The sequence below is a fragment of the Polaribacter sp. Hel1_33_78 genome, from assembly GCF_900106075.1.
In the GTDB taxonomy this organism is placed as follows: Bacteria; Bacteroidota; Bacteroidia; order Flavobacteriales; family Flavobacteriaceae; genus Polaribacter.
The window spans coordinates 57,672-288,357 of record NZ_LT629794.1; the positions used below are offsets into that span (position 1 = coordinate 57,672).

At 30.5% G+C, this 230,686-nt stretch carries 219 protein-coding genes, 1 tRNA gene and 1 pseudogene (2 of these 221 only partly in view); 98 read left to right on the forward strand and 123 right to left on the reverse strand.

Features of this window, described 5'->3' with window-relative positions; all coding sequences use genetic code 11:
• The 7 genes from BLT88_RS00305 to trxA form a co-directional block, all read right to left on the reverse strand.
• Positions 1-1,389, reverse strand: the 5' portion of a protein-coding gene (locus tag BLT88_RS00305) for a DUF5687 family protein (protein WP_091955586.1). 78 nt of this gene lie to the left of the window's left edge; only the first 1,389 of its 1,467 coding nucleotides appear in the window; the start codon lies at positions 1,387-1,389; the stop codon falls past the left edge of the window.
• A gap of 49 nt (positions 1,390-1,438) precedes the next feature.
• A complete protein-coding gene (locus BLT88_RS00310) occupies positions 1,439-2,146 on the reverse strand; it encodes a hypothetical protein (protein ID WP_091952222.1) in 708 nt (235 codons plus the stop codon).
• Between the two features lie 11 nt (positions 2,147-2,157).
• The gene (locus tag BLT88_RS00315) at positions 2,158-2,829 is read right to left on the reverse strand and encodes a hypothetical protein (protein ID WP_091952223.1); all 672 of its coding nucleotides are present in this window, start codon (positions 2,827-2,829) and stop codon (positions 2,158-2,160) included.
• Positions 2,830-2,831: 2 nt separating this feature from the next.
• On the reverse strand, positions 2,832-3,506 hold the full coding sequence (locus BLT88_RS00320; protein WP_091952225.1) for a hypothetical protein: 675 nt from the start codon (positions 3,504-3,506) through the stop codon (positions 2,832-2,834).
• Between the two features lie 3 nt (positions 3,507-3,509).
• On the reverse strand, positions 3,510-4,163 hold the full coding sequence (locus tag BLT88_RS00325; RefSeq protein WP_091952226.1) for a hypothetical protein: 654 nt from the start codon (positions 4,161-4,163) through the stop codon (positions 3,510-3,512).
• 13 nt (positions 4,164-4,176) lie between these two features.
• Entirely contained in the window at positions 4,177-4,515 is a 339-nt protein-coding gene (locus tag BLT88_RS00330) for a PadR family transcriptional regulator (protein WP_091952228.1), read from the reverse strand.
• A gap of 156 nt (positions 4,516-4,671) precedes the next feature.
• A complete protein-coding gene (gene trxA, locus BLT88_RS00335; RefSeq protein WP_091952230.1) occupies positions 4,672-5,031 on the reverse strand; it encodes a thioredoxin in 360 nt (119 codons plus the stop codon).
• A 154-nt stretch (positions 5,032-5,185) separates the two neighbouring features.
• Here trxA and BLT88_RS00340 point away from each other — a divergent pair, with 154 nt between their 5' ends.
• Together BLT88_RS00340 and BLT88_RS00345 are read left to right on the forward strand one after the other, a co-directional pair.
• Entirely contained in the window at positions 5,186-7,342 is a 2,157-nt protein-coding gene (locus tag BLT88_RS00340) for a prolyl oligopeptidase family protein (protein ID WP_091952231.1), read from the forward strand.
• A 145-nt stretch (positions 7,343-7,487) separates the two neighbouring features.
• Entirely contained in the window at positions 7,488-7,877 is a 390-nt protein-coding gene (locus BLT88_RS00345; protein ID WP_157691096.1) for a hypothetical protein, read from the forward strand.
• Positions 7,878-8,110: 233 nt separating this feature from the next.
• On the opposite strand, the gene BLT88_RS00350 is transcribed toward BLT88_RS00345, so the two are convergent.
• The 4 genes from BLT88_RS00350 to BLT88_RS00365 form a co-directional block, all read right to left on the reverse strand.
• A complete protein-coding gene (locus BLT88_RS00350) occupies positions 8,111-9,199 on the reverse strand; it encodes an acyltransferase family protein (protein WP_091952233.1) in 1,089 nt (362 codons plus the stop codon).
• Between the two features lie 4 nt (positions 9,200-9,203).
• Entirely contained in the window at positions 9,204-10,535 is a 1,332-nt protein-coding gene (locus tag BLT88_RS00355) for a sugar MFS transporter (protein WP_091952239.1), read from the reverse strand.
• A gap of 132 nt (positions 10,536-10,667) precedes the next feature.
• Entirely contained in the window at positions 10,668-11,381 is a 714-nt protein-coding gene (locus BLT88_RS00360) for a LytTR family DNA-binding domain-containing protein (RefSeq protein ID WP_091952241.1), read from the reverse strand.
• A 17-nt stretch (positions 11,382-11,398) separates the two neighbouring features.
• Entirely contained in the window at positions 11,399-12,442 is a 1,044-nt protein-coding gene (locus BLT88_RS00365; RefSeq protein WP_091952242.1) for a sensor histidine kinase, read from the reverse strand.
• A 204-nt stretch (positions 12,443-12,646) separates the two neighbouring features.
• Between BLT88_RS00365 and BLT88_RS00370 the strand changes: the two genes are divergently transcribed.
• From BLT88_RS00370 to BLT88_RS00400, 7 genes are all read left to right on the forward strand, one after another.
• Positions 12,647-15,748 carry a SusC/RagA family TonB-linked outer membrane protein gene (locus tag BLT88_RS00370; protein ID WP_091952244.1) on the forward strand — a complete coding sequence of 1,034 codons (3,102 nt, stop codon included), beginning with the start codon at positions 12,647-12,649 and terminating at the stop codon, positions 15,746-15,748.
• A gap of 4 nt (positions 15,749-15,752) precedes the next feature.
• On the forward strand, positions 15,753-17,330 hold the full coding sequence (locus tag BLT88_RS00375) for a RagB/SusD family nutrient uptake outer membrane protein (RefSeq protein WP_091952245.1): 1,578 nt from the start codon (positions 15,753-15,755) through the stop codon (positions 17,328-17,330).
• A 163-nt stretch (positions 17,331-17,493) separates the two neighbouring features.
• Positions 17,494-19,416 (forward strand): glucosamine-6-phosphate deaminase, encoded by a 1,923-nt coding sequence (gene nagB / locus BLT88_RS00380; RefSeq protein WP_091952247.1) that lies wholly within the window; start codon positions 17,494-17,496, stop codon positions 19,414-19,416.
• Between the two features lie 60 nt (positions 19,417-19,476).
• Positions 19,477-21,525 carry a beta-N-acetylhexosaminidase gene (locus tag BLT88_RS00385; RefSeq protein ID WP_091952248.1) on the forward strand — a complete coding sequence of 683 codons (2,049 nt, stop codon included), beginning with the start codon at positions 19,477-19,479 and terminating at the stop codon, positions 21,523-21,525.
• Between the two features lie 24 nt (positions 21,526-21,549).
• Positions 21,550-21,855: a hypothetical protein gene (locus BLT88_RS00390; RefSeq protein ID WP_091952250.1), complete on the forward strand. Its 306-nt coding sequence runs from the start codon at positions 21,550-21,552 to the stop codon at positions 21,853-21,855.
• A 2-nt stretch (positions 21,856-21,857) separates the two neighbouring features.
• Complete coding sequence (locus BLT88_RS00395; protein WP_091952251.1) at positions 21,858-22,715, forward strand: N-acetylglucosamine kinase; 858 nt, start codon at positions 21,858-21,860, stop codon at positions 22,713-22,715.
• 14 nt (positions 22,716-22,729) lie between these two features.
• Positions 22,730-26,017: a VCBS repeat-containing protein gene (locus BLT88_RS00400; protein WP_091952253.1), complete on the forward strand. Its 3,288-nt coding sequence runs from the start codon at positions 22,730-22,732 to the stop codon at positions 26,015-26,017.
• A 72-nt stretch (positions 26,018-26,089) separates the two neighbouring features.
• Here the strand turns inward: BLT88_RS00400 and BLT88_RS00405 are convergent, their stop codons facing one another.
• From BLT88_RS00405 to BLT88_RS00430, 5 genes are all read right to left on the reverse strand, one after another.
• A complete protein-coding gene (locus BLT88_RS00405) occupies positions 26,090-27,271 on the reverse strand; it encodes a PLP-dependent aspartate aminotransferase family protein (RefSeq protein ID WP_091952254.1) in 1,182 nt (393 codons plus the stop codon).
• Entirely contained in the window at positions 27,271-28,701 is a 1,431-nt protein-coding gene (gene nhaC / locus BLT88_RS00410) for a Na+/H+ antiporter NhaC (protein ID WP_231960022.1), read from the reverse strand. The genes BLT88_RS00405 and nhaC overlap by 1 nt, the downstream gene beginning before the upstream one ends.
• Before the next feature lie 826 nt (positions 28,702-29,527).
• Positions 29,528-29,743: a hypothetical protein gene (locus tag BLT88_RS00420; protein WP_091952258.1), complete on the reverse strand. Its 216-nt coding sequence runs from the start codon at positions 29,741-29,743 to the stop codon at positions 29,528-29,530.
• 334 nt (positions 29,744-30,077) lie between these two features.
• Positions 30,078-30,151: transfer RNA gene (locus tag BLT88_RS00425), tRNA-Ile, on the reverse strand.
• A gap of 63 nt (positions 30,152-30,214) precedes the next feature.
• Positions 30,215-31,186, reverse strand: coding sequence for a polyprenyl synthetase family protein (locus BLT88_RS00430; RefSeq protein ID WP_091952259.1), 972 nt, complete (start codon positions 31,184-31,186; stop codon positions 30,215-30,217).
• Positions 31,187-31,311: 125 nt separating this feature from the next.
• Between BLT88_RS00430 and BLT88_RS00435 the strand changes: the two genes are divergently transcribed.
• The 5 genes from BLT88_RS00435 (at position 31,312) to BLT88_RS00455 (ending at position 38,573) form a co-directional block, all read left to right on the forward strand.
• Complete coding sequence (locus BLT88_RS00435) at positions 31,312-31,911, forward strand: TetR/AcrR family transcriptional regulator (RefSeq protein ID WP_091952266.1); 600 nt, start codon at positions 31,312-31,314, stop codon at positions 31,909-31,911.
• A 6-nt stretch (positions 31,912-31,917) separates the two neighbouring features.
• The gene (locus BLT88_RS00440; protein WP_091952268.1) at positions 31,918-33,324 is read left to right on the forward strand and encodes a TolC family protein; all 1,407 of its coding nucleotides are present in this window, start codon (positions 31,918-31,920) and stop codon (positions 33,322-33,324) included.
• Between the two features lie 10 nt (positions 33,325-33,334).
• Entirely contained in the window at positions 33,335-34,507 is a 1,173-nt protein-coding gene (locus BLT88_RS00445; protein WP_091952269.1) for an efflux RND transporter periplasmic adaptor subunit, read from the forward strand.
• Positions 34,508-34,514: 7 nt separating this feature from the next.
• Entirely contained in the window at positions 34,515-38,024 is a 3,510-nt protein-coding gene (locus BLT88_RS00450; RefSeq protein WP_091952271.1) for an efflux RND transporter permease subunit, read from the forward strand.
• Positions 38,025-38,093: 69 nt separating this feature from the next.
• Positions 38,094-38,573 carry a regulatory protein RecX gene (locus tag BLT88_RS00455; protein ID WP_036784668.1) on the forward strand — a complete coding sequence of 160 codons (480 nt, stop codon included), beginning with the start codon at positions 38,094-38,096 and terminating at the stop codon, positions 38,571-38,573.
• Here BLT88_RS00455 and BLT88_RS00460 read toward each other — a convergent pair.
• Together BLT88_RS00460 and BLT88_RS00465 are read right to left on the reverse strand one after the other, a co-directional pair.
• Positions 38,570-39,088: a nuclear transport factor 2 family protein gene (locus BLT88_RS00460; protein ID WP_091952273.1), complete on the reverse strand. Its 519-nt coding sequence runs from the start codon at positions 39,086-39,088 to the stop codon at positions 38,570-38,572. The two genes, BLT88_RS00455 and BLT88_RS00460, sit on opposite strands and share 4 nt — an antisense overlap.
• Complete coding sequence (locus tag BLT88_RS00465; RefSeq protein ID WP_091952274.1) at positions 39,085-39,672, reverse strand: hypothetical protein; 588 nt, start codon at positions 39,670-39,672, stop codon at positions 39,085-39,087. The genes BLT88_RS00460 and BLT88_RS00465 overlap by 4 nt, the downstream gene beginning before the upstream one ends.
• 154 nt (positions 39,673-39,826) lie before the next feature.
• Between BLT88_RS00465 and BLT88_RS00470 the strand changes: the two genes are divergently transcribed.
• The 3 genes from BLT88_RS00470 (at position 39,827) to BLT88_RS00480 (ending at position 41,939) form a co-directional block, all read left to right on the forward strand.
• On the forward strand, positions 39,827-40,438 hold the full coding sequence (locus BLT88_RS00470) for a thioredoxin family protein (protein ID WP_091952276.1): 612 nt from the start codon (positions 39,827-39,829) through the stop codon (positions 40,436-40,438).
• 88 nt (positions 40,439-40,526) lie between these two features.
• Entirely contained in the window at positions 40,527-41,009 is a 483-nt protein-coding gene (locus BLT88_RS00475) for a hypothetical protein (protein WP_036784661.1), read from the forward strand.
• A gap of 6 nt (positions 41,010-41,015) precedes the next feature.
• Positions 41,016-41,939, forward strand: coding sequence for an ABC transporter ATP-binding protein (locus tag BLT88_RS00480; RefSeq protein WP_091952278.1), 924 nt, complete (start codon positions 41,016-41,018; stop codon positions 41,937-41,939).
• 36 nt (positions 41,940-41,975) lie between these two features.
• Here BLT88_RS00480 and BLT88_RS00485 read toward each other — a convergent pair whose 3' ends face one another.
• The 15 genes from BLT88_RS00485 to gdhA form a co-directional block, all read right to left on the reverse strand.
• Positions 41,976-42,425, reverse strand: a complete 450-nt coding sequence (locus tag BLT88_RS00485) for a 3-oxoacyl-ACP synthase (RefSeq protein ID WP_091952279.1) — start codon at positions 42,423-42,425, stop codon at positions 41,976-41,978.
• Positions 42,416-42,979: a 4'-phosphopantetheinyl transferase superfamily protein gene (locus tag BLT88_RS00490; protein WP_091952281.1), complete on the reverse strand. Its 564-nt coding sequence runs from the start codon at positions 42,977-42,979 to the stop codon at positions 42,416-42,418. Before BLT88_RS00490 ends, BLT88_RS00485 begins: the two co-directional genes overlap by 10 nt.
• Positions 42,979-43,230: an acyl carrier protein gene (locus BLT88_RS00495; protein WP_091952282.1), complete on the reverse strand. Its 252-nt coding sequence runs from the start codon at positions 43,228-43,230 to the stop codon at positions 42,979-42,981. The genes BLT88_RS00490 and BLT88_RS00495 overlap by 1 nt, the downstream gene beginning before the upstream one ends.
• Positions 43,231-43,235: 5 nt before the next feature.
• Entirely contained in the window at positions 43,236-44,522 is a 1,287-nt protein-coding gene (locus tag BLT88_RS00500; RefSeq protein WP_091952284.1) for a beta-ketoacyl synthase, read from the reverse strand.
• Between the two features lie 20 nt (positions 44,523-44,542).
• Positions 44,543-44,995: a 3-hydroxyacyl-ACP dehydratase FabZ family protein gene (locus BLT88_RS00505; RefSeq protein WP_091952286.1), complete on the reverse strand. Its 453-nt coding sequence runs from the start codon at positions 44,993-44,995 to the stop codon at positions 44,543-44,545.
• A 2-nt stretch (positions 44,996-44,997) separates the two neighbouring features.
• Positions 44,998-45,795, reverse strand: a complete 798-nt coding sequence (locus tag BLT88_RS00510; protein ID WP_091952288.1) for an SDR family oxidoreductase — start codon at positions 45,793-45,795, stop codon at positions 44,998-45,000.
• Positions 45,789-46,841, reverse strand: a complete 1,053-nt coding sequence (locus tag BLT88_RS00515) for a type III polyketide synthase (protein ID WP_036784643.1) — start codon at positions 46,839-46,841, stop codon at positions 45,789-45,791. Before BLT88_RS00515 ends, BLT88_RS00510 begins: the two co-directional genes overlap by 7 nt.
• Positions 46,842-46,910: 69 nt before the next feature.
• Entirely contained in the window at positions 46,911-47,630 is a 720-nt protein-coding gene (locus BLT88_RS00520) for a methyltransferase domain-containing protein (protein WP_036784640.1), read from the reverse strand.
• Positions 47,630-48,766 (reverse strand): NAD(P)/FAD-dependent oxidoreductase, encoded by a 1,137-nt coding sequence (locus tag BLT88_RS00525; RefSeq protein ID WP_091952290.1) that lies wholly within the window; start codon positions 48,764-48,766, stop codon positions 47,630-47,632. Before BLT88_RS00525 ends, BLT88_RS00520 begins: the two co-directional genes overlap by 1 nt.
• A 4-nt stretch (positions 48,767-48,770) precedes the next feature.
• Positions 48,771-49,880: an FAD-binding oxidoreductase gene (locus BLT88_RS00530; RefSeq protein ID WP_091952292.1), complete on the reverse strand. Its 1,110-nt coding sequence runs from the start codon at positions 49,878-49,880 to the stop codon at positions 48,771-48,773.
• Complete coding sequence (locus BLT88_RS00535; RefSeq protein WP_036784633.1) at positions 49,881-50,333, reverse strand: GNAT family N-acetyltransferase; 453 nt, start codon at positions 50,331-50,333, stop codon at positions 49,881-49,883.
• Between the two features lie 84 nt (positions 50,334-50,417).
• The gene (gene dinB / locus BLT88_RS00540; protein WP_091952294.1) at positions 50,418-51,500 is read right to left on the reverse strand and encodes a DNA polymerase IV; all 1,083 of its coding nucleotides are present in this window, start codon (positions 51,498-51,500) and stop codon (positions 50,418-50,420) included.
• A gap of 30 nt (positions 51,501-51,530) precedes the next feature.
• Positions 51,531-52,370, reverse strand: coding sequence for a S9 family peptidase (locus BLT88_RS00545; RefSeq protein WP_091952296.1), 840 nt, complete (start codon positions 52,368-52,370; stop codon positions 51,531-51,533).
• 7 nt (positions 52,371-52,377) lie between these two features.
• Positions 52,378-52,932 (reverse strand): LysE family transporter, encoded by a 555-nt coding sequence (locus tag BLT88_RS00550; RefSeq protein WP_231960023.1) that lies wholly within the window; start codon positions 52,930-52,932, stop codon positions 52,378-52,380.
• A gap of 173 nt (positions 52,933-53,105) precedes the next feature.
• On the reverse strand, positions 53,106-54,461 hold the full coding sequence (gdhA, locus tag BLT88_RS00555; RefSeq protein ID WP_231960025.1) for an NADP-specific glutamate dehydrogenase: 1,356 nt from the start codon (positions 54,459-54,461) through the stop codon (positions 53,106-53,108).
• A gap of 195 nt (positions 54,462-54,656) precedes the next feature.
• Between gdhA and pheS the strand changes: the two genes are divergently transcribed.
• From pheS to BLT88_RS00570, 3 genes are read left to right on the forward strand one after another with little or no spacing between them, the layout of a single operon-like run.
• Positions 54,657-55,676 (forward strand): phenylalanine--tRNA ligase subunit alpha, encoded by a 1,020-nt coding sequence (gene pheS / locus BLT88_RS00560; RefSeq protein WP_091952300.1) that lies wholly within the window; start codon positions 54,657-54,659, stop codon positions 55,674-55,676.
• Positions 55,676-55,933: a hypothetical protein gene (locus BLT88_RS00565; protein ID WP_091952302.1), complete on the forward strand. Its 258-nt coding sequence runs from the start codon at positions 55,676-55,678 to the stop codon at positions 55,931-55,933. The genes pheS and BLT88_RS00565 overlap by 1 nt, the downstream gene beginning before the upstream one ends.
• A 31-nt stretch (positions 55,934-55,964) precedes the next feature.
• Positions 55,965-56,360, forward strand: a complete 396-nt coding sequence (locus BLT88_RS00570; RefSeq protein WP_091952304.1) for a hypothetical protein — start codon at positions 55,965-55,967, stop codon at positions 56,358-56,360.
• Between the two features lie 40 nt (positions 56,361-56,400).
• On the opposite strand, the gene BLT88_RS00575 is transcribed toward BLT88_RS00570, so the two are convergent.
• Positions 56,401-57,876, reverse strand: a complete 1,476-nt coding sequence (locus BLT88_RS00575; protein ID WP_091952306.1) for a Na+/H+ antiporter NhaC family protein — start codon at positions 57,874-57,876, stop codon at positions 56,401-56,403.
• An 81-nt stretch (positions 57,877-57,957) separates the two neighbouring features.
• On the opposite strand from BLT88_RS00575, the gene glpK reads away from it, so the two are divergent.
• The 6 genes from glpK (at position 57,958) to BLT88_RS00605 (ending at position 64,116) form a co-directional block, all read left to right on the forward strand.
• Positions 57,958-59,442, forward strand: a complete 1,485-nt coding sequence (glpK, locus tag BLT88_RS00580) for a glycerol kinase GlpK (protein ID WP_091952308.1) — start codon at positions 57,958-57,960, stop codon at positions 59,440-59,442.
• Between the two features lie 107 nt (positions 59,443-59,549).
• Positions 59,550-60,209 carry a hypothetical protein gene (locus tag BLT88_RS00585; protein WP_091952310.1) on the forward strand — a complete coding sequence of 220 codons (660 nt, stop codon included), beginning with the start codon at positions 59,550-59,552 and terminating at the stop codon, positions 60,207-60,209.
• Positions 60,199-61,251 carry a sensor histidine kinase gene (locus BLT88_RS00590; protein ID WP_091952312.1) on the forward strand — a complete coding sequence of 351 codons (1,053 nt, stop codon included), beginning with the start codon at positions 60,199-60,201 and terminating at the stop codon, positions 61,249-61,251. Before BLT88_RS00585 ends, BLT88_RS00590 begins: the two co-directional genes overlap by 11 nt.
• A complete protein-coding gene (locus tag BLT88_RS00595) occupies positions 61,248-61,919 on the forward strand; it encodes a LytTR family DNA-binding domain-containing protein (RefSeq protein ID WP_091952314.1) in 672 nt (223 codons plus the stop codon). The genes BLT88_RS00590 and BLT88_RS00595 overlap by 4 nt, the downstream gene beginning before the upstream one ends.
• Positions 61,920-61,921: 2 nt before the next feature.
• Positions 61,922-62,464: a pyridoxamine 5'-phosphate oxidase family protein gene (locus tag BLT88_RS00600; protein WP_036784602.1), complete on the forward strand. Its 543-nt coding sequence runs from the start codon at positions 61,922-61,924 to the stop codon at positions 62,462-62,464.
• Between the two features lie 5 nt (positions 62,465-62,469).
• Positions 62,470-64,116, forward strand: a complete 1,647-nt coding sequence (locus tag BLT88_RS00605) for a glycerol-3-phosphate dehydrogenase/oxidase (protein ID WP_091952316.1) — start codon at positions 62,470-62,472, stop codon at positions 64,114-64,116.
• Positions 64,117-64,120: 4 nt separating this feature from the next.
• On the opposite strand, the gene BLT88_RS00610 is transcribed toward BLT88_RS00605, so the two are convergent.
• The 4 genes from BLT88_RS00610 to BLT88_RS00625 are packed head-to-tail and all read right to left on the reverse strand — an operon-like array spanning position 64,121 to position 68,471.
• Complete coding sequence (locus BLT88_RS00610; protein ID WP_091952318.1) at positions 64,121-65,464, reverse strand: kelch repeat-containing protein; 1,344 nt, start codon at positions 65,462-65,464, stop codon at positions 64,121-64,123.
• Positions 65,465-65,500: 36 nt separating this feature from the next.
• Positions 65,501-66,769 (reverse strand): MFS transporter, encoded by a 1,269-nt coding sequence (locus BLT88_RS00615; protein WP_091952320.1) that lies wholly within the window; start codon positions 66,767-66,769, stop codon positions 65,501-65,503.
• A gap of 3 nt (positions 66,770-66,772) precedes the next feature.
• The gene (locus BLT88_RS00620) at positions 66,773-67,432 is read right to left on the reverse strand and encodes a hypothetical protein (protein WP_036784590.1); all 660 of its coding nucleotides are present in this window, start codon (positions 67,430-67,432) and stop codon (positions 66,773-66,775) included.
• Between the two features lie 43 nt (positions 67,433-67,475).
• Positions 67,476-68,471, reverse strand: coding sequence for an NAD(P)H-dependent glycerol-3-phosphate dehydrogenase (locus tag BLT88_RS00625; protein WP_091952322.1), 996 nt, complete (start codon positions 68,469-68,471; stop codon positions 67,476-67,478).
• A gap of 132 nt (positions 68,472-68,603) precedes the next feature.
• Here BLT88_RS00625 and dut point away from each other — a divergent pair, with 132 nt between their 5' ends.
• On the forward strand, positions 68,604-69,035 hold the full coding sequence (gene dut, locus BLT88_RS00630) for a dUTP diphosphatase (protein ID WP_091952324.1): 432 nt from the start codon (positions 68,604-68,606) through the stop codon (positions 69,033-69,035).
• Here dut and BLT88_RS00635 read toward each other — a convergent pair.
• Positions 69,032-69,568 carry a GNAT family N-acetyltransferase gene (locus BLT88_RS00635; RefSeq protein ID WP_091952325.1) on the reverse strand — a complete coding sequence of 179 codons (537 nt, stop codon included), beginning with the start codon at positions 69,566-69,568 and terminating at the stop codon, positions 69,032-69,034. The two genes, dut and BLT88_RS00635, sit on opposite strands and share 4 nt — an antisense overlap.
• A gap of 75 nt (positions 69,569-69,643) precedes the next feature.
• Positions 69,644-70,651 carry a recombinase RecA gene (recA, locus tag BLT88_RS00640; RefSeq protein WP_036784578.1) on the reverse strand — a complete coding sequence of 336 codons (1,008 nt, stop codon included), beginning with the start codon at positions 70,649-70,651 and terminating at the stop codon, positions 69,644-69,646.
• 114 nt (positions 70,652-70,765) lie between these two features.
• Here recA and BLT88_RS00645 point away from each other — a divergent pair, with 114 nt between their 5' ends.
• Together BLT88_RS00645 and BLT88_RS00650 are read left to right on the forward strand one after the other, a co-directional pair.
• The gene (locus tag BLT88_RS00645) at positions 70,766-71,557 is read left to right on the forward strand and encodes an aldose 1-epimerase (protein ID WP_091952326.1); all 792 of its coding nucleotides are present in this window, start codon (positions 70,766-70,768) and stop codon (positions 71,555-71,557) included.
• 4 nt (positions 71,558-71,561) lie between these two features.
• A complete protein-coding gene (locus BLT88_RS00650; RefSeq protein ID WP_302846610.1) occupies positions 71,562-72,128 on the forward strand; it encodes a pseudouridine synthase in 567 nt (188 codons plus the stop codon).
• A 19-nt stretch (positions 72,129-72,147) separates the two neighbouring features.
• On the opposite strand, the gene BLT88_RS00655 is transcribed toward BLT88_RS00650, so the two are convergent.
• The 3 genes from BLT88_RS00655 to BLT88_RS00665 form a co-directional block, all read right to left on the reverse strand.
• Positions 72,148-72,588 carry a GNAT family N-acetyltransferase gene (locus tag BLT88_RS00655; RefSeq protein WP_091952328.1) on the reverse strand — a complete coding sequence of 147 codons (441 nt, stop codon included), beginning with the start codon at positions 72,586-72,588 and terminating at the stop codon, positions 72,148-72,150.
• A gap of 85 nt (positions 72,589-72,673) precedes the next feature.
• Positions 72,674-73,108, reverse strand: a complete 435-nt coding sequence (rpiB, locus tag BLT88_RS00660) for a ribose 5-phosphate isomerase B (protein WP_036784569.1) — start codon at positions 73,106-73,108, stop codon at positions 72,674-72,676.
• Between the two features lie 1,053 nt (positions 73,109-74,161).
• Positions 74,162-75,076 (reverse strand): diacylglycerol kinase family protein, encoded by a 915-nt coding sequence (locus BLT88_RS00665; RefSeq protein ID WP_091952329.1) that lies wholly within the window; start codon positions 75,074-75,076, stop codon positions 74,162-74,164.
• A 113-nt stretch (positions 75,077-75,189) separates the two neighbouring features.
• Between BLT88_RS00665 and rnr the strand changes: the two genes are divergently transcribed.
• The 3 genes from rnr to BLT88_RS00680 all read left to right on the forward strand — a co-directional run bounded on the left by rnr (position 75,190) and on the right by BLT88_RS00680 (position 78,429).
• Entirely contained in the window at positions 75,190-77,415 is a 2,226-nt protein-coding gene (gene rnr, locus BLT88_RS00670) for a ribonuclease R (protein WP_091952330.1), read from the forward strand.
• 89 nt (positions 77,416-77,504) lie between these two features.
• Positions 77,505-78,197, forward strand: coding sequence for a head GIN domain-containing protein (locus tag BLT88_RS00675; RefSeq protein WP_231960027.1), 693 nt, complete (start codon positions 77,505-77,507; stop codon positions 78,195-78,197).
• Between the two features lie 43 nt (positions 78,198-78,240).
• Positions 78,241-78,429 (forward strand): twin-arginine translocase TatA/TatE family subunit, encoded by a 189-nt coding sequence (locus BLT88_RS00680; RefSeq protein WP_091952333.1) that lies wholly within the window; start codon positions 78,241-78,243, stop codon positions 78,427-78,429.
• Between the two features lie 85 nt (positions 78,430-78,514).
• Here the strand turns inward: BLT88_RS00680 and BLT88_RS00685 are convergent, their stop codons facing one another.
• The 4 genes from BLT88_RS00685 to BLT88_RS00700 all read right to left on the reverse strand — a co-directional run bounded on the left by BLT88_RS00685 (position 78,515) and on the right by BLT88_RS00700 (position 82,612).
• On the reverse strand, positions 78,515-79,438 hold the full coding sequence (locus BLT88_RS00685; RefSeq protein ID WP_036784556.1) for an SPFH domain-containing protein: 924 nt from the start codon (positions 79,436-79,438) through the stop codon (positions 78,515-78,517).
• A gap of 155 nt (positions 79,439-79,593) precedes the next feature.
• The gene (locus BLT88_RS00690) at positions 79,594-80,148 is read right to left on the reverse strand and encodes a hypothetical protein (RefSeq protein ID WP_231960028.1); all 555 of its coding nucleotides are present in this window, start codon (positions 80,146-80,148) and stop codon (positions 79,594-79,596) included.
• 2 nt (positions 80,149-80,150) lie between these two features.
• Entirely contained in the window at positions 80,151-81,671 is a 1,521-nt protein-coding gene (gene gltX / locus BLT88_RS00695; RefSeq protein WP_091952335.1) for a glutamate--tRNA ligase, read from the reverse strand.
• Between the two features lie 98 nt (positions 81,672-81,769).
• Positions 81,770-82,612, reverse strand: coding sequence for a hypothetical protein (locus BLT88_RS00700; RefSeq protein ID WP_091952336.1), 843 nt, complete (start codon positions 82,610-82,612; stop codon positions 81,770-81,772).
• 111 nt (positions 82,613-82,723) lie between these two features.
• Here BLT88_RS00700 and BLT88_RS14305 point away from each other — a divergent pair, with 111 nt between their 5' ends.
• Genes BLT88_RS14305 through BLT88_RS00720 form a run of 5 tightly spaced genes read left to right on the forward strand, consistent with a single transcriptional unit; the run spans position 82,724 to position 89,366 of the window.
• Positions 82,724-84,355 carry a DUF4175 family protein gene (locus BLT88_RS14305; RefSeq protein WP_231960029.1) on the forward strand — a complete coding sequence of 544 codons (1,632 nt, stop codon included), beginning with the start codon at positions 82,724-82,726 and terminating at the stop codon, positions 84,353-84,355.
• Between the two features lie 33 nt (positions 84,356-84,388).
• On the forward strand, positions 84,389-86,104 hold the full coding sequence (locus tag BLT88_RS14310) for a hypothetical protein (protein ID WP_231960030.1): 1,716 nt from the start codon (positions 84,389-84,391) through the stop codon (positions 86,102-86,104).
• Between the two features lies 1 nt (position 86,105).
• Positions 86,106-86,519: an rRNA maturation RNase YbeY gene (gene ybeY / locus BLT88_RS00710; protein ID WP_091952338.1), complete on the forward strand. Its 414-nt coding sequence runs from the start codon at positions 86,106-86,108 to the stop codon at positions 86,517-86,519.
• 45 nt (positions 86,520-86,564) lie between these two features.
• Positions 86,565-88,442, forward strand: coding sequence for a tRNA uridine-5-carboxymethylaminomethyl(34) synthesis enzyme MnmG (mnmG, locus tag BLT88_RS00715; protein WP_091952339.1), 1,878 nt, complete (start codon positions 86,565-86,567; stop codon positions 88,440-88,442).
• 48 nt (positions 88,443-88,490) lie between these two features.
• Entirely contained in the window at positions 88,491-89,366 is an 876-nt protein-coding gene (locus BLT88_RS00720) for a class I SAM-dependent methyltransferase (RefSeq protein ID WP_091952341.1), read from the forward strand.
• Between the two features lie 147 nt (positions 89,367-89,513).
• Here the strand turns inward: BLT88_RS00720 and BLT88_RS00725 are convergent, their stop codons facing one another.
• The 5 genes from BLT88_RS00725 to panB form a co-directional block, all read right to left on the reverse strand.
• A complete protein-coding gene (locus BLT88_RS00725; RefSeq protein ID WP_091952342.1) occupies positions 89,514-89,912 on the reverse strand; it encodes a DoxX family membrane protein in 399 nt (132 codons plus the stop codon).
• A gap of 125 nt (positions 89,913-90,037) precedes the next feature.
• Complete coding sequence (locus BLT88_RS00730) at positions 90,038-90,424, reverse strand: VOC family protein (RefSeq protein ID WP_091952344.1); 387 nt, start codon at positions 90,422-90,424, stop codon at positions 90,038-90,040.
• Between the two features lie 6 nt (positions 90,425-90,430).
• Positions 90,431-90,886 carry a DUF1801 domain-containing protein gene (locus BLT88_RS00735; protein WP_091952345.1) on the reverse strand — a complete coding sequence of 152 codons (456 nt, stop codon included), beginning with the start codon at positions 90,884-90,886 and terminating at the stop codon, positions 90,431-90,433.
• 37 nt (positions 90,887-90,923) lie between these two features.
• A complete protein-coding gene (locus tag BLT88_RS00740; RefSeq protein ID WP_091952347.1) occupies positions 90,924-91,862 on the reverse strand; it encodes a 2-hydroxyacid dehydrogenase in 939 nt (312 codons plus the stop codon).
• Between the two features lie 139 nt (positions 91,863-92,001).
• Positions 92,002-92,820 carry a 3-methyl-2-oxobutanoate hydroxymethyltransferase gene (panB, locus tag BLT88_RS00745; RefSeq protein ID WP_036784530.1) on the reverse strand — a complete coding sequence of 273 codons (819 nt, stop codon included), beginning with the start codon at positions 92,818-92,820 and terminating at the stop codon, positions 92,002-92,004.
• 355 nt (positions 92,821-93,175) lie between these two features.
• Between panB and BLT88_RS00750 the strand changes: the two genes are divergently transcribed.
• From BLT88_RS00750 to BLT88_RS00760, 3 genes are all read left to right on the forward strand, one after another.
• On the forward strand, positions 93,176-93,742 hold the full coding sequence (locus BLT88_RS00750) for a sigma-70 family RNA polymerase sigma factor (RefSeq protein ID WP_036784527.1): 567 nt from the start codon (positions 93,176-93,178) through the stop codon (positions 93,740-93,742).
• A gap of 3 nt (positions 93,743-93,745) precedes the next feature.
• On the forward strand, positions 93,746-94,009 hold the full coding sequence (locus BLT88_RS00755; RefSeq protein ID WP_091952348.1) for a hypothetical protein: 264 nt from the start codon (positions 93,746-93,748) through the stop codon (positions 94,007-94,009).
• A gap of 133 nt (positions 94,010-94,142) precedes the next feature.
• Positions 94,143-94,784, forward strand: coding sequence for an O-methyltransferase (locus BLT88_RS00760; RefSeq protein WP_091952350.1), 642 nt, complete (start codon positions 94,143-94,145; stop codon positions 94,782-94,784).
• A gap of 92 nt (positions 94,785-94,876) precedes the next feature.
• Here BLT88_RS00760 and BLT88_RS00765 read toward each other — a convergent pair whose 3' ends face one another.
• Positions 94,877-95,155: a twin-arginine translocase TatA/TatE family subunit gene (locus BLT88_RS00765; RefSeq protein WP_091952352.1), complete on the reverse strand. Its 279-nt coding sequence runs from the start codon at positions 95,153-95,155 to the stop codon at positions 94,877-94,879.
• 647 nt (positions 95,156-95,802) lie between these two features.
• On the opposite strand from BLT88_RS00765, the gene BLT88_RS00770 reads away from it, so the two are divergent.
• Positions 95,803-96,300: a hypothetical protein gene (locus tag BLT88_RS00770; RefSeq protein WP_091952353.1), complete on the forward strand. Its 498-nt coding sequence runs from the start codon at positions 95,803-95,805 to the stop codon at positions 96,298-96,300.
• A 115-nt stretch (positions 96,301-96,415) separates the two neighbouring features.
• Here the strand turns inward: BLT88_RS00770 and BLT88_RS00775 are convergent, their stop codons facing one another.
• From BLT88_RS00775 to mutS, 4 genes are all read right to left on the reverse strand, one after another.
• Positions 96,416-97,522 carry a hypothetical protein gene (locus BLT88_RS00775; RefSeq protein WP_091952355.1) on the reverse strand — a complete coding sequence of 369 codons (1,107 nt, stop codon included), beginning with the start codon at positions 97,520-97,522 and terminating at the stop codon, positions 96,416-96,418.
• Positions 97,523-97,537: 15 nt separating this feature from the next.
• On the reverse strand, positions 97,538-98,284 hold the full coding sequence (locus BLT88_RS00780) for a hypothetical protein (RefSeq protein WP_091952357.1): 747 nt from the start codon (positions 98,282-98,284) through the stop codon (positions 97,538-97,540).
• Positions 98,271-98,834: an RNA polymerase sigma factor gene (locus BLT88_RS00785; RefSeq protein WP_091952359.1), complete on the reverse strand. Its 564-nt coding sequence runs from the start codon at positions 98,832-98,834 to the stop codon at positions 98,271-98,273. Before BLT88_RS00785 ends, BLT88_RS00780 begins: the two co-directional genes overlap by 14 nt.
• A 285-nt stretch (positions 98,835-99,119) precedes the next feature.
• Positions 99,120-101,729, reverse strand: a complete 2,610-nt coding sequence (mutS, locus tag BLT88_RS00790; RefSeq protein ID WP_091955589.1) for a DNA mismatch repair protein MutS — start codon at positions 101,727-101,729, stop codon at positions 99,120-99,122.
• Between the two features lie 88 nt (positions 101,730-101,817).
• Here mutS and BLT88_RS00795 point away from each other — a divergent pair, with 88 nt between their 5' ends.
• Genes BLT88_RS00795 through BLT88_RS00805 form a run of 3 tightly spaced genes read left to right on the forward strand, consistent with a single transcriptional unit; the run spans position 101,818 to position 105,166 of the window.
• Complete coding sequence (locus BLT88_RS00795; protein WP_036784509.1) at positions 101,818-102,342, forward strand: RNA methyltransferase; 525 nt, start codon at positions 101,818-101,820, stop codon at positions 102,340-102,342.
• A 57-nt stretch (positions 102,343-102,399) separates the two neighbouring features.
• Entirely contained in the window at positions 102,400-104,499 is a 2,100-nt protein-coding gene (locus BLT88_RS00800; protein ID WP_091952360.1) for a tetratricopeptide repeat-containing sensor histidine kinase, read from the forward strand.
• Positions 104,489-105,166, forward strand: coding sequence for a response regulator (locus BLT88_RS00805; RefSeq protein ID WP_091952362.1), 678 nt, complete (start codon positions 104,489-104,491; stop codon positions 105,164-105,166). The genes BLT88_RS00800 and BLT88_RS00805 overlap by 11 nt, the downstream gene beginning before the upstream one ends.
• Positions 105,167-105,357: 191 nt before the next feature.
• Here the strand turns inward: BLT88_RS00805 and mgtE are convergent, their stop codons facing one another.
• The 4 genes from mgtE to BLT88_RS00825 form a co-directional block, all read right to left on the reverse strand.
• On the reverse strand, positions 105,358-106,707 hold the full coding sequence (gene mgtE / locus BLT88_RS00810; protein ID WP_091952363.1) for a magnesium transporter: 1,350 nt from the start codon (positions 106,705-106,707) through the stop codon (positions 105,358-105,360).
• The gene (gene rsmA, locus BLT88_RS00815) at positions 106,697-107,500 is read right to left on the reverse strand and encodes a 16S rRNA (adenine(1518)-N(6)/adenine(1519)-N(6))-dimethyltransferase RsmA (RefSeq protein ID WP_036784500.1); all 804 of its coding nucleotides are present in this window, start codon (positions 107,498-107,500) and stop codon (positions 106,697-106,699) included. The genes mgtE and rsmA overlap by 11 nt, the downstream gene beginning before the upstream one ends.
• Before the next feature lie 133 nt (positions 107,501-107,633).
• Positions 107,634-107,963: a DUF4286 family protein gene (locus BLT88_RS00820; protein ID WP_091952365.1), complete on the reverse strand. Its 330-nt coding sequence runs from the start codon at positions 107,961-107,963 to the stop codon at positions 107,634-107,636.
• A 74-nt stretch (positions 107,964-108,037) separates the two neighbouring features.
• Positions 108,038-109,813 (reverse strand): tetratricopeptide repeat protein, encoded by a 1,776-nt coding sequence (locus tag BLT88_RS00825; RefSeq protein WP_231960032.1) that lies wholly within the window; start codon positions 109,811-109,813, stop codon positions 108,038-108,040.
• A 157-nt stretch (positions 109,814-109,970) separates the two neighbouring features.
• Between BLT88_RS00825 and BLT88_RS14195 the strand changes: the two genes are divergently transcribed.
• Complete coding sequence (locus BLT88_RS14195) at positions 109,971-110,114, forward strand: hypothetical protein (RefSeq protein WP_172824221.1); 144 nt, start codon at positions 109,971-109,973, stop codon at positions 110,112-110,114.
• Between the two features lie 63 nt (positions 110,115-110,177).
• Here BLT88_RS14195 and serS read toward each other — a convergent pair whose 3' ends face one another.
• Complete coding sequence (serS, locus tag BLT88_RS00830; protein WP_091952368.1) at positions 110,178-111,452, reverse strand: serine--tRNA ligase; 1,275 nt, start codon at positions 111,450-111,452, stop codon at positions 110,178-110,180.
• Positions 111,453-111,511: 59 nt separating this feature from the next.
• Positions 111,512-112,444, reverse strand: coding sequence for a bifunctional riboflavin kinase/FAD synthetase (locus BLT88_RS00835; protein WP_091952370.1), 933 nt, complete (start codon positions 112,442-112,444; stop codon positions 111,512-111,514).
• A 190-nt stretch (positions 112,445-112,634) separates the two neighbouring features.
• Between BLT88_RS00835 and BLT88_RS00840 the strand changes: the two genes are divergently transcribed.
• Both BLT88_RS00840 and BLT88_RS00845 read left to right on the forward strand, forming a co-directional pair.
• Entirely contained in the window at positions 112,635-115,469 is a 2,835-nt protein-coding gene (locus BLT88_RS00840) for a TonB-dependent receptor (protein ID WP_091952372.1), read from the forward strand.
• Positions 115,470-115,487: 18 nt separating this feature from the next.
• Complete coding sequence (locus tag BLT88_RS00845) at positions 115,488-117,002, forward strand: SGNH/GDSL hydrolase family protein (protein ID WP_091952373.1); 1,515 nt, start codon at positions 115,488-115,490, stop codon at positions 117,000-117,002.
• Positions 117,003-117,055: 53 nt separating this feature from the next.
• Here the strand turns inward: BLT88_RS00845 and BLT88_RS00850 are convergent, their stop codons facing one another.
• The 3 genes from BLT88_RS00850 to BLT88_RS00860 form a co-directional block, all read right to left on the reverse strand.
• On the reverse strand, positions 117,056-117,478 hold the full coding sequence (locus BLT88_RS00850) for a hypothetical protein (protein ID WP_157691098.1): 423 nt from the start codon (positions 117,476-117,478) through the stop codon (positions 117,056-117,058).
• 79 nt (positions 117,479-117,557) lie between these two features.
• A complete protein-coding gene (locus tag BLT88_RS00855; protein WP_036784477.1) occupies positions 117,558-118,616 on the reverse strand; it encodes a zinc metalloprotease in 1,059 nt (352 codons plus the stop codon).
• A gap of 227 nt (positions 118,617-118,843) precedes the next feature.
• Entirely contained in the window at positions 118,844-120,058 is a 1,215-nt protein-coding gene (locus tag BLT88_RS00860; protein ID WP_091955590.1) for an aminotransferase class V-fold PLP-dependent enzyme, read from the reverse strand.
• Positions 120,059-120,197: 139 nt separating this feature from the next.
• Between BLT88_RS00860 and BLT88_RS00865 the strand changes: the two genes are divergently transcribed.
• On the forward strand, positions 120,198-121,481 hold the full coding sequence (locus BLT88_RS00865; protein WP_302846599.1) for a serine hydrolase: 1,284 nt from the start codon (positions 120,198-120,200) through the stop codon (positions 121,479-121,481).
• On the opposite strand, the gene BLT88_RS14200 is transcribed toward BLT88_RS00865, so the two are convergent.
• From BLT88_RS14200 to BLT88_RS00910, 9 genes are all read right to left on the reverse strand, one after another.
• Positions 121,482-121,652 carry a hypothetical protein gene (locus tag BLT88_RS14200; protein WP_172824223.1) on the reverse strand — a complete coding sequence of 57 codons (171 nt, stop codon included), beginning with the start codon at positions 121,650-121,652 and terminating at the stop codon, positions 121,482-121,484.
• Positions 121,653-121,733: 81 nt separating this feature from the next.
• Positions 121,734-123,047 (reverse strand): Fe-S cluster assembly protein SufD, encoded by a 1,314-nt coding sequence (gene sufD / locus BLT88_RS00875; protein WP_091952380.1) that lies wholly within the window; start codon positions 123,045-123,047, stop codon positions 121,734-121,736.
• Between the two features lie 70 nt (positions 123,048-123,117).
• Positions 123,118-123,867, reverse strand: coding sequence for a Fe-S cluster assembly ATPase SufC (gene sufC, locus BLT88_RS00880; protein WP_036784468.1), 750 nt, complete (start codon positions 123,865-123,867; stop codon positions 123,118-123,120).
• 86 nt (positions 123,868-123,953) lie between these two features.
• A complete protein-coding gene (gene sufB / locus BLT88_RS00885) occupies positions 123,954-125,402 on the reverse strand; it encodes a Fe-S cluster assembly protein SufB (protein WP_091952382.1) in 1,449 nt (482 codons plus the stop codon).
• A 48-nt stretch (positions 125,403-125,450) separates the two neighbouring features.
• Positions 125,451-125,780, reverse strand: a complete 330-nt coding sequence (locus tag BLT88_RS00890) for an iron-sulfur cluster assembly accessory protein (protein WP_036784464.1) — start codon at positions 125,778-125,780, stop codon at positions 125,451-125,453.
• Between the two features lie 106 nt (positions 125,781-125,886).
• Positions 125,887-126,903, reverse strand: a complete 1,017-nt coding sequence (locus BLT88_RS00895; protein WP_091952383.1) for a cytochrome-c peroxidase — start codon at positions 126,901-126,903, stop codon at positions 125,887-125,889.
• Between the two features lie 131 nt (positions 126,904-127,034).
• A complete protein-coding gene (locus BLT88_RS00900; protein ID WP_091952385.1) occupies positions 127,035-127,769 on the reverse strand; it encodes an MbnP family protein in 735 nt (244 codons plus the stop codon).
• 3 nt (positions 127,770-127,772) lie between these two features.
• Complete coding sequence (locus tag BLT88_RS00905) at positions 127,773-129,101, reverse strand: hypothetical protein (RefSeq protein ID WP_091952386.1); 1,329 nt, start codon at positions 129,099-129,101, stop codon at positions 127,773-127,775.
• Between the two features lie 3 nt (positions 129,102-129,104).
• Positions 129,105-130,649 (reverse strand): choice-of-anchor B family protein, encoded by a 1,545-nt coding sequence (locus BLT88_RS00910; protein ID WP_091952388.1) that lies wholly within the window; start codon positions 130,647-130,649, stop codon positions 129,105-129,107.
• A 405-nt stretch (positions 130,650-131,054) separates the two neighbouring features.
• On the opposite strand from BLT88_RS00910, the gene thiL reads away from it, so the two are divergent.
• Positions 131,055-132,104, forward strand: a complete 1,050-nt coding sequence (gene thiL / locus BLT88_RS00915; protein ID WP_091952389.1) for a thiamine-phosphate kinase — start codon at positions 131,055-131,057, stop codon at positions 132,102-132,104.
• A 294-nt stretch (positions 132,105-132,398) separates the two neighbouring features.
• On the opposite strand, the gene BLT88_RS00920 is transcribed toward thiL, so the two are convergent.
• The 3 genes from BLT88_RS00920 to BLT88_RS00930 form a co-directional block, all read right to left on the reverse strand.
• Positions 132,399-132,956: a GNAT family N-acetyltransferase gene (locus BLT88_RS00920; protein WP_091952391.1), complete on the reverse strand. Its 558-nt coding sequence runs from the start codon at positions 132,954-132,956 to the stop codon at positions 132,399-132,401.
• 123 nt (positions 132,957-133,079) lie between these two features.
• Positions 133,080-134,882 (reverse strand): glycoside hydrolase family 2 TIM barrel-domain containing protein, encoded by a 1,803-nt coding sequence (locus tag BLT88_RS00925; RefSeq protein WP_231960034.1) that lies wholly within the window; start codon positions 134,880-134,882, stop codon positions 133,080-133,082.
• Positions 134,883-134,931: 49 nt separating this feature from the next.
• The gene (locus BLT88_RS00930) at positions 134,932-135,711 is read right to left on the reverse strand and encodes an alpha/beta fold hydrolase (RefSeq protein ID WP_091952392.1); all 780 of its coding nucleotides are present in this window, start codon (positions 135,709-135,711) and stop codon (positions 134,932-134,934) included.
• Between the two features lie 92 nt (positions 135,712-135,803).
• Here BLT88_RS00930 and BLT88_RS00935 point away from each other — a divergent pair, with 92 nt between their 5' ends.
• Positions 135,804-137,354, forward strand: a complete 1,551-nt coding sequence (locus BLT88_RS00935; RefSeq protein ID WP_091952394.1) for a serine hydrolase — start codon at positions 135,804-135,806, stop codon at positions 137,352-137,354.
• Positions 137,355-137,356: 2 nt separating this feature from the next.
• Positions 137,357-138,622 (forward strand): branched-chain amino acid transport system II carrier protein, encoded by a 1,266-nt coding sequence (brnQ, locus tag BLT88_RS00940; protein ID WP_091952395.1) that lies wholly within the window; start codon positions 137,357-137,359, stop codon positions 138,620-138,622.
• A 170-nt stretch (positions 138,623-138,792) separates the two neighbouring features.
• On the opposite strand, the gene ppk2 is transcribed toward brnQ, so the two are convergent.
• Positions 138,793-139,560, reverse strand: a complete 768-nt coding sequence (ppk2, locus tag BLT88_RS00945) for a polyphosphate kinase 2 (RefSeq protein WP_091952397.1) — start codon at positions 139,558-139,560, stop codon at positions 138,793-138,795.
• A 176-nt stretch (positions 139,561-139,736) separates the two neighbouring features.
• On the opposite strand from ppk2, the gene BLT88_RS00950 reads away from it, so the two are divergent.
• A complete protein-coding gene (locus tag BLT88_RS00950) occupies positions 139,737-140,519 on the forward strand; it encodes an alpha/beta fold hydrolase (protein WP_036784439.1) in 783 nt (260 codons plus the stop codon).
• A 47-nt stretch (positions 140,520-140,566) separates the two neighbouring features.
• Here BLT88_RS00950 and BLT88_RS00955 read toward each other — a convergent pair whose 3' ends face one another.
• From BLT88_RS00955 to BLT88_RS00965, 3 genes are all read right to left on the reverse strand, one after another.
• A complete protein-coding gene (locus BLT88_RS00955) occupies positions 140,567-141,859 on the reverse strand; it encodes an aminopeptidase P family protein (RefSeq protein ID WP_091952398.1) in 1,293 nt (430 codons plus the stop codon).
• Between the two features lie 102 nt (positions 141,860-141,961).
• A complete protein-coding gene (locus tag BLT88_RS00960) occupies positions 141,962-143,281 on the reverse strand; it encodes a DEAD/DEAH box helicase (RefSeq protein ID WP_091952400.1) in 1,320 nt (439 codons plus the stop codon).
• Positions 143,282-143,443: 162 nt separating this feature from the next.
• Complete coding sequence (locus tag BLT88_RS00965; protein ID WP_091952402.1) at positions 143,444-143,719, reverse strand: GlsB/YeaQ/YmgE family stress response membrane protein; 276 nt, start codon at positions 143,717-143,719, stop codon at positions 143,444-143,446.
• Positions 143,720-143,851: 132 nt separating this feature from the next.
• On the opposite strand from BLT88_RS00965, the gene BLT88_RS00970 reads away from it, so the two are divergent.
• Entirely contained in the window at positions 143,852-146,683 is a 2,832-nt protein-coding gene (locus BLT88_RS00970) for an exo-alpha-sialidase (RefSeq protein ID WP_091952404.1), read from the forward strand.
• A gap of 29 nt (positions 146,684-146,712) precedes the next feature.
• Here BLT88_RS00970 and BLT88_RS14205 read toward each other — a convergent pair whose 3' ends face one another.
• From BLT88_RS14205 to BLT88_RS00985, 3 genes are all read right to left on the reverse strand, one after another.
• Positions 146,713-147,978: an outer membrane beta-barrel protein gene (locus BLT88_RS14205; RefSeq protein WP_091952406.1), complete on the reverse strand. Its 1,266-nt coding sequence runs from the start codon at positions 147,976-147,978 to the stop codon at positions 146,713-146,715.
• Positions 147,963-148,520: an RNA polymerase sigma factor gene (locus BLT88_RS00980; RefSeq protein ID WP_036784428.1), complete on the reverse strand. Its 558-nt coding sequence runs from the start codon at positions 148,518-148,520 to the stop codon at positions 147,963-147,965. The genes BLT88_RS14205 and BLT88_RS00980 overlap by 16 nt, the downstream gene beginning before the upstream one ends.
• Before the next feature lie 120 nt (positions 148,521-148,640).
• On the reverse strand, positions 148,641-149,684 hold the full coding sequence (locus BLT88_RS00985; protein WP_091952407.1) for a kelch repeat-containing protein: 1,044 nt from the start codon (positions 149,682-149,684) through the stop codon (positions 148,641-148,643).
• Positions 149,685-149,931: 247 nt separating this feature from the next.
• Here BLT88_RS00985 and BLT88_RS00990 point away from each other — a divergent pair, with 247 nt between their 5' ends.
• The 4 genes from BLT88_RS00990 to BLT88_RS01005 all read left to right on the forward strand — a co-directional run bounded on the left by BLT88_RS00990 (position 149,932) and on the right by BLT88_RS01005 (position 154,141).
• Positions 149,932-150,552, forward strand: a complete 621-nt coding sequence (locus tag BLT88_RS00990) for a hypothetical protein (RefSeq protein WP_091955594.1) — start codon at positions 149,932-149,934, stop codon at positions 150,550-150,552.
• Positions 150,553-150,702: 150 nt separating this feature from the next.
• The gene (locus tag BLT88_RS00995) at positions 150,703-151,380 is read left to right on the forward strand and encodes a succinate dehydrogenase cytochrome b subunit (RefSeq protein WP_091952408.1); all 678 of its coding nucleotides are present in this window, start codon (positions 150,703-150,705) and stop codon (positions 151,378-151,380) included.
• A 12-nt stretch (positions 151,381-151,392) separates the two neighbouring features.
• Positions 151,393-153,390, forward strand: a complete 1,998-nt coding sequence (locus BLT88_RS01000) for a fumarate reductase/succinate dehydrogenase flavoprotein subunit (protein WP_036784420.1) — start codon at positions 151,393-151,395, stop codon at positions 153,388-153,390.
• 10 nt (positions 153,391-153,400) lie between these two features.
• Entirely contained in the window at positions 153,401-154,141 is a 741-nt protein-coding gene (locus tag BLT88_RS01005; protein ID WP_036784418.1) for a succinate dehydrogenase/fumarate reductase iron-sulfur subunit, read from the forward strand.
• Positions 154,142-154,364: 223 nt separating this feature from the next.
• Here BLT88_RS01005 and BLT88_RS01010 read toward each other — a convergent pair whose 3' ends face one another.
• Both BLT88_RS01010 and BLT88_RS01015 read right to left on the reverse strand, forming a co-directional pair.
• Positions 154,365-155,000 carry a viroplasmin family protein gene (locus BLT88_RS01010; RefSeq protein ID WP_091952409.1) on the reverse strand — a complete coding sequence of 212 codons (636 nt, stop codon included), beginning with the start codon at positions 154,998-155,000 and terminating at the stop codon, positions 154,365-154,367.
• Complete coding sequence (locus tag BLT88_RS01015) at positions 154,993-155,565, reverse strand: phosphoribosylglycinamide formyltransferase (RefSeq protein WP_091952411.1); 573 nt, start codon at positions 155,563-155,565, stop codon at positions 154,993-154,995. Before BLT88_RS01015 ends, BLT88_RS01010 begins: the two co-directional genes overlap by 8 nt.
• Before the next feature lie 170 nt (positions 155,566-155,735).
• Between BLT88_RS01015 and BLT88_RS01020 the strand changes: the two genes are divergently transcribed.
• The 5 genes from BLT88_RS01020 (at position 155,736) to pyk (ending at position 159,968) form a co-directional block, all read left to right on the forward strand.
• The gene (locus BLT88_RS01020) at positions 155,736-155,972 is read left to right on the forward strand and encodes an acyl carrier protein (protein ID WP_004569249.1); all 237 of its coding nucleotides are present in this window, start codon (positions 155,736-155,738) and stop codon (positions 155,970-155,972) included.
• A gap of 5 nt (positions 155,973-155,977) precedes the next feature.
• Positions 155,978-157,231: a beta-ketoacyl-ACP synthase II gene (fabF, locus tag BLT88_RS01025; RefSeq protein ID WP_036784408.1), complete on the forward strand. Its 1,254-nt coding sequence runs from the start codon at positions 155,978-155,980 to the stop codon at positions 157,229-157,231.
• 3 nt (positions 157,232-157,234) lie between these two features.
• A complete protein-coding gene (gene rnc, locus BLT88_RS01030; protein WP_036784406.1) occupies positions 157,235-157,972 on the forward strand; it encodes a ribonuclease III in 738 nt (245 codons plus the stop codon).
• Positions 157,973-158,063: 91 nt separating this feature from the next.
• Positions 158,064-158,534 (forward strand): IPExxxVDY family protein, encoded by a 471-nt coding sequence (locus tag BLT88_RS01035; RefSeq protein WP_091952412.1) that lies wholly within the window; start codon positions 158,064-158,066, stop codon positions 158,532-158,534.
• A gap of 6 nt (positions 158,535-158,540) precedes the next feature.
• Positions 158,541-159,968 carry a pyruvate kinase gene (gene pyk / locus BLT88_RS01040; protein WP_091952414.1) on the forward strand — a complete coding sequence of 476 codons (1,428 nt, stop codon included), beginning with the start codon at positions 158,541-158,543 and terminating at the stop codon, positions 159,966-159,968.
• A gap of 74 nt (positions 159,969-160,042) precedes the next feature.
• Here pyk and BLT88_RS01045 read toward each other — a convergent pair whose 3' ends face one another.
• Positions 160,043-162,340: a M28 family peptidase gene (locus BLT88_RS01045; RefSeq protein ID WP_091952416.1), complete on the reverse strand. Its 2,298-nt coding sequence runs from the start codon at positions 162,338-162,340 to the stop codon at positions 160,043-160,045.
• 107 nt (positions 162,341-162,447) lie between these two features.
• Here BLT88_RS01045 and BLT88_RS01050 point away from each other — a divergent pair, with 107 nt between their 5' ends.
• Positions 162,448-162,918, forward strand: coding sequence for a CBS domain-containing protein (locus BLT88_RS01050; RefSeq protein ID WP_036784396.1), 471 nt, complete (start codon positions 162,448-162,450; stop codon positions 162,916-162,918).
• A 60-nt stretch (positions 162,919-162,978) separates the two neighbouring features.
• Here BLT88_RS01050 and BLT88_RS01055 read toward each other — a convergent pair whose 3' ends face one another.
• On the reverse strand, positions 162,979-163,332 hold the full coding sequence (locus BLT88_RS01055) for a hypothetical protein (RefSeq protein ID WP_036784393.1): 354 nt from the start codon (positions 163,330-163,332) through the stop codon (positions 162,979-162,981).
• A gap of 157 nt (positions 163,333-163,489) precedes the next feature.
• On the opposite strand from BLT88_RS01055, the gene BLT88_RS01060 reads away from it, so the two are divergent.
• The 3 genes from BLT88_RS01060 to BLT88_RS01070 all read left to right on the forward strand — a co-directional run bounded on the left by BLT88_RS01060 (position 163,490) and on the right by BLT88_RS01070 (position 165,791).
• A complete protein-coding gene (locus tag BLT88_RS01060; protein ID WP_036788079.1) occupies positions 163,490-163,825 on the forward strand; it encodes a single-stranded DNA-binding protein in 336 nt (111 codons plus the stop codon).
• Positions 163,826-164,135: 310 nt separating this feature from the next.
• Positions 164,136-164,774, forward strand: coding sequence for a hypothetical protein (locus tag BLT88_RS01065; protein ID WP_091952417.1), 639 nt, complete (start codon positions 164,136-164,138; stop codon positions 164,772-164,774).
• A gap of 6 nt (positions 164,775-164,780) precedes the next feature.
• Positions 164,781-165,791: a 2-hydroxyacid dehydrogenase gene (locus BLT88_RS01070; protein ID WP_091952419.1), complete on the forward strand. Its 1,011-nt coding sequence runs from the start codon at positions 164,781-164,783 to the stop codon at positions 165,789-165,791.
• On the opposite strand, the gene BLT88_RS01075 is transcribed toward BLT88_RS01070, so the two are convergent.
• Positions 165,792-166,715: a L,D-transpeptidase gene (locus tag BLT88_RS01075; RefSeq protein WP_052107505.1), complete on the reverse strand. Its 924-nt coding sequence runs from the start codon at positions 166,713-166,715 to the stop codon at positions 165,792-165,794.
• 152 nt (positions 166,716-166,867) lie between these two features.
• Here BLT88_RS01075 and BLT88_RS01080 point away from each other — a divergent pair, with 152 nt between their 5' ends.
• A complete protein-coding gene (locus tag BLT88_RS01080; RefSeq protein ID WP_091952421.1) occupies positions 166,868-167,371 on the forward strand; it encodes a hypothetical protein in 504 nt (167 codons plus the stop codon).
• 25 nt (positions 167,372-167,396) lie between these two features.
• On the opposite strand, the gene BLT88_RS01085 is transcribed toward BLT88_RS01080, so the two are convergent.
• From BLT88_RS01085 to BLT88_RS01135, 11 genes and pseudogenes are all read right to left on the reverse strand, one after another.
• Positions 167,397-167,837: a pyridoxamine 5'-phosphate oxidase family protein gene (locus BLT88_RS01085; RefSeq protein WP_231960035.1), complete on the reverse strand. Its 441-nt coding sequence runs from the start codon at positions 167,835-167,837 to the stop codon at positions 167,397-167,399.
• 111 nt (positions 167,838-167,948) lie between these two features.
• On the reverse strand, positions 167,949-169,166 hold the full coding sequence (locus BLT88_RS01090; RefSeq protein ID WP_091952422.1) for a metallophosphoesterase: 1,218 nt from the start codon (positions 169,164-169,166) through the stop codon (positions 167,949-167,951).
• 6 nt (positions 169,167-169,172) lie between these two features.
• On the reverse strand, positions 169,173-169,772 hold the full coding sequence (locus tag BLT88_RS01095) for a CDP-alcohol phosphatidyltransferase family protein (RefSeq protein ID WP_036784374.1): 600 nt from the start codon (positions 169,770-169,772) through the stop codon (positions 169,173-169,175).
• 156 nt (positions 169,773-169,928) lie between these two features.
• On the reverse strand, positions 169,929-170,234 hold the full coding sequence (locus tag BLT88_RS01100) for a chaperone modulator CbpM (protein WP_036784371.1): 306 nt from the start codon (positions 170,232-170,234) through the stop codon (positions 169,929-169,931).
• Positions 170,235-170,236: 2 nt separating this feature from the next.
• Positions 170,237-171,121 carry a DnaJ C-terminal domain-containing protein gene (locus BLT88_RS01105; protein WP_036784369.1) on the reverse strand — a complete coding sequence of 295 codons (885 nt, stop codon included), beginning with the start codon at positions 171,119-171,121 and terminating at the stop codon, positions 170,237-170,239.
• Positions 171,122-171,215: 94 nt separating this feature from the next.
• A complete protein-coding gene (locus BLT88_RS01110; RefSeq protein ID WP_091952424.1) occupies positions 171,216-171,890 on the reverse strand; it encodes an ABC transporter ATP-binding protein in 675 nt (224 codons plus the stop codon).
• Position 171,891: 1 nt separating this feature from the next.
• A pseudogene (locus BLT88_RS01115) lies at positions 171,892-173,153 on the reverse strand (ABC transporter permease).
• Positions 173,153-174,268: an efflux RND transporter periplasmic adaptor subunit gene (locus BLT88_RS01120; RefSeq protein ID WP_231960036.1), complete on the reverse strand. Its 1,116-nt coding sequence runs from the start codon at positions 174,266-174,268 to the stop codon at positions 173,153-173,155. Before BLT88_RS01120 ends, BLT88_RS01115 begins: the two are co-directional and overlap by 1 nt.
• Before the next feature lie 35 nt (positions 174,269-174,303).
• Positions 174,304-174,906 (reverse strand): WG repeat-containing protein, encoded by a 603-nt coding sequence (locus tag BLT88_RS01125; protein ID WP_091952425.1) that lies wholly within the window; start codon positions 174,904-174,906, stop codon positions 174,304-174,306.
• A 122-nt stretch (positions 174,907-175,028) separates the two neighbouring features.
• Positions 175,029-175,424, reverse strand: coding sequence for a DUF302 domain-containing protein (locus tag BLT88_RS01130; RefSeq protein WP_036784362.1), 396 nt, complete (start codon positions 175,422-175,424; stop codon positions 175,029-175,031).
• Positions 175,424-175,837: a hypothetical protein gene (locus BLT88_RS01135; protein WP_036784360.1), complete on the reverse strand. Its 414-nt coding sequence runs from the start codon at positions 175,835-175,837 to the stop codon at positions 175,424-175,426. The genes BLT88_RS01130 and BLT88_RS01135 overlap by 1 nt, the downstream gene beginning before the upstream one ends.
• A gap of 148 nt (positions 175,838-175,985) precedes the next feature.
• Here BLT88_RS01135 and BLT88_RS01140 point away from each other — a divergent pair, with 148 nt between their 5' ends.
• From BLT88_RS01140 to BLT88_RS01230, 18 genes are all read left to right on the forward strand, one after another.
• Positions 175,986-177,491 carry a PAS domain S-box protein gene (locus BLT88_RS01140; RefSeq protein WP_091952427.1) on the forward strand — a complete coding sequence of 502 codons (1,506 nt, stop codon included), beginning with the start codon at positions 175,986-175,988 and terminating at the stop codon, positions 177,489-177,491.
• On the forward strand, positions 177,488-178,537 hold the full coding sequence (locus tag BLT88_RS01145; RefSeq protein ID WP_036784357.1) for a response regulator: 1,050 nt from the start codon (positions 177,488-177,490) through the stop codon (positions 178,535-178,537). Before BLT88_RS01140 ends, BLT88_RS01145 begins: the two co-directional genes overlap by 4 nt.
• Positions 178,538-178,628: 91 nt before the next feature.
• Complete coding sequence (locus tag BLT88_RS01150) at positions 178,629-179,471, forward strand: universal stress protein (protein ID WP_091955600.1); 843 nt, start codon at positions 178,629-178,631, stop codon at positions 179,469-179,471.
• Positions 179,472-179,907: 436 nt separating this feature from the next.
• Positions 179,908-180,210, forward strand: a complete 303-nt coding sequence (locus BLT88_RS01160; protein ID WP_091952430.1) for an HPF/RaiA family ribosome-associated protein — start codon at positions 179,908-179,910, stop codon at positions 180,208-180,210.
• A gap of 92 nt (positions 180,211-180,302) precedes the next feature.
• Positions 180,303-181,151 carry a universal stress protein gene (locus BLT88_RS01165; RefSeq protein WP_091952431.1) on the forward strand — a complete coding sequence of 283 codons (849 nt, stop codon included), beginning with the start codon at positions 180,303-180,305 and terminating at the stop codon, positions 181,149-181,151.
• Between the two features lie 22 nt (positions 181,152-181,173).
• Positions 181,174-182,016 carry a universal stress protein gene (locus tag BLT88_RS01170; RefSeq protein WP_091952433.1) on the forward strand — a complete coding sequence of 281 codons (843 nt, stop codon included), beginning with the start codon at positions 181,174-181,176 and terminating at the stop codon, positions 182,014-182,016.
• A gap of 87 nt (positions 182,017-182,103) precedes the next feature.
• Positions 182,104-182,934: a universal stress protein gene (locus BLT88_RS01175; RefSeq protein ID WP_091952434.1), complete on the forward strand. Its 831-nt coding sequence runs from the start codon at positions 182,104-182,106 to the stop codon at positions 182,932-182,934.
• Positions 182,935-183,004: 70 nt separating this feature from the next.
• Positions 183,005-183,859: a universal stress protein gene (locus tag BLT88_RS01180; protein WP_091952436.1), complete on the forward strand. Its 855-nt coding sequence runs from the start codon at positions 183,005-183,007 to the stop codon at positions 183,857-183,859.
• 11 nt (positions 183,860-183,870) lie between these two features.
• Positions 183,871-184,275: a hypothetical protein gene (locus tag BLT88_RS01185; protein ID WP_036784344.1), complete on the forward strand. Its 405-nt coding sequence runs from the start codon at positions 183,871-183,873 to the stop codon at positions 184,273-184,275.
• Positions 184,276-184,304: 29 nt separating this feature from the next.
• Positions 184,305-185,156, forward strand: coding sequence for an ATP cone domain-containing protein (locus BLT88_RS01190; protein WP_091952437.1), 852 nt, complete (start codon positions 184,305-184,307; stop codon positions 185,154-185,156).
• A gap of 3 nt (positions 185,157-185,159) precedes the next feature.
• The gene (locus BLT88_RS01195) at positions 185,160-186,533 is read left to right on the forward strand and encodes an MBL fold metallo-hydrolase RNA specificity domain-containing protein (RefSeq protein WP_091952439.1); all 1,374 of its coding nucleotides are present in this window, start codon (positions 185,160-185,162) and stop codon (positions 186,531-186,533) included.
• 15 nt (positions 186,534-186,548) lie between these two features.
• Positions 186,549-186,971 (forward strand): hypothetical protein, encoded by a 423-nt coding sequence (locus BLT88_RS01200; protein WP_091952446.1) that lies wholly within the window; start codon positions 186,549-186,551, stop codon positions 186,969-186,971.
• 69 nt (positions 186,972-187,040) lie between these two features.
• Positions 187,041-187,232 carry a hypothetical protein gene (locus BLT88_RS01205; RefSeq protein WP_091952454.1) on the forward strand — a complete coding sequence of 64 codons (192 nt, stop codon included), beginning with the start codon at positions 187,041-187,043 and terminating at the stop codon, positions 187,230-187,232.
• 47 nt (positions 187,233-187,279) lie between these two features.
• The gene (locus tag BLT88_RS01210; RefSeq protein WP_091952456.1) at positions 187,280-187,729 is read left to right on the forward strand and encodes a hypothetical protein; all 450 of its coding nucleotides are present in this window, start codon (positions 187,280-187,282) and stop codon (positions 187,727-187,729) included.
• 11 nt (positions 187,730-187,740) lie between these two features.
• Positions 187,741-188,379 (forward strand): hypothetical protein, encoded by a 639-nt coding sequence (locus tag BLT88_RS01215; protein ID WP_091952458.1) that lies wholly within the window; start codon positions 187,741-187,743, stop codon positions 188,377-188,379.
• Positions 188,380-188,639: 260 nt separating this feature from the next.
• Positions 188,640-190,871, forward strand: coding sequence for a beta-glucosidase (locus tag BLT88_RS01220; protein ID WP_091952459.1), 2,232 nt, complete (start codon positions 188,640-188,642; stop codon positions 190,869-190,871).
• 105 nt (positions 190,872-190,976) lie between these two features.
• A complete protein-coding gene (locus BLT88_RS01225) occupies positions 190,977-191,438 on the forward strand; it encodes a (2Fe-2S)-binding protein (protein ID WP_091952461.1) in 462 nt (153 codons plus the stop codon).
• A 19-nt stretch (positions 191,439-191,457) separates the two neighbouring features.
• Positions 191,458-193,674, forward strand: a complete 2,217-nt coding sequence (locus BLT88_RS01230; protein ID WP_091952462.1) for a xanthine dehydrogenase family protein molybdopterin-binding subunit — start codon at positions 191,458-191,460, stop codon at positions 193,672-193,674.
• Position 193,675: 1 nt separating this feature from the next.
• Here the strand turns inward: BLT88_RS01230 and BLT88_RS01235 are convergent, their stop codons facing one another.
• Both BLT88_RS01235 and metG read right to left on the reverse strand, forming a co-directional pair.
• Complete coding sequence (locus BLT88_RS01235; RefSeq protein ID WP_036784325.1) at positions 193,676-194,578, reverse strand: histone deacetylase; 903 nt, start codon at positions 194,576-194,578, stop codon at positions 193,676-193,678.
• Positions 194,578-196,632 (reverse strand): methionine--tRNA ligase, encoded by a 2,055-nt coding sequence (gene metG, locus BLT88_RS01240; protein ID WP_091952464.1) that lies wholly within the window; start codon positions 196,630-196,632, stop codon positions 194,578-194,580. The genes BLT88_RS01235 and metG overlap by 1 nt, the downstream gene beginning before the upstream one ends.
• 161 nt (positions 196,633-196,793) lie before the next feature.
• Between metG and BLT88_RS01245 the strand changes: the two genes are divergently transcribed.
• Both BLT88_RS01245 and BLT88_RS01250 read left to right on the forward strand, forming a co-directional pair.
• Positions 196,794-197,780, forward strand: coding sequence for an LD-carboxypeptidase (locus tag BLT88_RS01245; RefSeq protein WP_231960038.1), 987 nt, complete (start codon positions 196,794-196,796; stop codon positions 197,778-197,780).
• A gap of 1 nt (position 197,781) precedes the next feature.
• A complete protein-coding gene (locus tag BLT88_RS01250; protein ID WP_091955601.1) occupies positions 197,782-198,141 on the forward strand; it encodes a YraN family protein in 360 nt (119 codons plus the stop codon).
• A gap of 3 nt (positions 198,142-198,144) precedes the next feature.
• On the opposite strand, the gene BLT88_RS01255 is transcribed toward BLT88_RS01250, so the two are convergent.
• Complete coding sequence (locus BLT88_RS01255) at positions 198,145-199,515, reverse strand: thioredoxin family protein (protein ID WP_231960041.1); 1,371 nt, start codon at positions 199,513-199,515, stop codon at positions 198,145-198,147.
• 107 nt (positions 199,516-199,622) lie between these two features.
• On the opposite strand from BLT88_RS01255, the gene BLT88_RS01260 reads away from it, so the two are divergent.
• Positions 199,623-200,417, forward strand: a complete 795-nt coding sequence (locus BLT88_RS01260; RefSeq protein ID WP_091952470.1) for an SDR family oxidoreductase — start codon at positions 199,623-199,625, stop codon at positions 200,415-200,417.
• On the opposite strand, the gene BLT88_RS01265 is transcribed toward BLT88_RS01260, so the two are convergent.
• Complete coding sequence (locus BLT88_RS01265) at positions 200,414-200,773, reverse strand: hypothetical protein (RefSeq protein ID WP_091952472.1); 360 nt, start codon at positions 200,771-200,773, stop codon at positions 200,414-200,416. The genes BLT88_RS01260 and BLT88_RS01265 overlap by 4 nt on opposite strands.
• A gap of 81 nt (positions 200,774-200,854) precedes the next feature.
• Between BLT88_RS01265 and BLT88_RS01270 the strand changes: the two genes are divergently transcribed.
• Positions 200,855-201,379 (forward strand): CvpA family protein, encoded by a 525-nt coding sequence (locus BLT88_RS01270; protein WP_091952484.1) that lies wholly within the window; start codon positions 200,855-200,857, stop codon positions 201,377-201,379.
• Positions 201,380-201,400: 21 nt separating this feature from the next.
• On the opposite strand, the gene BLT88_RS01275 is transcribed toward BLT88_RS01270, so the two are convergent.
• The 14 genes from BLT88_RS01275 to BLT88_RS01340 all read right to left on the reverse strand — a co-directional run bounded on the left by BLT88_RS01275 (position 201,401) and on the right by BLT88_RS01340 (position 215,773).
• Positions 201,401-202,030 carry a carbonic anhydrase family protein gene (locus BLT88_RS01275; protein WP_091952486.1) on the reverse strand — a complete coding sequence of 210 codons (630 nt, stop codon included), beginning with the start codon at positions 202,028-202,030 and terminating at the stop codon, positions 201,401-201,403.
• Positions 202,031-202,042: 12 nt separating this feature from the next.
• The gene (locus BLT88_RS01280) at positions 202,043-203,905 is read right to left on the reverse strand and encodes a SulP family inorganic anion transporter (RefSeq protein WP_091952488.1); all 1,863 of its coding nucleotides are present in this window, start codon (positions 203,903-203,905) and stop codon (positions 202,043-202,045) included.
• A gap of 120 nt (positions 203,906-204,025) precedes the next feature.
• The gene (locus tag BLT88_RS01285) at positions 204,026-204,655 is read right to left on the reverse strand and encodes a carbonic anhydrase family protein (protein WP_091952490.1); all 630 of its coding nucleotides are present in this window, start codon (positions 204,653-204,655) and stop codon (positions 204,026-204,028) included.
• 5 nt (positions 204,656-204,660) lie between these two features.
• A complete protein-coding gene (locus BLT88_RS01290) occupies positions 204,661-205,443 on the reverse strand; it encodes a universal stress protein (protein WP_157691102.1) in 783 nt (260 codons plus the stop codon).
• A gap of 12 nt (positions 205,444-205,455) precedes the next feature.
• The gene (locus BLT88_RS01295) at positions 205,456-207,036 is read right to left on the reverse strand and encodes a SulP family inorganic anion transporter (protein ID WP_091952493.1); all 1,581 of its coding nucleotides are present in this window, start codon (positions 207,034-207,036) and stop codon (positions 205,456-205,458) included.
• An 83-nt stretch (positions 207,037-207,119) separates the two neighbouring features.
• Complete coding sequence (locus BLT88_RS01300; protein WP_036784297.1) at positions 207,120-207,422, reverse strand: hypothetical protein; 303 nt, start codon at positions 207,420-207,422, stop codon at positions 207,120-207,122.
• Between the two features lie 69 nt (positions 207,423-207,491).
• Positions 207,492-208,250 carry a tetratricopeptide repeat protein gene (locus BLT88_RS01305; RefSeq protein ID WP_091952495.1) on the reverse strand — a complete coding sequence of 253 codons (759 nt, stop codon included), beginning with the start codon at positions 208,248-208,250 and terminating at the stop codon, positions 207,492-207,494.
• Between the two features lies 1 nt (position 208,251).
• Positions 208,252-210,006 carry a BatD family protein gene (locus tag BLT88_RS01310; protein ID WP_231960042.1) on the reverse strand — a complete coding sequence of 585 codons (1,755 nt, stop codon included), beginning with the start codon at positions 210,004-210,006 and terminating at the stop codon, positions 208,252-208,254.
• Positions 210,007-210,027: 21 nt separating this feature from the next.
• Positions 210,028-210,855, reverse strand: coding sequence for a tetratricopeptide repeat protein (locus tag BLT88_RS01315; protein ID WP_091952498.1), 828 nt, complete (start codon positions 210,853-210,855; stop codon positions 210,028-210,030).
• Between the two features lie 3 nt (positions 210,856-210,858).
• Positions 210,859-211,905 carry a VWA domain-containing protein gene (locus tag BLT88_RS01320; RefSeq protein WP_157691104.1) on the reverse strand — a complete coding sequence of 349 codons (1,047 nt, stop codon included), beginning with the start codon at positions 211,903-211,905 and terminating at the stop codon, positions 210,859-210,861.
• A 2-nt stretch (positions 211,906-211,907) separates the two neighbouring features.
• The gene (locus BLT88_RS01325) at positions 211,908-212,915 is read right to left on the reverse strand and encodes a VWA domain-containing protein (protein WP_091952500.1); all 1,008 of its coding nucleotides are present in this window, start codon (positions 212,913-212,915) and stop codon (positions 211,908-211,910) included.
• Entirely contained in the window at positions 212,902-213,816 is a 915-nt protein-coding gene (locus BLT88_RS01330) for a hypothetical protein (protein ID WP_091952501.1), read from the reverse strand. Before BLT88_RS01330 ends, BLT88_RS01325 begins: the two co-directional genes overlap by 14 nt.
• 6 nt (positions 213,817-213,822) lie before the next feature.
• On the reverse strand, positions 213,823-214,692 hold the full coding sequence (locus BLT88_RS01335; RefSeq protein WP_036784283.1) for a DUF58 domain-containing protein: 870 nt from the start codon (positions 214,690-214,692) through the stop codon (positions 213,823-213,825).
• A 91-nt stretch (positions 214,693-214,783) separates the two neighbouring features.
• Positions 214,784-215,773, reverse strand: a complete 990-nt coding sequence (locus BLT88_RS01340; protein ID WP_091952503.1) for a MoxR family ATPase — start codon at positions 215,771-215,773, stop codon at positions 214,784-214,786.
• Between the two features lie 74 nt (positions 215,774-215,847).
• On the opposite strand from BLT88_RS01340, the gene BLT88_RS01345 reads away from it, so the two are divergent.
• Together BLT88_RS01345 and BLT88_RS01350 are read left to right on the forward strand one after the other, a co-directional pair.
• On the forward strand, positions 215,848-216,606 hold the full coding sequence (locus BLT88_RS01345; RefSeq protein ID WP_091952504.1) for a TonB-dependent siderophore receptor: 759 nt from the start codon (positions 215,848-215,850) through the stop codon (positions 216,604-216,606).
• 19 nt (positions 216,607-216,625) lie between these two features.
• A complete protein-coding gene (locus BLT88_RS01350; protein WP_157691106.1) occupies positions 216,626-217,012 on the forward strand; it encodes a TonB-dependent receptor in 387 nt (128 codons plus the stop codon).
• Positions 217,013-217,118: 106 nt separating this feature from the next.
• Here the strand turns inward: BLT88_RS01350 and BLT88_RS01355 are convergent, their stop codons facing one another.
• Genes BLT88_RS01355 through BLT88_RS01370 form a run of 4 tightly spaced genes read right to left on the reverse strand, consistent with a single transcriptional unit; the run spans position 217,119 to position 220,528 of the window.
• Positions 217,119-217,898: a UDP-2,3-diacylglucosamine diphosphatase gene (locus BLT88_RS01355; protein WP_172824224.1), complete on the reverse strand. Its 780-nt coding sequence runs from the start codon at positions 217,896-217,898 to the stop codon at positions 217,119-217,121.
• Positions 217,899-217,913: 15 nt separating this feature from the next.
• Complete coding sequence (locus tag BLT88_RS01360) at positions 217,914-219,485, reverse strand: S41 family peptidase (RefSeq protein ID WP_091952508.1); 1,572 nt, start codon at positions 219,483-219,485, stop codon at positions 217,914-217,916.
• Positions 219,478-219,903 carry a dCMP deaminase family protein gene (locus tag BLT88_RS01365; protein WP_091952510.1) on the reverse strand — a complete coding sequence of 142 codons (426 nt, stop codon included), beginning with the start codon at positions 219,901-219,903 and terminating at the stop codon, positions 219,478-219,480. The genes BLT88_RS01360 and BLT88_RS01365 overlap by 8 nt, the downstream gene beginning before the upstream one ends.
• Before the next feature lie 43 nt (positions 219,904-219,946).
• Complete coding sequence (locus BLT88_RS01370; RefSeq protein WP_091955606.1) at positions 219,947-220,528, reverse strand: HupE/UreJ family protein; 582 nt, start codon at positions 220,526-220,528, stop codon at positions 219,947-219,949.
• 222 nt (positions 220,529-220,750) lie between these two features.
• Between BLT88_RS01370 and nirB the strand changes: the two genes are divergently transcribed.
• From nirB to BLT88_RS01405, 7 genes are all read left to right on the forward strand, one after another.
• Positions 220,751-223,264, forward strand: coding sequence for a nitrite reductase large subunit NirB (gene nirB / locus BLT88_RS01375; RefSeq protein WP_091952512.1), 2,514 nt, complete (start codon positions 220,751-220,753; stop codon positions 223,262-223,264).
• 22 nt (positions 223,265-223,286) lie between these two features.
• Positions 223,287-223,664, forward strand: coding sequence for a nitrite reductase small subunit NirD (gene nirD / locus BLT88_RS01380; RefSeq protein ID WP_036784259.1), 378 nt, complete (start codon positions 223,287-223,289; stop codon positions 223,662-223,664).
• Positions 223,665-223,673: 9 nt separating this feature from the next.
• Positions 223,674-224,258, forward strand: coding sequence for a DUF4202 domain-containing protein (locus tag BLT88_RS01385; protein ID WP_036784256.1), 585 nt, complete (start codon positions 223,674-223,676; stop codon positions 224,256-224,258).
• Positions 224,259-224,272: 14 nt separating this feature from the next.
• Positions 224,273-226,084 (forward strand): type IV pili methyl-accepting chemotaxis transducer N-terminal domain-containing protein, encoded by a 1,812-nt coding sequence (locus BLT88_RS01390; protein ID WP_091952514.1) that lies wholly within the window; start codon positions 224,273-224,275, stop codon positions 226,082-226,084.
• A gap of 62 nt (positions 226,085-226,146) precedes the next feature.
• A complete protein-coding gene (locus BLT88_RS01395; protein ID WP_091952516.1) occupies positions 226,147-226,806 on the forward strand; it encodes a response regulator transcription factor in 660 nt (219 codons plus the stop codon).
• Between the two features lie 295 nt (positions 226,807-227,101).
• A complete protein-coding gene (locus BLT88_RS01400; RefSeq protein WP_231960043.1) occupies positions 227,102-230,626 on the forward strand; it encodes a nitrate reductase in 3,525 nt (1,174 codons plus the stop codon).
• Positions 230,623-230,686: the 5' end (the start) of a rubredoxin gene (locus tag BLT88_RS01405; RefSeq protein WP_036784244.1), read on the forward strand. Its footprint extends 1,370 nt past the window's final position; only the first 64 of its 1,434 coding nucleotides appear in the window; the start codon lies at positions 230,623-230,625; the stop codon falls past the right edge of the window. Before BLT88_RS01400 ends, BLT88_RS01405 begins: the two co-directional genes overlap by 4 nt.

The window sequence follows — 230,686 nt, forward strand, 5'->3', positions numbered from 1 at the left end:
ATTTTTCAATAATAAACTAATTAACCCAATGCTTGCCACGATTATAAAACCTGAATTATATCCTACATACGTATTGAAAACCCAAAATAATAACATTGGAAATAACATTAGTGGAATTACAACGAGAAACTGTGTTGCACTTGTTCCCTGTGTGTTTCCAAAACCACCTTTGGTTAAATCTATTCTTTTTCTATTAAACGAACCTGCATATAATAAAAAGAGTGAATTAAAGCCAATATTAAAAATTGCACCTGCAGTGATCATTAAAAAGATATCTATCCCAAAATACAAATAAGGGAAACTTAAAAAATACAGAATAGTAGTCATTGAGACCATTAAAACCCATTTCGACTCTAAAAATTTTCTGTACCTAAAACTTTGGCTCATTAGCATTTTGTAATGTGCGCTATCCCAAGCAGGTATAAATTGTCCGTAATTTAACGTAAAACCTCCCGTCACAAATAAGGACGCAAACATCAACATTGGTAGCGAGTCTTTATAAGCGTCCATAGTATAAAAAATTAAACCATAAAAAAGGAATAAAAAGGACATTAAAAACACCGTCTTCGTTCTTTTATTTCTCCAGATTAAACGAATATCATTTTTTATAAATGGGGCTACATCACCCAATTTGTTTGCCCAAGACAAATCAGAGGTGTTTGCTTCTTCTACTTTAGCCGCAACCGCTTCGTCTAAGTACACTTGGTTTCGTAATTGTTTATAATTTAACCGATATAACACCACTAGCAAAACAAGACTAATCAAAGAAAAAATTGGGTTTGCATAAATAGCGTCAAATATTTGCCCTCCAAAACCAAGAATATCAACAATTTCAAACTTTTGTAAACCAATAAAAATCACAAATAATCCACCAATAAAAATCAAAGCAACATTATTTTTATTGATTAAGAAATTTAAAAAATTTGCAGATTGAATAATTAAAATCATGGTTAATAACCATCCTAAAACACCTGCCGTATGATATCCTTCTTTTATTAAAACGATTGCAAAAGGAATGTAAAAAAACAATCCTAAAATATTAAAAAATGAAAAAGATGATTTTCCTAAAACAAAGTGCACTAACTTACTTTTCTTGATAGGTAAAGTAAGCATTGGCTTTATATTCATAATTGGCAATGTTTGCATTAAATACCTCAAAATTAAATCTCCAAGAATGGCAAAAAGTAAATAAGAATTTAATAATTGCAATGGGTCAGACGCTGGAAATTCTTTCTTTAAGATAAAGTAACCTCCAATGCCGATTGCCAAAAAAGAAACCAAAAAATATAATGCAAAAAAGGCCATAATTATTTTTAAGGCAATACTTTTCCCAAAGGAAGCAGAACGAACAAATTGTTTCCATTCTAATTTTAAAAAGCGTAAAGTCATAGTTTTAGTTCGTTTGGTCTTATAATAAGTATTCGTTTTAAGTGTATTGTTACAAACTTTTTGCAAGTTTATATTCTGGGTAGGTTTCTTGCAATAATTCTTGACATTTATTAGGAATCACATAAGAAGAAACGTAAAACATGATCATTACAACAGTGGTACAAAATGCGATTAAAAGGAGCCAATGCGTTTCTAAAGAACTGAATTCAACTTTAGTTACATGAATAAAATTGAAAATGTTTACAAAAGCAATACTTACAAAACCACCTTTCGTTTGCCCAATCATTGCTTCTAATAAGAATATCTTTTCTTTTTTTTCGGTTTTTTTCTTTTGAGCCTGCCTGTCTTTGTATAAATATACAGACTCAAAAATAATCGCTAATAACAGGCTTCCTAAAATAATAAATTTTGAATACTGAACTTGAAGCACTAAATAAATACCTAAAAACAGGAGTATTGTTGTAAGAAGCTTAGGCATCGTAAACCACTCTTTTACAAATCTTAATAGAATGTTCCAATATCGTTTATTCATTTGTTTTTGTTTGGCTTCTATGACATCCATAAAACCAAAAATCCCGAACTTTTTGAAGGATTTATCTCTTGCTTGTTCAAAAGTTAAATTGGGTGTTTCCTCCCAAATACTTTCAATATCATTGGCCAAATGATCTACCAATTCTGTTTGCACATCATAATGATATACATAATGTTGCCGAGTAAATTTGTAAAGATTTTCTATTTGTAATGTTGTAAGTTTCATCAATAAAAAGTTTAAGAAATTAACTGATTATATATTTTTTGAGCCTTGTCTAATTCTTCATTAAGATAGCGAATACCAATAGCAGAAAACGAAGCCACTGCAATCATTATGATAGATATGGAGAAAAGACTAATTTCGTAATCAAGGAAAACCTTTGGCATATAAATTACAGCGTTCAAGATTGTTATTGGAAAAGTCGCAAAGAATATAGCTGAAACCAATCTTGCTGAATTCATCACCTTGTATTTAAATGCAAACCTGAACATAAAAGCAATGTATACCCCAAACATGATAAAAAATAGGGTTTTTAAAGCTAGCTTGTTTTCTTGAAAACACAAAACTGCAACTCCAAGCGATACTGTTCCTAGAATAAATTTAAAATTAGAGAATGTCTTTTTAATATATTCTATAAAATTCTTATTTCGATTCCTGTTATACAATTTTAATCTTGATGCTAAAATTTCATCAAAACCTCCGCCATTAAAATTCTCTCTCCAACCTAAAGCAATAAAAGATTCTTGAACCATTTCTTTAAAATCATTATCCGAATTCTCTGCAATAAATCTTTCTTCAACATCAGAAACAACATGATCTAACATTTCTATTCTAATATCCCAATATTTTATTCCATCATTTTCTAAACGATGATCTATATATTTAATTTGTTGTTTTGTAAGTTCCATCTTTATAAAATTACATTTGGATATTGTTCTTTTACTAATTTCTTATTTTGATAAAACACATATTCCCCTGACCAATAAAATAGTAATAACGTCATAAAAAGGATTAATTCTATTGCATTATAACTAGGGTTTAAAAAACTTTCCTCATTTCTGTTTCTAGTCATAAAATTAAAAATCATAACCGATAAATAAAATCCATTAAAAAAATACATGGTCATATTTAAAACCAAAAAAGTGTCTTTTTTTGTATTTCTCATATTTACATTAAATAATAATCGGAATCCTAAAAAGATTAAAATAAAACTAAGAACAGAGAAAAAAGCTTCTTTATCATCAACAAAATTCATCAACAAAAACAAGACATAAAATAGCACGCCCGTAATAATTATCTTAGGAGGTTTAAGAAATGTAATTACTTGTTGTAAAGATTGTTTGTAAAACTTTTTTTGAACTGATTTAGTTTTCTCTTTTAATAACTGCTTAAAGCCCTCATCCTTAAAATTACTATGTATATTTTCAATTTCTTTTTTAAAATCTATAGTAGAATTTTTAACTAACTTTTTCTCCAAAATATTTGCAAAATGATCTACTATTTCTGCTCTAACATCATGAAATTTAATGCCACAACCATAAATGTAATTGTCTATTTGTAAGAGTTGTTCTTTTGATAATTCCATAGCTTATGAAATTTTATATTTTGTTATTTCCGCTTGGTGTTTTTTAAAAAAATAATGGCAGATATAAGTTACTGCAAAACCTCCAAAAAGAAAACCCGTAAGAACAGGCTCTAAGTTTCCTTTCTCATTAAAATGATTTCCCATCAATAAAGGAATTATTAGAAAAATAATACCTAAATACTGAGTTCTTAGAATAAAACGATAGGTTGTTTTTACTTTCGATTTTATAACTGTTATAATGATAAAAATTAAGTAGATTAAAAAAACAGCCGCAATTAAATTTAAGAATCCATTTACTAAATAGATTGTGCTTTTAGAAAAAATAATTGAAAAATTCTTGAGAAATAGTATAGGTAAAAAATATGCTGACAAATAAAATAAGAAAAAAGGTCTAAACATTTTAACTGCTTTTTTTACTACAATCTTAGATTCGTGATATTGAAGACCAAAATAAAAACTCGACGTATCTTTAAAATGTTGATCCCATTTTAAAACAGTTATTTTAAAGGCATTTTCAAAAGAATAATTGTTATCCAAGAAGCTTTCAATATCAGAAATCATATGATCTAAAACTTCTACTTTTAAATCAATAAAATCAAAGCTTTTTTTATCAAGATAGGTTTCTACTTGCTGTATTTGTTTTGTTGTGATTTCCATAGCGTATAAAATCTTACTCCAAACTAAATTTAGGGTTCACCAAATGTTGCATTGTTCTTAAAAACTCTTGCATTTCTTCCAACTTGTTGGCCGTTTCTTTGGTTCCGATTTCGGTTAATTTATAATACTTTCGTAATCGATTTCCAACTTTTGCAACCTCAACATCTAACAAACCATCTGCCTCTAATTTGTGCAACGCAGGATATAGAGCTCCTTCAGTAATCTGTAATTCGCCTTTGGTGAGTTCTTTTACTTTTTGAGTAATTTCATATCCATACATTTTATCATTACTTTCTAATAACTTTAAAATAATGGTTTGCAAAGAACCTTTATATAGTTTCTGATTTCCCATGGAGTAAATATATACATAATATTTTAATGCATCTAAATCTTATGTATTGTTTTTTTGATATAAAAAAATCCTGAAAAAATTAATTATCAGGATTTATTAAAGATGTTCTTGCTTAATTATGAAGCAAATTCCTTCCTTCCTCGCAATGATGTCTTTTTATTTTGTTACTTTTAAAACATCCGCCATAATGCGTTCTAACTCTGCTTTTGGTAACGCTCCATTTGCCATTTCTGGTTGCCCTTCCATCGGACAAAATAACATCGAAGGAATACTTCTAATGCCGAAAGCCGCCGCTAACTCTTGCTCTGCTTCAGTATCTATTTTATAAATATCAACTTTACCTTCAAACTCCTCTGAAAGTTGCTCTAAAATTGGCGCTAACGTTTTACAAGGGCCACACCAATCTGCGTAAAAATCGATTAAAACAGGTTTGTTTCCTTCAAATTTCCACTCTTTGTTTTCTTCAAAATTAAAGACCTTTTTTAAAAAGGTTTCTTTCGTTAAGTTTTCTGTCATTCTAAATTCTTTTTTTCTACAAAAGTAGTCGTTTTTATACTGCTCTCATTACAAAGTAGTCAGTCTCTGAAACCTCAAACGTTAAAAAATGTTAAATAACTAACAATCTGTTCAATAACTTCTAATTTTGATAAGATGTCAAATTTCAGAACTTATGAAGAATAAATTACTCATTCCCATCTTGTTTGCAAGTGCAATTTTTGTTTCTTGCAAAGAAGAAGTTAAACAAAGAAATATAGAGGTGAACTACCCAGAAACAATTAAAAAGGCCATTATAGACACTATTTTTGATACAAAAGTAGTTGATAATTACAGATGGTTAGAAGATGATCGAAGCAAGGAAACAGAAGCTTGGGTAAAAGCAGAAAATGCGGTTACTTTTAATTATTTAAATAAAATTCCGTATCGGGAACAACTTAAATCTCGGTTAACAGCATTATGGAATTACGAAAAAGTAGGAACCCCTTTTAAAGAAGGTGATTACGTCTATTTTTATAAAAATAATGGTTTACAAAATCAGTACGTAGTGTATAGAAAAAAAGACGACAAAGAAGAGGTTTTTTTAGATCCCAATACTTTTTCTGAAGACGCTACAACTTCTTTAGGTGCTTTGAGTTTTTCTAAAGATGGAAAAACGGTTGCATATTCTATTTCTGAAGGTGGTTCTGATTGGCGTAAAATAATTATTATGGACACTGACACTAAAATAATTAAAGAAGACACGATTGTTGATGTAAAATTCTCTGGAATTTCTTGGTATAAAAACGAAGGTTTCTATTATTCTAGTTATGATAAACCGAAAGGAAGTGAGCTTTCTGCAAAAACAGATCAGCACAAATTATATTATCATAAATTAGGAACCTCACAAAAAAATGATGTCGTTATATTTGGAGAAAAAGCCTCTGAAAAGCACCGGTATGTGAGTGGTTACTTAACTGAAGATCATACCTATTTAATTATTTCGGCTTCCACATCAACCTCTGGGAATAAATTATTTATAAAAGATTTATCTGTAAAAAATTCTGAGTTAATAACGGTTATCGATAATTTTGATAGTGATACTTCTGTGATAGAAAATAACCAAAATAAGCTATACTTGGTCACTAATTTAAATGCCGCCAATAAAAAAGTAGTCACTGTAGATGCTAAAAACCCAACGCAAGAACATTGGAAAGATTTTATTCCAGAAACAGAAAATGTTTTAAACTTAACTTCTGGTGCAGGTTATTTCTTCGCAGAATATATGGTAGATGCCGTTTCTAAAGTGATACAATATGACTTTGACGGAAATTTAATTCGAGAAATAAAACTGCCTGGAGTGGGTTCTGCGGGTGGTTTTAGCGGCAAAAAAGAGGCAGCCGAATTATATTTTTCTTTTACCAATTACAACACGCCAAACTCCTCTTATAAATTTAATCCAAAAGAAGGTACATATACGTCTTACTGGAAACCGTCCATCGATTTTAATGCTGACCATTATGAAAGTCATCAAGTGTTTTACACCTCAAAAGACGGAACCAAAGTCCCTATGATTATTACTCATAAAAAAGGCCTAGAATTGAATGGTAAAAACCCAACGATTTTATACGGTTACGGAGGTTTTAACATCAGCTTAACGCCAAGTTTTAGTATTGCAAATGCCGTTTGGATGGAGCAAGGAGGTATTTATGCTGTTCCTAATTTAAGAGGCGGTGGCGAATATGGTAAAAAATGGCACGATGCCGGAACGCAACTAAAAAAACAAAATGTATTTGATGATTTTATTGCTGCTGCAGAATATTTAATTGCCGAAAAATATACTTCATCAGAATATTTAGCAATTCGTGGAGGTTCAAATGGAGGATTATTAGTAGGGGCAACCATGACGCAAAGACCAGAATTAATGAAAGTTGCGCTACCCGCGGTTGGCGTTTTAGACATGTTGCGTTATCACACATTTACTGCGGGTGCAGGATGGGCTTATGATTACGGAACAGCAGAACAAAGCAAAGAAATGTTTAACTATTTAAAGGGATATTCTCCTGTACATAATGTAAAAGAAGGAACATCTTATCCTGCCACATTAGTTACCACAGGAGACCATGATGATCGAGTTGTACCAGCACACAGTTTTAAATTTGCTGCAGAATTACAAGAAAAACAAGCTGGAGAAAGTCCTGTTTTAATTAGAATAGAAACCAATGCTGGTCATGGAGCAGGCACACCTGTAACAAAAACTATCGAACAATATGCCGATATTTTCGGATTTACTTTGTTTAATATGGGATTTGACCAATTAACAAATCCACCAAAAAATAAAATTAAAAGTTAATACCTTTACTTATTATATTTATTTAATGGTACGAAAGTATCATCTTTAAAAAAATTCACAACAACCTTAACTAAAAATCAATAAAGGAAAATATAATACACAAATGAAATTTAAAATCCCATTTCTAATATTTATTACTTTCATTGTGATAAGCTGCGACAATGATAACAACAACTTAAGAAATTCTTTGGAGAATTCTGATAGAATTCGAGTAGAGGACGATTTATTTTCAAATGCACCTAATGATGACTTCGAAATAATTATGGCCTCAATAGCTGATAACAATCTAAATATAACCATTGGATATGGAGGCGGATGCGGCAATATATATTATGATTTAGTAACTGGGACTGATTATTTGGAAACCAATCCTACTCAGAAAAATATTAGGTTGGCATTTGATGATAAAGATAATTGTGAAGCTGGAATAGAACTTAAACTATCATTTAATTTAACGCAAATACAGATTTCAAGCACCAATAGAATAATTATTAACCTTAATAAATGGGAAGACCCAATTGAGTATAATTACTAAGACTGTTTGTCAACCATGGGTATAGAAAATTACATAATATTTGTAAAAAATAAAATTTAAACATCAGAAAATAATTAAAGCAAACTTCTTCCAGATAGCGTTGACAAACAATATTTAAAATCCAACCTTTTAGAGAATGAGTGTCCAATTTTCTCCCTAACGACCAATAAAAATCAATATTTTAAGATAATATAGAGCTGTTAACCTTAGTAATCTTTACATTATAAGTTTATCTAAACTTTTATAAAAACTTTCTTTTTAAACATTATATAACTTAATCCTAGATAAAATAAAACGACAGTTAAAGCATATATAAGAGAAGAAAGTTGATCAGAAAAGAAATGTTGCACAAAAATAGTGTTGTATAAATAACTATGTACATTAGAATCTCCAACTTTTGTTAAATACATAATTTTAGAAATAAAACTGGATAAGAAGTAGATGGTAATTGCATTCATACCCATATACTTAAAAACGTCTCCAAAGTTAAAACCCCTAACATCGTTTAAATAGTATATTATAGCTAGAGTAATTGTTGCCCAACCACTTGTGGCTAAAACAAAACTACTACTCCAAATTGCTTTGTTTATAGGGAACCAAATATCTAAAATATTACCTAAAGCTAATAATAAAACACCAGCCATAAATAATTTTTTAACGCTTCTGTGTTTGTCTAATAAATTCCCTATTAATATCCCAAAAAGACAAGAAACAATAGAAGGTAAAGTGCTAAAGAATCCTTCTGGATCATAGTCTGTTTTCCACATATGATTTCCAAGAAGATTTGAATCTATAAAGTTTGACCAGTTATTTGGCGCTCTGTTAAATGTAGGTAGAGTTCCGTCAGAAAAAGGAAGGAAACCTAACACTAACCAATATCCAATTAATATTGTAATACTGATACCTAATAAAAGTTTCCAATTACAATTAAGGTATAATACGGATGATATAAAAAAAACGATACCAATTCTCTGTAAAACTCCGGGCAAACGAACTGTTTCTAGTTCTTCGAAAAAAGGGAAATATGGCAAGAACACATTTAAAAATAAGCCTAAACTTATCAGTTTTAAACTTCTAATTAATATTTTGTTATACGTAGATTTACTTTTTGCTTTATTTTTGTAGGCAAAGAAAATAGAAATTCCAACTATAAATAAAAAGAAAGGAAAAACTAAGTCTGTTGGAGTTAAACCGTGCCAATTTGCATGCAACAGAGGACTAAAGACAGAACTCCAATTTCCTGGTGTGTTAACCAAAATCATGGCAGCAATTGTAATTCCTCTAAATAAATCAACAGATTTAATTCTCTTTGAAGTCAGCATAAGGTTATACTTTTTTTAAACCAACCTTATGTCCCCAAAAAGCATAATATAATATTATTATATAACATGGTAATAAAATCCAATATCCAAATGAAGCAGCTTCTGCTAATGCACTTGCTTCATTTATTCCATTTGTTATTAATCCTTCTTTTCTGTTATCAACTAAAGCGCCATATAAAGGTGGAATAATAGCTCCACCAGATATTGCCATAATTAATAAAGCTGATGCAGTTTTAGTGAATTTACCCAAACCTGTTAATGCCAAGGGCCAAATTGCTGGCCAAACTAATGCGTTTGCGATTCCTAAAGCAGCTACAAAAAGGACTGATGTAAATCCAGTTGTATAAACAATACAAAAAGAGAATACAATACCTAGAATTGCACTTATTTTTAAAGCGAAAGATTGTGTAATATATTTTGGGATTAAAAACACACCCAAACCATAAGTGGCAACCATAGCCATTAAAGTAAATAAAGTAAAAAACTTAGCTTCCTCAACAGGAATATTTAAAGATATTCCATAAGCAATAATAGTATCACCTGCTACAACTTCAACTCCAACATATAAAAACAAAGCTAAAACACCAAGCCATAAATGTGGAAACTGAAATATACTTGATTTTGCTTTTTCGTCAGAATCAGACTCTTCAATTGGATCTGCTTCTACATGCGATAAAGGAGCTTTGCGAATTAAAATACCTAACACAAATAAAACAATTGCCATTATTATATAAGGGGTAATAACACTATCTGCCATTGTATTTAATAAATTGGCTTTTTCTTCATCATTAACAATATCTAATTTTTCTTTAATTCCACTTATTCCTGATAACAAAATGGCTCCAAAAATAACAGAACCTAAAGATCCAGCCACTTTATTTGCAATACCCATTATTGCTATACGTTTTGCAGCACTTTCTATGGGGCCTAAAATTGTTATATATGGATTTGAAGCAGTTTGTAAAATGGTCATACCTGCTCCTTGTATAAAAATAGCTGTTAAAAACATCCAATAAGTTCTAGCATTTGCTGCTGGTATAAATAATAAAGCTCCTGCAGCCATTATAACTAACCCTAAAGACATTCCTTTTTTATATCCAATTTTATTGATGATATATGATGCTGGTAAAGCCATAACCACAAAAGAAATATAAGATGCAGAGGCCACTAAATAAGACTGCGCATCTGTTAATTCGTTGATGGTTTTCATAAACGGAATTAAAGCACCATTTATCCAAGTAACAAAACCGAAAATAAAGAAAAGTCCAGCAATAATAATTATTGGAACTAATGTATTGTTTTTGGCTTGTGATGGAGATTTAGTATTATTGGACATTATTTTGATTTATTTTACGTTAAGATAAATGTAAAATATAAAATAACTATGTTAAAAATAATTCTACCAATGACTTAAAATTTATGTCAAACAGATTTATTTATGAAATAAAATAATGATTATCCCATTTTTTTAATCAATATTCAAAATGGTTTTTTTTGCATGATTCACATATTTTCTACCTATTGGAATTCTAGTGGTTCCTATTTCTAATAAGTTACCTTCTAAACTTTTAATTTTATCAATAGCTACAGTATAAGATCTATGTATCCTTATAAAATTACTTTCAGGAAGTTCTTCCGTAATGCTTGTAATTGATTTATGTACAAGATAATTACCTGTTGTAGTAAAAACTTTAATGTAGTCTTTTAAAGATTCAATATAAAGAATCGTATCAAATTTAATTTTTATGAGTTTTTTCTCTACTTTTAAAAAAATGAAAGAATCATTTTTAGAGTCTATTTCTTTTACTCCACCACCTTTTTGACTAAAAACTTGTTGCGTAATTTTATTAATAGCTTTTAGAAACCTACTAAAAGGTATGGGTTTAACTAAATAATCTAAAACATCAAGATCAAAACTTTCTACAGCATATTCTCTATAAGCTGTAGTAATAATAACATTTGTTTTTGATTTTATGATTTCTGCAAATTCTAAACCATTCATTTTTGGCATATTAATATCTAAAAAAAGCACATCAATTTCGCCTTTTTCTAATAAGGGAATTGCCTCTATTGGATTATTAAAGGTTTTTACGATTTCGAAATTTTGAAACTCGCTTAAATGATTTTCAACAACTCTAATTGCCAATGGCTCATCATCAATAATTACGCATTTTATTTTCATAATTTAAATATACTAAATTATAACTGTATTGATAATTCCACAATATAATTTTGGCCTTCTGTTTTTGTTTTGAATGTATAACGATTATCATAAAGTAATTCTAATCTTCTTAGAACATTTTTATTTCCAATTCCATGATTTTTCTTATCCTGAGTAAATAAATTATAGTTATTAATTACTGTAAATTTTAATAAATTAGTTTGAGTAATTTCAAAATCAATTAAAATATTTAATTCATTGTTATCTAAAGTGCCATGTTTGAAACAATTCTCAATAAATGGTAAAAACAATAAAGAAGGTACACTTTGGGCTTCTATATCACCCTGCATATTAATTTGTACTTTTATTTTATCTCCAAAACGTAATTTTTCTAAGTCTATGTAATTTTGAATATAATTTATTTCTTTTATTAATCTAATTTTAGGTTCTTTAGCATCATACAGAATATACTCCATAATCTCAGATAACTTTAAAACAACTTCAGGGGCCTGTTTTGATTTTTCTAAAGTTAAAGCATACAAGTTATTTAGTGTGTTAAAAAAAAAATGTGGTTGAATTTGTGCTTTTAAAAACTGAAGTTCCGTTTTTAACTGTGTTGCCTCCAAATTTTCAATCCTTTTTCTATCAAAAATCCAATCAGCAGTTAACTTAATGGTTGTTACCAAACCAACATCGTAAATACCTATTAAAGAAACAACTAATATATGATTAAAAGCATACGCTCTTTGTGGAGTTTGAGATTCTGGCCAAACATTTTCATTTATAAAGATAAATATCAATTCAGTTCTGACTACATAAAATACAACCAAGCCAACTATAAAGAAGAAAACATAACTTATAATTTTTTTTCTGAAAAGTAATTTTGGTAGTAAAAAATAGACATGAAAGTATGCTAAAAGCATTCCTAGGGTTACAGTAACAATATTTGATTTAAAAGAATACCAATAGTCCTGATAATAACTACCCCATCTAACAACATTAAGAAGAAAATAACTAATCCAGAATAAAAAATGATATTTAACCGGAATCTTATAATTTATATTTTTAAAAGTATTATTCAATGATAATAGTTTAATATTTGATGCTAAATTAGATAAAATTAATAAAAAATAGTCTTGAATTTAACAATTACATACACTGAAATTTATTTATGTGTTAAAAAATGTCATTCATTGTTCTTTTAATGTTGTTTATATATATATTTTTTTGCTAACACTTAAATAATATACTTTTATCCAAGATAAATTTAATTAACTCAATTATTCATGAAGAAAATTTACACAATACTAATTGCTGTTTTCTCAATTGTTTTTACATTAAATGTACAAGCACAAGAGAAAACTATTTCTGGTACAGTAACATCTAAATCAGATGCTTCTACATTGCCAGGAGTAAGCGTTGTTGTACAAGGTACAACAAAGGGAACAGAAACAGACTTTGATGGTAAATACACTATTAAAGCTTCTGTTGGAGAAAAATTAAGCTTTTCATACTTAGGTATGAAAACACAAACAGTATTTATTGGTGCATCTAGTACTATAAATATTGTTTTAGAAGACGATGCAGATCAACTAGATGAAATAGTTGTTACTGCACTTGGTATTAAAAAATCAAGAAAAACACTTACTTACTCCGCACAAGATGTTAAAGGAGATGATTTAACAAGAGTAAAACAGACAAACCCGATTAATAGTTTATCTGGTAAATCTGCTGGTTTAACAATTACTAGAAGTTCTTCTGGTGTTGGTGGCGCTACCAAAGTAGTGTTAAGAGGTAATTCCTCTACTAGCAATAATGATCCTTTATATGTTATAGATGGTGTACCAATGCAAAACAATGGTAATGGTCAAAATGGAGAGACTCCTGGAGCTAACATTTTTGGAAGTCAAACAGGGAATAGAGATGGTGGAGATATAACTTCTCTTATCAATCCTGATGATGTTGAGAGTATGACTATTTTAAAAGGAGCTTCTGCAGCTGCTTTATATGGAAGTCAAGGTGCTAATGGTGTGATCTTAATTACCACAAAAAGTGGAAAAGAAGGAAAAATAAAAGTAAATTTTAATTCAACTCTTACAATTGATAATGTTGTTTCTTTACCTAAACTACAAACAGAATATCAATCTCTTTCTGTTGGAGGAGCTATCTCTGAAAACGGCAGAGTTACAGATCCTAAATCTTGGGGAGGTAAAACTAGTGGTTTATCTAATACTGTAGATGATTTTTTTAATACAGGACAAACATTAACTAACTCATTCTCTTTGAGTGCAGGGAATAAAATTGCTCAAACATATTTGTCTTTTGCAAACACATCTGCAAAAGGTGTAATGCCAGGAAATAGATTAAATAGAAATGTTTTAAATGTTCGTGAAACAGCAAGTTTATTGGATGACAAAATTACAGTTTCTGCAAACATTAGTTTATCTGATCAAAGAATTTGGAACAGACCAACAAGTGGTTTGTACTCAAACCCTTTGACAGGTTTATATTTAAACCCAGTAGGAATTGATTTAAATATATATAAAAATAATTTCGAGTATTTTAATACAAGTACTAATATGATGGATCAGTATGCAACTTCTTTTGATGAAAACATACAACAAAATCCTTATTGGTTAACAAACAGAAATACTAGTAAAGATGGTACTCAAAGAGTAATGGCTAGTATTAGTGCTAAATATCAAATTAATGAGGACTTATCTATACAATCTAGAGGTAGTTTTGATAAATCTTTCTTTTCTTTTGATAAACAATTATATGCAGGTAGCGATTTAACTTTTGTACCAGCTACAGGTAGATATATTAATGAGAAGACTGAGAATACTCAACAGTATTTAGATTTCATAGCAAATTACAGCAAAGATATCTCTGAAGATTTTAATGTAGGAGTAATATTAGGATCTAGTTTAACAAAATATAAAATTGGTGACCAAACACTTTTAGACTCAGGTCCAGAAGGATTAAGATTTCCAAACGAATTTACCATAGCAAATTTTAATTCTTCTAATGGTATTGCTCAAAGTGTATCAAACAGAGAGGTTCAATCTGTTTTTGGAGCTGCAAACTTTGGATATAAAAACATGTTATTTTTAGATGTTACAGGTAGAACAGATTGGTCTTCAACACTTGTTAATACAAATTCAAGTTCATTCTTTTATCCATCGATTGGTTTAACAAACGTTTTAACTGAAATGTTTGAAATGCCAGAATCTGTATCTTTTGCAAAAGTTAGAGTTTCATATGCAGAGGTTGGTAAAGATATTCCTGTTGGAGCAACTATTCCTTTAAGAACTATTGGAACAACTAATTCTGGTGGTACTATTGGTTCTGCAAATCAAGCTTCATTTGCTCCTAGAGAAGGTGAAACTTTAGAGCCAGAAAAACAAAAGTCTTTCGAGATTGGTACAGAATGGAGATTCTTTGGAAGTCGTTTAGGAGTAGATTTAACATATTATAATTCTAAAACAGAAAATCAAATATTCTTTATTGCTGCTCAACCAAACGTTCAAGGATATACTCAGAATATCGTGAATGCGGGTAAGATTTCAAATAGTGGAATTGAACTAGTAATAAATGGAAAACCAATAGTAAATGACAATTTTAAATGGAATTCTTCTTTAAACTATGCTTCTAATAAAAATAAAGTAATATCTGTTCATCCATCTTTAGATAATGGTGAAGCGATTTTAACAGCACCTGGTGTTAATGGATATGGATTTTCTTTAATAGAGGGAGAAGATTTTGGAAGTATTAGAGGAAAATCTGTAATAAGAAATTCTAATGGGTTACCAGTTGTTAATGACGATGGTGCTGGAAATTTAACGATTGAGGCTACAGAATTTGAAACAATAGCACATGCTCAACCAGATTATACTTTAGGGTGGAGTAATACTTTCGACTTTAAAAACTTTTCTGTAAACTTTTTAATTGATGGAAAATTCGGTGGAGAAGTAGTAAGTGTAACAGAAGCAATTAATGATTTCTATGGTGTATCTCAAGCATCTGCTGATGCTAGAAACAATGGAATGATAGATGTTGTTACTACAACAGGTTCTGCCACACAAATGTCTGCACAAGATTATTTTACAAAAACAGGTGGTAGAGCGGGTCTATTAGGAGAATATGTATATAGTGCAACAAATGTAAGTTTAAGAGAGTTATCAGTAGCATATACATTGCCAAAAGTTTCTAAATATTTCGAAAGTGTAAAACTTTCATTAATTGCAAACAATCTCTTCTTTTTATATAAAGATGCACCCTTCGATCCTAATATTGCATCAAGTACAGGTATAGGTTTACAGGGAGTTGATATCTATGGACAACCTTCAACTAGAAGTATTGGATTAAACATGAACATAAATTTCTAAGACGATGAAAAATATATATAAATACTTAGCAGCTTCATTACTAGTTATTGGTTTTGCTAGTTGTACAGAAGATTTTGAAGACATTAATACAAATCCAAATGGTATTACTGAAGAAAGTCTTACACAGATGAATAATAATGTTGGAAATGAATTTCAACCAATGTTTTTAAATGTTTTTAATGTAACTCCAGCTTGGAACTATCAGTTACAACAAAACCTTTTAGGTGATACATTTTCAGGATACATGACTCCTCCTACACCATTTGCAGGAAATGTGAACAACATGACGTATTCATTAGTAGATGGATGGAATGGTTTTCCTTGGTCTGATGCTTATGGAAATATAATGCCACAAGCATTAAATGTAAAAAATGCTGTTCAACTCGGTGGAGATGAAAAAGGTGTAAAGTTTGTTCATTTAGCTAACATCATTAAGGTAACTGCAATGCATCGTGTTTCTGATATCTATGGACCAATTAGATATACTAAATTTAATGACTTTGCAACTACAGGTGAATACGATTCTCAAGAAGTTGCTTACCAAGCATTCTTTGATGATTTAGCAACTGCTATAGATGGTTTAGAGCCTTTTATTGGAGATGTACAATTTCAACCTTTTGATATGGCTGCTTTTGGAGGAGATATAGCAAAATGGAGACAATATGCTAATAGTTTAAGATTAAGATTAGCAATGCGTGTAGTAAATACAAATCCATCTTTAGCTAAATCTCAAGGAGAATTAGCATTAAGTAGTAATGCTGGTTTATTAGAATCAGAAAACATGGTTATAAATACTGGCTTTCCTCACCCTATTACAGTTATTAGTGGTTCTTGGGGAGATATAAGAATGGGTGCAGAAATGGAATCTATCTTAACAGGTTATAATGATGGTAGAATGGAAACTTATTTTAATCCATCTGCAGATGCAACTTTAAGTGGAGATTATAAAGGAATTAGAATGGGTATTGATATTACCGCTAAAGGCCAATATGTTGAACATTCTTCTATAGGTAAAGTAATTGATGGAGAAACATTAACTTGGATGACATCAGCAGAAATTCTATTATTAAAAGCTGAAGCAGCATTAAGAGGATGGGCTAATGCAGGTGATGAAAAAGCAAATTATGAAGCTGGTGTAACTGAATCATTTTCTCAGCATGGTGTTTCTGGAATCGCTGCTTATTTAGCAGATAATACAAGTACTCCTGCAGATTTTGTAGATGCTTTAAATCCTGTAAATAACATAGCTTACGCAAGTGATGTAAAAATTGCATACAATACAGCTGGTACTAATGAAGAAAAATTAGAACAAATTATTACACAAAAGTGGATAGCAATGTTTCCTGATGGACAAGAAGCTTGGTCTGAGTTTAGAAGAACAGGTTACCCTAGAGTTTTTCCAGTAGTAGTTAATAATAGTGGAGGTACTATAGATACAGATACTCAAATAAGAAGAATAAATTTTGTAGCCAATGAGGTTAATACAAATGGCGAAAATGTTCAAACAGCAGTTAGTTTATTAGGTGGTCCTGATAATGGTGGGACAAGATTATGGTGGGACAAAGCAGGTTCTAACTTTTAGAAATTACATAGTTTTTTTGATTAATTATTTCAACCGGAAATGTTTCATACATTTCCGGTTGTTTTTTGTACTTGATTTTCTGTTTTTGGTCGATAAAATTATTATTAATCTTTAGTCTACAGTACTTTTATATCTAGATAGGAAAAATTAAAAAACACTTATTATGCTTAAACAAACGAAAACAACATATCAACAAGTAGGGCAATTTGAAGATACTAGATATGAAAAAATTCATAATGTTACTTATCATTCTTCTCATGAAGCATCAAAATTTGTTGCTCAAGAAATTGCAGATTTAATAAGACAAAAACAAAACGAAAATAAAAATTGTGTCCTTGGTTTAGCTACAGGTTCATCCCCAATAAAGGTTTATGAAGAACTGGTTAGAATGCATAATGAAGAAGGATTAAGCTTCGAAAATGTAATCACTTTTAATTTAGATGAGTATTATTCTATGGATAAAAGTAATATTCAAAGTTATTTTTATTTTATGCATGAGCATCTTTTTAATCATGTAGATATTTTATCAGAAAATATTAATATTCCTGATGGAACCGTTTCTTTAGATGATTTATATCAATATTGTATCGATTATGAAATGAGGATTAAAAAAGTTGGTGGATTAGATTTTCAACTTTTAGGTATTGGTAGAACAGGTCACATTGGTTTTAATGAACCAGGTTCTCATGTAAATTCTGGAACAAGAATTATTACCTTAAATCATATTACTAGAGTAGATGCAGCACCCGCATTTTTAGAAATTAAAAATGTACCTAGAAAAGCAATTACAATGGGAATTGGTACTGTAAAAAGTGCTAAAAGAATTGTTTTATTGGCTTGGGGATCAAATAAAAGCGAGATAATAAAGGAGACAATTGAAGGAGGAATTAGTTCTCAAGTACCAGCAACTTATTTACAAGAACATAATAATACAACATTTGTTATTGATGAAGCGGCTGCATCTAAACTTACACGTACAGAAACACCTTGGCTGGTAACCTCTTGTGTTTGGGATGATAGATTAAAATTAAAAGCGGTTGTTTGGTTAAGTAATTTAATGAATAAATCGATTTTAAAATTAACAGATAGTGATTATAATGATAATGGTATGTCTGGACTTTTAACGATTGAGGGCACTGCTTATGACTTAAACATTAAGATGTTTAATAAGTTACAGCAAACAATTACAGGTTGGCCTGGAGGAAAACCAAATGCTGATGATACTCATAGACCAGAAAGAGCAACACCTAATAAAAAACGAGTTGTTATTTTTAGTCCTCATCCAGATGATGATGTAATTTCTATGGGTGGAACTTTTGATCGATTAGTAGAGCAGGGTCATGATGTGCATGTAGTATACCAAACTTCTGGAAATATTGCTGTATCTGATGAAGAAGCATTAAAATTTGCAGAAATTTCTAAAGGATTTAGCACAAACTCTGAAAAAATAAATAACATTATCAGTTTTATTAAAAGTAAAAAAGGAAATGATATTATAGATTCTTTGGATGTAAGACAATTAAAAGGAGCTATCAGAAAAAGTGAATCTCTTGCTGCAACCAGATATTTAGGTTTGCCAGATAAAAATGTACACTTTTTAAATCTTCCTTTTTATGAAACAGGAACGATTAAGAAAGGAAACCTTACTCAAGAAGATATAGACATTATGATTAGTTTGATTGATTCAGTTAAACCACATCAAATATATGCAGCTGGCGATTTAGCAGATCCTCATGGAACCCATAAAGTTTGTTTAGACGCCTTATTTATGGCTCTTGAAGAAATTAAATCAGAAAAAAAATACATGAAAGATTGTTGGGTTTGGTTGTATAGAGGTGCTTGGCATGAGTGGGAGCCAGATGAAATTGAAATGGCTGTTCCTATGAGTCCTGATCAGGTATTAAAAAAGAGACATGCTATTTTTTATCATCAATCTCAAAAAGATGGTGTAATGTTTCAAGGCGGAGATTCTAGAGAATTTTGGGTTAGAGTTGAAGACAGAAATAGATTAACTGCAAAAAAGTATAACGATTTTGGATTAGCAGATTATGCAGCCATAGAAGCTTTTAAGAGATATCGTTTTTAATAAAAAGATGCTTAGTTGATTTTTTTTATCCATCAGAACATATAAAAACTAAAATAATTTATGAAAAGAGTTCTTACAATTATTATGCTTAGTCTTTTTAACTATTATTATTTTTATTCTCAAAGTAGTTTAATTGAGAAATATAATTTAATGCCTTGGCCACAAGAAATCAATGAAAACAGTGCTTCTTTTAATATAGATGAGCAACTAACAATTCATATTTCTGGAGAAGATGCTAAACAAAGAGTTCACAATAATGCTGTTCAATTTTTAAGAAGACTTGCTAATAGGACAGGGATTTTTATAGATTCGGGTTTTCCTATTGAAAATAAAAATGCATCCATAAATATTAATTTTGATGCAGTTTCTAAATTAACTACAGAAAGTGATGAATCTTATTCTTTGGATATCAAGAAAAGTAGAATTAGCATTAATGCAAAGACAGATGTTGGTGCGTTAAGAGGGTTAGAAACACTTTTACAATTGGTTCATTTTAATAAATCTAATTATTATTTTGAAGGAGTTTCTGTAAGCGATTCTCCTAGATTTGTTTGGCGAGGATTAATGATAGATGCTGCTCGTCATTTTCAACCTGTTGATGTTATAAAGCGTAATTTAGATGCAATGGCTTCTGTAAAAATGAATGTTTTTCATTGGCATTTAACAGATGACCAAGGGTTTAGGGTTGAGTCTAAAGTGTTTCCAAGATTGCAAGAAGTTGCAGCAGATGGTTTATTTTACACTCAAGAACAAATAAAAGATGTTGTTAAATATGCTTCTAATTTAGGGATAAGGGTAGTTCCAGAATTTGATGTTCCTGGGCATGCGTCTGCAATTTTAGCTGCATATCCAGAATTGGGTAGTAAAGAAGATTATAACTATAATGTTGAACGTTTTTCTGGTGTTTTTAATCCAACTTTAAATCCTTCTAAAGAAGTTACTTATCTTTTCTTAGAAACTTTATTTAGAGAAATTACCCCTCTTTTTCCTGATGAATATTTTCACATTGGAGGTGATGAAAATGAAGGTAAACATTGGGATGGAAATGAAGAAATTCAAGAGTTTAAAAAAAAACATAACTTAAAGACCAATCATGATTTACAAACTTTTTTTAATATCAAATTAGATAAAGTATTAAAAAAATTAGATAAAAAATTAATGGGTTGGGATGAAATTTTAACACCTTCAACTCCAACAACAGCTGTAATTCATTCGTGGAGAGGAAAACACGAAGGTTTAAAACAAAGTACTTTAATAAAAGCTGCAAAAAAAGGGTATCAAACTGTACTTTCTGCAGGTTTTTATATTGATAGAGTTTTATCTGTTGATAATCATTACAATATAGATCCCATAGGAAATGCTGTTTTAACAAAAGATGAGCGTAAAAGAATTTTAGGTGCAGAAACTACAATGTGGAGTGAGCTAGTTACACCATTAACCATAGACTCTAGAATTTGGCCTAGAACTGCTGCAATAGCAGAACGTTTTTGGTCTTCAAAAGAAGTAAATGATTTAGATAATATGAAAAAAAGATTGAAAGTTATTAATTTTCAATTAGAAGAATTAGGTATTACTCATATTAAAAACAGAGACCTAATTTTAAGGAATATCGCAAATCATAAAAGTATTGACGCTTTAAAAACCTTATCTAATATTTGTGAGCCTTTAAAAGTATATTCAAGAAATAAAGGAGGTACAGAATATAAAACTTTTTCTCCTTTTACATTATTTGCTGATGCTTGTGTGCCAGATGCAGAAGATGCTGTGGTCTTTAAAAAAACAGTTACTTTGTTTTTAAAATCGAAAGATAAAAACAACTTACACAATATTCTTACCTATTTAAAGAAATGGTCTGATAATGATGCTGAATTTGAAAAAATAAATCAAAATCCAATTACAAATTCTTTAGCATCTTTATCTAAAAATGTTTCTCAAATTTCAAAATTATTGTTTGATGCATTTCAGAATAAAAAATACACTAATGAAGATTTAAAGAATGCAAATACCCTATTAAAAAAATTAAAAGAACCTTGCCAAGACATAGAATTGGTAGTTGTAGAACCTTTAAATCAATTAAATGCTTTCTGTAAAAATAATTACACAAACTAGCAAAAAACTAAACTCCTTAAAGTAATGAACACTGCTGTAGAAACTACTTTTGTAGCTCCTTATCATCAACTAAACAAAAAAACTTTATTTGATTCTAATAAGAGGTATTATACATTTATAAATTGGGTTAGTGGCGAATTCGATTTGTATTTACAAGATGAATCTAATGGCCTACACGTATACTTTCCTGAAGGAAAATTCCACATTACGAATGAAGTTGATAATGGAAACATTATTGTACAAATTAATTTACAAAGCAAAATTCTAGAAAATGGACAACTTATTTTCAATAAAATTATGTCTGTGTATAACCTTTTATCAAAAAAATAAAAATGATTTTAATAGCAGAAAGTGGTTCTACAAAATGTGATTGGGTATTATTCTATTCATCAAATTCTTCTCCAAAAAGAATTAGGACTAAAGGGCTAAACCCTGCTATATTAAAAAAAAAAGAGTTAAAAAAAATCATTTCAGATAATAAGGAGCTCTCAGAACATAGTCATTTAGTTACATCAATTTACTTTTTTGGAGCTGGTTGTAATACATCAAAAAGTAAAAACAAAGTGCAACTAATTTTAAGTTCATGTTTTAAAAAAGCTACATCAATTGTAGAAGAAGATACTATGGCTGCTGTTTATGCAACTACCAAAACACCAGCTGTAGTTTGTATTTTAGGCACAGGTTCTAATTGCTGCTATTTTAATGGAAAATCAATTCACTCCAAAGCCCCATCGTTAGGTTTTTTAGTTATGGATGAAGGAAGCGGAAACTACTTTGGAAAAGAGCTTTTAAAAGCTCATTACTACAAGCAGATGCCAGAAGAATTAAGAATTATTTTTAAAGAACAGTTTGACCTAAAAGAGAAAAATGTTATTAAGAAACTATATCAATCAAAAACACCTAACAAGTATTTAGCGAACTTTGCTATTTTTCTATTCGACAATATAGAACATCCATTCATGAAAAAAATATTAAATGAGGGAATGGATAAATTTGTAGAAAACCATATATTACAATATTCAAAAGAATTGGAAACTGTTCCACTTCATTTTGTCGGTTCAATAAGTTTTTATGCAAAAAAAAATATTGAAAACATATTAAATAAAAGAGGTTTAAAAGGAACTAGTTTTGTCCAAAGACCTATAGACAATTTAATTGAACGCATAAAACAAGATCATTTAATTAGCTAAAAAGGACATAATAAATGAAACAAAAACTAAATTATAAATTTTATCTTCTAATAGTATTTATTTTCATTTTATGTGTTCGTTGTTCAACAAAGCAAGAACAAAAAAACAATACCCTTTTTAATTTAGTTGAATCCGAAAAAACAAACATTCATTTTAAAAATACGGTTAAAGAAAACCTCTATTTCAATTTTCTAAACTACCCTTACATTTACAATGGTGGTGGAGTTGCGGTTGGAGATATTAATAATGATGGTTTAGAAGATGTGTATTTTACCTCTAATCAAGAATCCAACAAATTATACTTAAATCAAGGAAATTTAGAATTTAAGGATATTACTATAAAAGCAAAAGTTTCTGATGAAATTGGTTGGACAACAGGCGTTGCAATAATCGATATTAATAATGATGGTTGGTTAGATATTTATGTTTGTAAATCTGGTTCCTTAAAAAGTCATCAAAATAGAAAGAACAAGCTTTTTATCAATCAAAAAAATAATACATTTAAAGAAAGTGCTGCAAAATATGGTTTAGATCATTTTGGCTTTTCTACTCAAGCTTATTTTTTTGACTTTGATAATGATAAAGATTTAGATATGTACTTGGTAAATCATCGTCAAGATTTTAGAAATAATGTAATTTTAGATCAAAGGATTCAAGAAACTAAAGAAGATTATAATTCTGATCAATTGTTTAGAAATGATGGAGATTCCTTTACAAACATTACCAAAGAAGCAGGGATTTTAAATAAAGCATGGGGCCTAAGCGCTTCAATTGGTGATTTTAATAACGATAACTTACCAGATGTATTTGTTGCCAATGATTTTTTAGAACCTGATTTTTTGTATATCAATCAAGGAAATGGAACTTTTAAGGATGAAGCTTTAAAGCATTTTAATCACATTTCCTCAAATAGTATGGGATCTGATTTTGCTGATATTAATAATGATTTACGTCCGGATTTAGTTGTCCTAGATATGATGGCTGAAGATCATATTCGCGGAAAAGAAAACATGGCAACCATGAGTATTTCTAATTTTCATCAATTAGTAGATATGGGGTATCACCATCAATATATGTCTAACATGTTGCAGTTAAATAATGGAAATGGAACGTTTTCTGAGATTGGGCAATTGGCCGGAATTGCAAAAACAGATTGGAGTTGGGCGCCATTAATTGCTGATTTTGATAATGATGGTTTTAATGACGTGTTCGTTACAAACGGAATTGAGCATGATTTATCGAATCAAGATTTTAGAAATCAAATAAGAGACAATATTAGAAATCGTAAGAAAGTTTCTTTAGACCAGGCAATAAATATGATGCCTTCTCATAAATTGAGTAATTATATATTTAAAAACAATAAAGATTTAACTTTTGAAAATACTTCTAAAAAATGGGGATTAGATGCCAAAATAAACTCTAATGGAGCTGTCTATGCAGATTTAGATAATGATGGAGATTTAGATTTAGTTCTAAATAACCAGGCAGAAGAAGCATCAATTTACAGAAATAATTCTGATAAAAATTTTATCACTTTTTCTTTAATAGGAAGTGCTAAAAACACCTCAGGAATTGGAGTAAATGTAACGGTCTTTTCTGATGAGTTACAACAATCTAAACAACAGTTTTTAAGTAGAGGGTTTCAATCTTCAATGAGTAATAAATTGCATTTCGGTTTAGGAGAAAATATGAAAGTTGATAGTGTTCTGGTTGATTGGAAAAATGGAAAAACACAAAACTTAACAAATATTAAAATCAATTCAAATGTGAAAATTGATTATAAGAATGCTGCTAAAAATAGGCGTATTTCCGATTCTAAAACTAGTTTATTTGAACAAGTAAGTCCCTCCGATATTGGAATAAATTTTCAACAAAAAGAAAATAATTTCAATGATTTCAAAAAACAAATATTATTACCTCAAAAACAATCAGAAATGAGTTCACCTCTTGTTGTTGGAGATGTAAATAATGATGGTTTAGATGATTTTTTTGTTGGAAACTCTAAAGATGAAAAAGCAGCTTTGTATGTTCAAAAGAAAGGTGGTGAATTTGTAGAAACGAATCAGAAATTATTCAATTCAGATAAAATTTTTGAAGATACTGATGCCAAATTTATTGATATTGATAATGACAATGATTTAGATTTATATGTTACTTCTGGAGGTTATGATGTTGATTCAAATAGCAAATTGCTTCAAGATAGAGTTTATATAAACAATGGAAAAGGTCATTATAAAAAAGGTATACTTCCAACTATGTTAACCAACACAAAAGGTATTGCATTTTCAGATTTTGATAAAGATGGTGATCTAGATGTTTTTGTAGGAAGTAGAGTAAAACATGGTCAATATCCACTTTCTGACAAACCTTATTTCTTAGAAAATAAGAAAGGAAAATACACTAATGTTATTGATGAAAAGTTTGATGATATTTCTACCCTAAAAATGATAAATGACGCTATTTTTTCTGATTTTGATAATGATGGTGATCAAGACTTAATTGTTGTTGGAGAATGGATGCCTGTTACATTCTTTGAGAATAAAGACAACAAGTTTTATCAAAAAGAAATTAAAAGTGTTTCTAATATAAATGGTTGGTTTCAGACGATTACAGCATCCGATTTAGACGAAGATGGTTCTGTTGATTACATTATTGGTAATTGGGGAAAGAACAATAAGTTTCATCCAACAAAAGAAAAACCATTACATATTTACGCAGATTATTTTGATGATAATTCCAGCTTTGATATTGCTTTGAGTAAGGTCTCAAAAACAGGAGATTTATTGCCAATTCGTGGTAAAGAATGTTCTACTCAACAAACCCCTTTTTTAGGCGATAAAGTAAAAACTTTTAAAGAATTTGCTACTTCGACAATGCCAGAAATATATGGTTCAAAAAAATTAGAAAAAGCAAGTCATTTTGAAGCTCATAGTTTTGCATCTTTCATTTTAAAAAGAAAAGGAGATGGAAATTTTGAAATACAAGAATTACCCAATGAAGCGCAATTTTCTCCAACATTAGGTGTTGAAATTACAGATATAAATAGTGATGGTTTTTTAGATATTTTTGGTGTTGGAAATATTAACGAATCTGAAGTCGAAACTATAAAATATGATGCTTCTAAAGGGTATGTTTTATTTGGAAATAAAGAAGGTAAATTTACTTATATAAATGATAAAAGTTATTATAGCAATAAAGAAGTAAAAACAATAAAAAAAATAGCTATTGATGGTGTATTACATTTTATTAAACTAAATAAGAATAATAAATTATCTCTGTTAAAGGTCAAGGATGTAAAATAATTCTTAATTAAAACCTAATTACAAATTAGTTCAATCTTATAAGTTTCCTTTAAGAAAACAAAGAGCTTCCAATTAAATTTTTGATAAACTCTGAGAAAGATCATTGATTAAATCTTCAGCAGATTCGAGTCCTACAGAAATTCTCATATCTCCTAAGCTAATTCCAAGTCCTTTAAATTGATCTTCGTTTAGTTCTTTTAAGTAACTAATTGCAGGTGCATAAATTAAACTTTCATGCCCTCCCCAACTTACGCCAATTTGGAATAGTTCTAATCCGTTAAAGAACGATTTTACTTTGTCTAAATCTGTAGTTTTTAACTGAAAACTAATTAATCCTGTAGTTCCAGACATTTGCTTTTTTGCCAATTCGTATTGAGGAAAACTTTTTAATCCTGGAAAGTTGACTTTGGCAATTTTTGGATGATTTTCTAAAAAATCGGCAACCGCTAAACCACTTTTTTGATGCTGATCCATTCTGATTTTAAGCGTTCGTAAACTTCGTAATAACAACCAAGCTTCAAAAGGAGCAATTTTAGCTCCAAAAAGCTCAAACTCTTTTGTAAACAAACTTTCCATATCAGCTTTATCGCCTATAACTGCCCCAGCAACCACATCACTATGACCTCCAATATATTTAGAACACGAATGAATTTCAAAATCAATTCCGAATTTTAATGGCTTCTGAAAAATAGGAGAAGCCCAAGTATTGTCTATTGCCGTTTTTATTTGATGTTTTTTTGCCAACCTTGCAACAGCCTCTAAATCTTGTAAACTTAAAACTACAGATGATGGACTCTCCAAATAAATTAATGATGTATTAGGTTGAATCGCATTTTCAAACTCAGCAATATCAGTACCAGAGATATAGGTGATTTCAATATCAAACTTGGGTTTAAAATACGATTGTAATAAATTATTTGCTGGTCCGTAAATGTTTTTTACAGTAATAACATGACTCCCTTTTTGGATACACGAAAGCATAACAGCACTTACAGCTCCCATTCCAGAGGCAAAAAGTTTTGCAGAATCTCCACCACAAATTGTCGCTAATTTATCTTCAACAATTTTTGCTGATGGATTGTTTCCTCTTGAATAAATATAGTTGTTAGTCCTGTCATCAAAAGCTTTGTCAATATCATCCCAATCTTTCATGGTAAATAATGAATTTTGATAAATAGGAGGAACAACTGCTCCATGACTATGTGCTTTTTTTCCATCGTGAGACAAAAAAGTTTCAATCTTTTTTTCGTTCATTATTTCTTAGAATCTTTTTTATGAAAACAACCAATTCCTGTTATTGCTAACAATGGTGCTACAAATATATTTATTAAGGTTAATAATTGCCAATGCCAATAATCTGCCAATGGAACACCTAAAGTTGCCACAACAAATAATGTTGAAGCATGCCATGGAATTAATGTTTCTATCATAGTTCCATAATCTTCAATAGACCTAGAAAGCACTTTTCGTGAGACTTTTAATTTATCATAAGCAGGTTTAAATGCATCACCAATAATAAAACTAGTTGCACTTTGATTAGATGTAAATGCATTTGTAAAAGCAGTTGCCAGTAGTGATGAAATAATTAAAGTCCATCGTTTTTTCACCTTTTTAAAAACAATATTAACTATGTTTGGCATTGCTTTTACCATGTCTAAAATCCCTATAAATATAAAAACCATGAACGTGAAAAAGATAGCTTCATTTAAAGCATATAATCCTCCTCTATTAAATAATACAGATACGTTTTCTGGTATACCTGTCATCCAAATTGCCATATCTACATGATATCCCTTTAGTAATGTTTGAATAAGATTTTCTAAAGAAAAATCTTGAATAAACAAGGCTAAAAAACAAGCTGATAAAGCTGAAACAAGCATTACAGGAACAGTTGGTTTTCTTGTTAAAGAACCATACAGAATAACGATTGGTGGTATAATTAACAAGAAATTAAACTGAAACATTGTATCTATTGTAGACAATGTAGTTTGAGTAGCAACTTCGCTATTTACGGCTGATGAGGAAGGATAAATAAAAGTTAAACTAAAAAAGATAATAGCTGCAATAATTGCAGAAGGAATGGTTGTATACATCATTGATTGAATATGATCGTATAATTTTACTTCTGTAGCTGCTGCTGCCAAATTTGTAGTGTCTGATAATGGTGACATTTTATCTCCAAAATACGCTCCTCCAATAATAGCGCCTGCTGTTATTCCTAAATCTACATTTGCTATGGCAGCAATACCAATAATTACAACACCAATGGTACCAACAGAACCCCAAGAAGTGCCAGTTAATAATGAGAAAATTATTGGCACAACAAAGGCGATTAAATAAATATAATCTGGATTTATTAATTCAATTCCATAATACACTAACATTGGTATTGTACCAGAAATAATCCAAGATCCAATTAATAACCCAATTGAAAAGAAAATGAGAATTACAGGAAAACCTTGTGCTATTTTTTTTACTACAGCCTCTTGGATATCTTTCCATTTATAACCTAAAATCATCAACTCAATAGCAGAAAAAATTGCTGCCAAAAGAAAAATTATTTCGAGCGGAAATGGTTTCATCTCTAAATAATTAGGCCCAATGACTAACCCAAAAGAAATCAGTATAAATAGAAATAATAATGGTAATAAAAGCTGATATGTTTTTGGTGTATTTGGTTTCAAAATTTTAGTTGTTGTTAGATGCTTTTAAAAATAGGTATAAAATATTATTTGTAATTATTTTGGCTAAACTAATTTTAAAGACTCGCTTTTTAAATAAAACTGAGAACTTACCTGTTTTGGATATTTCTTTCTTAAATTGTTGTATTCTGTGTTTTAAGCATGTTTCCCAAAAATACCTAAGATCAATTTTAAGTTTTCTTCGTCTTCTGGATATTGTCCTTTATCATCTGTCTTTTTAATCCAGCTATTTAACACAGTTGTGTAATTTAAATCTTGAGCTTGATTGTTTAATTCAAATGGATCATTTTTTTGAAATCGTACAACTCTTTTGATAGTCTAAAATCTGACATAAATCGATTTTGAACTTCGTTCAACTTTTTGTCTTTATATAATTGACACATCGATTTTACAAAAGAAACTTCATCAACATCCATATAATTTGTTTGGGCATATGGCCTATCTATTCAGAAATTTTTGATGTGTTTAAAATTTTTAGAACGAACAGCTCTAATTCTATCGATTGTAACATCGAATCGATCTCTAGTAGAAATTAAATACTCGCGTTCTTTTTACTAAACATATTTTACCTTCCATATAATTAGGAATATCAATTCCCGCTATTTGTAAAGAACTCCGACCAAGATCTAATCCGCTTATCATGTCAATATTGATTTTTTCTCCAATTAAATTTTTATTAGCTTTGATAAAATAAGCAATAATTAAAGGAGCCTTTAAACCTCCATCATACAAAAATTATTTGTTTCAAGAATATTTTGAAAAGAAACTTTCAATTTCAAATCTTGACTGCCAAAGTTGTAACTAACAATTATTTAGATTCGGATTTATTTCCGAGATAGTTGTAATAAGATTGTCTGCATTCTCCATTACAAAACCTATGTCCTATCGCTATTGGGTTTTTACATTTTTTACAACAATTAATGCCGCTATGAATTAATAAATCAATTACTTGCTTTAGTGCTGCTTTAACATCTATTCTATTTTGATTTGTTTCTTCCAGTATTTTTACTAATTCATCTTTCATAGGCGCTAACCTAAATAAATTTACAATTCTAAATGAGCGGAATCCCGCAGTTTAAATTGCGGGATTCCGCAGAATTACAGTCTACAAAAAATTTATTTTTATAGAACAAATAAATCAAATGTTTCTCAAATCTTCTACCAGCTTTAAGAAAAAAAGTTGGGGTATGGGCTTAAATCACTAGACATTAAAAGCCTTGTGAATAGCCTATAAGAGAGAATTATACTTTTTCAAAAAAAAACAGAAAGGGGTCACATTTATAAGAGATAAAATGCAAATTTTATGTAAATAAAAAAAGGACCTGAAGCTGAAATGCTGCAAACCCTTTGTTTTAATGTGGTCCCACGAGGACTCGAACCTCGGACCACCTGATTATGAGTCAGGTGCTCTAACCAACTGAGCTATAGGACCTATAATTTAGGGTGCAAATGTAACATTAATTTTAAATTATTTGCAAATAAAATTAAATAATAATTACACGGTTCTATTCATTAGCCACAAACCAAAGTTCTTAAGGTTTTCTTTGTTTTCTTGGCTAATAGACATTTTTGATAAGGTATTAAATGCCTTTTCTGTATAATTTTCTATTTTATCTTTGATTAAAACGGGCATATCATTTAACTCGAAAATTCGAGTTACTTCTGCAATTTTAATAGAATTATCTTCTAATTTCTGCTGATAAAAAAACAACAGTTTTTGTTTATCTTCTTCATTAGCCACTTCTAATGCTTTGAGGTATAGATATGTTTTTTTATTCTCAATAATATCACCTCCTATTTGCTTTCCAAAAGTTGCTGCATCTCCAAAAGTATCTAAATAATCATCTTGTAACTGAAAAGCCAAGCCTAAATTCAATCCAAAATCATAAATTAAATTAGCATCTAGTTCATTTGTTTCTGCTACAATTGCGCCCATTTTTAATGCAGCAGCAACCAAAACTGATGTTTTTAAACGAATCATATTTATATATTCATCAATAGTAACATCTTTTCTTGTTTCAAAATCAACATCTAATTGCTGTCCATCACAAACCTCTAATGCAGTTTTACTAAATAACTTTGCTAATTTCTGAAAAATTATAGGCTCATAATTTTCAAAATATTGATATGCTAAAATAAGCATTGCATCACCAGAGAGTATTCCTGTGCTAATATCCCATTTTTCATGAACGGTTGCTTTTCCTCTTCTAAGAGGCGCATCATCCATAATATCGTCATGTACCAAAGTAAAATTATGAAATATCTCGACTGCCAAAGCTGCGGGTAGTGCTTTTTTATAATTAGAAGAAAAAATATCTGCAGCCATTAAGGTTAAAATAGGGCGCATTCTTTTACCGCCTAAATGCAAAATATAATCTATTGGCTCGTATAAATTTTTAGGATCTTTAATCCATTTTTTAGATTGCAAGTAGTTTAAAAATTCTTGTTGATAATGTAAAATGTCCAAGTCTAAAGTTTTTTGTAAAAATACTGTAAAGAAATTTCTTTTTAATCTAAATGTTAAAAAATCATTAAAACTATGGAAACTATTTTTGTACCCACAGTTTCCGTGGCTATATTTGCATCTAATTTATGAGAAACAAAATATTAGAAAAATCAAATGAACTATTCTTAAACCTTGGCTTTAAGAGTGTTACAATGGATGAAATTGCAAGTTCTCTTGGTGTTTCTAAAAAGACGCTTTACAAGTATTTTAGCAATAAAACGGCTTTAATTGATGCAGTTACCGAATATATGTTTAACACTATTTGTTGTAGTATAGATACTATATGTGCTCAAGAATTAAACCCGATTGACGAATTGTTTCATATCAAACGTGTGGTAACAGAACATTTAAAGGACGAAAAATCATCACCTTTATATCAACTTCAAAAATATTATCCAGAAATATATACCTCTTTAAAACAAAAACAAATTCTAATAATGCGAACCACTATTCAGGATAATTTAGAAAGAGGGGTACAATTGGGCTTATTTAGAAGCTCTATTGATGTTGATTTTATTAGTAGAATTTATTTTAGTGGAATACTTGGTATTAAAGATCAACAGATATTTCCATTAAAAAAATATTCTATGAATACGTTAACCAGTCTTTATTTAGAATACCATTTAAGAGGAATTATTACAGACAAAGGAGTTAAAATACTAGAAAATCAATTAAAACTGAAATAAAACAGAATGAAAAAATTAATTTTAATATGCTTAAGTACTTGTTTTTTCTTAGCAACCAGCGCACAAGAAAAAACGATGCAACTATCTCTACAAGAAGCTATTAATTTTGCTCTTGAAAATAGTTACAATGCAAAAGCAGCAAAAAACGACATTAAATCTGCTAAAGAAATTGTTTGGGAAACAACGGCTATTGGTTTACCGCAGATCAATGCAAAAGTAGATTACCAAAACTTTTTAAAACAACCCGTTTCTTTATTACCCGCTGCTGCATTTGATAACAGGGAGTCCGTAGTAGAAACTGTAGAAGATTTCTTTGATATTACGAGACAAACCAGTCCAGAAGCCCCTGATGGGTTTATACCTGTCGTTTTTGGCACAAAACAAAACTTGAATGCCTCCGTTACTTTAACGCAATTAATCTTTGATGGGTCTTACTTAGTAGGCTTGCAAGCTTCAAGAACATTTTTAAAAGTTTCTAAACAAGCCAATGAAAAAACAGCTCTTCTTACAAGAGAGGCTGTTGTTAATGCATACGGAAATGTATTAGTGACCGAAAACAGTATTTCTATTTTAGAAAGTAATATTAAAATTCTTCAAAAAAATTATGAAGATGCTAAAAAAATATATGAAAACGGATTTAATGAAGAAGAAGACGTAGAGCAATTAGAAATTACTTTAGGGAATATAAAAAGTCAGCTGAATAGTGTCAAAAGGATGAAAGGCATCGCTTATCAAATGTTAAACCTTTCTTTAGGAAGTCCTATAAACACAAAACTAATTTTAACTGATTCTTTAGATGGTTTAGCAGAAAATAATATCAATTTAGATTTAATTAATTCAGAATTTAACTTCTCTGATCACATAGATTTTAAAATTTCTGAGAATGACAGAGAAACAAAAAGATTAATGATGAAGTTAGAACAAAGCAAAGCTTTACCAAGTTTAAGTGCCTTTGTTAATTACGGTAGACAAGCATTTTCAGATTCTTTTTCATTTTTCAATAATAATCAGCAATGGTTCGGCTCCTCTCTTTTAGGTGTAAGTTTAAATATTCCTGTTTTTAGCAGTTTCTCACGAAAATCTAAAACAGCACAAGCAAAAATTGCATTAGAAAATTCTGATATTCGATTAAAAGAGACAAAGCAACGTTTAAGTTTAATGGCAGAAAAAGCAAAAAGTGAATATCAACTAAGTATAGAAAATTATAACACTTCAAAGAGAAATGTTGGTTTAGCAGAAAGAATAGAGAAGAAACAACGTATTAAATTCTTTGAAGGAATATCGTCTAGTTTCGATTTGTTACAAGCACAAAACCAATTATACAATCAACAACAAACCTACATACAATCTATGTTGGATGTAATTGCTAAAAAAGCAACATTAGAAAACGCATTAAACTTACCAATTAAATAATTATCAGGCAATGAGAAAAATATATTCATTATTCATAATAACAGTTATTTTAATCTCTTGTGGAGAGAAAAAAATAATCTCTATAGAGAGTTTAGTTTCTACAGGAACTTTAACCGAGCTAAAAGAAAAAAAGAAAGAAATAGCATCTAATTTAGAGTCTATAAATAAAGATTTAGAAGCTATAAATAGAGCAATTTCTAAAAAAGATACGGTTAAAAAACTTCCTTTAATAACAACTTTTACTACAAAAACCGAAGTTTTTAACCACTATTTAGAAATACAAGGAAACGTTAAAACAAAACAGAATATTTTGGTGTATCCAGAAATACCTGGAATTTTACGAAAAATATTAATAAAAGAAGGTCAAAGGGTTTCTAAAGGACAATTGCTGGCAGTGATTGATGATGGTGGATTAAGCAATCAGGTTGCACAATTAGAGGCAACGACTCAATTAGCAAAAACAACTTTCGAGCGTCAAAAGCGTTTGTGGGAAGAAAAAATTGGTTCTGAAATTCAGTTTTTACAAACAAAAACAAATTACGAGGCTCAAAGAAACTCTCTACAACAACTAAAAAGTCAGCAATCGAAAGCATCCATAAGGGCACCTTTTTCTGGAGTGATTGATGATGTCTTAAAAGAACCAGGAACCGTTATCGCTCCAGGTCAAGGCTCTGAAGTTTTTAGAATTGTGAATCTCAAAAACATGTATGTTGAAGCTGAAGTGCCTGAAAAATACATTGCTAGCATCACTAAAAATAAAGAGGTTAAAGTAGCATTTCCTGTTTTAGGAGAAACACTCATTAGTCAAATAAAACAAGTAGGTAGTTTTATCAATCCTAATAATAGGTCATTTAAAATTGAAGTTACCGTTGCAAATAAAAGTGGAAATGTAAAACCAAACTTGACGGCAAAACTTCAAATTAATGACTATACAAAAATGAAAGCTATATTAATTCCGCAAAGCATAATTTCAGAAAACGCAAAAGGAGAACAATTTATTTATGTTCTTAAGGATAAAAAACCGAACAATGAAGCTGTTGCAGCAAGACTAATTATTGAAACAGGAAAAACACAAGGAGACATGATTGAAGTTACTAAAAATCTTTCCGAAAATGCAGAGGTTATCATGGAAGGTGCAAGAAGCGTAAATAATGGTCAAGTTGTAAAAGTGATTAATAAATAGTAAAAAAATGGCTAAAAAAAACAAACAAGTAGATAAAGAATTTAAACTTTCTTCTTGGGCAATAAATAATAAAACTACTATTTATGTTCTGATGTTTCTGATTCTTTATTTAGGAATTTCCGCTTATTTTACAATGCCTAGAGAAAATTTTCCTGAAATAAATGAAACTAAGATTTACATCAGTTCTGTATACCCGGGAAATACTGCAGAAGATATTGAAAAACTAATTACCAACCCTTTAGAGGACAAGCTAAAATCTATTAGTAATGTTGTAAAGATTACCTCAACCTCTCAAGAAGATTACTCTATAATTACCGTAGAATTTGATGAAAAAATTGCTGGAGACAAAGCAAAACAGAAAGTAAAAGATGAAATAGACGAAGAGACTGCTGGCGAAGATTGGCCAACATTTAACGGAGCAAAGGTAACCCCAAATGTTTTCGAACTGAGCATTTCTGAAGAAGTGCCAATTCTAAACATTAATATTTCTGGTAACTATCCGGTTGCAAAATTGAAAGAATTTGGAGAAATCTTACAAAATGAAATTGAAGATTTAGCAGAAATTAAGAAAGTAGATATTCGTGGAGCGCAAGATAAAGAAGTAGAAGTTGCTGTAGATATTTTCAAAATGATGGCAGCAAAAGTTAGTTTCGATGATATTACAAATGCTATCAATCGTGGAAATATAACCATGTCTGCTGGTAACTTTATTACAAGTCAGCAAAGAAGAACCATCCGAATTATTGGTGAAATAGAGACACCATCAGATTTAGGGGATTTTGTTATTAAAGCAGAAAAGGGAAACCCAATTTATTTAAAAGATGTTGCAGAAGTTTTCTTTAAAGATAAAGATAAAACAACATACGCCAGAGAAAATGGTGATGCTGTTGTTATGTTAGATGTAAAGAAGAGATCTGGTGAGAATATGGTTGCTGCCGCAGATAAAATTGGCAAGATTGTAAAAGAAACTAAAAAGAATACTTTTCCTTCAGATTTAAAAGTAACGATTGCAAATGATCAATCTCCTAAAACAATTGGTCAAGTAGATGATCTGGTAAACAATATTATTTTCGGAGTCATTTTAGTAGTAATTGTTTTAATGTTTTTCCTCGGATTTAAAAATGCAATTTTTGTTGGTTTTGCCATTCCAATGTCAATGTTTATGTCTTTAATGATTTTGGGTGCATTAGGTTACACTTTAAATACCATGGTTCTTTTTGGTTTAATTATGGGACTTGGAATGCTCGTTGATAATGGAATTGTAGTAGTTGAAAACGTATATCGTTTAATGGACGAAGAAGGAATGACTAGAATTGAAGCTGCTAAAAAAGGAATTGGAGAAATTGCATTCCCTATTATTATTTCAACAGCAACAACGGTAGCAGCATTTATTCCATTAGGTCTTTGGCCAGGAATTATGGGCCAGTTTATGGTAATTTTACCAATTACGTTGTCTATTGTTTTAGGCTCTTCTTTATTCGTTGCTATCTTCTTTAACTCGGTATTGGTTTCTCAGTTTATGAGTATTGAGGATAACGATATGCCGCTTAAAAACATTATCAAGTTAACTAGTATTATGTTAGTTATTGGTTTGTTAATTTTCTTCTTTGGTGGCGAATATAATGCTCTAGGAAGCTTAATTATATTCACCGCAATTATGTTTTGGATGTACAGATTAATTTTGAGAAAAGCAGCAAATTATTTCCAAAAAAATACTTTAGTGTCATTAGAAAACTGGTATGGAAAACAACTAAAAAAAGCTCTATCTGGCCGAACGCCTTACGTTTTAGTTACAGGAACCTTTATTTTATTATTTTTTGCTTTTGCTGGTTTTGGATGGTCTATCGGAGAGCAAAGAACTAAAATTGAGTTTTTTCCGGACAACAAACCTAATCAGATTATTGTGTATATCGAGTATCCTCAGGGAACAGATATTGAGAAAACAAATCAAATAACCAAAGAGATAGAACAAAAAGTAGATGGTGTTTTAAATCAAAAAATGTACAGAGATAATGGGTATAATTTCATGGTAGAAAGTACTGTTTCTCAAGTTGGTGAAGGCGCTGGGAATCCACAAACAGATGGCGGTTCTTCTGCAGAAATGCCTCACAAAGGAAAAATTACTGCTTCCATGCGCGAGTATAAATATAGACGAGGAGAAGACAGTGAAGTTTTACGCCAAAAAGTTCAAGCGGCTTTGGTTGGTATTTATCCAGGAGTTTTAATTTCGGTTGAAAAAGATGCAAATGGGCCACCAGCAGGATCGCCAATCAACATCGAATTAAATGGTGAAAATTATGAAGAATTAATTTTTACAGCAGAAAGAATGCGTGATTATTTGAATACGCAAAGTATTTCCGGAGTTGATGAATTAAAGATCGATGTAAATAAATCGAAACCTGGAATGCAAGTTTTGGTTGATAGAAAAAAAGCGGGGGAATTAGGTGTTAGCACGGGGCAAGTTGGACAACAATTAAGAGCCTCTATTTTTGGAAATAAAGCTGGAGTATATAAAGAAAACGGTGAAGATTATGATATTTATGTCCGATTTAACAAAGAGGATCGTTACAATAAGAGTGCAGTTTTCAATCAAAAAATAACGTTTAGAGATCAAGCTTCTGGTAAAATTAAAGAAATTCCCGTTTCTGCAGTTGCTTCTCAAACTAACAGCTCTAGTTTTAGTGCTATAAAACACAAAAACGTGAAAAGAGTTGTGACTGTTTATTCTGCCCTTTCACCAGGAGAAACAGATGCTGGTGCAGTTGTCGCTAGAATTCAAAATTCAATGAAAAGTTTTAAAGATTTACCGAAAGGAATTAAAATTGATTATACAGGTCAAATTGAAGAGCAAAATAAACAAATGACTTTCTTAATGGGTGCTTTCTTTACTGGTTTACTATTGATTTTCTTTATCCTGATTTTCCAATTTAATTCCGTTTCAAAACCAGGGATTATTATGTTGGCCATATTTTTAAGTTTCATTGGGGTTTTTGGTGGGTTAGTAATTACAGGTGCACCATTTGTAATTATGATGACCATGGTTGGTATTATTTCTCTAGCCGGAATTGTAGTAAATAACGGAGTAGTATTGCTAGATTATGCACAGCTATTAATTGACAGAAGAAAAATACAAGACGGTATTTCTGATTCTGACTATTTACCGCTAGAAAGCTTATTTGAAACGGTTGTTAAGGCGGGAAAAGCTCGTTTACGGCCGGTTTTATTGACAGCAATTACCACTATTTTAGGATTAATTCCATTAGCAATTGGTTTAAATGTTAACTTCTTTACCCTGTTTAGTGATTTTGATGCCAATATTTACATGGGAGGAGATAACGTTGTGTTTTGGGGTCCGTTAGCAAAGACAGTTATTTATGGTTTGTTCATTGCCACGTTCCTAACGCTAATTGTAGTTCCAATTTTATTCTTTTTAATTACGAAGTTAAAAATGAGAATTAAAGGACAATTAAAAACTAATGATCGACTTTCTTTGAAATTGGATGAACAAGTTCAGTAAGCAAATTAATTCTATAATAAAAAGGGTTGAAATTATTAAGATTTCAACCCTTTTTGTATTTTCGAAATAATGTTTAAAAAAGAGAAAAAATACTTTACAGTTGATGAAATAAAGCGAAAGCTAGAACATTACTGCGCTTATCAAGATCGATGTCACAAAGAAGTGGAGCAAAAAATGTGGGAATTTAATTTAATTCCAGAGGCTAAAGAACTCATTTTATTAAGTTTAATGAAAGATGATTTTTTAAATGAAGAACGCTTTTCTAAAAGTTATGCTCGCGGAAAATTCAGAATAAAAAACTGGGGAAAACAACGGATTGTTAGAGAATTAAAATTTAGAGATATTTCTGCTTACAATATCAAAACAGCTCTTAAAGAAATTGATGAAACAGAATACTTAAAAACATTATACAGCATTACCGAAAACAGAAATGAAGTGATTTCTGAGCCAAATGTTTACAAGAGAAAGAAAAAATTAATAGATTTTTTAATGAGAAAAGGTTTTGAAAATGATTTAATTTTCAAAACTGTAAATGAGATTCTTTCTTAATTAAACTTCTTTAAAAATATAGAATCATTTTTTTTCTTAATCGTAATCACCCTATTAATATCCTCATTTGGTATTGAAACTGATAAAACATAATGTTTAATTTTCCAGCTATTTTCTATTTTTTCTAAAACACCTGAACCTCTGCAAGTTCCCATCCAAGTCCTTAAAAGTTCATCAAACCAAACAAATTCCCCAGAAGAATTTACATAGATATTGCGTTCTAAAGTTTCAAAATCCCATGCTTTTCCTTTATCAAAATAAGGTTTACTAAAAGCTTGAAATTTGTTTTTATTCCAGTTTTCTGAAGCATCCGTCCCTATAAATACAGAAACACTATCCATTAAACCAAAATAACCTTCAAAATTAGCTTCTGCGGCAGCTTTATGCCAACTATTTACTATTTTATTTATTTCTTTTTTTATTGAATCGAGTTCTAAATTAGAAATTTTTTTTGATTCATTTTGACATGAAACAGAAATTAAAACTATCAATAATAATGCTATTATATTTTTCATTTTAGTCTTTTTACTAATTGATTTTGTAAGTTCTCTTTTAATTTTAAATTAATGGCTTTTTTAGAAATACTATCAATTTTTGTGGAATCTAAACCAATAAAATTTAAATCGACATCAATTGCGTCTTCAAAACGTTTTTTTGACAAAATTGTATTCACTTTAGAATTTACTCCAGAAAAAGCGCTAATAATTTTCTCTGTTTGTAAATTCACTTCTGCGGCATTAATTGCAGGAATAAATGTCATATCTGACAGTCTTAAAGTTTCATTATGTAAAATATGAACCCTTACAATAAAAGAAGGAACATCAAATAATACTGGTTTTACGCTATCTTTTAAAGACTTTACTAAACCTTCTAATTCAAGAGCATTACTTAAAACCTCATTTGGTGAAACTTTTTTAAACCTTAATAAAAAATTATCAACTGCTTTTAATTCTGCCCAATCTTCCACCTCTTTTAGAAATAGTGTATCTACTTTTTCGGCAACACCATATTCTTTAACAACACTTAAAAGGGGTTTTACATCTTGTTTCTGCAGATTCTGCTTTTTCTTTCCATTACAAGAAAAAAAGATAACAAACATTAAAAAAAATAAAAAATATTTCAAATTGTAAAAAATTAATCTTGTAAAAATACGTAATTTAATGGGTAGAATAAATTTTAGAATTAGTTAAAGATAATACCGTGTAAGTTTTATTTTTTTTCCCGTCTAATTTAGAGATTTTAGTTTAAAAGTTATGAAGAAAATCGTTGAAAAAAGTTTAGAAAATGCTATTTCTTACAAAGAATATAAAGATTTAGTAAAAAATTTATTAGCAGAAAATAAATCTACAGGACCAAATCAATCGGAAGATTTAACAAACTATAGTTTGTTAAACGATAGAAGGATGAAACGTTTAGATAAAACGATTAAAATTGCTGAGGAAATTGTTGAAGAAATTCAAAAAGTAAAAGAGCCCCAAACTTGGTTGGTTATTACTGAAGGTTGGTGCGGAGATGCGGCTCAGAATTTACCCGTAATCAATAAAATGGCTGAGTTAAATGATCAGATTGATTTAAAATTGGTTTTACGTGATGAAAACTTAGCGTTAATGGATTTATTTTTAACAAATGGTGGTAGCGCAATCCCTAAATTAATTGTTTTAGATAAAGAGAGTAATGTCATAAATACTTGGGGGCCAAGACCAACTGTGGCAACAAATATGGTAGCAGCCTATAAAGCTGAACACGGAAGTTTAGATGCTGATTTTAAGCAAGATTTACAAGTTTGGTATAATAAAAATAAAGGGAAAAGCACCCAGGAAGATTTTGTGAATATACTTAAAAACACGTTGGCAAAAGAGTTGTGAAATTTTAAAAATACTTTTTAAAACTGCAAATTTGATTTCAAGTTTGCGGTTTTTCTTTCTGTATATTTGCACAACTAAAAGTTGTAATATGTTTGTAGATTATACATCAATTTCTAATGATGCTAAAGTTTGGGTTTATCCTTCTGATAGAAAATTTTACTCCACAGAAATTGATGAAATAGAAAAGAAAATAAAAAAATTTGCAGAAAACTGGAAATTAGAGGATGAAAACTTCAAAGTTTCTTACCGCTTTTTATACAATAGATTCATCATTTTAGTTGCAGATGATTCGGAAACAACTTTAACAAATGCAGATATTGATACTTCTGTTTCTTTTATTTTACAACTTCAAGAAACGTACAAAGTTAATCTTTTAGACAAAATGAACGTTTGCTTTAAACAGGGTGAATATGTACAATACAAAGAATTAAAAGACTTTAAGAAGCTAGTTAAAAATAAAGCTGTTACTGCAAAAACCATCATTTTTGACAATTTGATAAACAATAAAGAAGACTTAGAAAATTACTGGGAAATTGCCATTGAAGATAGTTGGTATAACCGTTACTTATAAACATCTATGCTTGTCGTAAACAACATCTCTTTTGGGTACTCAAAAAATAAAATTGTTTTAAAAAAGTTTAGCTTCACCTTAAAAGAAGGAGAACATCTTTGTGTAATGGGTGAAAGTGGTTGCGGAAAATCTACTCTTTTAAAAGCAATTTATGGTTTATTAAATTTAAACAGTGGGAATATCTTTTGGAAAGAAAATGAAGTTTTAGGCCCTAAATTTCATTTGGTTCCAGGAATGAATTTCTTTAAATATGTTGCGCAAGATTTTGATTTGATGCCTTACATTTCTGTCTCTGAAAATATAAAAAAATTCTTATCTCGTTTTTATCCTGAAGAAAGTGAAAAACGTACGCAAGAATTGCTAGAAGTAATAGAAATGAAAGCTTTTGAAAATACCAAAGTAAAAAACTTAAGTGGTGGTCAAAAACAAAGAGTCGCGATTGCTAGGGCCTTAGCAAAAGAGCCTGAATTATTATTATTAGATGAACCTTTTGGACAAATAGACAACTTTAAAAAAAACTCTTTACGAAGAAATTTATTTGCCTATTTAAAAAATAAAAACATTACCTGTATTGTTGCTACTCATGATAAAAATGATGCACTTTCCTTTGCTGATAAATTACTCGTTATCAGAAACAATAAAATACTTGTAAATAACCATCCTTTAGAGATCTATAAAGATCCAAAAGAAAAATATGTTGCCGCTCTATTTGATGACGTTAATGAAGTTACTGTTGGTCGTCAAAGTGTTTTACGATATCCACATCAAATAAAAATAGTTGAAAAATCTGAAAAAAATGCAACCGTTATAAATTCATATTTTAAAGGTTCTTACTGGTTGATTGAAGCTGAATTTGAAAATGAAAAAGTGTTTCTAAATTATTTCTCAAAGATAAAAACTGGTAAAAAAATTTGTTTGCTCATTGAGTAAAACTGGTAATATAATTTCGCAATAAGAAAAGTTGTTTTAAAAAATTTTTAAAATATTCTGGTTCACACCGTTAAAAGAAATCAGTTCATTTTCACTTTTTCCTAACAGTAGTTTTCCTATTGGTGAAGAAACAGAAACTGCAAAATATTTTTGACGATCAACTATTATTTGTCCAGCAGAAATACTCAAAAAATAATTGGCTTTCTCTGTAAAAATAAGACTCCCTAAATGTGCCTTTTTTGATTCTTTTGAGAAGTCAATTTTAGATAAAATTTCATTCATTTTAGAAATGCCTTCCAACTGTTGACTGGCTTTTTCCATTTCTAACTGCAACATTGCCCTTCCCGTTTCGTGCTTATCTCCTGCCGAGCTCTTTGTTTCTGAATGCAATGCTTTTTGGTTAGATGAAATGATTTCTTCAACTGTTTGTACACGCTTATTCACAAACGATTTACAATGTTTAAAAAGTTCATGTTTTATGTCCATTGGTTTTTTAAAATTACAAACCCTCCAAAATTTCCATGATGAGATGTTGAAAGAGAAACAGGGATTTTTCTTTGTTGATTATATAAGAACGGAATTCCAAATTTATCTTTTTGAACAGTATCTGCTCCAGAAAAAAAGGCTAGTATACTATTGTTTAAAAATGTTGTTTGATCGGTTTTATGATCAAAGGTGACGAAGCTAAAATCAAAACTAACTTCTTTCCTTTCCGACGCAATTGTATGTATATAGTTTTCTGTAATTATTGTCGTTGAAAAGTAAACTTCTCGATCAATTGAAATATATCCTAAAGTTTTTGAAATCATTTTACAAATGAATTTTTTAGGCCCAAAAAACCGTTTTTTATACCGTTGAGTATAACATTTATAAGCAGCCTCCTTCATGCTCCAAAACAACCAAACTTGAGAAAATGGATCATTAGAGTTCAAGATAGTTTTTTGCTCTTCTTCAGTAAACTGTTTTTCTAAAAATCCTTTACGTTGCCAATTACTTTGATTTTTTGCTAATTTTAGATCAACAATATCATTACCAATCATTACGCTGACAACTTTTGTTCTATAATTTCTATAGCCGCTTTTACAGAAAGCATTTTCTCCATAGAATCATTATCTATTTCTATATTAAATTCATCTTCTACATCTAAAACAACATCTACCAAATTAGCTGAATTTATTTTTAAATCACTAATAAAATCTGTTTCCTCTGTTAAGTTTTTAAAAGCTTCTTCATCTTGAATATAGGGTTTTACAATCGCTTTTAATTTTATAATTAATTCTTCCTTTATCATTTTTTCTAAATATATTTTTTAAAGATAACACAAGCATTTACATCACCAAAACCAAAACTTGCTTTTGCAACAATATGAATGTCTTTTTCTATCATTTTCATCGGAATCTTTTGAGCGTCGATCAATTCAGATATTTCAGAATGAATGTCTTCACAATTAATATTTGGAAATATAAACTGTTCTTTAATCTGCAAAACAGAAGCGACAGATTCAATAGCTCCTGCACCTGCCAAACAATGACCAACCATTGACTTTAAGGAATTTATATAAGGAAAATCCGATCCTTTTCTTTGTAGCGCATTACTCCAGTTTTCTATTTCTAAGGCATCTTTTGATGTAGCGGTTAAATGACCGTTTATCACATCTATTTCTGTTGAAGATATTCCTGAGTCGAGCAATGCATCTGTAATGCATTTCTGAACAGCTTCTGAATTTGGGGCCGTTAACGTTCCGCCTTTTCTTTGTCCCCCAGAATTGATGTTTCCTCCTAAAACTTCTGCATAAATAGTGGCTTTTCTTTCTAAAGCACTTTCTAAAGACTCTAAGACTAGAGCTCCTGCCCCGCTTCCAGGCACAAACCCTGACGCTGTTTCGCTCATAGGTCTAGAACCTTTCTCAGGGGTTTCATTGTGCTTATACGTCGTTACCCGCATCGCATCAAAACCACCCCAAGTGTATAAACTACTGTCACTAGAGCTACCCACTAACATTCGTTTCGCTTTCCCATTTTTTATGCGTTCAAAACCCAATAATAACGCTTCTGTTCCGGTTGTACAGGCTGATGAATTTGTAGTCACCTGATTGCCAAAACCTAAAATTCCGCCTAAATAGGCTGAAATCCCACTAGCCATGGTTTGCACGACAGATGTACTTCCTAAGCGCCTCACTTTTTGCTCATCAATTTTATAAATCGATTCTCTAAACTTCTCGATTCCTGAGGTTCCTGTACCAAAAATTAATCCTGAATCGTAATCTAAAATTGAGTTTTCATCTATTGAAAAACCAGCATCTTTCCAGGCATCAATCCCGGCCATACAGCCATATAAAATACTGGTACTATTAAAACCTCTTAACTGCAAAGGTGTTAAATATTCTAACTTTTTTTCTTCTGACACTTCCGGAATTCCACCAATACAGCAGGAAAAACCTTTGTCTTTTAATTCTTGATGAAACGAAATTCCAGAGGTTCCAGATTTTATGGCTTTTGTAAACGCTTCTATACAAACTCCATTCGGAGCGACAACTCCTAAACCCGAAATAACAACTCTATTTTTCTTTTGCGCTGAATTCATTTCAGTATCTTTTTATGAATTTACTTGAGTATTTCTTTTGCTACAACCATTCCTGAAATAGTTCCTCTACAAACCAATTCGTCCTTTTCATTGTACATTTTTACTGCACATTTTAATTTATTAAATCTAAAATATTCTTTTTCTGAAACAACCTTTACTTTTTCATTGGGGTATACAGGTAAAAAGAAATCAATTTGATTTGAAGTTAATGCTATTTGAGGTTTTACCTCTAATGAAATCTCTTCTTTTAATAAAAAAACACCTAAACACACTAAACCAATTTGCGCCATCGTCTCTGTTAAAATTACACCTGGTGTTACTGGGTTGTGTTTAAAATGACCTTCGTAAAAAAACTCTTTTTCTTTAAATGTGTAATTTCCGGAAACTCCATTTTCTGAAACATGCATAATTTCATCGACAAACAAAAAAGGCTTCGTATAAGGTAAATACTGTATAATCTTTTTCTTGTCCATTTTTAATTTAAACTTTCCCCTCCATCAACTTTTATAATCGTTCCATTAATCCACGAAGCTTCGTCTTTACTTAATAAATATACCACATTTGCAACATCTTCCGGGGTTGTTAGTTTCCGAAAAGGATTTCTTTTTAATGTGTGCTGTTTTATCGTTTCGCTATTAGGTATCATATTTAAAGAAGCTGTATCTGTTACGCCAGCTTGAATACAATTTGCTCTAACTCCGAATTGAGCAAATTCTATAGCAATATTTCTAGATATAGCTTCTAACGTAACTTTTGCCGCAGAAACTGCTGCATAATTTTTCCAAGGTTTCGAATTTCCTTCGCTCGTAAAGCTGATAATCCTTGCGTCATCTGCAAATAATTTTTTATCGAATATTGCCTGAAACCAATCATACAAACTAATAGCCATTGCATTAATAGTAATTTGGAAATCGTCATTTTTTAAAACCTGTTTTTCTTCAGAAAACATAGGTTTTAAGTTGCCTTTTGCAATAGAGTGAACCAGCGTTTTTATTGTGCCCTTTCCTCTTAATTTTTCTATAAATTCTAGTATAAATCCCTCTCTTTTTTCAACATTTAAAGCATCAAAATTGTGAGAAATAAATTCAATATTTTCACTTCGAATTTCATTAAAGTGTTTTTCAATCTCTTGTTTTTGAGCTCTTGAGTTTCTATGAACAACACAAATATTCATACCGTGTTTGGCTAACTTTTTTGCAGTTGCCAGACCCAAGCCACTTGATCCACCTAAAATTAGTGCCCAATAATTTTTATTTTGAAATTCTCTTACCATTCTAACAAAATTCTTTGTGCAGAAAAACCTGGACCAAAGCTCAACATTAAACCTCTTTCTCCTTTTGCTGGATCTCTATCCATAAACCGCTCTAAAACATACAAAACAGTTGCGCTAGACATGTTTCCATACAAACGAAGCACTTCTTTTGTGTCATCTATATTTTTACCTAGAACTCCAAATAAGTCTTCTACGGTTTGCACTATTTTTTTCCCTCCAGGGTGAAAAATCAAATGATTGATATTCTCAATTGTTAGGTTATTTCTTTCTAAAAAAGGGTGCACAATGGCCGGGAAGTGATCTGATATTTTCTGTGGAACCTCCTTATCTAAAATCATCTGCAAACCGGTATTTACAAGGTTAAAACCCATCATTTCTGTAGCATCGTAAAAATGATACATAGCTTCGTCTATTATTTCTGGCCCTTTATCCTCTTCATATGAAGACAAAATCACACTAGAAGCGCCATCACCAAAAATGGCAGCACTTACAATATTTGTCATTGAATAATCGTCTAATTGAAACGTTGCCGTTGGTGCTTCAACCGCAACAACAACGGCTCTTTTATTTGGGTTTGATTTTAAAAAATTCTTTGCATAAATAATGCCAGAGACCCCTGCTGCACAACCCATTTCTGTGACTGGTAAACGCACAATATCTTGCTTCATTTCTAAGGAATTTATTAAATATGCATCCATCGAAGGAATCATAATCCCCGTGCAACTTACTGTAATAATAAAATCCAAATCAATAGCTTTTAAGTTTGCTTTTTCCAATGCTTTTTTTAACGATTGTTCTCCTAATTTTACAACCTCTCGTGCATAAATATTGTTTTTTTCCTCAAAAGAAGTTGCTATAAAAACTTCTTCAGGATCCATAATTGAATAGCGCTTATCAACGCCAGCTCCTTCAAAAAGTTTAATTACTTTTCGCTGAAAACGAGTCTCTTGATTTTGCATCCAGTGTTTTACAAACGGAATGATATCTTTTGTTTCTCTAAAATATTTTGGCAGCTGTTTTGCAACTGATGTTATTTTTACTTTCATATTATTTTTTTGTCACAATTATTTTCTCCTTTGAAATTCAAAAGTTTTGATCTTTTTTAAATGTCTAAATCAAAACTTTGTTCTTATTAGTGTCCACTGATAACGGAAAGCCCATTTCCATGAAATTTGTGGTTTTATACTTAATTGTTCAGAAATTTTAACCAAATCTTTTCGCTTAAATCCTCTTAAAACAGAAGTTAAACCATCTTCAATAATCATTTTATTTTTAATAAAAAGGGATAATATCATAAATAAATAATATGCTAATTTATGTCTGTGTAAATCGTTAACTACAATTCCTATTTTCGTTTGTTTTAATGTGTTTCCCAAAAAAGAAACCAGCTCCTCTTCTTTAAAATGATGAAGAAATAGTGTTGCTAAAACAACATCAAATTTCCTTTTTTTAAATTCCATAGAAAAAATATCTTCGGTTGTAAAGCTTAATTCATGAAATTCGGTCGATAATTCATCTGCATATTCTATCGCAGTTGGGTTTGCATCGATTCCTAACAACTTCATATTGTAACCATTTTTTCTGCCAAACTTAGCTACGTCTCGCAAAATATCTCCATGACCACAACCAATATCTACAATCTTTAACTCCTGTTCTTTTGGATGGTTTTTTAAAATTTTCTTCAATGAATTTAAGGTTACTAGATTACCGCCTAACCAACGGTTTATATTTTCTAATTTATCTAATGTATCTCTTAACAAATCTCCACCGATAGAAAAATCATCCATTAACTCCTCTTTGTCTGTTCTGTATTTTGTATTTATAAAGAAATCCATTAAATTTTCATTAATTTTCCGTGTGTCTGTTTTATAATTATTGGCAACAAAAAAGGTAATTTCTTTAAAACTTGTAGCAAAACAGCTGCAATCTTATCTTTTCTAAACAACATTGCAATAAAATGACCTGTTTTTAAACGAAAACTAAATTTTCTGTTCCAGTCTCTAATATATTGCTTTTCAAGTTCATTTCTCGAATTCAACTCCCCATTAAAGTAATTTAGAATCAATTTAGACGCCATTTGCGCAGATTGAATTGCCATGCTCATTCCGTTTCCACACAAAGGGTGAATCATTCCTGCAGAATCACCACACATTAAAATATGATTTTCTACTGGATTTTTAGTTACAAAAGAAATCTGACTTATCGTTAATGGTTTTTCAAAAATAGCTTCAGAGCCATTGAATATCTCTTTTAAAAAATGATTTTGAAAAACAACTTTTTGTTGGAAATCATCAATGTTTTTATATTTTTTAAACGATAAAAAGTTGGTGATATAACACAAATTAATCGCGTTATTTTCTACTTTAGAAACACCACAATATCCTCCTTTAAAATTATGAAGCGCTACTAAATCTTCTGGAAAATTTCCTTTTACATGAATTTTCACCCCTAAATAAGGTGATTTTTTTTGAATAAAATTACGGTTCATTTTTACATCTAAGACACTTCTTTTACCGAATGCTCCAATTGTAATTTTTGATGTATATTTTTTATTTTCTTTCGTTTGTACTAGAAAAGAATCATTGGAGAAATCAACATTAAGAACAATGTCTTTTAATATGGTTACGCCATTTTTTATTGCTTTTTTTGACAACTCGAAATCGAGCTTGTAACGAGAAATTCCGAACCCTCCCAGAGGTAATTTTGCTGAAATCAAATTACCTTTAGTTGTCGAAAGCTCGAACCTATCAATCTTTACCGCACCGAAATTAAAAGGATTAATATCAAGAAACTCTAAATATGGCAAGACTTCATTAGAAATGTATTCACCACATACTTTATGTTTTGGATAGTTGTTTTTCTCAATTAATAGCACTTTTTTATCAAATTTAGATAAGTGAATTGCGTTGCACAAACCCGCCAAACCGCCTCCAATTATAATAATATCAAAATTTTTGAGGTTTTCTTTCATATCTCTAATTCAGTAAATCCGCCAACTCTTTGCCAACTAAACTACCAATTGCGATGCCCATTCCCCCTAGACGAACTCCACAAAAAACGTTCTCAGAAAGCTGTTTAACGATTGCTTTTTTCTGATTTCCAACACCCATAATTCCACTCCATTTGTGTTCAATTTCAAAGTCTGTATTTGGTAAAATTGTTTCTTTTAATATCTTTTCTAATTGGTTTTGAATGATCTCTGTCTGACCGAATGCAGTCGTTTCTTCCGTTTTAAAATCGAGATTTCTACCTCCTCCAAAGAGCACTCTATTATCTATATTCCTAAAGTAATAATACCCTTTTTCTAAATGAAAAGTTCCTTTTATATGTAAGTTTTTAATTGGCTTTGTAATTAGAACTTGTGCTCTTGCTGGCTGTACGTTTTCTTTCAAAATTTTCGAAGTAAAACCATTCGTTGCAATAAATATTTTTTTAGTGTAAAAATCTAACCTGTTGGTTTTTACGTGTATTTTACTTTGATTTTCTATAAACTGCTCAACACTAATATTATTTAAAATTTTAACGCCTAAATTTTGAACCTTATGCAGCAATTCAAACACCATTTTACCAGTATCAATTTGACCTTCAAAATTATTTACAATATATTGCTGATGCACTTTTTTAAAACCAAAAGTGTTTTCAGAAACTGAAAAAACATCGGTCTTAAAAATCGGTTTTAATAACGCATTAATTTGATTTTTACGAGAAATACATTCCGTAAAAAAAGCTTGATCTTCACACAGTTCAAATCCTTTATTTTGCTGAAAATCGATATTGCTATCCCCTAAGTTTTTACGCAATAACTGTAACCCTTTCCAGCGCTTATCCACTAAGTTAAAAACATCTTCTTCCGTATGAGAGTTTAAATCGTCTATTAATTCCGATAAACTCCCAAAACAAGCAAAGCCAGCATTTTTAGTACTTGCGCCTTGTGGCAACATCCCTTTTTCTAGAATTAGAATTTTCGCTTTAGGATGCTTTTTTTTCAGTCCTAAAGCGCAATTTAAACCTACAATTCCACTACCAACAATAGTAAAATCAATGTTTGTAAACCACTCTTTTAATTCCCAGTAACTGTAATTCATTTATAGTCGTTTTTTAAAACAAATGCTATTTTCCATATTTTTATATTGCCCATAATTTGGAATGATTTTATAATTACACTTTTTATAAAACTTCACAGCACCTACCTGTCTTACTCCTGTTTCTAAAATACATTCTTGATATCCTAATTCTTTTGCCCACGTTTCTAATTCTTGAAGTATTTTTTGTGCAATACCCGAACCTCTATTTTCTGATGAAACAAACATTCTTTTTAATTCAACAGAAGTATCATCAAATTTTTTAATGGCTCCGCAACCTACTGCGATGTCATTAAAATAAATTACCACAATATCTTTTAAAACATCAATATGATTAAACTGATTGTAAAAATCATGTTCATCTCCATCAGTAGTTTTTAGATATGCATCTAATTTTTTTACTAATTTAATGAAATCTTCATTTTTAGAATTTGTTCTTACTTTTTTTATTTTCATTTACTCTTTTTTGTCATGGTAAAATCTACAGTAAGGTTAATTAACCAAAGGCTTCTTCGTTCTTTATCGTAATAAGATTGTGTGTTAAAATTCAAACTGTAATTGCACCCAAACCGGATCTTTTTTTATGGTGTTTAAATTTCCGAAAGAAATTCCTAATAAACGAACTGAATTCTTTAATTTTTCTTGATATAATAATTCTTTTACAACTGGCAAAAATTCCTTTTTAGTCTGCATAAAAGATGCTTTCGTTTTACTTCTTGTTTGTTGTGTAAAATCAGAATACTTAATCTTTAGAGTAATCGTTTTCCCTTTTGTGTCTGATTTTTTCATTCGTCTTTCGAGTTCCTCTGCAATAATCTCCAGTCTTTCTAACATAAATATTTCTGAAGAAATATTCTCATTAAAAGTCCTTTCAGCTGCTATGGATTTACGAATTCTATTTGGTTTTACTCGGCTGTTATGAATTCCGCGAACAATATTATAATAATGAGTTCCCGCTTTACCAAAAAGTTTCACCAACTCTTCTAATGATTTTTTCTTTAAATCATTTCCCACAAAAATTCCTAAATTATACATTTTTGCAGCTGTCACTTTACCAACTCCATAAAATTTATTGACCGCTAACGCTTCTAAAAAAGGAATAACCTCCTCGGGATGAACCGTTTTCTGTCCATTTGGTTTATTGATATCTGAAGCTACTTTAGCAATAAATTTATTAATTGAAATTCCGGCAGAAGCTCGCAAACCTGTTTCTTCAAAAATACGCTGTCTAATTTCTCGTGCAATTGCATTCGCAGACGGATTTCCTTTCTTGTTTTCGGTAACATCTAGATACGCTTCGTCTAAAGAAAGCGGCTCAACCAAGTCTGTATATTCGTAAAAAATTTGTCGGATTTTGGCGGAGATTTCTTTATAACGTTCAAAATCTGTTTTTACAAAAATTAAATTTGGACATTTTTGTTTTGCTAAAACACCACTCATGGCCGATTTTACACCGCATTTTCTTGCTTCGTAACTCGCAGCAGAAATGACACCTCTGATTCCTCCTCCCCCAACCGCAATTGCTTTCCCCTTTAATTCAGGGTTATCCAATTGTGCTACAGATGCATAATATGCATCCATATCTACATGAATAATTTTTCGAAAAGGAGGTTCTAAATCCATCTTTCGAAAATACGGAATTTCAACGTGCTTTTATTTCAAAAAATCAATACAAATCTGAGTGGTGCTTTTTAATTCTTCAGAAAGTGAATTTTCTTTCCAAGGGTGAAAAACATTAAAGACATGGTTTGCATTATCAATAATTCGAAATTCACTACTTGGATTCCATTTTTTTAGATTTTTTGCTTCTTCAATCAAAACAGAAGTATCTTTATTTCCATGAATTATTAAATACGGAATCTCTAAGTTTTCAGTCGCTTTTTTAATATCTAATCGTTCTTTATTTTGGATGAAGTTTTCGTAAAACTGATAAAAGTGAGGCATATTTTGCTTTGTTCTTCCGTTTACAACATATTTAACACCTTCCTTTTTCCACTCCTTTAAATCTCCAATTGTTGCTGTTCTTTTCTCAAAATCACAAACACTAGCCAATGTGATTACCTGTTTTACGCGAGCATCTTCTTTCGATTTTAAAATCACAATTCCGCCACCTCTACTATGACCAATTAAAGAAATATCTTCTTTTTTTGCTTCATTTCTAAAATCAGTATTATTGGAAATCCAATTAATTACAGATTCTAAATCGTCTAGTTCTTTTGTGTAATTATTATTACCAAAAGCTTCTAAATCCGGAAAATCTATCGGTTGTTCAGCAGTTCCTCCATTATGTGAAAAATTAAACTTCACAAAAAAGAATCCTGCTTTCGCAAAAACTTCTGCCATTAAGTGCCAGGCTCCCCAATCTTTAAAACCCTTGTAACCATGACAAAAAATAATGATTGGTTTTGGTTGCTTGGTTTCCTTAAAAAAAACATCTATTAAAATTGGCTTATTATGGTTTCCTTGAATTTTTAGGTTCTTTATATTTTTCATTTCTTCTTTAAAAAAAGAGTTTTATTACTGCAAAAACAGCAACTAATCCGGTTAAAATAGATAAAATTATATTAATGTCTTTTGTTAATTTTCCTGTTTTTTTCTGAATAAATTTCGCAAAAGCGCCATATAAAAAGAGGATGAAAAAAGTGCCTATTACAGACCCTAAAGTAAAAAATAAAACAGGAATGAAATTAAAACTAAAAAGATTAAAAGTTTCTAAAGTTATTATTGTTCCACTAAAAAAAGGAATTGCAAACATGTTTAAAATAGAAAGAGTAAGACCTGTTAATAATGGATTCTCACTTTTTGCTTTATTTGTTTCAATATGAATTTTACTTTTTTTAGATTCTTTATAAAAATAATACGATAACAAGAGAAAAATAATAATTCCTGCTTTTTCTAAGGTTTCTATAACCGCTGGGTTTTCTGCAATATATTCGGTTAAAAGAACCGCAATATAAACCTGTAAAATAACAACTATTGAAACCCCTATTGCATATTTATTCGTTGCTTTCTTACCTTTCTCTAGCCTGATTTTTAAGGCGGTTATATTTAACATACTTGGTGTTATAGAGCCTACAAAAGAGAAAAAAAATCCAAAAAGAAAATTAGAGAACATGATCATATATGCAAAATTTCTAATCGTAAAGATTAGTTTTTAAACTAAGTTGTACAAAAAAACGCATCAAATAAATTGATGCGTCTTTCGGATTTAAATTTACTACAATATTTTTATACGACCCCTTGTGCTAACATTGCATCTGCAACTTTAACAAAACCAGCAATATTTGCTCCTTTTATATAGTCTATAGAACCATCTTCATTTTCTCCATATTGTACACATGAATCATGAATATCTTCCATAATTACTTGTAATTTATCGTCAACCTCTTTACGGGTCCAGCTTAAACGCAATGAATTCTGGCTCATTTCTAAACCAGAAGTAGCTACACCTCCCGCATTACTTGCTTTTCCGGGAGCAAATAATATTTTAGCTTTTTGAAACTCATGAATTGCTTCTGGAGTTGAAGGCATATTTGCACCTTCAGAAACACACATACATCCATTTTTAACCAGTTCTTTTGCTTCTTCTCCATCTAACTCATTCTGAGTGGCACAAGGCAAAGCAATATCACAAGCAACAGACCAAGGTCTTTTTCCTGCAACAAATTTGGCGTTTGGATATTTTTCTAAATACTCACTTATTCTTCCACGTTTTTCGTTTTTAAGAAACATTACGTGTTTTAATTTTTCTATATTTATTCCGTCTTCATCATGAATATATCCTGCAGAATCCGAAAGAGTAACTACTTTTGCACCTAATTCTATTGCCTTTTCAGCAGCATACTGTGCTACATTTCCAGAACCAGAAATAACTACTTTTTTCCCCTCAAACGAATCAGATCGTCGCAATAACATATTTTGTGCAAAATATACAGTACCGTACCCAGTTGCTTCTGGTCTGATTAAGGACCCTCCCCAAGAAGCACCTTTACCAGTAAGAACTCCAGTAAATGTATTATTTAATTTTTTATACATTCCAAACATATAGCCAATTTCTCTTGCTCCAACTCCAATATCTCCTGCAGGAACATCTGTATTATGACCAATATGCCTATACAGTTCTGTCATAAAAGAATGACAAAAACGCATAATTTCATTATCAGATTTTCCTTTTGGATCAAAATCAGAACCTCCTTTTCCTCCACCCATAGGTAAAGTTGTTAAAGAATTTTTAAACACTTGTTCAAAAGCTAAAAACTTTAAAATACTTGCATTTACCGTTGGGTGAAAACGCAAACCTCCTTTATATGGCCCTATTGCAGAATTCATTTGAACCCTATACCCTCTATTAACTTGAATCTCTCCACTATCATCTACCCAAGAAACTCGAAACGAGATTAATCTTTCTGGTTCCACCATTCTTAAAAGAATGTTCTTACCAAGATAAATATCATGATTAATGATATAAGGAATTACCGTTTCTGCAACTTCTTGTACAGCTTGTAAAAATTCTGGCTCATGGTTATTTCTCTTCATAACCAACTCCATGAATCCATCAATTTTAGATTTGATATTTTTATCCATGTTTTTTTGTAATATTAATAAAAATTTAACTGCGCAAATATAGGTAATTTTCAATATCTCATAATTAAAATAATTAAAATAATTTTTGTGAATACCCTTATTTCAATCGATTTCGTTTACAGTTACTGTTTTCTCAATAAATACAATCTAAAACTATTTAAAAAAGATTAAATTTGCATTCTAATTAAGTTTAAAATGTTAGATAAAGTAAAAGAACTTATTGGTGATGTAAAATCATTTAATGCAACGACTAAAGAAGAAGTTGAAGCCTTCAGAATTAAATACCTAGGAAGCAAAGGTTTGCTAAAAGATTTATTTTCTGAATTTAAAAATGTGGACGCTAAATTGCGTAAAGATTTTGGGCAAGCATTAAATAGCTTGAAAAAGTCGGCAGAAGTAAAAGTTGCTGAATTAAATGATGCGTTAGAAACTGCTGGGGAACAAAAAGGTGTTTATGGAGATTTAACGCGTCCTTCAGAACCTATTGAGTTAGGCTCACGTCATCCTATTTCTTTGGTAAAGAATCAAATTATTGAGGTTTTTAATAGAATTGGCTTTACCGTTTCTGAAGGTCCAGAAATTGAAGATGACTGGCATAACTTTACAGCCTTAAACCTTCCAGAATATCATCCTGCAAGAGACATGCAAGACACTTTTTTTATTGATAAAAATCCTGATACTTTATTAAGAACACACACTTCTTCTGTACAAGTCCGTTACATGGAAGAAAATCAACCGCCTATTCGAACAATTTCTCCAGGTAGAGTTTTTAGAAACGAAGACATTTCCGCAAGAGCGCATTGTATTTTTCACCAAGTGGAAGGATTATATATAGATACTGATGTTTCTTTTGCTGATTTAAAACAAACACTTTTATACTTTACAAAAGAGATGTTTGGAAAGTCTAAAATACGTTTACGCCCCTCTTATTTTCCATTTACAGAACCAAGTGCAGAAGTAGATATTTATTGGGGGTTAGAAACTGAAACAGATTATAGAATTACAAAAGGTACTGGCTGGTTAGAAATTATGGGTTGTGGTATGGTCGATCCTAATGTGCTAAAAAATGCAAATATAGATCCTGCAAAGTATTCTGGTTATGCTTTTGGAATGGGCATAGAACGTATTGCCATGTTGCTATACCAAATTCCGGATATTAGAATGTTTTATGAAAACGATAAGCGTTTCTTAGAGCAATTTAAATCTGTGATATAATGAACTATTTTTCACAGTTTTGGGATGAAAATAGGGAGGATGAATATGTAAGCTGGGGAACTTCCACTTGGCTTTTTGAAACGAATGAGTCTGACGTAATTCTTAAACAAATCACTGTTTACAATAACGAAAAAATTTTAAAATATAGCACCGAAAAACTTAGCGACAAATTTGGTAGTTTAAGTGATCAAAAACTCACTATTGACGACTGTGATGGTGAAGTCATCTCTAAAGAAGATTTCTATAAAGTTTGGTAATTATATAGACCCTGAAATCAATTCAAAACACATGAAAAAAGATATACATATTCCTGTTGTTTCAGATATAGAAGTTGCAGTCGTTTATGAATACAATGATATTTATAAAACAGATGATTGGAATGTATATATCATCAATAATAAAAATATTGCTGTAAAAATGATGGTGATTGTTTCTCAAGGTTTTTCTGAGACAAAAACCACTTCTTTATTACGTAAAAAACTAGACAAACTTCCTGCAAATTCTTTTGCTAAAATTGAATTAATACAGCCTGACTTATTTAAACTCAACAATCGTTTTCAGGTTACATTCTTCGAAGGAAATACCTTGTATGAAAAGACCTTCCTTTTTAAAGAAAATACAATTAAAGAAGGCACGCTACGTATGATTCCTGAAATTAAAAAACGGGGTATTTTAGCGGTTTAATATTAACTCCTAATTCTTCTTTGGAATGACAGTATATCTATCACCCAAAAAAACCAATAATCAAATACAAAATTGTAGTAATTATTCCACCGATTAAGGCATAAGGTAATTGTGTTTTTACATGGTCTATATGATCACTTGCAGAAGCCATAGAAGAGATTATAGAAGTATCCGAAATTGGTGAACAATGGTCTCCAAAAATTCCTCCTCCTAAAGTGGCTGCAACCACAATTGTTGCATCTGCTCCGTGAATATTTGCCATCGGAATTGAGATTGCTAACATAATTGCAAATGTTCCCCAAGATGTTCCTGTAGAAAATGCAATAAAGGAACTAATTATAAAAACAACTGCTGGTAATAATTCTGGCGACAACCATTCTTTTGTAGCGTTGGCAACATAAATACCTGTCTCTAATTCTTTACAAGCATCACCAATTGCAAATGCCAACAACATTAATAAAGCTAATGGCATTAACTCGCTAATTCCTTTTAAAGTTAAATTTACAGCTTCTTTTGGTCTCATAATTCCCTGTATAAAACACATAATCATAGCTACCAAAAGGGATGTGATTACTGCGTATAAAACAGATGAAGAACCAGAGCCTTCTCCAATTGCAAGTGACGCATGATCTAAAAATGAAGTAGCTGTTTTTACAGCATCCCAACCTGTATATATTAAGTTGATTGGCATCATCAAGACCATTACTAAGAGCGGAACAATCATGTTATACGCTTTTGCCTCTATTCCTTCTTTTGGCGGAAATGAAGTAACGGCATCAGAAACCATTGGCTTAGAGTTTGCATTCATCAATTCACCTGTTTCTTTAGTTCTTTTCTCGGCTTTTTTCATTGGCCCCCAATCTTTCTTTGTAAGGATTACAATAAAAACAGTTGTAATTGCTAAAAGAGGATAAAAGTTATATTTAATAGAAGCCATCATCACTGAAAATGGTTTTTCTATTCCTTGTGTTAATAGAAGTCCCATAATAAAAGCTCCCCAAGCATTAAAAGGAATTAAAATAGACGAAGGCGCAGAGCTTGAATCTGCTATATATGCCAACTTTTCTCTTGGTATTTTAAGCTTGTCAAAAATTGGTCTGTATAAAGTTCCTACCGTTAAAGAGCTAATACTTGTTTCAACAAACAATAACAACCCTGTTACGGTTGCTAATACTTGAACCATTACTCTACTATAACCTGTTTTTTTACCTTCTAACTTTACTAGTTGCCTGTTTAAAATATTGATAAACCCTTCTACTCCTCTAGAATATTGAATAAAAATTAACAAAGCACCTACTAAGGCACTAAACATAATTGTTCTTGTGTTTCCTTCAGATTGAAAGACATTTACCATGCCTTCAATCATTGCTAAACTTCCTGTTAATGGGTTCCAGTTTTCAATAATCAACCAAGAAAACCAAATTCCAAATAACAAAGCAATATAAACTTGTTTGGTTCTTAGCGCTAAAATAATAGCCAGAATTGGCGGTATTACTGACAAAAATCCATATTCCATAAAAAGAGTTTTTATTTTGTTAAAGGTAATAATTTATATACATGTTATTTCGTAAATTGTAAATCCTATTTTTAATTATCGATGTCCAAAAAATATATTTTAGCGTTAGATCAAGGAACTACAAGTTCACGCTCAGTAATTGTTGATGAAAAAGGAACTATTATCGCTATGAGCCAACAAGAGTTTCCTCAAATATTTCCAAAATCGGGTTGGGTAGAACACGATGCTTTAGTCATTCTAGAAACGCAGTTATCCACCTTAAAAAAGGTAATACAAAAAGCGAATATTAATCCTATACATATTGTTGGATTAGGAATTACAAACCAAAGAGAAACGACCCTTGTCTGGGATAAAAACACAGGAAAGCCTATTTATAATGCCATTGTTTGGCAAGATAAAAGAACCGCAGGTATTTGTGAGGATTTAAAGAAAAAAGGATTAGAAAATCATATAAAACAAACAACAGGTTTGGTTGTTGATGCTTATTTTTCTGGAACAAAAATTCATTGGATATTAGAAAATGTAGAAAATGCTAGAGAAGAAGCAGAGAAAGGAAACCTCCTTTTTGGAACTATAGATTCTTGGTTGTTGTGGAATTTAACGGATAAAAAAGTCCACGCAACAGATTATAGCAATGCATCAAGAACCTTAATTTTTGATATCAAGAATTTATGTTGGGATGAAAAATTATTATCAGCACTAAATATTCCAAAATCGATGTTACCGGAAGTAAAACCATCTTCTTTTCATTTTGGAGATTTTATTTTAGATGGTCATACAATTCCTATTGCAGGAATTGCTGGAGATCAACAAGCTGCTCTTTTTGGACAAGCGTGTTTCAATAAAGGTGAAGCAAAAAACACATACGGAACTGGTTGCTTTTTATTAATGAACACAGGAACTGAACTACAATTTTCTAAAAATGGTTTGCTCACCACAATTGCTTGGGGAATTGATGGTAAAGTATATTATGCTTTAGAGGGAAGTGTTTTTGTTGCGGGTGCCGCAATTCAATGGTTAAGAGACGGATTAGAAATTATAAATTCCGCAGAAGAAAGTGAGTTATTTGCGCAAGAAGTTGAAGAAGAAAACCCCGTTATTGTTGTTCCTGCTTTTGCTGGTTTAGGAGCTCCTTATTGGGATATGTATGCACGAGGAGCTATTTTTGGTTTAACACGTGATACAGGAAAAAATCACTTAATAAAAGCAACTTTGCAGTCTCTAGCGTATCAAACTAAAGATTTGCTAATTGCCATGCAAAATGATGCAGAAACTCCGTTAACTTCTTTAAAGGTAGATGGTGGCGCTTGCGCAAATAATTTATTAATGCAATTTCAAGCTGATATTTTAAATACTGTTGTAGAGCGTCCAAAAAATACTGAAACCACAATAATGGGAGCCGTTTATTTAGCAGGAATTTGTGTGGGTTTATGGAGCCAGCAAGATATTGAAACAGACAAGAAAGTAGATAAAAAATTTACTCCAAATATGTCTCCTGAAAAAAGAGAGCGTTTATATAAAAAATGGCTAAAAGCAATTGAGCGCTCTAAAAACTGGATAGATTAACATCAAAACTAACTTTCATCGAGAAAAAAATAGTATTTATCTAAATTCTTTTTAAAAGATTTGAATCTATACTTCATTTGTATCAAATAATTTTAAATTTGATAATCATGAAAATTAGAAACACAATTTTAGTCATTGCAAGTATTCTTTTATTAAGTTCTTGTGTCGTAAAGTCTTTAAATCCTTTTTACACTAAAAAATCGATTTCTTTTGATAAGCGTTTTATTGGTAAATGGACAGATTCGAAAAAAGGTGTTTGGACTGTAATTCCATTTAAAGATGAAATCACGAAAGACAACCCAATTGAAAAGATGAAAATGGAAGATTTACAATTGTACAAAGAATATAAAAACAGTTATTATATTCAACGAGAGTTCAAAGGTGAAGAAGCTTTATTTATAGCAACTCCTTTTAATGTAAACAATCAAACATTTTTAGACTTTTACCCATTAGAATATCAAGACGATATTAACAATCTTCTACAAAAACATTTAATATATACGCATAGTCTAGTGAAATATGATGTTTCTCAAAGCGGAGAAATAGAGATAAAATGGTTAGACGAGAAAAAAGTTGAATCTCTTTTTAAAAATAAGAAAATAAAAATTGAACACAAAAAGATTGGTGTTTTAAAAGAAAATTTTTTACTAACTGCGTCTTCTAAAGAATTAAATAAATTTATAGAAAAATACACAAAATCTAAAGATGATAATAAATGGGATACCTCAACAAAATACACTTTAACGAAAACAAGTGATGCTGAATAAATCAAGCTTAGAAAGAACACACTCTCATAATAAAGTAGTTTTTAATACTATATTATGGGTTTGTTCCTTTATCATACTATTATTCTTATTTTCTGGAAGAATAACTCCAGAGAAAATTGATTATATCTATACCATTTGCTTTGTAATTACTCTAATAATCCCTGTTTCTATCAACCTCTATTTTTTAATTCCAACCTATCTCAAAAAAGAAAAAAACATTACTTTCTCTGTATTTTTTATACTTAATCTAATCGTTTTTTCAGAATTAAATGCGTTATTTTTCGAATTAATAGTAAATACTTTTTTTAAAGATTATTATTTTATCAGTTATCATAATACAGTTGAAATCTATTTCATCTTTTTTATCTTTTTCACACTTTCTAGCTTATCAAAATTAGCAGAAGAATGGGTTTATCTAAATCAGGTTGAAAACAAGGCTTTGAAAGCCCAAAAGCAAGAAATTGAAAATCAATTGTATTATTTAAAAGGACAAATAAACCCGCATTTTTTATTCAATTCCTTAAATGTATTGTACTCTTTAGCCATCGATAAAAAAGAAGAAATCACCAATGCTATTTTACAATTATCAGATATTTTAAGATATGTTATATATGATGTTGAAACCGACAAAATTCCTCTAAACAAGGAAATTGATTTGATTAAAAACTACATTGCTTTTGAAAAAAACAGACATATAAAAAACTCTAAAATCAGTTTTACATACAACGTAAATGAACAATTAGAAGTTTACCCAATGTTATTGTTACCAATAATTGAAAACAGTTTTAAGCATGGTTTAAAAAGCGGGGTAAAAAACCCTTTTATTAATATTGATTTACATGAAAACAATAATCGACTAACATTTAAATTATCAAATAATTTTAAGCAAAAGAATACTTTAGAAAACGGAAACTACAATGGTATTGGCTTAAAAAATATTCAGGAAAATTTAACTTTAATATATCCTAATAATCATACATTTAAAACTGAGATTAATGATGGTGTTTTTAGTGTAAAACTAACTCTAGAATTAAAAAAATGAAAATAAGTTGTATCATAATTGATGATGAACCATCTTCTCAAAACGTCTTAATATCTTTTATCAATAAAATTGATTACCTAGAGTTAAAACAAGTTTGTAATGATGCGTTAGAAGCCTTAGAATATTTAAAAAACAATGCGATTGATTTGATTTTTTTAGATATTAATATGCCTCAACTTTCAGGCATCTCTTTTTATAAGTCGTTGCAAAAGCCGCCTAACGTAATTTTTACAACTGCCTATTCTGAATATGCAATAGAAGGTTTTGACTTAGATGCTTTAGATTATTTATTAAAACCTTTTTCTTTTGACAGGTTTGTTAAAGCTGTGTCAAAAACCAAAGACCTAAAAGCTAATTTTAAAGAAAGTATTGTTATAAAATCAAATAAAAAATTACATCAGGTTAAAATTGAAGATATACTGTACTTAGAAAGTATTGGAGATTATATAAAAGTTCATATAAATAATAGTTATTTAATAACCTATAAAACCTTAAAAGGTATGTTTGAAAAACTTCCGAAATCTAATTTTAAACAAGTGCATAAATCATTTGTTATCAACAAAAAAAAGTTGGATTATATTGAAGGAAATACTGTAATAATAAATTCAAATAAAATACCTTTAGGTCAGAAATTTAAAAAAGATTTTTTAGATAATTTTACTTCATAATTATGTCTAAATTTTATACTAAAATTACATCACGACTTCAAAAATTTATTGAAGCACAAAAGATTTTCTTTATAGCCACAGCGCCTAATTCTGGTAGAATAAATTTATCTCCAAAAGGGATGGACTCTTTTAGGGTGATTAATGAAAATCGAGTTTTGTGGTTAAATGTTACTGGAAGTGGTAATGAAACAGCAGCACATTTAAATGAAAATAAAAGAATTACTATTATGTTTTGTTCTTTTGAAAAAGTGCCAAATATTTTACGTTTGTATGGGAAAGGAAAAGAGATTAAACCAAATGATGCAACTTGGAATAAAGTAATTTCTTTGTTTTCAGAAACTCCAGGAACACGTCAAATATTTGATATCACTATAGAATCTGCACAAACTTCTTGTGGCATGTCGATTCCGTTTTATGAATTTAAAGGAGAGCGAAACGATTTAAATAATTGGGCAGAAAACCAAGGAGAAGAAAATATAAAACAATATTGGGAAGACAAAAACCAAACAAGCATTGATGGTTTACCAACAAACATTTTAGAATAAAAAACATGAAAAAATTTTCATTTTTTAATAGAGAACGTATCACCAACGATTTACAAGCTGCAGAATTTGATTTACTAATAATTGGTGGTGGAATTACAGGTAGTGGAATTGCTTTAGACGCTGCTTCCAGAGGGATGAAGGTCGCTTTGATTGAAAAAAACGATTTTGCTTCTGGAACTTCGAGTAAATCAACAAAACTAATTCATGGTGGTTTACGCTATTTAAAACAATTTGACTTTTGGTTGGTAAAAGAAGTTGGCACAGAACGTGCAATTGTGCACAAATTAGCACCACATTTAGTGATCCCAGAAAAAATGATTTTACCTTTAATTGATGGCGGAACTTATGGATCTTGGCTTACCTCAGTAGGTTTAAAAGTATATGACATTCTAGCTTCTGTAGAAGGAGAAGACAAACGAAAAATGCTCACTAAAAAAGAGGCCTTAGAAAAAGAACCTTTGTTACCAAAAAATATTTTAAATGGTGCAGGTTATTACGCAGAATACAGAACTGATGATGCTCGTTTAACCATAGAAGTCTTAAAAACAGCCTTAGATTATAACGCAAAAATCATCAACTATACAGTAGCTAAAGAATTTATCTATGAAGATAATAGAGTTGTTGGCGCAAAAGTAAAAGACACTCTTTCTGGTAACGAATTTAATATAAAAGCCAAATATGTAGTAAATGCCTGTGGTCCTTGGGTTGACGAATTACGTCAGATAAATCACTCAAAAATTGGGAAACGTTTGCACCTTACAAAAGGAGTTCATTTGGTTGTTGCTCATGATAAATTACCTGTAAAACAATCTGTTTATTTTGATGTTCCTGATGGAAGAATGATGTTTGCAATTCCGCGAGGAAAAGTCACTTATTTTGGCACTACAGATACTAATTATCAGAAAGATAAAAACCATGTAAACACAACTTTAGTAGATGCAATGTATTTAATTTCAGCAGTTAATAATATGTTTCCTGAAATTAATTTAAGTCTTGAAGATGTACAATCTTCTTGGGCGGGTTTGCGACCTTTAATTCATGAAGAAGGAAAATCAGCTTCAGAATTATCTAGAAAAGATGAAATTTTTGTTTCTGATACTGAATTAATTTCTATTGCTGGCGGAAAATTAACAGGCTACAGAAAAATGGCAGAACGTATTGTGGATTTGGTTACAAAAAAACACAAACGCCGTTTTGAGAAAGAATTTGATAATATTAAAACAGAAGAAATTGTACTTTCTGGAGGAACTTTTAAAGATTCTAGCGAAGTAAAAAGCTATACAGATGCAATTTATAATAGAATTGCAGAAGTAGATTTCTCTGAAAAAGATGCTGAATATCTAGTTTACAATTATGGAAAACAAACAGATTTAATCTTAAAGAAATTCGATGAATTAACTGATGAAAATCAGCAAGAAAAAATGATAAAAGCTGAGGTTTGGTTCACTGTAAATTACGAGATGGCTTGCACACCAACTGATTTTTTTATGCGAAGAACAGGTCGTTTATTTTTCGATACGCATAGTGTAAATATGTATAAAGATTTCGTGTTTACTGAATTTGAAGATTACTTTTCTTGGGATAAAAAAACATCCAAAAAATATCAACAAGAATTAGATCTTCAATTAAAAGTCGCTACAACTTTTGAATAAACTATTAAAAATGAAGTTTTTTAATTTTAAGTGGTTTTGTTTTTGAAAACACTGAGACATCAATAGTATAAAAACCATTTGAAGGAAATTTTCTAAATTCTTCTACTTGAAAACCTCCAATAAGATAGATTTGTTCATTTAGAAAATGCATACCCAAATCTTCTAAATTTAAATCTATTTTGTATTCTTTAAGGACTCTTTTTTTAGGATTAAAGGTTATAAATTTTCCGTCTTCATATAGATAAATAAATTCTTCATCCTTTGTAATCGCAGGTTTTTTCATACCTCTAAAAAGGTCTCCTTCTTTTTTCCACTTTCCGGTTTTTAAGTTAAATGATTCAATTTCTGTTAAATTTTTTCTATTGAAACCACCAAACAAGTATAATTTATGATCGAAAACAATACCTGTAACTTCTTTTCCTTTAGACATTTTAGATAGTAAATACCAATAACCAGTTTTTAAATCGTAAAAATGTATATCATCTGAAAACTTAACTTTTCCGTTTTCATATTGCTTAATAGAGCCTCCAAAAACTAATACTTTATCATCATAAAGTACTGAACCAAAATCTACCGCTTGATGAGGGTTTACTTCATCTTTCTTTATCGATAAATCTTTTAAAGAAAGGTGTTCTATTTGATTTGCAAGTAATTCTCTTGTCTTATTTTTAGACATTTTTTTGCCTCCAATTATAAGAACAGTATCCTTGTAACAAATTACGTTATGGTACCCTCTTTTTATCGTTTTGGCTTTTTTAATTTGCCATTCTTTTGTATTAATATCATACAACTGGATGTCTCCTGAATAATTATGAAAACTAATAGGCTTAGGCTTTGTTAAGAATTTCATTATTTCTGCTTCATCACTGAACTGAACCTGACTCAATCCCTCTTTGTTTTTTTCGTAAAGACTTGAAGCATCTCCTCCAAAAATGTAAATTTTAAAATCGATTATAATAGATCCAAAAGAATAAACGGCCCTTGGTAAATCTTGTAATTTGCTAAAATGGATTGTATTTTTAAGTTTCCTGTTTACATTAATTTTTATACCCGCCAAGGTTTCTTGTTTTTCCCTTAGAAAAATTATTAAGGTTGGACTGTTTTTGTTATAAACAATTTCTTTTGTTTCATATTTGAGATGAGAAACAGAAAAGGTAATGCTCTTTTTTTTATTTAGCTGTATGGAAAACTCCCCTTTTTCGTTTGTATACGTCGTTTTATTTGCAAAAAAAACATGAGCTCTCTCAATAGCTGTATTTGTGTCAACATCTAAAACTTTTAATTTAATTTTTTGTGAAAAACTGACTGATGAACAAATTAAAAAAAAAAGGGTACAAATTTTTTTCATGAAATATTTTATTCTCTATGCATCAAAATTTGAAGATTACTCTTCTTTTTCATGTTTTTTAATATCTTCCGTTAAATCTAAGTTTCTTATCGTTGGACTTAGGGCTCCAGTAGCAATTACCGTAATTAAAGTCATGGATCCGCCAAAAACTACTGCTACAACAGGGCCTAATATTTTAGCAGCTAAACCACTTTCAAAGGCACCTAATTCATTAGAAGAACCAACAAACATTGAATTTACAGAAGAAACTCTACCCCTCATTTCATCAGGCGTTTTTAATTGTAGAATCGTTTGACGAATTACCATAGAAATTCCGTCTGCTGCACCACTTATAAATAGCGCTAAAATACTTACCAAAAAAATAGATGACAATCCAAAGGCAATAATACTTACTCCAAAAATGAAAACAGAAATCAGCATCTTTTTCCCTGTATTTCTATTAATTGGAATGTAAGTTGTTAAAAACATAGTAAGGATACTTCCCATAGAAATGGATGCATTTAAAACACCGAAACCTTCAGGGCCAACTTTTAAAATATCTTGAGCAAATACTGATAAAATTGCAACAGTTCCTCCAAATAAAACAGCAATCATATCTAACGATAAAGTTCCTAAAATTGCTTTATTTTGAAATACAAATTGCACGCCAACTTTTAAGCTTTGCATAATTGGCTCACCAATTTTTGTGTTTAAAATAGGCTGCTTTTTAATTTGAAAAAGAATAATAAGTGATAAAATTACAAGAATAAAAACTAAACATAGGGTCTTGTCAACACCTATCCAACTAATTAAAAAACCACCAAAAAGCGCTCCTGAAACTGAGGCTGTTTTCCATGTACTTGTACTCCATGTTGCTGCATTATGGTATATTTTTTTAGGCACAATTAAAGCCACTAAAGAGAAAATTGTAGGCCCAAAAAATGAACGTAAAAAGCCACCAAAGAAAACCAAACCATAAATTGAATAAAGAATTGAATTTGTAGACCAACTACCAACAATGTTCTTAGAGGTTAATAAAAATAACCCTAGACTAATTAATGAAAAAGCACCAGTACAAATTGCTAACAAATTTCTTTTTTCTTTTTGATCTACAATGTGACCTGCAAATAACGCCATAGAAAAAGCAGGAATAATTTCCATTAAACCTATGATACCTAGTGATAATGGGTCTTTTGTGAGGCTATAGACTTGCCATTCGATTACAATAAATTGCATAGACCAACCAAATACTAATAGAAATCTTACCAATAAAAAAATATTAAATTCCTTTATTCTTAAGGCTGCATACGGATCGTTTTTAGCCATTTTTTAATTTAATTTCATATCCATTAAAATAGCAAAGGTTTGATTGATATCTTTTTCTTTTACAACAATTGTCATTTCATTTGTAGTAGAAATAATTTCTTGTAACGGAATATCTGCCCAAGCTAATTGCTTTAAAATAAAGTAGTAAATACCTGATTGTTCTAAATTTTCTTTTGGCAACTTTATCGTAATTGATGCTAGTTCTAAAACACTGTTTATTAAATATTCTTGCTCAAATATTTCTTCAACAAAAGGTCTTAAGTTTTTACTAGTAACAATATTTGTTTCAAAAATTCCCTGAGAGACAGTTAAAAAATAATCAGAATTTTCTGCACATTTTGTTAATATTTTAGCAATTTCACGCAATAACGAAGGAGTATTCTTAAAAGTGAAATCACACAAATCAGAACGGACAATTACATCGCCTAGATCTAAAGCTAATTTTTTAATATTTTTTCTAATACGTAATTCACTTGCCGGTGAAAGCCTATTGATAGCCATCATTACCGCCCCAACTTTAACGTCTTTTTTTAAAGTTTGTGAAACTTCTGGTAAAATAATTCTTGCTAAAGAAGAGACATTAATCAACTTTTCATTTAGAGCTTCTTCAATAAATGGTGTTTTTCTAATGGTACTTTCTACAACCTCTTGTATTGTTTTCATAGTAAAAGTTTAAAAAAATAATTAATTGTTCAAAATTAAACAATTAATCCAACTTATTTGTCAACTTTTTAAATTCTTTTTTAGGATCTCTTTCGGCATATAAAACATTATAAACCGCATCTATAATTGGTGTTTTTGTTCCTTTCTCTTCTTTAATATTAAAAGCGCTTTTAGTTGCATAATAGCCCTCAGCAATCATACTCATTTCTAATTGAGCAGATTTAACCGTGTATCCTTTACCAATCATATTTCCAAACTGTCTATTTCTGCTAAATGTTGAATACCCAGTTACTAATAAATCACCTAAATAAGCAGAATCATTAATATTACGTTTCATTTTATGTACTTTTTTTATAAAGCGTTTCATTTCACGAATTGCATTACTCATTAAGACGGCTTGGAAATTATCTCCATAACCTAAGCCATGAGCAATACCAGCAGCAATTGCATAAATATTTTTTAACACTGCAGCGTATTCTGTACCAATAATATCATCAGAAATCTTGGTGTTTATGTACCAACTATTTAAAGAGTCTGCCATTATTTTGGCTTTATTTTCATCTTGACACGCAATTGTTAAGTATGATAAACGCTCCATTGCAACCTCTTCTGCATGACAAGGACCTGTAATTACACCAATATTTTCTAGAGGAATATTGTATTTTTTATGAAAGTGCTCACCAACAATTAAACCTGTTTCCGGAACGATGCCTTTAATAGCAGAAAAAATAGTTTTGTTTTCTAAAGATTCGTTTAATTTATCTAATTCACTTGTTAAAAAAGCGGAAGGAATTGCAAAAATTAAAACACTATAATTAGTAATCATATAATTAATGTCGTTAGATAAATCTAAGTGTTTTGGATCTAACTCGGCAGAACGTAAATATTTTGGATTGTGATGATTTTCTTTAATATAAGCTATTGCCGGGGCGCTTCTCATATACCACCCAACAGTTTCTGTATTTTCTATCAACATTTTAACAATTGCTGTTGCCCAACTTCCTCCACCTAATACTGCAATCTTATGATGTTCACTCATTTCTTAAAATTTAAATTTCAAATGTAAGAAAACAATTAACTTATAAAGAAACCTTAACTGATTTATTATATTTGTATCAAAACAATCCTATTTTAAGTATTTTTTAAAAAATATCTAGCAATTTATTCATACATGAACGTACAAATTATAAATAAATCTAAACACGCAACTCCTATTTATGAAACTGATGGGGCCGCTGGAATGGATTTAAGAGCGAATATTAGTGAGTCTATTCTTCTTAAACCTTTAGAAAGAACCATTGTAAAAACAGGATTATTTATAGCTTTACCTGCTGGTTTTGAAGCACAAGTAAGACCTAGAAGTGGTTTGGCCGCTAAAAAAGGAATTACTGTTTTAAATTCTCCAGGAACTGTAGATGCTGATTACAGAGGTGAAATTGGGGTAATTCTAGTTAATTTATCAAATGAAGTATTTGAAGTTAATGATGGCGAAAGAGTTGCACAATTAGTGATTGCAAAACATGAACGTGTAACTTGGAAAGAAGTTGAGGTTTTAAATGAAACTGAACGTGGTTCTGGAGGTTTTGGAAGTACCGGTGTTTAAATTACTTTATACAATTGATTCATTTTTCTAACTGCTTCATGTAATAAATTAAAAGGTAAAAAAATGTGAGAATGATATTTATAACCTAGTTTTTTATAAAACTGAAAAGATTGCTGTTGCTCATTCATTGCGTCTAACCAAATAATTTCATAACTTTTTTGTTTTGCTTTATTTTCTAACCAAGCCATAAGTTTTTTACCAATTCCATTTCCTTGTGTTTTTTGGTGTAGATATACTCTGTGCAATTTTACTTGTTTTTCATGGGTTAAACCAGTTAGTTTCTCATCCCATATTATTCTAAAATTTCCAATAATACTGTCCTTAAAAATAATAAAATAATTATCTGAGTTTTCTTCTAATAACTCTCTTAAAATATTTTCTTTAGCGTAGTGAGTGTTTATGTACCAATCTCCTTTATCAATCCAAAAATGACTGTAAGCTGGAGGGTAAATTTCCTTCATCAATTTAAAAAGAGTCTCAGCATCTGAATTCAATACTTTCTTTAATTGTATGTTTTCTGTTACTTTAATCATAATTTAAATTTAAAAAGCTGCTATAGATTGATTATTTCTATAGCAGCTTTAAATGATAATTAGAACTTTTAAAACTTAATCTTGATTATCAATAGCTTCTTTTATTTTTCCTTCTAATTCTTCTGCTAGTTCTGGATTGTCTTTAATCAATCCCTTTACAGCATCTCTACCTTGGCCTAATTTCGTTTCACCATAACTAAACCAAGAGCCACTTTTCTTTACGATACCTAATTCTACACCAATATCTAAAATCTCTCCAACTTTAGAAATTCCTTGTCCGTACATAATATCAAATTCTGTAATTTGGAAAGGTGGTGCAACTTTATTTTTAACGATTTTAACTTTCGTACTGTTTCCAATAACTCTGTCTCCATCTTTAATTTGTGTTCTCCTTCTTATATCTAAACGCACAGAAGCATAAAATTTTAATGCATTTCCACCAGTTGTAGTCTCCGGGTTCCCAAACATTACTCCTATTTTTTCTCTTAATTGATTGATAAAAATAACAGTACACTTTGTTTTAGAGATAGTACCTGTTAATTTACGCAATGCTTGCGACATTAAACGTGCGTGAAGACCCATTTTAGAATCTCCCATTTCACCTTCAATTTCGGCTTTTGGCGTTAAAGCTGCCACAGAATCTATTACAACGATATCTATTGCACCAGAACGAATTAAGTTTTCTGCAATTTCTAAAGCTTGCTCACCGTGATCTGGTTGAGAAATAATTAAATTATCTATATCTACACCTAAATTTTGTGCGTAAAATTTATCAAATGCATGCTCTGCATCAATAAAAGCAGCAATTCCGCCTGCTTTTTGAGCTTCTGCAATTGCATGTAATGTTAATGTAGTTTTACCAGAAGATTCTGGACCGTAAATTTCGATAACCCTTCCTCTTGGATAACCACCAACTCCTAATGCTAAATCTAAACCTAAAGAGCCAGATGAAATTGCATCTATATCTTCAGTAACTACGTCACCAAGCTTCATTACAGCACCTTTTCCGTAAGTTTTATCTAACTTATCTAAGGTAAGTTGTAATGCTTTTAGTTTTGCTAGTTTTTCTTTATCTGCTGCCATAAATCTTCCTAATTTTGTTTTTAAATAAGTGTCACAAGTTACGAAAATATAAATCCTTTTTCCTAAAAATTAAATTACATTTTTATCCTATTTTTACTGGAAATTTATAAAATAATGATTTCTAAAGTTTTCTTAAAAAACAAAAATAGTGAAGTTATAATTGATTTAGGTGAGCTAGTAAGTTTTCAAAAAGAAAATCAAGAATACATTCATCAAAAAGGAAATAAGGGTTGGCGGAATTCTGACGATGAAATGTTTCCTATTATTGGGCCAACTTCTAAAAATAATTTTAGGGTTCATACCAAAAAAGGTGATGCAATTCAAGATCAACATGGTTTATTACGTGAACTCGATTATACTTTAATAGCTAGTAATAAAAACAGTGCTAATTTCATTAAAAAGTATAAAAAAAATACACCCATTAAAAATAGTAAATTTCCAATAAAATCTTCTGAAGAAAATTTACATTGGCCTTTTGACTTTTCTTTTGAAAAGAATTTTAGGTTGGAAAATAATATTTTAAAAATTGATTTTATAATCAATTCTGAAAAAGGAATGCCTTTTATGTTAGGGTACCATCCCGCTTTTTTACTCTCTAACTCTGGCAAAGAAACTTTAGAATCTAAAGATTTAAAAATTACATTAGAGGATATTTTTAAGGCGGGTTCAAATGCTTTTCCAGTAATAAATTCTGATAAAATTGTATTAAAAAATAAAAATAAAAAAGATTTAGAAATTTCTACCCAAGGTTTTGATAATTTTATGCTTTGGACAGAGGTTAACAACATGCTTTGTATTGAACCAATTACACAATATACTTCTTATACAGATCAAAAATTCTCTGAAGATAATATGAGTTTATCCGAAGGAAAAAATAAATTTTCTGTAGAAATTAAAGTCTTATAAGTTGATAAAAAAACACCGCCATTTTATAATTCACAAACCTTGGGGAATGATTTCTCAATTTGTAAATCCCGCAAAGCGGAAGAAAAAATTATTAGGAGAATTATATGATTTTCCTGAAGGAACCATGGCAATTGGTCGTTTAGATGTTGCATCAGAAGGACTACTTTTTTTAACTACGGATGGTAAAGTTTCCGAAGAAATTAGAAGTAGTAAATATGAAAAAGAATATTACGTACAAGTTGATGGGCTTATAAATCAAGAAGCTATAGAGAAACTAAAAACTGGTGTAGAAATTGGTTTTGATGGAAAAAAATATATGACAAAACCGGGTAAGGCTTCTATAGTTAAGAATCCAAAATTTCCGTTAAGAAGTCAAAAAATTAGAGATGCAAGACATGGACCTACTAGCTGGGTTGCTATTATCATTAGAGAAGGAAAATTTAGACAAGTTCGAAAAATGACTGCTGCTGTTGGTTTTCCAACATTACGTTTAATTCGTGTTAGAATTGATAAAATAAAATTAGATGACCTAGCAGTAGGTGGAGTTCTTGAGGTTGACTATTTTATCTAACCTTGATAAGGAATAAAAATTAATTTCTATCCATTCTTATATGTGGAATGCCGTCCTCTAAATACTCCTCTCCTACTTGAATAAAGTTATGAGATTCATAAAAATATTTTAAATATTTTTGAGCAGAAATAGTAATTTCATCAACATTAAAATGAGTTTTTATAGCATTTATAGAAGCTTTTATAACATCATGACCGTAACCTAATTTACGTTCAGTATCAGCAACGACTACTCTACCTATACTTGCATTATCAAAATAGTCCCCCGGTTTAAAAATTCTTGTATAAGCAATAATGTTATCATTTTTAAAACCAAAAACATGTAACGATTTTTGATCTTTAAAATCTAAATCCTGATACACACAATCTTGCTCAACTACAAAAACTTCAGAACGTAATTGAAGAATTTTATAGAGTTCTGTTGTTGTTAATTCTGAAAAGGATTTTGTAACGAAATTCATTTTTAAAATTTATTAAAAGTACCCGAATTCAGGTTTTATTTATATTTATATTACAATTAAAGATACTTATGTAAGAATAGTGAATTTAACCAGCACAAGAAATTTTATTAACTCTTGTTCCATGTCTTCCACCTTCAAATTCTGTTGAAAGAAAAATATCCACAAAACCAATAGCTTGTTGTAAAGAAACAAAACGAGCAGGAATTGTTAGAACATTTGCATTATTATGTTGTCTTGTTAATGCAACTAATTCGTTGTTCCAACAAAGTGCAGCTCTTATTCCTTGGTGTTTGTTTGCTGTCATTTGCGCACCGTTTCCGCTTCCGCAAAGAATAATACCTAATTTAGCTTTACCAGTTTCTACAGCATCTGCAGTTGGATGAATCGCATCTGGATAATCCATAGAATCATTTGTATCCGTTCCAAAATTTAAAACTTTATACCCTTTTTCTTCTAAATGTTTTATAATTTCGAATTTATATAAAGTTCCTGCGTGGTCGTTACCAATGGCAATTGTCATAATAGATTGATTTTAATTTAGTTGTCTGTACAAAAATACAGAAACTAACACTAATCAACAGTTATAAACAATCAAAAAAATAGGTTTTTTAATAACTATTTAATTTTTAACTCTTTAACTATGTTATCTAAATGTTAAGAAGTATATGCAAAGTTTTATAAGTTTTTTAGGTAGATTGAAAATAAATTACAATACAAGGAGTAGATGCATATACACAACTTTTTTTATGAGTTTTTCATAAAAGGTTATCAACATAAATTTTACAATTTATTTACATAGATTAGTTTATTAAATATTAAGAATTTCTGGTTAATTACTGTTTATAACTATTGTTAATAACTCTAAATTTTAATTGATTTTTAAGCTTTTAAGTACCTTATAAAATGTAGACGGTTTTTAATAAGTAATATATTAAAATAAAAAAGTAAAATTTTATAGTAGCTATTCACAGACTATTATAAACATCATTGTTTTTTAAAAATTTATAAAAGAAAAATGATTATAATATAGAATGTTGATAACTGTTGGTAAAAGTAAAATTTTAAGCTTTTTTTAAATTAAAGTAATCGTTAGATTTAAGAAAAGAAATATAAAGGAATAAAAATAATTTAGTAAAGTAAGAAGTAACTAAACTGTTTTCTTTTCTACTTTTAAAAGGTAAATAGTGTCTTTTTGAAGCTCTACAGTTTCATTTGTAATTTGCGCTTTTATTTAAAAAAGTGTTTATAGTAATTACATTAATTAAAATACTTGTAAGGAATATAAAAGCGAAGAAATCGATAATTTTACGTAAATGTTTCATCTTAATAATTAGGTGTTCTTATTATAAAGACGCATTAATTCTGTATTATTTGCTTTATTTTTTACAATTCCAGAAATAGTTCTTTCTGTTTGACTGTAAGATACAAGTGAAAAAAAGAGTAGGAAGTATAAAAGTTTTTTTTAAAACATTTATGTGTCATAAAATCTTAATAGTGTCTAAAAAAAGAAATTAAATATTTTGTAATTAAATTACACTTTTTTAATTTCTTGCTATGAAAATAAATAAAAACGTTATTTTGAATAAATCACGAAATTTATTGCTCTTGAAATAATTTTAAAAGAAACTTTACCAGTTCCAATTAATTCCCCATCTGCTTGAATATAAGGTTTTGAAGTTTGCGGAATTACAGTTATTAATTTGGTTTTATAGGTTTCTACTTTTTTATGATGCACAATATTTCCGTTATATAATTTTTTAATATTAACAAGTAAATCAAAAATATTTAAATTTTTAGCAATGGTTATATCAAACAAACCATCAGCAGTATTTACATCTTTCGTAAATTGCATTCCACCTCCAGAAAATTTACAAATTCCAATCAAAGCCATTAAACAATTAGTTTCTATTGATTTATTATTAAAAGTAATTTTAAATACAGTTTTTTTATAAAAAAATAAACCCGCCAATCCGCTTAATAAATAAGCAATAGAGCCAAAATGTTTTAGTTTTTTTAGTTTATGAACAATATATCCGTCATAACCTAAACCCCCAACATTATTAAAGTAAGTTTTACTTTTATTTTTGGTTTTTATAACACCAATATCTTGTAGAATTGTTTTCTTATGATGTATGATTTCTATCGCTTTCTCTACATCGTTAGGTATGTTATACGTTTTAATCCAATCGTTTCCAGTTCCTAAAGGAATCACTCCAATAGTTATATCAGAAGTTTTTACGTATCTTTGCAGCATTATTCCGTTAACTACATGATGTAGCGTTCCATCTCCACCAACTGAAATAATATTTCTAAAACCTTGTTGAATAGCGTTTTGTGCCAATTCAATTTCGTGTTTAGAAAACTGTGTAAAAGCAAAAGAATAGTCTATATTCTTGTTGTTAAGTAATTGCTGAATTTCCTTCCACTGTATAGAAAATTTCCGATTTCCTGCAATAGGGTTCGCAATGATAAACCAAGGATTAGACATAAATAATAATTTTAAAAAAGCCAAAATACAATAATAGATTGATAACTGTTTTTTAATATATAATCACAGTAAATAATTGTATTTTAGTAACACATAATAAGAAGTAAGAATTAATGACAAAAAAGAATAAAAGAATATTTAAAAAGAAAGGTAATGTCGTAAAAGACTTAACCAGAAATATATTTAAAGTTTTAAATGAAGACAGCGAAAAGTTTTACAACCATAAACAAATTGCTGCAAAATTAAAAATTTCTGATACTGATGGGAAAAATCAGATAATCAAGAAATTAGCAGAATTAACCGCTACAAAGCAAATAAAAGAAGTAGAAAGAGGTAAATTTCAAGTAAACGTGGATAGAAAATATTCTATTGGTACACTAGATGTAACCTCAAATGGCAATGGGTATTTTGTTACAGATGATTATGAAGACGATATTTTTATCCCAAATATTAATCTTGGAAAGGGTTTACATCAAGATACAGTGAAAGCATTTGTCTATAAAAGGCGAAGTGGAAAGAAATTAGAAGGTGAGGTTGTTGAAATTTTAGAACGTGCAAAAACTGAATTTGTAGGCGTTTTACAAAAGAATAAAAATAAAAATTTTGGTTTTGTAATTCCAGACAATCATAAAATGTACGCGGATATTTTTATATCAGAAAATAAAATGAATGGCGCAGAAGATGGTGATAAAGTACAAGCAACAATTTCTGATTGGCCTAAGAATTCTAAAAATCCGTTTGGTAAAATAACAAAAGTCTTAGGAAAACCTGGTGATCACAATACAGAAATGCATTCTATTTTGTTGGAATATGATTTACCTTTTGAATTTGAATCTGAAGTAGAAAAAGAAGCAGAAAATTTATCGATAGAAATTACAAAACAAGAGATTTCTAAACGTAGAGACATGCGTAAAGATTTAACCTTTACAATAGATCCTAAAGATGCAAAAGATTTTGATGATGCATTGTCATTTACAAAATTAGAAAATGGCAATTATGAAATAGGAATTCATATTGCAGATGTTTCGCATTATTTAGAATCTAAAACTATTTTAGATGATGAGGCTTATAAAAGAGCAACATCTGTTTATTTAGTGGATAGAGTGGTACCTATGTTGCCAGAAATGTTAAGTAACGGGGTTTGTTCTTTAAGACCAAATGAAGAAAAATTAACTTTTTCTGCTGTTTTTGAAGTAAATGAAAAAGCACAAATTATAAACGAATGGTTTGGAAGAACAGTAACCTATTCAGACCAACGTTTTGCTTATGAGGAAGCACAATCTATTATAGAGAACTGCAAATTATCTGACACTATTCAGTCATATACTATGCCTTCTGATATTTCTATTATTGATAAAGAATATGAAGTTACTCCAGAAATTGTAGAAGCTACTTTAAAGTTGGATGAATTAGCTAAAATTCTTCGTAAAAAAAGAATGAAAGAAGGGGCTATTTCCTTTGATAGGGTAGAGGTGAAGTTTAATTTAGATGAAGAAGCTAATCCTGTTGGCGTCTTCTTTAAAGAGTCTAAAGATGCTAATAAATTAATTGAAGAATTTATGTTATTAGCAAATAGAAAAGTTGCTGAGTTTATTGGTTTTTCCAAGGGAAAAGCAACGAACAAAACTTTTATTTATAGAGTTCATGATGAGCCTGACGTTGAAAAATTAGCTTCTTTACAAAATATGATTCGTAAATTTGGTTATAAAATTAATACAGACACAAAAGAAACTACTTCAGACTCTTTAAATCAGTTGTTAAGCGATGTTCATGGTAAAGCAGAATCTAACATGATTGAAACCTTAACCATTAGAACAATGTCTAAAGCTGTCTATACCACTCAAAATATTGGGCACTATGGTTTAGCTTTTGATTATTACAGCCACTTTACATCACCAATAAGACGTTATCCAGATGTTATGACACATCGCTTGTTACAGCACTATTTAGACGGCGGAGATGCGCCAAAAGCGAATTCGTACGAAGAAAAGTGTAAACATTCATCAAATAGAGAGGAATTAGCTTCGAAAGCAGAAAGATCATCTATTAAATACATGCAAGTAAAATACATGCAAGATCATAAAGACGAAGTTTTTGAAGGTGTAATTACAGGTGTTACAGAATGGGGAATTTATGTAGAAATTAAATCTAATAAATGTGAAGGAATGGTTAGAATTAGAGATATAAAAAGCGATTATTATATTTTTGATGAAAAACAATATGCAATTGTTGGTCAATCTACCAAACACCTTTATCAATTGGGAGATGATGTTAAAATAAAAGTAAAACATACAGATTTAGAACGGAAACATTTAGACTTTAATTTGATTGAAGATTAATAACTTTATTATTTTTGCCACAATAAAAGATTAAAAAAATCTTTATAGTGATATGCTTATTAATTTAAGTAGTATAATCAAATTTTAAAATGATGAAGAAAACAATTTATATATGTGCATTATTATTTAGTTTTAATGCTTTATCACAAAAAGTAATTACTAAAAACTTAGGAGATTATTCTACGCTAAAAGTATATAACGGTATAGAAGTAGAGTTGATAAAGTCCAAAGAACACAAATTAGAAATTACAGGTGAAAAGTCTGAAATAGTTAAAGTTAAGAATGTAAATAACACCTTAAAGTTATCATTACCCTTTTCTTTGAAACCAGAAAATAATGCTGCAGGAGGTAAGGTTTTAATAAGGTTATATCACAATAATAATATTACTGTCATTGATGCAAATGAAGGTTCTACCATTACTGGAAAAGAAATTTCTCAGGATAATTTAGAGGTAAATTCTCAAGAAAGAGCTTTTATAAATTTAGTTGTAAAAGTAGAATATTTGGAGGTGAGAGCTTCTTCTGGAGGTGTTATTAAGTTAACAGGAACTGCAAAAAATCAGAATGTTGATGTAGATTTATATGGTGTTTACAATGGATTTGCTTTAAAGTCTGAAGTAAACTCTATGGTTAAAGCGGGTACAGGAGCAAAAGCCGAGGTTTTAGCTGGTGAAATATTAAATGCAAAAGTTAGTTTTGGTGGTTCGATTTTTTATAAAGGAAATCCAAAAGTTGTAAAGGATAAAAAAGTTATTGGAGGTATTATTCAAAAAAGAGATTAATAAAATCCTTTTTGTATCTTTGTATCATTAAAATTTAAAACTTATGATTAGTTTATCAATATATTTAGGGATGGTTGGACCTTGGCAAATAGCAATTATTGTTGCGTTGGTTTTGTTAATGTTTGGAGGTAAAAAAATACCAGAACTGATGAAAGGTTTAGGTGGCGGAATTAAAGAGTTTAAGAAGGCTACTAAAGAAGAGTCTGAAGAAAAGTTAGAAGAAAAAAAATAATTTTTTTCATAAAATAAAAAGCTCAATTTACACTGTAAATTGAGCTTTTTTAGTTTAAACTTATTTTTAATTACAAATGTAAAACCTATTTTTTCTCTTTAGGTTTTTGGTTTTTCATTGCTTCACCAATTTGATTACTTGCAGTAAAACTTGCAACCATGTCATTTAACATTGTGCTACCCGCCTGAGGTGAGTTAGGTAATAAGATTAAATTACTATTTGTTTGTTGACCAATAGACTGTAAAGTGTCATAATGTTGCGTAACTACAATTAAAGCAGAGGCTTCTTGACTATTGATACCTACTTTATTTAAAACCTCTACAGACTCTTCTAAACCACGTGCAATTTCACGTCTTTGGTCGGCAATACCTTGTCCTTGTAGGCGCTTACTTTCTGCTTCTGCTTTTGCACGCTCTACAATTAAGATACGTTGAGCATCTCCTTCATATTGGGCAGCAACTTTTTCTCTTTCAGAAGCATTAATTCTGTTCATTGCTTCTTTTACTTGACCATCTGGATCAATATCGGTTACTAAGGTTTTAATAATATCGTAACCATAGGTCATCATTGCTTCATTTAACTCTGATTTTACAGCAATTGCAATATCATCTTTCTTTACAAAAACATCATCTAATTTCATTTTTGGAACTTCAGCTCTTACAACATCAAAAACATAAGAAGTTATTTGATCATGTGGGTAATCTAACTTATAAAAGGCATCATATACTTTTTCATAAATTACTTTATATTGCACAGAAACTTTTAGTTTTACAAAAACATCATCCAAAGTTTTAGTCTCAATGATTACATCTAATTGTTGAATTTTTAAACTCAATTTTCCTGCAATTCGATCTACAAAAGGAATTTTTAAACGTAAACCAGATTGTCTAATAGCGTTAAATCTACCAAAGCGTTCTATAATAGCGGCTGTTTGTTGTTTAACCGTAAAAAAAGATGCAAAAATAATAAGTACAAGGAGTGCAATAATAATAGGTGTCATAGGTAACATAATTGATTATTTAGAAATTAATAATTGATTTACGTAAAGATACTGAACTTTAGCTGTTACTTATTAGACGTGTTTTTCTAAAAATGTTACATTTTTTATAAAAAAAACCTCTAAAATCTAAATTTTAAAGGTTTTATTTGATGCTATTTTAAAGGCTATTCTTCTTTTTCTTTAGGAAAAACCTTGTATTTTTTTTTGTTGTACTTAATCCACTTTTTATATTGTTTTTCAGAAAGTAAAACGGTCATTTTTTTATCCAATTTTTTGTCCTCTTCCTTGATTGCATTCCCAATTGGTTTTAAACTTTCGTTCATTTGTTTTTGAATCTTAACTTGGTTTGAAAAATCACCGCTTTTCATAGCTTTTTTTTGATAATTTTCAACCATCTCTTTTGTGTTTCGGAGTAAAAAACTATTAATTCTTTTAATATCCTTAATATCTTTATTGTATTTCGTTAATATTTTTGAAAATTCTTTTCCTTCTTTAGAGGATAATTTTATGCTTGATTTTTTTGCTGCTTTTTTGACGTCATAAACTACAATTCCAATATATTTTTCTACTTTAAAATTGGGTTTTGGAGCTTTTTGAGCAGATGGTGTCATTGGTCCTTGACGCTGCTGTCTTTGTCCATTTCTTTGTCCGTTTCCAAATTGAGCATTAGCTGTAAATGCAAAACTTAAAATTAAAAGTAATACTATTTTTTTTATCATAATTATAATTTTAAAATTGCGTTTTCTAATCTTTTTATAGTTACTTCTTTACCAATCATTTCTATGATGTCAAACAAGTGAGGCCCTTTTAAAGCGCCTACTAGAGATAATCTTAAAGGTTGCATTACTTTACCAAAGCCAATACCTTTTTGGGTAATCCATTCTTTAATTTTTGTCTCCGTATTTTTTGATGAAAAATCTTGAATGTTATTAAGAACTTCGATTAACTCATTCATTAACTCAGATGTTCCTTCCTTCCAATTTTTCTTTGAAGCTTTTGCGTCATATTCTTTCGGAGCTTCAAAAAAGAATGAAGATAAATCCCAAAAATCAGTCACAAAAATTGCTCTTTCCTTAATTGAAGAGACTACTTTTTTAACGAAAAATTTGTCCTTATAAATTCCTTTTTCTTCAAGAATTGCAAAATATGTATCCGCTAATTCTGAATCTTCTTTAGCTTGCATATATTGTTGTTGAAACCAATTTGTTTTATCAGGATTAAACTTTGCTCCAGACTTGCTAACTCTATTTAAATCAAATGATTGCACTAATTCTTCTAAAGAGAATATCTCTTGTTCTGTTCCGGGATTCCATCCTAATAATGCTAACATATTTATAAAACCGTCTGCAAAATAACCATCTTCTTTATAGCCACGAGAGACATCATTAGAATCCTCATTTGTGTATGCTAAAGGAAACACCGGAAATCCTAATTTGTCGCCATCTCTTTTGCTTAGTTTCCCTTTTCCAACGGGTTTTAAGATCAATGGTAAATGTGCAAATTCTGGAGAATTCCAGCCAAAAGCTCGGTATAATAAAATATGTAAAGGCATTGACGGCAACCACTCTTCACCACGAATTACGTGGCTAATCTCCATTAAATGATCATCAACAATATTAGCTAAATGATAGGTTGGCATTCCATCACTTTTAAATAAAATTTTATCATCTAAAGTATTGGTGTCGATGGTAATATTTCCACGAATTTCATCTTCCATTCGTAAAATTTCATCTTGGGGAGTTTTAAAACGGATTACATAATTTTCTCCAGCAGTTATCTTAGCTTTTACCTCAGCATCCGTTAAAACTAAAGAATTTACTAAACGTCCTTTTTCTCTGTTATGCCAATTATAGATAAAGGTTTTTCCTTTTGCTTCATGTCCTTTTCTGTGCGCGTCTAATTGTTCTGAAGTATCAAAAGCATAATATGCCCAACCAGAATTTAATAAAATATCGGCATATTTTTTATATAATTCTTTGCGTTCAGATTGCCTGTAAGGACCAAATTTTTCATTTTTTCCTGGACCTTCATCAAATGGGATTTTACACCATTCTAAGGAGTCTATAATATATTGTTCTGCATTTGCTACATAACGTGTTTGGTCTGTGTCTTCTATTCTTAAGACGAAAGTTCCATTGTGTTTTTTAGCAAATAAATAATTGTATAAAGCTGTTCTTACACCACCAATATGTAAAGGCCCTGTGGGACTTGGTGCAAAGCGAACACGAACATTAGATTCCATTTTTTATTGATTTTAAAGTTGCAAAGATACTTTTCTAAAAGCATAAAAAAAAGGCTTTAACAAAAGGCTTTTGAGTAATTAGTTGCAATCAGGTTTCTTCAGAATTTATGATAAAATCCAAAAGAAAAAGCGACTTGTTGTGCAACATTATTTCCAAAAAATGCAGCAGGTAAACTTGCCGTCATTCCAAAGTTATTAGAAAATTCTCCAATTGCTTTAACGCCAAAAACACCATATTCTTGATCATTTACATACAACCCTGTAGCTCTATTTATAGGAGGTAAAACAATATTTCCATTTTTAAAAGATTTTTCAATATCTAAAAAACCAATTAACCAAATATTTTTAGTCACTTTACTTCCATATTCTCCACCAATTTTAAAGTTAGAACTATAGTTATTTGTTCGGATTCTAGTTCCAACGAAAGTTTGTAAATAAGATTTTCTGAAGCTTTTTCCGGCTAAGAAAAGTGGTGTAAAAGTAAAGGCATCATAACCAGTTCTTATTCCTGAAGCAACTTCAAAAGTACCTGTATTTGCCTCCACAGAAAATTGGCCAGAAATAATCCACTTTTTTTTAGAAAAGTTGTGTTTAATGCCAATTTCTACATTACCCAAAGCGAATGTATTATCGTCTTTAGAACAATCTCCGATACAATCTATAGCAGGGTTTAAATAATTATTTAGAGTAATATATTTGTAAGGCAAGTTTAGTATTAAAGTAGTAGTGTTAGATAAACCATATTCACCATAAAATTGAATAGTATTATCAGATATTTCTCCATTTAGAGTATAATCAGGATTTCCAAATAAAGTATTATAATTAGGTATTGTTGTAAACGAAAGTTGTGTATAAAACCCTCCTTTTTCTTTGGTCCAAGGACTTTGAGAAAAAGCAGTAAGACTAATAAAGATTATCCAAATATTAATAAAACTTTTCATGAAATTGATCTTATAAACTTTTAGTTGTTTTAAATTGAAAATACTTACAAATCGATTTAACAAATATTTTACTGCAAGTTACTGCAAAAACCTTATTTTTATTAGTTAATTATGAATGGATACAAAAACATTGCTTTAAAATTAAATCAATTTACTAGGAAATATTACATCAATGAATTAATAAAAGGAACTATATTATTTCTTTCGTTAGGGTTTTTATATCTTTTTTTCATTTTGTTTTTAGAGTATTTTTTGTGGTTAAAACCTGGGGCAAGAACTGTTTTGTTCTGGTTATTTGTTTGTGTTGAAGTTTTTCTATTGATTAAATTTATAGTTTTTCCAGTTTCTAAATTAATTGGTTTTAGAAAAGGTATTTCGTTGCAAGAATCATCTAAAATTATTGGAAATCATTTTCCTGAGGTACAAGACAAGTTGTTAAACGTTTTACAGTTAAATGAAAATTCCGGTGAGTCGGATTTAATCTTGGCAAGTATCAACCAAAAATCGAAAGAATTAGCACCAATATCGTTTGTAAAAGCCATTGACTTTAAACAAAATAAAAAATATTTAAAACTCGCAATTATTCCTTTTTTGATTTGGGTAATTATTTTATTCACAGGGGTTAATGAATCACTTACACAGAGTTTAAATCGTGTTGTGCATCATAGAACATCGTATATTCCACCTGCACCTTTTTCTTTTTTTTTAGTGAATTCTGATTTGCAAGTCATACAAGGAAAGCCCATTAGAATATCCGTAAAAACAGTAGGAAATACAATACCTAATGAAGCTAAAATTATTTTTAAAAACCAACAGTATTATTTAGAAAATAAAGGAAATAGCACTTTTTCTTACCTGTTTTCGGATGTACAAGAACCTATAAACTTCTACATAGAAGCCAATGGAGTTCAGTCTCAAAATTATCAAATTAACGTTATTGGAACTCCGACAATACAAAATATTTCTTTAAAAATAAAGTATCCTAATTATCTGGGTAGAGGAAATGAAATTATTAAAAATTCTGGAAATTTGACCGTACCAGAAGGTACTTTAATTACCTGGCGAGTACAAACAATACAAACAGATTCATTAGCTTTTAGCAACGATCAAAAAAGAGTTTATTTTAAAAATATTTCTAACGGTAATTTTGAGTACACAAAAAAAATCAAAACTGCATTGAATTATCAAATTTCGTCATCTAATAAAAATTTATATGATTATGAAAAATTACAGTTTAGCGTGGATGTTATAAAGGACGAATACCCGTTAATTTCTGTGAATTCAAATATTGACAGTATTTCACGAGGAACAGCTCAATTTGCTGGTCAGATCTCTGATGATTATGGATTGAAAAAACTACAGTTGATTTATTATGATGAAGAAAATTCGGAACAAACACAGGTTTTTGACATTCCAATAACAAAAGAAAGTATTCAAACATTTTTTTATCAACTTCCTGATGAATTAAACTTGCAAAAAGGATTGAACTATGAAATGTATTTTCAGGTGTTTGATAATGATGCAGTAAATGGAAATAAGAGTGCGAAAAGCAATGTTTTTAAGTATAGGAAAAAAACAGAGAAAGAAGTCGAGGAGGAGCTGTTGAAAGAGCAAAAATATACGATTAATGATTTAGAGAATTCTATTCAAAAACAAAAAAAGGAGCAAGTTCAGTTAGAAACTATCCAACAAGATTTACAGAATAAAAAGAGCATAAATTGGAATGATAAAAAGAAAATATAAAATTTTATTAAACGCCAACAACAATACAAAAAAATGATGCAGCGTCAGACTGATAAGCTGCAAGAAAATCTTGACGAAAAGAAAGAAGAAAATGATAATTTACAGGAGAAAAAAGAGGATTTAAGGGAGCGTATAAAAGAATTAAAAAAACTAGAAAAACAACAGAAGTTGTTAGATGAAATTCAAAAGATAGCAGAAAAATTAAATAAAGAAGATTTAGTTAAGAAAGCAAAGGAATTAGCACAACAAAACGAACAACAACAACGTAGTTTAGAAAAAATGTTAGAGTTGGTAAAACGTTTTTATGTAGAACAAAAAACCATGCAGATTGCCAGTAAGATTGAAGAATTATCGAAAGAGCAAGAAGTTTTGGAAAAGAGAGTAAAAAACACTTTAGAAGCTCAGAAGGAAATTAAAAATAAGTTTAATGAAATTAAAAAAGAGTTAGAGGGGCTTGGTAAAGACAATGATAAGCTAAAAGAACCTATGGAATTGCCAGATGTTGAAGACGAGAAGGATGAAATTGATAAGGAGTTAAAGAAATCGGAAGAAGAATTACAAAATCAAAAACAATCTGAAGCTAAGAAAAGTCAGAAGCAATCCTCTAAAAAAATGAAAGAGATGAGCGCTAAAATGCAAAAAGCAATGCTTGAGATGGAGGGAGAGTCTATGGAGGAAAACATGGATGATTTGCGTAAGTTGCTAGAAAACTTGGTTGTTTTTTCTTTTGAACAAGAGCAGTTAATGACAAAGTTTAATGAAACTTCTACTTCTCATCCAGATTTTGGAAAAGATCTAAAAAAGCAAAATCGAATTAAAACATACTTTGAGCATATAGATGATAGTTTGTATGTGCTTTCTATGCGTCTTCCAAAAATATCGACTAAAATTCAAGATGACTTATCGTCTGTTCATTATAATTTAAATCAATCTCTAGAAAATTTTTCTGAGAACAGGTTTTCTCAAGGAGTATCTAATCAACGCTATGTGTTGACTGCGACTAATAATTTAGCAGATTATTTAAGTAATATTTTAAATAGTATGCAAAATAGCATGTCCATGAAAATGGGGAAAGGTAAAAAGAGTAATAGCCTAGGCTTTAGTTTACCAGATTTGATAAAGAAGCAGGGTGATTTGTCAAAAAAAATGCAAGAGGGCATGAAAAAAGGACAAAAAAAGGGAAAAGGGAAAGAAGGAGAAAATCCTGAGAATAATGGTAAACCAGGAAAAAAAGGAGAGAAAGGCAAAGAGGGTCAAGGCGGTAAATCTGGAGAAGGAGGAAAGAAACAAGGTGAAGGTAAAGGTAATTCGAATGAAGACTTGGATGGTGAATTGTATGAAATTTTCAAGCAGCAAGCTCAGTTAAGACAGGAGCTTCAAGATGCATTAAAAGAGGGTGAAGAAGGAAAGTCTGGAGAAAATACTGCTAATAAAAAGGTGCTAAAAACCATGGAAGATTTAGAAAATCAGATTTTAGAAAAAGGCTTTAATGCAGGCACACTTCAAAAAATGCAACAATTGAATTACGAGTTACTTAAGTTAGATAAAGCTGCTCTAGAACAAGGAAAAGATAAAAAGCGAAAATCTACGGGCAATAAGAAGGAATATGAAAAGAATAAAATTAAAGCACTTGAGTTTAAAAAGCTGTTTTATAATCAAACTGAAATATTAAATAGACAATCATTACCTTTGCAGCAAAATTATAAAAAGAAAGTTCGAGCTTATTTTTCTGACACAAAAAAAGAATAATATGATTGCATTTAATTACGAAACTGAGTTTCAATTAAAAGATGAAAATCTTTCAGAAAAGTGGATCGAAAAAGTGGTTTTAGAAAAAGGCTTTGAAATAGGAGAAATCAATTATATTTTTTGTGATGATGCATATCTTCATCGATTAAATGTAGAGTTTTTACAGCACGATACTTTAACAGATGTTATAAGTTTCGATAATACCTTAGGAAAATTAATTTCTGGGGATATTTTTATTTCTGTGGAAAGAGTAATGGAAAATGCGGCTGATTTTAAAGTTTCGTCTGAAGAAGAAATACATCGGGTAATGATTCATGGAGTTTTGCATTATATAGGCTTTAAAGATAAGTCTGAAGAAGATAAAAAAGAAATGAGGAGTGCTGAAAATAGAGCTTTATCTATTTTAAGTAATTGATAATCAGATAAATAAAATAAAAGTTTCACGTGGAACTATAGAAAAATGAGTTTATTTTCAACAACATACGATGTGATTGTAGTGGGTGGAGGTCACGCAGGAAGTGAAGCCGCTGCCGCTGCCGCAAACATGGGAGCACATACCTTATTAATTACAATGAATTTGCAAAATATCGCTCAGATGAGTTGTAATCCGGCAATGGGCGGGATTGCAAAGGGTCAAATTGTGAGAGAGATTGACGCTTTAGGAGGATATAGTGGTATTGTAACAGATAAAACAGCAATACAGTTTAAGATGCTTAACAAGTCCAAAGGTCCTGCTATGTGGAGTCCAAGAGTACAGTCTGACAGAATGCAGTTTGCGGAGTGTTGGAGAACCATGCTAGAGGAAACAGAAAATGTGGATTTTTATCAGGACTCTGTAAGCGGTTTGTTGTTTGACGGCAATAAAATAATTGGTGTAAAAACTTCTTTGGGATTAAAGATTAAATCAAAAACTGTTATTATAACAGCCGGAACATTTTTAAATGGATTAATTCATATTGGTGATAAAAGTTTTGGAGGAGGAAGAGCAGGTGAAGGGGCTTCTACAGGAATTACGGAAGAGTTGGTTGCTAAAGGTTTTGAGGCAGGTAGGATGAAGACAGGAACACCCCCAAGAGTGGATGGTAGGTCTTTAGATTATTCTAAAATGACAGAACAGCCGGGAGACGAAGTCACAGAAAAATTTTCTTATTTACCAACCACAAGCTCTTTGCAAAAACAACGTTCTTGTTGGTTAACGTATACAAATCCGAAGGTGCATGATTTGTTACGAGAAGGGTTTGATAGATCGCCAATGTTTAATGGTAGAATACAGTCTACGGGACCGAGGTATTGTCCTTCTGTTGAAGATAAAGTAGATCGTTTTGCAACCAAAGAAAGACACCAAATCTTTGTAGAGCCAGAAGGTTGGACAACGGTAGAAATGTATGTAAATGGATTTTCAACTTCCTTACCTGAAGATATTCAAGATAAAGCAATTCGCGCTGTAGAAGGTTTTGAGAACGTAAAGTTTTTGCGCTACGGTTACGCCATAGAATATGACTTTTTTCAACCAACACAACTAACCCATTCGTTAGAAACAAAGCTCATTGAAAATTTGTTTTTTGCTGGACAAATTAATGGAACAACCGGTTATGAAGAGGCAGCGGCACAAGGATTAATGGCTGGTGTAAATGCAGCTTTAAAAGTACAAGGAAAAGAACCTTTTGTGTTAAAAAGAAATGAAGCTTATATTGCTGTTTTAATTGATGATTTAATTACAAAAGGTACAGAAGAGCCTTACAGAATGTTTACTTCTAGAGCGGAATATAGAACACTTTTGAGGCAAGATAATGCGGATTTAAGATTAACGCCAAGAGGTTATGAACTAGGTTTGGCGTCAAAAGAACGAATGGATAGGGTTCTTGAAAAGCAACGGAAAACAAATTTGTTGGTTAAGTTTTTAAACGAAACAAGTGTAAAGCAGGAAGAGATAAATCCGATTTTAGAAGCAAAGAAGTTGGCCCTAATTAATCAGTCTATGAAGTTGTTTAAGATTGCTTCAAGACCACAATTAAATTTTTCTGATTTTAAGAATATTCAGAAGTTAAGTGTATTTTTAGAAGAGAATGACATTGACAAAGAAATCATAGAACAGGCTGAAATTCACTTAAAATATTCTGGTTATATTGATAAAGAAAAAAATAATGCTGATAAATTAAATAGGTTGGAAAATGTCAAAATACCATCTAGTTTTAATTATCAAAAGCTACAATCTTTATCTTTTGAAGCTAGAGAAAAATTAAGTAAAATACAGCCAACTTCTATTTCTCAAGCAAGCAGAATAAGCGGAGTTTCACCAAGTGATATTTCTGTTCTACTAGTTTATATGGGACGTTAAGTTTCAACAATTTTTTAAGATGTTCCTCGTGGAACAATTCAGTTTTTTATGTCAAAAGATATCGATTTTTATAATAATCTTCAACCTTTTTTAGAATGCAAAGACCATACAGTTTCAGCTGAAGTTTACCAGCTAATGCTAAATGATGAGTATGATATGTTGGTTACAAAACCTATCCCAGAAAATATAGAAAAATACTACAAAAGTGAAGATTATATATCGCACACTGATTCTAAAAAATCATTATTTGATAAAGTGTATCAATCTGTAAAAAACATCACCTTAAAAAGGAAGCTAAAATTAATAAGTAAATGTCTTCTTCATCAAGATAGTTTATCTAGGCCTGAAAAAAACATTTTAGATGTTGGAGCAGGAACAGGCGATTTTTTAAAAGTTTGTAAAAGCAGTTCATGGAATGTTTTTGGAACAGAACCAGATGCTGGTGCAAGAAATATTGCAGCTAAAAAAGGAATTGTACTTCAAAAAGATTTATCAAAACTTATAGGTCATAAGTTTGAAATAATAACCCTTTGGCATGTTTTAGAGCATGTCGAAAATTTATCAGAGTACATTTCAATTTTAAAGAACATGCTTGCTGATCATGGAAAACTAATAATTGCAGTGCCTAACTTTAAAAGTGATGATGCCAATTATTACAAAGAGTTTTGGGCCGCTTTTGATGTACCAAGACACTTGTGGCATTTCTCTCAAGAATCTATTGCTAAATTATTTTCTGCAGTTAATATGATGGTTGAAAAAACACTTCCAATGAAATTTGATGCATATTATGTTTCTCTTTTAAGTGAGAAATATAAATCTGGAAAAATGAATCCTATAAAATCTTTTTACAGAGGTTTTGTTTCAAATTTAAAAGCAAAAAGAACAACAGAGTATTCATCTTTGATTTATATACTTAAAAAGTAGTAAAAATCGATTTTAAAAAGGGTAAGCTTTAAGCATTGCTTAATAACAACAGAATACCTTTAAAAAAAAAGAAAACCTCTTAAAACAACTGTTTTAAGAGGTTTTCTTATAGAATATACTTATGGCTGATGTAGTAAATAATAAGTTTTAACTATTTAGTAAATAAACACCCAATAGTGTAATGATAAAATAGACTGCTAAACTCATTGCTCCTGCATAATCTTTTGCTAGACGTTGTCCTATTAACAAAAAAATTAAAGTGACGGCACAAAGCTCTATTCCCAATAAAGCAATTTCTTTTAATCCAGAAGTGTATAATTGATAAACACCGAATAGCATTAAAAACCCAGCAACTATTTCTAAAATTAAAATAATGGCGAGCAATAAGGGAACACCATTTTTTAATGGTGAATTTTTGAAGTGCCCTGTGATAAAAGAAATATTTCCTTTCCAATCTAGTAATTTGTCAATTCCAGATTGTAAAAAAGTTACTATTAAAAATAGAAGTATTAAAACCTCTGATGGGTAGTTAGAAAGTAGTTTCATTAATTTAAAGTTTTTATTTGTTTCTTTTCGTTTGTTAAATGTTTATTAAGGAAGTTCTATCTGCTCAACAATTTTTGAAATAAGGGATTTGATTTTTTCTTAGTTAGAATTATAATTCCCTGTTTTTATTTAAAAACTGAATCGATAGGTTCCCAAAGTTCAATTTTGTTTCCTTCGTTGTCTAAAACCCAACCGAATTTACCATATTCAAATTCTTGTATTTCTCCTATAATGGTAACACCTTCTTTTTCAAGTTCGACTAATAAATCAACTAAGTTTTTAACCCTATAATTAAACATAAAGTCTTTTTTTGAAGGTTCAAAATAATCCGTTTTTTCTTCAAAAGGACTCCATTGTGTTGCGCAATCATTTCCAGCTACATCTTTCGACCAAAAAGTACAACCATAATCATCTGTATTAAAGCCTAAATGTTTTCGGTACCATTCTTTGGATGCTTTAGGGTTTTCACTCTTAAAAAATAAACCACCAATTCCTGTAACTCCATTTTTCATAAGGTATTATTTTTTAATTGCACTATTATATGTGTTAATCCATTCATTTACAGTCATTTTACTGGCAAGTTCCCCAATTAGGTCAAAAGGAATATCATCCATTTTTTTAAAACGAATGCAACTTTTTCCCATATCTAATTTGTATTTACAATACTTTGTATATTCTTTTACAAACCAATCTAAAAGTTCTTTTTTCGCGTAAATTCCCATATGATATAAATTTACAGAATTTTTTTGTGAAGCTAGATTTATAAAGGGTAATGGTAATTTTGGATCACAATGATATCCTTCAGGAAATTTAGAATGAGGAACATAAAAACCTAACATTTTATAATTGATACCTTCTTCAAAACCTTTTGGAAGATTTTTTTTGATGACTGCCCTAATCTTTTGAACGGCCTGTTTTCTGTCTTCTGGTAATTGTTCAATATATTCTTCAGGTGTATTTGCTTCGTAAGTCATCTTTTCTGATTTTTATGGATGATTTAAAGCCAACAAGTTAATAAAATTTTGCTTTAATTTTATCCACAATAGTTTGTGCCAATTTTTCTTTGCTTTCAATAGTCCAACCTGCAACATGCGGAGACAATATTACATTTTGGGAATTGATTAAATATTTAAAAGCCTCAGGCACATTATTAACAGTAAAAAGGTTTTCAAAAGATGCTTTTTCATATTCTAAAACATCTAAACCAGCACCTAATATTTTACCTGATTTTAAAGCTTCAACAAGATCTTTAGTAACTACCGATGCTCCACGTGCAGTATTTATCAGCCAAAAATTCTTTTTAAAATCATTGATAAAACCAACATTAACCATGTTTGTCGAGAGTTTGTTTTGTGGGGTATGTAAACTTAAAACATCTACTTTTTCCTGCAACTCTGGCAAGGAAACCTGCTTGCAGTTCTCATCTCCAACATATGGTTTTATATCATAACAGATTACTTCAACATCAAAACCACGGAGTTTTTTTGCGAATGATTTACCCATATTTCCGTAACCAATTAAGCCAACGGTTTTTCCATTCAGTTCAATTCCTCTATTCTCTTCCCGCAACCATTTTCCGATTCTAACTTCTTTGTCTGCTTTATTGAGTTTGTTAAAAAGGGACAACAACATTCCTAAACAATGTTCACCAACTGCGTTTCTATTTCCTTCTGGAGCAGCGATTAATTGGATGTTTTTAGTGGTTGCATAATTACATTGTATATTTTCTAAACCGGCACCAACTCGACCAATAAATTTTAAGTTTGTTGCTTTGTCTAAGAAGGCTTTATCAATAGAAAACCGGCTTCTTATAATCAAACCTTCATACAAATGAATTTTAGCTTCAATTTCCTTTTTTGAAGAGGTATAATCTTCATCATTTATAAACCCTAAATCATTAAGTTGATTTAATAAAAGAGAATGGTTTTTGTCGACGTGTAGAATTTTCATAAGTGAAAAATTACGTGCTTAGTGTTTCTTTAACTTTATAATTGCAACAATTGATATAAAAAATAAATCTGTGATAGCTGCAAATTTTATAAATTCAGTTATTTTTTCGTTAATTTTCAAAAATGATATTTACTAAAATTTAGTATTGCTCTTTATCACTCGGGAAATCTTTGCTTTTTACATCTGTAACATATTGCTCAAATGCTCCTGTCATATCAACGAATAAATCTAGATATCTTCTTAAAAAACGTGGATTGAATTCGTGGGTCATTCCCAACATATCATGGGTTACTAAAACTTGGCCGTCAACTCCATTTCCCGCCCCAATTCCGATGACAGGAATAGATATAGCTTCTGCAACTTTTTTTGCTAAATCAGCAGGGACTTTTTCTAAAACGATTGCAAAACAACCAATCCTTTCTAGCATTAAAGCGTCTTCCATTAATTGCTCTGCCTCTTCTTCTTCTTTTGCTCTAACGGTGTATGTTCCGAATTTATAGATAGATTGTGGAGTTAAACCTAAATGACCCATTACTGGAATTCCTGCATTTAAAATACGTTTAATAGATTCTTTAACCTCTCTTCCTCCTTCTAATTTTATAGAATGACCGCCAGATTCTTTCATTATTCTAATGGCAGAACGTAAAGCTTCTTTTGGGTCAGATTGATAACTCCCAAACGGCAAATCTACCACAACTAAACAGCGCTCAATTGCTCTAACAACCGAGCTTGCATGATAAATCATTTGATCTAAGGTAATAGGTAAAGTAGTTTCATGTCCGGCCATAACATTTGATGCTGAATCACCTACTAAAAGTACATCTAAACCAGCTTTGTCTAAAATTTTTGCCATCGTATAATCGTAAGCAGTTAACATGGATATTTTCTCTCCATTCGCTTTCATTTCTACCAAAGATTTTACGGTAATTCTTTTGTACTGTTTTTTTGCTACAGACATATTTTAATTTATTGAGTGTGGTAAAAGTAAGAAATATCAATAGATATTTTACTAGTTAATATTTCGTCAAGTTAATTGGATTCTTTTTGAGGATGATTTTTTGATGTTATGTTTTTAAAATTACACAATGTTTTCGAGAATTATCATATTTTTAGTTGCTTTAGGAATTTACATTAGGCTGTCTATTTTAACGATACCTCCACAAAACATTATAATAAAGTGTTTGAAGCTTTTTTAATGTTTTAATATTAGAAGACTAGTAGGTAATTATATATTTAGAAATGTGAGAAGAGGAGGTAATTGTAAAGCGTTAAAAGATAAAAAATAGTTTTATATTTGATTTCTAAATTAGAAAATGCTTCAAGAAAAAATCACTTTAAATTCTGATAAATGGATAGATAATTACGCAGATTACTTGTTTAATTATGCTGTTGTGCGTGTTAATGATGGAGACTTAGCCAAGGATTTAGTGCAAGAAACGTTTTTTGCAGGCCTAAAATCTGCTAAAAATTTTCAAGGAAAATCTACAGAAAGAACTTGGTTGGTATCTATTTTAAAAAGAAAGGTAATAGATCATTACAGGAAGATTAATTCTAAAAAAGGACAAGCAGAAGTTAGAATGAATTTTTATGATAATGGAGAAAATGAAGGAAGTTGGATTGAAGAACGTGTTCCACAAAGTTGGGATAATGCCTCTGAAAAAGCAATAGAAAACCAAGAGTTAAAAACTCAATTAGAAATTTGTATAGATAATTTGCCCGAGAAATATGGTTTGGTTTTTAGAATGAAAACCATTCAAGAGTTTGAAACTGAAGAAATTTGTAAGGAGTTGAATATTACAACGTCAAATTTATGGGTTATAATACATAGAGCTAGAACTCAGCTAAGAAAATGCATGGAAGAGAATTGGTTTAATAATTAAGAGATGTTTAAAAAACTACACATAACTTGCAATGAAGCAACAACCATTTGTGACAGAAGTCAGTACAAAGAAGCTTCTTTTTTCGAAAAAATTAAGTTAAACCTACATTTTTTAAGTTGTAAAATTTGTAGACTTTACACAAAACAAAATAAAAGAATGTCAGGTTTATTTAAAATACAAGCTCTAGATTGCAAAGGTAAAATGAACAATCTTTCTCAAGCAGATAAAGAAGTATTAAAAAAACAATTACAAGAGTTTAAGGTATAATTTGTTTTTTCGGTTTTCTCAAAACCGTATTTTTGATTTTTTGTTAGATTGAAACGGAATTTATAGAAATATAGATTCCGTTTTTTGTATTTTTGAAATACAGGTTAATAAATAATTTTAAATCTTTAAAAAGATGCATTTTTTACCAGAGCTAATAGATAATTACGTTGTAAATCATTCACAGCAAGAACCTAAGATTCTACAAGAGTTAAGCAAAGAGACTTGGCAAAAAGTATTGAACCCTAGAATGTTAAGTGGCGCTTTTCAAGGCAGGGTTTTATCTATGATTTCTAAGTTAATTCAACCTAAAACTATATTAGAAATTGGTACTTATACTGGTTATTCCGCGCTTTGTTTAGCAGAAGGATTACCTTCTACAGGAAAAATTATAACGATTGATAAAAACGAAGAACTAGAGACTTTACAAAATAAATATTTTGAAAAATCTGGTTTTAGAAATCAAATTGAACAAAAGGTTGGTAATGCTTTAGAAATTATTCCAAAAATTGACAAAAAATTTGATTTAGTATTTATTGATGCAGACAAATCTAACTACGTAAATTACTTTTACTTAATGATTCATAAAATGAATCCTGGAGGAATTATATTGTCTGATAATGTGCTTTGGAGTGGTAAAGTGGTGGAAGAATTAAGCCCTAAAGATATAGATACAAGGGCACTTTTAGAATACAATAAATTATTAAATTCTGATGATAGAATTGAAACCGTTCTACTTCCCATAAGAGATGGATTAACAATTAGCAGAGTAAAATAAGTTAGAATGAGTTATAAATTTTAAGATTTTAACTCTTTCGCTTAAAGAGTGTAGTCTGTACTTTATTTAAATAAATAAAATATAAATTTTTATCAGAGTCTTTTAATTGGACCTGTTAAATCATCAATATGATCTTTAACTTTATTTATTTCTTTATGAATGTCTTTGCTAATATTTGTATCTAAATCTGGAGACTCTGCACTATCATTAATCTCTTTCTTAATATCATTTGTAGCATCTTTTACTTGACGCATTCCTTTTCCTAAGCCTCTTGCGATTTCAGGAATCTTATCTGCACCAAAAACCATAACGAGAATTAACATAATTACCATAATTTCTGGACCACTAATAAATAAAAAAGTTGAGTTCATACTTTTACAAAGGTAAATATTATATGTGATAAAAACTTGTCAATTTTATTTTTTTGTAAATTGTAAACTAGAACTTTAAAAACATTTTACCACTAAAAAAACACTATTTACTCTTGGTTAATTATCCTATTTTTTATCTGATATAAATCTTTGGAAGTCAAAATAGCAATTTACAGGAATTCATGTTTTTGATTTACACCCAATTCTACTGTGTGCGTTTTAATAAAAATGTACAAGGGGAATCATAAACTCTCAAAAGTTCGGTTTCTAGAAAAATGTTAGTATTTAGGCTTGTGAATAATCATTTTAAGGCATCTAACATTGAAATAAAAGAGTAAATGCAGGCTATTTTGGAGTTAATCAGAAATGTTCATCAAAACCTTTTTTAACCAGTTCTCTGTTTTAGAAATATTTGAATCGACGTTTGAGGGTGTGTAGATATGTTAGACATCGGCTTAAAAAGGAGGTTCATTATAAAAAATTTTATTTTTTAAAAACCTAATAGTCAGCTATTTATTGTTTTTATATCCCTATAAACATGGAGGTGCTTCCTTGTTTATAAGGAGGTGAAAATTTCATGGTTCTTGAGGATTGACAAGTATTCATTAATCATATAATTTAGGAGAAATAGTTTTAATTTTGTTGCAATGAATCCCCTAAAAAAAATCACAGTATTATTTGTCTTATTATTAACTCTTTTTTCTTTTGTTAAAAAAGAAATCAATTCTGCAGATATTAAACCAAATTTAGAAGAAATAAATGTAATTAATATTCTTTCTAAGCAGAAATACGAATGCAGGCCATCTTCAAAATATATGTTTTATGTAGAAGCTAATCTTGTAAAAAAGGTTAGGGGAGCTAATAATATTAATGCGAAAATATTTTTTTTGGATAAAGTATCAGGGATAAAGAATTTATTAGCTTCTGAAAACATTCAGATTAATAAGTTTAAAGGTGCTATTGCTATCCAACAAAATACATCTGAAAAAGTTTTTCAAACTTTTGTATTAAAAAATGGGGACAAAATTATTGGAGACTCAGAAAATGCACCTTATAGCTTTAAGGAATTAATTTCATTTGAATCTATTTACAATAGTTATGTATATGCTACCAACAATTTATTAGAAATGAAAAGATCTATTTAAAAAACATTTTTAAAACTCCAAAAGCGACATTAGCTTTTGGAGTTTTTTTACCAAATTATTTCATTTAACGATGCAATTCAAAATCTTGAAGATTGAGTTAGATAAAAAAATAAATCTAGTCTAAATCAATTCTTAAACCGACAGAGATATTGTTTTGTTTTTTAGATTGGTTTTTAAAAACTGGAGATAAATCATACTTTATATATAAAGCGCTAGAACCCACACCAAGATATCCACTTAAACCATATACTAAATCACTTACTTCAAAGTCTCTGTGTTTTTTGTCTTTTATTTTATTGCCACCCTCCTTGTATTTTAATTTTTGCATGCTGCCTATATTAAAACCCGCATAAGCACCTAAGCCTACTCTTAGCTTTTTATAGTTGGAGTATCTGAAGAACTTTTTCTTATCAATTTTATTAGAAGGTCCAAATTCTATATGGAAAGGGAATACCAAGTTTGTGGTTCTAAATTTTGCTTTGTCTAATTCTGCAGGAAATTCTTCTAGAGAAATTATACCGTCTGTATTTACTAGAAATTTGTTGTCTTTAAGATCAAATTTGTTCCATTGAAATGAAAAACCATATTTTAATCTCCAAAAGTTAGAATCTTTAAAAATTCTTCTTTTCCAGTCATAACCCAATTCAATAAAGCCTGAACCACCTATCTTGTAGGGTGAATTATCTAAACTCTGACCTTCTATTAATGCATTGTTAAAACCAAAAGCAAAAACAAGATCATTGTACGTCCGTTTATCATACTTTTTTTTGGCATCCTTAGATTCTTTTCCAATAAAAATTAACTTATCACCAGAATTTTCTTTGGATCCGGACCCTATTCTTATCATCTTACGATCTCCTTCACTTCTAATATCTAATTGATAAAATTTATCATTACGATTCCACAAAGCAATTTCATTGTCGATAATTGCTATGTGATTTTCTATATTTAAAGCTCTTTTTTTAGCAGCTTCCTTTTTTAAATTATTTGCTCGAGATAAAGTTATTTCACCGGTATTTAAACGAGTATTAATAGCGGTAATATCTTGCTTTAAAAATTCGCGTTCCTTTAATTCAACAGTTTTTTTACTTTTTATTAATTTTTTAATTTCTAACTCTTTGTAATTTGTTCTCACAGAATCTAATTGCTTTTCTTGAGCTTGTGTAACGGTAAAAAGAAAGCATAAGACTATTATTGATAGGTATTTTGTAATTGTTTTCATAAGTGTTTTTTTAATTTATTGTTCATTCTTTCGTTTTATAAAGGCGACGGTTACAGATTCATATCCTGATTTAATGGCGCTAAAAACTTTATCTTTTAAAGACGGATTTAAATTATTTTCAACGGACCACAGTAAAGCATCGGCATCCACAGTTTTTATTGACACATCCATTGTTTTTTGCATTGCAATTGTTTTTTTTGCTGCCTCTAGTAGTATTGTAATTTCTTCATTTGTAACCGCTGTTTTTTCAATTGTAGGCTGTTTAAGTTGCGCTATGCCTTCATTCGTTTTTTGTGCCTGAAAACTTGCATCTTCATAACTCTTTTCAGCTATTTTATTTTCTAATATTTTTGAATTTAAGTGTGTTTCATTCAAAGAAATAACTTCTCTAATCTTTTTTCTCACTGGAGCTTTTTTTGGTGAACTAATTTCTTTTCTAACGGGCTTTTCTAACGCTATTAAAACTTCTTCTTCTAGATTATTTTTCAGTATCGGTTCCTCAAGTTTAATTGCTGGTTGTTTTTTTACATCAACAATTACAGGCGCTACTATATTAGATTCTGAAGTAAAAACAAAGGATAAAGAAAATATTGCCCCAATAAATATTGCTGCAATAGCTTGCCACCACAAACGATTATTTTTTTGTTTTTCTTGATTAGCATCTAGCCTATCAGTAAGCTTGTTCCATGCATCAGAACTTGGGTGAATTCTCCGTTGCTCCAGCTTATTCTTTACTTGTTCTTCAAATTTAATTAGTTCCATAACTGGTTTTATTTAATTGTTTAACCTGTTTTTGCAAAAGCTTTCTAGCTTTAAATAATTGTGATTTTGAGGTGCTTTCAGAAATACCGAGTAATGTTGAAATTTCACGATGTTTATACCCTTCTACAGCATGCATTATAAAGATTATTCGATAGCCTTCAGGAAGATTATTTATTAATAATTGAATTTTTTCGAGATCTAATTCTGCAGTATCAGAATTAATTGGTTTATCATATAGCTCCATGTCATCCGCTGAAAATTCAAGCTGCTTTTTTTTTCTAAGAAGAGAAATAGATTCATGTACCATAATTTGTCGTATCCAACCCTCAAAGCTCCCTTCAGATTTAAAACTCTTTATCTGCTTAAAAACTTTAAAAAAACCATTTAAAAGTGCCTCCTCAGCTTGTTGTGTATCTTTTATGTAGTATCTGCAAACACTCAGCATTTTGGGAGCATGAGCTTTATATAAAGCATGCTGCGCATCACGATGGTTTTTAGACGCTTTATAAATAAGCTGTGCTTCGTTATTATATAATTTTAAAACTTTCAAAAAATGGATTTTTAATGTCTTCTATTTATAAAGACGCAAAAGTTGTGCAAAAGGTTGCCTGAGGATAAAAAATATTTCTTTTGTTCTATTTATGTTAAATAATAATGGTCGAAGTATCGTAATTTTTGCCAGAAAAGGTTGTTTAAATAGTTTCGGAGTCCATAAAACTTTATCTGTGCATTGTTTATTCTGTGCATATTTGCAAGACCTAATTGATTCTTCTTTGATTCATTTTCATTTATGAACTTAGACCTTAGTCAAAATGAGAATCTATTAATAAAAACTTTACTTTTTAATCAACATCCTCTTAATCTCATTCAATTTCATGAGCGCTTCAATAGGTGTTAATGTATCAATATTAGTAGCTAAAATTTCTTCCTTAATATTTTCTAGTAAAGGATCATCTAATTGAAAAAAGCTGAGTTGCATTTCTTCATGTTGTGCTTGTTTTAAAACCTCTTTAGTTTCTGAACTTTTATTATTTTTCTCTAATTGCGCTAAAATTTTATTCGCTCTATGAATGACCATATTGGGCATCCCTGCAAGTTTTGCTACATGGATACCAAAGCTGTGATTAGACCCACCAGAAACCAGTTTACGAAGAAAAATAATGGTGTTTTCCAATTCTTTAACAGAGACGTTAAAGTTTTTAATCCGTTTAAAAGTAGCGGTCATTTCATTTAACTCATGATAATGAGTAGCAAACAATGTTTTTGCTTTTGATGGATGCTCATGTAAAAACTCTGAAATTGCCCAAGCGATTGAAATTCCGTCGTAAGTGGAAGTTCCACGACCAATTTCATCTAAAAGCACCAAACTGCGTTCAGAAAGATTATTTAAAATAGAAGCTGTTTCGTTCATTTCTACCATAAAAGTAGATTCACCCATAGAAATATTATCACTTGCACCAACTCTAGTAAAAATCTTATCGACAATACCAATTCTTGCATTTTGAGCGGGTACATAGCTTCCCATTTGAGCGAGTAAAACAATCAATGCAGTTTGTCGTAAAATAGCAGATTTACCAGACATATTTGGCCCTGTAATCATAATTATTTGTTGCTGATTTCTATTCAATACAACGTCATTTGCAATATATTCTTCGCTAATTGGTAATTGCTTTTCTATAACAGGATGTCTTCCGTTTTTAATTTCTAGAACAGTACTTTCATCCATTTGCGGGCGCACATAATTGTTCTCGATCGCTAAAACCGAAAAAGACAATAAACAGTCAATTTTGGCGATAATTTGCGCATTTTCTTGCACAATTGGTACAAATTGAATGATATATTGCAATAATTTAGAAAAAATTTCTTGCTCTAATTTCTGTATTTTCTCTTCAGCACCCAAAATTTTAGTTTCATATTCTTTCAGTTCTTCAGTAATATAGCGTTCTGCACTTACTAGGGTTTGTTTACGAATCCATTCTTCAGGAACTTTGTCTTTATGGGTATTTCGAACCTCTATGTAGTAGCCAAAAACATTATTGAACGAAATTTTTAAACTTGAGATGCCTGTTCTTTCTGTTTCACGCGCCAACATATCATCTAAATACTGTTTTCCAGTAGATGAAATGGCCCGTAAATCATCTAACTCTTGATGAACACACGCTGCAATGGCATTTCCTTTATTGATGTTTACCGGAGCATTGTCAAATAAAGTTTCAGAAATTTTAGTGATTAAATCAGTACAAGTATGCAGTTGATTTCCAAGTTCTTTGACTGTTTTATTGGCACTCTTTTCTGCGGCGGTTTTTATGGGTAAAATTGCTTTTAAAGAGTCTTTTAACAAAACAATTTCTCTTGGTGAAGCTTTACCGGTAGCAACTTTAGAAATTAATCTTTCTAAGTCTGATATTTGTTTTAATTGATATGTTACGATCTGCGAAAAATCATCAGAATCTATAAAAAACTTCACCAATTCGTGGCGGTTTTTAATTTCATCTATATTTTTTAAAGGAAGCGCCAGCCATCGCTTTAGTAACCTTCCACCCATTGGTGATATGGTTTTATCAATAACATCTAAAAGTGTGACGGCATTTATAGAATTCGGGTTGTATAACTCTAAATTTCGAACTGTAAAACGATCCATCCAAACATAATTATCTTCTGCAATTCTGCTTATAGATTGAATGTGTTTTAATTGCTTGTGTTGTGTTTCCGATAAATAATACATTACGGCACCAGCAGCAATAATTCCGTTTTTAAGATCTTGAATTCCAAAACCTTTTAAGTTTTTGACTTCAAAATGATTTTGTAAAGTTTCGTTTGCATATTCAGGTTGAAAAACCCAATCATCTAAATAAAAGGTATAATACCTGTTTTCAAAAAGTTCTAAAAACTGCTGCTTATTATGCTTTTGAACCAGTACTTCACTCGGGTTAAAATTCTGCAATAATTTATCAATGTATTCTGAATTTCCCTGTGCTACCAAATATTCACCAGTAGAAACATCAAGAAATGAAATTCCAAGTTGTTTTTTATTAAAATGAACGGCTGCTAAAAAGTTATTGGTTTTGCTTTGTAAAACTTCATCATTTAAAGAAACTCCAGGAGTAATTAATTCTGTTACACCACGTTTTACAATTGTTTTGGTCATTTTAGGGTCTTCTAACTGATCACAAATAGCAACACGCATTCCTGCTTTTACCAATTTAGGTAAATACGTGTTTAGAGAATGATGAGGAAAACCTGCCAAAGCGGTTTCTGTTTCACTTCCTGCACCACGTTTCGTTAGTGTAATCCCTAAAACTCCAGCCGCTTTTTTAGCATCTTCACCAAAAGTTTCATAAAAATCTCCGACACGAAAAAGTAACATTGCATCAGGATATTTTGTCTTGATAGCATTGTATTGCTTCATTAAAGGAGTTACCTTTTTAGGGTTAGATTTTGCCAAGTTTTTGGAAATTTTCAATTAGTTTTGCTAAGATAGAAAAAAGTGATTAGTTGTTCATTTTTAGTTGTTAGTGAATTATCCACAAATTATGAGAAAACTTAAAAATAACGAGTTAGGCAGAATTACAGTTGACGCCTTTAAAACTATGAAAAAAACGCCATTAATTGTCGTTTTAGATAATATTAGAAGTTTAAATAATATTGGTTCTGTTTTCAGAACTTCGGATGCTTTTTTGATAGAAAAAATATACCTGTGTGGTATTTGTGCAACACCACCAAACAAAGATATTCATAAAACAGCTTTAGGAGCAACAGAATCTGTAGCCTGGGAATATGTTGAAGACACCTTAACATTGATTGAAAAATTAAAGAAAGATAAGGTGAAGATTTTAGCTATTGAACAAGCAGAAAACAGCACAAAACTGCATACTTTTTTTCCTGAGGAAAACGAGAAATATGCAGTTGTGATGGGAAATGAAGTAAAAGGTGTTCAGCAAGAAGTAGTTGATGCTGCTGATTGGTGTATTGAAATTCCGCAATTAGGCACAAAACACTCACTAAACATCTCTGTAACCACAGGGATTGTTTTATGGGATTTATTTCAGAAAATGTAACAAAAAAACGGGTTTTTAATTCTATTTTTTTATTTTTATGCAAAAAAAGCTATTTAAATGAAATTAGAAAAAGACAGTTTAATAATAAGTTATAATTTTTTTAAGCTGATGAGCAACCATAAACTCATCATCAAAACTAATTATTTATTTTATGGACAAACAAAGCTCCTCTTTTTATTCTTCTTGGTAAGTTTTTCTGTTTTTTCGCAAGAGAAAGACTTTGACAATAGCATTGACTCTATTACTTTCTTGTTAAATCAATATAAGAAAACGAAACAACCTCATTTACCTCAAAAAGCATTTTTATTAGCGGAAAAAATTAAAGGAGATTCTTTATTGAAGAGGACATATAGCTCTTTTGCTGTTAAAAGCTTTCTTAATAAAGATCTTGCGAATTTATCTTTAAGTGAAAGAAAATTGCATGAATTTTATATTAGAACGAGAGATTCTTCCGCTTTAGCTCAACAGTATTATTGCAAAGGTCTTTTTTTTAAGGTCAAATTAAAACAAGATAGTGCTTTTTATTATTACAATAAATCTAAAAATATTTCTACTCAATTAAAAGATTCTCTTGAAGTAACAAAAAGATTGCTTTCTATGGCGGCTATTCAGTATGATGAGAGAGATTATTTGGGTAGTGAAATTTCTATTATTGAAGGATTACGTTTTGTGGAGCCTCTTAAAGAGGTTTTTTATACGGGTTTTTTATATGAAAGATTGGGGAATGCTCTACATAGGAGCGGAAGGCAAAAAGAAGCTAGAAAAAAATTTTTAATATTTTTTGAACTTCAAAAGAGAAGTTCTTTAGAAAAACTTGAACTTCAAAAGGCGCGAGGATATGCTAATTTTGCAGATACAAAAATTAAATATCAAAAGGCTAGATTATACAATAATTTAGCAGACACCTATACATCTGAGGGAAATTACACAAGGGCATTAGAATATTATAAGAAAAGTTTGTCTACTGACAGTATTATGTTGAATAGTATTCAAAGGTATGAAGTAGCTTTAGGAGGGATCGCGTTTAATCATCTTATGTTGGGAAATATTAAACTAGCGATCAAAGAATATTCAGAAGTTTTAAAATCTAGACAAAATAGAAAGTATGAAAGAGGTTTAGTTGTTACTCATTCGGGTTTAGCGGATGCCTATGTCGCCAATAATGAGACTAAAAAAGCAATATTTCACAGTAATATTGGCTTAGAAAAGGCAAAAAAAATGCAGTACAATTTTTATATTTTAGAAAACCTTCTTTTGTTGTCTAAATTAGAAAAGGGAGAAAAAGGAAGGTTATTGCTACAAGAACATTTTATATTAAGCGATAGTCTTTTTAAAAGAGAAAGATCTTTAAAAAATCAGTTTGCGAATGTGCAATATGAAGCTGAAAAAAAAGATAGAGAAAACGCTAGTTTAAAGCAAGAAAACTCCAAAAGAGAATTAGAATTAGTAACAGAGAAGCAACATAAAATAATTGGGTGGTTAATTGCTGGGATTAGTATTTTGTTTATAGGTTTTGGAGGAAGTCTTGTGTTAAGTAGAAGAAAGAAAATGCTTTTTGAAGCCCAATTAAAACAAGTAGAAGTTAGAGAAACAGAACGACAACAAATTGCAAAATCTTTACATGATGAAGTTGCTGGTGATATTAGAATGTTGCATTTAAAATTGTCCAAAACCAATCAATTAGAAGACGCAAAAAGTTTAGATATTATTAATGAAAATGTACGAAATTTATCACATCAAATAAGTAGTGAAAGCTTTAATGAAGTTTCTTTTAAAGATCAAATAATTAATCTAATCTCAGAATATTTTGAAGTTAGTTTTAGAATTAAAGTAGAAGAAATTGACACTATTGAATGGAAAACTATTAATAATTCAATTAAAAGAACCCTATTTTTAACCATAAGAGAAATTATTCAAAACGCTAAAAAACACGCAGAAGCTTCGGTTTTAATTTTAAGTTTTAAGGAAACTAAAAAATCAATTGTTTTAATTATTTCCGATAACGGAAAGGGTTTTGAGGTTAACGCTAAGAAGAACGGAATCGGTTTAAAGAATTTAAAGGAAAGAATAGAAGAAATTAGTGGCGTTTTTACTGTAGAAAGTGAAATTGAAAAAGGAACGAAAATAACAATTGAAATCTCTAAAAATGGAAAATAAAATAAGAATTTTAATTGCAGATGATCATCAATTAGTATTAGAAGGGTTTTTAAATTCTTTAAAAGAAGTAGGAGATTTTGATGTGGTTACAACCACGAATTGCGATGCTGCTTTTGATTTGATAAAAACACATATAAATAGTAATCCTTTTCAACTTTTATTTACTGATTTAAGTTTTGATAATATTACAGAGGAATCTGATTTAGGTGGAGGTGAAGAATTGATTAAAGCGATTAGAAATAATGAATTCGATATTAAAATAGGAGTAATTACTGCTCACACAGAAACGAATAGAATATATAACGTAATTAGCAATTTAAATCCAAATTCATACTTATTAAAAAGTAAGTCTAGTGCTACAGAAATAGGTTTTGCTGTTCAAAAAATGTTAGCTAACGAATATTATTATACCCACGAAATTCATCAAAAAATATTGCGTAGAAATGTTGTTCAGATACAAATGGATGATGTTGCTATACAGATATTAAAAGAGCTCCCTAATCATTCTAAAATTAGTAATTTAGAGGGAGTTATTAAAAAAAATAACGGAACTGCAATTAAACTTCGTTCTATCGAAACAAAATTAGCAAATTTAAGAACAGATTTAAATGCTAATAATAATACAGATTTAATTTTAAAGGTAAAAGAACTCGGAATTATAGATTAATACTCGTTTTGCGGAAATCCGCACTTTTAATTGCGGTTTTTTACATAATTATTCTCTTTAATCCAAGTATTTTTGCAGCATAGGGTTTTGAATTAGACTCTATAAAATTGGGAATAATTGCGGAAATGAGTTAGGGGCTTATTTATTATGTGAAAAGAAGAAGACCTTTCTGTTAATTCAGAAAGGTTTTTTTATATCCCTAAAATTAATTTCGCGATCAAAAAGTAGATTAAAATTCCAAAAATATCATTGCTTGTAGTTATAAATGGACCCGTTGCAATTGCTGGGTCAATACCTCTTTTATTTAAAAATAAGGGAACAAACGTACCTATTAAACCTGCAATAATAATAACAACCACAAGGGAGGCAGAAATAGCCAAAGCAAGATCTATTTTGCCTTCATAAATCCAAACAAAAAGGAATAAAAAGAGCGCCAAAATAACACCATTTAAAGCTGCTAAAAGCATTTCTTTAAAAAGTCTACTATTTATACTACCTTTTACATCATCATTTGCTAACCCCTGCACAATAATCGCAGAAGATTGTACGCCAACATTTCCTGCCATTGCAGCAATTAAAGGTGTAAAAAAGAATAAAGTTGCGTATTTAGTAAATACACCTTGAAAACCTTCCATAATTATAAAAGCACCTACTCCACCAACTAAACCTAAGAAAAGCCACGGTAAACGGGCTCTTGTTAAATCTAAGATGCTATCATCAGAATCGACATCTTGCGTTAAACCAGCTGCTAATTGATAATCTTTATCCGCTTCTTCTTTTAAAAGATCTACAATGTCATCAATTGTAATTCTACCTAATAAAACATTGGCATCATCTACAACAGGTATTGCTTCCAAATCATATTTTACCATAATTTTTGCAACCTCTTCATCGTCTTCATTTACATTTACAGAATCTACCTTATTAATATAAATTTCTGATATTTTTTGTTCATTTTTAGCAACAATTAAATCTTTTAAAGAAAGACGACCAATTAATTTTTCTTGTTTATCTACAACATATATAGAATGCACTCTACTTACCTCTTTAGCTTGGGCTCTAATTCTACGCAAACAACCAGCAACTGTCCATGTTTCATATACTTTTACCAATTCTTTTGCCATTAAAGAACCCGCAGAGTCATCGTTATAAGAAAGTAATTCTTTGATATCTGCAGCAAGCTCATTATCTTCTATAGCATTTATTACACGGTTTTGTCGCTCTTCAGAAAGTTCGCCAATAATATCTGCTGCATCATCAGAATCCATTTCTTCAATTTCTTCTGCTATTTCTTTTGCTGATAAGTTTTCAAGAATTTTTTCACGAGTATCTTCATCTAACTCTGTAAGAATTTCTGATGTTTTTTCGCTATCTAAAAGCTTAATGATGTAAATAGCTTCATCAAAACTTACTTCGTCTAAAACTTCAGCGATATCTGCGTAATGAACCTCTGAAAATAAATTTTTAATTTTAGAATCGTTGTTTTCGTATATAAAACCAACTAATTTTTCTAAAAACTGATTTGTAATCTCAAATGCCATGAGCTGCTATTTTTTGCGTGAGTAAAATAAAGGCCGTAACCGACAATTGTTCTGGTCTTTTCGTAAATATAGGGTCTGCTTTTAAAGTATCTGAAAGGTTAAAGGATTTTAGACTAGATCGCAACATTTTTCTTCGCTGATTAAAGGCAGTTTTTACCACTCTAAAAAATAATTTTTCATCAACGGGTAACGTGTAATTTTCTTTTCTAGTAAATCGTATTACTCCAGAATCTACTTTTGGAGGTGGGTCAAAAACTGCTGGAGGCACTGTAAATAAATATTCTACATCAAAAAAAGCTTGCGTTAAAACAGAAAGAATTCCGTAAACTTTGCTGCCTTCTTTTTCTGCGATTCTTTTTGCTACTTCCTTTTGAAACATACCAGCAAATTCAGGTACAAATTCTCTATTTTCGATAGCTTTAAAAACAATTTGAGTAGAAATATTATAAGGGAAATTACCAATAATTGCAACCTGCTCTTTGTTGAAAACTTCTTGAATATTTTTCTTTAAAAAATCACCTTCAATAATTTCAAAATGCTTCTTTGTTGTGTCGAGTTTAATGTGTTCTAAAGGAAAGGTTTCATGCAAATATGCCACCGATTCTCTGTCTAATTCCATAACAGTAAGCTTAGATTTTTTCTGCAATAAGTATTTAGTTAAAACACCCATTCCTGGTCCAATTTCTAAAACATGCTCGTATCCATTTCCTTTTAAAGCATCTGCAATGTTTTTGGCAATACTTTCATCTATCAAAAAATGTTGACCTAAATGTTTTTTTGCTTTTACTGACATAATTTAGTTTTAATCCAAATAACTTCACAAATGTACAGTTAAAAATCGGCATTATTTTTGGATTGTGAGAGGTTTAAATTAAATAAAATATCTAAAAAATTACTGCTAAATATCCTATCAAAATGGATTAATTTTAGGAGTTTTTATTTGTTGGGTAAAACTCTTTTATCAATTTTAATTCTGTTCTAAAAGCTAACATTTTATCTCCAAATTTTTTAAGACTCTCTGAGCGCAGTCTATCAGCATCTTCTTTGTAATAATCGTCTAAATTTTCTCTTGTGTTTGCGCTGTATTGTATGGAGTACGTTTTGCCTCCCATTTCTTCTTCAACCAAAACTTCCGTAAGCTTTGCGGAGGTAAATTTACCCGTATTTAACACGTCAAGAATATGAGTTTCCACCCAAGCTAACCAATCATTATAAACAAGATTATCAATATTTATAGTTACGTTGTATATATACATATTATTCAATAAATTAAGGTAAAAATGAATTAATGTAACAATATTATTGTCACATTTTTAAATGATTGCACGGGTTAATTAACAGTATCTCCTCTTAAATTTCTGTATTTTTTTCGGGCTTCCACTAAATAAATACTGGAAGAATGATCAAAAATAATCTTTTGGTAATACTCTTTGGCTTTTTCTGTATTATTTAAATTGTAATTATATAATTCTGCCATTTGATAATAAACATCATCTGTTAAAAAACCTTGATTATCAGCAGCAATGATTTTTTCTAAACTGAAAATAGCCTCTTCATATTTTTTTTGTTTGATGAATAACTTTGCTTGAAAAAATAGCACATCATCATAAATTACTTCTCCGGGGACCAGACCATTGGCAAGAATATTTTTCGAAGTAAATAAGTTTTCTAATTCGATTAAAGCTTCCACATTTTTATTCTGATAAGATAATAGTTCTGCTTTGGCCAGTTGTTTTAACCCAGAAGGAATAGAATCTACAGGCTCATTATCTGTGATTTTTAAAAATAAAGCGACAGCATCATTTGCAATGAGTTGCGTTGTTGCTCCTTTTAGCACTTTTAGTTGTGCTTTAGCCCAGGTGAAATCGCCTTTAAAATAACTTGTTTGTGCCACTTTAAAGCGGGCTTGTTGCGCCAGTTCATGATTTTTTAATTGTGTTTGAATTTGAGAAAAATAGATCAATGCCTTGTTAAATTTTCCCCTAAAAACTAATACATCTCCTAGCTTTAGCTTAATTCTTGCTTTGTCGAATTTTGTTTTAGAAAAAGTCAATGCTTTTTCTAAAACATTAATAGCTTCTTGTGGTTTGTTTTTACTAAAAGTTAAAAAATCGGCATATTCAACTTGCACCTTTATTGTACTTGTATTAATTCCAAATTCATTGAATAATGATTCAAATAACTCGGTTGTTTTTGGGTTTTTTGTAGCAACAGCAATCTTTAAAAGGTATAAATTAGCATCAATTTTTTCTTCTTTTAAAAATGATTTTTCGTTGATAAAATCAAAACACAATGCAGCTGCCTTAAAATCATTATGGTCAAATGCAATTCTTCCTAAATCAAAAATTGCAGATAAATCTGACACGTTTCTTTGATACAGTGCTTTTTCTTGTATCAGTGCTTTTGTGTACTCTTTTTGTTGCGCAAATAACCAGCTTAATAAAATATTCCACTCGTTTTTAGGATTACTTACAGACTTTCTTAAAAGTGTTTTTCTGAATAAAATATTGGTTGCATTTTCTGAATCATCAGTAATATATTTACTTGCATATCTTTGGATTAAGTTCAAATAATTTGCATTTTTATCAACCAAATTTATATACGATTCAAACATTTTTTTGAACTCACCTTGTTCCCCATAAATCTGAGCTATTTGAAAATTATAATTTACATTTGAGTTTTTTTGCATTCCTTTTTCATAGGCTAAGATTGCATAGTCTAGTAAATTGTACTCTTTAAAAAGGCGCCCAATGCTTCCTCCATAAGCTGCATTTTTATCTAAAGAATTAATTGCCATTTGATAATTAGTATTTGCAAATTCTTGCTTTTGTTGACGCTCATAATTGTATCCTAAGAATACATACAAATAAGCTTGAGATGTAATTTTTTTAATTCTTTTTTGAAGTAAATTTTCTGCAGTTTTAAAGCTGTCTATTTGCTGATAGCAAGAAATTAATCGTTTTAAAAAAGTGGTGTTAAATTCACTTTTATCATATAATTTCTTATAAATTTGAGTTGCTTTTTCATAAGACCCTTGTCTAAAATAGCTTTCAGCTAGGGAAAAATCGTTTTGAACAGATTCTTGGGCAACTAAAAAGTTGCTCATCAAAAGAATAATAAGAACAAAAAGATGCTTCATAATTTCAAAGATAATCAACCTAAATGTTAAAACTTTATTAAAGCAATCTATTTTTGAAAGTTCTGTTGTAACATTTTGGCACAGAAGTTGTCTAAATTGTAAAACAACCAATCAAAAAAAGATTATGAGAGATTTAACCAACAAGTACGAAAACGCAAAAGGAAACTCCATTGAGTTTATGAAAAATGGTCAAATTAGTGCTTATTTCAATGCCCTTTTAGAAATGAATAAATATAAAAGATTAATGATTGCTATTGTAGCAAACTAGGTTGACTGCAGATATTCATTAATTGACTAGATACATCTAACTTAATTACTTTTATATAATTGTTTATTTAATAAAATTAAATCCACAATAAGGAACCAGTGCATCTGGTATTTTAATTCCTTCAGCAGTTTGATAGTTCTCTAAAATACCTGCTAGAACGCGCGGTAAAGCTAAAGAACTTCCATTTAATGTATGTGCTAATTCACTTTTTCCTTGCTTATTTTTAAAACGAAGTTTCAATCTATTTGCCTGAAAAGTTTCAAAGTTTGATGCAGAACTAATTTCTAACCATCTGTTTTGAGCTGTAGAAAATAATTCAAAATCGAAAGTTAAAGCCGATGTAAAGCCAGTGTCTCCGCCGCACAAACGTAATATTCTATAAGGTAATTTTAATTCACGTAAAATACCTTTAATATGTTCTACCATTCCGTCTAAAGCTTGGTAAGAATTCTCGGGATGTTCTATACGAACAATTTCAACTTTATCAAATTGATGCAATCTGTTTAAACCACGAACATGCGCTCCATAACTTCCAGCTTCACGTCTAAAACAAGGCGTGTAACCTGTCATCTTAATTGGAAAATTTGATTCTTGTACTAAATTTCCACGAAACATATTTGTAATTGGCACTTCTGCAGTAGGAATCAAATATAAGTCATCTACCGTTGCATGATACATTTGCCCTTCTTTGTCTGGTAATTGTCCTGTTGCAATTCCAGAAGCTTCATTTACAAGGTGTGGAACTTGAACTTCGGTATAACCAGCTTGTGTGTTTTTATCTAAAAAATAATTGATTAAAGCACGTTGCAATCTTGCGCCTTTACCTTTGTAAACAGGAAAACCAGCACCCGCAATTTTAGTACCTAATTCAAAATCGATAATATCGTATTTCTTAGCTAATTCCCAATGAGGAAGTGAGTTTTCTCCTAAATCAGGAATTGTCCCTTCACTAAAAACATTCTCATTATCTTCTTCTGATTTCCCAGACTTTACAGAAGCATGAGGAACATTTGGAATCTGATACAAAAGCCCCTGTAATTCTTCAGCAAAAGCATTTGATCTTTCAGAAAGTTCTTTCGTTTTTTCTTTTAACAGGCCTGTTTTTTCTTTTAAAAGATTCGCTTTTTGTACTTCTCCAGATTTGAAAAATGTTCCAATTTCTTTTGATATTTTATTAGATTCCGCTAAAGTATTGTCTAATTCAACTTGCGTTTTTCTGCGATTTTCATCAGCAGTTAAAACTTGCTCTATAATGGTTTCAGCATTTGCAAAGTTACGTTTTGCTAACCCAGCTAAAACAGTTTCTTTGTTTTCTCTAATAAAGTGTACTTGTAACATTTTTTCATGTTTTGTAAGCAACAAAGATACAGCAAGATTAAGACTTTAGCAATTTAGGTTTAGAGATTGTTTTTGATATAATTTCTTGCAATTTCTTCGTCTTTTTTAAGTTGATGAACTAAAAATTCAATAGTGTCAAATTTTTGTTCATCTCTTAAAAAATAAAGAAGTTCAATGGTTAAATTTTTATGATATAAATCTTTACTAAAATCGAAAAAATGAATTTCTATGGTTTGATGATTTCCATTTATGGTCGGTCTGTTTCCAATGTTCATCATTCCAAAAACAGTTTTTCTACCAATAGAAGACTTTACAACGTAAACCCCAGTTTTAGGAATTAATTTATAGGTTTCTTTAACATCTATATTCGCTGTTGGGTATCCAATTTTTCCACCTAATTTTTTACCGTTTACAACAGTACCAGTAAGCATAAAATTATATCCTAAATAATGGTTGGCTGTTTTTAAGTTTCCAGCTGCTAAAGCACGTCTAACTTTTGTAGAGCTTACAGAAACACTATCTATATCCTGTGCCGGAATTTCTTCAACTTTAAAACCATATAAATGACTGTACTCTGAAAGTTGTGTAATATTTCCTTCTCTGTTTTTTCCAAAGTGATGGTCATAACCAATAATTAACTTAGAAATATTTAGTTGTTTCACTAAAATATCTCTCACAAATTCTAGCGCGGACATTCTTGAAAAATCTTTGCTAAACGGGTGAATAATTAAATAATCTAAATCTGTTTTTTCGAGTAAAGTTGCTCTTTCTTCAATTGTATTAAGTAGTTTTAAAGAAGCATCTTTTTGCAACACCATTCTTGGGTGGGGAAAAAAAGTTAACACCACAGATTTTTTATTCGCTTTTTTAGCTTCCTTAACTAATTTTTCAATGATTTTTTGATGCCCAAAATGCACACCGTCAAAAGTGCCAATGGTCACGTAAGTTTCATCTTTAACAGAAAAATTAGAAGTGTTTTGTACTATTTTCAAAAAAAGAAAATTTTTAAGGAACAAATGTACAATAACTGAGAGGGAAAACTAAAATAAATGCATTTGGTTTTAAGTGTATATTCAAAAAATTAAAGATTAATTTTTATTAAAACGATAAATTTACCCCTCATATATTTATAAATTCAAAAAAAATTGTACTTTGCATCTAAGTTAACAAATAATTCAAATTATGATAAAAAATTTTTTACTTATTGCATTTATAGCTTTTGGTAGCTTAGCAATGGTAGCACAGACTACCGTTTCTGGTACCGTTACAGATGCAAAAACAGGAGAGACACTGCCTGGAGCCAGCATCAAAATTTCTAGAAAGGCAGTTGGAACGAACACCGATTTTGATGGAAACTTTGTTTTAAAAGTAACAGACAAACCACCTTTTACAATTGAAATTTCCATGTTAGGGTTTCAAACAGAAAAGGTTGAAATCACAAAAAATAATCAAAAAGTTGAGGTAAACTTAACAGAAAACGAAACTTCTTTAGATGAAATTGTTGTTTCAGCATCTAGAACTCCAGAACGTATCATGGAGTCTCCAGTTACTGTTGAAAGGATGGACTCTAGAGCTATTAAAAACACATCTGCACCTACTTTTTACGATGGTTTAGAGAATTTAAAAGGGGTAGATATTAATACAAATAGTTTAACTTTTAAATCTGTTAACACGCGTGGTTTTGCAACTTTTGCGAACACTCGTTTTATGCAATTAGTAGATGGTATGGATAATACATCTCCAGCTTTAAATTTTGCATTGGGTAATTTATTAGGAATGTCTGAACTGGATGTAAAAACAGTAGAGTTATTGCCAGGAGCATCATCTGCGCTGTATGGTGCAAATGCTTTTAATGGTATTATGTTTATGACCAGTAAAAGTCCTTTTGATGATCAAGGGATTAGTTTTTCTTTAAAAGGAGGTATCACTAGTCAAGAAGCAGCTGGGGACAATGAATATACGGATTTCAACATTAGAATGGCGCATGCGTTTTCTGATAAGTTTGCAGTAAAAGCAACCATGGCATATTTAGATGGTACAGAATGGTACGCTACAGATTATAGAAATACAAATGGTAGTACTTATATTTCTGGAGATAGAGATTCTGACAGAAATTATGATGGTGTTAATGTGTATGGTGATGAAGTTAGTACAAATATAAGAGGGGTTGCTCAAACATTAGAAGGTTTAGGTATAATTCCTAATGGCGCATCAGCTCTAGTGCCAAGTGAGAATATTAGTAGAACAGGATATGATGAAAGAGATTTAATGACGTATGATGCGAAAAGTGTAAAGTTTGGTGCCTCTTTAAATTATCGTCCTTTTGGAAATGATCGTTTAGAAATTATTTGGAATTCCAAATATGGAACCGGTAACACCATCTATCAAGGAACAAATAGATACAACATCAAAAACTTCTTTATGGAACAGCATAAACTAGAGTTTAAAGGTAAAAACTTCTTTGTTAGAGGGTATTTAACTAGTGAAGATGCAGGTAATTCTTATGACACCCGTTTTGCAGCTATTAATATTAATCGATCTTGGAAGGACGATAATACTTGGTTCGGAGAATACACAGGAGCATATTTATCAGGAACTCTAGGTGGTTTAACTTCTGATCAAGCCCATGCACTAGCAAGACAAACAGCAGAAACAGGTAGATTATTACCAGGAACAGCTGGTTTTCAAGAAGCGTTTGATAGAATAACTTCAGACCCGGATTTAGTAACAGGTTCTAAGTTTCAAGATAAGACTAAATATTACCATGCAGATGCTAATTATAATTTTCAAGATGTTACAGATTGGGCAGAAATTCAAGTGGGAGCGTCTTATAGATTATACTCATTAAATTCTAATGGAAGTATATTTACTGATTATGATGGACCTATTGAATACAATGAATATGGTGTTTATACCCAATTACAAAAGAAATTCTTAGAAGATGATCGTTTAAAGTTTACAGCATCTGTGCGTTATGATAAAGCACAAAATTTCAACGGAAACTATTCTCCAAGAATATCTTTAGCATATGCTGCTGGGGAAAATAAAAACCAAAATTTTAGAGCATCTTTTCAAACAGGTTTTAGAAACCCAACAACACAAGATCAATATATTGGTTTAAATGCTGGTAGAGCATTTTTAGTAGGTTCAGCACCAGATAATTTAGACAGATATACAACAACACCTTTATCGGTTAGTGGATTAGGTCAAAATTTTACAGGAACACCTACAGTATCAGTTTCAGGTAGATCTGCATATGAGAATTCTTTTTCTGCATCTTCAGTAATCGCAGGAAACCCAACAAAAGCAAGTATTGATTTGGTAAAACCAGAGAAAGTTACAGCTTATGAAATAGGATATAGAGGGTTAATACCAACCGGAGGCTCAAGAATATCAGTAGATTTAAGTGTGTATTATAATTCTTATGAAGATTTTATTGCAGGACAAAATGTTTTAGTACCTTTTTACGGTGATGCTGCACTTACTCAAACTGCACCTGTTGGTCCAGGAGGGGCTCAAGTACCGTTAGCGTTAGTGGCTTTAAGTGGTGGAGATTATACTGCTTTTCAAGGATATACAAACTCGAAAGCTGACATTAATTCTTACGGAGCTACAATTGGATTAAATACTAAAATATTAGATGGTTTTAGTCTAGGATTGAATTATACATATGCTAAATTTGATTTCGATGAAGCTTCAGACCCAGATTTTGAGGCAGGCTTTAATACACCAGAGCATAAAGTAAAACTTCAATTTGGTAAAACAGATTTATTTAAAAACTTTGGGTTTAATGTAAATGCAAGATGGCAAGATGAGTATAGATGGGAATCTACTTTCTTAGATGCAACTATAGGATCAAGAACAGTTATAGACGCTCAAGTAAATTATAGTGTTCCGGAATGGAAGTCTGTATTTAAATTGGGAGGAGCTAACTTAATGGGGCAAGAATATTTAAGTGCACCAGGTGTTGGAGCTATCGGTTCTCAGTATTACCTTTCTTGGACAATTAATAACTAATAAAAAACGTCATATTTTATGAAAAATTATAAATATATAGCATTGTTTCTTTTATCATTGGGAGTTATTTCTTGTGATGTAAATAATGAGCTGGATGCAATACCAGCAGAGGCAGTTGAAAATGTAGCTTTAAATACAAACGGATTAGATTTCTCTAAATATGTTTCTGTAGGAGCTTCTTTTACAGCGGGCTATACGGATGGAGCTATGTTTATTGCGGCGCAAGAAAATTCTTTTCCAAATATTTTGGCAGGAATTTTTGGAACTGAATTTAAACAACCTTTAATGAATGATAATATTGGAGGTTTAGTTTATGGCGGAGCAGCAGTTCAGCCACCAAGATTTTATTTTGATGGTGCAGGACCTGCAAGATTATCTGCAACGCCAACTACAGAATTAACAGCGGTTCTTTCAGGACCTTTTAATAATTTTGGCGCTCCAGGAGCAAAAAGTTTTCACTTAGGAGTCCCTGGTTACGGACAATTAAATCCTTATTTTGGAAGAATGGCTTCTAGCCCAACAGCAACAGTTTTAGGAGATGCTTTAGCACAAAACCCAACTTTCTTTACATTGTCAGAAATTGGAGGAAATGATGTTTTAGGCTATGCCCTTTCAGGAGGGTCAGGAGTAGATAGAAGCCCAAATACGGCAGAAAATTTAAATCCTGCAAATTACGGAGGAAATGACATTACAAACCCGAATGTTTTTGCACAAGTATTTAGCGATATGGTTACCGCTTTAACAGCAAATGGAGCAAAAGGAGTAGTAGCTAATGTACCTTATATTACAGATTTAGCTAATTTTATTACAATACCTTATAATCCAATTCCTATGGATGCTGCAACTGCTGGAGCAGTAAGTTCAGCATATGCTCAATATAATGGTGGTATACAACAAGCTTTTGCTTATTTAGTTGCTGTAACACCTATGACACAAGAAATGGCAGATGCAGAAATCGCTAAAAGAACAATATCTTTTACAGCAGGACAAAATGCAGTTGTTATTATGGATGAAGATTTAACAGATTTAACAGCAATAAACCCAGGTTTAATAAGTATGAGACAGACAACTTCTGACGATTTGTTAGTATTGGCAAGTTCAGCAATAATTGGTACGTTAGCAGATCCTAGTAATCCTGCAAGTGTAAATGGCGTTGGTGTTCCTTTAGCGGATCAATGGGCGCTTACACCGCAAGAACAGGCTTCTATAAGAACGGCAACAGATGCCTACAATACAACTATCGCTACAGTTGCTGCTTCTAATCCTAACGTTGCATTGGTAGACTTTAAAGGAGTTTTGACCGAAGCATCTACAGGAATTATGTTTGATAATTATACCATGACCACAAGCTTAGTTACTGGAGGTTTAGTAAGTTTAGATGGTGTTCATTTAACAGCAAGAGGATATGCTTTAATGGCAAACAAAATTTTAGCATCAATTGATGTTGAATTTGGTTCTAACTTTACCACGGCAACAAATGGTTTAGCAAAGGCAGGAGATTACCCAACAAATTACTCTCCTTTGTTGAGATAAATTAAAACATATTTAAAATAAAAAAAGGTTGAGAATTAATTCTCAACCTTTTTTTATTTTAAATACTTCTGAAGTATATTATATAACTCTTGCAACTCTTTAGGAGGGTTTCCATGGTCAAAATTTGATGAAGTATAACTTGTATCATTTTTTAGGATGATAAAACTACCAGTCAATGCGGCATCTCTATATCTCTCATTACTTGGCGCTATTAAAGCACCTATTTCAGAGAGTTTAATCTTGGAAGCAATATTTTGGATATTAATTACTTCTGCGTTGCTTAAAACGATAGATTTGTCAGCAGAAGTCGATTTCAAAACAAGGCTGCTGTCTTTAAAGTGAATGATTATAAAACTTCCTCTTGTTTCTGCTTTGTAGGATATTTTGAACACCTCTTTTTTATTCTTTTCTTGCGCAGAGCAACTCACGAATATTATAAATATAAATGGAATAGTAATTTTAAGTAGAAAATTCATATTCTATGATGTTTTTAGAGTTTTAAAGATATAAAAAAAGACGCCTATGAAGGCGTCTTTTTATTGATATTGTAGGATTCTAACTACCTGACATTAAAAATCTTGCTCCTCCAGGAGCAAAAAGAGCCCTCATTCTATTTCTTTGACCATCTGTAAACATATACATACAATTGTCGTAAGTATAGTCCATGTAATTCATAGTCATATCGGCAGTTTTACAACTTACAGAAGGGAATGTAGGACATCCACCATTTGAAGAATCTGAAGATGGTGTATCGGCTACGAAATCATCTTGACGACATCTTCCGTCGCCCCAAATATGACGTAAATTGAAATAGTGACCAACCTCGTGCGTAGCCGTTCTACCAGCACCATAAACACCACCAGTAACACCAAAATATTCTCCACCTAAAACAACACCATCAGTTGATGCAGCGCCACCAGGAAATTGAGCATATCCTAAAATACCACCACCAATATTACATACCCAAATATTTAAATGAGTTTCTGGAGTGATAGGCGGATACGCCGCTTTTACTGAATTATTAGTTCCCCAAGAAGCTTTAGGGTCATCATATCTGAAGGTACCTGCTAAAGAAAAACTAAAACCAGCATTCGTTGCATCATTAGCAAAAGTAGTGCCAGAAGGCAATTGACTAACATTAGTATTTGTAAAATCAGCATTTAAGACATTCATTTGAGACGATACTTGGGCATTAGAAATACTATTAGCATTCGGATAAACAATATGAATATAGACAGGAATGTTAATAACTCCTAAATTATCAGGCACAATAGCAACATCTACGTCAGAGTCTCCTCCTCCAGATCCACCACCACCTGTACCAGTCGGTTTACCTTTAGCACCAATAAATTTTCTGGTATTATATTCTACATCATACATTTTTTTATACAATCCAGAATTTTCTTTTAATTGTCTATTTAAAACGTTCATGGAATGACATTCTCTACTTTCTTTTGTATTAGAGTCTCCTTTTGATCCGTATTCATCTGTAAAAACGTAAAAATCGCTCATGTCGACTTTTGACTGCAGTTCATTTGTCATGTCGGATGAATTTTCTTGACATCCAATTAAAGTTCCAGCTACAATTAGTAGCCCAAAAATTACTTTTTTCATTTTGTAAATTGATTTAGGGGTTAAATAATTAAGTTAAATTTCGTTAAAAAATTACAGATAACACACTGATTAGGGTTTATTTTAATGATAGTATGTGTTTTTGTTAAAAATTTTTAACTTTACGAAGATACATTTTTTTTAATACTCGCAAGAAAACCTCTTTTTTTTAACCTAAAAAGCACTTTCATAATATTATAAAAGCACTTTTTAAACAGTTTTCTTTAAGTTTAAGAAAGCATCATTTGTGCTTTTTTAACTCCTTTAATAAGGATGTCTATTTCTTCTTTGGTATTATAAAAAGAAAAGGAAGCTCTTATCGTCCCTGGTATTTTATAAAAATCCATGATTGGCTGTGCACAATGATGTCCTGTTCTTACTGCAATACCTAACTTGTCTAAAATTGCACCAATATCATAAGGATGAATGCCTCCTACGTTAAAAGAAATTACAGCTGTTTTTTCAGCAGTAGTTCCATAGATTTTTAAACCTTCGATTTTTAATAGTTCAGAAGTTCCATATTGTAAGAGTTCGTCTTCATATTTTGCAATCGTTTCAAAGCCTATTGTATTCATATAATCTAATGCTGTTCCAAAAGCGATTCCTCCACAAATATTTGGTGTTCCTGCTTCAAATTTATGCGGCAAACCAGCATAGGTAGTTTTTTCAAAAGAAACGGTGTTAATCATTTCTCCACCACCTTGATACGGGGGTAATTTTTCTAACCACTCTTGTTTTCCATATAATAAACCAACGCCAGTTGGTCCACATAATTTATGAGCAGAAGCAACATAAAAATCTACATTTAATTTTTGTACATCAGGTTTTATATGAGGAGTTGCTTGCGCTCCATCAATTAAAACTGCAGCATTAAATTGGTGAGCGGTTTCAATAATTTCTTCAATAGGGTTTACAGTTCCCAAAGCATTTGAGACATGATTGCAAAAAACTAATTTTGTTTTCTCATTTACTAAAGTATGATACGTCTCCATATCTAAAGAGCCATTTTCAAACATGGGTATTACCTTTAAAATAGCACCAGTTTTTTCACATAACATTTGCCAAGGCACAATGTTAGAATGATGTTCTAAAGCAGAAACGATCACTTCATCATTTTTTTGTATTAGTGATGCAAAACCAGCAGCAATAATGTTTATTGAATGAGTTGTGCCAGATGTTAGAATAATTTCGTAGGCTTCTTTCGCATTAAAATGTTGTTGAATTTTTCTACGAGCATCTTCATATTTATCTGTTGCTTCTTGACTTAAGGTATGCACACCTCTGTGGATATTTGAATTATAATTACTGTAATAATCTACAATTGCGTCAATAACAATCTGTGGTGTTTGTGAAGTGGCAGCATTATCAAAATAGACCAAAGGTTTTCCATGAACTGATCTTTTTAGAATAGGAAAATCTTCTCGAATTTTATCAACATTAAACATAAAAATGATTTTAAGGTACAAAGATAAACCTTGCATTTTTAAAGTTGTAAAAAAAGTCAATATGAATTTCCTATTTTTACAGAACTAAACATCCAATTTAATGAAAATTTTAAAAAAAATTCTGCTAATCCTCCTCCTTATGATGATAGCTGCAGTAATTTATAATTACCCAAAACTGAATATCATAGCAGGTTATTCTGCGAAAAGTACAGCTTCTTCTATTTTTGTAGCCAATAGAACATTGGAGTTTACGGATAAAACAGATACCAATTTTTCTCCAATAAATTTAGCGGATGATAAAGTTAATATTTCTGAGAAATCTGCTCAGTCAGGTGCTTTTGGTTTGTTAACTAGAAAAGCATTTTACAGAGAAGGTTTAGGAAGTGTTTTGGCTTTGGAAGAGCAGGATTTAAATAAAAACTATTTGACGCCAAAAAGAGCATTAGCTGATCAAACAACTCCTTTTCCTTATGGAAATGCAGCACAAAAAGATACCGTTTTTAACAATGTAGACTATGCGAAATTAAGCCAAACTTTAGATGTTTTGTTTGATTCTGTTAATCAAACAAGAGCAGCAGTGGTAGTCTACAAAAATCAAATTATTGCAGAACGTTATGCGGATAGATTTAACCAAAACTCAAAACTATTAGGTTGGTCTATGACCAAAAGTATTTTAAGCACCTTATTTGGGGTTTTAGAGCATCAAGAAGAAATAGATGTATTTGAGAAAGATTTATTTGATGAATGGAGAAAGGATGAAAGAAAAGAGATTTCTATTCATAATTTATTACAAATGAATTCTGGATTAGAGTGGGATGAAGACTACAATAGCATTTCTGATGTTTCCAAAATGTTGTTTTTAGAGAGAGATATGACGAAAATTCAAATTGAGAAACCTTTGGTGGGTGTGCCAAACGAAACTTGGAATTATTCATCAGGAACTACAAATTTGTTGTCAGGTATTTTACGTCGGCAATTTAAAACACACCAAGAATATTTAGATTTTTGGTATGCGGCTTTAATTGATAAAATTGGAATGAATTCTATGATTGTAGAAACAGACTTGGCTGGTAATTATGTAGGTTCTTCTTATGCTTGGGCAACTGCGAGAGATTGGTCTAAATTAGGTTTGTTGTATTTGCAGAATGGAACTTGGAACGGAGAAGAATTGTTTAACGAGAAATGGGTAAAATACGCGACAAAACCAACGCCAACTTCTGATGGCTGGTATGGTGCACAAATTTGGTTAAATTCCGGAAAAAGATACCCTAATACGCCAAAAAACATGTATTTTTTTAGTGGATACCAAGGTCAGAATGTGTATGTTTTTCCAGATCAAGATTTAGTAGTTGTTAGAATGGGATTAACTAAAAATGCAGACATTGATGCGCTTTTGAGCGGAATTGTTAAAAGTATTAAGTAATTATTTTTTCTTCTCTTTTAACAGGCTTAAAATAAGGCTTAAAAAACCAGATGCAATAAGTATATAGGATGCTTGATTACCCTGTTCTTCAGCAGGGTTTAAAATATAAATACCGCAGGCTAACAAGATTATTCCAACGAGTAATAATGTAGTTTTAATTGTTTTATTCATCACTTTAATTTTTATTAAAGTTACAAAAAAACCACGCAATTTGCGTGGTTTGTATTTTATAAAAAAATGGATTTACCCATTTTACAAATCAAAACCAATATCTACACCAAGTTTATTGGCTATTATTTTTGTGATTCTAGATTTAACTTCTGGTATTTTTACACTTTCTAAAACAGTATTCGCAAAAGCATACATCAATAAAGCTTTTCCTTCTTTTTCTGGAATTCCACGTTGTTGCATGTAAAATAATGCATCATCATCTAATTGACCAATGGTACAACCATGAGAGCATTTTACATCATCAGCAAAAATTTCTAGTTGAGGTTTTGCATTAATAGTCGCCTTATCACTTACTAAAACATTATTGTTTTTTTGATAGGCATTCGTTTTTTGAGCTTCTCTATTTACAATTACTTTTCCGTTAAAAACACCTGTTGAGCGTTCATCATAAATTCCTTTGTAATCTTGATGACTTTCACAATTCGGTTCTATGTGGTGCACTAAAGTATGGTGATCTATATGCTGTTTTCCTTCAATAATTGTAATTCCTTTTAAAATAGAGTCAATGTGCTCTCCCCTTTGATAAAAGTTTAAATTGTTTCTAGTAATATTTCCTCCGAAAGAAAAAGTATGCACAGAAACAATACTATTCGATTTTTGTTCTATGAAGCAATTATCTACTAAGGACGCATTTTCAACATCATTCTGAATCTTGTAAATATCTACAGTAGCATCTTTGGCAGCAAAAACTTCAGTAACCGCGTTTGTTAAAACAGGATTTGACGTTAAACTTTGATGACGTTCTATGATTTGAACATGTGCATTTTGCTCTACAACAATTAAGTTTCTTGGTTGCAACATCGTTGCCGCTTCAGAGCCTGTTGTAAAATTAATGATTTGTATCGGTTTTTCTACCTCAGTATTTCTAGGTATATGGATGTATACACCCTCTGTTGCAAAAGCAGTATTTAAGGATGTTAAATTGTCTTGTTTTGCAACTTTGTTAAAATAATTTTCTACAATTATTTTGTATTTAGACTTTGTAAGTGCCGCTGACATTAGGCAAACATCTATACCGTCATGCGTAGTTTCTGACAAAAACGAACTGTATTTACCATCAATAAAAACAACCTTATAGCTATCTATATCATGAATAAAATATTTTTTGACATCAGCCAAATCTACCGTAACTTCTTTATCTGGGAAGATGCTAAAATCGTTCTTTAAAACTGCGTTTAAAGAAGTATATTTCCAAGCTTCTAATTTCTTGGAAGGGAAACCTAACTTTTCAAAATTTTCCAAAGCTTCTGTTCTAATTTCATGAACATCAGTATTGATGTCAATTCCATTCTCAAAAGCTACGTATGATGCTAGTATTTTTTCTTTTAATTCCATTTTCTTAGTTTTCAGTTTTCAGATTCAATAAACAGTTTTTAGAACTGTTCATTGTTACTGTAAACTAATTTTAAACAAGTTCTTGCTTAATCCAATCATACCCTTTTGCCTCTAACTCTAAAGCCAGAGAAGCATCACCAGATTTTACGATTTTTCCATCATGTAAAACGTGCACAAAATCAGGAATAATGTAATCTAATAAACGTTGATAATGCGTTATTACAATAACTGCGTTGTCCTCAGATTTTAATTTGTTTACACCGTTTGCAACAATTCTCAAAGCATCAATATCTAAACCAGAATCCGTTTCATCTAAGATGGCTAATTTTGGTTCTAACATGGCCATTTGAAAGATTTCATTACGTTTTTTTTCTCCACCAGAAAACCCTTCATTTAAAGAACGAGACAAAAATTTACGATCTATTTCTAATAATTCTGATTTCTCACGAATCATTTTTAACATGTCTTTTGCAGGCATGTCTTCTAAACCTTTTGCTTTACGAGTTTCGTTAATAGCAGTTTTTATAAAGTTCGTTACAGAAACTCCAGGAATTTCTACAGGGTATTGAAATGATAAAAACACCCCTTTGTGTGCTCTTTCTTCTGGCGCAAGCTCACTAATATCTTCACCATTTAACTCTATAATTCCATCGGTAACCTCATACTCTTCTTTACCTGCAATGATATTGGCTAAGGTGCTCTTTCCTGCTCCATTTGGGCCCATTATTGCATGGACTTCACCAGCTTTAACTTCTAAATTTAATCCCTTTAAAATAGACTTATCTTCTATTGAGGCGTGTAAATTGTTGATTTTTAACATGATATAAATATCTTATTTTTTTAAAACTTTTTATTTGTTTATTCGAGCAACTATTATGTAATCCCACAATTACAATTCACAGAATTTTAACCTACTGACCCTTCTAAACTAATTTCTAATAATTTTTGAGCTTCTACAGCAAATTCCATTGGAAGTTTATTTAAAACTTCTTTACTAAATCCGTTTACAATTAGAGCGATTGCTTTTTCAGTGTCAATTCCACGTTGATTGCAATAAAATAACTGCTCTTCACCAATTTTACTGGTAGTTGCTTCATGCTCTATTTGTGCAGATTTATTTTTAACTTCAATGTATGGAAAAGTGTGTGCTCCACATTCATTTCCCATTAACAAAGAATCACATTGTGAAAAGTTACGAGCGTTTTCTGCTCTTGCATTTATTTGCACTAACCCTCTATATGAATTTTGTGATTTACCTGCAGATATTCCTTTAGAAATAATAGTTGATTTGGTGTTTTTTCCCAAATGAATCATTTTGGTTCCTGTATCTGCTTGTTGATGATTATTTGTTACTGCAATCGAATAAAATTCTCCAATAGAATTGTTTCCCTTTAAAATACAACTTGGGTATTTCCAAGTTATTGCAGAGCCTGTTTCTACTTGTGTCCAAGAAATTTTAGCATTTGTTTCACACAAACCTCTTTTGGTTACAAAATTATAAACACCACCTTTTCCTTCTTTGTTTCCAGGATACCAGTTTTGCACAGTAGAATATTTAATTTCTGCGTCGTCCATAGCTATGAGTTCTACAACCGCTGCGTGTAGTTGATTTTCATCTCTACTTGGCGCTGTACAGCCTTCTAAATAAGAAACATAACTACCTTTATCTGCAACTACAAGCGTTCTTTCAAACTGGCCTGTTCCTCCTTCATTAATTCTAAAATAGGTTGATAATTCCATCGGACAACGAACTCCTTTTGGAATGTAACAGAAAGATCCATCAGAAAAAACTGCTGAATTTAATGCTGCATAAAAGTTGTCTGTGGTTGGTACAACAGTGCCTAAATATTTTCTTACTAATTCTGGATGTTCTTGAATTGCTTCAGAAATAGGCATAAAAATAATCCCTTTTTCGCCGAGTGTTTTCTTAAAAGTAGTTGCAACAGAAACAGAATCCATTACAATATCTACAGCAACATTTGCTAGTTTTTTTTGTTCATCTAAAGAAATCCCTAAACGTTTAAAAGTATCTAGTAATTCTGGATCTACTTCATCTAAACTATTTAATTTTGGTTTTTCTTTGGGCGCAGAATAGTAAGCAATATCTTGAAATTTTGGTTTCGTGTACTGCACATTTGCCCATTCTGGCTCTTCCATTTGTTCCCAAACTCTGTAAGCTTCTAGGCGCCATTCAGTCATCCATCCTGGTTCGTTTTTCTTTTTAGAAATGGCACGAACTACATCTTCATTTAAACCCTTGGCAAAAGTCTCACTCTCTATATCTGTATAAAAACCATATTCATATTCTTTGGTTTTTAATTCTTCTTTTAAATCGTCTTCCGTATACTTACTCATAATTTTTCTTTTTACTTCCTTCCTTTTGGGAAGTTGAAATGGATGTCTTTAAAGTGAAAAACTTTCTCCACAACCACAAGTTCTATTTGCGTTTGGATTATTAAAAACAAAACCTTTTCCGTTTAAACCTCCAGAAAATTCTAGAGTAGTCCCAACTAAATATAAAAAACTCTTTTTGTCAACAACGATTTTTATATCATTTTCTTCAAAAACCTTATCGTTTTCTTGTTGATTTTTATCAAAAGTTAAATCGTAGGATAGGCCTGAGCAACCACCACTTTTTACGCCAACTCTTACAAAATCGGTTTCTGAGTTAAAGCCATCGTCAGTCATTAATTCTACGACCTTCTTCTTTGCTGTGTCTGAAACTTTTATCATATGTTTAAATAGATTAAATCTAAATTGAGTGCAAATATACGATATAAGTCGAAGAAAAACGAAGAACTTTCATTCCGATATTCAATAACTTGATTGGTTTTATTGATTACCTCTGAAACGTGGGGTTGTTTATAAAATCATAATCAGAAAGTGTTTGTAAAAAGGCTTTTAAGTTAGATTTATCTTGGGTTGATAAGTGGACACCGCCTTCATCGACCTTTTTCATAAGTGGGTCTATTGTAGGGGATCTTTTCAACCCTTCGGAATAATGATTGATTACTTCTTCTAAAGTTGCAAACCTTCCATCATGCATATAAGGCGCGGTGAAGGCTAAATTTCTAATGGAAGGTGATTTGAATTTGCCATTATCCTTTGGGTCTCCTGTAATTTTTCCAAGACCTAGGTCTACAAAAACATTGTCTAAACCATTATTATGAAACTTATTATCCGACCAGATAGGATTATTATCACTGCCGTGACAATGAAAACAATCTCCTTTTGATTCGTCCATAAAAACATCAAATCCGTTTTGTTCTTCTGGAGTTAAATTTATTTCACCACGCAAGTATTTGTCGAATTTAGAGTTGCCCGAAATCAGTGTTCTTTCAAACTGAGCAATGGCTTTAGTAACTAGTGTAGAATCGATTATGGAGGTGCCAAATGCTCTTAAAAACAGGTCTTTATATTCTAAATTATTTTGTAATTTTTTAGTAATATTTTCCCAATTTCCATGCATTTCTATAGGATTAGAAACAGGTTCTAAAGCCTGTTTTTCTAAACTAAATTCTTTTCCATCCCAAGCAAAGCGTTCGTCAAAATTCCATGCTAAATTAAATAAAGGCATTGCGTTTCTTGTTCCTAAATTATCGTTAACTCCATTGCTAAATTGTTGTTGGTCGGTAAATGATTTCTTTGGATCGTGGCAAGAGGCACAAGATTGTGTCTCGTCTCCAGATAATATGGTGTCAAAGAATAATTTTTTACCCAAAGCAACGCCTTCTTGCGTTAAAGGATTGTCCGCAGGAATTATAGGCGCAATTAATTTGTCTGCAAAAAGGATGGGAATTTCTAAACTGTAAGGAATTGGGGTGTAGATTTCTTCTTCTTTTGATGCGCAGTTCATCAAAAGAAATAAGGAAATAAGAAATAGGTATCGTTTTTTCATTTTTACTTGACTATCATTCCGAGAAATGGAGCAATCTATTTATTGCTGGATAGATTATATTTTTATGAATTATTAGGAAAGATAGATTTTTATTGATTTACTTTCCCCAAACTAAATACGGATTTTCCATTCATACTCATCATTTGTTGAGCTTCAAAATTCGGCATTAAAACGGTGTTCAATTCGTTTAAATTCCAAGTGTTTGGATTTTTAAACCATTCTGCAAGATTCATTTTAATTGTAATGTCTGCATTATTTGTAATTTCTACCGTTCCTAAACTTACTTCAAAAGAGGTGTCTTCAAATTTTAAATTAGTTGGGTCATTTCTATCCACAGCTCTAATGGCGTGGTAATTAAAACCAGCTTCTTGATCGTTATTATCTTCATATTTTCCATCAAATTGCATATAATGATAACCACCACCCAACATACCCGGAACATTAAAACTTACAGTGTTTAAATCAGGATAGATACCGTCTTTGTTATCTTCATCTGAAAAACCAAACCTAAATGAGAGGTCGTAAACGCCGTCAGTAAAGTCCGTAATTGAGATGGAAGTTCCAGAATTTTCAGTAAAATCTATCAAATGATAGTTTTTTGAGCCTGCCAAACTAATATTTGAAATGAGGTAACGTAATCTTTCAATACTTACTTTGTTGCCATTTGCATTTATAAATTTTAGTTGGTTAAAATCTTGATTGGTAATTATTGTTCCATCCCAATGATGAGAGAAATTTAAGGTTATTGTTCTATTTTCTTCCTCTTCTGTACAAGAAGAAAAGGCGACTAGTAAGATACATAGAAAAGTAATGATATTTTTCATTTCTTATTTCATTTGAATTATTAACGCATCTGTAAACCCTTTATTTTCTCTAATATCTTGGTCTGAACTACTACTTTCACCAACAGCGATAATTGCCTTATTATTCAACTCAGTAATCCCATATAAAAAATCTATTTGTGACCCACCAATTGTTTTTTGCCATAAAAGGCTTCCGTTGCTATCAATTTTTAAAATGAGCGCATCATTTTGTCCATTATTTTCAAAATCATTATCTAAACTTCGAGAGCTTCCTGCGATTAAAAAGCCGTTGTCTTGCGTTTTATAGATAGCTCTTGCAGTATCAAAACTTGTTCCTCCAATCGTTTTTTCCCAAATCAAACTTCCTTCTGCAGAAAATTTTACAATCCAAACATCTGCGGCACCATTATTTTCAGAAACATCTATATCTAAACTTCTAGTATCGCCAACCACCATAAAATTACCATCACTTGAAGTTGTAATTGCTCTGGCTTCGTCAATTTCAGACCCACCAAAACTTTTTTCCCAAATTAAACTTCCTGTAGGGGCTATTTTTATAATCCAAAAATCATAGGTTCCTAGATTATTTGAAATATTAAAGTCATCACTGTCTGATGAGCCCGCTATTATAAAATTATGATCGTCAGTTTCGACAATTCCTAGTGGTATTTCTGTAAATGAGCCGCCAAAAAACCGGCTCCATTCTAAATTGCCAGTAAGGTCTGTTTTTATCACCCAATAATCTCCACCAGAATGGTTTACTGCAGTTGACTTTGCGTTTCCCTCTCCGCCAGAACTAGAAACATCTAAGACACCAGTTATAAGAAACCCACCGTCTTTTGTCGCTAACAAAGCAGTACCAAAATCGGCGCCAGAAAACCCGAATGTTTTTTCCCAAAGAAGGCTTCCTGAAGAAGAAATTTTTAACAACCAAAAATCTTGAGCACCTGCATTTGCTGAAACATCTATATCTGAACTTTTACTGTACCCTAAAACAGCAAAACCACCATCTAAGGTTTGTACAATGTCTGCGGCTCTATCATCTTCTGAGCCACCAAAAGTTTTTTGCCACTCTAGGGTGTTGTCGAAAGAAAACTTTGCAACTAAATAGTCAAAAGATTCATTTGTTTTTGAATCGAAATCAAAATCGTTACTCTGCGTAAAACCAACAATAATATAACCACCATCTGTCGTTTTTTTTATAGAAGAAAAGGCTTCATTTTTAGAGCCACCCAAAGTTTCAACAAAGTCTAATTTAATGGTTGTTTCAATTACCTCAGGGATACCGAACACGTCTTTTTTAGAGCAGCTGAAAAGAATAAAGAAACAAAGAACTACCCAATATTTAGTCATTTTTTATGGGTTACTTTTTTTAATTACAAAAAAACCATTGTCGATATCACTAATAATAATATTTCCACTCGGAAAATAAGGATACACATTCCAAACACCATTAAATGCTGTATTATTGTTATTTGGGTACGTGTCAAAAAATCCAACTTCATTAAAATCTTTGTTATCTCCATTCGAGACATCAATCATTCTTACACCAGCGGTATAATTTGCTTGATAATAAATATTCTCTTTTACATATCCATTGTGGTCTATGGCTGCTGTATTACCAAAATAATCGAAATGATGCGACGGATTGTCTAAGTCTGTAAAATCAAAAATGATGGATCTTGTATTATTTCCAAAATCTCTTTCATCTAATTCATCTCCTAAGATAAAATATTTTAAATCTTCAGTAAACCACCCTTGATGCGCATAGGCTACATTAGAATAACTAATTGTAGAAATTATGGTTGGTGTTGTTTTATCCGTAATATCTGCTATTACTACTTCATTTTCATTACTACCAATTAAAATTTCTTTTCCAGTATAATCTGTATCGGGCCCATTGTATGTAATTACTTGAGCATCATGTGAATATCCTCCTTCACTAAAACCACCTTCACTAACGGGGTTTTTTGGGTCTTGAATATTTATAAATATTGGACCGCCGCCATAGGTAGAATTTCCGCTTGCTCCTACGATATAGGCATAACCACTCGTTTCGTTAATAACAATATTATGAGCCTTTCCAAATTCAGTGAAATTTGTATCGGCTGTAAACGTTGCCGGAGTGTTTGAAACATTTCTTAATCTAGTTAAATCAAACACTTGCATTCCGTGATTAGAAGCTTCACTGACGATGAAAGCATGATCTTTATAAACCTTAATATCCCTCCAGCTACTATTAACAGATGCTGTAGGTAACTTACCTAAGTATACAGGGTTTTCGGTATCTGTAATATCTATAAAAGCGGTACCATTATTTAACCCCATAATAGCGTATTCTTTACCATTTGTAGCATCCGTCCAGCCCCAAGAATCATTTCCCGCAGATGCAGAAAAAGTAGCTAAAGGTATATTTAACAGTAAATCATAATCATTACACGGGTACCCATTTGCAATTCCATTTTCACAAACAAATTTGTTTGTTGATGCACAGGCGTCACCAATGCCGTCATTATTTTCATCTTCTTGATTCGGGTTTGCTATGTTTGGACAGTTATCTTCACTGTCTTTTATACCGTCGTTATCACTATCATCGTCATCATTGTCGCAAGTATCACCTTTTCCGTCATTATCTACATCTGTTTGTGCAGGATTTGCAATTAAAGGACAGTTGTCATCGGTATCTAAAACACCATCATTGTCATCATCATCATCACAAAGATCTCCTATTCCGTCATTATCTGAATCTAATTGGTCTTCATTCTGTGTATCTGGGCAGTTGTCAGAAGAGTTAACTATTTGGTCATCATCTCTATCATTATTAACCTTTTCATCTGGAGAACAAGAAAAGACTAATGAAAATAAAAATAAAAAAATTATTGTTTTAAATGTCTTGAGCATAATTAATTTTAATTATTAAGATGTAAATTTAAAGATTAACTTATAGATAAAATAGTTAAAAATAGTTAAAAATAGTTAAACTATTCAGTTATTTGAAAACCACTATCCAAAGTTTGGAAAAGGAGTGTAAAAGCATTATACTTTTTTAAGTGGTTATTTTTTTTTCTTATTCCAGCTTGTTTTTTAAATAGAATTTAGCACCCCAAAAATTAAAAAATTTATTTTTAAGATATTTTTAGACCAAAATTGTTTCACAAATAGTCTGACAGGCGAAGCTTTTCGTTAACAAAAAGAAAATCAGTTTTTTACGATGCATATACTTTTAATTTGCCACTAAATTCAAGTTGTTATACATCTCTTTTGAATATGCGCTATAAAATTTAAGAATGTGCCTATCTTTGCAGTATGTTAGAAGATAAAAACACACAAAAAACATCGTTAGCTGAACTTGGTGAGTTTGGTTTGATAGATCATATTACAAAATATTTTAAGGTTGAAAATTCGTCAACAGTAAGAGCTGTTGGTGATGACGCAGCTGTTTTAGATGCCTCAGAAAAACAAACGTTAGTGACCACAGATTTGTTAATAGAAGGCGTACATTTTGATTTAAGTTACATGCCGTTAAAACATTTAGGCTACAAAGCCGTAGTGGTTAATTTATCGGATGTATATGCTATGAACGGAGTTGCAGAGCAAATTACAGTTTCTATTGCTGTTTCTAATCGATTCCCTTTAGAAGCAATTGAAGAGTTGTATGCAGGGATTCAGTTGGCGTGTGAAACGTACAAAGTAGATTTAATTGGCGGAGATACAACATCGTCAACCAAAGGAATTTTAATTTCTGTTACCGCCATTGGGAAAGCAAACAAAGAAGATGTTGTGTATAGAAACACCGCAAAAGAAACCGATCTAATTGTGGTTACTGGTGATTTAGGTGCCGCTTATTTAGGGCTACAAGTTTTAGAAAGAGAGAAGCAAGTTTTTAAAGTAGACCCAAACAATCAGCCAGATTTAGATAATTATACCTATTTAATTGAACGTCAATTAAAACCTGAAGCACGAAATGATGTTGCGGGTTTTTTAAAAGAATTGAGTATTAAGCCAACGGCAATGATTGATATTTCTGACGGACTGTCTTCAGAACTTTTTCATATTTGTACACAAAGTAAAGTAGGCTGTAAAATCTACGAAGATAAATTGCCTTTAGACCCTCAAGTTATTTCTACCTGTGAAGAATTTGAATTAGATTCTACGATGGTTGCTTTAAGCGGTGGTGAAGATTATGAATTGCTATTTACAGTGCCTATTGCTGATTTTGACAATATAAAAGGGAACCCAAATTTTTCTATTATAGGGCATGTTACTGCTGAAAATCAGGGTTTAAACTTAATTACAAGAGCTGGTCAAGAAATTGAATTAAAGGCGCAAGGTTGGAATGGCTTAAAGAAAGACTAGGTTTTTTTTTGGATATTTCGGTGAGCTTGTCTAGCATTAGGTTCGTTAATTATTGTTATGATAGTTTCTGAATAACCAAAATATTGGGGCATTCAGAGGGAAGTATGATCAAAGTAATTTCATGAAGTAAAACTAAAAAAAAAACAGATTACCACATCGTTTCTCTTAGCAATGATACAACCGACTGTTACTCAATTTATAGAAGCGTTAATTTGATTTTCGATCGAAGTAATGAAGCCCAAACAATGATACATGAGCGTTTAATATTTTATATCAAAACTAATTGAACGTTTTTTACGTGAGGTTTTGCCATACATTCCTATTGATTTCGTAGCAAATACATTTTTGGTGTTTTGGATATTTTTTTAATTTTGGATGATTAAACTCACCAACTTTTTGCATCCCTATTTTTTTCATAACGCTTTCTGATTTGCTGTTTTGTTGCGTACAAACTGAAATTATTCTATCTAAATTTAGTGAACTGAACGCAAATTCAAGACATTTTTTTGCACCTTCGGTTGCATATCCATTTCCCCAGCTATTTTTTTTCAATCGCCATCCAATATCAGTTGCAGGTGTAAAATCAGTTTTATATTCTTGGTATGCTAAACCAATAAACCCGATGAACTCTCCCGTTTTTAAAATTTCAGTTGCAAAGTAGGTATATCCATTTTCTTGATAATGGTTTTGCAGTCTTGCAATATATTCTGAGGTTTCTTTATGCGTTAGCGATTTTGGGAAATGTTCCATCACCGCCATATCAGCATTAATTTTCGTAAATTCAGTGAGGTCCTTTTCATTCCAATTCCGAAATCCGAGTCTTTCAGATTTAAAGAGGTATTCTTTTTTCAATTTGAAGCTATTTTTTTAAACTGTGGTAAAATAATTATATAGAATATTTTATATCAAACCTTTAAGGTAGTTGATTGTTTTTTAAAAAGTTAAGCACGCATTATTTTTTGATGGGGTATTTATTTACTCAAAAACCACATCATCTAAGAAAATATCTTGTGCGGTGCCATCCGCAGAAGAAAAGAGTACCAGTCCAGATCTAATGTAAGAAAGATCTAATTTTTCGGTTTTAATCGTATACTTTTTCCATTTGGTAGAAAGTTTAATTTCAATAGCTTTTTTTGAAGAATCAGGAAAAGGTTTGTCTTTGCCAATTAACCCAAAACCAATGGTAACTTTCACCTTTTTTTTACTTGCTTTTGCCCAGAAACTAAATGTTGTAGCTCCAGAAATATCGAAGCCACCCAACTTATCTCCCCAATTATTTGGCGGATCTACAAAACCTAAACCATACCAATTATATACTTCTTTGTAACGTATTCTTAAGGATGCTTTTCCAAAATGCACCCCTTCTGTGTGCTGTAAATCTACCTCAATATCTTTGTAATTCCCCATATAAGCAGTTGGACTAAAAGGGTTTTTCTCCCCATCTTTATAGACATAAAAAGGCAACGTTGCTTTGGCTACCAAGAATTTTTTATGTTTAGCGATTTCGTCTTCAATGAGAATCGAGTTGGAGGCAATACCTACATTATTATAGGTGTCTTTTACGGTTACATATACTTTAATACCGCCATGCTCTTTTGGTAATTTAACCTGAAAGCCATTGGTATAATTTCCTCTAAAATTGAGTTTGTTCAATTGATCTCTGCGCTTGCGGCTTCCTGTTCTTTGATTGTAAAAGAAACTAAAACGTAAAGCTTCATTTTCAATGTCAGAAACTTTTAAAGAAACAGGTACCCAAGTTTCACTTTTAAAAGCACCTTCCGGCAACGTAAATTCTTGAATTTCAGGAACATTATTTATCGGCTTTTTTTCGGTAAATGCTTCTCTAATTGCCCAATATTGTGGACGATAATTACCTTGGTAATGTGTAAATAACCAAGGAGCAATAAAATCTTTTCCGTCAGCAAAACTAAATACATACACTCCTAAGCAATTAGGCTTACTCTGAATCCAATTAATATATCCCTTTGCAATAGCATCATATTTTTGTGAATCAGAAGGTTCTTTTTTAACGCCGTTTTTTTCTTGTTTAATGTCCCATTCACCCGTAACTCCAAACTCAGTAATTATATAAGGTTTATCAATCTTTCTTTTTTCGAGTTCTGAAGTTAGAAAACTAGCTCCAGCGCCATAACTATTCAACCCATAAATGTCAATTGAAGGCACATATTTTTGCCACCAATCTAATCCAAAAGTCCAGGCTTCTACTGAGGTAATAAGGTGGTTTTTATCAAGTTCTTTTATCTTTTTACAAATGGTTTCTAATAGTTTAGAATACACTTTTTTTTCAGGGTCAGTAGCCATGTTTAAGTAGACCTCATTTCCTACTCCCCAAGTTAAAATTGCAGGATGGTTTTTATACGTTTCAACAACTTTAATGGCCTCGTCATAAAGCTCTTTTTTTCCTTTTTCATTCTCTAAATAATCAAAAGAATCATCTGCTTCCATACCGGGTCTTCCATGGCGCATCCATATACCTAACATAACTTTTATTTGGTGTTTATGAGCAGCATCTAATAATTTTTTGGTGTTTTTTCCGGAACCCCAAGTTCTAATGGTATTGACTCCTAAAAAATTTAAATCTTTAAAATGTTTGTCATAATTTGCTACATCATTTTCATAGCCAAAAGTAACTCCTTTCACTTCAAAAGGATTTTCATCCACCAATAAAACCCAGGCATCATTCTCTTTTTTGATGGATGTTTGAGCGGAAATAGTATGCACAAGGAAGCAGGCACTGAACAGGATTGTGCAAAGCATTTTTTTTGTCATGGAATAAAATGATTTGAGCTTTAAAAATATTAAATATTTAGCAACTTTTTATAAATTTTTTTAAGGTTGCAATCAATTCGGATGTATTCTCAATATGACTCATATGTCCATCAGGATAAACAACAAAATCAGAATTGGTATTTTTAGCTTCTTCTAGCGATGTTTGAAAGTCTAAAACAGGATCTTTCTCGCCAATAATGAGTAACTTTTTAAAATTGCTTTCTAATAAAATATGATTGGTGTTTTCCCTATTTTTCATCCCTTCATTGGCAGCAATATAACCTTGAATAGAAGTTTTTAAAGCTTCCTTTTTTACGGCTTCAATTTCGTCTTTAAATTTTAACAAGTTTTTGGAATGAAATAAATTTGAAATTGACATTTTTACCATGCTTTCAAAATTATTTTTTGCCATTTTATTAGCTCTGGTTCTTAGTTTTTTGCGTTCTTCAGGGTCTTCATTAGAAGTTGAATTTACCAAACACAGCCCCTTTATTTGCACAGGGTTTGTTTTGGCGAGCGCTAAAGAAATATAACCTCCTAAAGAATGACCAACCAAAATATACTTTCTAATTTTTAAATGTTTTATTACTGCTTTGATGGTTTCTGCAAACAATTCCATAGAATGGAGATACCCTAAACAATCAGAATTTCCATGACCCAATAAATCAACCGTAATTACTCTGTTTCTTTTGCTAAGTTCTGGAGCAATATCATTCCACATGCTAGCATTCTCTAAAAACCCATGAATCAGAACTATAGCGGTACCTTTTCCTTGATCCGTATAATAAATATCCGCGTTTTTATAAGCTAAAACCATAGAAACAAAGATACCATTTGATTCGTTTTTAGAAACTTAAAACATCATAAACTATTTACTATATTTGAGGTGAATTCAATACAACTAGTCTTATGTTTTTCAAAAAAGTATCACTTCTTGTCCTATTTATAGTTTCCTTATCTATAAACGCACAAATTGATGGCAAACAGCTCGATAATTTGGTAAAAGAGACCTTACAAACTTTTGACGTTCCTGGAATTTCTGTCGGAATTATAAAAGACGGGAAAATTGTTTACGCAAAAGGTCATGGCGTTCGTTCTTTAACCAACAAAAAAGAGATGAACGAAAACACTCTGGTTGGTGTTGCTTCTAACAGCAAAGGCTTTACTTGTTTTGCTTTGGCGATGCTGGTAGATGCAGGAAAGCTAAATTGGGATGATAAAGTAAGAAAACACATTCCGGAATTTCAGTTATATGATGCTTGGGTAACAGCGCAATTTACTGTGAGAGATTTGGTAACGCATAGAAGCGGAATGAGCTTAGGAGCAGGAGATTTGATGTTTTTTCCTGAAGGAAATAATTTTACATCTAAAGATGTTATTAAGAATGTAAAATATTTAAAACCTGTGAGTTCATTTAGAAGTGAGTTTACGTATAATAACAATATGTTTATTATTGCAGGGGAAGTTTTAAAACGGGCAAGTGGTCTTTCTTGGGAAGAATTTATTGAAACTAAAATAATGAATCCTGTTGGAATGACGCATAGTAAAGCATCTTATAATAGGGTTACAGATAGAACAAATATTATTGACGCACACACAAGAGCAGAAGGAAAAGTGATTCAAATTCCGCATGATTGGAGTGCAACTGCAAATCCTGCTGGAGGCATTGTGAGCAACGTACATGACATGCTTACCTGGGCAAATTTTTTAATGAATGATGCCGTTACCAAAGATGGAAAACGATTATTGAGCGCGAAACAATTTCATGAATTATGGCAATTACAGACTCCTTTAAAAGTTAGAAAAAACGACAGTTATAGTGCTAATTTTAGAGGGTATGGTTTAGGTTGGTTTTTAACGGATGTAAAAGGCGGTTACAAACAAGTTTATCATACAGGAGGTCTGCTTGGCACAGTAACTCAGTTTACCATGATTCCTGATTTAGGTTTAGCCATTGTGGTATTAACCAATCAAATGAATGGAAGCGCATTTAATACCATTACAAATACGATAAAAGACACCTATTTAGGGTATGAAGATAGAGATTGGTTAAACAACTATGGAACTAAAAACGCCAATTATTTAAAATATAATGATAGCATAAAAGCAGCAGTTTTTACGAAATCAGCAATTGCTAAAACGAATAAAAACGTACCAAAAGCATCCCAAATTGTAGGTACTTATAAAGATGATTGGTTTGGAAATATTATAATTTCTAATGATGGAAAAACGTACAGTATAAAATGTGAACGTTCTTTGAACTTAGTTGGTGAATTATTGCCATACAATCAAACAACCTTTGTTGCTAAATGGAAGAATAGAAGCTATGATGCAGATGTATTTGTGCAATTTTATTTTGATGAAAAAGGAAATGCAACGAGCGCAAAAATGAAATACATTGCACCAATAACAGATTTTAGTTTCGATTTTCATGACTTAAATCTTAAAAAAGTTAAATAATTTTGAATAAGAAAAAAGAAATTTGGATTGCAGGTTTTGCATTATTTTCGCTCTTTTTTGGCGCAGGAAATTTAATTTTACCACCCACTTTAGGCGTAAAATCAGGCTTAGACTGGTGGATTGTTGTTATTGGTTTTGTACTAACCGCCGTAACAATTCCTATTTTGGCAATTTTTGCACACGCAAAACTGCAAGGGACTTTATACGATTTCGGGAAGAAAGTTTCTCCGTTTTTTAGCACTGTTTATTGTTTACTCATTTATACAATTGCAATTGCAATTCCTTCACCAAGAACAGCTTCTGTAACACATGAGATGGCAATTCACCCTTTTTTTGGAACAAGCTCTTTACTAACAAGTAGTATTTACTTTTTATTGGTCTTTATTTTTGCGGTAAATCGTTCTAAAATCATCAGTTTAATTGGTAAGTTTTTAACCCCAATTATTGTTTTAATTCTATTGGTAATTATTGTAATTGCCATTTTTACTTCTTCAGGAACCGTAAATTCATCAACATTTACAACCCCTTTTGTAGACGGAATTTTAGAAGGTTATCAAACTTTTGATGCCATTGGAGGTGTCGTTGTTGGTGCAGTAATTATAATCTCTTTAAACTTAAGAGGGCATACTTCTTTTGAAGCAAAAAAAGAGCTGATAACGAAAGCAGGATTTATTGCAGGAACAGGTTTGTTTTTAGTCTATGGAGGTTTAATTTTAAGCGGATCTTTATTCAGTGCAACATTTGCAGAAAACGCCACAAGAATTGAAGTTTTATCAGGACTAGGTACAAAAACGTTGGGTAATTTTGGAGCCGCTTTTTTAAGTATTTCTGTTGCTTTAGCATGTTTTACAACTGCAGTTGGTATTGTAACAGGAACAGCAGATTATATCAAAGGAATTTTTAAAGGTTCTAAAACAGCCTACATTGCTACAGCTGCAATTGCTTCTGTAATCGGAATTATTGTAGGTAGTTATCAAGTAGATTTTATTATTACATTAGCGGTACCCGCATTAATGTTTTTATATCCAATTACAATTGTGTTGATTTTACTAAATATTGTCCCAAATAAATATGGTACAAAACTTGTTTTTAGAGGGGTGGTTTTGGTAACCTTTATCTTTAGTATTCCAGATTTTTTAGGATTCATCATACCCAGAGAAAACTTAACAGGAATTAAAAGTATAATTCCCCTAGCTGAATTTAGTTTGGGTTGGGTAATTCCTGCTTTTCTGGTTTTCGTTGGGTTGAATTTGATACAGAAAAAGTAACTTTTTAATGCTCACAAAAATCTTTTTTTAGTTTATTGTTGTCTAAAATTTCTGAAATTTGTGTTTACAAAAAACAAAACAGCAAAAAAATATAGGAACTAAACTTGTGTTAAAATAAAAAAGACAAACAGAAATGTTTGTCTTTTTCTTTATTTTATAAAAATGCGCTATTAAAACTTCTCTGGCACAAAAGTTTGATAATCCATTGGAGGTCTTACGTATCCTTTACCATCTGGCAATGGAGGAAGTTCTATAGGTTTTACATCTAATTTTTCATAGGGAATTTTGCTTAAAACATGACTAATACAATTTAGCCTAGCTTTCTTTTTATTGTCAGAATTTACCACAAACCAAGGAACTTGTTTTGTATCTGTATGTGCAAACATTTGATCTTTAGCTTTAGAATATTCTAACCATTTAGCGCGCGATTCTAAATCCATAGGACTAAATTTCCAGCGTTTTAAAGGATTAGAAATTCGATTTTTAAAACGTCTTTCTTGTTCTTCATCACTCACCGAAAACCAGTATTTTAAAACGATTATTCCAGACCTAACTAACATGCGTTCAAATTCGGGACAAGAACGTAAAAACTCATCATATTCATCATTTGTACAAAACCCCATTACTTTTTCTACACCTGCTCTATTGTACCAACTTCTATCAAAAAGTGCAATTTCGCCAGCAGCGGGTAAATATTGCACATACCTTTGAAAATACCATTGTGTTTTCTCTCTCTCTGTAGGCACGCCCAAAGCAACCACTTTACAGATTCTAGGGTTTAAAGGCTCTGTAAAACGTTTAATTGTGCCACCTTTTCCAGAAGCATCTCTACCTTCGAAAATAACAACCACTTTTAAACCTTCTTTTTTTACCCATTCTTGCATGTGTACTAGTTCTATGTGTAATTTTTCAAGTTCTTTTTCGTAATTAAATTTCATTTTTTTACTTTTTTCAGAATTAGATTTTATTCTGTAGGTAATTTACGAAAAATTGAAAAAAAGGAGAATAGGTTTCTTATTTTAAATTAATTAACCTTCAAATTGGTGTTTAAGTCTTTATAAAATTAAAAGCCTTATTTTTGTAAAGATTAATTACAAAATTAGACAAAAGGCACTTGTTAAATTACTATTCTTATTCTCATAAAACATCCACAAAGTGGGTAACTTTTGTTCACGGAGCAGGAGGCAGTAGTTCTATTTGGTACAAACAGGTGCGCGATTTTAAAAAACATTTTAATGTTTTAATCTTAGATTTACGAGGTCACGGAAATAGCAAGCCAAAGCTAAAAGATACCTTTAAAACAAAGTATACTTTTGATTCTATTACTTCAGATATTGTTGAGGTTATTGACCATATTAAAATAGAAAAATCTCATTTTATTGGAATCTCTTTGGGCACAATTTTGATTCGGAATTTAGCTGAGAAAAGACCTGATTTGGTGCAAAGTATGATTATGGGTGGTGCCATTATAAAGATGAATTTTCGCTCTCAAGTTTTAATGAAAGTGGGTAATATTTTTAAATCGGTGGTTCCTTATATGCTTTTATATAAACTCTTTGCATTTATTATTATGCCTAAGAGAAATCATAAAAAGTCGAGATTATTGTTTGTAAATGAAGCGAAGAAATTATATCAAAAAGAATTTTTACGATGGTTTAAATTGACTTCAGAAATTAATCCGTTGCTGCGATTTTTTAGAACAAAAGATATTAAGATTCCCACATTATATGTTATGGGGGCAGAGGATCATTTGTTTTTACCCTCAATAAAAAATATTGTTTCTAAACATGTTACCTCATCCCTTTTTGTAATTGATAATTGTGGTCATGTTGTAAACGTAGAGCAACCAGAAACTTTTAATACCAAAACGATTGGTTTTATAAATTCGTTAGCATAAAAAAAACGAGTTGTATAACTCGTTTTTTAAGTATGTATATTTCAAGTTTAACCTTGCATAATGTCTTCAATTTCAGCTGCTTCAATAGGAATATTACCCATTAAATTAAAAGGTTCCCCTTTTTCTTGAATTACAACATCATCTTCTAAACGAATTCCAAAACCTTCTTTAGGTATATAAATTCCAGGCTCTACAGTAAACACATTATTTGCTTGCATTGGTTCGTGTAATAAGCCATAATCATGGGTGTCTAAACCAATGTGGTGGGAAGTTCCGTGCATGAAATATTTTTTATAAGCAGGCCAATCTTTATCTTCATTTTGAACATCAGCTTTGTCTATTAAACCTAATTTAAGTAATTCTGAGGTCATTATTTTGCCAACTTCTACATGATATTCTTTCCATAAAGTTCCTGGAAGTAGCATTTTTGTAGCTTCTTTTTTTACGTGATTTACAGCATTGTAAACTGCTTTTTGTCTGTCAGAAAATTTACCAGAAACAGGCACTGTTCTCGTTAAATCACTTTTGTAAGTCGCATATTCTGCGGCAACATCCAATAAGATTAAATCATCAGCCTTACATTGTTGATTATTTTCTATATAGTGTAATACATTTGCGTTATTCCCTGAAGCAATAATTGGCGTGTAAGCAAATCCTTTTGAACGGTTTCTAACAAATTCATGCAATAATTCTGCTTCAATTTCATATTCCCAAACAGCTGGTTTTATAAATTTTAAAATTCTACGAAACCCTTTCTCTGTTATATTACAAGCCTGTTGCATTAAGTCTAATTCAATTGGATCTTTTACAGCGCGCAGACGTTGCAAAATAGGATTACTTTTTGCTACAGAATGTGCAGGATATTTTGCTAGCAACCATTTTGTAAAACGATCTTCACGCGTTTCTGTTTCTACATTGGCTCTATAGTGTTCATTGGTATTGATGTAAAAAGTATCACAGTAACAAGACATTTCGAAAAACACTTTCTCTAAATCTTGCAACCAGTAAACTGTTTTAATACCGGATGTTTCAAAAGCCGCTTCTTTTGTTAATTTTTCACCCTCCCAAACAGCAATGTGATCATTGGTTTCTCTTACAAATAAAATTTCTCGCAGGTTTTCATTAGGACAATCAGGAAACAATACCAGAACACTTTCTTCTTGATTTACGCCGCTTAAATATAAAATATCTGTGTGCTGTTCAAAAGGAATAGTACTATCTGCACTTATTGGATAAATATCATTAGAATTAAAAATCGCTAAACTATTTGGCTTCATTGCTGAAGCAAAGTTTTTGCGATTTTTTATAAATAATTGTGAGTTAATTTTATCGTATTTCATACAGCTGTATTTATGTTGAAATACAAAGGTAATAATATTTCTATTGCTATTAACTTTGAAATTACGCTGGCCTAAACTGTTTTTTAACCTTGCAGTATTTTTTTAGTAACGTTTCTTTTTAGGTGCTCCAGTTCTTCCTCTTCCCGAAGTAGTATCCGCCGATTTGTTCTCTCTAAAATATGCTTTACTTTTTGTTTTATTTGCTTTCGGTGAATTTGAATTTCTTGATTTATTTTTCTTCCCAAAAGAACCTTTGCTCTGTGAAGCTGCTCTTTTAGGAGGAGCTGTATCTGTTGGTTCAAAACCTTCTACAATCGTAGATTTTAATTTCTCTTTTAGTAATTTTTCTATTTCACTTTGGTATTCACTTTCTTCACTACACACCAAAGAAATTGCTTCTCCTGCCGCTCCTGCTCTTCCTGTTCTACCAATTCTATGAACGTAATCTTCTGGTACATTTGGTAGCTCAAAATTAATAACGTGAGGTAATAAAGGAATATCTAAACCACGTGCTGCAATATCTGTGGCAACTAAAATTTTGATTGTATTATCCTTAAAATTCTTTAAGGCTTTTGTTCTAGCACCTTGACTTTTATTCCCGTGAATTGCGGCAGCAGAAATTCCAGCTTTTACTAGTTTTTCAGTTAATTTATTAGCACCATGTTTTGTTCTTGTAAAGATTAAAACTTGGTTCCAATTTCCGTCTTTTATTAACTTAATAGTAAACGCTGTTTTTTTGCTTTTATCAACCTTATAAACCTTGTGTGTTACTTTTTTTGCTGTTGAATTTTGTGGAGCCGTTTCTACAGAAACAGGATTTCTTAAAATTCCTGAAGCTAACTTTTTGATATCATTAGAAAAAGTGGCAGAGAATAGTAAGTTCTGGCGCTTTGTAGGCATAAAGCTAATGATTTTGTTAATATCTCTAACAAAACCCATATCTAACATTCTATCTGCCTCGTCGAGAATTAAAACCTCAACACGCTTAAATGAAACTGCTTTTTGATCGTGTAAGTCCAATAATCTACCCGGAGTTGCTACCAAGATATCTACACCACTTCTTAAGGTTGCAATTTGAGGTTTTGCTTTTACACCACCAAAAACAACAGCAGATCTTATGTCAACATATTTACTGTATTCTCTAATATTATCATGTACTTGTGCGGCCAATTCTCTTGTTGGGGTTAAAACGAGTGCACGTAAAGGTCTATATTTTGGGTGCTTTGTTGCTACTAAATGCTGCAAAACAGGTAAAGTAAAACCTGCAGTTTTTCCTGTTCCTGTTTGTGCAGAAGCTAATATATCTTTTCCTTCTAAAATATGAGGAATTGCTTTTTGTTGAATTGGAGAAGGAACTGTGTATCCTTTTTCGTGAACTGCTTTCACTAAAGCATCCGATAAACCTAGGTCTTTAAATGACATTTATAATATTTAAGAAATTCTTTCTGTTCTGTATAGAAATGCAAATGTACATTGATTAATTGTTAAGAGTCTGTAATATGCACTTTATATTATTTCATGAAATTTACCATCAAAAAATAAGATGCCCTTCAGCATCTTTTAATTTTTTTTAGTTCGCTTAAATTAACGATTTCTTCTTCCTCTATTTCTTCCTCCCCTAATAAGCCCAAGAATAAATAAAATAATAATAGCGCCAACAGCACCAATAATAATCTGATTTAGAATAGTATGGCCAACATTAATGGTCAATCCTAATTGAGCAAAAGCCCAACCTCCAATATAACTACCAGCAATACCTATGATAATATTTATGACTAAACCATAGCCATTGTTTTTCATAAGAGCATCAGCGATATATCCACAAATAGCACCAATAATTATTGTATATACGATTCCCATTTCCCCAAAAAATTTAATTGATTAATTATTGCTAATTTAGTGAAAAAAAATAAAATATTTTTTTTATCACTTAGGCCCATTAGAGAAGTATTCTAATCCTTTTGATAAACTTATTAATTCAATAAACAAAACATGAAAAAAATTATACAGTATTTACTTTTTTTATTCAGCGGTATTTTAATTGCGCAACAAACAGCTAAAAGTGCTGTTTTAATTGAAAAGGCTCTTAAAGAGAAAGAAATTTTAGAAAAAACGTCTCTAGTAAAAAACGTCAACTTTACAAATATAGGTCCAACTATAATGAGTGGACGTGTTGCAGATATTGATGTAAACCCAAATAATACCATGGAATTTTATGTGGGTTATGCCTCTGGAGGCTTGTGGTATACAAAGAATAATGGAACAACTTTTACACCAGTTTTAGATAGTTCGGCAACACAAAACGTAGGAGATATCGCTATAGATTGGAGCTCCGGAACAATTTGGGTTGGTACTGGTGAAAAAAATTCTTCTCGCTCGTCTTATGCAGGAATAGGTGTTTTAAAATCTATAGATAAAGGTAAAACTTGGAACAATGTAGGTTTGTTAGATTCTCACCACATTAGTAGAATTCTTATTAATCCAAAGAATACAGATGAAGTAGTAATTGGAGTTATTGGTCATTTATATTCTTCGAATAAAGAAAGAGGAATTTTCAAAACTACGGATGGAGGAGAAACATGGACTAAAACTTTGTTTATTGATGAAAATACAGGTATAATTGACGTACAGCCCGCCCCAAATAACTTTGAGACTCTTTATGCTGCTTCTTGGGAAAGAAATCGTAAAGCATGGAATTTTCATGGAAATGGAAGCAAATCGGCCATTTATAAAAGTACAGATGCTGGAGATTCTTGGGTAAAAGTTTCAGATAAAAGTGGTTTTCCAATGGGAGATGGAGTTGGTAGAATTGGGTTGGCTGTTTTTAATGAAAATATTGTTTATGCTTTGCATGATAGCCAGTTTAGAAGAAAGGGAAATACAAACAAAAAACCTTCAAGTACTTTAACGAAAGAAGATTTTAAAACAATGTCTGCTGGAACATTCTTAAATCTTACAGATAAAAAGTTAAACTCATATTTAAAAAACAACGGATTTCAGGAAAAATACAGAGCAGAGAATGTAAAACAAATGGTGAGAGTTGGTTCTGTAAAGCCAATAGATTTAGCCAAATATTTAGAAGACGCAAATTCTTTGTTATTTGACACCCCTGTTGTTGGAGCAGAAGTTTTTAAAACTATAGATGGAGGAGCGTCTTGGAAAAAAACGCATGAAGATTATTTAGATGGGTTGTATTATTCTTATGGATATTATTTTGGTGAAATTAGAGTAGATTATCAAGATGAAAATGGAATTTATGTAATGGGAGTTCCAATTTTAAAATCGAAAAATGGAGGAAAAACATTTAAATCAATTAGTAGAGAAAATGTACATTCAGATCATCAAGCTTTATGGGTAAACCCAAAGAAATCTGGACATATTTTAAATGGAAATGATGGAGGTTTAAACATGTCTTATGATGATGGGGACAGTTGGATAAAATTAAATAGTCCTGCTGTTGGACAATTTTATTCTGTGTATGCAGATAATCAGAAAAATTACAAGGTATATGGAGGATTGCAAGACAACGGTGTTTGGACAGCATCACATGATGCTAAAATCAACAAACGTTGGCATCAAACAGGGCAAAATCCCTATGAATCTATTATGGGAGGTGATGGAATGCAAGTGCAAGTAGATGATAGAAATCCAAATATTGTGTATACAGGATATCAATTTGGAAATTATTTTCGAATTGATAGAGCATCAGGAAAAAGAACATATATTCAGCCCAAACATTCTTTAGGAGAAGCCCCGTATAGATTTAATTGGCAAACACCCATTCATTTATCAAAACACAATCAAGATATTTTATATTTAGGAGGTAATAAATTACACAGAAGTTTAAATCAAGGACATACTTGGGAAACTATTTCGGGAGATTTATCATCTGGCGGGAAAAAAGGGAATGTAGCTTATGGAACCTTAACTACTATTTCTGAAAGTCCGTTTCAATTTGGATTATTATATGCAGGCTCAGATGATGGATTAGTGCATATTTCTAAAAACGGTGGAGGTTCTTGGTCAAAGATTTCAAATTCATTTCCAAAAGATTTATGGGTTTCTAGAATTGTAGCCTCATCACATAAAAAAGAACGCGTTTATATAAGTTTAAACGGTTACAGATTTGATGATTTTACACCATATATTTTTATGTCTGATGATTTTGGACAAACTTGGAAAAATATTGGAAACGCAATTCCAATAGCTTCAGTAAATGTAATTAAGGAAGACCCTGTAAACAAAAACATGTTGTATGTTGGCACAGATAATGGGCTGTATGTTTCTTTTAATAAAGGGAACTCTTGGGAAGTTTTTTCAAGGAATTTACCGAATGTGGCTGTGCATGATTTAGTGATTCAGCCTACAGCAAAACATTTAATTATTGGCACTCATGGACGAAGTTTATACAAAGCAAACATTGCTCCTTTACAATTGCTTACGGATGATTTAGCCGAAAAATCAGCACATTTTTTTGCAATTAATTCGATAAGAAAAAGCAACAATTGGGGAAGCTCTAGAGGTAACTGGTCTCCTCCGAATATTCCCGAAATAAATATTTCTTTCTACTCAAATGAAACGAAAAAAGTTATTGTTGATGTTTTTTCTAACGATATAAAAGTAAATTCAATCTCTGTGGACGCAGATAAAGGTTTTAATGAAGTTTTATATGATGTTTCTTTCTCTAAAAAAGGTAGAAAAGCTTTTGTTAGTAAATACAAAGAGAGTGCTTTAAAAAATGCTAAAAACGGAAAGTATTATTTGCCAAAAGGAGTATATACTGTAAAACTGGAATCAGCTACAGGAAGGTTTGAGATATATTAGATTTTTAATCGCTCTATACTTCTAAAGTATTAAAACCTATAGCCTATTCCGGTGTGCATGCCTATTACAAAAGGTGCTGTTTTGTCGCTATACCTATTATAAGTTTGGTAATGTTTTTTAAACATTATAGCCGTATTAAAAACAAATCGTCTAGATAAATTATAATCAATATCTAATCCGATATTAAAACTAACACTGTAAGTTGATAAATTATTTGCTGTCGCAATTTTTTTAGTAAATAAATCTGTTTTTGCAAGAATTTCGTTTTTGTTTAAGTATAATAAACTTAAACCCCCAATAAAATTAGTTCTGAATTTTGATTTGTTATAGAGTCTGTATTTAATTTCAATTGGCAATTCTAAGTATCCAATTGTTTGGATTAAATCTGATTTTTGAGCCTCAGGTTCACCAGGGAGGTTTCGGTTGTTGTTTGAAAACCTAATAAGAACGTCAGGATCATAATTTACATTTAATAAACTATTATTTCCTTTAATTCCCTTAAGAAATAATTCCTTTGTAATGAAGCTAAGCTCTTTTGATATAATTCCTGTTTGTAAATAAACCTTATCCGATAGTTTAAATCCAATTTTATATCCAAACAATTTTGAAATTAAGCCAGATGATGGATTATCATCAAAACGACTATCGATCACTGAGCTGTTTTTTGTAAATCGACCTGAATTTGAAAAGCCAAAAACTGGTGTAACAATCCATTTTTTTTCATTTTTAACAGGTAACGAATCTTTTTTACGCTTATGTGCTAAAGAATCAATTTTATTTATTTTTTTCTTAACCGAAATACTTTTTTTATCTTTTTGAAAACTATCATCTTTTAGAATTTCTTCTGTTTTATTATAATCATATGCTTTTTTATGGCGATTTGATTCTAATTTATTATTATCCTTTGTTTTTATTGTATTATAGTTTTGGCTATTTGATAATTCAGATCTCTTTTCAACTGAAATATTTGAAACTGGGGAAAATATTTTCTTGGTTTTTTTATTTTTTAAGTCTTTTATTAAGTTGCTTTTCTTTTTAGTTTTAACTTGTTCATCCTTCAATTCTTTTAAATTTGTGTTCTTGTGAAAATTTATTGGTAACTCTTTTTTAGGAGGATAAAACACTAATATAGAAATTATTAATATTACAAAACTGATTCCAAAAACTGACCAAAAAATACGCACTCGTCTTCTTTTTCTTAACTTAGTCTCAATAGCAATCCAAACTTCAGAAGGTAGATTAACTTCAGAAGTTTGTATTTTTTTTTGGAATAATTTGTCTAAGCTAATCTGCATAATTTATTTATTTCAGATTCATCATTTATTTTTTTTTGTAATATTTTTCGCGCTCTATAAAGATTAGATTTTGATGTACCTATAGATATTTTGAGTAGCTCAGAAATTTCTTGATGAGAATATCCATCTAAAACATATAGGTTAAAAACTATTTGATATTTAGGAGGCAGTTCTTTAATTAAAGATAATAGATAATCAAGATTTATATTTTTTTCATCAATATTTACAAAGACATCTTCTTCAGGTATTTGAAAATTTTCTATTGAGTCAAATTGCAATATAGATTGATTTCTGAATTTTTGAAGAGCTACATTTACAGTAACTCTTTTTAACCATCCTTCAAAAGAACCTTTGTTTTTAAATTTTGAAATATCTTTAAATATCATTATAAAACTATCTTGCAGTGTGTCTTGTGCATCTTGCTGATTTTTAGAATATTTTAGGCATACTCTGAAGAGTTTATCAGCAAACAAGCTATAAATTTTGGTTTGTGCACTTAAATTTTGACGGCAACATTTTTGTATGAGAACTTCTATATCTATAACTGATTTTTATTAAGATTAATAAGTGGTTTACTTAATTTAGTATCAATTATTTGAAATAAATAGAAGTTCTCTTCAAAAAAAAATACAACTCTCTTTCATGTGTTGTTTTGTGCATATTTATTTTAAACTTGCTGTTAGAATTGACCATTCAGATTGTACATTTTGGCCATTACCTGGACTGCCAAATAAAATATTTATTTTATCGTCTTTCACCATCATTTGATGAATGGCTTTTAGGCCTCCTTCGGAATCTAAATTAGTTTCAATTTCTTTAAAAATATTTGTACTAGGGTCAAATGTACCAATAAAAGAAGTTTTATCATCCGCATAAAGCCCTTTATGTCCAGCTATTAGTATGATCTCTCCATATTTATGAACATAAGTAACATCTGCTGCTGCGGTCATACTAAGTTCTTCATAATTTAATGAATTATCTAAAGGATAAATATAAATTTTATTTGTTGCCTGAAAATCTTCATACAAAGCACCTCCAAAGACATATATTTTTTCATTTACTACTGCAGCACTGGCTCCAATCATAGTTTCAGGAGTGTCAATAATTTCTTCAAATAGTTCTTCAGAATTAATATTTAGTTTGTAAATTTTTTTATTTTCTTTCGTTGAGGTATCAGGTCGATACCCTCCTATTATGTAGGTGTTTCCATTGTCCGTTGCAATTCCAAACTTACTTAGAGTGAAATATGGGTTTTTTGCATCTATACCAAAGTAACTTCTACTTGAAGGTTCATCAACGATGTTTAAGTCGTAGGTTTTTAATTCGGTGCCACCAATTGATACAAGTTGATTGTTACTAATGGTTAATTGTTTTGTAATAAATCCACCAGGAGAGGTGTTTTTTCTAGTTAGTTGATTTGTGTCTAGGTTTAATTTAAAAATCTCTTCTTCAGTTGTATTCCCTGAGGACTCATTTTCTCTACATGAAATATATAAGCTATTTTCTGATGTTGAACTCGTCATTCCAATATGAGGTCCTCCTAAAAGATTTGCCTCAAAAGTGTAGGCCTCTTCAAATGAAAGATTTGTTATTGGGTTTGGGTCTTCAATTATAGGGTTTGTTGTCTCATTTATAGCATTGGATTCGCAGTTGTAAAAAGATATTGAAGCAATTAATAATATTAGGGGTAAGATTATTTTTTTCATTTTAAACTATTTTTTTAATAATTATATGTATTAGGTGCAAATACTTTTAAAAGGTTGCGTTAAGATTTTATTTTTTTACTTTTGTTTTGAAACATGTAATTAGTAGAATAATTAATTTTTAACTGGATGAAAAATTTCAATAGCGCTTTTGGTTTTATTTTAATACCATCTTACTTCAGGGTTTTCATTAAATATTTTATCTATCTTGAATCAAGAGAATTTTAACGAAAAATCTTATTTTAAATACGTGAAAAAATCTTTCTTTTTTATTTTTTATTTAAGTGTAATTTCAATAAACGCTCAAACCAATTTTAAAAGTTTTTTTGACCTTTCAGGGCCAAAAAAAACTTGGGTTTTGTTTCATCCTTTTAAAGCAATAAAATCATTAGAAATTTCGAAAGAAGCCAAACGGATCGCAGATTCAATTAAAAAAACTAATTTGTTAGATGGGGATGCTTCTGGGGGTCAGGTAGATGCTTTTAGACACGCCTATTGGATGGCGCGCTTAAGACAAGAGATAGGTGAAAAAGCAGCTCGATCTCTTGGAAAATCTCATGAAAAAGAAAACTATTTATCATATAAAAAAAGAAAATTAGAAGACGGAATTGTACCTGACAAAAAATCTTCAGAGATGGATTTATGGAATAATAATGAAGGCTTAAAATTGATTTCTAGAGGGAGCAAGGTTTCCAAAAAAGGACTAATTTATAGAGTAATAAATGCTATCCATCAAGGTAAAATGAAAATTATAAAAAAGGATAAAAAAGGTCGTTTTTTAACATTTGAAGGAAAGCTTATTTCTGAAGAATATTTAATTGGAATATGGGATAATGATAAATGTTTGGTAAAATCTAATTCCAGAAATTAACCCAAACTTTTTTTTAAAACCCTTTTTTTTTAAAATGGTCTTATTTATTATTTAAAATTATTCTAAATATTTGCGAAAACGATATAAAATCTTTGTATCGAGACCTCTTTAACCGTATTTTTGTGGTTACAATTTTAACTAAATTATACAATGGGCGGATTTTTTAAATCTTCAATTGGAAGAAAAGTGGCAATGGCGCTCTCAGCGTTTTTCTTAATGTTCTTCTTACTTCAGCATTTAGCAATAAATATTTTATCAGTAATTAGTCCAGAGACTTTTAACGAAGTGTCTCATTTTATGGGAACAAATCCATTAGTGCAGTTTGCATTGCAACCTGTCTTAATCTTTGCAGTTGTTTTTCACTTTGTTATGGGGTTTATCCTAGAACTAAAAAACAGAAAAGCGAATGGTGTGAATTATGCGAAAAATAACGGAGCTGCAAATTCAACTTGGATGAGTAGAAACATGATTTGGAGTGGACTGGCAATTTTAGCTTTTGTTCTATTGCACTTTATTGATTTTTGGTTTCCAGAAATTAATACAAAATTCATTCAAGGCGATTGGTCGGGAATGATGGAAGGCGTAGAAGGTTTGCGTTATCATGAAGAATTAGTGCACAAGTTTATAGATCCAATTAGAGTTGCTGCGTACGTGGTTGCATTTGTGTTTTTAGGATTGCATTTAGCACACGGTTTTACATCCGCATTTCAGTCAATGGGTGGCACAGCGGGAAGAAAGAAAACATTACAAACTATTGGTAAAGCATATTCAATTATAGTTCCTTTAGGATTTATTTTTATTGCATTATTTCATCACCTTAACCATTAATCTTATAAAGTTATGGCTTTAGATTCAAAAGTACCTCAAGGTCCAATTAAAGATAAATGGACAGATTATAAAAATAAAATAGATTTGGTAAATCCGGCAAATAAGCGTCATATAGATGTTATTGTTGTTGGTACAGGTTTGGCAGGTGGTTCTGCTGCTGCTACATTAGCAGAGTTGGGCTATAATGTAAAAGCATTTGCTTACCAAGATTCTCCAAGAAGAGCCCATTCAATAGCCGCTCAAGGAGGAATCAACGCAGCAAAAAATTATCAGGGAGACGGAGATTCTACGTATCGTTTATTTTATGATACCGTAAAAGGAGGAGATTATCGTTCGCGTGAAGCAAACGTTTATAGATTAGCCGAAGTTTCTGCAAATATTATAGATCAATGTGTGGCACAAGGAGTTCCTTTTGCTCGCGATTATGGTGGTTTGTTAGACAATCGTTCTTTTGGAGGTGTTTTAGTTTCTAGAACTTTTTATGCGAAAGGACAAACAGGGCAGCAACTATTATTAGGAGCCTATTCTGCAATGAATAGACAAATTGCTCGTGGTAAAATAGAAATGTTTAACAGGCATGAAATGTTAGATGTTGTTATTGTTGATGGAAAAGCTAGGGGGATTATTGCAAGAAACTTAGTTACAGGAGAAATAGAGCGTCATTCAGCACATGCAGTTGTAATTGCTTCAGGAGGATATGGAAATGTATACTTCTTGTCTACCAATGCAATGGGATCTAATGTAACTGCTGGTTGGAAAGTACATAAAAAAGGAGCTTATTTTGCAAATCCTTGTTACACACAAATTCATCCAACTTGTATTCCAAGATCGGGAGACTATCAGTCTAAATTAACTTTGATGTCTGAGTCTTTAAGAAATGATGGTAGAATTTGGGTTCCAAAGAATTTAGAGGATGTAAAAGCAATTAAAGAAGGAAGTAAGCGACCTACTGAATTAACAGAAGAGCAAAGAGATTATTTCTTAGAAAGACGCTATCCTGCATTTGGAAATTTAGTGCCACGTGATGTAGCATCAAGAGCAGCAAAAGAACGTTGTGATGCAGGTTACGGGGTAAATGCAACTGGTGAAGCTGTATATTTAGATTTTTCAGCATCTTTTGAACGTTACGGAAAAGAGCAAGCGAAGATTCAAAATATATCAAATCCATCTGAAGCTAAAATCAAAGAATTAGGGCAAGGAATCGTGAAGGCTAAATATGGAAACTTATTTCAGATGTATGAGAAAATCATTGATGAAAATCCATATGAAACTCCAATGATGATTTATCCAGCAGTTCACTACACTATGGGAGGTGTTTGGGTTGATTACAACTTAATGACTACAATTCCCGGATGTTACTGTATTGGTGAAGCAAATTTTTCTGATCACGGGGCAAATAGATTAGGAGCATCTGCACTGATGCAAGGTTTAGCAGATGGTTATTTTGTATTGCCGTATACTATTGGAGATTATTTATCGGATGATATAAGGACAGGAAAAATATCAACACAAACCCCAGAATTTGAAGCTGCAGAAAAAGACGTTACCGACAGAATAGCATTCTTTATCAATAATAAAGGAACTCGCTCTGTAGATTATTACCATAAAATATTAGGAAAAATTATGTGGGATAAGTGTGGAATGTCGAGAAATGAGGCAGGCTTAAAAGAAGCTATTGAAGAAATTTCTGCATTAAGAAAAGACTTTTGGCAAAATGTAAATGTTCCTGGAACAGAAACAGAGTATAATGAGCAATTAGCAAAAGCAGGTAGAGTTGCAGATTTCCTTGAGTTAGGGGAATTGTTTGCAAAAGATGCTTTAGTAAGAGAAGAATCAGCTGGAGGACATTTTAGAGAAGAACATCAAACAGAAGACGGAGAAGCAAAGAGAATTAAAGAGTTCCAATTTGTCTCTGCTTGGGAATACAAAGGAGAACCAAAAGACGCAGTTTTACATAAAGAGGAGTTGGTTTACGAGAACATAGAAGTTAAAGAAAGAAGTTATAAATAAGATAGACATTATGAATTTAACACTAAAAATTTGGAGACAGAAAGACTCAAGTTCAAAGGGTCAGATGGTAGACTACAAAGTTACTGAGATTTCAGAACATATGTCCTTTTTAGAAATGATGGATGTTCTAAATGAACAGTTAGTAAACTCTGGAGAACAGCCAGTAGCTTTCGATCACGATTGTAGAGAAGGAATCTGTGGAATGTGCTCTATGTATATTAATGGTGAAGCACATGGACCGGATAGGGGTATAACAACTTGTCAATTACACATGAGAATGTTTAAAGACGGAGATACAATTACTATAGAACCTTTTAGAGCTGCAGCATTCCCTGTAATAAAAGATTTGGTTGTAGACAGAACCGCTTTTGATAGAATTCAGCATGCTGGTGGATATATTTCTGTGAATACATCTGGAAATACACAAGACGCAAATTCAATTCCGATTTCTAAACACGCAGCAGACGAAGCTATGGATGCAGCAACTTGCATAGGTTGTGGGGCTTGTGTAGCAACATGTAAGAATAGCTCTGCAATGCTATTTGTGGGCGCAAAAGTATCTCAGTATGCTTTATTACCACAAGGACAAGTAGAGGCTTCAGATCGTGTGCAGAACATGGTTGCGCAAATGGATTTAGAAGGTTTTGGAAACTGTACAAATACAGGCGCTTGTGAGGTTGAATGTCCTAAGGGAATTTCTTTAGACAACATTGCAAGAATGAACAGAGAGTTAATGAAAGCTTCTATTTAATTGTTGCTCAGCATTGTGAGTTTTTACGAAGCAATCTCATAAAGGTAAACAGATAACGTTTATAATTATAAAATAAATCCCAAAACTATTTTTTAGTTTTGGGATTTATTATTTGATGCTAATCTTATAAAAAAATAAATAGTGTTTGGTCTTCTAAAATTATATTATAGAACCTGATTAAAACCCCTTTTAAACAAAGTAACTTTTTAGTAATAATTCTTTTTTATTTCCTGCCAAAATCTGCAGGAATTTCTCCCCAAGCTTTGGTTTCCCATTTCAAAATTGGGTTGTTATAGGTGTTTTCTTCCAACCATTTTTCAGCTCTTTTTATAAGGTCTAATAAATCTTTGTTAGAAGCATCAAAAACAAGATTAGTTCTACATTGTTTCTTTTTTACCCAACTCATGGCAATTCTAGAATCAGAATAAATAGGAATGTTTGCTTTGTTTTTACTTTTTAATAAAGCAATTCCGTGTACTAAAGCTAAAAATTCACCAATGTTATTCGTCCCTTTTTTAAAAGGTCCTTTTATGAAAAGTTGTTTTTTGTTATGGGTAAGAACCCCTCTATACTCCATTTTTCCTGGATTCCCAGAACAAGAAGCATCTACAGAAATGCTTTCTAGAATAGGATTTCCAAATTTTGCTTTTTCAAAGGAGGATAAAGATGGTTTTTTAGTGTTTTTGCCTTTATAGTCTTCGTAGTTTTTAGCAAAAGCAGTTTCAGCTTCATCTAAATTGGCAAAAGATTTGTACTGTGCGCCTTCAAAACCATCAATTTGCTTTTTGCAGACACCCCAAGAAGAAAAAATGCCTTTTTTTCTTCCATTCCAAACGACATAAAACTTTTTTTTACTCATTTATATTTAAAATTACGTCTTCTATTATTTTTGGGAAGAAACGTTGTTCTAAGATATGGATTTTTTCGGCAATAATTTCAGGAGTATCTTCTTCTAAAAGAGTAGCTTTTGCTTGAAAAATGATAGCACCCTCATCATAATTTTCATTTACATAGTGAATTGTGATGCCTGTTTCTGTTTCTTTATTTTCCTTTACAGCTCTGTGAATGTTTATTCCGTACATCCCTTTTCCACCATACTTTGGCAATAAAGCAGGATGAATATTAATGATTTTATTAGGGAAAGCGGCCACAATATTTTCAGGAATCTTCCATAAAAAACCAGCTAAAACAATATAGTCTGCGGTTTCTTTTAAAAGATTTAAGATAGTGTATTTTTTTAAAAAATCATTTTTATTAAAACATAAGCAACTAATTTTTAACAACTTACATCTATCAATAACTTTTGCGTGCTCATTGTTACAAAGTACTTGAGTAACTTTAGCAGTTTTGTTTTGATTAAAAAATCGGATAATATTTTCTGCGTTCGTTCCAGAACCAGAAGCAAAAATAACGATACGCTTCATTTCTATAAATCTAGACTACAAAAAAAGGAATAATTATTAACAAACCGATCTTTTTAAAAGGAGATTAAAGATTTTATTTATCTTTTAGTATCATTTTTCGAGCAAAAGTTAGTTAGAATTAATAAGATTCGTATTTTTGCCCCGATTTAAATTTTAAAAAACAGAAAATTATGTCAGACATTGCATCAAGAGTAAAAGCTATTATCGTAGACAAATTAGGAGTAGACGACAATGAAGTAACAACAGAAGCTAGCTTCACAAACGATTTAGGAGCAGATTCTTTAGATACTGTTGAGTTAATTATGGAATTCGAAAAAGAATTCGATATTCAAATTCCAGACGACCAAGCTGAGAACATCGGTACCGTTGGTCAGGCAGTTAGCTATATTGAAGAAGCAAAAAAGTAATTTATATGCAGTTAAAACGAGTTGTAGTCACTGGGCTTGGCGCATTAACGCCAATTGGTAATAATATTGAAGAATATTGGAATGCATTAACTAACGGAGTTAGTGGTGCTGCTCCTATCACTTACTTTGATGCTGCCAAGTTCAAAACTCGTTTTGCATGTGAATTAAAAAACTTTAACGTGAACGACTTTATCAATAGAAAAGACGCACGTAAAATGGATAGATTTACGCAATATGCAATGGTAGCCTCAGATGAAGCAATTGCAGATTCAAATCTAGACCTAGAAAAGATTAACAAATTACGCGTTGGTGTAATTTGGGGAGCAGGAATTGGAGGCTTAGAAACTTTTCAAAATGAAGCTTTAAATTTTGGAGCTGGAGATGGTACTCCAAGATTCAATCCGTTCTTTATCCCAAAAATGATTGCAGACATCGCTCCAGGAAATATTTCCATTAAGAATGGATTTATGGGGCCAAATTACACAACAGTTTCTGCATGTGCATCTTCAGCGAACGCTATGATAGATGCTTTAAACTATATCCGCTTAGGTACTTGTGATATTATAGTAACGGGTGGCTCTGAAGCCGCTGTTGCAATCGCTGGTGTTGGTGGTTTTAATGCCATGCACGCCTTATCAACAAGAAATGAAACCCCAGAGACAGCTTCTAGACCTTTTGATGGTGAAAGAGATGGTTTTGTATTGGGTGAAGGAGCAGGCGCTATTGTACTTGAAGAATATGAGCACGCGAAAGCGAGGGGAGCAAAAATTTATGCTGAGGTTATCGGTGGAGGAATGTCTTCTGATGCATATCATATGACAGCGCCACATCCAGAAGGAGTTGGAGTTATCGCAGTAATGAAAAATTGCCTAGAAAATTCAGGAATTAAACCAGAAGATGTAGACCATATTAATACACACGGGACTTCTACACCTTTAGGAGATGTTGCAGAATTAAAAGCCATCTCTCAAGTTTTTGGCAGTCATGCAAAAACCATAAATATTAATTCTACAAAATCTATGACAGGGCACTTATTGGGCGCTGCAGGGGCTATAGAGTCTATTGCTGTTATTTTAGCAATGAAACATGGTATCGTACCACCAACTATAAATCATACGAAAGTAGACGAAAACATTAATCCAGAATTAAACCTTACGCTAAATAAACCTCAGAAAAGAGATATTAAAATAGCAATGAGCAATACATTTGGTTTTGGAGGTCATAATGCTTGTGTTGCCTTTAAGAAATTAGAGGAATAACCGATGAATTTTATTCGTAAAATAGTTAAATCCCATTCTCAAGAGGATCAACAATTATTTATAGAATTAAAAAAAGTACTCAATTTTTCCCCAAAAAATATCAATAAATATAAAAAAGCATTTACGCATAGATCTGTGCAAATGTTGGATAAAAAAGGGATTCCTATTAATTACGAACGATTAGAGTTTTTAGGCGACTCTATTTTAGGATCTGTTATTGCTTCCTACTTGTATAAAAAAGTTCCAACGGGATCAGAGGGATACCTTACTCAAATGCGTTCTAAAATAGTTAGTAGAAAGCATTTAAACGAGTTAGGCAAAGATTTAAACTTAATTCGTTTTGTAAAAAGTAATATAGATCAATCAAACGTTGGAGATAATATTCATGGCAATATTTTCGAAGCTTTAATAGGTGCTATTTATTTAGACAGAGGGTATAATTTTTGTCAGAAATTTATACACGAACATGTAATTGTGCCTTATGTTGATATCGAAAAACTAGAAGGTAAAATAACTAGTTACAAAGGTTTGATTATAGAATGGTGTCAAAAAAAGAAGAAGAAATATAAATTTGATACTTATGAGGATTCTGGAAATGAGTCCATCAAACACTTTAGCGTTAAGTTAAGTATAAATGGAGAGCAAGTTGCTAAAGGAAGAGCAACCTCTAAAAAAAAGGCTGAAGAACAAGCTTCTAAAAGAGTCTACTATGCTTTTCAAAGTGAAATTTCTTTAGGTTAAGTACGATAACGTTTTCGTTAAAATCCCAGAAAAACTCATAAACAATTAGTAAATTAGCATCTTGAAGATGAATTAAAACTAGTTATCAATTATGCAAATTCACTCATTAGGTTTAGAAGATTTCTGTGAGGATGAATACTCATTAATTGGTATTCATACAGCATTAGAAGATTTCAAACTAGCCTATTTGTTGAATAAAAATTTAGGTACGAGTTTTTATAAATCTAGAGAAGATTTAAATTTTGAAAATCAGCAAAAAAAAGCATCCTTTTCAATTTTTAATTATGCCAGTACAAAGTACGATTTTGATTGGTTCTTAATTGCAAACAGCTCTAAAAGAGAAAATCAAACAGAATTGAATGAACTTCTACTAACATCAGAAACAAAGACATATTTAATACCTGAAAAGAAAAAAGTAGATTTCTTTATAAAGATTTCGGGAGATTTAGCGTATAGTTTTGTTTTGGAAACCGTAGGTAAAATAAAAAAAATAGATCAAGTAATCACTTCTTATTCAATAGATAAGAATACATTAAAGTCTAAAGACTTTTTAATATTTTAAAAAAACATGTTACACAATAAAAAAACAAAAATAGTTGCCACTTTAGGACCAGCAACAGACACAAAAGAAATTTTAACAGAATTAGCTAGAAATGGTGTAAATGTTTTTCGAATTAACTTTTCTCATGCAGATTATGAAGATGTAAAAAGAAAAGTAAAAATTATTAGAGAAATAAATGCTGAAAATGATTTTAATATTGCAATTCTTGGGGATTTACAAGGTCCAAAATTGCGTGTTGGAGTTATGGAAGAAGAGGTTGTTTTAGAAGATGGCGATACTTTTACATTCACTACAGAAAAATGTATTGGAACCAAAGAGAAGGCTTTTATGACGTATCAACGCTTTCCGAAAGACGTAAAAGTTGGAGAACATATTTTAGTTGACGATGGTAAGTTAATGTTTGAAGTTATGTCAACTAACAAAGAAACAGAAGTTATTGTTAAAGTAATTGTTGGTGGCGCTTTGAAGTCTAAAAAAGGTGTAAACTTACCAAATACAGCTATTTCTTTACCTGCATTAACAGAGAAAGATATGGCAGATGCAGTTTTTGCAATTGCACAGCACGTAGACTGGATGGCATTATCTTTTGTTAGAACTCCTGAGGATTTAAGAATGTTGCGTGATTTAATTGCACAGCACTCTGAATATAGAATTCCTATCATTGCTAAAATAGAGAAACCAGAAGCGGTTGCAAATATAGATTCATTAATTCCTTATTGTGATGGATTAATGGTTGCTCGTGGAGATTTAGGTGTAGAAATACCAATGCAAGATGTTCCTTTAATTCAAAAGAAATTAGTTAGAAGAGCAAAAAGAGCAAGAATTCCTGTAATTATTGCGACTCAAATGATGGAAACAATGATAGATAACCCTGTGCCAACAAGAGCAGAGGTTAATGATGTTGCTAATTCTATTATGGATGGTGCGGACGCTGTAATGCTTTCTGGAGAAACTTCTGTAGGTAAACACCCAATAAAAGTAATTCAAAAAATGTCTGAAATCATTAAAAGTGTAGAAAACTCTAGAATGATTAAAGTACCACATGAAGCTCCTCATATTAGAACGAATAGATTTGTTACAAAATCTATCTGTCATCATGCAGCTTTAATGGCAAATAATACAGATGCAGCAGCAATATCAACATTAACAAATAGTGGTTATACCGCATTTCAAATTTCTGCTTGGAGACCAAGAACACCTGTGTTAGCTTTTTCAACAGATAAAAGAATTTTAGGAAAATTAAGTCTTCTTTGGGGTGTAAAAGCATACTACTATAATAAAAACCTAACAACAGATGATACGGTAGTAGATATTAATAATATTGCAAAAGAAAAAGGTTTTGTAAAACCTGGTGATTTAATTATCAACCTTGCATCAATGCCTGCTGAGGCTAGAGGAATGGTAAACACCTTACGTGTTTCTGAAATTGAATAAAAGAGTCTTTCATCTTTATAAAAAAAGCGTTCTAAATATTTAGAACGCTTTTTTTGTGGAATATAAATTAACGATTAAATTTTTAACTTTTTACTGATGATTATTGCATCATTCGTAACAAATGGCATAGGCATCATTTCTTCTGATCTTGGGTTTATAGAAAAGTTCTGATTCTCTAATAAATCATAAGATATTTCGTTTAGAATTATATTTAATTCGTCGTCTTTATATATACTAAAAGAAATTGTTACACTTTTATCAGAATTTGCCATATAATAGATTAAAAAAGTCCCTTTTTCTACAGTATATTTTTTTCCATTATTTACAAGAGCATCATTTACTTTAAATTGATTTAGAGTTAGTTTGTTGTCTGTAATGAATTCAAATTTGTTTATTCTTCTATTGGGAACTATTTCTAATTCTAACAAGCGTTTATTCCCTATAATAGTATCAAAATCTATATTGATAGTTGATGAAGGAATATCTTTGTAATCTGTTTTTTTATGATAGGCAAAACGTGTGTTGTATTTGCTTTTGGTTTCAGCACTATTAATACCTCCTTTAATAGCACTTTTATCAAAAATTTGCTTTGTATACTTATCTAAAGTTGTGTCATATGTGCCAAAATACGCAGTTTGATCATCATAATTTTGAATGTAAACAATACTATTTGGTTTTTTGTTATCTATAGAAAACCCACTATTATAAGTTGCTATAGCAAAGAAAATAATGGTTAGAAGGCTACTTAATTTTAGCATCCAAGAAGCTTTTTTCTGATTAAAAGTAAAGATCATCAACCCAAAAACTAAAGCAATTAAAACACCACTGATAAATACATTTTTTAACCCTAAACCTACAGGAAACATTTTTACTAATGGAGCAAAAATATAGATTGTTGGTATAGATAATAGGGTAAATAAAATACGTTTTGAGCGTTCTTCGATATTCATAAAAATAGCAATCATCAAAATCAATAAAGCACAAAAAACAGGAATGATAAAAAAGCCTGCTCCTTTTAAATAAGAGCTGATGAAAAAGTTAATTACCAACCAAATAAAAATGGGTGCTATTAATAAATTTGCTGTTTTTTCTTCTTGAGAAAAATATTTATAAATTTTTAGTAAAATTGAAAGATTTAAGAAAACAAAAGCGGTGATATAAATGTATCCATTATAAGTAAAACCGTGCAAAATGTCATTGTATTGGGGGTGAAGCAGAAGGATTAATTTCCATAATCCAAAAGAAACTAAACCACATAATATTATGGATGTTAAAAATGGAAGAAAACCTTTTAAAACATTTTTTAAAGAGATTTTGTTGAGTGAAAACCCAAAGAAAATTAAAATCATAAATAATATGATGGCAATAATCAATAAGGGAGTTACCCAAGAAAAAGAATACGTAAGTAGTTTTGATAAAGGAAAATTTAGATAGACAAAATCTTCTTTAGAATCTAGATTTTCTAAATCAGAAAAAGCAAAATAATTTAAAGTAGTAGTTAAATAATCTGCTTGTTGCAAAAGCGTTTCTCTGTCTAAGCGTTCATAAGAATCTTGTGCTGTATGATAATCAAAATGATCGCCGATAAAAGCAAAATTGAAACCATTTATATTTCCGCTTTCTCTAAAAACGGTTAAATCAGTATCATTCGGTAGCTTTTTATAGATGCTATACATTAAAGAATTTGCTGCTGGAAAGTTTGGCTTTGCAGCTAAAAACTCTGAAAGTAGTTTACTGTTTTTCCCATTAGTTTCCATTAACATATAACTTGGACCACCACTGCCTCTAGCTTCAAAATTTAAAACCAAGCCAATTTCTTTTGCCCAGGGATGAAGATCAACAAAAGCTTGAGCACCTAATAAACCCAATTCTTCAGCATCAGAAATTAGAATAATAATATCGTTTTTTGGTGTTTTATTTTTTGATAAGAATGCTCTTACTCCTTCTAAAATAGTTGCAACACCAGAGCCAGCATCACTTGCACCTAAAGAAGAATGCGGATTAGAATCATAATGAGAAAGTAGCATTAAAGCTTTTCCGTTTTCTGAGCCTTTTATTTTTGCAATAATATTTTGTACGGTTGTAGCAGCAAACCATTTTTTATTTACCGCAGTTTGAACTTGAATTTCTGTTTCTAAGCCCATTTTATTCAGTTCTTCAGCTATATATTTTTGAACATTTTTATGCTCTTTAGAACCTACGTAATGTTCTTTTAAGCTAATGTTTTTTACATGCTCAAGCGCATTGATAGTAGAAAAACCCTCTTTAGTTAAAGATTTTTCTTTTTGTAATGAAGGTTTTAAATCAGAAAAACTCCAAGAGATAACACCTAAAATTATGAGTATCGATAAGACAGAAGATATTTTTTTCATTTGAACTAAAAGTTTTTATAAATGTATGAAATAAAAAAACTTAATTTAAATTGTTGTTTGAAAGAGAAAATACTGTAAATTTAAAAACAACTTAAAACTATTGAAGTATGGGGATTAAAAGCTTTCAAGGAAAAAGAGACGAATCTCAAGGGAAAAATGAAGAACAAATTTTAGTTTCTGATTATATGACAAAAAAACTCATCACCTTTAAAGCTGATGATTCATTAGACCATGTTATAAACTTATTAATTAAACATAAGATTTCAGGAGGACCAGTTGTTAATGATAAAAACGATTTAATTGGTATTATTTCTGAAACAGATTGTATTAAACACATTTCTGAAAGTAAGTACTATAACATGCCTTCTGACACGAATAATACTGTTGGAAAATATATGGTTACAGATGTGGATACAATTGATCAAAACATGAATATTTTTGATGCTGCTTTTAAATTTATAAGCTCACGCAGAAGAAGGTTTCCTGTTGTAAAAAATGGAAAGTTGATAGGTCAATTAAGTCAGAAAGATGTGTTAAAAGCTGCGATTAAAGTAAAAGGGAATACTTGGAATAGTTAACGTATTTTTTAGATTTTAACTTTGGTAAATGTATTATGATTAATTTTCATAAAATCTAAATTAGCGTTCTTTTTTTATCAATAAAAATAGTTCGTTTTCTAAAGGCAAATATCCTTCATCATAGATATAGAAATAAGTGTTTCCTGTTTTGGTTTTATAGATAGAAGTAAAAAAATTAAAGTCGAAACCTTTATCATATAATTTGGTTCTTGTTACTTTTGTTTTGCCTGAAATATTTAATTCTGATAAGATTTTATAATTTTTTCTGAGGCGATTATTAATATTTCTGATAAGGTTTTTACTGTCTTTGTTTACCCGATTGTTATACGCATTTCTGCAATAATCAGAACAGAATTTCTTATCTACTCTACCTTTTAATACTTCTTCGCATTCTAAACACTTTTTATCCTCCATTAGATAAATATACAACAAATTATCCGTTTACAAACGACTACAAGTAATTACAACCGAAAGTAATTGTTTTTTAACCGAATAAAATTTTTGTTGTGTCGCAACTTTGCAGAGTCAAAACGAATTGACAAATACTAATAATAATTTAAAAACTTATCTTATGAGTACGTTAAGAAACAAAGTACAGTTAATTGGAAACTTAGGAAACAGTCCAGAAATCATCACTTTAGACAGTGGAAAAAAATTAGCAAAGTTTTCTATTGCTACAAATGAAAGTTATAAAAATTCTCAAGGAGAAAAAGTAACGGATACACAGTGGCATAATATTATTGCCTGGAATAAAACAGCAGATATTATAGAAAAATACTTAGAAAAAGGAAATGAAGTTGCTATTGAAGGAAAACTTACTTCTAGAAGTTATGAGACTAAAGAAGGAGAAAAAAGATATGTAACAGAAGTTGTTTGCAACGAGTTACTGATGCTCGGAAATAAGTAAGATCGCAGAAACCATGCGAAGGCTAGCTTATTTTTATTTAAAAGCTGTTTTGAAGATTCTAAAGATGAAAAAATAATTATCAGATCATATTTGAGCTTTGGATAATTTGAACTTTTCTTTTTCGGAATAAGATATGATTTAAATTTTAACTATGAAAAAGCGGTTTTTAAAAATACACTCAAAAAGGACACTAATTTAGTGTCCTTTTTTTTACGTTTTTAATAACTCAATTTTAAAAGGGCCTAAATGATAAATATCATAGTAAAAAGAATTTAATTCAAATAGATTTACGAGATAAAACCTAAAAGTTATGAAAAATTTAATATTCATTTTAGCAATAATAATTTTTACAGGTTGCTCATCTATTAAAATAGTAGATAGTTGGAGAAGTAAAGAATACACTGACTTTAAACCTAAAAAAGTATTAATTGTTGGAATTACGGAAAACTTAACCGCTAGAAAAATATTTGAAGAACAATTAAAAGAAAAACTAAAACAGAATGGTGTTGATGCAGCAGAAAGTTATGACCTATTTACATTAAAATTTACTACTGAAAAGCAAACTGAAGAAAATATCAAAGAAGAAGTAGAAAAAATCACTAAAAATGGTTTTGATGCTATATTAATTTCAGCAGTGAAAGGAGTGGATGAAGAAGTAATGTACAATACTAATTACTATAACAACTACTATTATAGGAGACACCCTTTTAGACGCTATTATTATTTGCATCAAGATGTATATTTTGATGGAGGATACTATAATAAGTATAAAATTTATCACGTTGAAACTTCATTATATAAACTAAAAGAGAATAATGATAAATCTTTAATTTGGGTTGCTTCAAACAAAATCATTGAACCTAACGCCATTATTACTACCGTTAATGAATATGTAGCTGTTATTATCAAATCATTAAAAAGAGAAGGTATAATTTCTTCTAATAAGTAGTTAAACATGAAAACACTTGTATACAGCGCTAAAGATTATGAAATTCCTTATTTAGAAAAAGCGAATTGCAGAAAACATGAATTAACTTTAATAAAAGAAGCTTTATCTTCTGAATCTGCAATGAAAGCGATAGGATATGATGCTATTTCAATTTCTTCAGCGGATAAAGTTTCCTCAATTATAATAGAAAAACTTAGTGATTTTGGTGTTAAATATATTACCCTGCGTTCTGTAGGACATGATAATGTAAGTTTACACAGCGCCCTTGAGTTCAATATTAAAGTTGCAAATACACCAGCATATTCACCATATGCTATAGCGGAGCATGCAGTAAGCTTATTATTAGCCTTAAATAGAAAACTTATAGAATCTAATCAGAGAGTGAAATCGTTTAACTTTGATTTAAATCATCTTATCGGTTTTGATTTAAACAACAAGACAGTGGGTATAATTGGAACCGGTAAAATAGGTTCTATTATGACTAAAATAATGCATGGTTTTGGGTGTGAATTATTAGGTTTTGATCTTGTTGAAAACAAAGAGTTAATTCAAAAATATAACTTGATCTATCATTCCTTAGAAGATTTATGTAAAAATTCAGATATTATCTCGCTTCATATCCCTTTAAATAGTGATACACATCATTTAATAGACAAAAAGTTAATTGCACAAATGAAACCAGGTGTTGTCATCATAAACACTGCAAGAGGAGCCATTTTAAAAACTGAAGATATTATTAGTGGCTTAAGAAATGAAACAATTGGATTTTTAGGAATTGATGTTTATGAAAATGAAAAAGAAATCTTTTTTAGGGATCATTCTCATGATATTGTTAAAGATGAAATGCTCATTAAATTAAATTCAATGCCCAATGTTTTAATTACAGGACATCACGCTCTATTAACGGAGGAAGCTTTAACAAATATTGCAGCTACAACAATTTATAATTTAGATTGCTGGAGTGAAAATAGAGAAACAGAAAACGAATTAACGAACACCCTAATCAATAGGGACTAACTATTTTTTCTTGTTATATCCATATATATCTTTTAAAGATATAGTATTTCCGTTTACTGAATCTTTGACTCTTAAATCATACCTAATGGTTATTTTAGTATTAATAGGTGCATAATAATAAATTATCCATGCATGCCCTTCTTTAGAGCCAATACAGCCATTAGAATAAGCCTTTCCTAAGGTGTTTGGATTCGTGGTAGGGTGTATTAATTGACCATAGCGTAATCCATTAATTTCAGTTTCTATAAAAGGAATTTGAGGTAATTTTGTAACCTTGTTGTCATCTCTTTTTGTGACATAATATCGATGTCCACTAGCAGGATTATAGAAATCTGGAAAACGTTCGTATTTTACAATTTTACCTTTTCCTGTTTTTGTTTTTAAGTCTAAAACTCTTCCAGCCATTTTAAGATATTTTTTTTCATCTCTTCCAACCCTGATTGGAAATTTAAAAAGCTCTTTTGAGTTTTCAAAAATTCGAAGTTTAAACTCAGGGATATTTACATCTATTTTTGTGTTTTTAAAAGAGCTAAGAATTTTATTCGCTAATTTAGAGTTGGGTACAATTAGTTTATCACCTTTTCTTAAAATTATCATTTTTTTCTGATTATAAACAAAAGAATCTTTTTCTTTCATTACATAATAATCAGTATTTTTTAATCTGTTAATTATCCATTGATTTGCTCTTACTAAAAGATGTTCTGTTAATTTGTAGGGTGTCAAAGAATCGTGTTTTGTAACAATAGAATCTAAAAATTGAAAGTAGTTTTCCACGGTAATATCTTTTTCAATCTTTATTTTTTTTGAAGAGATATTACTAAACAAAATATTTTTTATTTGAAGAGGGGCAAGTGAATATGTATAGCCAATATTAAAACATGCCATCAGAAAAATAATTACAATAAGGATAATTTTATTTTTCATTCTTTTAAGAATTAGAAACGCTCTAGCGCTAAGTTAAGTTTAGAAAAGAAGAAATGAAATGATAATTATCAGCTTCATTTAAATATGACTAATATCATTTCGTTTTGATAGATTTTTAATTTCTTTTACAGAAGAAATTAAGAGGTATTATTATGAAAGTAGAACATTTAGAAGAGCATGTTAATGATTACAGAGAATCTATTAAAACAGTTGTTGATAAAAAAATTCAATGGAAAAGTAGTGCTAAAAAACGAATAATAAGAGTTTTAAAAAGTATTGCTAAAAGTTATAATATAGGTTGGAAGGTGCAAGAACTTAATTGGATTTACAATAATGAAGCAGTTAATATTACATTCAATTCTTTTCCTTCAGATCTTATTGATTGTACCAATAAGGTTCCTACTTATCAATTTATTCAAGGAGGAGCTTTAGTTTTTTCTCAATCTTACAGCGGAGACGTATATGTTATTGTCCTTTTCCCATTTGTAGAGCAATTACAAATGGAAAATATTAGTATAGAGTTGGGGTTTTACAATCCAGCAGAAATTACAGAGAAACTTATTATTGAAAAAGTAGATGAGTTTTTAAAAGAAATGATAAAATGGGAAGTTCCATCTTATAAAACTACGTTAGGATTTCATCATAAAGAAATCTAATTTTTTTTGTCGCTAAGTTTGAAGCTTACCGCTCTTTTTTCTCTGAATAAATTCTTTTTTTCCCTGTTATCTCAACAACACTTATTTTAAAAATAATTGAAGGATTATTTGTGTATATTTTACTAGAAAAATGACCAATTGAACTTAAACTTCTTTCTTCTTTTCTTAAGATAAGCTCTTTAATTCCCAATGCAAACTCATGTAAATATTTTTTTGCATCAGAACCAGAGATTTCTTGATAAATTCCATGAGCCAAAACTGAGCTCCAGTTATTAATGTTTTTTATTTCTGAAATTTGAAGAGATACTCTACTGTTTTTTCTCATCGCCATTGTTTTATGCCCTTCGTCAGAATAACCGACAATAATATTTTTCTTATCAAAATAATAGGTAATTGGAACAATAAAAGGTCTGTCTTTATAAATATAAGCGAGTTGACCAATATAATTCTCTGCAAGTATATTCATACACTCTTTTTCGTTCAAACTAGTTATCATAATGCGGGTTTTAAATATAACATGTAGCTAAATTAATTGAAATGGAATGGAAAAAAAATGATATGTATCAGTTGAGAAAATTTATTTTTTGAATAATTTAAACAATGTAATTTCTGGTCTCATGCCCAGTCTTCCAGGAAAACCAACCCAACCTAAACCACGATTAACATATAAATATTTTTCATTTTCATTATACAAACCAGCCCAATGTTTGTATTTGTATTTTATGGGGCTCCATTTCATTTTTTTGTATTGAAAACCAACCTGCATTCCATGTGTGTGTCCAGAAAGCGTTAAGGAAATACCTGTTTTTTTTATGACTTCTTCGCGCCAATGTGTTGGATCGTGAGATAGTAGTATTTTAAAAGGAATTTCAGAGACATTTTTAAGAGCTTCTTGCAAATTCCCATATTGTTTAAAAGGTGCTTTTCCCCAGTTTTCTACTCCAATTATTGCTAGTTTACCCTTCTTTTTTTCAATTATTTCTGATTGATTTAACAAAAGTTTAAAATCAATAGTTTTGTAAAATTCTTTTATTTTTTCAAAATTATCTTGCTTTTCCTGAGCTGAGTTCCATTCACTATAATCACCATAATCATGATTTCCTAAGATGGCATACTTACCTTTTTTAGCAATTAATTTTTTGAAAACTTTTTCCCACCCAATTAATTCCCAGGCATAATTATTAACTAAATCTCCTGTAAAAAAAATAAAATCTGGCTGTGCATCATTAATCACTTTTATGGCTTTATCTAAAATGTGATATTTATAATTGAAGCTTCCTAAATGAATATCAGAAATTTGAATAATTTTTAAACCATTAAAAGGCTTAGGTAATTTTTTGTGTTTAATAGTAACACGATGTACTTTAAATCTATATAAAGCTCTGAAAAAGCCATACAAGATTATAAAAAAGGGAAGAAATCCAGAACATAAACCAATTAAGGGAATAATAATTAATGATTCTTTTTCAGAAAAAACAAAATTGGAAAAAAATAGTATTGAAATAATGACAACAAAAATTAATTTAGGAATAAAAGAAGAAATAGTTAATCCAGATAAAGAAGAAACTAGTAAGTGCTTTCTTCTGGGGTTAATATCTTCTAAAGTAACTTTTAGAAGTAGTATTAAAATAACTAAGCCTGCTGTAAAAATCCAGAAAATAATATTTATTGCTGTTTTTAAACTTTCTGAGTTGATAAGTTGCGTAATAGATTGCAACCAATAAAAAGCTAAAATATCTACGGCTAAAATTGCTAAACATAAAAGGAAAATAGTAAATAATGAATAGCTTTTCACAAGAAGTTATTTTTTGTTTTTAATGTTTTTAATTCTGCGCTCATCTTTTAATGCCCAAAAAATACTTTTTACATCAGAAACCCAATCATCATACATAAAGATTAAAGAAACTTCTTCTATAGTCTCTAAAATCCCAACAATAATCATTAAATAAAACAATGAATATTCAGCGTTAAAAAATAACGACCATAGTATAAAAAAACTCTGTACTACTGCAGATATTTTTGCTAAATAGGTATGAAAAGCAGTTGCCTTTCCATATTTGTAAAATGCAAGTAACATTTGAATTATATAAGGAATAAATGCAATTAATATGATCGTTAGATTTGTTTTTATGAATTCATTTTCAAAATAAAACAAACCAATTAATCCAATAATTAAAGTTATTTGATCTCCAAAAGAATCTAGTTGAGAGCCTCTTGCAGTGGTGATTTTTAATTTTCTAGCTAAAAAACCATCAATTGCATCTGTTAAATAACTAATTAATAAAAACCATGTAAAAATTAATTGAATATCAAGCCAAATTAAAAGAAGTAAAAAGGGTGCAGCAAAAATTCTATAAAAAGAAAACCAATCTGCAATATTATAATTTTTGAAAGTTAACATTTTTCAGAGTTCATTTTATTCATTTAAATCAATATGTTTTTCTGGAATTTGAACCATTTATTTTGGTTTAGAAGCTAAAGTTACCTTTTATTTAGTTTCTCATTTTTTTATAATATAATTGGTTAAAGCAGGTTTTGTAGGTCTTCTTTGTTATAATTATAGATTTTTAAAATGTCCGTAAAAAAGGAGTTTATTTTGCAAATCAGTTATTTCTTTTTTCAAAGAATTTACTTGGTTTAATAAATTATAAATTACATCAACACCTTCTAAATTTATATTCAAATCATAATGTAATCGAATCATTTTTTCTACCTCGTTTATATGAGTTATTTTAATGTAATCTTGATTTTCTGCAACAATGACCTCTATTAATTGGTACTCTTTTAATTCGTTCATAAAATGAATAGGAATGCAATAATGTTCACAAAATCGCTCTATAGATATTAAGTTTTGAGCTTCCATAATTAGCGTTGTTTTTGTAATTCTTTAATTAGTTCTTTTTCTTTTTCGTTTAACTTGGTAGGAATTTTAAGTTCATAGGTTATATATAAATTACCAAATTGTCCTTCTTTTTTGTAAATTGGAAATCCTTTTCCTTTGAGTTTTACTTTAGTATTGTTTTGTGTTTCTGGTTTAATAGTAAGTTTTACTTTTCCATCAAAAGTATCAACCATTAACTCGCCACCTAATAAGGCAGTGTATAAATCCAAAGCTACAGTTAAGTATAAGTTGTTATGATTTCTTTTAAACTTTGTATTGTTTATTATTGAAAACTGAAGATATAAATCTCCATTTGGTCCGTTATTAACCCCTTTACCTCCATGCCCTTTTATTTTAATAATTTGCCCATTTTCTACGCCGGCAGGAATCGTAATTCTTATATTTTTTCCATTTACAGTTATTACCTGTTTTTGAGTTTTATAAACATCTTTTAAATTTAATTTTAACTCAGAATTATAATCTTGACCTCTAAATTTGGAACTGGTGCTTCTGCCAGAAGAGGCTCCACCAAACATGTTTTCAAAAATATCAGAAAAATCTTCTTGAGAATACCCACCAGAAGTACCTTGTGAACTTCTTTCATATTGTCGCTGTCGCTGTTTTTTTTGCTCATAAGCTTCTGCATTTTGCCAATGCTCTCCATATGCATCGTATTTCTTACGATTTTCTAAATTGCTTAAAACTTCATTTGCTTCGTTAATTTCTTTGAATTTTTTTTCTGCAACTTTATCATTTGGGTTTAAATCTGGATGATATTTTCGCGCCAATTTTCTATACGCCTTTTTAATGTCAGCTTCAGAAGCATTTTTGGGAATTCCTAAAATTTTATAATAATCTACAGACGCCATTGCAGGTGTTTTTTAAGTGTTTAAACAACACGCTATAAAAGTATTGGAATTAGATTTTAGATAAAATGAGAATTATCAGTTTACAATAAATTTTTTATGTAATAATTTTACCGTCTTCCATAGTAATTATTCTATCTGTTCTTTTTGCAAAATCTTCATTATGCGTAACAACTAGAAGTGATAAATTTTGTTCATTACTCAGTTGTTTAAAAATATTAAAAACATTATCTGAATTATGGCTATCTAAATTCCCTGTAGGTTCATCTCCCATAATTATAGAAGGGTTATTTATTAAAGCTCTAGCAATGGCAACTCTTTGTTTTTCGCCCCCAGATATTTGTGAAGCTTTTTTATTAAGTAAATGCTCTATGTTCAGCATTTTCAATTTTAGTATTGCATCATGTTCTATTTCTTGAAAAGATTTTTCTCCTAATTTTTTAGCAGGAAGCATTATGTTTTCTAGTACAGAAAATTCTGATAGTAAGTAATGAAACTGAAAAACAAAACCAATATGTTTATTTCTTAAATATGACAAACTATCTTTACTATCTCCAGAAATTAATTTGTTATCTAAATACAATTCGCCGTCATAATCGGTATCCATAGTTGATAAAATATACAATAAAGTCGATTTCCCACAACCCGACTTCCCCATAATAGAAGCAAATTCGCCCTTTTTAATTTTAAAACTAATATTCTTAAGCACATGAAAAAGCAGAGGCTTTTTAAAATATTTATTAATATGTTTTGCTTCTAATACACTATTCATTTTACTGACCTCTTATAATTTTAACTGGATCTATTTTCTTTGCTTTTTGTGAAGGCAGATAACCTGCAAAAAAAGTTGATATGATGGCAAAAACAATCCCAATAAAATAAAACCATGGATTAAAATTTATTGGATACGTTTCTATTGTAGGTAGCGCTTCTGTTTTAAAAGGAATTGTATTAATAATATTTGTAAAAATAAGACCTGTAAGTAAACCAAGAAATCCACCTACAATTCCAATAATCATGGCTTGACTCATAAAGATCATTTGCACATCTTTACCCGAGAAACCGATTGCTTTTAAAATAGCAATATCATTCATTTTTTCATAGATAAGCATGTTTAGAATGTTATAAATACCAAAACCTGCGACTACTAATAAAGTAAAAGAAACTGCATATGTTATTAGGTTTCTAATAGATGTACCTGTATCAAATTGTGCATTTGCGGTCTTAATATCTACTGCCGTGAGGTTAAATTGTTGCTCAATTTTTTTTGCGAAGGGTAAAGCACTATCTATGTTGTAAAGTTTTAAATTAATATCTGTAATATAATTTTTGGTTTCTCCTAAAATAGTTTGTGCGGTTTTAATATTTGTAAAGCTTTGAATAGCATCTAAATCTGCAATTCCGCTTTGATAAATTCCAACAATTTTAAGCGGAAATATATTTCCTTTTATCGTACTTATTTGAACTCTATCGCCCACTGACAAAGACATTTTTTTTGCAACTCCAGAACCAATTAATATCCCGTTTTCTGTGTTTTTTAAATCTTCAGGAGATCCTTTAATTACATAATCTTTAAAATTAAAAAGTCTAGATTCTTCTAATGGGTTTATGCCTGTTATGTTTCCTCCAAGCTCTATAGACCCTGCAATGTAAAAGATGCTTGCTTTTATTTGAGGAATTGCTCCTTTAACATTTTTATCATTATTTAAATAATTAATAATTGGTAATGCATTATGTATTTTTTTTGACTTAATTTTGGTTTAATAGAGTGTACTATATTAAAACTGTTTTTATAGGTTTCATATAAAGAAATAGGTTGTTTTTTTGAGGGTTCAATTTCATTATAGACATGTATATGTGGTGTTTGGTTTAGAATTAAATCATCTAACATACTATTTAAACCGGTCATAAAACTAACCAAAGTAATATAAGCTGCAATACCAAAAGTAACTCCTAATGCAGCAACTGCAGTTTGCTTTATTTTAGTTAACAAATGTATCTTAGCGATGTTTAATATGATAATCCAGTTTACCATTATTTTGGTTTGTAAATTGTTGTGGTTTTTGAGATTCCAGAGAGAACTTCTAAAAACTCCATGTTTTGTAATCCAATTGAAACTTCAACAACACCCTTATCAGTTTTTACTTTGCTCAAGTCAATAAGATATTCTTTTGGTATTGTTAAGGCAGAATCTTTCTTAGAAATAATAATATTAGCTTCTCCAGATAAACCTGGATATAATTTTTTTGGAGCTTTATCAAACAAAGCTTCTACTTTAAAAGTTTGATTTCTGGCATCTTTTACAGGATATATTTTAGATACTTTTCCGCTAAAAATATCTCCTCTATAAGCATCTAAACTAATAATTACTTCTTGATTTTTGGTTATTTTTACAATGTCAACTTCATCTACCAACATTTCTATAATAAAATTTGTTGCACTGCCAATGGTGGCTAAAGATTCCATAATAGATACAATTTCTCCAGGTTCTTTATGAAGCGCATATACTTTGCCATTAATTTTACTTTTTACAGTAAAATCTTTGGTATTTATTAACGAGGATTTATAATTGTTTTCAGCTTGCTTTAGAACTGTAAGTAGTTGTTTTTCTGTTCTGTAATAGTTGCTTTTTATGAATTGTAAATTATTTGATGATAACTCATAATTTAACTTTTTTGAATCGTATTCTACCTGGGATCCAATTTTTTGCTTCCATAGATTACGCTGTCTAATAAAATTTATTGAATCGTTTTTAAGTTTAATTTTAGCAGCGATAATTTCATCTTCAATGCTATTTAAAACAGCAGCATTTCCGTTAAAGTTAGCTTTAGCTTGTTGCAAAGATAGTTTTGCATTTTTGGTATTTAATTTTGGGGTGTTATTAACAACTTGTAGGATAGAGCTTCCGTTAAAAACTAAATGATCTTCTTCCACTAAATTTTTTTCTAGAATTCCAGCGACAGAAGCGTAAACCTGATATAAACTGTCTGGCTGAATAATAACTGAAGTGTAAACAGACTCAGTGATGCTTCTATATTTAGGTAAAATTTTCTCTTTTTTAGTAGAACAATTAATACAAAGAATTACAAAAAATAAAGGCCAATGATTCATAATGCCAGAAACCGTTTCTAAATTTACATTAGCTTTCATTGTTTAAGAATTTATTGCTATTTGGTATCTTTTATTTATTCTTTAATTTTTTTAATTATTATTTTATTGTCTTTTCCTAAGGCAGAAAATAAATTTTCTGCAATAATCTTACTGGATATTTTTGGGGGTTTATTTATGTAATTCCTTGAAAGGGCAAGACCTTTTGGTTCTGTTAATTTGCGGATAATTATTCCGGATTTATTAATTATAACTTCTGTAGATTCATATCTTACTGTTTGTTTATCCAATATGTTATTTTTACCTAAAATCTCTTTATAAAGTTCAATGGCAATGGCAAATTCTTCATCAAAATTAGTAGCATTTAAAAATTGAGGTTCAATTATAGTTGTACCAGATGTATCAATATATCCAAAATAAGAGATTCCATCTTTTTTTTCTGAAATTAAACATCTTTCATTTATGAAAACGGGATACTTTTTATTGTTAGTTTCTGTTAAAACTAAATTATCTCTAAAGTCTATGACAATATTTCCTTTCAGATTGATAAAGGCCCATTGATTTCCTTTTTTTACTGCGGAAAAGCCTTCGTTATAAGGAGAAATATAATCAAGTTTATCTTTGATTTGAGAAAATCCTAAAAATGGGATTAAAATAAATAATATTATTATTTTTTTCATTGCGACTATATTTTACAGTTTAGAACATAAAATTACTTAAGAAAAACAGGTAATAAAATGATATTCATCATGTTAAAACAAAAAAAGTGGTCTTTTTTATTCCGCTATAAGTATGTTAAAATTTAGATGTTTCCTAAATTTAGGATCATGTTTTTTAATTTATCGCTTACTTTTTTAGCAATATTTTCCAGGTTATTATTTTTAACAGATTGCATAGAAATTAGCGGGTTAATTGCTGCGACTTCAATTTTATTTTCATCAATTTCTTGCACAATAATATTGCATGGGAGCATTGTTCCAATTTTATCTTCAGCTTGCAAAGCTTTGTATGCAAGAGCAGGATTACAAGCACCTAATATTTTATATTTTTTAAAATCGACATTCAGTTTTTTCTTTAATGTTTGTTGTATGTCAATTTCAGTTAAAACCCCAAAACCTTCTTCTTTTAATAATGCTATTACTTTTTTAATAACAGTATTAAAATTTCCAAAAACTATTTTATGATGATAGTAACTCATTATGTTGTTTTTTTAAGTTCTAGACTAAGTTTTGCAACCAACATTAATTCTGATTTGTTTAAACCAGAAACAGAGGAAGCTATTCTACTCGCAGTTTTTAAAATAAGGCTATTAATAGCTCCGGTAAATAAAGAAGGATGCTCTTTTTTAAAATCTAAAAACTCTGTGTAACAGGTTTTAGAATCAGAAAAACCTTCATTATTTAGCCAATCAAATACAGTTTCTATTTGATAAGCTGCATCCGTGTGAAAATCATCATCAACAGGATCAACTTTAGTCCATTTATTTTTTACAGTTTCTTTTAAAGCATTGAATTCTGCCTCATCTACATGATTGTCTGCAGCAGCAATTGCGTAAAACAATTTACCAAGGTTTTGGTAGAAATCCATTATTGTTTCTTGTGAAGGTTTCATATCAAACTATTTATAAGTTGTTATAAAATTAAAGTACTGTATGTTCTTAAATTATGATAAAAATCAGTATTCATATTAATATTTGTTTAAAAAGTACTATTTTTATTGAGACATTAGAACTTCTAAAATTGCATAAACTTCTAAAGAGATGCTAAACAAAGAGCAGGATATTTTTAACGTACTTTTTGAAGCTGTTTCAGAAGGTGTTATAGTTGTTGACGATCAGCAAAAAATAGTTTCTATTAATTCTTCTATCGAAAAAATGTTTGGGTATGAAAAAGATGAGCTTGTTCATGAAAAACTGAACATTTTAATACCTAAAAATTATCACGCAGGTCATGGTGATCATTTTAAGAGCTTTTTGAACAAGAAAGAGAAAAGGCAAATGGGTAAAGGGCGCCATTTGTATGGCGCTAGAAAGAATGGGGATATTTTTCCTTTAGAAGCAGGTTTAAATCCATTTAAAATTTATGGAAAAACTTTTATAATGGCCTTAATTATAGATGTTTCTGAGAGAAAAAAGGCAGAAGAAGAATTGATTCATTGGGCAAATATTTTTAATGAATCTTTAAATGAGATCTATATTTTTAGTTCTGACACATACAAATTTATTAATGTCAATCTTGGTGCACAAAAAAATATTGGTTACGATTTAACCGAATTAAAAAGTTTGACTCCTTTGGATATCAAGCCAGATTATACAGAAGCTCAATTTAGAAAAAAGGTACAACCTTTGCTAGAGAAAAAAGAAGATAAACTTATTTTTGAAACTGTACATCTGCGTAAAAATGGCACAAAATATCCTGTAGAAATACATCTGCAGTTGTCTTCTTTTAAAGGAAAAGAAGTTTTTGTTGCTATAATTTTAGATATTACAGAAAGAAAAAATTATACGAAAAAATTAGAGAACACCGTTGATCAACGAACTATAGAGCTTAAAAAAGCACTTGCTAAAGAGCAAGAATTGAATGAATTAAAAACAAAATTTTTATCATTAGTTTCTCATGAGTTTAAAACGCCTTTAAGTGGTATTTTAACATCTACAATATTATTAGGCAAATATAAATTAACAGAACAGCAAGAAAAAAGGGAAAAACATTTAGAAACGATTACCAATAAAGTTCATTATTTAAATAATATTTTAAATGACTTTCTATCCGTTGAAAAACTAGAAACGGGTAAAATAAAATATAAATATGATAATTTTAAATTAAGCAAAGTTGTAGATGAAGTTATTTACAATGCTAACATGCTTCTAAAAGTGGGTCAAAAAATTAAGTATCCAGAAAATATTGATGAAATTTCATTAACACAAGATGAAAAAACTATTGAATTATCACTTTCTAATTTAGTAAACAATGCTATCAAATATTCTCCAGAAAATTCGGTAATCGAAATTGGTATTAAACAAGATGCATTTCACACTACCTTCAATATAAAAGATAACGGAATGGGGATTCCTGAAGCAGATCAAAAAAACATATTTAATCGTTATTTTAGAGCAGAAAATGCTTTGTTAACGCAAGGAACTGGAATCGGATTAAACATTATAAAAAGCCATTTAGAAAATATAGGTGGAACCATAACTTTTGAAAGTAAAGAGAATATTGGGTCCACTTTTGTTATGAAAATTATTAATGAAGTATTACTATGAAAAAAATATTATTAATAGAAGATGATGTAGTTTTAAGAGAAAATACTGCAGAACTTTTAGAGTTATCAAACTATGAAGTTATAACCGCAGCTAATGGAAAAATAGGAGTAGAAATTGCGGATATTAATTTACCAGATCTTATTGTTTGTGATATTATGATGCCAGAATTAGATGGTTATGGAGTGCTTGAAGCACTATCAAAAAATAATAAAACAAAACATACATCTTTTATTTTTTTATCTGCAAAAACAGAAAGAAAGGATGTTAGAAAAGGAATGAATTTAGGAGCTGATGACTATATAACGAAGCCTTTTTCTGAGGATGAACTTATTAGTGCTATCGAAAGCAGATTAGCAAAAGCATCTATTTTAAAAGATATTAGAGAGTATAAAGAAGAAATAAAAGAAGAAAGAGACGAACTAAGAAGCCTTAATGATTTAAAGAATTATTTTGATGATAATGGTGAAACTTTTCATTTTTCTAAAGATAAAGCCATCTATCAAGAAGGAAACAACTCTAATTATATTTATTTAATAATTAGCGGACTCGTAAAGTGTCATAAACTAGATGAACAAGGAAAACAACTTACAACTGCTTTATATCAGGAAGATAATTTGTTTGGGTATACTTCTTTTACCCAAAATTTAGCCTACCAAGAATCTGCTACTGCGATTAAAGAAACAGTATTAGTAGGTTTGTCTAAAAATGTATTAACGAGTGTTTTAAACAAAAACCATAAAGTAACTCTAGAATTAATAGAGTTATTGACGGAGGATTTAGCAGGAGTAAAAAATCAACTGTTACAAATGGCTTATAGTTCTGTAGGTAAAAAAACAGCGAAAACAATTTTAAAATTTGCAGAAAAATTAAATCATAAACCTGAGGATCAAATTAAAATTTCTAGAAACGATCTAGCCAGTGTGGCAGGCATTGCAACAGAAACATTAATAAGAACAATGTCTAACTTTAAAAAACAAGGTCTCATAGAAATTGATGGAAGAACTATTAGAATTTTAGATTTAGAAAAGCTACAAGAAATCTGCTAGATACTCATAGAACACAAGCTAGATTATGATTAATATCATATTTTAGAATACAATGAAACTATAAATTTGTCTACATACAAAGATGAATTTAATGAAAACGATTTTATTACCAACAGATTTTTCGGATAACTCGTGGAATGCTATAGAGTATGCTCTTAATTTTTATAAGGAAATTAATTGTAATTTTTATCTTTTACATGTTAACAAAGTAAGCAATATAGTAACTAACGATTATCCATATATCCCTGATCAAGATGTTATTCAAGACGTCTATATAAAACCTGCAAAAACACAGTTAAAGGAACTTTTAAAAAAAATAGCAAAAAAATTCCCAAGTAATAAAAAGCATAACTTTTACACTTTAACAGATTATAATTTCTTTATAGAATCTCTAAGAAAACATATTAAAGAGAAAAAAGTAGATATGATTGTTATGGGAACCAAAGGAGCATCTGGGCTTAGTAAATTTATTATAGGCAGTAATGCAGGTGATGTTATTACAAAAGTAAAGTGTACAACTTTAGTTGTGCCAGAAAATGCAAAGTTTAAAAAGATAGAAGAAGTTACTTTCCCAACAGATTTTTCGCTTTCTAATAATCTACAAATATTAGAACCTATTACTAAAATTTTAGAGAAAAATAATGCGATGTTAAGTATATTAAATATTGGTAAAAAACCCCCAGTATTAAATGCCGAACAGCAAAAAAACAAAGAATTATTAGAAGATTATTTTTTTAATTGTAAACACGATTTTTATTTTTTAACAAATAAAAAAGTAGAAGATGCAGTGCAATGTTTTGTGGAAAGTAGACATGTAGATATTATTGCAATGGTTGCAAAAAATCTCAATTATTTTCAACAAATATTATTTCATACTAAAGTAGAGGAAATAAGTTATCATACAGATATACCTTTTTTAGTGCTTCATGAGTAAAAAATTATATTATGGATAGTTCAATTTTTTTAGCAAAGTTTTGGGGTTATTATTTACTTATATTTTTTATTATTTTAAGTTTTAACCCAAAAAGGATTAGGCAAATATTTGCTGATCTAAAAGATGAGAAGTTTCTTATTATCTTGTCTTTTTTATCAATAATCATAGGATTGCTTAATATTTTAGTTCATAATATTTGGGAATCTAATTGGAAACTAATAATCACATTAATAGGCTGGGCTGCATTATTTATAGGTTTAGCACTTTTTATTTTTCCAAAAAGGACAACAGATTGGTTAACGTTTTTAAACATAAAACTAATTCAAGTAATTTATACACTTCTTTTTCTGGTAGGCTTATTTCTTTTAAATATAGCTTACTCAATAATACCTTTCTAATTTTTAGAATTGATTTATGAATTTAAAACCTTAAGAAAATGACAATAAATATTCAATTTGTAAATATGTCAACAAGTGAAACTATGGAGGCATATACCGTAAAAAAATTAAAACCTTTATCTAAAAAGTATGATTCGATAATAAAAGCCACTGTGTTTTTTAAAAAAGAGAACAGTCATAAAGAAAAAGAAATAATTTGTGAAATAGAACTAAGTGCTGCTGGGCCAAGATTGTTTGCTTCTTCTAATGAAAAAAATTATGAACTTGCAGTAAAAAACACAATAACAGATTTAGAAACGCAGCTTAAAAAGAGAAAAGGAATTGTAAAACCATATATGTAGTTTTAAATTACAAATTTTTTTAAGCTGATGTATGTCATTGTTTTTTATCGTGCTCAAAGGTAACTTTGAGTAAATCTTTAAAAACATTCATAATGAAAAAAATACTAATTCCGATTGATTTTTCTGAAAACGCAATAAATGCGGTTAATTATGCTTTGGCATTGTTTAAAGATGAATTTTGCAAGTTTTATATTTTACATGCATATCAAGAAGATATTTATTTAAGTACTGTTCCAATTACTAGAGAAGTGATTAAAGAGGTTATTAGAGCAGTTGGAAAGGATTCACAATTACAATTAAAAAATACACTAAAGCAAATTAAAAAGCTTTCACATAACTCTAAGCATGTATTTAAAATTATATCGGCCAATAACATTCTTGTAGATGAGGCAGATAGAGTTGTCGAAGAAAAAAATATAGATCTTATTGTTATGGGAACTCGTGGCAAAACAAATAATAAAAAATTAACTTTTGGAAGCCATACACTTCAAGTTTTAAAATATGTTAAATGTCCAGTTTTGGTTATTCCAGAAAGTTATACTTATAAAGAACCAGATCATATTCTTTTTGCTACAGACTATAGTATACCCTATCAACAAAGAGAGTTAGAACTTTTAGGTGAAATAGCATCTGATAATAATTCAATAGTAGATTTATTATACATTTCAGAAGGTAATCATTTATCTCTTAGACAAGAAAGGAACCAGTCTTTTATTAAAGAAAACCTCAGAAATACAAAGGTTCATTTTAAAATAACAAAAGATAAAAATATTTCGAATGAAATTTATAGATACATAAAAGATTACGAAACTGATCTTTTAGTTATGATAAATAGAAGACATTCTTTTTTAGAAAATATTCTATTTCAAGATAATGTAGATAAAATAGGTTTATCTATAAATATTCCTTTTTTGGCCCTACAAAATATGAGACGTAATTAATAAGATACTAAAAACAGCTACTATGAAAAATATTCTTTTACCGACAGATTTTTCAGACAATTCATGGAATGCCATTCAATATGCAGTTGAATTATTTAAAGATGAAAAATGTAATTTCTTTCTATTGAACACATATACTCCTATGATTTATAATGTAGAGTTCATGGAAGTAAATACTGCAAAGTTTGGTTTAATTGATGCCATGAGAGAAACATCAAAAAATAACCTAAATAAAGTTCAGCAGAAAATTGAAAATAAGTTTAACAATCCAAACCATAGTTTTAGTAAAATTTCTTCATTTAACACTTTAACTAATGAGATACAAGAGCTGCATGAGGGTAATGTAATGGATCTTATTGTTATGGGAACTAAAGGAGCATCTGGTTTAAAAGAAGTCTTATTTGGATCTAATACAGTGCATGTAATTAAAAATGCAAAATGCCCAGTTTTAGCGGTACCTAGTGAGTTTGTTTTTGAATCTCCTCGCGAAATATTATTTCCATCAGATTATGAAGTTTCTTTTAATGAAAAACTACTAAAGCAAATTTTAGATATTACGAATTTCTATAATTCAAGAGTTCATATTTTAAATGCTTCATATGGTTATGATTTATCTGAAAAGCAAGAAAAAAATAAAGAAAAATTAGAGGGATTATTTAAAAAAGTTGCCCATTTATTTCATAGTGTGAGTAATCAAAATGTAACAGAAGCAATTTCTAATTTTCAATTAAAAGTCCGGATTAACCTATTAGTTTTGATTAATAACAAACATTCTTTTTTTGAAAATCTTTTCTTTAAATCAACAATTAATCAAATAGGTTTTCACTTAAATATTCCTCTCCTAGTAATACCCTCTAAATTATAGATTTACTTGGTTTTGAAACTGATTAATATCCTGGTTTAAATGAGTATTCAAACTTAATTTTAAGGTTTAACTTTTAAAATAGATTCTATGCAAAAGAAAATATTGTTGTCTACAGATTTTTCTGATAATGCATGGAATTCTATTATTTATGGATTAAAACTCTTTAGTAGTGAAACATGTAAATTTTATATACTTCATGCTATTCAGATAAAAAGTCCAACCATGTCAAGTTTTTCTAATAGGTTTTCAAAAACAGTGCGTGAAACTGCTATGAATGATTTATTGGATTTAAAACAAATGATAGAAAGAGTTAATGCAAATGCAAACCATAGTTTTGAAATAATTTTAAGCACTCAAAAATTAAAAACAGCTATCGAGTCAGCGGTTAAAAAGCATCAAATAGAAATGGTTGTCATGGGGACCAAGGGAGCAATTGGAGCAAAACAAGTCTTTTTTGGTAGCAATACTGTTAGTGTTATTAGCAAAATGAGACTTTGTCCAATTTTAACAGTTCCAGATAATTTTGAGTTTGTAGCTCCAAAACAAATAGTTTTCCCTACAGATTTTAATCGTTTTTTTGACGAGAAAGAACTGAAACCATTAATAGATATTGCAAATTTATACAATTCAAAAATAAGTATTCTTCATATTAACAATGAAGAATATTTAAATGAAGTTGAAAAGTACAATTCTAAAATACTCAAAAGTTATTTAAAAGAATATGAGCATACCCTTTATTTGATTCTGAATTACACAAAAAAAACAGAAGAAGTTAATAATTTTATAATGGACCTAAAAATAAATCTGCTTGTTTTGGTAAATTATAAACACAGTCTTATAGAAAAGATCATAAAAGAACCGATTATAAAAAAAATCGGTTTTCATCCGATCGTTCCTTTTCTGGTCATTCCAGAATAACTGATATATATCATTGTTAAGCTAATAATACTTCTTTAGCTTTAGATTAATAAATTTAAAAAATATTTTGATGAGATATAAAATATTATTACCAACAGATTTCTCAAAAAATTCTTTACATGCTATAAAATATGCTTTAGAACTCTATAAAAATGATAATTGTGATTTTTATATTTTAAATGTTTTTTATGCCACTGGAAATATAGCAGAAAGTCTAACGCATTTAGAACCAGGAAGTGAGTTACATGAAATGGCAAAAATAGAATCCGAAAATGGTTTAAAAAACATTGTTGATAGGCTGAAGACTCAAGGATATAAAAATAAAAAGCATCAGTTTAAAACAGTTTCGACTTTTAACAACCCATTAGAAGCAATTAAAAATATTGTTGAAAAAAAAGATATCGAAATGATCGTAATGGGTACTAAAGGAATAACTAACTCTAAACTCCTAGCCTATGGTAATACAGCAATTTATGTGATGGAAAAGGTAAGAAATTGTCCAGTAATTGTAGTTCCTGAAAAAGCAAAACAGCATTTACCAAAGGAAATCGTATTTCCAACAAGTTATAAAACACATTATAAGCGGCGCGAATTAAATTATCTAATAGATATTGCTAAAAAATGTGAAGCTAAAATTGCTGTTTTACATATTTTAGAAGAGGAGAATTTAGATGAAAATCAAAAAGAAAAACAGCAAATGCTTAAAGAGATTTTTGAAGGTGTAAACTATTCTTTTCACGAATTAGGCAATAATTCGATAGAATCTGCAATAAATATTTTTATTGAGAGTAGAGATAGTGATATGGTAGCATTTATAAATAAAAAGCATACTTTCTTCGGCAGTATTTTAAGACAACCTTTAGTAAAAGAGATGGGATTTAATTCTAAAGTTCCAATACTAGTGATGCACGATTTAAGAAACTAAAAACAGACAAGATGATAAATACAGGAATTTGGCTAGATAAAAACAAGGCACTTATTGTTTCACTAACAGAAGAAACAGAAGTCTTTAAAACAATTATATCAAACGTAGAAAATTTTCATATTCATGGAGGATCCGGAACACGTTTTAAAGGAGGTCCGCAAGATGTTGTGCAAGACAGCAAATATTTAGAAAGAGAAAAACATCAATTTAAAGTTTATTTTAAAGAGATAGCATCAGAAATAGAAGGTTCAGATGGAATTCTAATTTTTGGCCCAGCAGAAGTAAAAGATAAATTTAAAAAAGAATTAGAAAGCTCATATGAAGAAATTAATGTAAAAGTTAAAGATGTTCAAACGGCTGATAGTATGACAGATAATCAGGTAAAAGCTTGGGCAAGAGACTACTTTAAAACTTAGTTTTTTAATTCATTTTTTTTGTTTTCAATATGAATGATAAAGACATAAATATCATAAAGTATTCTGGGAAAAAAGTAAAATTTTCTAGCAACAAGCTATACACTTCATTAAAACGAACTGGAGCAGAAGACGCTATTGTAAATCAAATTATAAATAGGGTAATAAGCGAGTTGTATGAGGGTATTTCAACAAAAGAAATTTATAACAGAGCATTTGCATTACTTAAAAAAAAGGAAAGTCATTTAGCCTCTAAATATAAATTGAAAAAAGCAATTTATGAATTAGGTCCAACAGGTTTTCCTTTCGAAAGGTTTGTTGCTGCTATTTTAAAATATTCTGGGTTTAATATCGAAGTAGGAAAAACTTTAAATGGTAAATGCGTTACACACGAAATAGATGTTATTGCAAACAAAAACAATGAAACCACAATTATAGAATGTAAGTTTCATGGTGAGCAAGGTTTAAACTGTAATGTTAAAATTCCTTTATACATTAACTCTCGTTATACGGATGTTAAAACGCATTGGGAAAAAAACAATAAAACAAGGAATATATTAGCAAAAGGTTGGGTTGTGACAAATACAAGATTTACAGCAGATGCAATAAAATATGGAAATTGTTGTGGACTATATTTGTTAAGTTGGGATTATCCAAAGAATAATGCCTTAAAAGATAGAATAGATCGTTTAGGATTGTACCCCATAACTGTCTCTACATTACTTACGAAAAGAGAAAAACAATTTTTGTTAAATAGAAATGTAGTTTTATGCAGAGATTTAATAGATGACGTTTTTTACTTTGATCATTTAGGGATTTCTAACATAAGAAAAGAAAAAATTCTAAATGAAATTAAGCAATTGTGTACTAATAAAAATCATTAAACAATGGAACATTTTGCGAAAGTCAAATTTTTGGGAGCTTCTGGGGTTGTAACAGGCTCTAAATTTCTTATTGAAACTTCAGAGAAAAACATACTTATAGATTGTGGGATGTTTCAAGGATTAAAAGAACTAAGGGAACTTAATTGGAAAGATTTGTCTGTTAATGTTAGAGATATAGATGTTGTACTTTTAACACATGGCCATTTAGATCATGTTGGTTATTTACCAAGATTAGTAAAACAAGGATATACAGGGAAAATTATAGGCACAGCGCCAACATTGGCAATTGCACAAATCATATTGAATGATAGTGCTAAAATTCATGAAGAAGAAGCAGAAAAAGCAAATAGAGAGCATTATTCTTCGCATAAAATTGCTTTACCTTTTTACACACTTAAAGAAGCAGAGAAGACCATTAATCAATTTGAAGTAGAAATAGAAAATAAGTGGATTGTTTTATCTGAAAACATTTCATATCGTTTTCAATATAATGGACATATTATTGGTGCAACTTTTATAGAAATAGATATTAAAGGAAAGCGTTTTGTATTTTCTGGAGATATTGGTAGAAGTAATGATTTTCTTTTAGAAAATCCAAAAACACCAGAATGGGCAGATTTTTTATTTATTGAAAGTACTTATGGAAATAGATTGCATCCAAAAGAAGATGTTGAAGATAGACTTGCAACAATAATTATAGATACTATTTTTAATAAAGGAAATCTTATTATTCCAAGTTTTGCTGTTGAACGTTTGCAAACACTTATGTATATTTTATGGAAATTGTACAAGAAAAACAAGATTCCAAATATTCCAATTTTTGTTGATAGTCCCATGGGAAATAGAGTTTTAGATGTTTTTAACCGTTTCCCAAAATGGCATAAATTACCTCAAGAAGAATATAATGAAATGTGTAATCACATAAATATTATTCAATCATATAAAGAAACATGGGAAACAATCGATGATAAAAGATCTAAAATTATAATTGCTGGAAGCGGAATGGTAACAGGAGGTAGAGTACTTACGTATCTGCAGCAACTTATAGGCGAGCCCTCAACAACAGTTTTGTTAGTTGGTTTTCAGGCAGAAGGCACTCGTGGAAGACAACTTTTGGAAGGCGCACATGAAATTCGTTTTTATGGTAAATATTATCCTGTAAAAGCCGCCGTAAAAAACTTAGGAAGTTTGTCTGCTCATGCAGATCAGCAAGAACTATTAAACTGGATGAAAGACATTAAAAATATTCCAGAAAAAGTTTTTTTAATTCATGGAGAGCCAACAGCTATAGACGCTTTTCGAGTAAAAATAAAAGACACCTATAATTGGGATGCAACGATTCCAAAATTAGAAAGTGTTGAAGAACTTGTAATCTAAGTAATATATAATAAAATGGAAACAAAAAATATTTTTAAAAGCTTTAATGAAAACAAATCGATTGAAGAATTAAAGTATAATATGCTTCAATTTAAAACAAGATTAGAAGAATTAATTATTGAATGTAAATTTTTTAAGAAGCTTATAGAAGCATCAATTTATAAGTCAAATTCAATTAATTTATTTGAAAACTTAGAGAAGTTTAAAAAAGATATGAATTGTTTAGAAAAAGAAACTTTAGAGTTATTAAAAGATATTAATTCGCATTCAAACTCAATTACAAATAAAATTGAATGTGAAGACTTGGTTTGTGATAATTTTTTCATTGGAAGTCACGATAGATTGGAGGAAAAAATTCACAAGTTATTTATTAAATCTATGAATTTAAAATTCAAATGGTTTCAATATTTAGAAAGTGTATTCAGAGTTAAATTTTAAATTATTCTTTCAAACTGATAAAGATCATTTTGTTAAACGGTATTCCTTTATAACTTAGTGAGGGAAAAAATGAAGGCTCTAAACATAAAGAATTTGGCAGTAATTCTTTTAATCTTTTCAAATGCTATTGATAGAAAAGAAATGTTAAAAGCTGCTGATAAAAATGGTGTTTTAAACTTGAATCTTCGACAAAATAAAGTAGAAAATGAACAACCAAAAAAATTATTGAGGTTGTTTAAGTACTATTTGTTTGGTAGTTAAGATTTTAGTACAGTTTTTAACTAGGTAATAAATTTAAAAATAATATTATGAAAGCAACACAGACACACACAAATTTCGTAAAATGGTTGAGTGCAGAGGATATGCACAATGATTCTAAAGAATGGGTTTTAGAACTTGAATTTTTAAATGATGAATATCTTTTTTTTGAAGATTTAATGAGATCTTATACACTTCAGCTAATTGATTTGCAAGATTATTCTAAAAATAAAAAAATTATTGAGGCAATTGGTAATTCTAGAAAGGAGAATGACAATTTAAAAGAGTTAATAAGAGAGCATGAAAATAAACTTGAAATTTTAATTGATGGAGTTGACCAGCCAAATGAAGAGGAAGCATATAAAAATGGACATAAATCACTTTTAATTTCGTTTAAAAATCATTTAAAAGAACATAAAGAACTGAAGTATAGTTTATTTGGCATAATAAAAGAAATTAAGAAAAAAGAAAAACAAAAAAGGTTAATAAATGTTGAATAAAAACACAAAGGATGAAAAGTTTTCTTTTTTTATTATTTACATTATTAACGAGCTGCAGTTCTATAGAACTTGTAGAGATGTGGAAAAATCCAAAAATAGATTCACTTTCTGTATCTAAAGTTTTAATTGTTGGTATGACTTCAAATATGGAAGCTAGAAAACAATTTGAAGAAAAGCTAAAAAAAGAATTCGAATCTAGAGATATTGAAGCTGTAATGAGTTTAGATTTATTTGAACCAACATTTACAGCTGAAAAAAAATCTAAACAAGAGTTAAGAATTGTGGAACAAATTTTAGCAACTAGTTATTTTGATGCTATTTTATTTACAAAAATTAAAGGAATAGAAAACAAAATAGTTTATTCAGAAACATTTAAGCAAAAGGATTATTTAGATATAAAGTTTAAAGATGATTATTATTTAAATCAAGAAATTTTTTACAATCCAGAGTATTATAGAAAGTTTAATATTTACCATGCAGAAACCTCATTATATTGTATTTGTCCCATAAAAGAGCGCGAATTAATTTGGAAAGGATATATAGATATTGTTGATCCAATTTCGATTCAAGAAACAGTAAATGATTATATAAACCTACTAGTATTTGTTTTGGAAGAAGAAAACCTTTTAAAGAAAAAAGACATAGAATAAAGATTTTTAAAAAACACCTGTAGAAAAATTGTTAAGAAAAATAAGAATCCGTCCATTTGTGGACGGATTCTTTTACGTTTTGAGAATCTACTGCCGATTGTATCCATAAATAGATGTTTTTAAAGGGAAAGCTATTTTAGGATGGACTATAAATAGTTTAAAAAAGGACAATGCTAAATAATCGTCTTTTTTATTCTAAAGAAAATTCATAGTTTCGAAACTTCATTACATTATTTCTAATTTAAAAATGTCAACAAGCTATGAAAATAAAATTTAATCAAAGGTTATTTCTAATTATTGTAATCTCATGTTTTTATGTCAACTACGCAAGCGCTCAACATAAAGAAGTAGATATTCAATTAACAGCTACGAAATTAACTTCAATAGCACTAGATGCTAAAATCGATAGTATTATAAAAATACTGACGTTAGAAGAGAAAATAGCAATGACACATGCGCAATCTAAATTTAGTACAAAAGGTGTTGCAAGATTGGGAATACCAGAAATTTGGATGTCAGATGGTCCCCATGGAGTGAGAGAAGAAATTAGTTGGGATTCTTGGAGTCATGCAGAATGGACAAATGATTCAATTACAGCCTTTCCTGCATTAACAGCCTTGGCGGCGACATTTAACCCAGAATTATCTGCGAACTATGGTTCTAGTATTGGTGAAGAAGCTAGATATAGAAAGAAAGATGTGCTTTTAGGTCCGGGCATAAATATATACCGAACACCAATGAACGGTAGAAATTTTGAATATTTGGGGGAAGATCCTTATTTGGCTGCAACCATGGTTGTTCCTTACATAAAGGGAGTTCAAAAAAATGGTGTTGCTGCTTGTGTAAAGCATTTTGCATTAAATAATCAAGAACATTGGAGAGACAAAATTAATGTAGAATTAAGTGATAGAGCACTATATGAAATTTATTTACCCGCTTTTAAGGCAGCAGTTAAAGAAGCAAAAGTGTGGTCTATAATGGGCGCATACAATAAGATTAGAGGGCAATATGCCTGCCATAATGAATTACTATTAAATAAAATTTTAAAGACGGATTGGAGTTTTGATGGTGTTGTAATTAGCGATTGGAGCGGAGCGCATACAACAGAAGAGTCTGCAAAATACGGTTTAGATATAGAAATGGGAACAGGAACAGATGGTTTAGGGACTTCAACCGCAAACCACTATGATAATTATTATTTAGCAAAACCATTTTTAAAAGCAATTAAAAAAGGAGTTTTAAGCGAAGATTTATTGGATGATAAAGTTCGAAGAATTTTACGATTAATGTACAGAACCAATTTAAGTTTTAATAGGCCTTTAGGGAAACTTAATAATAAAGAACACCATGAAGTTGCATTAAATGTTGCAACTGAAGGAATTGTATTATTAAAAAATGAAGATGATTTTTTCCCAATTAAAGATGATAAAACAATTACAATAGCAGTAATTGGTGAAAACGCAACGAGAGTTATGGCTCCCGGCGGGGGATCATCAGAATTAAAACCTCAGTTTGAAATTTCTCCTTTAGAAGGGATAAAAAAAAGGTTTAAGAATGCAAAAATTATTCATACGATGGGGTATTCTTCTGGTCCATCTGTTTATGATGAAGTAATTCCAACTAAATTAGATCAAGATTCATTGTACGTGAAAGCTATTAAAATTGCTAAAAAAGCAGATGTTGTTCTTTTTATTGGGGGTTTAAATAAAAATCATTTACAAGATTGTGAAGGAGACGATAGAGAAATATTTCAACTTCCTTATCAACAAGAAAAACTAATTAACGGAATGCACGAAGTAAATAAAAATATAGGTTTTCTTTTATTAACTGGTAATGCAGTAGAAATGTCTTGGTTACCTAAAACGAAAGGGGTTTTACAAACTTGGTATTTAGGAAGTATGGCGGGAGAAGCAATTGCTCAAATTATTTCTGGAGATAAAAATCCTTCAGGAAAATTACCTTTTTCATTTCCTAAAAAATTAAAAGATAATGCCGCGCATTTTTATGGAGAAACTTCTTATCCAGGAGTAAATATGACTCAACATTATAAAGAAGATATTTTAGTAGGATACAGATGGTTTGATACTAAAAAAATAGCACCTCAATATGCTTTTGGATATGGATTGTCTTATACAAATTTTAAACTTTCTGATATTAAAACAGATAAAAATGTATATTCTTTAACAGATAAAATTACCGTTCATTGCACTGTTACAAATAACGGAAATAGACAAGGGGCTGAGGTTATACAAGTATATATTGGCAAATTAAATTCTGATGTAAAAAGAGCCTTAAAAGAATTAAAAGGATTTAAAAAAGTATTCTTAAAAAGTTATAAAAAGGAGACTGCAAAAATAGAAATCAATGTTTCAGATTTAGCTTTTTATAATGAGAAAATTTCAGACTGGGCAGTTGAAAAAGGGACTTATTCCATCTATGTAGGAAATGCATCAGACAGCATATCAGAAATAATAAAAGTAACAATAAAATAAAACATGGTATTTAATTTTAGTCAAGATGCATTCAAACTATTTGTAGGTTAGAATAAAGAAGAAATAAATTTTGTAACTTTCAACATCAATATAAAATTACTCTCTATGTCTAACTACACGATACATGTCAACGGAAAAGAACGCTTTGTAACGGCAGATGCGGATACACCTCTGTTATGGGTTTTAAGAGATGAACTTAACTTAGTAGGTACTAAATTTGGTTGTGGAATTGCACAATGTGGTGCTTGCACTGTTCATTTAGATGGAGTTGCCACAAGAAGTTGCCAAATGCAAGTTTCTATCATAGAGGATGCAAAAATTACTACAATCGAAGGTTTGTCTGACGATGGTAAACACCCGGTACAAGAAGCTTGGAAAGAACTTGACGTGCCACAATGTGGTTATTGCCAAGCAGGACAAATTATGACGGCAACAGCATTCTTGAAGGAGAATAAAAATCCTTCAGAAGAAGAAATTAGAGTAGCAATGCATGGAAATATTTGTAGATGTGCGTCTTATAATAGAATTGAAAGAGCGGTAAAAGTTGCTGTAGAAAAAATGTCTTAATTAACGAAACTACTCAAAAATGAAATCTCAAAAAATAGATAATTTTAGCAGAAGAAATTTCTTAAAAACTTCGATTTTAGCAAGTGGTGGAATGTTAATTGGTTTTAATTTGCTCACAGCATGCAAGCCAGAGGCAGTAATGCCTGTAGATATTGAAAGTTTAAATTTCAATGATTTTAATGCTTTTATAAAAATTTCTAATGATGGTTATATCACTATTTTTTCTCCAAATCCAGAAATTGGTCAAGGTGTAAAAACATCAATGCCTATGATTATTGCAGAAGAATTAGATGTGGAATGGAGCAAAGTTAGTGTAATTCAAGGGGTATTAGATACCAAAAATTTTAAAAGACAAATCGCAGGAGGAAGTCAATCAATACGTTCAAGTTGGGATGCTTTTAGACAAACGGGAGCAACTGCCAAACAAATGTTAGTAAATGCTGCTGCCATAAAATGGAATGTAGATGCATCAACTTGCAAAGCATCAAAAGGAATTATAACAAATGCAAATGGTGATAAACTTGGTTATGGCGAAGTTGTAAAAGAAGCAGCGTTATTGGAAGTTCCTGAAGACGTAAAACTAAAAGAAATTAAAGATTATACTATAATTGGGCAAGAAATTGTTAATGTAGATATGGATAAAATTATTTTTGGGAAACCACTTTTTGGCTTGGATTATAAGGCAGAAGGAATGGTATATGCTTCTGTTTTAAGACCACCAATTTTTGGACAAAAATTGGAAAGTTTTGATGCTTCTGAAGCAAAGAAAATTAATGGTGTTTTAGATGTTATAACAATTGGCGAAAAAGTAAGAAAGTATATCCAGTTGGGTAAGAAGAACTGGACATTTAAATTGTCTGAAACAGATAAAGTTGTTGTAATTGCAGAAAATACTTGGGCGGCAATTAAGGGTAAAAAAGCACTTTCCGCAATTTGGTTAGATGATACTAAATTAGAATCAACAGAAGATCACAATAATATTTTGACAAAAATTCTAGACACTAAAAAATCGAATATTAGACGTGAGGATGGTAATGTTGAAAAAGCATTTTCAACTGCGGATAAAGTTGTTGAAAAAACGTATCACTCGCCTTTTTTACCTCACAATTGTATGGAACCAATGAATTTTTATGCAGATGTCACTGCAGATAAAATTCATTTAGTTGGCCCTGTTCAAACACCCGAATATGCAGCAGCAGTTGTAGCAGATATGTTGGGTTATGATGCAAATAATGTTCATTTAGAAATGACTAGAATGGGCGGTGGTTTTGGTAGAAGGTTATATGGAGATTTTGTGTATGAAGCTGCAGAAATATCAGCTGTAATTAAAAAACCGGTTAAATTAATCTCTACAAGAGAAGATGATATGACAACAGGTATTTACAAACCTTCTGTAAAATATAGAATAAAAGCTGCTTTAAAAGATGGAAAAGTTACTAGTTATCATTTAAAAGAAGCGGCTATTGGTAGCAATATGTATGGCTCAATACCTAATTTTTTTCCTGCAGGATGCATTCCTAATTACAAAGTTGAAACAGGTAATTATAAAAGTAATATTACAACAGGAGCATGGAGAGCGCCCTACACCAATTTCTTGGCATTTGCAGAACAAAGTTTCTTTGATGAATTAGCAATAGAATTAAATGTAGATCCAATTCAATTACGGATAGATTTATTAAAAAATGTAAAAGAGACTGATGATAAAAGAATAGAATATTCTGGTCAAAGGATGGAAGATACCATTAAATTAGTAAGAGAAAAAGCAAACTGGGGTAAAACACCTGAAGGAGTTTATCAAGGTTTTGCAGCCTATTATAGTCATAATACACATGTTGCAGAAATTGCAGAAATCGAATTAAAAAATGGTTTGCCAATTATTAAAAAAGTCATAGTCGCTGTGGATTGCGGGGTTGTCGTAAATCCATCAGGCGCAAGAAACCAAGTTGAAGGAGGAGTTTTAGATGGAATAGGACATGCAATGTATGCTGATTTCTCTTTTAAAAATGGAAAACCCGAATACGAAAATTTTGATTCATATAGATTAATTAGAATGAATGAAACTCCTCAAGTTGAGGTTCATTTTGTGAAAAATAATTTATCGCCCACCGGTCTAGGAGAGCCTGGGTTACCGCCTGCAGGAGGTGCAGTTTCGAATGCGATTAATGCAGCTTTAGGAAAAAGAATGTATAAGCAGCCTTTTGTAAAAGAATTAAAAAAGAGGAATGTTCTAGGTTAATTTAAAAATAAATTTCTTGTGCTAACCTAAAAGTATTAGCGTGCGCATTTACAATAATATTTATATCTTTAGAGTAACCTCCGCCCATAGAACACATCACCGGAATTTTTAAATCGAAAGACGTTTGTAAAACGAATTTGTCTCGCTCTTTACAGCCTGCGATGGTTAGCCCTAATTTACCTAATTTATCAGTTTCAATAACATCAACACCACATAAATAATAGATGAAATCTGGTTTTTCTTGATTGATGAGCTTTGGAAGGGTTTCTTTTAAAATGGATAAATATTCGTTGTCTTTTGTGTCATTTTCTAAAGCAATATCTAAATCACTCGTTTCTTTTATAAAAGGATAATTACTTTTTCCGTGCATAGAAAAGGTAAAAACGGAAGTGTCATTTTTAAAAATTTCTGCAGTTCCGTTTCCTTGATGTACATCTAAATCTACAATTAGAATCTTCTTCACTAATCCTTTTTGTTGCAAGTATCTTGCACCAATTGCTTGGTCGTTTAACATACAAAAAGCTTCTCCACGATTTGAAAATGCATGATGGGTTCCGCCAGCAATATTCATTGCAATTCCGTTTTTTAGTGCAAATTCAGAGGCTTTTATTGTTCCATCTGCAATAATCATTTCTCTTGCGACGAGCACTTCAGAAAGCGGAAAACCAATTTTTCTAGCTGCTTTTTGTGAGAGTGTAATATTTAATAAATCGAAAAAATATTCTGGGTCATGAACAGTAAAGAAATGTTTGTTATTCGGAATTTTAGGCTCGAAGAAATTTTCTTCTACACAGGTTCCTTCATAAATTAATTGCTGTGGCAACAGATCATACTTTTCCATCGGAAAACGATGACCTACTGGCAGCTCGTGTTTGTAAATTGGATGGAATGCTATTTTTAGCATTAACTAACTTCTTGTCCGTTTTTAACTGCCTTTTCCGGCTCAACAAAAGCTAATTTTCCATCTGGTGTATCTGTCATTAAAATCATTCCTTGGCTTTCTACCCCTCTAATTCTTCTTGGCGCTAAGTTTACGAGTACAGACACTTGTTGACCGATAATATCTTCCGGTGAGAAACTTTCGGCAATTCCAGAAACAATGGTTCTTGTATCAATACCAACATCAACCTTTAATTTTAAGAGCTTCTTTGTTTTTACTACTTTTTCGGCTTCTAAAATCGTTCCAATTCTAATATCTAGTTTGGTGAAATCTTCAAAATCTATGGTTTCTTTTTGCGGTTCTATAACCTTGTTTTCTTGTTCGTTGGCAATTTTAGTTGCTTGCAATTTTTCGACTTGCGCTTGAATAGCTTTGTCTTCAATTTTAGAAAACAATAATTCAGCTTTGTTTATTTGATGACCTGCTGGCAATAAAATAGCTGTTTCAGTAACGTTTTTCCAAGACAATTTTTTATCAACATTTAAAATATTTTTTAATTTTGTTGAGGTAAAGGGTAGAAATGGCTCGGACAATATTGCTAGTGCTGAAGAGATTTGTAAAGCAATAAACATAATTGTTTTTACGCGTTCCTCATCCAATTTTATCACTTTCCAAGGTTCTTCATCCGCTAAATATTTATTTCCAAGTCTTGCCAAGTTCATTAATTCTTGAGATGCTTCTCTAAAACGATATCTTTCAATTGATTTTCCAATAATATTTGGAAATTCTTTTACAGCCGCTAAAACGTCTTCATCTACCTCTGTAAAATCATTTGGAGCTGGAACAATTCCATTGTAATATTTATTTGTTAGAACAACCACTCGGTTAATAAAATTACCAAAAATAGCAACTAATTCGTTGTTGTTTTTTGCTTGAAAATCTTTCCAAGTAAAATCGTTGTCTTTACTCTCTGGAGCATTTGCAGTTAAGGTATACCGCAACACATCTTGTTGATTTGGAAATTCTTTTAAATATTCGTGCAACCAAACGGCCCAATTTTTAGAAGTCGATAATTTATTTCCTTCTAAATTTAAGAACTCATTTGCAGGCACATTTTCAGGTAAAATATAATCTCCGTGCGCTTTTAGCATCGATGGAAAAATAATACAGTGAAAAACAATATTGTCTTTCCCTATAAAGTGCACTAATTTAGTATCGTCTTTTTTCCAATAGTCTTCCCAGTTTTTTCCTTCTCGTGCAGCCCATTCTTTGGTGGATGAGATATACCCGATAGGAGCATCAAACCAAACATAGAGTACTTTTCCTTCTGCACCTTCTAAAGGAACAGGAATTCCCCAATCTAAATCGCGAGTTACAGCTCTTGGTCTTAAACCATCTTCTAACCAAGATTTTACCTGTCCGTAAACATTTGGTTTCCAGTCTTTTTTGTGACCTTCTAAAATCCATTTTCTTAAAAATGCTTCATGTTTATCTAAAGGTAAAAACCAATGTTTTGTTTCTTTTACAGTAGGTACGTTTCCGGTAATAGCAGATTTTGGATTGATTAAATCTGTTGCATTATGACTGGTTCCGCAGTTTTCGCATTGATCTCCATAACTTTCTTCAAAGCCACATTTAGGGCAAGTTCCCACCACAAAGCGATCTGCTAAAAACTGATTCGCTTCGGCATCATATAGTTGTGCAGAAGTTTCCTCAATAAAATCGCCATTCTTATAAAGCTTTGTAAAAAATTCAGAGGCAGTTTCATGATGAATTTTAGAAGAAGTTCTTGAATAATTATCAAAGGAAATTCCAAAATCAGAGAAAGATTGCTTGATTATTCCGTGATATTTATCGATAATATCTTGAGGAGAAACACCTTCTTTTTTAGCTCTCATAGGTATTGCGACACCATGTTCATCAGAGCCACAGATGTAGGCAACATCTTTACCTGTTAAGCGCAAGTAACGTGCGTAAATATCTGCAGGAACGTAAACGCCCGCTAAATGACCAATATGAATTGGACCATTAGTGTAAGGTAAAGCTGCGGTAATTGTATATCTTTTTGGAGTATTCATCGAATTTTCCTTGATTTAATTTGTGGTTTGATTGTTGCAGGACAAAAGTACAAAAAACCGAGTTTTAAAACCGATTGAAATTTGATACATTTACAATAGTTAGAATTTTACATTGTTAGAACTAAGAAGCAAGATTTATTTTGAAAAAACCTATCCTATTTATGACCATATTATTGATGACCTTTTCATCAATAATCGCACAAGAAAAATTAAAAACTCCTCCATATTTACAAGTAGGAGATACAATCGCAATTGTTGCGCCTGCAGGAATTTTAAAAGACAAGCAAGAGATTATTGAAAAAGCGAAACAATTGGCAGAAAGTTGGGGCTTAAAAGTGGTTTTAGGTAAAAATTTATTTAATCAGAATAATCATTTTTCAGGGACAGATTATGAACGTTGTATTGACATTCAAGATGCTTTAGATAACAAAAACATTAAAGCAATTTGGGCAGCAAGAGGAGGTTATGGCTCTGTAAGAATTTTGGATAAATTAGACTTTACTAAGTTTAAAAGAAATCCAAAATGGATAATAGGTTATTCAGATATTACTGCTTTCCACAATCACATTCACACGCTAGGTGTAGAATCTATTCATGGGATGATGGGTACAAGTTTAAGTGATGAACTTGAAGATATCATTGAAACGGTTTCATCTTTGAAAAAAGCAATTTTTGGAGACGATCTTTCGTATACAATTGCTTCATCAAAGTACAATAGAAGTGTTTATTCGCGAAGTCCATTCAACGCCGTAGAGGGGCAAGTTATTGGAGGGAATTTGGCGATTCTGTCATCAATGTTAGGTTCTCAAAGTCAGTTAAATACTGAGGATAAAATATTATTTATTGAGGAAATTGGTGAGTATAAATATGCTATTGATAGAATGTTACAAAGTTTAAAAAGAGCTAAATATTTTACACAAGTAAAAGCTGTTATTGTTGGAGATATGACAAAAGTGAAGAAGAATACTACTGCTTGGGGAAGTTCCATTGAACAGTTAATTTTGGATGTTTTACCAAAAGATATTCCTGTTTTATTTGATTTTCCTGCGGGTCATGAATTAGATAATAGAGCCTTGATTTTTGGCAGAAAGATTGAGCTAACAGTAGGGAGTGATGGTCAACAATCTTCAATTATTTTTAAAAAATAAAATGGCAGACCATAATGAATTAGGCAAGAAAGGAGAACAACTAGCAATAGCTTTTTTACTTAAAAACGAGTACAAAATCCTAGAAAAAAATTATCGCTTTCAAAAGGCAGAAGTGGATATTATTGCTCAAAAAAAAGATGTTTTAGCCGTTGTTGAGGTAAAAACAAGAAGTACAACTTATTTTGGAAATCCACAAGATTTTGTAAATCCTAAGAAAATAAAATTATTGCTTTCTGCTATTGACAATTATGTGGTTGAAAAGGATTTAGATGTTGAAGTGCGTTTTGATATCATTGCAATCATTCATCAAAAAAAGGAAACAAAAATTGAGCATTTAGAGGATGCTTTTCTTCATTTTTGATAATTAATTTTTATCAAAAAATGCTTTTACATCTTTTATTTCATTTGGCTTTGCAATAATTTTTTTATTCTTATCTAAAACAAAATAACTTGGTGTAGAAGAAACTTGATAGGTTCTTGAAATTTTATTTTGCCATTTATTTAAACCTAACACATTATGCCACCCTAAAAGATTTGTTTTAGAGTAATTTTCCCAAACAAAAGAGTCATCTTCTAAGGCAAAAGCAATTACTTTTATATTCTTTTTGTTTTCCATGTAAGAATGCAATAAAGGGATTTCACGTAAACAATGAGAACAACTTGTACTCCAAAAAACCAACACATAATTTTCCGCATCATTTAAAGTAGAAAGGTTGAAGGTTTTATCATTTTCTTTCCAAGAAAAATCAGGAGCAATTCTGCCAACTTCTGTTATAAATAAAGCTACTTTTTCAGATTTAAACTTTTTATCTTGTAAATTTTCTGGAAGCTTATTGTAATAATTATCAAATAGATAATCTATGATTTCTAAGTTTTTAGAAGCTTCAAATTCTTCTATTAAAAACTCAATTACATCTTTTTTATAAGATTGACTGTCAATCTTAGAAATTACCGTTTCTAGAGATTGTTTAAATAATTTTTGCTGGGTTTTTTTGTCATCAGAAAAATTGATGTAAAATACATATTCTAAAATTTTATTCGTTAAAAAAGAAGAATTCATTAACGTCTTATTAGAAAAATCTAGAGCATTAAAGTAGGAGTTTTTTAAGTTTGACATATAATCATTTACAGAGGTCAAAACTCCTTTTGGGTTACTGCGTAAATTAGCTTTTATAAAGGGAGCAACATATTTTTTTTTAGAAATATCTATAAATTTGTTTTGAATAGAATCTACGTTTTTCTTTGCTTTTTTGTAATGACTTTTTAAATCTAAATTTGGGTTTTGTAATACGGCGACTTGGATAGAGTCTACCTGCTGTTGTGCTATAGAAATAGTTTCTATATACTCATTAAACAACTTGTTTTCTGATGATTCTAAAAAATCAATAGATTGTTCTGGATAATCAGGGTTAAAAACAAAGGAAACATCTTCTTTGTTGTAAAAAAAATCTACAAAACTTGCTCCCTCTAATCTGTAATTTATTCTATATGCGCCGGATTTGGCAGATGAAGGAATTTTTAATTCGAAATTACCAGCAAATTCTTTTTTACCATTAATATCTATAGAATCACTTTTTATCGAAGTATTGTTTACAAATATTTGTTTTGTCCCTTCAAGTTTATATAAAATAATCCAATCACTTTTTTCAATTTTAGGACTCATAATTCCTTTAACTGTATATTGTGCATTAGCAATTGAGGATATTAAAAGCAGAAAAGTAAAAATATTTTTCATGATTATTTTATGTTGGTTTTATTCTTGATATATCAATTTTTAAGAAGTACACCAAAAGTACTATTTCTGCATTAAAATAGGTATATTGTAATGTTAAAAATGAAATCATGAACTTTTCTGATAAAATAATTTGGATTACTGGTGCTTCTTCTGGGATTGGAAAAGCCCTGGCTCTAGAACTCTCAAATCAAAATGCAAAAATCATTTTGTCATCAAGGAAAATAGAAGATTTAGAATTAGTTAAAAGTGCTTGTAAAGATCCTTCAAAAGTAAAAATTATTGTTTTAGATTTAGAAGATTATAATAATTTACAACCGAAGGTTGATGAAGCGCTGGCGGCTTTTGGCGAAATCGATATTTTAGTTAATAATGGGGGAGTTAGTCAAAGATCCTTTGTAAAAGACACTCAAATTGAAGTTGATAAAAGAATTATGGATATTAATTATTTAGGAACTGTAGCTTTATCAAAGGCAATTTTACCGTATTTCATCAAAAATAAAACCGGTCATTTTGTAGTAACTACAAGTATTGTTGGTAAAATAGGAACTCCTTTGCGTTCCAGCTATGCCGCAAGTAAACATGCTTTACATGGGTTTTTTGATAGCTTACGAGCAGAACATCATCAAGATAATATTGCAGTAACTTTAGTTTGTCCAGGTTTTGTAAATACGAATATTTCTAAAAATGCATTAACAGGAAATGGAACTCCACAACAAAAAATGGATGTGGCGACGGCCAATGGAATTGACCCTAAACATTTTGCTAAATTGATGGCAAAAGCGATTGAAAACAAAAAAGAAGAAGTTTATATTGCTGGTGCAAAAGAAAAATTAGGAGTGTATGCGAAACGTTTTTATCCGAAATTTTTGTCTACAATGATAAGAAAACTGAGTGTTACTTAATCTTTAAAATATTCTAAAACTTCAAAATAAGATACAATTGCTTCTTTCATTAATACGGTTTGTTCACCGGCTTTTAAATTGGGTAATTCAGTAAGTGATTTGTAGTGTGGCCAACCATCATCATCAAAAAAATCGAATTCATAATATCCATACGATTCTAATAATTTACAGATGGCAATGTGCATAAGGTTCATTTTTTCGTCTTTTTTAAAAGCTCTATGACCTTGGCCTAATTCCTGTACACCAATTAAATAGAGGATTCCGTCTAAATTTAATTCATCTCCTTCAGAGAAATCGTTGGTTAGTTTTGCTACTAAAAAATCCCACTTTTCTTTTAAATTACCCACTTTAGCCATAAAAAACGTTTAAAGAGCAAAGATACAATGCACATTTTTAAATTGTAAAAAAAAGATGTAGGTTTGAAGAAATTATTTTGAATGAATATTTTTGATATCATTATAGCTGCTTTGCTACTTTTTGCATTTGTAAGAGGACTTATGAAAGGACTTTTTGTTGAAGTTGCTTCTTTAATAGCAATTATTGCTGGTGTTTATGTGGCAATACATTATGCCTTCCATTTAGAGGCGTATTTATTGAACTCTAGTAATTTAAATTGGTCTGATGAAACCAACAGAATTGTGGCTTTTGCGGTTACTTTTTTGTTAGTAGTTATCGCAATCATTTTTATCGGGAAAATTTTAACAAAACTTGCAGACATTACAGCATTAGGAATGTTGAATAAACTTTTAGGAGGCGTTTTTGCTATTTTAAAAATAGCATTAATTTTAAGTGTAATTTTCACTTTCTTTGGAAGAGTAAATAATACAATTCCGTTTCTGAAACAAGAAACCTTAGATGAATCTCTCCTTTATAAGCCGGTAAAGCAGATTGCACCAGCTTTATTTCCATCGATTATAAAAGAAGATGAAAATGGTGAAACATCTATAGACCTCCTAAAGTAAAAAATTTTACAAATTTCATTTTTACAATATATTTACTTTACCGGTTTGTAAGGAATAAACTCCACCAACAATTTTAATTTTATCATTATTTTCTAATTCGCGTAAAATTTCGCTTTTATCACGAATTCTATCAATAGTTAAAAGCACATTATTTTCCACAGTTTTTGCAACAAAATCATTGTTTGACGAGTTTTTTTCTCCCTCTATTTCTTCGGAAGATTTTTTTACTGCGGGCATAATATTATCTAACATACTGGTAATATTGCCAAGTTTTACACCATCACAAGCAGCTTTTACTGCACCACAACTTTCATGACCTAATACAAACACCAACTTACTACCAGCAACAGCGCATGAGTACTCTAAACTTCCTAAAATATCGGTATTTTCAAAATTTCCTGCCACTCTTGCTACAAAAACATCACCAACAGCTTGATCAAAAACTTGTTCTACAGGCACTCTAGAGTCAATACAAGAGAGCACAACGGCCTTTGGATATTGCCCAGAAATAGTTTGTTTTACTAAATCTAAATGTGCAACTTTCTCTAAGTCATTATTTATAAAACGAAGATTCCCTTCTAATAAATCTTGTAAAACATCTTTTGGTGATAAACTTAATTGTACCTCTTTATTTATTGCTGTATTTCTCATTTTATTATTTTTTTAAAGATTATTTTTTATATTTTTTTTGATCCAATTTGTGCATTCGTCAAAAGATTTAAAAATGTGCTCTTTTGGTATAAAATCGGGTATGATGTCTATACGTTCCATCATATATCTTGGTTGCTTTAATAAGTTTACAAAAAGCACTTCAATATTTTTAGTTTTTAAATCTTGCAACATATCCTCCATAGCATATAAGCCAGATTGATCCATATATTGCATTCTTCCTAAACGCATTATTACCGTTTTTGCAGTGTCTGGTATTTGTTGCGCTAATGCTTGAAAATCACTTGTAGAGCCAAAGAATAAAGGGCCTTTTATGTGTTTGATAAATACTTTTTCTGCAAAAGCTTTTGGGAAGTCTTTTTCATCTGCCCATGATTTTTCTTTTAGTGTTTTCACATCTGATCTTTCAGCTGTTAAATCCCCAATCTTTTTCATAAACATTAAAGATGCAATTATCAAACCAATACCGACAGCGTACACTAAGTTCCAAAATGTTGAAAGTAGTAACACTACAATCATTATTAAGACTTCCGAACTTAATTTTAAGGGCCCAAATTTAATGTCTCTAGGAAGACTTGGTATTGCTTTTAAACCTTTGTAATCCATTACTCCAATACCCACAGTAATTAAAATACCAGCTAAAACTGCAGCAGGTATTTTAGACGCAACAGGCCCTAAACCTAACATAATTATTAAAAGCATTATACCAGCAATCATTCCAGAAAGTTTGGTTTTACCTCCAGCATTTATATTTACTACAGTTCTTATTGTTGCACCAGCTCCAGGAATTCCGCCAAACAAAGCAGCAATACTATTTCCTATTCCCTGACCAACTAATTCTTTATTAGGTTTATGTTTTGTCTTCGTCATATTATCTGCGACGACACTCGTTAACAGCGAGTCAATTGCCCCCAAAAGCGATAGCGTTAAAGCTGTAAAAATATACGGAGTAATATTACTGAGAGAAAATCCTGAAAATATTTCCCATTTAATTTGAGGAATTCCACTTGGAATTTCTTGAATAGTTCTATATTCTAAGCCAAAACCAACTGCAATCCCAGACATAACAATTAAGGAAACAAGGGTACTAGGAATTTTAGTGGTAATCCGTTTAAAACCATAAATAATAAAAATAGTTCCAAGCGATAAAAGTAATTCTAACCAATTAATGTTTTGTATGGCTCTAGGAAATGCTTTTATAGCCCCTAAAGCTCCAGAAGTTTCTTTCGCAGCCAAAGTTTGTGATTCTTTTAAAATATTTTCGGGCGTAATTTTACTTCCTCTTTCTATAGTTTTACTAAAGTCTTCTAAAACTAAAATACCTTCTTTTGCTTCTTCTTTTAAGATGTTTTCGAGAATTACTTCTTCTGCTAATGGTTTAAAGTTGGTCACAAACTCTACATCTTCTTTTGGATAGTATCCTAAGGAAGGTAAAACTTGAGTTAATAAAATTATCACTCCAATTGCAGTCATAAAACCAGAAACCACAGGGTAAGGAATGTATCGTATATATTTTCCTAAACCGATTAAACCCAGGCCAATTTGAAAGAACCCAGCCAATAAAAATACCGTTAAAATAGCAGGTAAAGCTTTAGTAATATCACCGTCATTTGCAGCAACTATTCCTGCAATAACTACCATGCTTACCGCAGTCATAGGTGCTGTTGGGCCTGAAATCTGTGTATTAGTTCCGCCAAAAAGTGCTGCAAAAAAACTGATAAAAATAGCACCATACAAACCTGCACTTGGTCCTAGTCCACTAGAAACACCAAAAGCTAAAGCTAGAGGTAAAGCTACTATACCCGCCGTAATACCTCCAAAAGCATCACCTTTTATATTTGAAAATAAAGTTTTCATAATCTCTTGAATTTTGATGTTACAATGTAGTCTTATTAATCCAAAAAAAAATCAATCTTGTATTAAGATTGATTTTTTTAAGATTGATTTTTTATTTTTTTAAATTAAAACATACTTTTACTAGTCAAAAAAAGTTACAGAGCCATTTTTAATATCATACATAGCTCCAACAATTTTAATCGCTCCTTCATCTTCCATTTCTTTTAAAACGGGACTTTGAGCTCGAATATTATCAATAGTTATATGTACATTTTTCTCTGCAACAGTATTTACAAAATCAATATTGCTAGAATTTCTTAAACTAGTATCTATTGGATTTGTAACAGCTTCAACAGCAGGTTTTATTTTACTTAGTAACGCGCTTAAATTTCCTAATTTTGCATTATCACAAGCCCCTTTTACTGCCCCACAAGCAGTATGCCCTAAAACTAGGACAACTTTAGTTCCTGCTAATTTACAAGCGAACTCCATACTTCCTAAAATATCTTCGTTAACAAAGTTTCCTGCTACTCTGGCGCTAAAAATATCTCCAATCCCTTGATCAAAAATCAGCTCTGAGGATACTCGTGAATCAATACAGCTTAAAATTGTTGCAAAAGGAAATTGACCTATACTTGTATCCTTAACTTGGTCTAATAAATCTCTACTTATTGTCTTATTTTCTATGAAACGGTTGTTACCTTCTTTTAAAAGGTGAACTGCTTTTTCTGGTGAAATTGACATCTGTGTTTCTTTTGTATGAGCTTTCATATTGTTTAGTTTGTTAGTATAAGAGAGCAATTAAAATTATTGATAGCCTCTTTTAAAGTATAATTATTTTGATTTTTATTTCTATCAAGCAACACTAAATTTGTTTTGCTTTTCGCTGAATAATTTGCAATATTTTGCAAAGCATTCGCTCCTTTTTCAAAAACATACTCAATAGGTTTTGTAGAAAAATAGGAACTATTTTTTTCTAAATTACTGTCTTCAGATATTTTAAAAACTTTTGGTGGAGTTTTAGATACAGAAATTAAACTTTCTATAAAATCTTTGCTTTTTGATTGTTTCGATTCGTTCAGAATTCCTATGGATAATTGATCAGAAATAGTTAATTCATTTTTCTCGGATACAATCATAACAATCCCATCAAATATTTTTAGAATAAAGTCAGTAATATTATCACCGAGTATGCCTAATATTTTTGATTTTCTCCTTCCTAAAACAATGATATCTGGCTCGTGAATTGATATATAATTACGAATTTCATTTTTAAGATTCCCAAATGTATGATTATACTTTATGGCTACATTATAAGTTTCAGAAATGGGTTTTACAATCTTTTCAATTTCTTTACCAGTAATATTATATTTTTGGTTTATGGTTCTTATTGCTGATAATTGATTTTCTTTTTCAACAATATCTGTTGGTTTTTTTACACAGAAAAACTCAACATTTCCATCTATCATTTTAGCTAAACTCGCACTACTTCTTAACGTAGAAGTGGTAGATTTCGTTAAATCTGATAGCACTAATATTTTGTATTGGCTCTTTTCCATCATATTTATATTTTAGGCAGTTTTAGGTCTTAATTCGAAAAACTCAATATAACTTGATGGATTTTCTGTAATACCTCTTTCAGAAACTAATTTAATATCGATGTCTCTTTCTTTAGCTTTAAAAGCAAAGTCTTCAAGAATTTCAATGATATCATTATCTAAATACCTTGTTTTTCTTACATCTAATTCTAAATAGGTTTCTCTCGGAAGGCTATCTAATTCTTTTAAAATAGCTCCTTTGTTAAAGAAAGTAACTTCTTCTGCTAGTGTCATTTTTATTTTATGTTTGCCATTGCTCTTATCCTCAATATGTAAAAAATGAGAGTTTTGAAAACTTTTTATAAGAATTACTACAATTCCTACTGCTAACCCCATACCTATACCGATTAATAAATCTGTAAAAACAATACCGAAAACCGTTACCGTAAAAGGAAGAAATTGTTTCCATCCCACTTTGTACATTTGTACAAATAAAGCAGGTTTTGCCAAGTTATAGCCCACAATAAGTAAAATAGCAGCTAGTACAGAAAGGGGAATCTTATTTAATAATGTAGGAATTAAAATAACAGAAATTAACAGAAGAAATCCGTGTATAATTGCAGACATTTTTGTTCTTCCTCCCGATTGAATATTGGCTGAACTTCTAACGATTACCTGTGTAATAGGCAATCCGCCGATAAGGCCAGAAATAATGTTTCCTGTCCCTTGTGCAAGCAATTCTCTGTTTGTAGGTGTTACATTTTTGTGAGGGTCTAATTTGTCTGTTGCCTCAGTACATAACAATGTTTCTAAACTTGCGACCAAAGCAATGGTAAAAGCTACAACCCAAATTTCTGGATTTGTAATTGCACTGAAGTTAGGGAAACTAAATTGACCTATAAACGAATCTAAATTATCAGGGACAGGAACACTAACCAAATTAGAGGGACTAATTCCATATTTAGAGTTTTGATCTGTAACAAAATAATATATGATTCCTGCAACAACTGCAACTAAAGGACCTTGAATTAATTGAAATATTTTACCTTTTTTTGATAAAACAGCACTCCATAGTAATAATAAACCTAAACCAATAAAGCCAACAATCGTAGAACCTAAACTAATATTATTAATGGTTTTAAAAATTTCTGAAAATGTATTTTCACCATCCATTTGAAAGAAGGCGAAATCTCCTTCAGGATTTGTGTTATACCCAAAAAAGTGTGGTATTTGTTTTAAAATAATAATAATTCCAATTCCAGTTAACATTCCTTTTATGACGGATGAAGGAAAATAATATCCAATAATTCCTGCTTTTAGGAAACCAAAAATTAGTTGAATAATACCACCTAATACAACTGCGACTAGAAAGTTCTCATAACCTCCTAAAGAACCAATTGCTGTTAGTACAATTGCGGCTAAACCTGCTGCAGGTCCACTTACTCCTATTTTAGACCCACTTAAAGAACCTACTAAAATACCTCCAATAATTCCTGCAATTAATCCTGAAAATAATGGAGCTCCACTTGCTAAGGCAATACCTAAGCACAATGGTAATGCGACGAAAAACACTACAATACTTGCAGGTAAATCGTTTTTAATATATTTAAACATATGCGTAATGATTTTACTCTAAATAAATAATTTAGAGTTTATTGTTTTAAAAATAGTAATTGATTTGTCTTATTAAACGATATTTAAACTAAGAATTCTGGAGGTGGAGTTGTAATCTTTGGGTATTCTGAAATATAGTTTTTAGATGTAAAACTTATATTTTTCTTTTTTTGAATTCCTTTTAAAAACAGAGAGCTACAGTTATCGGAAGGGTAAATTTTAATTTTTAAATCCTTAGCAGCTTCTTTACCTTTATTTTCTTCTTCTTCATTTATTTCAAGAAAAAAAGCAACATTTTTGTTAGCATCTACAAAACTAAGTATTGTAGGCGCAACTATTAGAATGCTAAATAATATAATGAAAAAAAACGCAATTTTTGTTTTCAAAGTAATTTTTGTATTAGAATATAAAAGGCAAAAATAATAAAGGTTTATGAAATAATTGTTAAAGAAAATTTAAAAATCACTCAACATTTTTATTTCATCTGCAATAATCCAGCCTAATTTCCCATCTTTTAATTTAATTTTTTTCCAGTCGTCTACTAAATCTAAAACCAAAACCTTTGTGCCTTCGTGTAAGGTGAAAACTACCTCAGAATTTAAAGTTGGTGAATTTCTTACCTCTGTTTTTTCCACAAAAACAATAGCTTCTTTATTATTTATAGTGTATGAATATTGCTGATAGGTAATTAAAAAAGAAATAATCAGGAGCATAAAACTTAATGAACTTATGGAGAAATAAAAGCGTTTTTGAGCAGGAGTTATGGCAAAATAAAAAAGTAAAAAGAACACACTAGCTAAGAAAGAAAAAAGAACAACTATAATTGCCCACTGATTGTAAGAAAGCTTTTGTAAATAATTTTTATTAAACTTTTGAAAGACTGTTTTTGGTAATTCTTCAATATTATCTAATGCTAATCTTTTAGCAAATACCAAATTATTTTTTACGTCCTCATTTAAAGGATTTAACTTTAAAGCTTTTTCATAATAATAAATTGAGGGTCCTACTTTGTTAATTTTGTAATAAGAATTCCCTAAATTATAATACAATTCAGATGAAACAAAACCTTGTAATTCTATTTTTTTATATAAAGTTATAGCTTGTTCAAATTTTTCATTTTTATATAAATCATTTGCAGAAGCAAAAGATTCACTGGTAGTTTGACTAGCGATTGTATTAGTAATTATCAATAATAAAAATAGGATTTTCTTCATCTTACAACTGCTTATCTAATTGGACGATTACTAGTTTTGCTCTTTCAAATTCTTGCTTCATTTCTGTATTAGTTATTGGAGAGTAACGTGCAAAGTCCGAATGTTCTAAAACTGCTATAAATTCTTTAGTAGTATCCTTATCAACATTTCTTTGTTGTAAAATTTGAGCTATTTTTTCTTTGCTAATATCAGCGATTTCAATTCCTAACTTTGCCTTTAAATAATTATGCAAAGCACGTTCTAAAGATTCGTAAAAAGCTTCTTTTTCACCCAACTGTTTATGTGCTTCAGATAAATATTTTTTAGCTAATCTTTCTGCTCTTCTTTGTTTTCTGCCAATTACATCTCGGTTACGTTTTTCATTGTTTTTAGCAATAACAATACCTATTGGAATACTTATTAAAGGGAGTAATAAGAATAAATAGAATACATTCGATTTGAAAAAATCTGTACGATCTTTAGTCATAAACTCACTTTTTGTTTGAATGTATCTAAAGTTTTTTCCGGTAGAAATTACGGTCTTTTTTTGTATTAAAGAGTTGTTGTTAGTCACCAATTCTTTGCCTTCTAATACATCAACAAATAAGTCTTCAGTAGCAATTGTTTGGTATTTTTTTTCGTTAGGATTAAAATATGAAAAAGCAATATTTGGTATTTTGTACTTTCCTTTATATTGAGGCACTACAGTGTAAGTGTCAGTTACTGATCCGGTAATTCCATCAGCAGCAACTCTAACTCTTTCTTTTCTTTCTGGTTGATATTTTTCTAATTCAGCAGGAGTTTCTACAGTTGGTAATTCAAATAATTTTAAATTTCCTTTACCAGAGACCGTTAGTTTAATTTGAGAAGATTCATTTGCTTTTAAAGCATTTTTACTCAACGAAACATCAAACTTAAACTTTCCAACAGCACCTGTGAAGTTTTCTGGTTTATTTTCTAAAGGAAGACTTTTAGGTCTAATAATTTTTTTGGTAGAAGCGAATTCTTTTTTGAGGTTTTTTGTAATCACATTTCCAAAAAAGTCTACTCTTCCTGTTGGTACACCAATGACAATATCCATTTTCATAGGATCAATGGTAAGTTTTCCAGTTTTTGTAGGAATTAATAGCGCTTTTTGCAGTACAATATATCTGTAGTTTTCACCATTGTATTTTCCCATTTTTACAGGGAAACCATTTATTTTAATTTCTTGATTCCAAAAGCCATTATATTGCGGAGCTTCTGTTACAGAAGTATCGAAAACACTCACGTTTTCGCTAACATACAACCTATATTCCACATAAATTCCTTCTCCAACAAAAGGTCTAGATTTAGAGGTTTCTGCAACTAAATGTATGTTTTGTTGTGCTATGTAATTTGGGTCATTAGGATTGTCAGGTATTTCCACTGGATTCAAAACAACGATTTTCATCATTTTCGAATTCAAAGTTTTTCCTCTGTATTTAATGTTTGCAGGACTTATAATAAGCTCACCTCTTCTCTTTGGTTTTAGTATATAAGAGTATGATTGAGAAAAACTAACCTTTCCATTTATCCAAGATTGACTTACAGATTGACTTGGTCCTTGAATGACTCTAAAGTCTTTAAAGTCTGGAGGCGTAAAATTATCTGCACCTTGCTTGTTAACAGAAAATTCTATTCGTAAACGTTGGTTTAAACCTAGTTTATTTTTACTCACTTTCACTTTTAATTCTGCCTCTTGTGCTAGAATTGAAAGTGATAATAAGCTTATAAATATTGATATGTAAAATTTCATCTTCATCTTAAAGCAACAAACTTACCAATCTTTTTCCTGTTTTACTTTTTTACCTTTTGCTTTTTTAGCATTCATTTTCTTTTGGGTCTTTTTTTCCTCATTATTTAAGCTTTCTAATAGCTGCTTAATTTGTTGAGGAGACATTTTTCCTTGTTGAGGTTTGGGTTTCTCTTTCTGTTCTTTTTTATCGTCCTTTTTAGAATCTTGTTTTTTATCTTTCTTCTTATCTCCTTTTTCGTCTTTATCTTTGTCGTCATCATCACCCTCTTTTTTCTCTTTGTCATCATCACCTTCCTTCTTATCTTTATCCTTGTTTTTTTCGTCTTTATCTTTTTTATCTTTGTCTTTATTGTCTTTATTGTCTTTATTGTCTTTATTTTGTTGTTTTTCTTTTTCAAGGAATTCTTGAGCAACCGCTAAATTATAACGAGTTTCATCATCATTAGGATTATTTCGTAAGGAGTTTTTATAAGCATCTACAGCACCTTGATAGTTTTTAGTTTCCATCATAGAATTACCTAAATTATGGTAAGCTTCTGCTTTCGTATATTTATCTGAAGCAGTTTTTGCACTCAATTCATATTGAGGTGTAGCTTCTTTAAAGTTCTTGTTTTCATATAAAGCATTACCTAAATTATAACTTGCTTTATCATAATAGGAGCTTTTGTCTAGAGCCTTTCTGTAAGCAACAGACGCCTCTGTGTATTGTTTTTTTTGATATAATTCGTTGCCTTGTCTTACCATTTTTCTAGCTTTACGTTGCAAAGCAATAGAATCTTTTTGTGCAAGAATTGTTGTTGATGAAAACAGCATCAAAAATAAAATAAGGATATTTTGTAAAAGGTTCATTTTTTATTTTTTTGTTTTTTCTTCATTAAATAAATCTACCTTTTTTAACCATTTTGTTTTCTTTTCTAACAAGAAACCATCTAAGAGTAAAAATAAAATTCCTATCGCTAAAAACCATTGAAATTGATCTTTGTAATCAGAAAATTGCTTCGTTTCAAATTCGCTTTTTTGGGCATTTGCAATAATGTCTGAAATCTGTTTTACAGGATTTTCAGTTACATTACCATCTATATATTCTCCGTCAGAGGCATCTGCAATTCCGTTTAAAACATCGGGCATACGTTTGGTAATAACTGTTTCTCCTTTGTTATCTTTTTTATAACCAATCATAGCTCCATTTAAACGTATAGGAATTGGTCCGCCTTTTTCTGTACCAACACCAATAGTGTAAATCTTTACGCCATCATTAGCCAAATTAAGAGCTACTTGTTTGGTTTCTTCTTGGTGGTCTTCTCCATCAGAAATAATGACTAAAAACCTGTTGGTTTGCTCGTCATTATTATAATAAGTTTTTGCTAATTCTAAAGCTTCATTAATTGCTGTGCCTTGACTAGAAACCATATCGGGATTGGCATTTTGCAAAAACATATTTGCTGCTGCATGATCTGTTGTTATGGGTAAAAGAGGATACGAGTTACCCGCGTAAATGATAATACCAACTCGATCACTTCCTAATTTATCTATAATTTTTGCAATGATTTGTTTTGCTTTTTCTAGCCTAGTAGGGGCAATATCTTCTGCCAGCATACTTCTAGAAACATCTAGAGCGAAAACGACATCTACTCCTTCTCTTTTTACCGTTTTCAGTTTAGAGCCCATTTTAGGGTTTACTAAAGAAATCACTAAAAAGGCAATTCCTAATAACAACATTATTAGTTTTAGTATTGATTTAAATGTTGATGAGTTCGGAGCTAATTTTTTCAGTAAATCAGGATTTGAGAATTTACGCTGCATTCTTTTTTTCCACCATAAAACCAATAGAAAAACAACAATCATTACAGGAATAATTGCTAATAAATAAAAATAAATTGGTTCTTCTAATTTGTACATTTTTATATAAAACTCTTAAATAATGTATTTCTTAATAAGAATTCTAGTAGTAATAGACCAAGAGCTAATAGTACTAAAGACCTGTACATTTCTTGATAATTGTAATACTTGAATTCTTCTATTTTTGTTTTTTCGAGTTTGTCAATTTCATTATAAATTTCTTTTAATGATGTATTGTTTGTTGCTCTAAAATATTTTCCTTTTGTTTCTGATGCAATTTCTTTTAGCAAATCTTCATCAATTTCTACTTGTTGTTTTCTAAAATTTAATTGACCAGTTCTTGGGTCTTTACTCCAAGGAAAATCCGCCATTCCATTGGTTCCTATTCCTATTGTATAGACTTTAATACCCAATTCTTTAGCTAGTTCTGTTGCCGTTCTTGGGTCTATGTTTCCTGAGTTGTTTACTCCATCCGTTAGTAAAATAATAACCTTACTTTTTGCTTTACTTTCTTTAAGCCTATTAACCCCAGAGCCTAACCCCATTCCTATTGCGGTCCCACCTTCTAATTGCCCCCATTTTAATTCAGAAATGGTTCGTTTTACAATCGCTTTGTCACTTGTAATAGGCGTTTGGGTAAAACTTTCGCCTGCATACACTACAATTCCAATTCTGTCATTGGGTCTTCTATCAACAAAATTTACAGCTACTTTTTTTAAAGCTTCTAATCTATTCGGTTTTAAATCTCTAGCCAGCATACTTGCAGAAACATCAATGGCCATTACAATGTCGATACCTCTATTTGTTTTTGTTTTTTTGCTTACAGAAACGTTTCTTGGTCTTGCCAATGCGACAACTATTGCTGCCAAAGCCAATAATCGTAAAACATATAAAATAGGTTTTAATTTTGATAAGATGGATGCTTTTACTTTAAACCCTTTAACACTTGGCATGGTTAAAATTGCAGTATCTTTTTTGCGCATAAAAAAATACCAAATTGCCAATAATATAACTAAAATTAGCAGCCACAAAAATTCTGGATTTAAAAACTCAAAATTATTCCAATTCATCATCTTCTATAATTGGTTTAGGTTTTAAATTATCAATTACTAATTTTGCATCTTTTCTATCTTCTTCAATTTCTATCGCTAAAGGTTTCGATTTTGCAAACTTTACTAAATCTGCTTCTTGCAATAATGCTTTAAGTTTGTCAATGGTTTCTTTGGATGTCGATATCGTTTCAGCCTCATTAAAATCTTTTAGTGTCTCTATAATTTCATCTGTAGTTTTCTCTAATGCAGGTACTTTCAATTCGCGCTCAATATAACCTCTTACAATCTCTGTTAACTCACTATAATATTCTTTAACTTTATTATTTTGCCAAAGTAGTTTTTCATCTAACTCATTTAGCTTATAAATAGCTTCATCATAAGGAGGTAAAGCTCTAAAAGTTGGTTCTTCTATTTCCATCTTTCGCTTTCTTATCACAAACCAATAAATCCAGAAACCTATAATTACTAATGCCGCTAAAAGAATATATACATAGATTTTAAAATCATCAAAAGTATATGGTTCTGCTTTAATTGCTTTGATAGGAAATTTCTTAATTTTAGTGGTGTCTATTGCTACTGTAGCGACATTTACTAGTAATGAATCTGTTAAATAGGCTTGATTTTTAACAAAAACTTGTTGCTGAGGAATATAGTACGCTCCGCTGTCAAAACCGGTTATAATATATTTTTGAACTAGCATATTGCCTAGAGTATCTATCATAGCTGAATCGATAACTTCTAATCCTTTTAATTCCAGCTTGGGTAGAATTACATTCTCAATTTCATTGACAGAAATCTTTAAATTGAATTGCTCACCTATTCTAATTTGTGAAGTTTCAATTTGGGCCTTTACCATCGGATTTTGACCAAAAGCAATTATTGAAATTAATAGAAAAATATGTAAAATGTATTTTTTCATTCCTGCTTATCTTCCTTTGTGTTTAAAATATCCTAATAACTTTTTCACGTAACCTTCATCAACTCTCGTATTGATAGTTCCTGCACCACTTCTTTTAAACGTACTTATATAATAATCAGTTAATCGTAATGCATTTGCTTTATAGTTTCTTCGAGTAGTTTTTGACGAGGTGTTTACTAGTTGAATAGCACCTGATTCAGCATCTATCATTGGCACCATTCCTAAATTCGGAATTTCTTCATCATGTTTATCATATACTCTAATGCCTGTTAAATCGTGTTTTTTTCCTGCAATTTTTAAAGTTTTTTCATAATCATCATCCATAAAATCTGATAACATAAAAACTATGGCTCTTTTTTTCATCACACTTGATAAAAATTTTAAAGCTACAGAAATATCAGTCTTTTTGCTTTTTGGCTTAAACTCTATTAATTCTCTAATAATTCTTAAAACGTGACTTTTTCCCTTTTTTGGAGGAATGAATAGTTCGATATCATCAGAAAAAAGAATTAATCCTACTTTGTCATTATTTTGAGTAGCAGAAAAAGCTAGGGTTGCAGCAATTTCTGTAACGGTATCTTTTTTAAATTGTGTAGCGGTTCCAAATGATTCCGAACCAGAAACATCAACCATTAACATCATAGTTAGTTCCCGTTCTTCTTCAAAAACCTTTATAAAAGGTTCGTTGTAACGCGCAGTCACATTCCAATCAATGGCTCTAACATCATCACCAAATTGGTATTGTCTTACTTCAGAAAAAGTCATACCACGCCCTTTGAAGGATGAATGGTATTCACCGCCAAAAATATGATCAGACAATCGTCTTGTCTTAATCTCAATTTTTCGAACTTTTTTAAGGATTTCCTTTGTTTCCATGTTTTAAGTATGCAATTTTCAGTTACTATTTAAAAAAAATCAGATTTAAGCAAGCTATTACTTCCTAATACTGATTTACTGAAAACTCCTTTTATGGCACTTCTACTTCATTAATAATTGAGTTGATAATGTCAACAGAAGTTACATTTTCTGCCTCCGCTTCATATGTAATACCAATTCTGTGACGTAAAACATCAAAAACTACGGCCCTTACATCTTCAGGAATTACATAACCTCTTCTTTTAATAAAAGCATAACATTTAGCTGCTTTTGCTAAATTGATACTTCCACGGGGTGAAGCACCAAAACTAATTAAATCTTTTAATTGCGGTAAGTTGTATTTTTCTGGATAACGAGTTGCAAAAATGATATCAAGAATATATTTCTCAATTTTTTCATCCATGTAAACTTCATTAGCAACTTCTCTTGCTTTTAAAATTTGTTCTACAGAAACTACAGGGTTAACTTTTGAGAAACCACCAGATAAATTCTGGCGCATAATAATTTGCTCATCCTGTAATTTTGGGTAATCTATAACTACTTTTAACATGAACCTATCTACTTGCGCTTCAGGTAAAGGATAAGTTCCTTCTTGTTCCACGGGGTTTTGAGTTGCCATAACTAAAAAAGGTTCGTCTAAGTTAAAAGTAGTGTCACCAATAGTAATTTGACGCTCTTGCATTGCTTCTAGTAAAGCAGATTGCACTTTGGCAGGTGCTCTGTTAATTTCATCGGCTAACACAAAATTTGCAAAAATTGGTCCTTTTTTTATCATGAAATCATTCTCTTTCATGTTATAAATCATCGTTCCAACAACATCTGCAGGTAACAAATCTGGTGTAAATTGAACTCTACTAAAACTTGCCTGAACTGCCTTAGATAAAGTATTAATTGCTAATGTTTTTGCCAATCCAGGAACTCCTTCTAGTAAAATATGACCATTTCCAATTAATCCAATTAACAAACTTTCTATCATTTGCTTTTGCCCAACAATTACCTTATTCATTTCTAAAGTAAGAATGTCTATAAAGGCACTTTCTCTTTCTATTTTCTCATTAATAGCTCTTACATCTACATCCATGATACTCTTATATTATCTGTTAAATTTTACGAAAAACAAAGCTACAATATTCAATAATTTTTAATTGTTAAAAGTTGGTTAAAGATGTTTTTTTTGATTTTAATAGCAATACTTCTTATTTAACAATAATGGTTAATGACGATAATGCTTTAAGTGAAGTTGTTATTACTGGTACTCGTTCAAAACCAAGAACAGTTCTACAGTCCGCTGTTCCAATTGATAATATTGGGGTAAAAGCGATTGAAAGACAAAATAACGGTGATATAGTACAAACATTAAAAGCTTTAATACCTTCATACACGTCTACACCACTTACTGGCGATGGATCAGCATTTGTTAAACCAACATCTTTAAGAGGTTTACCTCCAGATGAAGTACTAATACTTATGAACTCTAAAAGACGCCATAGATCTTCTTTGATAGCGCATTTTGGTGCAGCAATGAATGCAGGATCTCATGCAGCAGATGTAGGTCATATTCCTAGTATTGCGTTAAAAAATATAGAGGTTTTGCGTGATGGTGCGGCCGCACAATATGGTTCAGATGCAATTGCAGGGGTTATGAACTTTATATTAAAAGATGCCTCAAGTGGAGCAGAAGTTCAAACACAAGTTGGTAAATGGTATGGAAGAAATTATGGAAGTGAAACTGATTATAAAGTAAGAATGAATTTCGGTTTTCCATTAACTGAAAATGGATTTATTAACATAAGTACAGAATATGCTTTTAATCCAAAATTAGCTAGAGGTAATCAACATGCAGCAGCTCAAGCAGCTATAGATTCTGGGATTGAAGGGGTAGCAAATCCAGCTATGAATTGGGTTAGCATATAATTATAATCAGACAAAAGTTTTGTCCCAAAATCAGGTTAGTGGAGTGAATCCTGTTAACGAAAGTGGAATTTTTAACTTAGAGAATAATTTACCTAAAAATAGAGCTAGTTTATCTTTAGAACCTAATTTTGGCAAATTTGATGCTTCAGTTCGAGCTAATTATTTCGGAACTACTTTTGATGAAAGATCTCAAAGAGAAGAATTAGAAGCAAGAACTTTAATAGATTTAGACTTTAGCTATCAAGCTTCAGAAACTGTTCAATTAATTTTAGGAGCACTTAATGTTTTTGATACATATCCAAACGAAGTTGAAACTCGTGCATCTCAAGGGATGCCTTTTCCAAGACGTACAACAATTGGTTATAGTGGAGGTCAGGTTTATTTTAAAGCAATTTATAAATTGTAATTTCAATAATATTAAATATTATTATATTTAGTCCATTATTAATTTAGTGGCCTTTTTTAATTTTCGCTCTCAAGGTATCTTCTGATTTCTGGAATTAGTATATCGATCAGTCTTTTTTCTTAGATTTATATTTAAGAAGGCTAAAAGTATTTTTATCAAACTGTCCATAGGTGAAATATTGAATCCAATCGCCTAAGTTTATATAGGTACTGTTTTCTTGTAGTTCTATTTCTAAAGGTAAATGTCTATGGCCAAAAACAAAATAATCATAGTGTTGTTGAGTGAGTTTTCTTTTACAGTATTGCACTAGCCATTCATTTTCTTCGCCTAAAAATTTTGCATCTTCCTCTCCTGAAATCATCTTATTTTTAATAGACATATATTGCCCCAACTTTACACCTAAATCCGGATGCAACCATCTAAAAAACCATTTAAACAAAGGAAATGTAAATACCTTTTTCATGCGTTTATACCCTTTGTCATGCGGTCCTAAACCATCTCCATGACCCATTAAGATCTTTTTATTGTTAATGAGAAACTCTTGAGGACTATAAAATACAGGAATGTTTAATTCCGTTTCAAAGTAATCATGCATCCATAAATCATGATTACCAACAAAGAAATAAATAGGAATTCCAGAGTCTTTAATTTCTGCTAATTTTCCTAAAACTCTTACAAATCCCATAGGAACAACGGTTTTATATTCGAACCAAAAATCGAACAAATCACCCAATAAAAAAATAGCTTCTGCATCTTTCTTAACTTCATCTAACCAAGCAACAAATTTTTTTTCTCTAGGAAAACTTGATGCTGCTGTTGGTGCTCCCAGATGTTGATCTGAAGCAAAATAGACTTTTTTATTTCCTGAAGTGGTTATTGTAATCATTGGTGCAAAGAAAAGCTATTCCTGCTTACTTTCCAACTCTAAAACCTTTTGCAACATTTTATCATCTTTATGAATAATTCGGTAAAAACCAACATCACCAAAAAGCATATTTGCAATAAAAGCTTTTAAATATTTTTTAATGCTTTCCTTTGTTTTAAATGACGGATTTGCTTGGTATTTGGTTTTAGAAAAGTAATTGTTTAAAACAGTTTCATCTTTGTCAAAATCTAGTACAAAACTGTCTACAGTCCATTTTGACAACTCTTTTCGTTTGTTATCTACATACTCAAAAGCAAAATTATTTATAGAATTCAAATAGAAATTAGATATGTAAGAAGTGGTGTCAATAGGAACGAAAACATCGGGAATGATACCTCCTCCACCGTAGACTATTTTTCCTTTTGGCGTTTTAAACAGGAGAGAATCGACTACTTTAATGCTGTCTTTATTTAACAATTCTCCGTTTACAACTCTTTTTTGATAATCTTTATAATAGTTTCCTTTTTCTCCATTTGAATATGGTTTTTGAATAGAACGCCCGGTAGGAGTGTAATATCTTGCGGTGGTTAAACGAACGGCAGAACCATCACCTAAATCCATTTCTATTTGCACCAAACCTTTTCCAAAAGAACGTCTTCCAATAATGGTTCCTTTGTCATTGTCTTGCAAAGCACCCGCAACAATTTCGGATGCTGATGCTGAATTTTCATCAATTAAAACATACAAACCTCCTTTTTCGAAAGAACCCATTTTGGTTGCAAAGAATTCTTCAATTTGTGCTTTATTGTTTTTAGTGAAAACCATTAGTTTATCATCTTCTAAAAATTCATCGATGATTCTGTTCGAAATGTCTATAAAACCACCTCCATTGCCGCGTAAATCTAGAACTAGATCTGTCATCCCATTAGCAATTAAGGTATTGATGGAAGATTTGAATTCCTTGTACGTATTTCTCGCGAAACGATCTATTTTTATATAACCAATAGAATCGTTAATCATGTAAGCTAAGTCTACACTTTTAATATTTACTTCACCCCGAGTAATGTCAACAATAAATAAAGAATCGTTACTTTTTCTATAGATTTGAAGTGCAACTTTTGTCTCTGGTTTTCCTTTTAAATATTTAGGAATACTGCCACTTCTAAATTCTTTGCCATATAACGTGTCTTTGTTGGCCATTAAAATTCTATCACCAGCCTTAAGTCCTGCTTTAATACTAGGGCCTTTTTTTATAGTTTGAACAACGGCAATAGAATCTTTTATCATTCTAAACTGAACACCAATTCCTACAAAATTACCTTGCATACTTTCTGTAATTGCTTGCAAATTCTCTTTGGGAATATAAACAGAATGTGGATCTAATTTGCCTAGTATTTGTGTTATTGCTCCATCTAATAATTTGTCTGTGTTGACATTATCTACATAATCTTTCTCAATAAAATTGATCAGTTTTTTTATTTTTTGCTCTTTAGAAGGGTTTTTTGAAAGTAAAAATAAATTGTTAGAATTACCACTAAAGAAAACACCAATTATAATTCCGAGAACAACAGCAATTGCAAAATATATAGGCAAGTTATTCTTATTCATAAGGCAAATATTTAATTTCTACACCTGCTTTTTCTAAAAAATTTAGACCAGAAGAATCTCTGTAATCTTTGGCATATACAACACGTTTTATTCCTGCTTGATGAATAAGTTTACTGCATTCTGTACAAGGTGATAATGTAATATATAAAGTGGCACCTTCTGCAGATTGTGTTGAGGAGGCAACTTTTAAAATAGCATTCGCTTCTGCATGTAAAACTTCCCATTTTGTCACGCCTTTTGCATCCTCGCAACAATTATCAAAGCCAGAAGGAGTTCCATTAAAACCATCAGAAATAATCATTCTTCCTTTGACAATTAAAGCACCAACTTGTTTGCGTTTACAATGTGATAGTTTTGCCCATTCCCTTGCCATTTTTAAATAAGCAATATCATATTTTAATTGTTTCTTCTCAGTCATAAAGCGAAAATAGAAAGATTTGAATAATTATCATGTTAATAAGTTACCAAAAAATACGCTCAATCATTATCGGACAAGAAAAACCAATAACAATAGAGGAACAAACTAAAATCCAGTCTCTTCTTGATACTCTAAATAGATTTTGAAGTGTCGTTCCTAAGATTAATATCCCAAAAACAATAATTATTTGTGATGCTTCAATTCCTAAAGCGAATTCTACTAAAGGGATAAGTTTATCTTCTTCTTTTCCAACCATCATTTTAAAATAATTAGAAAATCCTAATCCGTGAATTAGCCCAAAGATTAGTGCAAAGACTAGGTTGATGTTTTCTTTGCCTGTTGGTGATTTTTTTGCTATTAAGATATTAATGATAGCTGTAATAATGATGGTCAACGGAATTAAGAATTCAATCAAATCCATTCTAATTTTTAATACTTCATAAGCAGATAAAGCTAGTGTGATTGAATGTCCAATTGTAAAAAGTGTTACTAGCCACATAACTTTTCTCCACTGCTTAAAGTTGAATACAACGGCTAAGACAATTAAAAATAAAATATGATCATAGGCAGAAAAGTCTAACACATGTTTAAGACCCATTTTAAAATAAAGCACAAAATCATTCATAGAAAACATTAATTTACAGAGTGTCAAAGATATGAAAAGCTATAATTTTTTTAGAATTGAAATGCACTATTAATAATTCTAATTGATATATTTTAAATAATATTAAAATTATAAGTATTCATTTTTTTAAATCGATAATAATTTGATAAATACGTAATTATTTAAATTTTGAATATACAAAATTAAGTACAAATACTTAATTTTGTATTAAAATACGTAGTTATGCAAACGGTTATTGTTGTAGGAAATGGAATGGTTGGTTACAAGTTTTGCGAGAAATTTGCAGCAAAATGGAGAAGTAAGGATTTTAAAATCATTGTTTTTGGAGAGGAGCCTAGACCTGCCTATGATAGAGTTCATTTAAGTGAGTTTTTTGAGAATCAAGATGCAAAAGCATTAGAAATGGCTCCTGCAGAATGGTATTTGACAAACGGAATTGATTTAATTGTTGATGAAAAAGTTTCTGAAATTCACAGAGCATCTAAAACAATAATTACTGCAAAAAATAGAGCTGTAAGTTACGATTATTTGGTCTTAGCTACAGGTTCTTCTGCTTTTGTTCCTCCTATAAAAGGAGTTGAAAAGGAAGGCGTTTTTGTCTATAGAACAATTGAAGATTTAGAGGGAATGTTAGGGTATGCAGCAAAATTAAAAGCTGAAAAACCTGATGCTAAAGCAGCAGTTTTAGGTGGAGGTCTTTTGGGTTTAGAAGCAGGAAAAGCAGTTATGGATATGGGGCTAGAACCTCATATTGTAGAATTTGCTTCTAAATTAATGCCGAGACAATTAGATGCTAGAAGTAGCCAAGTATTACAATTAAAGTTAGAGTCATTAGGTTTAAACATACATTTAAGAAAAACCACAAATCAAATTTTAGGAAATGGATCTATTGTTGGAATGGAGTTTGGGGTAGATGATTTATTAAATGTAGATATGTTAGTAATTTCTGCTGGAATTAGACCAAGAGACGAATTAGGAAAAAATGCTGGTTTAGAAATGGGAGTGCGTGGAGGAATTGTTGTAAACAATAAAATGCAAACTTCAGATGAAAATATTTTTGCAATTGGAGAAGTGGCGCTGTACAATCAAATGATATATGGTTTGGTTGCTCCGGGTTATGATATGGCTGGAGTAGCTGTTCATCAGATTATAGGAAAAACAGAAAGTATAATGCCAGAAGAGATCGATATGTCTACCAAATTAAAATTGATAGGCGTGGATGTTGCAAGTTTTGGAGAGCCTTTTATGCCAGCTTCAAAAGGACATTCTATTATTTTTGAAAATAAAACACAACATTTATATAAGAGAATTAATGTTAGTCATGATGGTAAAAAACTGTTAGGAGGAATTCTAGTTGGTGATGCCTCTGATTATAATATGTTGCATCAGGTTTATTTAAACGGAATGGCAATTCCTGAAGATCCATCGCAATTAATTTTACCGGCAAGTGAAGGAGGTTCTTCTTTTGGAAGTGTTTTAGATCTGCCAGATACTGCACAGGTTTGTTCTTGTGAAAGTATAAGTAAAGGCGATATTTGCAGTTCAATTACTGAAGATGGTTGTAATAATTTAGGTGATGTAATTGTCAAAACCAAAGCAACAACAGGTTGTGGAGGTTGTAAACCAATGGTTTCAGACTTGGTAAATGAAACACTAAAATCGTTAGGAAAAGAAGTAAAAGAAACTATTTGTGAGCATTTTGATTATAACAGACAAGAGTTATACGACTTAGTAAAAGTGAGTAAAGTTTCTGGTTATCAAGAAACCTTAAATTCCTTTGGAAAAGGACATGGATGTGAAATTTGTAAGCCTTTAGTTGCATCAATTTTTGCAACTGTAACGATGGAGACTCCAAATCGTCAACCCACAATTCAGGATACAAATGACCGGTTTTTGGCAAATATCCAGAGAAACGGAACCTATTCTGTAGTTCCAAGAGTTGCTGCTGGAGAAATTACTCCAGATCAATTAATTGTAATCGGAGAAGTTGCAAAAAAATACGATTTATATACTAAAATTACGGGAGGCCAAAGAATAGATTTGTTTGGTGCACAAGTTCATGAATTACCACTGATTTGGAAAGAGCTAATTGCCGCCGGATTTGAAAGCGGTCATGCTTACGGAAAATCACTAAGAACCGTAAAAAGTTGTGTGGGTTCTACTTGGTGCAGGTATGGTATGCATGAAAGTGTCACTTTTGCCATTGAAATAGAAAATAGATACAGAGGCTTGCGTTCTCCTCATAAATTAAAAGGAGGTGTTTCAGGTTGTATTAGAGAATGTGCAGAGGCCAGAGGTAAAGATTTTGGATTAATTGCTGTAGATGGTGGTTGGAATTTATACGTCTGTGGAAACGGTGGGGCAACACCAAAACATGGAGTTTTATTGGCAGAACAACTAGATGATGAAACAGTCGTAAAATACTTAGATCGCTTTTTAATGTTTTACATCAGAACTGCTGGTCCTTTAGTTAGAACGGCTCCTTGGTTAGATAAATTAGATGGCGGAATAGATTATTTAAAACAAGTTGTTATTGAAAATTCTATAGGAATTGCTGAAGATTTGGAAACTGAAATGCAAGGGCTTGTAAATAGATATGAATGCGAATGGAAACAGGCAATAGAAAACGAGGAAGTAATGAAGCGTTTTAAACATTTTATAAATTCTGATGATACAGATGACAACATCAAATTTGTAAAAATGAGAGGACAAAAAAAACCAGAAGCTTGGGTTTAAATAAGTAACAAACAATAACAATATGCAAGAAGTATTAGAAAAATATAAAACAGTTTCAGAATCAAATGTAAGTGAATGGTTTAAGGTTGGTAAAACGACAGACTTTCCAGAAGATAGTGGTGCTTGTGTAAAACATAACACCAAGCAAATTGCAGTATATAATTTTACAAGAACAGGTAAGTGGTATGCCACTCAAAATTTATGTCCGCATAAAATGGAAATGGTTTTATCTTTAGGTATGATTGGTGATAAGGCGGGGATTCCAAAAGTAGCTTGCCCAATGCATAAAAAGAATTTTTCTTTAGAAGATGGATCAAATTTAGCCGGTGAAGATTTAAAAATTGCCATCTACCCTGTAAAGATTAAAGATGGAAATGTGTATATTGGCTTTTTAGATTAAATTCAAAAAATGAGGCCTACAAGATTTGAAACTGCAATTGCATTAATAGATAAAAAAAACGCTGAAGATGAGAATACTTATCAAGTTGCAGGATTAGAATATCCTAAAGAATTATTGTATTCTCAAAGAATGACAAGAAAATTGTTAATGTTTGAGCCTAATGCATCAAAACCGCTTCAAATTGCAGCACGTGCGCAGCACATTTGTCGTTGGAAAATTCAAAGAAATGAATATCCAATGGATAGAGTTGGCTATTTTAAATGGCGTGAAACACTAAAAAAATTACATGCTGATATTACTGGTGAAATTTTGCAACAAGTTGATTATGATGAAAAGTTTGTAGATAGAGTTCAGAAAATTATCCTTAAAAAATTGATTAAGAAAAATGAAGAATCTCAAACTTTAGAAGACACTATTTGTTTGGTTTTTTTAGATTATTATTTTGATGAATTTGCAGCTAAACATACTGATGAAAAAGTAATAGATATTCTAAAAAAAACTTGGATTAAAATGTCTGCAAAAGGTCATGAAGCTGCTTTAAAACTTACTTTTTCTGAAAAAGGTTTAGCTTTAGTGAAACAAGCGATTTCTTAAACACACATACACACATGACAAAAAACGGCAATTCATTAGACAAAAAAACGTTTGATAAATTAAGTCGTTTATATATTATTGCTTTAAGCACAATCGCACTCTCTGTAATTATTAGTCAGATTTTAGTTCGTAATCATTTAGACACGCAAAAAAGTGACTCTACAGTTATAAATATTGCTGGAAGACAAAGAATGCTGAGTCAAAAATTAACAAAAGAAATTGTTTCTCTTACTGTTTCATTTGATGAAAATAAGAGAAATCTTCTTAAAAAAGATATCAAAGAGACCCTTGTTTTTTGGAATTTATCTCATACTTCTCTGCAAAAAGGGAATGATAGTTTAGGACTTCCTAAAAAAAACAGCGTTAAAATAAAACAGCAATTTGAAGCAATTAATCCTGTTTTTGACACTATTCAGAAAGCATCAAAATCTATTGTTAAAAATTTAGAAATAAACCCTTTAACATCTATTGATGAGCTAGCTTTAGATATTAAGAAAATCATTAATAATGAAGGTGAATTTTTATTCATTATGGATAAAATTGTGAATCAATATGATTTAGAAGCTGATGAAAAAGTAGTTTGGTTAAGAAAGTTAGAATTTTCGCTAATGGTTTTGACTTTGTTAATTCTTTTGGGTGAATTTTTATTCATTTTTTGGCCCACAGCCAAATCAGTTAAGGCAACATTATCAGATTTATTATCAGCAGAAAAGAAAGCTAAAAAAATGGCTTTTGATGCAGATAAATTAAGTATTTCTAAAGAAAAATCAATTAAGGAATTACGTGCTTTAAGTCATGCAATGGATGAAACTTTGTTGTTTGCTAGAATTTCATCAAAAGGGAATTTAATTCATATGGGAAAAAAGTTTTCTCGCTTATTTAAACTTTCTAAATTTAAAAAAGAAGTATTGTTTTGGAATGTTTTAACCAGTAATGAAAATGAACAGGCATTCATTGAAGATTTAATTAGTCAACATAAAAAAACAGGTTGGCAGGGTGAAGTAAAATCAACCACGAAAGAAGGTCTAGATATTTGGTTAGAAATGTCTATCATTCCTTATCGCCTAACAGAAGATAAATCAGAATTGTTAATAATAGCATCAGAAATTACTAAAAGAAAAGCTGCACAGTTAGAAATTGAAAGATTAACTACAGTGAGTTTTGAAGAGAAGATGAGTCAGCAAAAAATCATTTCTAGTAAGATTATTGAGAATCAAGAAAAAGAACAAAATAGAATTGCCAAAGATGTTCATGATGGTATTGGGCAAATGCTTACAGGATTAAAATACAATTTAGAAAGTATTAATATTAATGATATTGAGCGTACAGCTATTAAAATTCAACATTTAAAAGAGTTAACTACCAATATTATTAAAGGAGTAAGAACTGCAACTTTTAATTTAACTCCACCAGAATTATCCGATCATGGAATTGTGCCTGCGATTGCAAAATTGGCGAAAGAATTAGGAAAGTTAACAGGAAAAGAAATTTTGTTTTTTAATAAAACCGATTTTAATAATCGATTAGATTCTTTAACTGAAATTAATATTTATAGAATTACCCAAGAAGCAATTAATAACGCTATTAAATATGCTGATTCTTCTCATATTGTAGTTTCACTTTCTCACAGTAAAAGTTTACTAAGCCTTGTAATTGATGATGATGGCAAAGGATTTGTGCCCTCTGAAGTAAAGAAGGTAAATAATGGAGATGGAGGAATGGGAATGACCTTTATGAAAGAACGAATTAAATATATTGATGGAAGATTATTTTTGAATTCTGAATTAGGAAAAGGGACAAGAGTTACTTTAAATATACCCATTTAACAAATACGTAGTTTTACATAAAAAATGGTACTTTTGTACGTATAACTTTAGTTTTTATAATTATGATTAATGTAATTTTAGCAGACGACCATGTTCTGGTAAGAGATGGAATCAAAGCTCTTCTAGAAGATCAAACAGGAATCAACGTTATAGATGAAGCTTCTAATGGAAAAGAAGCTTTAGAAGTGGTCTCAAAAAATAAACCTCACATACTTATTGTTGATATTCGCATGCCAGAAATAAACGGAATTGAAGTAGTCGCTGAAATTAATAAACATCATAAAGATGTAAAAACACTAGTTCTTTCTATGCACGATTCAGAAGAGTATGTTGTAAGATCTATTCAAGCGGGCGCAGATGGTTATTTGTTAAAAGGAGCAAGTAAAGAAGAGTTTTTGAAAGCATTAAATAAAGTGGCTTCTGGTGGTAAGTATTTTACAGGTGATGTTTCTTCAATTATAATGAACAACTTTGTAAACGGCAATATTAGTAAAACTGCGGCGACACAAAAAGAAATAAAAGAGCTTCCTTTTAAATTAACTAAAAGAGAGAAACAAATATTGATTTTAGTTTTAGAACTAAAAAATAATAAAGACATTGCTGAAGAACTGCAAATCAGCAAACGCACTGCAGAAGTGCATCGTTTTAATTTGATGAAGAAATTAGAGGCCAAAAACTTAATGGAATTAAATAGTAAATCAAAAGAATATCAATTAATATAAGAATTTTATTTCTTCTTGTTTTTTATTTTGGTTATTTTTTAACGTCAATTTTACCAAATCCTTAATATCACTATTACGTAATTATTAATGTAGTAATAATTTATAAATACGTATTTTTTAATTAAAAAATTAAGTATTTATACTTAATTTTGAAATTGCTAATACATCAATTTGCAATGTTTATTTTGCCGATATAAAAATTCTTAACACTTTTTTTTAGCGTATTCTGAATAATGAATTCAAACTTTGGTTAGTAAAATTTTAATGTCGTATTTAGTATAAAACCTTGGTTTCAATGATTAAAAAAAAGGAAATTAAAACAACTTGTTCTTATTGCGGAGTTGGTTGTGGAATTATCATAAAAAAAGACATTAACAACAAGGTTTTTGTTGAAGGCGATAAAGAGCATCCAGTAAATAAAGGAATGTTATGTTCTAAAGGGATGAACTTGCATTATGTTGCTAATGATACTTCAGACAGGGTTTTATATCCAGAGATGAGATGGAGTCGTTCACATCCTCGTGAGCGTGTAAGTTGGGATACTGCTTTAGATAGAGCAGCTAGTGTTTTTAAGTCTATTATAAAAAAACATGGTCCAGATTCTGTTGCTTTTTATGTTTCAGGCCAAAGTTTAACAGAAGAATATTACATCGCAAATAAGTTGACAAAAGGCTTTTTAGGAACCAATAATATAGATACCAACTCACGTTTGTGCATGAGTTCTGCTGTGGTTGGTTATAAAAAAACTTTTGGAGAAGATAGCGTGCCAATTTCTTACGCAGATATTGAATTAGCAGACACTTTTTTAATTACAGGAGCAAACCCCGCTTGGTGTCATCCAATTTTATTTAGAAGGATTGAAAAACACAAAGAGCAAAACCCAAATGTGAAAATAATTGTAATTGATCCTCGTAAAACAGATTCTGCAAATTTTGCAGATTTACACTTGCAACTAACGCCAGGTACAGATGTTATTTTATACAATGCCATTGGTAGATATTTGTATAAAAGTGGTTTAATTAATGAAGATTTTATAAATAATTATACAGAAGGTTTTGATGCTTACAAGAAAATTATTTTTGAAACAAGCTTAAAGCAAGCCTCTAAAATCTGTGGCGTTTCTCAAGATAACATTAAAAAAGCAGCAGAAATAATAGGTCTTTCTAAAGGATTCATTAGCATGTGGGCTATGGGTTTAAATCAAAGTGTTATTGGTACAGATAAAAATACATCACTTTTAAATTTATCTTTAATTACAGGTCAAGTTGGTAAACCTGGTTCAGGGCCTTTCTCTTTAACAGGTCAGCCAAATGCAATGGGTGGCCGCGAAGTTGGTGGTATGGCGAACTTATTAGCGGTACATAAAGATTTACAAAACGAAGAACATAGGAGGGAAGTTGCACAATTTTGGGGAGTGGATAAAATTTCACCAAAACCAGGTTTAACAGCTACAGAAATGTTTGATGCTTTAGAAAGCGGAAAATTAAAAGCAGTTTGGATTGCTTGTACAAATCCTTTAGTGAGTATGCCAAATTCGCATCAGATAGAAAAAGCAATGGCAAATTCTAAGTTTGTTGTGGTGCAAGAAATATCTCATAAATCAGATACTTTACAATATGCAGATTTGGTTTTGCCAGCAGCTGCTTGGTTAGAGAAAGAAGGGACAATGACAAATTCTGAACGTAGAATTTCTTATTTACCAAAAGAAATAGATGCTCCGGGAGAAGCAAGACCAGATGTAGAAATTTTTTGTGATTTTGCACAAAGAATGGGGTTTAGAGGCTTTAATTATAATAGTGCTTCAGAAATTTACGACGAGTATGCCTCTATGACAAAAGGAACAAATATTGATGTTTCTTTTTTGAATTATGATCGCTTAAAAACAGAAGGAACTTTTCAATGGCCAGTAAATGAATATCGCCATAAAGGAACCCCGCGTCTTTTTGAAGATAAGAACTTTTATACTGCATCACAAAAAGCAATTTTCAATATTCCATCAACCATAGAAAATACTTCAGTAAAAACAAATGACGAATTTCCATTGATTTTAACAACAGGTCGTGTTAGAGATCAATGGCATACCATGACTAAAACAGGAAAAGTTTCTAGATTAAAAACACATTATCCAAAACCTGTTTTAGAAATAAATCCGGTTGATGCTTATTTAAATAAGATTTCAGATGGCGATATTACAGAAATAAAAAGTTCAAATGGTGTAGTTAGGGTTCGTGCTAAAATTACAGATGCCATTAAAGAAGGTGTTGTTTTCTTGCCAATGCACTGGGGAAAAGTGTTACAAAGTAATTTAAATAGGGCTAATAATTTAACAAATACGCTTGTTGATCCGGTTTCTAAAGAACCCGATTTTAAATTTACATCTGTTTCTGTTTCTAAATACAAAAAGGCAAAAGAAAAAATTGTGATTGCCGGCGCAGGAGCAGCAGCTTTTCGGTTTTTACAAAATTATAGAGATTATAATGACGTGGATGAAATCCATGTTTTTTCTAAAGAAACGAACTTGTTTTACAATCGAGTTTTATTACCAGAATATATTACAGAAGAGCTTTCTTGGGAACAGTTATTAAAGATTAAAATCGCGGAATTAAGCAATTTAGAGATTAAAATTCATCCAGAAACTTTTATTGATAAGATTGATAAAGACAACAAAATAGTTACAGATTCTAATGGTGTAACACATAAATTTGATAAGCTGATTTTGGCAACAGGAAGTCGCGCTTTTATACCAAAAGATGTACAGATTGATTTACCTGGTAGATTTACCATGCGAAATAAAACAGATGCAGATAGTTTTAAAAAATATTTGGAGAACACAGGTCTGCCGCCAGAAGAACAGCATGTTGTTATTGTTGGTGGAGGTTTATTGGGTTTAGAACTGGCAGCAGCTATGAAGCACAAAAATGTAAAAATTACAATTGTGCAAAGGGCTTCTAGACTAATGGAGCGTCAATTAGATAAAACATCAAGTAAACTATTGTCTTTAGACGTGCAGGAAAGAGGTATTCAAATTTATTTTGACAACGAAGTTAGCACTGTTTTTGATGATGAAGATACAGGTGAATTAACCATTAATCTAAAAAGTGGAAAATACATAACTGCCAATGCAATTGTCTATGCAATTGGTTCAAGACCAAACATAGAAATTGCAAAAGATAACGGAATTATTTGCGGAAGAGGTGTTAGGGTGAACCAACACTTACAATCTTCACATCCAGACATTTTTGCTATTGGAGAAATAGCAGAATTCAATAATAAATTATTCGGAATTACTTCAGCAGCGGAAGAACAAGCAGGTGTTTTAGCCAATTTTATTGCAGGTGATATTAGTGAGTCTTATAAAGGTTCTGTGTTGATGAATATTTTGAAATTTAATGATTTAAACCTCTGTAGTATTGGTGAAATTATTGTTCCAGAAAATGATTCTAGTTACGAAGAAATCATTTTTACTGATATTTCTAAACGCTATTATAAGAAGTGTATTGTAAAAGATGACTTGTTAATTGGTGCAGTTTTAATGGGGGATAAAAACGAATTTGCAGAATTCAAAACAATGATTGAAAGCAAAATCGAAATGTCTGATAAGCGAAACACGTTATTAAGAGGTACATCAAATAATACCCCAATGTTAGGAGAATTAATTTGTTCATGCAGTCAAGTTGGTTCAGGGAACATTCAAGAAGAAATAGCAAAAGGATGCACAAATTTTACAGAATTATGTAACAAAACTGGTGCCGGTTTAGGGTGTGGAAGTTGCAAAACTGAAGTTAGAGAAATTTTGAATAATGCAAAAGTAGGAGTATGAGCAAACAGTTAAATAGATTAATCATAAAAGGAGGCGTTTTATCTCCTGGAGAACTAAAAT

What these genes read in the sequence shown, in the direction of transcription:
- BLT88_RS00310 (WP_091952222.1), bottom strand. Translation starts at nt 2,146, where the DNA reads ATGAAACTTACAACATTACAAATAGAAAATCTTTACAAATTTACTCGG.
- BLT88_RS00315 (WP_091952223.1), bottom strand. Translation starts at nt 2,829, where the DNA reads ATGGAACTTACAAAACAACAAATTAAATATATAGATCATCGTTTAGAA.
- BLT88_RS00320 (WP_091952225.1), bottom strand. Translation starts at nt 3,506, where the DNA reads ATGGAATTATCAAAAGAACAACTCTTACAAATAGACAATTACATTTAT.
- BLT88_RS00325 (WP_091952226.1), bottom strand. Translation starts at nt 4,163, where the DNA reads ATGGAAATCACAACAAAACAAATACAGCAAGTAGAAACCTATCTTGAT.
- BLT88_RS00330 (WP_091952228.1), bottom strand. Translation starts at nt 4,515, where the DNA reads ATGGGAAATCAGAAACTATATAAAGGTTCTTTGCAAACCATTATTTTA.
- trxA (WP_091952230.1), bottom strand. Translation starts at nt 5,031, where the DNA reads ATGACAGAAAACTTAACGAAAGAAACCTTTTTAAAAAAGGTCTTTAAT.
- BLT88_RS00340 (WP_091952231.1), top strand. Translation starts at nt 5,186, where the DNA reads ATGAAGAATAAATTACTCATTCCCATCTTGTTTGCAAGTGCAATTTTT.
- BLT88_RS00350 (WP_091952233.1), bottom strand. Translation starts at nt 9,199, where the DNA reads ATGCTGACTTCAAAGAGAATTAAATCTGTTGATTTATTTAGAGGAATT.
- BLT88_RS00355 (WP_091952239.1), bottom strand. Translation starts at nt 10,535, where the DNA reads ATGTCCAATAATACTAAATCTCCATCACAAGCCAAAAACAATACATTA.
- BLT88_RS00360 (WP_091952241.1), bottom strand. Translation starts at nt 11,381, where the DNA reads ATGAAAATAAAATGCGTAATTATTGATGATGAGCCATTGGCAATTAGA.
- BLT88_RS00370 (WP_091952244.1), top strand. Translation starts at nt 12,647, where the DNA reads ATGAAGAAAATTTACACAATACTAATTGCTGTTTTCTCAATTGTTTTT.
- BLT88_RS00375 (WP_091952245.1), top strand. Translation starts at nt 15,753, where the DNA reads ATGAAAAATATATATAAATACTTAGCAGCTTCATTACTAGTTATTGGT.
- nagB (WP_091952247.1), top strand. Translation starts at nt 17,494, where the DNA reads ATGCTTAAACAAACGAAAACAACATATCAACAAGTAGGGCAATTTGAA.
- BLT88_RS00385 (WP_091952248.1), top strand. Translation starts at nt 19,477, where the DNA reads ATGAAAAGAGTTCTTACAATTATTATGCTTAGTCTTTTTAACTATTAT.
- BLT88_RS00390 (WP_091952250.1), top strand. Translation starts at nt 21,550, where the DNA reads ATGAACACTGCTGTAGAAACTACTTTTGTAGCTCCTTATCATCAACTA.
- BLT88_RS00395 (WP_091952251.1), top strand. Translation starts at nt 21,858, where the DNA reads ATGATTTTAATAGCAGAAAGTGGTTCTACAAAATGTGATTGGGTATTA.
- BLT88_RS00400 (WP_091952253.1), top strand. Translation starts at nt 22,730, where the DNA reads ATGAAACAAAAACTAAATTATAAATTTTATCTTCTAATAGTATTTATT.
- BLT88_RS00405 (WP_091952254.1), bottom strand. Translation starts at nt 27,271, where the DNA reads ATGAACGAAAAAAAGATTGAAACTTTTTTGTCTCACGATGGAAAAAAA.
- BLT88_RS00420 (WP_091952258.1), bottom strand. Translation starts at nt 29,743, where the DNA reads ATGAAAGATGAATTAGTAAAAATACTGGAAGAAACAAATCAAAATAGA.
- BLT88_RS00435 (WP_091952266.1), top strand. Translation starts at nt 31,312, where the DNA reads ATGAGAAACAAAATATTAGAAAAATCAAATGAACTATTCTTAAACCTT.
- BLT88_RS00440 (WP_091952268.1), top strand. Translation starts at nt 31,918, where the DNA reads ATGAAAAAATTAATTTTAATATGCTTAAGTACTTGTTTTTTCTTAGCA.
- BLT88_RS00445 (WP_091952269.1), top strand. Translation starts at nt 33,335, where the DNA reads ATGAGAAAAATATATTCATTATTCATAATAACAGTTATTTTAATCTCT.
- BLT88_RS00450 (WP_091952271.1), top strand. Translation starts at nt 34,515, where the DNA reads ATGGCTAAAAAAAACAAACAAGTAGATAAAGAATTTAAACTTTCTTCT.
- BLT88_RS00455 (WP_036784668.1), top strand. Translation starts at nt 38,094, where the DNA reads ATGTTTAAAAAAGAGAAAAAATACTTTACAGTTGATGAAATAAAGCGA.
- BLT88_RS00460 (WP_091952273.1), bottom strand. Translation starts at nt 39,088, where the DNA reads ATGAAAAATATAATAGCATTATTATTGATAGTTTTAATTTCTGTTTCA.
- BLT88_RS00465 (WP_091952274.1), bottom strand. Translation starts at nt 39,672, where the DNA reads ATGTTTGTTATCTTTTTTTCTTGTAATGGAAAGAAAAAGCAGAATCTG.
- BLT88_RS00470 (WP_091952276.1), top strand. Translation starts at nt 39,827, where the DNA reads ATGAAGAAAATCGTTGAAAAAAGTTTAGAAAATGCTATTTCTTACAAA.
- BLT88_RS00475 (WP_036784661.1), top strand. Translation starts at nt 40,527, where the DNA reads ATGTTTGTAGATTATACATCAATTTCTAATGATGCTAAAGTTTGGGTT.
- BLT88_RS00480 (WP_091952278.1), top strand. Translation starts at nt 41,016, where the DNA reads ATGCTTGTCGTAAACAACATCTCTTTTGGGTACTCAAAAAATAAAATT.
- BLT88_RS00485 (WP_091952279.1), bottom strand. Translation starts at nt 42,425, where the DNA reads ATGGACATAAAACATGAACTTTTTAAACATTGTAAATCGTTTGTGAAT.
- BLT88_RS00490 (WP_091952281.1), bottom strand. Translation starts at nt 42,979, where the DNA reads ATGATTGGTAATGATATTGTTGATCTAAAATTAGCAAAAAATCAAAGT.
- BLT88_RS00495 (WP_091952282.1), bottom strand. Translation starts at nt 43,230, where the DNA reads ATGATAAAGGAAGAATTAATTATAAAATTAAAAGCGATTGTAAAACCC.
- BLT88_RS00500 (WP_091952284.1), bottom strand. Translation starts at nt 44,522, where the DNA reads ATGAATTCAGCGCAAAAGAAAAATAGAGTTGTTATTTCGGGTTTAGGA.
- BLT88_RS00505 (WP_091952286.1), bottom strand. Translation starts at nt 44,995, where the DNA reads ATGGACAAGAAAAAGATTATACAGTATTTACCTTATACGAAGCCTTTT.
- BLT88_RS00510 (WP_091952288.1), bottom strand. Translation starts at nt 45,795, where the DNA reads ATGGTAAGAGAATTTCAAAATAAAAATTATTGGGCACTAATTTTAGGT.
- BLT88_RS00515 (WP_036784643.1), bottom strand. Translation starts at nt 46,841, where the DNA reads ATGAAAGTAAAAATAACATCAGTTGCAAAACAGCTGCCAAAATATTTT.
- BLT88_RS00520 (WP_036784640.1), bottom strand. Translation starts at nt 47,630, where the DNA reads ATGGATTTCTTTATAAATACAAAATACAGAACAGACAAAGAGGAGTTA.
- BLT88_RS00525 (WP_091952290.1), bottom strand. Translation starts at nt 48,766, where the DNA reads ATGAAAGAAAACCTCAAAAATTTTGATATTATTATAATTGGAGGCGGT.
- BLT88_RS00530 (WP_091952292.1), bottom strand. Translation starts at nt 49,880, where the DNA reads ATGAATTACAGTTACTGGGAATTAAAAGAGTGGTTTACAAACATTGAT.
- BLT88_RS00535 (WP_036784633.1), bottom strand. Translation starts at nt 50,333, where the DNA reads ATGAAAATAAAAAAAGTAAGAACAAATTCTAAAAATGAAGATTTCATT.
- dinB (WP_091952294.1), bottom strand. Translation starts at nt 51,500, where the DNA reads ATGGATTTAGAACCTCCTTTTCGAAAAATTATTCATGTAGATATGGAT.
- BLT88_RS00545 (WP_091952296.1), bottom strand. Translation starts at nt 52,370, where the DNA reads ATGAAAAATATAAAGAACCTAAAAATTCAAGGAAACCATAATAAGCCA.
- BLT88_RS00550 (WP_231960023.1), bottom strand. Translation starts at nt 52,932, where the DNA reads ATGTTAAATATAACCGCCTTAAAAATCAGGCTAGAGAAAGGTAAGAAA.
- gdhA (WP_231960025.1), bottom strand. Translation starts at nt 54,461, where the DNA reads ATGGATAAAAATATCAAATCTAAAATTGATGGATTCATGGAGTTGGTT.
- pheS (WP_091952300.1), top strand. Translation starts at nt 54,657, where the DNA reads ATGTTAGATAAAGTAAAAGAACTTATTGGTGATGTAAAATCATTTAAT.
- BLT88_RS00565 (WP_091952302.1), top strand. Translation starts at nt 55,676, where the DNA reads ATGAACTATTTTTCACAGTTTTGGGATGAAAATAGGGAGGATGAATAT.
- BLT88_RS00570 (WP_091952304.1), top strand. Translation starts at nt 55,965, where the DNA reads ATGAAAAAAGATATACATATTCCTGTTGTTTCAGATATAGAAGTTGCA.
- BLT88_RS00575 (WP_091952306.1), bottom strand. Translation starts at nt 57,876, where the DNA reads ATGGAATATGGATTTTTGTCAGTAATACCGCCAATTCTGGCTATTATT.
- glpK (WP_091952308.1), top strand. Translation starts at nt 57,958, where the DNA reads ATGTCCAAAAAATATATTTTAGCGTTAGATCAAGGAACTACAAGTTCA.
- BLT88_RS00585 (WP_091952310.1), top strand. Translation starts at nt 59,550, where the DNA reads ATGAAAATTAGAAACACAATTTTAGTCATTGCAAGTATTCTTTTATTA.
- BLT88_RS00590 (WP_091952312.1), top strand. Translation starts at nt 60,199, where the DNA reads ATGCTGAATAAATCAAGCTTAGAAAGAACACACTCTCATAATAAAGTA.
- BLT88_RS00595 (WP_091952314.1), top strand. Translation starts at nt 61,248, where the DNA reads ATGAAAATAAGTTGTATCATAATTGATGATGAACCATCTTCTCAAAAC.
- BLT88_RS00600 (WP_036784602.1), top strand. Translation starts at nt 61,922, where the DNA reads ATGTCTAAATTTTATACTAAAATTACATCACGACTTCAAAAATTTATT.
- BLT88_RS00605 (WP_091952316.1), top strand. Translation starts at nt 62,470, where the DNA reads ATGAAAAAATTTTCATTTTTTAATAGAGAACGTATCACCAACGATTTA.
- BLT88_RS00610 (WP_091952318.1), bottom strand. Translation starts at nt 65,464, where the DNA reads ATGAAAAAAATTTGTACCCTTTTTTTTTTAATTTGTTCATCAGTCAGT.
- BLT88_RS00615 (WP_091952320.1), bottom strand. Translation starts at nt 66,769, where the DNA reads ATGGCTAAAAACGATCCGTATGCAGCCTTAAGAATAAAGGAATTTAAT.
- BLT88_RS00620 (WP_036784590.1), bottom strand. Translation starts at nt 67,432, where the DNA reads ATGAAAACAATACAAGAGGTTGTAGAAAGTACCATTAGAAAAACACCA.
- BLT88_RS00625 (WP_091952322.1), bottom strand. Translation starts at nt 68,471, where the DNA reads ATGAGTGAACATCATAAGATTGCAGTATTAGGTGGAGGAAGTTGGGCA.
- dut (WP_091952324.1), top strand. Translation starts at nt 68,604, where the DNA reads ATGAACGTACAAATTATAAATAAATCTAAACACGCAACTCCTATTTAT.
- BLT88_RS00635 (WP_091952325.1), bottom strand. Translation starts at nt 69,568, where the DNA reads ATGATTAAAGTAACAGAAAACATACAATTAAAGAAAGTATTGAATTCA.
- recA (WP_036784578.1), bottom strand. Translation starts at nt 70,651, where the DNA reads ATGGCAGCAGATAAAGAAAAACTAGCAAAACTAAAAGCATTACAACTT.
- BLT88_RS00645 (WP_091952326.1), top strand. Translation starts at nt 70,766, where the DNA reads ATGATTTCTAAAGTTTTCTTAAAAAACAAAAATAGTGAAGTTATAATT.
- BLT88_RS00655 (WP_091952328.1), bottom strand. Translation starts at nt 72,588, where the DNA reads ATGAATTTCGTTACAAAATCCTTTTCAGAATTAACAACAACAGAACTC.
- rpiB (WP_036784569.1), bottom strand. Translation starts at nt 73,108, where the DNA reads ATGACAATTGCCATTGGTAACGACCACGCAGGAACTTTATATAAATTC.
- BLT88_RS00665 (WP_091952329.1), bottom strand. Translation starts at nt 75,076, where the DNA reads ATGTCTAATCCTTGGTTTATCATTGCGAACCCTATTGCAGGAAATCGG.
- rnr (WP_091952330.1), top strand. Translation starts at nt 75,190, where the DNA reads ATGACAAAAAAGAATAAAAGAATATTTAAAAAGAAAGGTAATGTCGTA.
- BLT88_RS00675 (WP_231960027.1), top strand. Translation starts at nt 77,505, where the DNA reads ATGATGAAGAAAACAATTTATATATGTGCATTATTATTTAGTTTTAAT.
- BLT88_RS00680 (WP_091952333.1), top strand. Translation starts at nt 78,241, where the DNA reads ATGATTAGTTTATCAATATATTTAGGGATGGTTGGACCTTGGCAAATA.
- BLT88_RS00685 (WP_036784556.1), bottom strand. Translation starts at nt 79,438, where the DNA reads ATGTTACCTATGACACCTATTATTATTGCACTCCTTGTACTTATTATT.
- BLT88_RS00690 (WP_231960028.1), bottom strand. Translation starts at nt 80,148, where the DNA reads ATGATAAAAAAAATAGTATTACTTTTAATTTTAAGTTTTGCATTTACA.
- gltX (WP_091952335.1), bottom strand. Translation starts at nt 81,671, where the DNA reads ATGGAATCTAATGTTCGTGTTCGCTTTGCACCAAGTCCCACAGGGCCT.
- BLT88_RS00700 (WP_091952336.1), bottom strand. Translation starts at nt 82,612, where the DNA reads ATGAAAAGTTTTATTAATATTTGGATAATCTTTATTAGTCTTACTGCT.
- BLT88_RS14305 (WP_231960029.1), top strand. Translation starts at nt 82,724, where the DNA reads ATGAATGGATACAAAAACATTGCTTTAAAATTAAATCAATTTACTAGG.
- BLT88_RS14310 (WP_231960030.1), top strand. Translation starts at nt 84,389, where the DNA reads ATGATGCAGCGTCAGACTGATAAGCTGCAAGAAAATCTTGACGAAAAG.
- ybeY (WP_091952338.1), top strand. Translation starts at nt 86,106, where the DNA reads ATGATTGCATTTAATTACGAAACTGAGTTTCAATTAAAAGATGAAAAT.
- mnmG (WP_091952339.1), top strand. Translation starts at nt 86,565, where the DNA reads ATGAGTTTATTTTCAACAACATACGATGTGATTGTAGTGGGTGGAGGT.
- BLT88_RS00720 (WP_091952341.1), top strand. Translation starts at nt 88,491, where the DNA reads ATGTCAAAAGATATCGATTTTTATAATAATCTTCAACCTTTTTTAGAA.
- BLT88_RS00725 (WP_091952342.1), bottom strand. Translation starts at nt 89,912, where the DNA reads ATGAAACTACTTTCTAACTACCCATCAGAGGTTTTAATACTTCTATTT.
- BLT88_RS00730 (WP_091952344.1), bottom strand. Translation starts at nt 90,424, where the DNA reads ATGAAAAATGGAGTTACAGGAATTGGTGGTTTATTTTTTAAGAGTGAA.
- BLT88_RS00735 (WP_091952345.1), bottom strand. Translation starts at nt 90,886, where the DNA reads ATGACTTACGAAGCAAATACACCTGAAGAATATATTGAACAATTACCA.
- BLT88_RS00740 (WP_091952347.1), bottom strand. Translation starts at nt 91,862, where the DNA reads ATGAAAATTCTACACGTCGACAAAAACCATTCTCTTTTATTAAATCAA.
- panB (WP_036784530.1), bottom strand. Translation starts at nt 92,820, where the DNA reads ATGTCTGTAGCAAAAAAACAGTACAAAAGAATTACCGTAAAATCTTTG.
- BLT88_RS00750 (WP_036784527.1), top strand. Translation starts at nt 93,176, where the DNA reads ATGCTTCAAGAAAAAATCACTTTAAATTCTGATAAATGGATAGATAAT.
- BLT88_RS00755 (WP_091952348.1), top strand. Translation starts at nt 93,746, where the DNA reads ATGTTTAAAAAACTACACATAACTTGCAATGAAGCAACAACCATTTGT.
- BLT88_RS00760 (WP_091952350.1), top strand. Translation starts at nt 94,143, where the DNA reads ATGCATTTTTTACCAGAGCTAATAGATAATTACGTTGTAAATCATTCA.
- BLT88_RS00765 (WP_091952352.1), bottom strand. Translation starts at nt 95,155, where the DNA reads ATGAACTCAACTTTTTTATTTATTAGTGGTCCAGAAATTATGGTAATT.
- BLT88_RS00770 (WP_091952353.1), top strand. Translation starts at nt 95,803, where the DNA reads ATGAATCCCCTAAAAAAAATCACAGTATTATTTGTCTTATTATTAACT.
- BLT88_RS00775 (WP_091952355.1), bottom strand. Translation starts at nt 97,522, where the DNA reads ATGAAAACAATTACAAAATACCTATCAATAATAGTCTTATGCTTTCTT.
- BLT88_RS00780 (WP_091952357.1), bottom strand. Translation starts at nt 98,284, where the DNA reads ATGGAACTAATTAAATTTGAAGAACAAGTAAAGAATAAGCTGGAGCAA.
- BLT88_RS00795 (WP_036784509.1), top strand. Translation starts at nt 101,818, where the DNA reads ATGAGAAAACTTAAAAATAACGAGTTAGGCAGAATTACAGTTGACGCC.
- BLT88_RS00800 (WP_091952360.1), top strand. Translation starts at nt 102,400, where the DNA reads ATGAAATTAGAAAAAGACAGTTTAATAATAAGTTATAATTTTTTTAAG.
- BLT88_RS00805 (WP_091952362.1), top strand. Translation starts at nt 104,489, where the DNA reads ATGGAAAATAAAATAAGAATTTTAATTGCAGATGATCATCAATTAGTA.
- mgtE (WP_091952363.1), bottom strand. Translation starts at nt 106,707, where the DNA reads ATGGCATTTGAGATTACAAATCAGTTTTTAGAAAAATTAGTTGGTTTT.
- rsmA (WP_036784500.1), bottom strand. Translation starts at nt 107,500, where the DNA reads ATGTCAGTAAAAGCAAAAAAACATTTAGGTCAACATTTTTTGATAGAT.
- BLT88_RS00820 (WP_091952365.1), bottom strand. Translation starts at nt 107,963, where the DNA reads ATGTATATATACAACGTAACTATAAATATTGATAATCTTGTTTATAAT.
- BLT88_RS00825 (WP_231960032.1), bottom strand. Translation starts at nt 109,813, where the DNA reads ATGAGCAACTTTTTAGTTGCCCAAGAATCTGTTCAAAACGATTTTTCC.
- BLT88_RS14195 (WP_172824221.1), top strand. Translation starts at nt 109,971, where the DNA reads ATGAGAGATTTAACCAACAAGTACGAAAACGCAAAAGGAAACTCCATT.
- serS (WP_091952368.1), bottom strand. Translation starts at nt 111,452, where the DNA reads ATGTTACAAGTACACTTTATTAGAGAAAACAAAGAAACTGTTTTAGCT.
- BLT88_RS00840 (WP_091952372.1), top strand. Translation starts at nt 112,635, where the DNA reads ATGATAAAAAATTTTTTACTTATTGCATTTATAGCTTTTGGTAGCTTA.
- BLT88_RS00845 (WP_091952373.1), top strand. Translation starts at nt 115,488, where the DNA reads ATGAAAAATTATAAATATATAGCATTGTTTCTTTTATCATTGGGAGTT.
- BLT88_RS00850 (WP_157691098.1), bottom strand. Translation starts at nt 117,478, where the DNA reads ATGAATTTTCTACTTAAAATTACTATTCCATTTATATTTATAATATTC.
- BLT88_RS00855 (WP_036784477.1), bottom strand. Translation starts at nt 118,616, where the DNA reads ATGAAAAAAGTAATTTTTGGGCTACTAATTGTAGCTGGAACTTTAATT.
- BLT88_RS00860 (WP_091955590.1), bottom strand. Translation starts at nt 120,058, where the DNA reads ATGTTTAATGTTGATAAAATTCGAGAAGATTTTCCTATTCTAAAAAGA.
- BLT88_RS00865 (WP_302846599.1), top strand. Translation starts at nt 120,198, where the DNA reads ATGATGATAGCTGCAGTAATTTATAATTACCCAAAACTGAATATCATA.
- BLT88_RS14200 (WP_172824223.1), bottom strand. Translation starts at nt 121,652, where the DNA reads ATGAATAAAACAATTAAAACTACATTATTACTCGTTGGAATAATCTTG.
- sufD (WP_091952380.1), bottom strand. Translation starts at nt 123,047, where the DNA reads ATGGAATTAAAAGAAAAAATACTAGCATCATACGTAGCTTTTGAGAAT.
- sufC (WP_036784468.1), bottom strand. Translation starts at nt 123,867, where the DNA reads ATGTTAAAAATCAACAATTTACACGCCTCAATAGAAGATAAGTCTATT.
- sufB (WP_091952382.1), bottom strand. Translation starts at nt 125,402, where the DNA reads ATGAGTAAGTATACGGAAGACGATTTAAAAGAAGAATTAAAAACCAAA.
- BLT88_RS00890 (WP_036784464.1), bottom strand. Translation starts at nt 125,780, where the DNA reads ATGATAAAAGTTTCAGACACAGCAAAGAAGAAGGTCGTAGAATTAATG.
- BLT88_RS00895 (WP_091952383.1), bottom strand. Translation starts at nt 126,903, where the DNA reads ATGAACTGCGCATCAAAAGAAGAAGAAATCTACACCCCAATTCCTTAC.
- BLT88_RS00900 (WP_091952385.1), bottom strand. Translation starts at nt 127,769, where the DNA reads ATGAAAAATATCATTACTTTTCTATGTATCTTACTAGTCGCCTTTTCT.
- BLT88_RS00905 (WP_091952386.1), bottom strand. Translation starts at nt 129,101, where the DNA reads ATGACTAAATATTGGGTAGTTCTTTGTTTCTTTATTCTTTTCAGCTGC.
- BLT88_RS00910 (WP_091952388.1), bottom strand. Translation starts at nt 130,649, where the DNA reads ATGCTCAAGACATTTAAAACAATAATTTTTTTATTTTTATTTTCATTA.
- thiL (WP_091952389.1), top strand. Translation starts at nt 131,055, where the DNA reads ATGTTAGAAGATAAAAACACACAAAAAACATCGTTAGCTGAACTTGGT.
- BLT88_RS00925 (WP_231960034.1), bottom strand. Translation starts at nt 134,882, where the DNA reads ATGCTTTGCACAATCCTGTTCAGTGCCTGCTTCCTTGTGCATACTATT.
- BLT88_RS00930 (WP_091952392.1), bottom strand. Translation starts at nt 135,711, where the DNA reads ATGGTTTTAGCTTATAAAAACGCGGATATTTATTATACGGATCAAGGA.
- BLT88_RS00935 (WP_091952394.1), top strand. Translation starts at nt 135,804, where the DNA reads ATGTTTTTCAAAAAAGTATCACTTCTTGTCCTATTTATAGTTTCCTTA.
- ppk2 (WP_091952397.1), bottom strand. Translation starts at nt 139,560, where the DNA reads ATGAAATTTAATTACGAAAAAGAACTTGAAAAATTACACATAGAACTA.
- BLT88_RS00955 (WP_091952398.1), bottom strand. Translation starts at nt 141,859, where the DNA reads ATGAAATACGATAAAATTAACTCACAATTATTTATAAAAAATCGCAAA.
- BLT88_RS00960 (WP_091952400.1), bottom strand. Translation starts at nt 143,281, where the DNA reads ATGTCATTTAAAGACCTAGGTTTATCGGATGCTTTAGTGAAAGCAGTT.
- BLT88_RS00965 (WP_091952402.1), bottom strand. Translation starts at nt 143,719, where the DNA reads ATGGGAATCGTATATACAATAATTATTGGTGCTATTTGTGGATATATC.
- BLT88_RS00970 (WP_091952404.1), top strand. Translation starts at nt 143,852, where the DNA reads ATGAAAAAAATTATACAGTATTTACTTTTTTTATTCAGCGGTATTTTA.
- BLT88_RS14205 (WP_091952406.1), bottom strand. Translation starts at nt 147,978, where the DNA reads ATGCAGATTAGCTTAGACAAATTATTCCAAAAAAAAATACAAACTTCT.
- BLT88_RS00985 (WP_091952407.1), bottom strand. Translation starts at nt 149,684, where the DNA reads ATGAAAAAAATAATCTTACCCCTAATATTATTAATTGCTTCAATATCT.
- BLT88_RS00995 (WP_091952408.1), top strand. Translation starts at nt 150,703, where the DNA reads ATGGGCGGATTTTTTAAATCTTCAATTGGAAGAAAAGTGGCAATGGCG.
- BLT88_RS01000 (WP_036784420.1), top strand. Translation starts at nt 151,393, where the DNA reads ATGGCTTTAGATTCAAAAGTACCTCAAGGTCCAATTAAAGATAAATGG.
- BLT88_RS01005 (WP_036784418.1), top strand. Translation starts at nt 153,401, where the DNA reads ATGAATTTAACACTAAAAATTTGGAGACAGAAAGACTCAAGTTCAAAG.
- BLT88_RS01010 (WP_091952409.1), bottom strand. Translation starts at nt 155,000, where the DNA reads ATGAGTAAAAAAAAGTTTTATGTCGTTTGGAATGGAAGAAAAAAAGGC.
- BLT88_RS01015 (WP_091952411.1), bottom strand. Translation starts at nt 155,565, where the DNA reads ATGAAGCGTATCGTTATTTTTGCTTCTGGTTCTGGAACGAACGCAGAA.
- BLT88_RS01020 (WP_004569249.1), top strand. Translation starts at nt 155,736, where the DNA reads ATGTCAGACATTGCATCAAGAGTAAAAGCTATTATCGTAGACAAATTA.
- fabF (WP_036784408.1), top strand. Translation starts at nt 155,978, where the DNA reads ATGCAGTTAAAACGAGTTGTAGTCACTGGGCTTGGCGCATTAACGCCA.
- rnc (WP_036784406.1), top strand. Translation starts at nt 157,235, where the DNA reads ATGAATTTTATTCGTAAAATAGTTAAATCCCATTCTCAAGAGGATCAA.
- BLT88_RS01035 (WP_091952412.1), top strand. Translation starts at nt 158,064, where the DNA reads ATGCAAATTCACTCATTAGGTTTAGAAGATTTCTGTGAGGATGAATAC.
- pyk (WP_091952414.1), top strand. Translation starts at nt 158,541, where the DNA reads ATGTTACACAATAAAAAAACAAAAATAGTTGCCACTTTAGGACCAGCA.
- BLT88_RS01045 (WP_091952416.1), bottom strand. Translation starts at nt 162,340, where the DNA reads ATGAAAAAAATATCTTCTGTCTTATCGATACTCATAATTTTAGGTGTT.
- BLT88_RS01050 (WP_036784396.1), top strand. Translation starts at nt 162,448, where the DNA reads ATGGGGATTAAAAGCTTTCAAGGAAAAAGAGACGAATCTCAAGGGAAA.
- BLT88_RS01055 (WP_036784393.1), bottom strand. Translation starts at nt 163,332, where the DNA reads ATGGAGGATAAAAAGTGTTTAGAATGCGAAGAAGTATTAAAAGGTAGA.
- BLT88_RS01060 (WP_036788079.1), top strand. Translation starts at nt 163,490, where the DNA reads ATGAGTACGTTAAGAAACAAAGTACAGTTAATTGGAAACTTAGGAAAC.
- BLT88_RS01065 (WP_091952417.1), top strand. Translation starts at nt 164,136, where the DNA reads ATGAAAAATTTAATATTCATTTTAGCAATAATAATTTTTACAGGTTGC.
- BLT88_RS01070 (WP_091952419.1), top strand. Translation starts at nt 164,781, where the DNA reads ATGAAAACACTTGTATACAGCGCTAAAGATTATGAAATTCCTTATTTA.
- BLT88_RS01075 (WP_052107505.1), bottom strand. Translation starts at nt 166,715, where the DNA reads ATGAAAAATAAAATTATCCTTATTGTAATTATTTTTCTGATGGCATGT.
- BLT88_RS01080 (WP_091952421.1), top strand. Translation starts at nt 166,868, where the DNA reads ATGAAAGTAGAACATTTAGAAGAGCATGTTAATGATTACAGAGAATCT.
- BLT88_RS01085 (WP_231960035.1), bottom strand. Translation starts at nt 167,837, where the DNA reads ATGAATATACTTGCAGAGAATTATATTGGTCAACTCGCTTATATTTAT.
- BLT88_RS01095 (WP_036784374.1), bottom strand. Translation starts at nt 169,772, where the DNA reads ATGTTAACTTTCAAAAATTATAATATTGCAGATTGGTTTTCTTTTTAT.
- BLT88_RS01100 (WP_036784371.1), bottom strand. Translation starts at nt 170,234, where the DNA reads ATGGAAGCTCAAAACTTAATATCTATAGAGCGATTTTGTGAACATTAT.
- BLT88_RS01105 (WP_036784369.1), bottom strand. Translation starts at nt 171,121, where the DNA reads ATGGCGTCTGTAGATTATTATAAAATTTTAGGAATTCCCAAAAATGCT.
- BLT88_RS01110 (WP_091952424.1), bottom strand. Translation starts at nt 171,890, where the DNA reads ATGAATAGTGTATTAGAAGCAAAACATATTAATAAATATTTTAAAAAG.
- BLT88_RS01120 (WP_231960036.1), bottom strand. Translation starts at nt 174,268, where the DNA reads ATGAAAGCTAATGTAAATTTAGAAACGGTTTCTGGCATTATGAATCAT.
- BLT88_RS01125 (WP_091952425.1), bottom strand. Translation starts at nt 174,906, where the DNA reads ATGAAAAAAATAATAATATTATTTATTTTAATCCCATTTTTAGGATTT.
- BLT88_RS01130 (WP_036784362.1), bottom strand. Translation starts at nt 175,424, where the DNA reads ATGAGTTACTATCATCATAAAATAGTTTTTGGAAATTTTAATACTGTT.
- BLT88_RS01135 (WP_036784360.1), bottom strand. Translation starts at nt 175,837, where the DNA reads ATGAAACCTTCACAAGAAACAATAATGGATTTCTACCAAAACCTTGGT.
- BLT88_RS01140 (WP_091952427.1), top strand. Translation starts at nt 175,986, where the DNA reads ATGCTAAACAAAGAGCAGGATATTTTTAACGTACTTTTTGAAGCTGTT.
- BLT88_RS01145 (WP_036784357.1), top strand. Translation starts at nt 177,488, where the DNA reads ATGAAAAAAATATTATTAATAGAAGATGATGTAGTTTTAAGAGAAAAT.
- BLT88_RS01150 (WP_091955600.1), top strand. Translation starts at nt 178,629, where the DNA reads ATGAAAACGATTTTATTACCAACAGATTTTTCGGATAACTCGTGGAAT.
- BLT88_RS01160 (WP_091952430.1), top strand. Translation starts at nt 179,908, where the DNA reads ATGACAATAAATATTCAATTTGTAAATATGTCAACAAGTGAAACTATG.
- BLT88_RS01165 (WP_091952431.1), top strand. Translation starts at nt 180,303, where the DNA reads ATGAAAAAAATACTAATTCCGATTGATTTTTCTGAAAACGCAATAAAT.
- BLT88_RS01170 (WP_091952433.1), top strand. Translation starts at nt 181,174, where the DNA reads ATGAAAAATATTCTTTTACCGACAGATTTTTCAGACAATTCATGGAAT.
- BLT88_RS01175 (WP_091952434.1), top strand. Translation starts at nt 182,104, where the DNA reads ATGCAAAAGAAAATATTGTTGTCTACAGATTTTTCTGATAATGCATGG.
- BLT88_RS01180 (WP_091952436.1), top strand. Translation starts at nt 183,005, where the DNA reads ATGAGATATAAAATATTATTACCAACAGATTTCTCAAAAAATTCTTTA.
- BLT88_RS01185 (WP_036784344.1), top strand. Translation starts at nt 183,871, where the DNA reads ATGATAAATACAGGAATTTGGCTAGATAAAAACAAGGCACTTATTGTT.
- BLT88_RS01190 (WP_091952437.1), top strand. Translation starts at nt 184,305, where the DNA reads ATGAATGATAAAGACATAAATATCATAAAGTATTCTGGGAAAAAAGTA.
- BLT88_RS01195 (WP_091952439.1), top strand. Translation starts at nt 185,160, where the DNA reads ATGGAACATTTTGCGAAAGTCAAATTTTTGGGAGCTTCTGGGGTTGTA.
- BLT88_RS01200 (WP_091952446.1), top strand. Translation starts at nt 186,549, where the DNA reads ATGGAAACAAAAAATATTTTTAAAAGCTTTAATGAAAACAAATCGATT.
- BLT88_RS01205 (WP_091952454.1), top strand. Translation starts at nt 187,041, where the DNA reads ATGAAGGCTCTAAACATAAAGAATTTGGCAGTAATTCTTTTAATCTTT.
- BLT88_RS01210 (WP_091952456.1), top strand. Translation starts at nt 187,280, where the DNA reads ATGAAAGCAACACAGACACACACAAATTTCGTAAAATGGTTGAGTGCA.
- BLT88_RS01215 (WP_091952458.1), top strand. Translation starts at nt 187,741, where the DNA reads ATGAAAAGTTTTCTTTTTTTATTATTTACATTATTAACGAGCTGCAGT.
- BLT88_RS01220 (WP_091952459.1), top strand. Translation starts at nt 188,640, where the DNA reads ATGAAAATAAAATTTAATCAAAGGTTATTTCTAATTATTGTAATCTCA.
- BLT88_RS01225 (WP_091952461.1), top strand. Translation starts at nt 190,977, where the DNA reads ATGTCTAACTACACGATACATGTCAACGGAAAAGAACGCTTTGTAACG.
- BLT88_RS01230 (WP_091952462.1), top strand. Translation starts at nt 191,458, where the DNA reads ATGAAATCTCAAAAAATAGATAATTTTAGCAGAAGAAATTTCTTAAAA.
- BLT88_RS01235 (WP_036784325.1), bottom strand. Translation starts at nt 194,578, where the DNA reads ATGCTAAAAATAGCATTCCATCCAATTTACAAACACGAGCTGCCAGTA.
- metG (WP_091952464.1), bottom strand. Translation starts at nt 196,632, where the DNA reads ATGAATACTCCAAAAAGATATACAATTACCGCAGCTTTACCTTACACT.
- BLT88_RS01245 (WP_231960038.1), top strand. Translation starts at nt 196,794, where the DNA reads ATGACCATATTATTGATGACCTTTTCATCAATAATCGCACAAGAAAAA.
- BLT88_RS01250 (WP_091955601.1), top strand. Translation starts at nt 197,782, where the DNA reads ATGGCAGACCATAATGAATTAGGCAAGAAAGGAGAACAACTAGCAATA.
- BLT88_RS01255 (WP_231960041.1), bottom strand. Translation starts at nt 199,515, where the DNA reads ATGAAAAATATTTTTACTTTTCTGCTTTTAATATCCTCAATTGCTAAT.
- BLT88_RS01260 (WP_091952470.1), top strand. Translation starts at nt 199,623, where the DNA reads ATGAACTTTTCTGATAAAATAATTTGGATTACTGGTGCTTCTTCTGGG.
- BLT88_RS01265 (WP_091952472.1), bottom strand. Translation starts at nt 200,773, where the DNA reads ATGGCTAAAGTGGGTAATTTAAAAGAAAAGTGGGATTTTTTAGTAGCA.
- BLT88_RS01270 (WP_091952484.1), top strand. Translation starts at nt 200,855, where the DNA reads ATGAATATTTTTGATATCATTATAGCTGCTTTGCTACTTTTTGCATTT.
- BLT88_RS01275 (WP_091952486.1), bottom strand. Translation starts at nt 202,030, where the DNA reads ATGAGAAATACAGCAATAAATAAAGAGGTACAATTAAGTTTATCACCA.
- BLT88_RS01280 (WP_091952488.1), bottom strand. Translation starts at nt 203,905, where the DNA reads ATGAAAACTTTATTTTCAAATATAAAAGGTGATGCTTTTGGAGGTATT.
- BLT88_RS01285 (WP_091952490.1), bottom strand. Translation starts at nt 204,655, where the DNA reads ATGAAAGCTCATACAAAAGAAACACAGATGTCAATTTCACCAGAAAAA.
- BLT88_RS01290 (WP_157691102.1), bottom strand. Translation starts at nt 205,443, where the DNA reads ATGGAAAAGAGCCAATACAAAATATTAGTGCTATCAGATTTAACGAAA.
- BLT88_RS01295 (WP_091952493.1), bottom strand. Translation starts at nt 207,036, where the DNA reads ATGTTTAAATATATTAAAAACGATTTACCTGCAAGTATTGTAGTGTTT.
- BLT88_RS01305 (WP_091952495.1), bottom strand. Translation starts at nt 208,250, where the DNA reads ATGAAGAAAATCCTATTTTTATTATTGATAATTACTAATACAATCGCT.
- BLT88_RS01310 (WP_231960042.1), bottom strand. Translation starts at nt 210,006, where the DNA reads ATGAAATTTTACATATCAATATTTATAAGCTTATTATCACTTTCAATT.
- BLT88_RS01315 (WP_091952498.1), bottom strand. Translation starts at nt 210,855, where the DNA reads ATGAACCTTTTACAAAATATCCTTATTTTATTTTTGATGCTGTTTTCA.
- BLT88_RS01320 (WP_157691104.1), bottom strand. Translation starts at nt 211,905, where the DNA reads ATGTACAAATTAGAAGAACCAATTTATTTTTATTTATTAGCAATTATT.
- BLT88_RS01325 (WP_091952500.1), bottom strand. Translation starts at nt 212,915, where the DNA reads ATGAATTGGAATAATTTTGAGTTTTTAAATCCAGAATTTTTGTGGCTG.
- BLT88_RS01330 (WP_091952501.1), bottom strand. Translation starts at nt 213,816, where the DNA reads ATGAAAAAATACATTTTACATATTTTTCTATTAATTTCAATAATTGCT.
- BLT88_RS01335 (WP_036784283.1), bottom strand. Translation starts at nt 214,692, where the DNA reads ATGGAAACAAAGGAAATCCTTAAAAAAGTTCGAAAAATTGAGATTAAG.
- BLT88_RS01340 (WP_091952503.1), bottom strand. Translation starts at nt 215,773, where the DNA reads ATGGATGTAGATGTAAGAGCTATTAATGAGAAAATAGAAAGAGAAAGT.
- BLT88_RS01355 (WP_172824224.1), bottom strand. Translation starts at nt 217,898, where the DNA reads ATGATTACAATAACCACTTCAGGAAATAAAAAAGTCTATTTTGCTTCA.
- BLT88_RS01360 (WP_091952508.1), bottom strand. Translation starts at nt 219,485, where the DNA reads ATGAATAAGAATAACTTGCCTATATATTTTGCAATTGCTGTTGTTCTC.
- BLT88_RS01365 (WP_091952510.1), bottom strand. Translation starts at nt 219,903, where the DNA reads ATGACTGAGAAGAAACAATTAAAATATGATATTGCTTATTTAAAAATG.
- BLT88_RS01370 (WP_091955606.1), bottom strand. Translation starts at nt 220,528, where the DNA reads ATGAATGATTTTGTGCTTTATTTTAAAATGGGTCTTAAACATGTGTTA.
- nirB (WP_091952512.1), top strand. Translation starts at nt 220,751, where the DNA reads ATGCAAACGGTTATTGTTGTAGGAAATGGAATGGTTGGTTACAAGTTT.
- nirD (WP_036784259.1), top strand. Translation starts at nt 223,287, where the DNA reads ATGCAAGAAGTATTAGAAAAATATAAAACAGTTTCAGAATCAAATGTA.
- BLT88_RS01385 (WP_036784256.1), top strand. Translation starts at nt 223,674, where the DNA reads ATGAGGCCTACAAGATTTGAAACTGCAATTGCATTAATAGATAAAAAA.
- BLT88_RS01390 (WP_091952514.1), top strand. Translation starts at nt 224,273, where the DNA reads ATGACAAAAAACGGCAATTCATTAGACAAAAAAACGTTTGATAAATTA.
- BLT88_RS01395 (WP_091952516.1), top strand. Translation starts at nt 226,147, where the DNA reads ATGATTAATGTAATTTTAGCAGACGACCATGTTCTGGTAAGAGATGGA.
- BLT88_RS01400 (WP_231960043.1), top strand. Translation starts at nt 227,102, where the DNA reads ATGATTAAAAAAAAGGAAATTAAAACAACTTGTTCTTATTGCGGAGTT.